Origin of the sequence: Pseudonocardia alaniniphila (genome assembly GCF_022524485.1) — a bacterium.
GTDB classification, from domain to species: Bacteria; Actinomycetota; Actinomycetes; order Mycobacteriales; family Pseudonocardiaceae; genus Pseudonocardia; species Pseudonocardia alaniniphila.
Window position 1 is genome coordinate 1 of the sequence record NZ_JAKXMK010000023.1, and the last position, 209029, is coordinate 209029.

A 209029-nucleotide genomic window follows, 5' to 3' on the forward strand; every position below is an offset into this window, starting at 1 on the left:
ACGACTACAGCCACCACGGCCGCGCCGACAACCACACCACCGACTTCGTCCCCGACGACGTCATCGACCGCTTCTGCATCCTCGGCCCACCCACCGCCCAACTCGACAAACTCGCCCAACTCCAAGAACTCGGCGTCGACCAATTCGCGATCTACGCCATGCACGACGCACGCGAGGCGACGATCGAGGCCTACGGACAGTCAGTGATCCCGCAGCTGTGACCCGCCCACCCGACGCCGTCGTCGACGTACGTGACGAGCCGCGCTCCCGGGACGAAGGCCGTCACGCGTTGCGCGCGGCTGTGGCCACGATCGTGCCCAGCAGCAGAAGGCCCTGGGCGCTGCGGGATTCGGGCTCGGCGTCGTAGACGACCAGTTCCTGGCCCGGCGCCGCGCGCACGTCGAACGTCTTCATGCTCAGCTTCATCACGCCGACGTCGGCGTGATGAAGGACCTTGGTGTCAAGCGCCTTACCGCGTGCATCGTGGCTGGACCACAGGTCCCGGAACTCGGGGCTGTGCTCGAGTAGTTCGGTCAGCACGGCGCGCACTCGGGGGTCGTCGGGGGCCGCGCCGTGCCCGAGACGGAAGGCGGCCACGGAGTTCGCCGCGACGGTCGGCCATTCGACGTAGAAGTCGCGCGCCCGTGGGTCGAGGAAGAGCAGCAGCATCAGGTTGCCCGAGAACGTGAACCCGTCGAACAACGCCCGGGCTATCGAGTTGGCCGCCAGCACGTCGTAGGCACGGTTGTAGACCAGCGCAGGGTTGGTCGGCCAGGCCTCCATGAGCCGGAGCAGACCGGGGTCCACCCGCTCGGCGACGGCGGGGCGCGCGGGTCGCGGCGCGAGCCCGGCCAACCGGAACAGGTGGGCTCGGCCGTCGTCGTCGAGCCGCAGTGCCGCTCCCAGCGCGTTGAGCACCTGCGCCGACGGCGACCGTTCGCGGCCTTGCTCCAGGCGGATGTAGTAGTCGGCGCTCAGCCCGGCGAGAAGGGCGACTTCCTCACGGCGCAGGCCGGGAACCCGCCGGGTGCCCGTGCTGATCAGACCCGCCGTATCGGGCCGGACGAGCGCCCGCCTGCTGCGCAGGTAGTCGCCCAGCTCGGTCGCAGTCATGCGGCGACAGTACGTCGGGGCGCCCCACCGTGCCTGGGTGCAGCGCACCCAGGAGGTACAGACCCTGATCATGGGCTGCCGGGGCAGCCAGCCTGGGTGCATGACGAATTCGAAGATCGTTCTGGTCACCGGCGCGTCCAGCGGTATCGGCGAGGCGGTCGCCACTCGGCTCGCCAGTGAGGGCCACCACGTGATCGCCGGCGCCCGCCGCGAGGACCGGCTCGCCGCGCTCGTGGAACGGGGTGCAGGCCGGATCAACGCCCGGAGGCTGGACGTGACCGACCGCGCCCACGTCGCTGCGTTCGTCGAGGATGCCGTGACCGTGCACGGCCGCATCGACGTCGTGGTCAACAACGCCGGGGTCATGCCACTCTCGCGGCTGGACGCGGTCCTCGTCGACGAATGGGAACGCATGATCGACGTCAACGTCCGCGGCCTGCTTCACGGCATCGCCGCTGCGTTGCCGGTGTTCCAGCGCCAGGGCAGCGGACACTTCGTGACGGTCGCCTCGATAGGCGCGCACGAGGTGGTGCCCACAGCTGCGGTGTACTCCGGGACCAAGTTCGCCGCGTGGGCGATCACAGAGGGCCTGCGGTTGGAGGTGGAGCCCAGCATCCGTGTGACGACGGTGTCGCCGGGCGTGGTCGAATCGGAGCTCGCCGACTCCATCTCCGACCCGCTGGCGGCCGTGGCGATGAAGGACTACCGCGCCGAGTCGATCCCGCCGGACGCCATCGCACGCGCGGTGTCGTACGCGATCGGCGAGTCGCCGGACGTCGACGTCAACGAGATCATCGTGCGGCCGTCCCGGCAGCGGTGATGCTCACCCACCCGCAGGGTCATGCTCGATCCGCAGGCCGAGTTCCTGCAGTGCAGCCACCGTGGCCGACGCGGTCCCCCAACCACCCCACTGGATCGTTTGCTGCGGACGGCACCATCGCCATCGTCGCCCCGGTTGCGTTGCGTTGCTGAATCGAATCGAGAGTTCGGGGTATCACGCCGTCTGCGCAAACGTTGATTTGCCGGCCGTGCGTCGTGGTCGGCGGCGGTCCGGCTGGAAGGGTGCTCTAGCTGGGCGTGACGGGCAGCAGCCCACGTTCGGCGAAGACCTTCTTGGCTGCGAGGGTGGCGTTGAGAGCTCGCGGCAGTCCGCAGTAGATGAGCGCGTGCAGAAAGGCCTCGACGATCTCCTCCGGGGTGAGGCCGATGTTCAGCGCGGAGTTGATGTTGAGCTCGAGTTGGGGTTCGGTGCCGAGTGCTGTGAGCATCCCGAGGTTGAGGAGCTGCCGGTCGCGGCGCGACAGGTTCGGGCGGGCGGAAATCTCCCCGAAGGCCCAGCCGACGACCTGCTGACCGAGTTCCGGGGAGACGTCGGCCAGAATGTCGATGACCTTCAGACCGTTCTCGCCGTTGGTTTCGCGCAAGTTGCGCAGGCCACGCTCGTACGCTTCCGCTGAGGGCATTCCGGGTTCTCTCCTGACTGTGGTCGATCGCTTCGTCCGCTTTGCCGGTCTGTCCGGCCCGGGTCGTTCAGTGATCCGCGTCCGCCCCGATGTAGAGCCCGGCGAGTGACGTGCCACTGATCTCCGAGCCCACCATCCGGCGCAGCCGGGCCGCCGCGACCCGAGCGCGGAACGGGTCGTCCGACGACGGGCCGTGCATGACCTCCGACAGCCACTGGTTGAACTCCTGGTACTGCCAGATGCGCCGCAGGGCGTCCTCGGAGTAGCCGGCCAGGCGGCTGTCGTCACCATGCTCGTAGTGCGCCCGCAGCGCGTCGGTCAGCAGGAACGCATCGTGCAGCGCGGAGTTCATCCCCTTGGCTCCGATCGGCGCCAGCAGGTGGGCAGAGTCTCCGGCCAGGTGGAGGCGCCCGTAGGACAACGGCTCGACGACGTAGTTGTGCATGTCGAGCACACGCTTCTCCAGCAGCTCGCCCTCGACGAGCGGACGTGCGTCGGGCACCTCGAGCCGCTCCCGAAGCTCGCGCCAGACCCGTTCGTGCGGCCAGTTGTCCGGGCTGTCGCCCGGCGGAACCTCCAGGTAGTACCGGCTGATCTCCGGGCTGCGGTGCATGAACGCCCCCAACCCGTTGCGGTGCAGGCCGAAGACGGCGTGCGCGCTCGACGGCGGCGCCTGCGCGAGGATTGCCATCCAGGCGATGCCCAAGTCGTGGCGGATGACCTGCATCGCGTCCTCGGGAACAGCCTGTCGTGACACGCCGCGCGCGCCGTCGCAACCGGCGACGAAGTCACACCTGATGACGTGTCGTTCCCCGGTCTCCGCCGCCGTGTAGGAGACGGCGGGCCGCTCGGTGTCGAGTCCGTGCAATGCGACGTCGGTGACGCCGAAGCGGATGCAGCCGCCCGCATCGTCCGCGTAGGCCCGCACCAGGTCGGTGACCAAAAGCTGCTGCGGATAGACGTAGTGGTGCTGTCCGCTCAGCTCGGCGTATCGGAAGACGTGTCGGACGCCGTCCAGTCGGAACTCACACTCGCTCTGCGGCTTGGAATGGGCGAGCAGGCCGTCGGCGAGACCGTGCCGCTCCAGCGCCCGCACCACCCATTCCTCGATGAAGCCTGCTCTCGGCCGCTGCTCGATGAACTCTCTGCTCTCTGCCTCCAGAACGACACAGTCCACCCCGGCGGTGCGCAGCAACCTGCCGATCGTCAGTCCTGCCACCCCGGCGCCGACGATGGCGACGGAGGTGTCGACGGCTCGCCCGGCGTCGGGATATCGGCCCATAGCCACACCCTGCCTGTTCGGAAGCGGCCGTTCAGTAGCGTCGAGCGAACTGTCGCCCTTTCCACATCGCGCCGTGTCTCATTCGCCCCGCGAACATCTCCGCACGGATCTTTGGCTGGTAGACGGCCTTTGTGAACTGCGATGCCGAGTACGAAGATCTGGGCCCGCGGGAAATCGACCGATCAACCGACAGCCGGAGGTGATGGGAACACCCACACGCCCCGCTTGCCACGCACCGTTTCTGACGGTAACTCACCGTACGTCCTGCGGTAGGTCGCAGCGAAGCGGCCGAGGTGGTTGAAGCCCCAGCGGTAGGCGACCGACATGACAGGTTCCGCGCCGGCCAGGAGGTCCGCACGGGCGCGATCGAGCCTGACCTTGCGCAAGTAGCCCATCGGCGAGGTGTTGAGCGACTCCTGGAACGCGATCTCCAGCCGGCGGGCGCCGACTCCGGCATGCCGGGCCAAGTCGGACAATGTGTAGTTGACCTCCGGACCCGCCTCGATCAGGTCGACCACCCGCTTCACCGTCCGCGGCCTCGCCGGCCGGACCGCACCGCACAGCCCTTCGAGGTGGTCATGTGCTTGCGTCCGAACCAAACCGGAGATCAAGGTTTTCTCCAGCTGGTTGCCGTAGGTCGGTGAGCGTTCGAGCGCGTCTCCCGGACGGTCGAGCTCCATCAGGATCAACCGCAGAACACTCAGCCAGCTCTGGGCGCGCGGAGTGGTGAGGTCCATGGCCAGCTCGAACTGGACGTCACCGGCGATCGGACGGCCCAACAGCGCCTCGATTTCCGTCTCGAGTGCCGACTTCTCGATCTTGACCCAGATCTGGGACGCATCCTCCCGCCACGAGCGCAACACGGAGTGTTCCCGAGGCGTGAAAACGGTCGCCCGTGTCGGGATGGCGACCGTTTCCCGCGGTCCGCACGCCGACGCGACAGCGCCGGAGATCGGAACATTCACATGGTAGGCCCCGAGCTCGCCGCCATCGGCCATGGCCTCGGTGCCGTACCGCACAAAGGCGACCGTCACCTGGTTCAGCCGGCCGGCTCTGAGCAGAGAATCGACCGGCGTGGGTCTGAATTCGGGTGCTTCGATCCGCCCCCCGGGATAGAAGAAACCATTGAGCGCGGATTGAAACACGTCCAGTGGAGCGGACCTGCAAATCTCATGCCGGGCGAGCAGCAAGGTGCGCCGGTCTCCGAATCGGGGGAGGCGTTCTGCCTGCCCCGAATTCGAGATCAACTTCTGCAACTGACTGCCCCTTCCGTGCCGACACGGTCTCACAGCCAGTGTGAGTGTCGCGACGGAAGTCGGCAACGACGCCGGACTGCCGCGCCCGTTTTGCCAGAAACAGAGTTCGAAAATCGGATAGCAGGCTCCGCGTCGCGGCGAAAAGGTACGCGACCTCGAATATCGGCAAGAGCTGGAATCGAGTGGGTTACTCGACAACAGCATCGAACACGTGGTCTCACCAAGAGGTGCACTGTTGGCCGGTATCGGCTCGAAATCGTTGCGGCCGTAGCTCACCGCGACTGCTGCCCGGTCACACCCCGTTAGAGAGCACGTTCCACCGTCCGGATGGTCGCCATCATCGCCATGTCCTCGTGCTCCAGGTTGTGGCAGTGGAAGACGAAGCGGCCCGCGTAGTCGGTGAACCGGACCGCGACCTCGACGATCTCAGCAGGCCGGATGTCGACCGTGTCCTTCCAGCCCACGTCGTACGGGCCGGGGACGGCAATGCCGCGGCGCAGCACCTGGAACCCGTCGAGGTGCACGTGCACCGGGTGATGGACGTCGCTGACGAACCGCCACACCTCGATCTCGCCGAGAGGGATGTCGGCCAGCGACTGCTGCGGGTCGAAGGACGTGCCGTTGATCGTCCAGCCGCGGTGGTCACCGACCGGACCGCGCGTGAACCGGAAGGTCCGCCGCGTCGCGCCGGGAGCCGGCACGAGCGGCTCCACGTCCGCGAGCCGATCGGGCACCCGGCTGTCGTCCTTCGCAGTGCGTACCACCCGGAAGCGCATGACGTCGGCGGTGCGGCCGGTGCCCAGTGGATTGACCATCGTGACTTCGGTGCCGATGGGCAACGCCCCGAAGTCCACGACCACGTCGAAGCGTTCACCGGGGGCGATCTCCAGCACCTGGTGGGTCACCGGCGCCGCGAGCAGCCCGTTGTCCGACCCGATCTGGACGAACGGCAGGTCCGACGCTCCCGGCACCTGGAGCACGAGCCGGTACCGGCGGGCGTTCGAGGCGTTGAGCAGCCGGAGCCGGTAGCGCGCGGCGTCGACCTCGTGCACCGGCCAGGGTGCCCCGTTGACCAGCACGACGTCGCCGAGCACCCCCTCCATCCAGTCGTCCTCGACGCCCGGAACCGAGCGCATTCCCTGGTCCAGACCCGGGTAGGCGAAGGAGCCGTCCGCCGCGAACGCCCGGTCGCAGATCATCAGCGGCAGCTCACGCTCGCCACGTGGGAGGGGCAGCGCGTCCTCGATGTCGTCACGGACCAGATGGAACCCGGCGAGTCCCCGGTAGACCGACGGACCGGTGAAGTCCATGCGGTGGTCGTGGTACCAGAGCGTCGCGGCACGCTGGTCGGTCGGATAGCGGTACGACCGCTCCCCCGAGGCGAGATCACCGACCATCCCGTGGTGCGACGCCCAGACCGCGGTATTGCCCACCGGGAGCAGCAGATCCAGCGGCCAGCCATCGCTCTCCGCGGGAGTGTGCCCGCCGTGCAGATGCACGACGGTGGGCACCGGCAGCTCGTTGCGGTGCAGCACCACCACCGGCCGGCCGCGCCGGGTGTCGAAGGTGGGGCCGGGGAAGATTCCGTCGTAGCCGAGCACGGGCGTGCGTACCCCGGGCAGGATCTCCAGGTCGGCCACCCGCTGCGTCACGCGGTAGAGGTCGGCACCGGACGGGTCGGTGCCCACCGGCCGGGCCACGGGCGGCACGGGCAGCGGCACCCGGAACGCATCGGGCAGCGGTAGCGCGCTGGCGAGCTGCTCCCCCGTCTGACCGGGGGCCGAGCCGATCCCGCAGCCGGCCAGCGCGACACCGGCTCCGGCCGCTCCCAGCAGGCCGAGGAAGCCGCGGCGCGACAGCCCGGTCATCGTGGCGTCCGCGGCCGGGCGGCCGACGGGGTCCATGCCCATCCGGCCAGCAGCACCGACGCGACGACGATGGTGACGCCGAGCGGCACGTGCAGCTCCAGCTCACGGGCGTATCCCGCGCCGATCTGGAAGCCCACGGCGAGGAACAGCAGCACCGCCACCGGCAGCACCCACAGGCGACCACGACCTCCGAGCACGTACGCGACCGCGATCACGATCACCACGAGCTCGATCACTGCCAGCAGCGATCCGATGACGCCGTGCACGCCGATCGCGTCGACGTCACCGGTGAGGAAGAGCCCGGCCAGCACCGGCTGCGCGAGCACGGCCAGCAGGTTCACCGTGATCACCACCCGGAGGGCCCACAACGAGATCCGAGGCCTGCGCGTGACGGGCCGCGCAGGAGCAAGAGTTTCCACGTCTAGAAGGCTATGAGTAGACGGTCTACATATACATCCGGGATGTCCCTGATCCTCTCCCGATGTGCTCCCGGCTGAAGTACGTAGAATCCCTACCTGTGAAGCCAGACGCCGTGCGCGGCCACCTCGACGGCCTGATCCTGGCGGTGCTCGAGGACGGGCCCCGGCACGGCTACGCGATCATCGAGGCGCTGCAGACCCGCAGCGGCGGCGCGCTGGAGCTACCGACCGGCACCGTCTATCCCGCGCTCCGCCGGCTCGAGCGGGCGGCCCTGCTCTCGGGCGCATGGAGCACCGTCGGCGGGCGGGAACGACGCACCTACACGCTCACCCGCGCGGGGCGGCATGCCCTCGCGGGCCAGCGCGCCGAGTGGAACGAGTTCAGCGCCGTGGTGGACGCCGTGCTGCGCCCCGCGGCCGGACGACCGGCCGGAGGGGTCTCGTGAGCGCACCCGATGTGGTCGACCAGCACGTCGCCGAACTCGCCCGCGCGCTGCGGGGCCCTGCCCGCACGCGCCGGAGCATGCTCAGGGAGGTGCGCGACGGACTGCGCGACGCGGCCGCCGCCCACCGCTGCTGCGGCCTCGACCCACAGCAAGCGGCAGTGCGAGCCGTGCACGATTTCGGCCCCGTCCCGGAGGTCGCACAGGCGTTCCAGACCGAGCTCGTCGCGCGCCAGGGCCGGTGGGCGGCGCTTCTGCTCCTGGTCGCGTTCCCCGGAATGACCCTCGGGTGGGACCTGCTGTGGCGAAGTGGCGGCGTCGCGTGGCACACGACTCCGGCGCAACCGGTGTCGGACGTGGTAGTGGGGCTGGCGCGGGCGCAGGACACCGCGGCCCTGCTGGTCTCGGTGATCGCCGTGGTCCTCCTGGCCGCCACGTTCCACCGTGCGGCGTCGGCTCGGAGAATCGCTGTGCTGGTGGGTCATACCGGCGTTGTCGGCGCTCTGTTCTGCGCCGGTATCGGCGTGGTGATGAACGTGGCCGTCGGTCCCGGCGCCGGCGACCTCATCGCGACGAACCCGTTCGCCATCCCGGCATTCGGGGTGAGCGCGCTGGTCTGCGCCCTCGTGGTGCGATCAGCGGTGCGGACGCTGCGCGTGGCGTGCGCTCCGATCGTGATCTGACACGGCGCTCGCGTCAGATCAACGACCGGACCTGCAGATCGGGAAGAGCCGCGACGAGCAGGTCGAGGTCCCGGTCACGGTGCACGAGGACGGCCCCGGTCCGTATCGCGACAACCGCGATGAGGCAGCCGAGCAGCTTCCGCACCGTGCCGCCCCTGGCCCTGACGGCGCGCTAGGCCAGGGCTGCATCGCGATAGTCCTCGACGACATCCACCGACAGCAGGGGCAGCCCGCTGGTCAACTTCTCGATCTGCGCGAACGCCCGCTCGTCAGCGGCCCCGGCGAGCAACTCCATGACGACGGGCTCGGTGAGGGCGATCTCGTGCGGTCGCTGCTGCACCAGCTCGCGGACCGCAAGATTCGCCCGTGACCCGGTGGCGCGGAGGAACTCGATCCACGCGGAGGAGTCGATCAGCTCCACCCGGGCTCCGCGACCTTCGAGGCACGCATCTCGTCGAGGTCGCCCTCCCAGCCGATCCCCTCCAGGCTCTGGAGGAATTCAGGCGAGAGCCGCGGCCCGACGAGCCGCCGGAGCGCGAGGTCGACCGCCTCCTTCTTCGTCCTGAGGCCGTATCGGCGCATCACCTCGGCGACGAGTTCGTCGTCGATGTCGATGTTGGTGCGCGTCATACACCAACGAGACACCTCAGTTACACCGACAGGAGCTGACAGGGATTCCTGCCAGCCTCATCGCCATGACAACGGACAAACCGCTCGCCGATCGCGTCGCCCTGGTCACGGGTGCGACGCGAGGAGCGGGCCGGGGCATCGCAGTGGAGCTCGGCGCGGCCGGGGCCACCGTGTACGTCACCGGTCGATCGACCACGGCCAAGCGCAGCGAATACAACCGGCCCGAGACGATCGAGGAGACCGCCGAGCTGGTCACCGCAGCCGGAGGCACCGGGATCGCCGTACCCACCGATCACCTCGTGCCCGAGCAGGTCGAGGCGCTCGTGGCGCGCATCGACGCCGAGCACGGTCGCATCGACGTTCTCGTGAACGACATCTTCGGCGGCGACTTCCTGGCCGCGTGGGACACGCCGGTGTGGGAGCACTCCCTCGACGACGGGCTGCGATTGCTCCGGCTCGCGATCGACACCCACCTGATCACCGCGCGCTACGCATTCCCGCTGCTGATCCGCAACCCCGGCGGGCTCGTCGTGGAGGTCACCGACGGCACGGCCGAGTACAACGCCGACCACTACCGGCTCAACGTGTACTACGACCTCGCGAAGCTCGCGCCGATCCGGCTGACCCACAGCTGGGCCCACGAGCTGCGCGAGTGCGGCGCCACCGCCGTGGCGATCACGCCGGGCTGGCTGCGCTCGGAACTGATGCTCGACATGTACGGCGTGGCCGAGGCGAACTGGCGCGACGCGTGCGCGAAGGAACCGCACTTCGCCATCTCCGAGTCACCCCGTTTCGTCGGACGCGCGGTGGCCGCGCTGGCCGCCGACCCGCGGCGGGCGCGCTGGCAGGGCGCCTCGCTCTCGTCCGGTGGCCTCGCGCGCGAGTACGGCTTCACCGACCTGGACGGCTCGTCCCCCGACGCGTGGCGCTACGTCGTGGAGGTGCAGGACGCGGGGAAGCCTGCGGACACCACCGGGTACCGCTGACCTGAGCTGCTGATCAGCTCACCACGACGGCGTCGCCCTCACGCACCACACCGCCCCGGATCACCTCGGCGTAGACCCCGGCGCACGGCAGCACGCCGAAGCCCGGCACGTCCACGCGGTTCTCGGTGAGGGGAATGCGCACGGCGTGGGTGGCACGCGGCAGCGAGCCGTGCTCCAGCGTCGGCACCGAGCACCGCGGGGTGGGCAGGATGCCGCGCAGCCGCACCTCGCCGATCGTGATCTCCCGCCCGACCCAGTCGTTCTCCGCGTACGGGGTGCCGGACGGGGTGGTGACGACCACGTTGGGCCGGTAGCGCACCGCCTCCGTGCCGATCCGCTCAAGCGTGGCGGTGGTGATCAGGTGCACCGGGGCGTAGTCGACGAAGTTGCCGGCCGTGGTGCCCTGCGCGATCTCCAGCGTCTCGTAGGGCACCTCGGCCTCCACCCCGTCGGCCAGCACGTCCTCGGGATCGGGCCGCTCCACGGTGGCGCCGGCCGGCCGGGTGGCCGACAGCTCGACCGTGCGACCGAGCGTCTCCGACAACAGCTCGTCGACGCCCTCGTCGGCGGCCCCGACCGAGCGCCCGTCGGGGAGGGTGATGCGCACCCCGGCGCTCTCGCGAGTGGCCGTGAACCTGAGCAACGCCCGCCAGAGCCGGGGGTGCTTGGCCGTGGCCACGCGGCCGGTGGCCGTGTCGAGCAGGGCGAGCGTGCGGTCACCCTCGACGCCCCCCTCCGCCACGACGGCCTCGTGGAGCGCCTCACCCAGCATCGACTTGACCGGGTACCGTCGCAGGGCGCCGACCTGCCCGATCGCGCCCACCGCACTCGGCATCGTCATCCCAACCCGTTCTGGTCGAGCCAGTTCTTCGCGACCGTCTCGACCGACGGCTTCGCGTCGCTCGCGGCCTCGGCGTTGAGCGCGGTGAGCCCCTCGGTGGTGAGCTTGGCCGAGATGTCGTTGAGCACCTGGCGGACGTTGTCGTCCACCTTCGCCTTGTTGATCAGCGGCACCACGTTCTGCGCGGCGAAGTTGTTCTTCGGGTCGGTGAGCACCACGAAGTCGTTGGCCAGGATCGAGGCATCGGTGGTGAAGATGTCGGCCGCCTGCACGTCGCCGTTCTTCAGCGCGGAGACGGTGAGCGGGCCACCGGCGTCGAGGGAGCGGTACTCCTTGAACGAGCACCCGTAGGTCTCGGCGATGCCGGGGATGCCGTCGGGACGGGTCTGGAACTCGGGCGGCCCACCGAAGACCAGTTCTCCGCAGTGCGGGGCGAGGTCGGCGAGGCTCGTGGCGTTCAGCCGGGTGGCGGTCTCCCGGGTGACGACCACGGCGTCCTTGTCCTCGGCCTCGGACCTGTCGAGCACCGTGAGGGTGCCCGGCAGTGCCGCCTCCAGTGCGGTGTACACGGCGTTCGACTCGGTCTCGGGAGCCTGCTTGTTAACGAACTGCAGCAGCACCCCGGTGTACTCCGGGATCAGGTCGATCGACCCGTCCTGCAGGCCGGGGAAGTAGGTCTCCCGGCTGCCGATGTTGAGCTTCTTCTCCACGTTGACGCCCTTGGCCTGCAACGCCTGGGCGTAGATCTCGGCGAGGATCTGGTTCTCGGTGAAGTTGGCCGAGCCGATGATGATCGTGTCGGACGCGGGCGCCGGGCTACCACCCGATGACAGCGGGTCGGACCCGCCGCCGCACGCCGCAAGGGATAGGACGGAGATTGCGGCAACGACCGCCGCACGAGCGATCAGGGAGCGTCTCATCGGTGATCCTCCGCTGGAACGGGTTCAGGCCGCCTGTGAGGCGGGTCGGGGGTCGGGAACGGCTCGCAACCTGCGGCCACGGCCCGGGGCCGTCTGGAGACCGGGTGACACGAGCGTCTTCTGCAAGGCGGCGAGAAGCAGGTCGGCGGCGATCGCGAGTGCTGCGACGAGGATCGAGCCAGCGATCATCTCCGGGAAGTCGCGGATGGCGAGACCATCGACGATGAAGCGGCCGAGACCGCCGAGCGCGACGTACGCGGCGATCGTGGCCGTGGAGATCACCTGGAGCGTGGAGCTGCGGATACCGCCCACCACGAGCGGCAGCGCGTTGGGAAGCTCGACACGGAACAGCACGTCACGCCCCCGCATGCCCATGCCCCGTGCCGCGTCGACCACCGCGCTGTCGACGTTGCGCACGCCCGCGTAGGTGCCGGCGAGGATCGGCGGGACCGCGAGGATGACCAGCGCGATCAGGGGCCCGATCAGGCCGATCCCGATCGCCCCGACCAGCAGCACGAGCAGGCCCAGCGTGGGCAGCGCGCGCAGGCCGTTGGCCAGCCCCACCACCAGGAACCCGCCGCGTCCGGTGTGGCCGATCCAGGCTCCGAGCGGGATCGCCAGCGCCATCGCGATCGCCATGGTGAGGGCCGTGTAGCCGATGTGTTCCAGCAGCCGCTGGAACACCCCGCCCTGGCCCGTCCAGTTGGCCGCGTCGAACAGCCATCCGAAGTAGTTCATGCGGGGCTCCTCGCCGTGGTGACGGTGCGGCTCCACGGGGTGAGCAGGCGGCCGAGCACCACCAGGGCACCGTCGACGACGAGCGCCATCAGCAGCACCAGGACGATGCCCGCGATGATCTCCTGGGGGATGTCGCGCTGGAAACCGTCGGTGAACATCCTGCCGAGACCGCCGAAGCCGATCACCGACCCCACGGTGACGAGGCTGATCGAGGACACGGCCGCGACACGAACTCCTGCCACCACGACCGGCACCGACAAGGGCAGTTCGACCGCGATGAAGCGACGCACCGGCCGATACCCCATGGCCGTGGCCGCGTTCACGACGACGGACGGCACCGCCGACAGCGCGTCGGCGACCGTGCGCACCAGCAGGGCGACGGTGTACACCGTGAGCGCCACGATCACGTTGATCGGATCTAGGATCTGCGTGCCGAGCAGCGGCGGGAGGATCACGAACAGCGCGAGCGATGGCACGGTGTAGAGCAGCCCGGCCACGTTGATCGTGAGTGTGCGCCCGAAGCCCGTGCGGTTGGCCAGCCAGCCCAGCGGAACCGCCAGCACGATCCCGAGCACCACGGGGACGAGCGCGAACACGACGTGCTCGACGGTCAGCCCCCAGATCATCTCCAGGTTGGCGAGCACCCACGTCATGGCGACACCGGCGTCATCGTGGCCCCGACGCCACGACGTGCGCAGGTCATGGCGGTGCCCCGCGCCACAGCCGCGTGCCTCACGCCGCCGCCGGGTCGCGGCGGGTGTGCTCGAGCACGCGCAGCACGTCGTCGGCGCTGACCGAACCGGCGACTCCTCCGTCGCCGTCGATCGCCACACCCTGACCGGACGGCGACGACAGCGCGGCGTCGAGCGCGCTGCGCAGCGAACCCGACTCCACCTCGTACAGCGAACCCCCGGGGACGAGGGACTCCTGCACGGCCATGACGGTGCCGGTGCCGGAGCCGTGGATCCATCCCAGCGGCTGCCTGGTCTGGTCGACGACCAGCACCCACCCCGCGTCCTCGGGAACGGTGGCGCCGAGCGCCACCGTGGGCAGCTCACCCAGCGGCAGGGCGTCGGACGACAGGAAGCCCAGCCCGCGGTAGCCACGGTCGCGCCCGACGAAGGCGTCGACGAAGTCGTCGGCCGGGCGGGCGAGCAGCCTGCCGGGCTCGTCGTACTGGGCGAGCACCCCGCCCGTGCGGAACACCGCGACCTTGTCGCCGAGCTTGACGGCCTCGTCGATGTCGTGGGTGACGAAGACGATGGTCTTGCCCAGCTCCGCCTGCAGCCGGAGGAGCTCGTCCTGCAGGCTCTCCCGCACCACCGGGTCGACAGCGCTGAACGGCTCGTCCATCAGCAGGATGGGCGGGTCGGCCGCGAGCGCTCTGGCCACGCCGACGCGCTGTTGCTGCCCTCCGGACAGCTGGGAGGGGTAGCGCCGGGCAAGCTCGGGAGCCAGCCCCACCACCTCCATCAGCTCCGCCGCGCGCTCGCGGGCCTTGGCCTTGCGCCACCCCAGCAGCAGGGGGACGGTGGCGATGTTGTCGAGGATCGTGCGGTGCGGGAAGAGCCCGGCCTGCTGGATGACGTAGCCGATGCCGCGGCGCAGCTCGGCGGCGTCGACGGCCATGACATCGCGCCCGTCGATCGTGATCGTGCCCTCGGTGGCCTCGATCATGCGGTTGACCATCCGCAACGACGTGGTCTTGCCACATCCGGATGGGCCGACGAAAACAGTGATGCGGCCTGCGTCCACCGTGAGATCCAGGTGGTCGACCGCAACTGTGCCGTCGGGGAAGCGCTTGGTCACGCCCCGGAACTCGATCATCCGGGAGACCTCCGCTGTGCTCACCGACGACCTCTTGCCGGTCGCCGCAACGCTGCGAGGCTAGCCCTGTCCACCGACAGTCGCGACCGATTGTGCTCGGACCGAGATCGGCCGCAGCGATGCTGAACGGCCCGTTCCGACGAGTACGGGGCCGTTCAGCACCCTCCTACTGAGTGGCGGGGGCGGAGGCCGGCGTCGGGATCCTGCCGCGCAGGAGCACGTCGCGCAGCCGGAGCGACGAGAGCGGCCGGGAGAAGAGCCATCCCTGGTAGGCGTCCACTCCGATGCCGCGCAGCACGTGGAACTGGTCGGCGGTCTCGACGCCCTCGGCCACCGTGGTGCGGCCCATCGCCCTGGCCATGTCGACCACCGCGCGGGCCACCGCGAAGTCGGCGGGGTCGTCCGCGATTCCTGTGACGAACGCCCGGTCGACCTTGACCGTCTGCGCCGGGAGCTCCTTCAGCCTGGCGAGGGAGGAGTACCCGGTGCCGAAGTCGTCGACGGCGAACCGAAGGCCCCGCTCCACGAGCTCGGCCATCGCGGCCAGCGCGTGCGGCGGGAGCGCGACGAGGCTCGTCTCCACCAGCTCCAGCACCAACCGGTCCCAGGCCAGCCCGGTCTCGGCGATCGTGTCGCTCACCACGGTGAGGAAGTCGGTCTCCCCGGGCAGCAGCCCGGCCAGGTTGATCGCGATAGCCGGCTTGCGGCCCCGGTGCTCCGGCCAGCCCGCCGCCTCACGTGCACCCGTGCGCAGCACCCAGAGGTCGAGCTCACGCAGCAGACCCGTGCGCTGCGCGACCGGCAGGAAGTCGGCGGGCGAGATGAGCCCCCGGTCCGGGTGGGGCCAGCGGACCAGCGCCTCGGCCGAGAGCACCGTGCCGTCCGGGCCGACGACCGGCTGGTACTCGAGCACCAGCGAGTCGCCCGCGATCGCCTCACGCAGTTCGGCCTCGAGCTCCAGAGCCTGGGTGGCCGAGCTCACGATGCCGTCGGTGGCCATCCCGATCGCGCCCCTGGCCTGCCTGCGCTTCGCGTCGTGCATCGCTGCCTCGGCGAACCGGAGCAGATCCGCTGCCCGCACCTCGCCCGTCGGCACGGACGTGGCCAGCCCCACCGACGCCGTCAGCTGCACCGGCCTGCCGTGCACCGTGATCGTGGTGCTCAACAGGTCGGCGACCACCTTGGCGAGCAGCTCGGGCCCTCCGACCTCGGTGTGGTCGGAGCAGATCACCACGAACTCGTCGCCGGAGAGCCTGCCGGCCGTGCACCCCACCGGCAGCTCCCGCTGCAGCCGCCCGGCCAAGGTGAGCAGGAGGTCGTCGCCCGCCTCGTGGCCGAGTGAGGAGTTCACCCTGGCGAAGTCGTCGAGATCGCCGCACACGACCGCCACGCGGTAGCGCGACGCCCCCGAGAGCAGCCGGTCCACCAGCTCCAGGCACGCCGCCCGGTTGGGCAGACGGGTCAGCTCGTCCACGGTGCCCGCGCTGCGAAGCACCTCGGCCGCACGCCGGCGGTCGGAGATGTCGGTGCAGGCGACCAGCCAGAGCCAGCCGTCCTCGTCGTCGGCGGCCGTGACGGACACCGAGATCTCGCACCAGACGGTGGTGTCGTCGCCACGGCGCAGCGGCACCGCACCCACCCGGTAGGCGTGCCGGGCGCCGGGCGGCACCGGGCGCAGCCAGCTCGGCAGCGCCGGGCACCCGTCAGCGTTCTCGACCAGATGGGCTTCCGGGTCGAGCAGCTCGTCGACCGAGAGGGACGTGGCCATGGCGCCGCGCAGGCGCTCCAGCGACGTGTCGAGAAGCCGGCAGAGGCCCTTGTTGGCGTCGATGATCCGGCCCGTCGGGTCCACCAGCGCGACCCCGCCCGGCACGATCGCCATCAGGTCGTCGAAGCGCTGGCCCGACAGCTCGACCTGGCGGCGAGCCAGGCGCTCCGCGCTGACGTCGTGGACCACCCCGACCAGCCGCAGCGGCGTGCCGTCCTCGGCTCGTTCGACCTCGGCCCGGCAGCTGAGCATCCGGTTGCCGGGCAGCGGCATGTCGACGTGGTGGTCGGTGGTGCGCGACCCCGAACGCAGGCCCTGGCAGAGCATGGCCACCTGCGGGCCCTCGACCGGCGCCGTGCCCGCCCCGTCGGGGTCGACACCGAGGGAGCGGTAGAGCTCCTGCAGCGTCTCGCTCCGGTGCAGCGTCGAGGTGGCCAGCTCGAAGGTCCACGTGCCCACCCGCGCCAACCTCTCCAGCTCAGCCGTCCAGCCGGGATCCACCACGCGGCTCTCGAGGTCGACGCAGTCGTTCAGCTCCACCAGCACCACAGCCGACAGCCCGGCCCCCGGGAGATCCCAGCGCACCACCCGCACGCGCAGGGGGTTGCCATCGGGCCGGATCAGCCGGGCGTCCGCATCCGGCCCGATGACGAGCTGCGACAGGCTCATCCCGAACAGCGCGCTGCGGCCGGCGTCGGCGGGATGGACCACCGCGCCGTCCGTGCCCCGGCCGGCCAGGCGCAGCAGCGCGGCGTTGACCCGCAGGATGCGCTCGGCGGAGTCGCAGACGAGCGCGGGAGCCGCCGGCAGCGGGACGATCTCCGGCCCCGCCCCGGTGAGGGAGCTGCCGAAGACCGCGTCCCGCAGCTCCGGCAGTCCCCGCCTCTCGCCGCCGGGGCCGTCGAGCTCGGCGAGCCGAACGGCACGCGGCTCGGCGGCGGCTTCCGCGGCGCCCTCCGCCTGCCCACCCTCGGCAGCGCGCTCGCCCTCCGCCGCCTTCGCGGCGCGGGAGAGGAACTTCGCCGTCCGAGGAGGCATCTCGCGACCGAAAACAGCCTGCCGCGAGCGGAGCAGATCCGCCCGCGCGACGGCGTCGGTGATCAGTCCGTCTGAGTCCTTCGACTCGGGCGCCGACCCACCGGCCGAACCCTCACCAGAACGGTGTCCGAGCTCTTCCACGTGGCCCCCAGCGGTCATGGCGTCTATCTCACCGGGTCAACGACGCCGAATGGCGCTCGATCTGGACGACCGCCCAAACGGCCTACCTAACGTTGAGGACGAGAACGCGCTGGTCAGCACCCTGCGTCACCGGTGCATCCATGTGGGGGTGGAGAGGTTAGGACGGGTTACCCGCCCGCTACTGCTCGTCAGGACTGTCCGGAACCGACCGCGCGGCGGACGCCACCGCCGCGGCCACCGCCGGCGCCACCCGCGGATCGAACGGGCTGGGCACGATCCGATCGACGGCAAGATCGTCACGAGCCACGGCGAGGATGGCATCGGCGGCCGCGAGCTTCATCGACTCGGTGATCCGCTTCGCCCCCGCGTCGAGCGCGCCACGGAAGACACCGGGGAACGCGAGAACGTTGTTGATCTGGTTCGGGAAGTCGCTGCGTCCGGTGGCCACGATGGCGACGTGCCGCGCGGCGACGTCCGGGTGCACCTCGGGGTCGGGGTTGGAGAGGGCGAACACGATCGCCTCGGGAGCCATCCGGGTCAGGAGCTCCTCGGGCAGCGACGTGCTCGACAGCCCCACGAAGACGTCCGCGCCGTCGAGCGCCTCCGCCACGCCGCCGCTCGTGCCGCGCGGGTTGGTCAGGTCGGCGAGCCGCGCCTTCTCCTCCGTCATCCCCGGACGGCCCGGGACGAGAATGCCGCGGGAGTCGAGAACGGTGACGTCCCGCGTGCCGGCCGCGAGCAGGATGCGCGCACAGGCGATGCCTGCGGCTCCCGCACCCGAGATGACGACACGCAGGTCCGCGAGCGGACGCACCTGCACAGCGCAGGCCCCGCGCAGCGCGGCGAGCAGCACGATCGCGGTGCCGTGCTGGTCGTCGTGCATGACGGGGCAGTCGAGCGCCTCGACGAGCCTGCGCTCCAGCTCGAAGCAGCGGGGCGCCGAGACGTCCTCCAGGTTCACCGCGCCGAAGCTCGGACGCAGCCGCACGAGCGTCTCGACGATCTCGTCGACGTCGACGGTGTCGAGCACGATCGGGATCGAGTTCAGCCCGGCAAAGGCCTTGAACAGCGCCGACTTGCCCTCCATGACCGGCAGCGCGGCCCGCGGACCGATGTCGCCGAGCCCGAGCACCGCCGTGCCGTCGCTGACCACGGCGACCAGGCGGTTGGTCCAGGTGTAGCGGTCCGCCAGCGCGGCGTCGCCGGCGATGGCACGGCTCACCTCGGCCACACCCGGGGTGTACGCGATGGCCAGGTCCCGCTCGTTCGCCAACGGCGCGGTCGGCTCGATGGAGAGCTTCCCGCCTTCATGGGCGGCGAAGATCTCCTCGCGGGTCGGGCCCGGGGTGGGCAGGGTGCGGTCAGGAACGATCGTCAACGGAGTCCACTTCCTCATACGGTGCTGTTGGAGGCGCCCGGAATGCTGGGGCGCTCACTCGCCGTGCACCGGAGGGGCCGCGGTTGTCGACCCGGTCTCCCGGTGCCGGGGCCTCTCGCGGAACGGCCGCAGGATGACGCGGCGCGGATCGGCAGGGTCGGCTGGCTGGGTACGCGCACGACCCTAGCGTCCGGTCTCCGACCCCCGGTCACTCGCGCCGACCGTTCGGCCCAGTATCGGCCGTCGAATCACTCCACGGTGGGCCGCAGCCGCCGAGGCCGCGGCCACAACCGCCAGGCCACCACGGCGAGCACCTCGGCAGCCCCGAGCGTGCGCGAGTCGGTGGACCCGTAGGGGTTGTCGCCGAGCACCCACCAGCCGTCGTCCGTGTGCCGCACGGCGCGCTTCACCGACAGCTGGCCAGGACGGGTGGCCCACCGCACCAGCACGACGTCGCCGCTGCGTACCGCTGCGCCGAACCTGACGAGCACCACGTCGGCGTCACGCAGCGTCGGCGACATCGACGGACCGCGGACCGCCACCCTCCGCCAGCGCACCCGCACCCCCTCGCCACCCTGCTGCGGCCGGAGTCCCAGAGTAGTGTCGGGCGCGCCAGAACGATCACCAACCAGGGAGGACCCATGCGGCTGCTGTCCCGCATTCTCCGCCCGCGGCTGGAGGCCACCGCTCACTGCGACCTCCCCTGCGGCGTGTACGACCCGGCACAGGCGCGGATCGAGGCCGAGTCGGTCAAGGCCATCCAGGAGAAGTACCAGAGCAACGAGGACCCCGAGTTCCGCACGCGTGCTGTCCTGATCAAGGAGCAGCGCTCCGACCTGGTCAAGCACCACCTGTGGGTGCTCTGGACCGACTACTTCAAGCCGCCGCACTTCGAGAAGTACCCGGAGCTGCACGAGCTGTTCAACAAGGCCACCAAGAAGGCAGGCGGCGGCCCCGACGGCGCCAAGTCCTCGATGGACCCTGCCACGGGCCAGGAGCTGCTCGACCTCATCGCCCAGATCGACAAGATCTTCTGGGAGACCAAGTCGGCTGCCTGATACAGGCGCTGAACGCGGCGCTGACCAACGGGAGCACCCTCCCGTGGTCAGCGCCGTTTTCGTTGTCAGCCCGACCGCGCCCTCGGCGACATGGACACGTGTCGCTGTTCGTACGCCCCCAGAACAGCGACACGTGTCCATGTCGCGGGGTCGGGGTCGGGGTGATGTCACGGCGCAGGTGGGACGATCGGCAGGTGTCGCAGCAGCACCCGGTGCCGGGCTCCACAGACGAGTACCTGGCATCCGTCGATCCGGTTGTGCTGGCCGCTGGGATGGAGCTGAGCAGCTTCACGACCTGGTTGGTCGAACTTCCGGGGATCCACGATGCCGGTTACATCTGTAGCGTCAACGACGCTGAAGGCAAGGCAACGACACTGCTCTGGGCCGGCGAGTCGCATGTCCACGACGTCGTCCGTGCGGAAGCGGCGCGTCGAGGTATCGCACTCACCATCCGCCTGGTGCGTTACTCGAACGCCCAACTCCGCGACGCAGCCGATCGGCTTTTCGCGAGTGCGGGTCGCGCGGAGTGGAGCGGCTTCGGTATCACGTTGATCTCCGGAACGAACGCCACCCGGGACGGCCTGCTCGTCACCGGCGAGTACGACGCGCCGAGCAATGCAGCCCAGGATCCGCGGCTGCCGCACACTCTGGCGTTCGCCCGAACAATCGCGCCGGAGGTCGTAGCCATTGAGATCGGCCCGGGACCGGTCCCTCTCTGAGCTGACCCGTTCTGTCCGGCACATACGAGGTGATGTCGGTACGCGGCACCACACTTGCTCCGTGACCGCTGCTGACCTCGATGCCGTTGTCGCCGATCTGCACACCGACCCCATCGGCGCGGGCGACATCCGCTCACGCGCACCGGCAATCGCCGGTCTCTACGCTTGGTGGGCGGACGTGTCGGTCCTCTCGCATCTGCCTGGACCGCTGCACGGCGCGATCCCGGGCCTGCGGCTGCTGTACATCGGCATCGCCGCAAGGCTGAGGTCACGCCTCGCGTCGAACCACATGAGACGAAGCGGCAGCTCGACCCTGCGCCGCACCCTGGCCGGCCTCCTGATCGACGACGAGCGGTACAGGACCCGCTGGACCGATCGCGTCGTCCTCGTCGACGACGACGAGGTCCGCCTGACGGAATGGATGATCACCCACTTACGTGTGTCCTGGTGCGAGCACCCGGCACCGCGCGACGTCGAGAAGCAGATCATCAACACGCTGCGCCCGCCGCTGAACGTCGAGCACGCATCGGGGGCAGCGCGGGACATCGTCAAGGCGGCCCGGCGGGCGTACTACAGCAGCGCCGGCCCTCGCCCGGGCACCTGACCACAGGCACGTCGCCGGCCCGTGAACGGTCAGTGCTCGGGCACGGTCACGGCCTCCGCCAGCAGCCGCCGTACGTGCTCTCCGCGGGCGCGGTAGAGCACGCGCCTTCCGTCGCGCCTGGTGGCGACGAGGCCGGTCATCCGCAGCTTCGCGAGGTGCTGGGACACCGCGGGCCGCGCGGCACCACTGACCGCGGCGAGGGCCGACACGTCGTACTCGCCGCCGCACAGGAGCCAGAGCAACCGCAGGCGGGTGGGGTCGGCGAGCATCCGGAACGACTCAACTGCGACATCCACGCGGTCGCCCGGTGGCAGCCGTTGCCACTGTTCGGCACCTGCATCGTAGTCGCGTGCGTACATGAGCACGTATGGTGCCCTGATGCAGACCGCGTCGCAAACCGGCCACGGGCACGGCCATGGACACGGCCACGGAGGGCACGGACACGCCCGCGGCGTGCGACGGCTCTGGGACGCAGTCCGCCACCTCGTCGTCCCGCACAGCCACGACCCGGCCGACCGCGTCGATCAGGCCATGGCGGCCTCCAGGGCCGGGATGCGGGCCCTGTGGGTCTCCCTCGCCGTGCTCGGCGCCACAGCGGCGTTCCAGGCCGTCGTGGTGGTGGCGTCCGGTTCCGCGGCGCTGCTGTCGGACACCATGCACAACGTCGCCGACGCCGCGACCGCCGTGCCCATCGGGATCGCCTTCCTGCTCGCCAGGCGTCCGCCGACGCGCCGGTTCACCTACGGCTACGGACGCGCGGAGGACGTCGCAGGCATCGTCGTGGTGCTGGTGATCCTCGGCTCCGCGGTCTTCGCCGGCTACGAGTCGGTGCGCAGGCTCGCGGAGCCCACCGACGTCCGGTTCCTCGGAGCGGTCGCCATCGCCGGTCTGATCGGCGCCGCGGGCAACGAGATCGCCGCCCAGGTGCGCATCCGCACCGGACGGCGGATCGGATCCGCCGCGCTCGTCGCCGACGGCCTGCATGCCCGTACCGACGCGCTCACCTCGCTCGCCGTGCTGCTGTCCGCGGGCGGGGCGGCGTCGGGCTGGAGGTGGGCCGACCCGGTGGTGGGCCTGGCCATCACGGCCGCGATCGTCACCGTCACCTGGGGCGCCGCCAGGCAGGTGCTCGCCCGCCTGATGGACGCCGTCGACCCCTCGCTGGTCGAGCGGGCCGTCGCGGCGCTGCAGGGCGTGGCGGGGGTGGTCGGCGTCGACGGCGTGCGGCTGCGCTGGATCGGGCACGCCCTGCGCGCCGAGGTGGATCTGTCGGTCTCCCCCGGCGTCAGCATCGAGCGTGCCCATGCCATCGCGCACGCCGCCGAGCACGAACTCACACACGCCGTACCCCGGCTCACCGCCGCCACCGTGCACGCACACCCCGCGCGAAGCCCGGTCGCACACTAGTGTCGGTGCGGTGAGCAGCGGTCGGGTGTTCCTGTTGCGTCATGGAGAGACGGAGTGGTCGCTGTCCGGCCGTCACACGGGCCGCACCGACATCCCGCTGACCGAGCGGGGGCGGGGCCTGGCGAAGGCAGCGGGCGAGCTCCTGGCGAAGCTGCGCGGCGACGAGCCGCCCGCTCTCGTCCTGACCAGCCCCCGCGCCCGCGCGCGCGACACGGCCGAGCTGGCCGGTCTGCGCTCCGACGGCGTCGACGAGCGGCTCGCCGAGTGGGACTACGGCGAGTACGAGGGCCTCACCACCGAGGAGATCCGCGAGACCGTGCCGGGCTGGACGGTCTGGACCCACCCCTGCCCCGGCGGCGAGACGGCCGAACAGGTCGCCCGCCGGGCCGACTCCGTGCTCGCCGACGCCCGGGCGAAGCTCGACGCCGGTGACGTCGTTCTCGCCGGGCACGGCCACTTCAGCCGGGTTCTCACCAGCCGCTGGATCGAGCTTCCTGCCACCCAGGGCGTCCGGTTCGAGATGTCGGCGCCCTCGCTGGCCGTGCTGGGCGACGAGCGGGGCGTCCCGCGTCTCGACGGCGTGAACCTGCGACCGCTTACGTGAGCCCGGCCTCCGCAGCGGTGATCCGGGAGGTACGCCCCGGTGATATGGCGGCCGTGGTCGAGCTCGTGCACGAGCTCGCCGAGTACGAACGCGAGCCGCAGTCCTGCACGCTGACCGAGGAACAGCTCGCCACCGCCCTGTTCGGCCCGGCGCCCGCGCTGTTCGGGCACGTCGCCGAGGTTCCGGCAGGGGCCGACGGGGCAGGGCCCCCGGAGGTGGTCGGCTTCGCCCTCTGGTTCGTCAACTTCTCCACCTGGCACGGCGTGCACGGCCTCTACCTGGAGGACCTCTTCGTGCGGCCCGCTCACCGCGGCGGCGGCCTCGGCAGGGCTCTGCTGGCCACGCTGGCCGCGGTCTGCGCCGAACGGGGCTACGCGCGGTTCGAGTGGTCGGTGCTGGACTGGAACGAGCCATCGATCGGCTTCTACCGCAGCCTCGGGGCGGTGGCGATGGACGAGTGGACAACGTTCCGGCTCCACGGCGACGCGCTGAGCGCCCTGGCCGCAACGGCGGGCGGCGCCTCTAGCGCTGCTTCGCGTCAGGCAGGTCCAGACCCATCGACCACTCACGCGAGCGCTCACTGATGAGCAGCATGAACGTGGCGACGACGAACACGCCGCAGATGATCCCCAGCACGAGCTGACGCGACGGCCCGATCAGCGAGTAGACCACCGGGAGCAGCAGCAGCTGGGTGACGATGGCAGGCGTGCGCGCCCACCGGCGCCCCCTCACGAGGCCGACGCCCACGGCCACCAGCGCAGCGCCGATGAGAACGAAGTAGCCGGCCTCACCGAGCACGCTGCCGACACCGACCCCGGGAGCGAGCGAGCGCACGCCTAGTGCCACCGCGAAGCCGACGGCCACCAGTCCTTGCACCCCGACCAGGACTCCGGCCAGGCGCACCTGCCGCGGCGGCCCTGCCGCCGGTCGCTCCGCCTCCACGGGCTCGAGGATAGGCGTGGCGACCCGTGTCACGTCCGGCCCCGGCGTCCGGTTGGGAATTTCCCCACCCCAGCCGCCGTTCTCCCTGGTCTGTGTGGGGTGAACCCGGCCCCGGCGGTACGCCGTCCGGATCGTCCCGCACGCCCAAAGAGTGATTTCGCACCGTGTTCGCGGCGCTACGGGTCATCGTGCGAGATGTGCAGCTCGTCGCAGCCGGGCGCACTCCGTCACTCACGAGGGTGAGGATTCTCGTCCACTCACCGATGCCTGTGGACCGTCGAGCCGATAAGGGCTCGCACCTGGGCAAACGTTGCCCCAAGGTTGTCCAGGGACAAGCGAGTGATCGCGAGGATCCTTCTCGCATGGTCCTTCGGGACCGGGGGTAACCCGGTTCCGGTGGGCGGGACGAAGTCCATAGCTCAAGGTGACGAGTCACGAACGCGGTACGCAACAAGTAACCGATCGTGGCGCACTTCGTTGCTATGAGTGGGTGAGAGTGCTCACCTGGGTGGACCTCGGACCTTGAACACCGAGCGCGCTCGTGAAACGATTCACAAGCGCGGAAACACCGTGACAGACGATCGGCGCGACCCCGATCGCGCAAGTACAAGGAGCCGAGAGACCATGGATTGGCGTCACCGCGCTATCTGCCGCGACGAGGACCCCGAGCTGTTCTTCCCTGTGGGGACGAGCGGGCCTGCGTTGCTGCAGATCGCCGAGGCCAAGACCGTCTGCCGGCGCTGCCCGGTCGTCACCGAGTGCCTTACGTGGGCGCTGGAGAGCGGCCAGGACGCAGGCGTCTGGGGCGGCATGAGTGAGGACGAGCGGCGCGCCCTGAAGCGCCGCAACGCGCGTACGCGCGCACGCACCGCCTGATACACCGCAATACGCAAACCTCCCCCACCGCGGGCCCGAGGCCGGACTGCACCCGGCTCCGGGCCCGCGGTCGTTTCACCGGGCGCACGCAAGAGCAGCTCCGGAGGGGGATCGACGGCCCGGGCGGCGACCGCACAACCGGAATCCTCGACCACGACCTGAAGGCTAACGCCCCCGCAACGAGAGCCTGATGACGGCCTCGGTTCCGCCCCCGGCGCGGGGCCGAACCTGCAGTGCCGAGTCGAGTTCGGAGTCGAGCAGAGTCCGCACGATCTGCAGGCCAAGCCCCTTTGACGAGTCCGGGTCGAACCCCGGCGGGATGCCCCGGCCGTCGTCGGCCACCACCACGTCGAGACCGCCGGCCGACCGATGGGCCGACACCACGACCTCCCCGGCCCGTCCGGGCTCGAAGGCGTGGGCCAGCGCGTTGTGGACGAGCTCGGTGAGCACCAGCACGAGGGGCGTGGCCAGCGCGGCAGGCAACGTGCCGAAGCTGCCGTCGCGCCGCACCTTGGCCCGGAACTCCGCGGTGGCGCCGTCACCGATGGCGGGCAGGACCTTGTCGACCAGCTCGTCGAGGTCCACCCGCTCGGCCACCGAGACCGAGAGCGACTCGTGTACCAGCGCGATGGAGTTGACACGCCGAACGCTTTCCACGAGCGCCCGGCGGGCCTCCGGAATCGCCGTGCGGCGGGCCTGCAGACGCAGCAGCGCCGCCACTGTCTGGAGGTTGTTCTTCACCCGGTGGTGGATCTCGCGGATGGTGGCGTCCTTGCTGAGCAACGCCATGTCCCTGCGACGCAGGTCGGTGACGTCGCGCACGAGCACCAGAGCACCCGCTGCGTCGCCCCGTGGGCGCAGCGGGAGCGCGCGCACGAGCATCACGGCGCCGCGGGCGTACACCTCCATCCGCAGCGAATGGCGCCCGTCGAGCGCCGCTCCGATGCGGGCGGCCACCTCGGCGGCGTCGAACGGGTCGTGGACGAGCTCCCGCGTGGCCTGGGTGAGCGACAGCCCGACGAGGTCGCTGGCATGGCCCATGCGGTGGTAGGCCGAGAGCGCGTTGGGGCTCGCGTAGGCCACGAGGCCGTGCGCATCGAGGCGGATCAGGCCGTCGCCCGCCCGCGGGCTCGTATCGGCGCCTGCGACGGCCGCCCGCGGCGGGAATGTGCCGTCGGCGACCATCTGGCACAGATCCGAGGCGCTGCCCAGGTAAGCGATCTCCAGCGGGCTGGGCACCCGGGGCATGGCGAGGTTCGTGTCGCGGGACAGCACGGCGACCACCGAGCCTGCATGCCGGACCGGAATGGTCTCGCGGCGCACGGGCACCTCCAGGTGCCAGCGCGGGTTCTCCTCCCGGCAGATCCGGCCCTCGACGACGGCCCGCCGCAGCTGCGGGTTGTCGGCGGACCGGACGCGCGCGGCGACCACGTCCTCGGGATGCGCGGTGGGCGCGGTGGTGGGGCGGGCCTGGGCCACGCAGAGGAATTCGCTCGGACCGACGTGCTCTTCCTCACCGTTGAGCGGGACCCAGAGCAGGAAGTCGGCGAATGACATGTCTGCGAGCAGTTGCCATTCGGCGACCACGCGCTGCAGATGGTCAACGGCATCGCCGGCCAGCTGGGTGTGCTCCGCGAGCAGCTCGCTGAGGGTGGACAACTAGAGACCCCTCCCGGTCAGGGCGCCACGCCCCACGGACTTCCTTCCAGTCAAGCACGTGGAAGACTCGAGGGACCTTCGGTACGACGAACCGATCGCGAAGAACGAGTCAGGGGGAGGGAACATGTCGAAGCGCGCACGCAAGCGTCGCGACCGCAAGAAGAGCGCGGCCAGCCACGGCAAGCGGCCCAACACCTGATCCATCTGCAGGTGATCGTGAAGAAGGCGCCGGCGGCCGATGGCCCCGGCGCCTTCGCGCTACCGCCCTATCCGTTCAACCACGCTGTTCGATGCGGGTGGCACGCACCTCGACGGTGGTCGTGGTGGCGCCGTCCGGCCCCGCCTCCACGGTGACGTCCGCCTGCTCGAGCACCGCCACCCTGATCTGGCGTCGCAACCGGTTCTTCAGCTCGGCGGGGGCGTGCTCACCCCCACATTTCGTGGCGAGCAGCTTCTTCAGCTTGTCGTCGATGCCGTACTCGGCCAGGCACGGCCCGCATTCGTCCAGGTGCTGCGCGAGCAACGCTCTGCGCGCCTGGTCGCACTCGTGGTCGAGGAACAGCCAGACCTCGGCGAGTACCTCGGAGCAGTCGGTGTCATGGTGGTTCCCGCAGCTCATTTGGAGACCTCCTCCGGCTGTCCCCGCAGGAACCCGCGGTCGCGGGCGGTATCGGTGAGCATGTCGCGAAGCTGGCGCCTGCCCCGGTGCAACCGGGACATCACGGTACCGATGGGGGTGCCCATGATGTCAGCGATCTCCTTGTATGCGAAGCCCTCGACGTCAGCGAGGTACACCGCCATTCGGAAGTCGTCCGGCAACTGCTGCAGAGCCACCTTGACGTCGTTGTCGGGGAGCCGGTCCAGCGCTTCCATCTCGGCCGAGGGCAGGCCCTGGGACGTGTGCTCCCCGGCCTGCGCGATCTGCCAGTCGCTGATCTCGTCGGTGGCCGACTGCACGGGCTGGCGCTGCCGCTTGCGGTACCCGTTGATGTAGGTGTTGGTGAGGATCCGGTACAACCAGGCCTTGAGATTCGTTCCGGCCCGGAACGTCCGGAATGCGGAGTAGGCCTTGAGATAGGTCTCCTGCACCAGATCCTCGGCGTCGGCCGGGTTACGCGTCATCCGTAGGGCGGCGCCGTAAAGCTGGTCGATCAGGGGCATCGCATCGCGCTCGAAGCGAGCAGCCCGCTCCTCGGCGGACTCCTCCTGCTCGTGCTCGACGTCTTGACCTGCGGTGATCTCCGCTTCGGCCGCCTGTTCGGTGCGTGGCACCCTGCTCCTCTCCCGCCGGGTCGCACGATCTGCGACCTCCAGGCCGGCCACCACTTGGCCGCCCTGCTGACGGATCGAGCTTACGCCGCCGAGCGCCACCTCGAAGGCCGGACGCACCCGGCCGTCGCGGCGCGGCGCGATTTTCGGCGCGTCCATCACTGCCTGATTCACCCCCTTGTCAACATCCGTCTCCGCCGCTCGATTCCCTTCTCGCTATCGTGCGGGGGTGGCAGGTAGGGGAACGCAGGCGACCGCGTTGCTCACGAAGCAGGCCGTCTCGCATCAGCTGCACAGCTACACCCACGGAAGCGGTCAGGCCTACGGGCCAGAGGCCGCGGAGATGCTGGGGCTGGACCCAGCGAGGGTGTTCAAGACTCTGGTCGCCGACGTCGACGGTGCGCTGACCGTCGGAATCGTCCCCGTGCTGACGACGCTCGATCTCAAGGCGCTCGCGGCCGCGGTGGGCGGTAAGCGGGCGAAGATGGCCGACGTCGCCCTCGCCGAGCGGGCCACCGGTTACGTGGCGGGCGGGATCTCCCCGCTGGGCCAGCGCAAGCGCCTGCCGACCGTGCTGGACTCGTCCGCGGAGGAGCTGGAGACGCTCTTCTGCAGCGCCGGGCGCCGCGGGCTGGAGGTGGAGCTCGCACCAGGCGACCTCGCGCGGCTCACCGGCGCTCGCTTCGCGCCGATCGCGGCTTCGTAGCTACCCGGCCACCGGCACGGCCCCGAACCGCTGCGCGAGCCAGCCCGCCACAGCCGCCCGCAGTCCGGGCATGTCGCTGCGCAGGCTGTGGTTGCCGCGCAGCATCACCACCTCCCGCCCGGGAGCGGGGTCGGGACGGCCGAACGGGTCGCTCTCCCCCTGCACCACCAGCACCGGGACGGTCGGCGCTGCCAGCTCGTGGAGCCGGTCCTTCTCCGGCTTTCCCGGCGGGTGGACGGGAAACGCGAGACACAGCACACCGGCAGCAGCGCCTTCCGTGGCCGTCCGGCACGCCACGCGGGCCCCGGAGCTGCGGCCCCCGAACAGCAGCGGCAGCCGCGGATCGGTGTCGGCCCTGACCTGCTCCACCACCGCCAGCCAGGCCGTGTCGAGCTGGGCCGCGGGAGCGGGCGCCCGGCGCCCGGCAACGCGGTAGGGCTGCTCCACCAGCACGACGTGCATCCCGGCCGCGACGGCGACGCCTGCCCCGGCGACCAGGTCGGGCGCGCCCACCCCGCCACCCGCGCCGTGCCCGAGCAGCAGCACGCCCCGCGCTTCGCCGTCGGCGTCGTGGCGGGTGATCCGGGCCGGACCGTGGGGCGTGGCGATCTCGGCGATCACGCCCGATGGTCCGGCTCGTTCCGGAGCGGTCACTTCGGGTTCGGCCCGGCCAGCAGGTCGAGCTGCAGCGGCTCGCGGACGTCCTCGGCGGCGAGTGGGGCCAGCAGCTCCGGCCCGTTGTTGCGCACGCTGTTGACCCGCGGGGACACCGGTCGAAGCTCGAGTGCCGCCACGAGCTCCGGTGACGGCGGAGCGAGCAGGGCAGCCACCCTCTCGTCGTCGGCACCGGCGTCCGGGTCGAGCCAGGCGTCCCACGCCGACCGCGGGAGCACCAGCGGCATCCGATCGTGCACCTGCGTGAGCGGGCCGACCGCATCGGTGGTGAGGACCGCGGCCGTGACCAGCCCGTTCGGGTACTCGTTCTCGGGGTCGTCCTTCGGCTTCCAGTACTCCCAGAGCCCGGCCATCGCGAGCGAGCTCCCGTCGGAGTAGTGGGTGTAGTAGGGCTGCTTGTGCTCCGGCCCGCGCTGCCACTCGAACCAGCCGTCGGCCGGGATCAGGCAACGCCGCGAGTTGAGCGCCCGGCGGAACGCGGGCTTCGTGGCCGCCGACTCCGACCGCGCGTTGATCATGCGAGCGCCGGACTTCGGGTCCTTGGACCAGGACGGCACGAGCCCCCAGCGCAGCATGCGCAGCGTGCGCTCGGTGGTGTCAGGGTCGGGCGTGCCCTCCTCGTCACGCGGGTGCCGCTCCACCACCGTGATGATCTGCTTGGTAGGCGCCACGTTGTAGTCCACCTTCGCCGCTCCGTCGGTGGCGTCGACGGCACGGAACTCGTCGGCGAGGTCGGCGGGGGCCTTGATCGATGCGTAACGACCGCACATGTCCCCATCGTCCCACCGTCGGCGGCCACAGCGCCGCACGGCGCACGTCCGCACGGCGCTCGGCGGCCTCCTGACCGGCGCCGTGGGCGGGATGCGGAATCATTGCGGGGGTGACCAGCCCATGGCCCGCACCGCTCGCCCACGGGCCCGTCCGCGGCCGGGTGGCCGCGCCCGGGTCCAAGTCCGTGACCAACCGCGCGCTGCTGCTCGCCGCCCTCTCCGGCGGTGCCGCCGTCGTGACGGGCGCGCCCGCCACTCGCGACACGGCACTGATGGTCGGCGCCCTGCGCGCGCTCGGCGTCCCGATCGAGGTCGACGGCGAGCGGGTCTCGTTCTCTCCCCACGACGGACTGCGCGGCGGTGGCACGGTGGACTGCGGGCTCGCCGGCACCGTGATGAGGTTCGTGCCCCCCGCGGCGGCGCTGGCCGACGGCCCGGTCGCGTTCGACGGCGACCCGCAGGCCCGGCAGCGGCCGATGGCCACGGTGCTCGACGCGCTGCGGGCGCTGGGGGCACGGGTGGACGGGGACCGGCTGCCGTTCACCGTGCACGGCACCGGTGGAGTGCCCGGTGGCGACGTGGTCATCGACGCCTCGGCGTCGTCCCAGTTCGTGTCCGGACTCCTGCTGTCTGGCGCCCGCTACGACAAGGGCGTCACCGTGCACCACAGCGGGAAGCCGGTGCCGTCGCTGCCGCACATCGAGATGACCGTCGACATGCTGCGCGCGGCCGGCGTCGAGGTCGACGACAGCGCGGACGGAGCGGGCCGCGGCGAGCCCGACACCTGGCGGGTCGCCCCCGGGCCGATCGCGGCCCGCGACTGGACGGTGGAGCCGGACCTGTCGAACGCCGCGGTGTTCCTCGCCGCCGCCGCCATCACCGGGGGTGAGGTGACCGTGCTGGGCTGGCCCGCCGGCTCCACCCAGCCGGGCGCCGAGATCCTCTCCGTGCTCGCCCAGGCCGGCTGCACCGTCGAACCAGGTCCGGACGGGATGACGGTGCGCGGGCCGGACGCCCTGTCAGGCGTCGACGTCGACCTGCACGACGCCAGCGAGCTGACGCCCACGGTCGCCGCCGTCGCCTCGCTGGCCACGGGACCGTCCTGGATCCGTGGGGTCGCCCACATCCGCGGGCACGAGACCGACCGGCTGGCGGCACTCGCCACCGAGATCAACGCCCTCGGTGGAAACGTCACCGAGATGCCGGACGGGCTCGAGATCCACCCGGCGCCGCTGACCGCCCCCGGTGACCGGCCGTGGGGCGCCTACGCCGACCACCGGATGGCCACGGCAGGCGCGCTCATCGGGCTCGTCGTTCCCGGAGTCACGATCGACGACGTGGCCTGCACCGACAAGACCATCCCCGACTTCCCCGCCCGCTGGGCCGCCCTCGTCGAGGCGGTCCGGTGACCGGGATGACGTCGGCGTCGCGCTGACGTGAAGCGCCGCGAGTACGACGAGTCCGACGTCCGGATCCGCCCCGGGCGCCGGGGCTCACGGCCGCGCACCAAGCGCCGCCCCGAGCACGCCGACGCCGCCGAGGCGATGGTCACCACCGTGGACCGGGGCCGCTGGACCTGCGCTCCCGGCGCCGACAGCACGCGGCCTGCGGTCACCGCGATGCGGGCCCGCGAGCTCGGCCGCACCCCGATCGTCGTGGGCGACAGGGTCGGGCTCGTCGGGGACCTGTCCGGTGCCCCCGACACGATCGCCCGCATCGTGCGCGTCGAGGAGCGCCGCACCCTGCTGCGCCGCACCGCTGACGACACCGACCCTTTCGAGCGGGTCGTCGTGGCCAACGCCGAACAGCTCGTCATCGTCACCGCGGTCGCCGACCCGGAGCCGCGCACCGGTTTCGTGGACCGCTGCCTGGTGGCCGCCTACGCGGGCGGCCTGGCCCCCATCCTGTGCCTGACGAAGGCGGACCTCGGCGACCCCGAGCCCTTCGCCGCGCAGTACCGCGACCTCGACCTGCCCGTGATCGTCACGCGTCGCGAGGAGGAGCCTGCCGAACTCGCGGCCGTGCTGTCCGGCCGGGTGTCGGCACTCGTCGGGCATTCAGGCGTGGGCAAGTCGACGCTGGTCAACGCCTTGGTTCCGGACGCCGCACGGGCGGTCGGCCTCGTGTCGGCCGTCGGGAAGGGGCGCCACACCACCGTCGCCGCACTCGCCCTACCGCTGCCCGAAGAGCGCGGCGGAGGCTGGGTGGTCGACACGCCCGGCGTCCGGTCCTTCGGCCTCGCCCACGTCACGCCCGACGACGTCCTGGCCGCTTTCGACGACCTCGCCGCGGCGATCGAGGACTGTCCACGCGGCTGCGGGCACCTCGGGCCGCCCGCTGATCCGGAGTGCGCGCTGGATGCGCTGGCGGAGAAGGGACTGCTGCAGCCCGGCCGGCTCGCCGCGCTCCGCCGGGTACTGGTAGCACTGAGATGACGGGTTTGGCACGCTCTGCGCATGACGTCCGGGGAAGAATCCTCGCCCCTGCGGATCGGCAATGCTGAACGCACCGCGGCCATGAAGGCACTCGACGAGCACCTGTCGGCAGGCAGGCTCGGAATCGAGGAGTACGGCGAGCGCACGGCCAAGGCGGCCAATGCCGTCGTGGCCTCCGAGATCGCCGAGCTGTTCACCGACCTGCCGGAGCCACGCCCACAGCTCCCCGGCACGGCCGCTCCGTTGACCGCACCGCTCCCCGTCGCGCCGGCCGCCGGAGAGGTGGCCCCGAAGAAGGACGGCTACCTGCTGCTCACGATCACTCCGGTCGTGGCGCTGTTGCTGTTCTTCATCACCAAGCAGTGGTACTTCTTCCTGCTCATTCCCCTGATGGGCGCGCTGGTCTACGGCGGCGGAGTCGGCAAGGGCAACGGCAGGCGCGACCGGCGCCGCGACCGGCGCTGACCCCGCGCCCGAGGGTTCAGCCCGAGAACCGGAGCACGTCGGCCACATCGGCCTGAAGCGCCTCGATGTGCGCCGGCTCGGCCACGTCGAGCGCCACCTCCGGGCGCCCACCGCGCCGCCGCATCGTCCACGTACCCACCGCGGCACCGTCGACCGTCGCGGTGGCCCGCAGCATCCCGCCACCCGGATGCACCCGCGAGCGCAGATGCTCCGGCACCGCGAACGAGCGGTCGGCCCAGCCGAGCAGGAACGGATCGAACGGCGGCAGCAGCCGCGGGGGCACCCCCGGTACGTCGTCCCCGGCCGCATCACGGCAGGCCAGGTCGACGAGGCCGTCGCCGCATTCGACGAGCGAGGCGCCGAGTCCCCGTAGCCCGGCCCTGGCGTCGCGCAGCGGCAGGCCCGACCACACCGCGAGGTCCGCGGCTGTGGCCGGTCCGTGGCCCCGAAGGTAGCGGCGCGCCAGCTCGACGACGGCGGCGTCCCGATCACTCGGCGCCGCAGGCGGGTCGATGGCCCGGACGAGCAGCGATCCCGCCTCAGCTCCCGGCACGAGCACGGCCCGCCCGTGCAGCGCCGCCACACGCAGACAGTGGTGGACGGCCTGTCCGGCGACCGGCACACCAGCCGCGGCAAGGTGGTCGGTGAGCTCCTCGCGGGATCGGGGTCCGCCGGCCGGTCCCGTGGCGATCACCCGCAGGGCCGTGTCGACCTGCGGCTCGGTCACGCCCTCCTCGGCCAACCTGCGCCGGGACTCGACCACGCCCGCTCGCGCGGTGAGCGCCAGAAGCCACCCGTGGTCCTCGGCGCGCACCAGGTGCAGCGTCCCCCGCAGGAGCCACGCGACCACGAGCGATCCGCCGGCCGCCGCGGAGTCCAGAGCGTCGGGGGTGAGGCCGTCGGACCGGGCGCGCAGAGCGAGCCTCGCCGACCGCCAGTCCTGCGCCTGAACACCGACCAGGCGGCTCACGACATCGCGTGGATCCCGTGTGCCGGGGGTGAGGAGCTGCGCCCGCGCCCGTCGGACGGCCAGGGCCGCGCCGGGCGTCAGCCCAGCTCCACCAGGAACGCCACCTCGGACGGGTCGTACCAGGCCAGCTCGTGGTCCTCCGCCTCGCCGACGAGGAACTCCGCGTCGAGGTCGCCCATGTCGGCGGCGTCGACGGCACCGGCGGCCTGGCGCACCGCGTACTCCGCCTCGTCGTTGTCGACGTGGACGGCGGCGATGGTCTCGAACGGCACCGTGCCTGCGATCCGGACGGCGCCGTCGTCCAGGTCGGGCCGCAGGGTGACGTCGTCGAGGTCGGCGGCGATGACCACACGCCGGGCCGGCGTGGTGTCCTCACCCACCCCGAGCTCCACGGCGAGCAGCCGCAGTGACGCCCGGGCGGCCTCGGTGAGCGCGGCGTACTCGAGCTCTTCGTCGTCGCCGCTGGTGTAGGACTCGCGCAGCCGCGGTGTGAGGGCGAACGCGGTGCCGCCGATCGGGTCCACGGTGCCGTTCTTGACCAGCGTCCGCAGCATCGGCCAGGTGGCAGGCACATAGATGCGCATCCCGCTCACGACCCCACGGTCGACAGGAGCTCGTCGAGCGCTTCGTCGACCAGGCCGGCGAGCACGTCGACATCGGACATTGCGTCGCGGTCGCCGTTGAAGCCGTAGAAGACGCCGCCGTCGTACGAGGTGAGCCCGATCGAGAGCGCCTGGCCCTTGGCCAGCGGCACCACCGGGAACATCTCGAGCATCCGGGCACCTGCGGCGTACAGCGGGAACTGTGGTCCCGGCACGTTCGTCACCACCAAGTTGAAGATCCGCTTCGAGAACCCGCTCGCGGCGCGCGCCCCCAGGGCGTGCAGCGTAGGCGGGGCGAAACCACCGATCCGGACCAGGGTGTCGGCACCGACAGACTGCCCCGTGGACGTGTGTTCACGCATCGCGTGCGTCACATGGTGTAGTCGCACCACCGGGCTCTGCTCGCCGACCGGCAGATCCACGATGAACGACGACACGCGGTTGCCGAGTGAGCCGGCCGTGGCCGAGCTGGGGACATCGGCCTCGCCCCGCACCGACAGCGGCACCATCGCCCGCAGCGTCGACGACGGGCTGACCGGCTCCCCTCGCGAGAGCAGCCAGTTGCGCAGCGCGCCAGAGACCACGCTGAGCACCACGTCGTTGACGGTGCACCCGTGCGCGGCCCGCACCTTCCGGTAGGACTCGAGCCGCGTGCGCGCCACCGCGAACCGGCGCTGGGTGGAGATCGGGACGTTGAGCGGGGTACCCGGGGCCCGCCTGCTCGCGGCCCGCGCCATCGAGAACAGGCTGCCGGCCGTGCCGGCGATCTTGCCGACGGTGGCCAGCGCATCGCCGGCCGCGACACGGACGTTGTCGACGATCTCGGCCGGGCGCGCCACTGCCTCGGCCACGGCCCCGAGTATCAGCTGGGTGTCGCTCGGCTCCGGCCGCGGCATCCAGAACTCCTCCACCATGGCGCGTCCGCGCCTGCCCCGCCCCGGAAGCGGCGCCTCGGCCGCTTCGCCGTCGAGCGGTGCCGCGCTCGGCGTGGCCGAGACGTCCAGGATGACCTGGCCGATGTCGAACGCGCTCACGCCGTCGACCATCGCCTGGTGGGTCTTGGTGAGCACGGCCGTGCGTCCCCTGGCCAGCCCCTCCACCAGGTACATCTCCCAGAGCGGGCGGGTGTGGTCGAGCGGGCGCGACATCAGCCGCGCGACGAGTTCGGTGAGCTGCTCGTCCGAGCCGGGTTTCGGCAGCGCGGATCGACGAACGTGATACGCGATGTCGAAGTCCGGGTCGTCGACCCACACGGGCCGGGCGAGGTTGCCCGGCACGTAGCGAACCTTCTGCCGGTAGCGCGGTACCAGCGCGATCCGTTGCTCGATCAGCTCGACGAGCCGCTCGTAGTCGAATCCTCCGGACGGGCCTGGCGGGCGCGGCCGCCGGAAGATCGACACCCCGCCCACGTGCATGGGCGTCGTCGGCTGCTCCAGGTACAGGAACGAGGCGTCGAGCGCGGAGAGCCGGGGCGGCATGGACCAGATCCTAGGTGGCACCCTGACACCCGTGCGGAGCAGCAGCGGAGCGCAGGGTTTCACGGGGGAGCCGGGAGCCCGTTCTCCAAAGGACACCTTCATCACCGTCTACGGACGCAAGCCGGTGCTGGAGGCCCTGACCGACGCGCGACTGCGGGTGGACAAGGTCATCCTGGCCGAGGGACAGCGGGGCGAGCCGGTGCGGGCGATCACCAGTGCCGCACGGCAACGCGGGGTTCCGGTGCAGTGGGCGTCGGCGCACCGGGTGAAGGTGCTGGCCGGCAACGGACGCCATGACCAGGGCGTACTCGCCGACGTCGTCGCACCACGGATGGCGCCGGTCGGCGAGTTCGTGGCTGCGCTCGCTCCCGGCGCCAACGCGTCGGTGCTCGTACTCGACCGGCTCACCAACCCGGCCAACGTCGGGATGATCCTGCGCAGCGCCACCGCCGCCGGGCTCGACGGGGTGCTGCTCCCCCGCCGCGGCGTGCCGGCGATCGACCCACTGGTCGTGAAGGCCTCGGCGGGCGTCGCGTTCCGTGCGCCCGTCCTGCGGTCGGGCACTGTCGAGGAGGGATGCACCGAGCTGGCCGCGGCCGGGTTCGCCGTGTACGGGCTCGACGCAGGGGGCTCATCGCTGCTCGATGCGCAGCTCCCCGGGCGCGTCGCGCTCGTGCTGGGCAACGAGACCGACGGGCTCTCGTCATCGGTGCGGGCGATGCTCGACGGCCTCCTGGCGATCCCCATGCACGGTGGCGTCGAGTCGCTGGGCGTGGCGAGCGCCGGGGCGGTCGCAGCGTTCGAGCTGGCACGACGCGTTCGCTGAGCGCTTCGGCGCTGGAAGAGATCTAGTCTGTCCGAATGGTCCAGCGCAGGCTTCCTCGTCCCTCCGAGCTCCGCCCGCTGCTGCGGCCGGCGCCGTTCGTGCGCGACTCCGCGCAGCGACGGCTGATGCGCGCCGCGAGCATCGCCGACCTGCGGGAGATCGCGCGCCGCCGCACCCCACGGGCCGTGTTCGACTACACGGACGGTGCGGCCGACGGGGAGCGCTCGTTGCTCCGCGCCCGCCAGGCCTACGCCCGCGTCGAGTTCAACCCCACGGTGCTGCGCGACGTGTCGTCCGTGGACACCGGGCGCGACATCCTGGGGAAGCGCTCTGCACTCCCGTTCGCCTTCGCGCCCACCGGCTTCACGCGGATGATGCACCACGAGGGCGAGCGTGCCGTCGCGTCGGTGGCCCAGGAGGTGGGCATCCCGTACGCACTCTCGACGCTGGGCACCACCACGATCGAGGAGATGGCAGCCGCCGCTCCCGGCGGGCGCAAGTGGTTCCAGCTCTACCTGTGGCGTGACCGCGCTCCCGCCAAGGAGCTCGTGCAGCGCGCCACGGATGCGGGCTACGACACCCTGCTGCTCACGGTCGACACTCCGGTCGGCGGGGCCCGGCTCCGCGACGTCCACAACGGGCTCACCATCCCTCCCGCCCTGTCGCTGCGGACGTTCGTCGACGGCGCCCGCCACCCGCACTGGTGGTTCAACCTGCTCACCACCGAGCCGCTGAAGTTCGCGAGCCTCACGTCCACCGAGGGCACTCCCGCCGAGCTGATCGCACGCGTCTTCGACCCGGCGCTCACGATCGCCGACGTCGAGTGGCTGCGTGGCACCTGGCCGGGAAAGCTCGTGGTCAAAGGCGTCCAGAGCGTCGAGGACGCACTCCGCGTGGTCGACGCAGGCGCCGACGCCGTACTCCTGTCCAACCACGGCGGCCGTCAGCTCGACCGCGCGCCGGTGCCACTGGAGCTGGTCGAGCCCACCGTCCAGGCCGTCGGCGACCGCGCCGAGGTGCTCGTCGACACCGGGATCACCCACGGCGCCGACGTGCTGGCCGCGATCGCGCTCGGCGCCCGGGCCGCCCTCGTCGGGCGCGCCTACCTGTACGGGCTGATGGCCGGTGGCCGCCTCGGTGTGGAGAAGGCCGTGGCGATCCTGACCGGCGAGATCGTCCGCACGCTGCAGCTCATCGGCGTCAACAGCGTCGACGAACTGCGACGCGAACACGTCCGCCTTCGTCCGAATGCGTGAACTCACGCTGCGAAAACGGCGCCGCAGGGCCATCGTGCACGAATGGGACTCATGGAGAAGATTCGCGAGCTGCTGCATCAGCACGACGACAAGGTCGACCAGGGAATCGAGAAGGCCGGAGAGATGGCCAAGAGCAAGGTGGAGGGCCACGACGAGCAGATCGACCAGGCCGTCGACAAGCTGCAGCAGATGACCGGCGACGGTGACACGACCGAGCCCAAGCCGCCCGGCACGGCGCCGCCCGACGCGACGCCCGGCGGCCAGGAGCCACCGCCGCCGCGGTAGCGCCTACCTCGCCCTCGTTTGGTCCGGTCCGGATCGGAGTACTCCGTGGGCATGCCGGACGACGAGCGTGACGACCAACCCACCCCAGGCGGCGACGGCTTCCTGGCGGATCTCTTGCGGCAGTCGACGATCACAGGCACCGAGAAGGACGACCCGGCCCAGCCGCCGGATTCGAACGGCACCCCCGAGCAGGACGAACCCGACGCCGACGAGGCGTGACGCCACCGCTCAGGTGGGTGGCAGCTCCAACAGGATCTCGACCTCGGCGGTGGTGGCAGCGGCGTCCCGATGGTGGACGACGACCGCGCCTGCCTCACGTGCGCCTCGCAGGTTGCGCAGCTGATCGTCCACCACGAGGCACTGGGCGACGGCGAGTCCGAGCATCTCCGCGACCCGGCGATACACCTCAGGATCGGGCTTGCGCACACCGAGCGAAGGCCCCAGCACCACGGCGTCGAACTGCGCTGCACACTCGTCGGGCACGGCGTGTGCGTCGGAGACCAGGGCGGTAGCCACTCCCGCTGCCCGGGCCCGCCCGACCAATTCGACCACGGCCGACCCGTCGGTGAGCACTCCCTGGTAGTCCATCAGCAAGCCACGCAGCGGCACCGCAGGCACATTACCGGGATCGGTGGCCCGTCCTTTGGCAGCGGGCACGGCGCTGCGCCTTCCGCGGGTTCATGATCGACGTTCGGGTGCCGGGAGGCGGGCCGGACGGTTGTGGGTCCCGAACTGACGATCATGGGTCCGGGTAGCCGGCCCCGATCCGCCGCCACCCGAACCTGCCGCCGGCCCGGACGCGCCGCCAACCGCCCCGAGCACAGCTCCCCGGCCCGAAACGACGATCTTGGCGTTCAGGACGTTCGGCCGGGTCGAGATCGAGCATCGCCGGAGAAGCAGTGGAACACCACCGTCCTCGCTCACGGAGTAGACGTGCTCGGCGTCGGGGTCATTGATCCGGCCGAGGATGTCCAGGTCCGGGACGTCGACCAACTCCGCCTGCTTTGGCCGGCCCCACCGCCCGCCACCCTTCATGATCGACGTTCGGGGCCCGCCAACCGCGCCGAGCACAGCTCACGGTTCCGAACCAATGATCTTGGCGCAGGCCCAGCCGACCGGCCGGTCTCCGCAGTGCACCACCATCATGATCGACGTTCCGGGCCCGCCAACCGCGTCCGGCACAGCTGGACGGCCCCAAGCGACGATCTTGAAAATCCGGCCACTCGTGATCATCGGTTTGGACCCAACAGCCGCCCCGAGCGCCGTCGTGCGCACCGAAACAGTGATCATGAACGCCGGGCAACCGCCGACCCCGAGACCGGACGCCACCCCTACCCGCCGCCACCCCGCTCCGCGGCCCATGATCGGCAATCCGGGCCCGACAACCGGGCCGAGCACAGCTACCTGTCCCGAACCGACGATCTTGCTGTAGGTCGGCCCCGGTCGGACCGCGGTGCGGCCCGACCGGCGAACTTGCTGCCGAGTACTACGCAGTGGCGAGGATCTTCTGCAGGTCGTCGAGCACGATCATGGCGCCCGAGGGACCCAGGCCCAGGAACCAGACCTCGTCGTCGACGGGTCGCGCGTGCCCCTTCTGCACCGCGTTCAGCCGACTCCACAGCTCCCCGCTCACCACGGCACCCTGATCCGTGGCCTCGGGCGGGCCGTAGCTCGAGTAGAAGATCCAGTCGCCTTCGGCGCGGTTGATCAGCTCCGGCGAGACCTCCTGGGCCAGCTCGTCGAAGTCCTGCCCCGGCGCGCGGGGCAGACCGACGTCCTTGAGGATCACACCGATGAACGACAGGTTCCCGTAGAGGCGGATCCGGCCGGGCATGAACCGCACGAGCGAGATCGCGGGCGCGCCACCGGCCAACGACGCCTTCACCGCGTCGGCCCGCCGCTGGTAGTCGTTGAGCACCTCGGTGGCCTTGGTCTCCTCGCCGAGCGCGGCGCCGGCCAGCAGGAAGTCTTCCTTCCACGGGAATCCCGGACGGATGCTGAGCACGGTGGGCGCGATGGCGCTGAGCGGCTCGTAGAGCTGGTCGACGCGCAGCTGGCTACCGAGGATCAGGTCGGGCTTCAGCGCCGCGATGGCCTCGAGGTTGAGGTTGTTGGTATCCCCGACGCTCGTGATGCCCGCGACACGGTCGGCCAGATAGGACGGCGCCTTCCCGTTGGGGTTCGCCATGCCGACCGGCGTGACCCCGAGCGAGAGGACGGCGTCGAGCTCGCCGCTGTCGATCGTGACCACCCTGACCGGCTTCGTCTCCAGCCGCGTGGTGCCCCGCGCGTGGGTGATCGTCCGGGGGAAGACGCCGGGGCCGACGTCGGCTCCCAGCTTCGCGGTCGCCTCGTCGGCGGTGGAGAAGAGCTTGCCGCCGGTGGCCACATCGGTGTTCCCGGTGCCGCCGGACGAGCCCTGCTGCTGTGTAGCGCAGCCCGTGGCCAGCACCGCCGCGAGGGCCATCGCGAGCCCCCAAGACATCCACCGGCGCGACGGCCGGCCCACCCTCCCAGAGCGCATGAGGTGACCCTAACCTAATCGATCTCGGTGCTCGGCCACCGGTCGGCAAAGCCGACGGGGCCGTCATTCCGCCCGCGTGACCGCCGTCAGCACCGCCAGCAGGTAGGCGCGGATGACCTCGGCGTCCCGCGGCGACGGCTGGGGTAGGCCGCTCCGCAACGTCGTCACCACGGCCCCATGCGCGCCCGCCAGCCGGAGCCGGCCGTGCTCGGTGATCCGCAACCGCACCACCCGACGGTCTGCCGGGTCGCGTTCGCGAGCCAACTCCCCCGCGGTCTCCAGCGCGTCGACCACCGGGGTCAGCGTGGCCGGGGCGACGCCGAGGCACCCGGAGAGCTCGCGATGCGACACGGCCTCGCCGTCGGCGAGCGCACCGAGTACGCCCATCGCGGTGACGGTGAGCCCATGTGCGGCGACCACCTCACGGGAGTACCGAGAGACGGCCTGCCCGGCCCGGGACAACAGCCGGTGAAGTGGCATCAGCTGCGGGTCGGGCTCGAAGAAACCGCCGGTCATCGGCACACCGTACGAAGCTGGATCATCAGTGCCCGTACGGTTCGTCGCCTGATCACCCCAACGGACCTCGGCGGCCCGGCACCAGGCCGCACTCTGGCGCCGTGACCACCACGCTGGACTCGCCACCCCCGCTACCTGAGCCGCAGCACGCCACCTGCCCAGCCATCCGGCCGCGGCTTCGACGGATGGCGTACGAACCAGGCCCCGGAGCGAGCGCCGCCGTCGCCACCATCCCGGCGCCGCGCCCGCCGCAGCCCGAGCCGGCCGGGCCGTCGGCGGCCGAGCTCGGCGAGGCGCATCGCACCATCACGCGGATTCTGCGGCTCGCGCTGGAGGTACTCGACCACCGCAGGCCGTCCGCACAGCTCGCCGGCCACGTCACGGCATCCGTGCTGCGTTACTGGCGCACGGCCGCGCAGCAGCGCACTGTGCGTTCGCCTGCCCGGTTCGCCCGGATGCGTCTGTGCCTTCCGCAACCAGGCGTCGCGGAGGTGGCCGTGGCGTGCTCCATCGACGGACGAGTGCGCGCAGTGGCGGCGCGGTTCGAGCGAGCCGACAGCGCGGGCACCGGTTGGCGGTGCACCGCGCTGCGACTCGGCTGAACCCGGACCGCGCAGGTCAGGGGCGTGCTGCAGTGGGCGATCCGTGGCACTGCTTGTACTTGCGACCCGAGCCGCACGGGCACGGGCGATTGCGCGACGGCTCGGCAGAGCCTGCCACCGTGGCGTCGCCCCGGCTGCCGTCGCGCGCACCGTCGCCGCTGCGCGAACGCGTGGCGGATCCGTCCTCCGCCGGGCCGCTGTAGCGCAGATCCGCCGGACGGGAACCGCGGAACGCCGGCGGCAGCACGCTGGTGGTGGCGTTCGGGTCGGCCGAGTGCCGACCGCCGGATGCCGCCGCGGCGGGCCGACGGTCGACCGGGGCCGGAACCTGCTGCACCTGCGGCTGCTGCACGGGAGCCTGCTGCACCGGAGCCTGCTGCGGTTGCGCAGAAACCTGCTGCGCCTGGGCAGCGGGCGGGACCTGCGCGGCGGGCTGGGCCGGTTGCACCTGGGCGTTGAACAGGTAGGAGACCGTCTCCTCCTTGATGCCCTCGAGCATCGCGGAGAACATGTCGTAGCCCTCGCGCTGGTACTCGATGAGCGGGTCGCGCTGGGCCATCGCCCGCAGGCCGATCCCGTCCTTGAGATAGTCCATCTCGTAGAGGTGCTCGCGCCACTTGCGGTCGATCACCGTGAGCAGGACCTGCCGCTCGAGCTCCCGCATGCCACCGAGGGGGGCGATGAGCTCGTCGACCTCGGCCTCACGCCGGGCGTACGCGTCACGCGCGTCGGCGAGCACGGCTTCGGCCAGCGCTTCCTTGGTCAGGTCGCCGGGATCGGCGATCCCGTTGTCGTCCTGGCCGTCGGTGAGGTCCTCCCAGCGGATGCCGACGGTGTATAGCGTGCGTAGCGCGGTCCAGAGCTTCTCGAAGTCCCAGTCCTCTGCGTAGCCCTCGGCGGTGGCCCCGTCGATGTACGCCGTGATGACGTCCTCGAGCATGTGCTCGATCTGCTCCTTGATGTCCTCGCCCGCGAGGACCCGACGCCGTTCGTCGTAGATGACGGTGCGCTGCTTGTTCAGCACCTCGTCGTACTTGAGCACGTTCTTGCGGATCTCGAAGTTCTGCTGCTCGACCTGCGTCTGCGCGCTGCGGATGGCCTTGGTGACCATGCCCGCCTCGATCGGGACGTCGTCCGGCAGGTTGAACCGGTTCATGATCGACTCGACCATCTGGCCGTTGAACCGGCGCATCAGCTCGTCGCCGAGCGAGAGGTAGAAGCGCGACTCGCCCTGGTCACCCTGACGTCCCGAACGACCGCGCAGCTGGTTGTCGATGCGCCGCGACTCGTGCCGCTCGGTGCCCAGCACGTAAAGGCCGCCGGCGGTCTTGACCTCCTCGCCCTCGGCCGCGACCTGCTCCTTCATCGCGGCCACGACGTCCTCCCAGGACGCCTCGTACTCCTCGCGGGAGTTCACCGGGTCGAGCCCACGACCGCGCAGCTCGATGTCGGCGAGGAACTCGGGGTTGCCGCCCAGCACGATGTCGGTACCACGGCCGGCCATGTTGGTGGCCACGGTGACCGCCCCGGCCTGCCCGGCCTGGGCGACGATCGCCGCCTCCCGCTCGTGGTGCTTCGCGTTGAGAACCTCGTGCGGTACCTGGAGCCGCACCAGCAGCTTCGACAGGTACTCCGACTTCTCGACGCTGGTGGTGCCGACCAGCACGGGCTGCCCGGCACGGTGCTTCTCGGCGATGTCGGCGGCGACCGCCGCGAACTTCGCCTCCTCGGTCTTGTAGATCAGGTCCGGCTGGTCCTTGCGGACCATCGGCCGGTTGGTGGGGATCGTCACGACGCCGAGCTTGTAGATCTGGTGCAGCTCGGCCGCCTCCGTCTGGGCGGTGCCGGTCATCCCGGAGAGCGTCTCGTAGAGCCGGAAGTAGTTCTGCAGGGTGATGGTGGCGAGCGTCTGGTTCTCCGCCTGGACCTCCACCCCCTCCTTGGCCTCGATGGCCTGGTGCATGCCCTCGTTGTAGCGACGCCCGGCCAGCACGCGACCGGTGAACTCGTCGACGATGAGCACCTGCCCCTCGCGGACGATGTAGTCCTTGTCCTTCTTGAACAGCTCCTTGGCCTTCAGAGCGTTGTTCAGGTATCCCACCAGCGGGGTGTTCGCGGCCTCGTAGAGGTTGTCGATGCCGAGCTGGTCCTCCACCAGCGCGACGCCGTCCTCCGTGACGCCGACGGTGCGCTTGCGCTCGTCCACCTCGTAGTGCAGGTCGCGCTTGAGCAGCGGCGACATGCGGGCGAACTCCTGGTACCAGCGGGCGCTCTGCTCCGCAGGGCCGGAGATGATCAACGGGGTGCGTGCCTCGTCGATGAGGATGGAGTCGGCCTCGTCGACGATGGCGAAGTTGTGCCCGCGCTGCACCATGTCGGCCGCTTTCCAGGCCATGTTGTCGCGCAGGTAGTCGAAGCCGAACTCGTTGTTGGTGCCGTAGGTGATGTCGGCGGCGTACTGGCCGCGGCGCACGGCGGGCGGCATCTCCGAGAGGATCACGCCGACGTTGAGCCCGAGGAACCGGTGGATGCGGCCCATGTTCTCGGAGTCGCGCTTGGCCAGGTAGTCGTTGGTGGTGACGACGTGGACGCCGTCGCCGGAGATCGCGTTGAGGTACGCGGGGAACACGGAGGTGAGCGTCTTGCCCTCACCGGTCTTCATCTCGGCGATGTTGCCCAGGTGGAGCGCGGCACCACCCATGAGCTGCACGGGGAAGGCCCGCTGGCCCAGCGTGCGCAGCGCCGCCTCACGCACCACGGCGAAGGCCTCGAACAGCAGGTCGTCGAGCGACTCGCCGGCCTCGTAGCGCTCGCGGAACTCGTCGGTCTTCGCCCGCAGCTGCGCGTCGGAGAGCGCCTGCACCTCCGGCTCGAGCTTGTCGATGCTGTCGGCATAGCGTGCCAGCCGCTTCACCAGCTTCGTCTCACCGGCGCGGAGCAGACGGTTCAAAAGCGGCACGGTCGACCTCATTCGCCTTCGCGGATCAGTACGCGGGTTCTCGTCCGGTAGCCCGCCGTGCCCCGGCGAACCACCGGGCCCAGGGTAGCGAAGCTACGGATACCTCTTAGCACAACGCCGGAGGGGCGGCACGCGTTCCGGTCGGGAACGCATGCCGCCCCTCCTGGGCGTACGCGCGACTACCGTACGAGACGGATCATGCCGTAGTCGTAGCCCTTGCGGCGGTAGACGACGCAGGGCTCCCCACTGTCGGCGTCGGCGAACAGGTAGAAGTCATGGCCGACGAGTTCCATGTGGGACAGGGCGTCGTCCACGCTCATCGGATCGGCGGTGTGGACCTTGCTTCGGACGATCCGGCCCGGAAGCTGATCGTCGGGCGGCAGGTGCTCGTCATGGCCACGGGGGCTGGGTACCTCGACCTCGGCCGACGTGTCGGCCGGTGGGAGCTCGTCGAGGAGCGCGGTGGCGGCGCCGCGGCCGGCCATGACCCGGGTGCGCTTGCCGTTGACCTTGCGACGGTCGTGCGAGCGGCGCAACCGTCCTTCTAGCTTTGCGACAGCGGCGTCCAGCGCGGCGTAGAAATCTTGGGCGCATGCCTCTGCTCTCGCGACAGGACCACACCCTCTGCCCGTGATCTCGACCCGCTGACAGCTCTTGAGCTGGCGCCGGTTCGGCTCGTGGAAGAGCTCCACCTCCAAGCCCACGATCTTGTGGTCGTAGCGTTCCAGGCGAGCGACCTTCTCGGCGACATGGACCCGGAAATGCTCCGGAACCTCGACGTTTCGGCCGGTGACAACGATCTCCACGCAGACTTCCCTCGCTCTCAGCGTCGGGTTGGCGTTGCAGACTGCGGCCGGGAACCGAATCCCCGGGCGCACGATCGGTAGATCCTCCTGATAGGGGCCTCGGCGGATGCGGAGCACCGTAACGCGCATCACGGTTCGACAACAGGGCTGAGCGTCAGAGTGACCCAGGATGGGTGATATAGGTGCCCGAAACGTTTGGTAGGGCTGCCGGACGGTAAAAGTCCATGCTCCGTTCAGGCGCTCGGGGCGCTCGGACGGCCGAGGCGCTCGGCGTCACCCATACGCTTCGTCGCGTCGCACAGAACGAGGGCCGCCTCGGCTCTCACGCCCACCTCCGCGAGGGCCGCTCGGCAGGCCCGGAGGGTGGCCCCGGTGGTCACCACGTCGTCCACGAGCAGCACGGTGGCTCCCGCCGGCGGTAGGGCCGCGGGCCGCACGCGCAGGCGCCCGGAGAGGTTCTGCGCGCGCTGCACGGCGTCGAGTCCCACGGAGTCGCGGGCGCGGCGAGCGAGCCGCAAGGGCCGGGCCACCTGCACGCCGGGCCGCCCGGCGGCCAGCGCCCGGCAGAGCCGCACCACGTGATCGCCCCCGCGGGCGCGCGCGGCGGCCGGACGGGAGGGCGCCGCCACCAGCCACGTGATCGCGGGCGGCCGGATGATCTCGTCGAGCGGCCCCGCGAGCAACGCGGCGAGCGGCTCGGCAAGATCGCGCCTGCCCCGCTCCTTGTAGCGGAGCAGCGCGGCTCGCAGCGGACCGCTGTAGCGACCCACCGCGAGCACCGCCGGGCCACCCGGCAGCACCGGCCACGACGGCCGCCCCAGCCCGGCCCGGCATCGCGCACACCACGGCGGCACCGGATCACCGCATCCGGCGCAGTCGCCGGGCAGCACGAGATCGAGCAACGCGGACCGAAATTCCCGAATCCCCACCCGCCAAGCGTGCACCCGAGCCCGGTCACGAACGGTGACGAACGGGCCAGTTATCCACAACTCGTCCCCAACCCCCTCGCAAGGAGGCGGCGGGTCAGCCGGGGTACAGGGGTACCGCGTCGGGGGCGCCGCCCAGGACCTGACGCCACGCAGCCTGGTCACCGCCCGCGAAGCTCCACACGCCGGTCTGGTCGGTGACGAGCAGCGGACGGTTCGCGGCGGCCGCGATGGCCGTGAGCGGCGGCGTGAGGTTGTTGCCGAGCACCTGCTGCACGCTCAGGCCGTCGACCGAGACCTGACCCACGAGCATGTCGGTGCCACGCGTGATCGCGACGATCGACTCCGCCGAGCGCCAGTCCGCCGCCACGACCTCGCCCAGGTCGTCGGGACGCAGGCGGTGGATGTTGCGGATGGCCACCTCACCGTCGATCCTGCGGGCCACAGCGGCGGTGTAGAGCGCCCCTCCGACCACCGCCACCACGCGCATCCCGTCGCGGGAGAGCCGCAGATCGCGAATCGGGCCGAGCGCTGTCAGCTGGTCGGCATTTACCTGGCCGGTGCGCGCCGGCCCCGTGCCGTCGACGAGCACGCGCGCGACGACGGCCCCGTCGAGGACCGTCCACACCTCGCCACCCGTGGGCGTCCAGGACGGACGGGTCATCGTCGCGGCGTCCAGCGACACCGGCGACACCGCTCCCCCAGGTCCCCCGCCGACCAGCAGCGCACGCCGTCCGCCCATACGGACGACGGCTGCGAGCCGCTGACCGTCACCCGTGGTCGCCGCGGACTCGACGTCATAGGCGCCGTTGCCGACGGGGCCGGGCAGCGGTGCGCTCGGCTGGGGACCGTCGAGCTGCCGGACCCGTCCACCCGCGACGACCACGCCGGGCACGTCGGCGCCGGGCTGTACCTCCGCAGAGAGCGCGGCGACATCCTCGCGCGTGAGCTCGGGCGTGCCGGACAACAACGGTTCGCCGTCCACGAGCAGCCGCACTCGCGAGACGTTGACCTCGGACAGCGTCAGCACCACCTGAGCGGCAAGGAGCCGCCGCGCGGGCTCGTCGAGGTCGCCGATCCCGGTGAGGTCGACGATCAGCGCACCGTCTGACCCCACGACGGCGTTGGACCGCAGCTGCGCACCCGGTGGGAACTGCGAGACGGCCGCGTCCAGCAACGCCTCGGACGGCCCGGCGAGCAGGAGCTCGAGTGCCCTGGCGGGCTGCGCTCTCGCCGGCACGCTGGGCACGTAGCGCAGATCGGCCACGGCGAGCCTGCGGACCGGGTCGACGAACCAGGTGCGCACCTGCCGGTAGTTGTCCCGGAAGATCGACAACGGCACGACGACGCCGGCCGGCACGTTGGAGATGCGCCATTGGCCGTTGCGCCGCACGACGGTGACGTCCTGCTGGAAGGTGGCCTGTTCCGGCTCGAACGCCCCGGAGGACGACAAGCGGCCGACCGCCGTGCCGCGGATCCGGATCGTCGTGACTCCCGAGTTCGGATCCTGCGCCCCGGCTGCCGGGACGGTGTCGAACTGCCCGTCGAGGACAGTGAGGCTCGCGGCGTCGTCCCATTCCACGGCGTCGGGCGCGAGGAAGCGCCGTGCCGAGCCGTGTTCGGCGGCGCTGCTGCCGGAGGCGAACACGAAGTCGCGCACCAGGTCGAGCGGGTTGCTGCCCTCGACGGGCCCTGCGGGCAGGGTGCCGCCCTCCCCGTCGCTCACCTCCCGCAGCACCTGCACAGGCGAACTCTCGGGCACGCTCGCGCAGCCTGCCAGCCCGGCGAGCGCGAGGATCAGGGCGAGCGCTGAACAGAACCGTCGACGGATCACGGAAGGTCCGCGTGCCGGTCGGCGGCGTCGGCGTCGTCGTCGGACCACGACGGCACGACCGTGACGGGGCGCCCGCGCGGAGGCGTCGGCACCGGGGGCGGCGTCGGCGACGGCACGGAGGACGGCACGACCTCGCTGGTGGGTGCGGGGTCGGGGCCGAGCGGCAACGGGCTGGACTCGACGGGCTCGTCGAGCGTGCGCGGCAATGTCAGCCGGAACGCCGCGCCCTGTCCGACCGCGCCCCACGCCTGCAGCCACCCGCCGTGCAGCCGCGCGTCCTCGATGGCGATCGCGAGACCGAGTCCGCTACCGCCGCTGCGCCGTGCCCGCGACTCCTCCGCCCGCCAGAACCGGTTGAACACCAGCTCAGCCTCTCCGGGGCGCAACCCCACGCCGTGGTCGCGGACCAGCACCGCGACGACGTGCTCGTCGTAGGCCAGCGTGATGCTCACCGGCCGCCCCTCACCGTGGTCGATCGCGTTGGCCACCAGGTTGCGCACGATCCGTTCCACCCGGCGCGGGTCGACCTCGGCGTACGCGCCGGTGGGTAGCCGCAGGTCGAGCGGGGTGCCGCTCTCGTCGGCGAATCCGCGCACGGCCTCGACGGCCCGCATCACCACCCCGTGCATGTCCACCCGCTCGGCGCCCAGCTCGGCCACGCCCGCGTCGAGCCTGCTGATCTCCAGCAGGTCGGCGAGCAGCGCCTCGAACCGGTCGAGCTCGCAGACGAGCAGCTCGGAACTGCGCCGCAACGCGGGCAGCAGGTGCTCCCGGGATGCATAGAGCACGTCGGCCGCCATCCGGACGGTGGTCAGCGGCGTGCGCAGCTCGTGGCTGACGTCGGATGTGAACCGGCGCTGCAGCGCGCCGAACTCCTCGAGCTGACGGATCTGGCTCTGGATGCTGCTCGCCATCTCGTTGTAGGACTCTCCCAGCCGTGCGACGTCGTCCTCGCCCTGCACGGGCATCCGCTCGTCCAGGTGCCCGTCGGCGAACCGTTCGGCGATCTCGGCGGCCTGCCGGACCGGCCGTACGACCTGCCGCGTGACCAGCCCCGCGATCCCTGCGAGCAACAGCAGGAGGATGAGCCCACCGACGATCAGTGTGCTCTGCACCAGCCCGAGCGTGCGTTGCTCGGCGATGAGCGGGAACAACAGATAGAACTCGAGGTCGCCGTTGGCCGTGCGGACGGGCTGCCCGACGATCAGTGTCGGGATCTCCACGCCCTGCTCGCTGAGCGTCACGTACTTGCTCGACAGCGTGCCCGCGGCGACGGCGTCACGCAGGTCGGCCGGGACGTCCTCCACGGGGCCTGCGGCGATTCCGGCACCCTCCCCGCGCGGCGTACTGAGGACCGCCCGGAACTCGCCTGCCCCGGTGGACGACGGCTCGTCGGCGACGCTGGCGTTGGTCAGCCGGTCCAGCGCGTTGTTCAGATCGCCCTGCGCACCGTCACGGCTCGGGTCGACACCGGACAGATCGCGTTCCAGGAGCACCGCGCCCGCCTCGGTGCGCGTGAGGGTGTCGGCCTCCTTGCCCTGCAGCACCCGCAGCGCGATCTGGGTCTGCAGGACGAGACCGAGCACCACGATGACGGCCGTGGAGAGGACGAGTGTGCTGACCACGACCCGCAGCTGCAGCGACCGCCGCCAGACCGCGCCCCACGCGTCCGCCAGTTCCATCGCGAACTGGCGAACCTGTGCGGCTGCGCGGCGGGCGCGGTCCGCGAGCGGCAACGCGGTCATGTCGGACGGGCGGCCGTGGCGCTCATGGTGGGCCGGCCTTGTATCCCACGCCGCGGACCGTCAGCACCACCTCGGGGTGCTCCGGGTCGCGTTCCACCTTCGACCGGAGCCGTTGCACGTGGACGTTCACCAGCCGCGTGTCCGCCGCATGCCGGTAGCCCCACACCTGCTCGAGCAGGACCTCGCGGGTGAACACCTGGCGCGGCTTGCGGGCCAGCGCGACGAGCAGGTCGAACTCCAGCGGAGTGAGCGCGATCTGCTCCCCGGCGCGCTCGACCTGGTGGGCCGGCACGTCGATCGTGACGTCGCCGATCGAGAGCTGCTCGGCGGGCTCGGCCTCCGTGCGCCGCACCCTCGCCCGGATGCGGGCCACGAGCTCCTTGGGCTTGAACGGCTTGACCACGTAGTCGTCGGCGCCGGACTCCAGCCCGAGCACGATGTCGACCGTGTCGCTCTTGGCCGTGAGCATGACGATCGGCACGCCCGACTCGGACCGGATGGCACGGCAGACGTCGATGCCGTTCATGCCTGGGAGCATCAGGTCCAGCAGCACGACGTCAGGTCGTAGCTCCCGGACGGCAGGCAACGCACGGGTGCCATCGCCGACGACGGCGGTGTCGAAACCCTCGCCCCGCAGCACGATCGTCAGCATCTCGGCCAACGCCGGGTCGTCGTCGACCACCAGAACGCGCGACTTCATGTGCGCAGCATCCCACCACATGGGCCAGGTGCCGCCTTGGACCCGTTGTTACCGGGGTGCCGGATGCGGTCCCCGTGCTGTCGACAGCGTCTTCGGGCTACCCGAGGAGCCGCGCTGCGAGCTCTTCGGAGCCGACCGGGGCGCTGCCGTCGACCACCGTCCACGGAGACAGCCACGATGCCACTGCGAGCTGCCCGTACACCTCCGACGTGCGGGTCTGCAGCCCGGCGTCGGCTTCGAAGGCGTCACGCTCCCGGCCGGTCTCGGTGCGCTCGCGATGTGCCACCCGCTCGTCCGCCACGGCGTCGGGCACGGTCAGCAGCAGATGGTGGTCGGGCACGGGGATCCGGAACCGCTCGATCTCCAGAGCCCGGACCCAGGCGACGAACTCCCCGCCCGCGTCCTGGCGCAGCCGCGCGGCCCCGTACGCGGCGTTGGAGGCGACGTACCTGTCGACGAGCACGATGTCGTTGGACCGCAGCGCCGCGCGCAGCTCGGCGGCCGCGTCCCTGCGGTCGAGCGCGTACATCAGAGCCATGCCGTGTACCGAGTCGATCAGGTCACCGAGGCGACCGTAGAGCGCGTCGCGGACGAGCTCGGCGTGGACGTCGGTGTCGTAGCGCGGAAAGGCGAACCCGCCGACAGTGGCGCCCCTGCCGACGAGCGCACGGCAGAGCGCGTCGGTCAGCGTGCGCTTGCCTGCGCCGTCCACTCCTTCGATCGCCACCATGCGGCCCACGGGCGGGGACCCTAACGGGCTCCCGGCGCGGGAGACCGCCGGGTGGGGAACGCCTCAGGCGATGGCCCGCACCGTGTCCCATGTGGCGTCGAAGCCGGGATGCAGCGGGAGCTCCCGGAGCCGGTCGGCGGGCACCCAGCGCATCTCGATGGTCTCGCCGGTCTGAGCGGTGAGGTCCACGGCCTCGTGGGCGTGGGCGACCACGGTGGTGTACGACCAGCCGCCGTGGTCGTCGACGTAGCAGCCGGTGACGGTGTAGGCGTCGGGCGCCAGACCGGCCTCCTCGGCCGCCTCGCGCTGGGCGGCCTGCTCGGCCGTCTCCCCGCGGTTGCGGGCTCCGCCGAGCAGGCCCCAGGTGCCGCCGTGGTGACTCCAGAGCGCACGATGCTGAAGAAGGACCTCGCCCTCATGACGCAGCAGCAACCCCGCCGCGCCGAACAGGCCCCAGTGCCGATGACCGAGCGCACAGCGGACCCAACCGTCGCCATTGCCGCGGGGGAGCACCACTTCTCCAGAGTAGGCGCCGGAAGAGCCCGGCAAAGGGGAGTGGAAACCACCTTCCTGATCCGTGGAACAGGAAGGTGGTCATCCGGACCGGAGGCGGAGCCGCCGATCAGTAGCGGTAGTGCTCCGGCTTGAACGGACCCTCGACGTCGACACCGATGTACTCGGCCTGGTCCTTGGTGAGCTTGGTCAGCTCACCGCCCAGCGCCTGCACGTGGATGCGGGCGACCTTCTCGTCCAGCACCTTCGGCAGCCGGTAGACGTCCTTGTTGTACTCCTCGTGCTTGGTGAACAGCTCGACCTGAGCGATCACCTGGTTCGAGAAGCTGTTGGACATCACGAACGACGGGTGCCCGGTGGCGTTGCCCAGGTTCATCAGGCGGCCCTCGGACAGCACGATGATCGAGTGGCCGTCCGGGAAGATCCACTCGTCGACCTGCGGCTTGATGTTGATCCGGCGGACCCCGGGGTAGCGGGTCAGGCCGGCCATGTCGATCTCGTTGTCGAAGTGGCCGACGTTGGCGACGATCGCCTGGTGCTTGGTGCGCGACATGAGCTCGGCGCTCACGATGTCCTTGTTGCCGGTGGCGGTGACGATGATGTCGGCCTTGTCGATCACGTCCTCGAGGCGCGCGACCTGGAAGCCCTCGAGCATCGCCTGCAACGCGCAGATCGGGTCCGCTTCGGTGACGATCACGCGGGCGCCCTGGCTGGCCAGCGCCTGCACGGATCCCTTGCCCGTGTCGCCGTAGCCGCAGACCACGGCGACCTTGCCGCCGATCAGCACGTCGGTGGCGCGGTTGAGGCCGTCGATCAACGAGTGGCGGATGCCGTACTTGTTGTCGAACTTGCTCTTCGTGACCGAGTCGTTGACATTGATCGCGGGGAAGAGCAGCAGCTCCTGCTCGGCGAGCTGGTAGAGCCGGTGCACGCCGGTGGTGGTCTCCTCGGTGACGCCGCGGATGTCGGACGCCACGGTGGTCCAGTACTTCGGGTTCTCGGCCAGCGAACGGCGCAGCGTGTCGAGGATGATCCGGTACTCGTCGGAGACGGTCAGGTCCTCGTCGTCGACCGTGGGCACCACCCCGGTCTTCTCGAACTCGACGCCCTTGTGCACGAGCAGCGTGGCGTCACCGCCGTCGTCCAGGATCATGTTCGGGCCGACGATGTTGCCCTGCTCGTCGGTGAACTTGAACAGCTGCTCGGTGCACCACCAGTACTCCTCGAGCGTCTCGCCCTTCCAGGCGAACACCGGCACACCCTTGGGCTCCTCGGGGGTGCCGTTCGGGCCGACCACCACGGCCGCGGCCGCGTGGTCCTGCGTGGAGAAGATGTTGCAGCTGACCCAGCGCACGTCAGCGCCCAGGCTGACCAGCGTCTCGATCAGCACTGCCGTCTGCACCGTCATGTGCAGCGAGCCGGCGATGCGGGCGCCGTGCAGCGGGCGGGCCCCCGCGTACTCGCGCCGCAGGTCCATCAGGCCGGGCATCTCGTGCTCGGCGAGCCTGATCTCCTTGCGACCGAACTCGGCCTCCGACAGGTCGGCGACGGCGAATTCGAGGCCGCCCCTGGTCTGCAGCAGACGGCTCGGGTCGGTCGTGATGTCGGCACTGGCGGTCATGGGGTGGTGATGCCTCCTCGTAGGGCCTTTCGGGCCGGTCACGCCGTCTCCGGGGGACGGCGCGACCGCTGAATGATCCGCCGCAGGTGCGGGCCTGGACGGAACGCGATTCGTGGTGGGGGTTCGGGCCGCTTCGCCGCTGCCGGGCTCGACGTCGACTGGACTCCCGGCGGGACGTGCGGGTCCGGCCGGGTTCGACGTCGGAGCCGCCCGATCGGCGGCGGACGACACCTCTGGGTGGACACCCGCTCGGGCGGGAGAGGTGGATGGTGGCGACACGGCTGCCTCCTCACATGAGATGTGGAAGGCGCCCTTTCTGCAATGGCCTGGCGGTCGAGCGTGGCGGACCGTCCGGTCCGTCGCAGCGCCTCTCGACCCCGACACACGATTGCCCCTCCAGGATCCCGAGCGAGCCTCCGGCCTGTCAACCCGGCCCGGCCGTGCGACCGGCTGTGTGCCACTCGTCACAACGCTGCTCGTCCGCAACGCAGGGCGCGTGCCGCCGCGTCACAGGGGCGACATCGGCTCGACGACAGGAACAGACATGGACTTTCGCGCACGGGCAGGTCGTCTCGCGGGCGGGCTGGTGGTGGCGACGGCGCTCCTCGGCGCCCTTCCGGGCCAGGCGCTCGCAGCTCCGCCCACGCCCGCTCTCGCCCCACCGACCGCCCCTGTCACGCCGGCGCCTGCCGAGTCGGCGCCGCGCCCCGCTGTTCCCCCGGCTCCGCCCCTTCCGCCGACCGAGAGCCGTCAGCCCCAGGTCAGGCAGGTGCCCACAGGGGCGCCCGACACGGGTGCGGGCAGCACCGCGGACGACGCCCGCGTTCCGGATGGGGCGTTGTTCGCACTCGGCGCGCTCGCGGCGGCCGGGGCGGCAGGTGCGCTGGTGACCCGGCGCCGCCGGGCCGTCACGCAGGACTGAACATGCGCGACGAACCCGCTGCTCCTCCCGTCCATCGATCCCGGGCGGGGAGACTGCTGCTGGTACTGGCCGTGGTGCTGGCACTCGCCGCGGCGGGTTCGCTCGCGCTCGCCCTCGGTGACGGCCCGCGCACACCACACCGGGCCGTCACCGTCATCGCTCCGCCCGCCGTGCCGACCGGCGGGGTGATGCCCGGCACCGCGCTCGGCCCGTCGGCCCCGGTGTCGCTGGACGTCCCGGCGATCGGGGTGCACTCGTCGCTGCTGCGGCTGGGCCTGAATCCCGACGGCACCGTCGAGGTGCCACCGCTGGAATCCCCGGAAGCGGGCTGGTACGAGAACTCCCCCACGCCGGGCGAGCAAGGGCCCGCGGTGATCCTCGGCCACGTCGACTCCGCGCGCACCGGACCTGGGGTCTTCTACGACCTGCGCACGATGCTGCCCGGCGACGGGATCACGGTGGGCCGTGCCGACGGAACCACGGTCGCCTTCCGCGTCGACCAGGTGGCGACGTACCCGAAGGACGTGTTCCCAACGGCAGCGGTGTACGGCGACATCGACCACGCGGGCCTGCGGCTGATCACCTGCGGCGGCCGGTTCGACAAGGCCGCCCGCAGCTACGAGGACAACATCGTCGTCTACGCTTCCGCGGTATCCGCCGGGCAGACCGGGTGAGCTCCGCCGAGGCGGACGCGCCGTCGTTCGAGACGTTCGTGCTGACGCACGGCCCGGAGCTGGTGGCGTTCGCGCGCCGGCTGACGCTCGATCATCATCGAGCCGAGGACATCGTCCAGGACGTGCTGGCCCGCATCGGGCTGTCCTGGTCACGGGTGTCGCGCGTCGACGACCTGCGGGCGTACGTGTTCAAGGCGGTTCTCAACGACTTCCTGTCGTGGCGGCGCAGGCTGTCCTCGTTCGAGCGCCCGACGGCTGATCTCGCTGCCGACCGGTCGGCCACGGAGCCGGGGGTGGAGGAGCTCATCGTGCGCCGCGACGAGCTGCAGGCGGTGCTCGCGCGGCTCTCGCCCGTGCAGCGGGCCGTTCTGGTGTTGCGCTACTACCACGACCAGCCCGACGCGCAGATCGCCGCGCTGCTGGGCTGCCGGGAGGGCACCGTGCGTTCGCACGCCAGGCGGGCCCTGGCAGCCCTACGCAGCTCCCCCGCCGCACGTACGAGGGAAGGGACCCGGCGATGACCGACGCGGAGGAGACACTGCGGGCCGGTCTTCGCGACCCGGCCCTTGACGAGGGCATCTCGGCGACCGCACTGCTCGCGGGGGTGCAAGCCCGCCAGCAGCGGCTGCACCGGCGCCGCCAGCACGCGAAGACGGCCATGGCGGCGCTGGCGGCCGTCCTCGTCGTCGGCGGGGCGGCCGTGGCGACCGCCCACCGGCCGGTGGTGACTCCGGCGCATCAACCTCCTGCCGTGCCTGCGCCTGCGCCGATGACGGCACCCCCGACCGAGACGCCGCTCCAGACGCCACCCACCGCGCCGTCACTCCCGACGCCGACGCGCACGGCAGAGCCTCCGGTGCCCGACACACCGCCCCTGGTGGACCCGCCGGGCCGGACCGTCGAGCCCGCCCCGTCCGCCGAGCCCCGTACCAGCGGCCCCACCAGCCGAGCGCGTCGAGCACCCGTCAGTGCGACGGGTGATCCGGAACCACCGACCAGGGAGATCCCGCCGCCCCCGGTCCGCTGATCGCGCATTGACAGGCAACTAAAAGGTTGCCTATTCTCGTCCGCGTGCAGGACGAGGACGCCGTCTTCCACGCCCTCGCCGATGCGAGCAGGCGTGAACTGCTCGACCGGTTGTATGCCCGCAACGGCCAGACGCTGCGGGAGCTGACTGCAGGCCTCGAGATGTCGCGGCAGGCGGTCAGCAAGCACCTGGGCGTGCTCGAGGCGGCCGACCTCGTCGTCACACGCCGGTCAGGCCGGGAGAAGCTCCACTACCTCAACCCCGTGCCGATCCGGCTGATCCACGACCGGTGGATCGACAAGTACACCGAGCACCGGGTCGCGGCGCTCGTGGACCTCAAGGCAGAGCTCGAGGAGAACCAGCGATGAGCAGCACCACCGCCCCCACGACCACCGTCCAGGTGCACCGCGTGCACGTCCGGGCCACGCCCGAGGCGATCTGGGAGGCCATCACCAACCCCGAGTGGACCAAGCGGTACGGCTACCGCAGCCCCGCCCAGTACGACCTACGACCAGGAGGGGCGTACCGGAGCCTTCCGAGCGAGGAGATGGCGGCGCACGGGATGCCTGCGGACTCCGCGGTGATCGACGGCGAGGTCCTCGAGGTCGACCCACCGCGCCGGCTGGTGCAGACCTGGCGCATGCTCTTCACCCCCGAACTCGTGGCGGAGGGCTTCACCCGGCTCACCTACGAGATCGAGCCGGAGGCGGGCGGGGTCACGATGCTGACGGTCACGCACGACGTCACGAACGCGCCGATCACCGCAGCGTCGGTCAGCGCACCGCCCTCGGACGCTGGTGGCGGCTGGAGCGTCATCCTCAGCGACCTCAAGACCCTGCTGGAGAGCGGCGAACCCCTCTACCGCTGAAGCAGGGCAACTCGCCGGAAGAACCGGGCGCACGGCGAGGTCGGACACCTGTCCGCGCAGGCGGACTCAGCCGAGAAGGTGGTCGCGCAGCAGCGACTCGGCCGCTGTTGTGCGGCCCCGGGCGGCGAGCAGCCCGGCGGGGACGACGGCGAAGTCGGCGTCCACCACCACCGGCGCGTCGCGCAGAGCGGGCGCGAGGACCGGGTCGGTGCGCAGCGTCGCCACGACGGCACCGAGGCCACCCGAGCGGTCCCGCTGGCGGAAGACGCCGCCGGACAGCACCACCAGCTCCACGTCCCGTCCCGCGTCACGGTGCACCCGCAGGTGCCGGCGCACCGCGATCACCGAGGCGAGGGCGGCGATCCTGCGATCCTCGGCGGCGCTGCCCGGATCACGCGGGACGAGGCCCACCTCGCTCGCCATGCGGGTGACCGTCGGACCGAGCAGGTCGGCCTCCACCGGGTCGACCACGCCCTCGGCCTGACCCTCGACGAGCACCCCGCCCGCGGCCGCCCGCACACCGAGATCGCCCTCGACCGTGCGGCGGACGTCGGCCAGGCTCGCCGAGTGCACGTCCGTGGTCGCACAGCCGACGTCGACGAGGAGCACGCGGGCGTCGCAGATCCGGGCGAGTGCGGAGGCCGCGTGACCGACGGCGTCCGGCGTCGCCACACGCACGAGCCTGCGGAACCGCGGCGCGACAGCCGGGCCCCGCCCACCGAGCGCGTGCCGCTGGTACAGCACGGCCAGCGCGGCCCGCGCCGGTTCCGGGGCGAGCTCACCCCGGCGCGGAAGCACGTTGTCGCACGGCACGACGGTGCGCCCGGTGGCCCGCAGCAGGGCCAGCGCGTCCTCCTGGGCCGCGGCGTTCCCGGCGAGCACGATCGGTGTACGGATGCGGGCGCGCGCCAGCCGTCCCGCGTTGTGCAGCAGGCCTGCAGGGTCGTCGCCGTCTGCGCCGCCGAGCAGCAGCACCACTCCCGGCCGCGTGCTGCGCAGCATCCGGACGTCAGCAGGTTCGAGCGGTCCCGTATGCACGTGCACGACGTGGGCTCCGGCCGAGCAGGCCACCCGATGGCCCGCCTCGGTGGTGGTCAGCCGGTCCGAACCGATGACCGCGAGCCGCAGTCCACCGCCCGCCGATGAACAGGCGAGCAGCTCGGGCTCGACACCGGTGCCGGACGGCCCCGCCGCCGACACCGCCCGAACCGCCGCGTCCATGCCCGCGAGCACGTCGCCTGCCGTGGTGGGGTGCTCGGCGAATCCCGCCAGAGCCCCGTCGGGACGTACAAGTGCGGCTTTCGTCCAGGTGGAACCCACATCGAGGCAGACCGAAGGGCCCTCGTCGACGGGTGTCACGGCGAGTGAGCCTAACGCCACTGCGTCCGGATGGCGTCAGTTGGCACGATGGTCAACGACGTCGCCCGGCGGTAACTTTCCGAGATCACTGAGTACACAGGCACAGGAGCCCCCATGCTCGGACTGATGCAGCAGCGTCCCCTCGCCCTACCGCACGTCTTCCATCGCGCCGAGCAGTACTTCGGACACAAGACGCTCGTCACGGCCGAGGCTGCCGGCGAGAGCACCATGAGCATCGCCGACTGGGCGCAGCGGGTCCGGCGGCTCGCCACAGTGCTCGACACCCTCGATGTGAGCGCCGACGGCCGCGTCGGCACCTTCTGCTGGAACACGGCACGGCATCTCGAGCTCTACATGGCGGCGCCGTGCACCGGCCGCGTGCTGCACACGCTCAACATCCGGCTCTTCCCCGAGCAGCTCACCTACATCGTCAACCATGCGGCGGACGAGGTCGTGTTCGTCGACAGGTCTCTCCTGCCGGTGCTCTGGCCGCTCGTCGACAAGCTCGAGACGGTGCGCCACTTCGTGGTGATCGACGACGGTGCCGACGCGGAAGTGCCGGACGACCCCCGCGTGCACGACTACGAGGAACTGCTCGCGGCGGCCACGCCGTTCACCGGCACGTTCACGATCGAGGACGAGAACACCGCCGCCGCGATGTGCTACACGTCCGGCACCACCGGCAACCCCAAGGGCGTGGTCTACAGCCACCGGTCAGCGGTCCTGCATTCGCTGATCTCCCTGGTCGCCGACGGGATCGCACTGGCAGAGCGTGACGTCGTGCTGCCCGTTGTCCCGATGTTCCACGCCAACGCGTGGGGCCTTCCCTACGGCTGTCTGCTAGCCGGTTCCGACATGGTGTTCCCCGGTCCGAACATGACCCCCACGGCGATCGCGGCGTTGCTGGAGAAGCACCGGGTCACCGTCACCGGTGGCGTCCCGACCATCTGGATGGGAGTGCTTCCCCTCCTGCCCGACCTCGATCTGTCGGCGCTGAGGTTGATTCTGTGCGGCGGCTCGGCGGTGCCGAAGGCATTGTCGGAGGAGTACCGCAAGGCGATCGGCGTGCCGATGCTGCACGCCTGGGGCATGACGGAGACCAGCCCGATCGCCACGATCTCCGGCCTGCGCAGCCATCACGCCGGCGCCTCGGAGGCGGACCTGGCCGACGCCCGCTCCCGGCAGGGGTACGCCACACCCCTGGTCGACCTGCGGCTCGTGGATCCCTCCACCGGCGAGATCCAGCCGTGGGACGACGTCGCCTCCGGGGAGATCCAGGCGGCCGGACCGTGGATCGCGGCAGAGTACTTCCGCGGTGAGGGTGAGGGAGCACAGTTCACCGAGGACGGGTGGCTACGCACGGGCGACGTCGCCACGGTCGACCGCTACGGCTCCGTCCGGCTCGTCGACCGCACGAAGGACCTGATCAAGTCCGGCGGCGAGTGGATCGGCTCCGTCGAGCTGGAGAACGAGATCATGGCCCACCCCAAGGTCGCCGAGGCCGCCGTGATCGCGATCCCGCATCCGAAGTGGGTGGAGCGGCCGATGGCGTGCGTCGTCGTGAAGGCCGGTGAGACGCTCACGGCGGAGGAGGTCATCGCCCACCTGGAGCCCCGCGTGGCGAAATGGTGGCTGCCCGACGCCGTCGAGTTCATCGACGAGGTGCCCAAGACGAGCGTCGGCAAGTTCTCGAAGAAGACGCTCCGGGAGAAGTTCGGCGGATACCAGGTGCAGAACCCCTGACCGCAGGAGCACGGATACTCCCGATCGCCGATGTCGCCGGCCGGGTGCTCGCCATGCCGCCGACATGCGGGGCGACGCGCCTGGTCTGCATCGACGGACCGTCGGGATCGGGCAAGAGCTCGCTCGCGCGGCGGCTCGCAGGCATGCTCGGTGACCCGCCGCTCGTGCAGATGGACGACCTCTACCCGGGATGGGACGGGCTCGCCGAGGCCGTTCCGCTGCTGCGCGACCGGATCGTCACCCCGCTCGCGGCCGGCATGCCCGCGCGGTACCGCCGCTACGACTGGGTCGTCGGCGCCTACGCCGAGGAGCACGACCTCGGGGTGCCTCCCCTTCTACTGGTGGAAGGCGTGGCGTCGGGGGCGCGTGCCGTCGCCTCCCACACGACGCTGCTGATCTGGGTGGAAGCGCCACAGGAGGAGCGGTTCCGCCGCGGCATCGAGCGCGACGGCGAGAGCTACCGGCCGCACTGGGAGCGCTGGGCCCTGCAGGAGGAGGCGCACTTCGCGGCGGAGGCCACCAGGAGCCGCGCCGGCCTCCGTGTCGACGGCGCCTCCAGCGCACCGCACGACGTGGAGACGGAACTGGTTCTCCTCCCCTGACTCCGGACGCGGCTGGGCAGGTCCGGGACGAGGGGCGCGGCCGTGCGTTGCCGCGGCTGCCCAGGCACGGCAGGTCCTCGATGATCGCCGATTGGGGACGCGCAGCCGTGTGCGGCGCGGTTCTCGGCACCCGTCTGATGATCAACGCCAGACACCGAGGCCGGCCTGGGACGGGCAGGCTCGATGATCATCTATTGGGGACGCACAACCGCACCGAGCGCGGCCGCCAGGCCCCAACCAACGATCATGAGCACCGACCCGGCCGGCGCCACGAACACCGGCCAGGCAACCCACGAAGATCATCGATTCGGGACCCATACCCGTGTCAGGCGCGGTTTCCGCGCCCCATTCGCTGATCATGACCCGCGACCCGCGACCCCGCCGTGCAACCAGCCTCCGGCGTGAACAGCACCCGGACGCGATGAAATGAACGGCCGAGCGCGCGCCCAGGGCGACGGCGGCCTCAGGAAGAAGCGGGTTCCCGTGCTTCGCTCAGGTCGGCGACGAGTTGCTTCATGCGCGCATTGACAGCCGACAGCGCCGAGGCCGGCTCGCCCTCGGAGCCGGTGTGGGTGAGCACCACGCGCGCGCCGTGGCCCGTGCCCTCGACCAGCTCCCAGCGAACGCGGCCGCCCGGTTCCGCATCGTGCTCGAGCACCTGCCCGTTCCGGACGGCGTCCGGCGGGGCCTGGGACGACAGGAGCGCCCACACCTCGTCGGCGGGGCGAGTGAGCTGGCGCTCGTAGCGGACCTGCCAGCCGTCGGCCGTGGTCTCGGTCGTGCCAGCGTCGAGCCCGAACTGGGCGATGAACTGCTCGTGCAGCGCCACGTGGTCATAGCCGGGGTCGACGCCCGGGCGCCCGTCGAGGGCGAGGTCCATCGCGGCGATGCAGATGTGCCAGCCGGAGGCGAAGCTGGCGGCGCCGGCACGGTCGTCGAACGTGGCCACGAGGACGAGACGGGTGCCCTGGTCGTCCGGGTGCAGCTCCCAGCGCAGGTGGTGGTCGCCCCAGGTGTAGGCGAACAGCCGCGGCGGGTCGAGGTCGGTGACCGTGCCGCTGCCCTCGGACCCGAAGTCGACCGTCCCACCGGGACGCAGCTCGGGCGTCATCGTGGACGGGAACCAGTCGGCCAGCCGCTCGGGTTCGGTGATCGCCCGCCAGACCTTCTCCGGTGGGTGCTTCAGCCGGCGCTCCATGGTGAGCACGGAATGGCCGTCGGCGGTGTCCAGGGTCTCGGTCATGATTCCTCCGGGCTGTCGGCATCGAGGTGGCGTTCGAGGGCGTCGAGCCGGTCCGCCCACATCCATCGGTAGGGCGCCAGCCACGCGTCCACCTCCGCGAGCGGCGCGGGATCGAGCTCGTACCAGCGCCGCTGTGCTTCGGCCCGCACCTTCACCAGGCCGGCGTCGCGCAGCACCCGCAGATGCTTCGACGTGCCGGGCTGGCTCAGCCCGAGCTCGGCAGACAGTTCCCCGACCAGCCGGGGTCGATCCCGGAGCAGGTCGAGGATGCGCCTGCGCGTCGGCTCGGCGAGCACCTCGAACGTCACGTCCATAACATACCGAGAGCGGCATATAACCGCAAGGGCATGTTCAGAGGTAGGCGTCCGGCCGTCGCTCTCGCAGGTGCACGAGGACCCTGCGGGCCGCCGCCACCGACTCCTCGACATCGACCTCGGCCACCGCGATGCCCGCCTTGGACCACGTGCGCGCCAGGATCTCCCCGTCCGGGCCGACGACCTTGGCCTGACCCAGGAAGCGCATCCGGCCCGCCACGCCGGTCAGGTTCGACGACACGAGCACCACCTGGTTCTCCGCCGCCCGCGACCGGTCGTAGAGGTCGAAGAGCTTGGCTTGCCGGTCGTCGGCCATCCGGGGCGCCCGGTTCGTGATGCTCGTCGGCCAGGCCGAGAGGCAGGCGAGCACATGCGCCCCGTCGAGTGCGAGGCTGCGAGCGGACTCCGGGAACGTCTTGTCGTAGTCGACGAGCATGCCGATCCGCCCGACGGGTGTGTCGATCGCGCGGAACTCCGACCCCGCCGCGTAGACCCGCGACTCCCCGGGGGGCTGATGCACCTTGCGGTGCAGGCCCAGCACCCCGTCCCCGGTGACGCACACCGCCGTGTTGTAGCGCAGGTCGCCGTCCGCCTCGCAGAACCCGACGCACACCACCATGTCCCCGGCCTGCTCCACGACCGCCTTCACCTCGGGCCCGTCCGGGTCGAGCGCGGGCGGCAGGGAGCGCGGGTCGGGATCGGTGATGTCGTCGAGGTAGCCGCCGAGCGCGGCGTCAGGCAGCACCAGCAGCCGCACACCGTCGCGGCGTGCGTGATCCACCAACGTCGCGACGCGCGCGAGATCGAATGCCACGTCCCTGCCGAAGGATGCCGCCACGGCTCCGATGCGGATGGAACCCATTCGAAAGATTGTTCAGGCGGCCGCGGGGCTCGGGGCCGCCGCCGCGCCGTACGTCTCCGGTCGCAGGTCCCGCAGGTAACCCATCGCCCGCCGGGCCGACTCCACCGCCGCCGCGACGTCGAGATCGGCGACCGCCGTGCCTGCGGTGACGCCCGTGGTGGCGAGCACCTCGCCTCCGGGATCGACGATCTTGGCGCCCGCCGCGAACCGCAGCGAGCCGAACGTGCCCGACTGGTTGGCAGCGAGCCAGACGATCTGGTTCTCCAGCGCTCGGGCGCGGTCGAAGAGGTCGAAGCGGCGGGTCCACCGGTCCTGAGCCGGATCGGGATGCGGATCGGTGGCGCTCAGCGGCCAGGCCGAGACCGAGACGACGATCTCGGCCCCGTCGAGCGCGAGCGCGCGCGCCGCCTCGGGGAACGCCTTGTCGTAGCAGATCTGCAGGCCCAGCCGGCCGACCGGCGAGTCGAACGCGGCGAACCGGTCGCCCGCCCGGTAGCTCGCGTCCTCGCGCAGCGGCTGGTGCACCTTGCGGTAGTTCGCGAGCACGCCGTCGCCCGTGACGCAGACCGCGCTGTTGTAGCGGACGCCCGAACCGTCCAGCTCGCAGTAGCCCGCCACCACCACCATCTCGCGCGCCAGCGCGGCCAGCCTGCGGATCTCGGGCCCGTCGCAGCGGAGGGCAGGCGGGAGGTCCTCCGGACCGTCGAGGCTCGTCAGATAGCCGCCGAGGCAGGCTTCGGGCAATGCGAGCAGCCGGACGCCCGCCGCGCGCGCCTCGGACATCAGCGTGGAGATCCGCGCGAAGTCCTCCTCGAGGTCGCGACCGAAGGGGGCCGCGACAGCCGCCATGCGCAGCGTCGCCATCTCTCGTGCTCCGTCCTGTGAGTCCTCGGTGATCGCTGTGGTGGTCACGCACGCGCGGCGACGAAGGGGCGGGGGTCGCGTCCCCCTGGCGACCCCCGCCCCCGCCCGTCGTGCGCGAAGCCGACCGTTCAGAACATGTAGGTGGAGTTGATGATCGCTCCCTTGCGGGCGTAGTGGATCAACGCGTCCTGGACGTCGAGCGGGTGCGTCGGGATGACGCCCTCGATCAGGTCCTCCTCGCGAGCGCCGTGGAGCGAGAGCCCGAAGCGGCAGCAGTAGACCTTGCCGCCCTCCTGGATGAACGTCGCGAGGGAGTTGTTGATGTTGTGCTCACCAGGGAAGGCCGAGTTGCCCGTGGTCGGGAAGCCGCGGGTGGCCAGGCAGTTGAGGGATCCAGGGCCGTAGAAGTAGATCGCCGACTCGAAACCCTTCCGCAGCGCACGGGTGGCCTGCAGGATCGCCACGAAGCTCACCGACGACTCGTGCGCGATGCCGTGCACGAGGGTGAAGTAGGTCTCGCCGTTCTCGGCCTGGTAGTCGGGGAAGACCTTGGTGCCCCCGTAGATCGTCGAGCCCTCCGGCAGCGCCGGGTGCTGGATCTCCTCGAGGCTCTGCTTCTCGAGATCGGTCAGATCGGCCATCGGTACTCCTTCTGGTGGGTGGTGCGGACGGGCCGGCGACGCCGACGGTCTAGGCGACGGTGCGCGGGGCGATCCAGTCCTCGTCGTCGATCGGCGAGGTCTCGTACGGGGTGCCTGCCAGCCAGTGCAGGCCCGTGTGCACGGTGCGGTGCTGGTGGGCGACGATCTCGCGGGCCAGGTGCTCGGCGTCGGTGCCCACCCCGGCGAACCGGCCCGACCCCCAGGTGTGCAGCCACGGCAGCCCCAGGAAGTAGAGCCCGGGGCAGGTCGTGACGCCGCGCTGGTGGGTGGGGTAGCCGCGGCCGTCGAAGATCGGCAGCTCGATCCACCTGTTGTCCCGCCCGAAGCCCGTGCTCCACACCACGGTGGTGACGCCGGACGCGTCCAGGTCGAGCTCGGTCGGCTCGTCGGCCGGCTCCCAGACGGCGACGTAGCGCGGCTCGGCCGGGGCGTCGATCCCCTGCGCGGCGATGAACGCGTCGATCGAGTCCTTGATGCCCTCGGAGACGGCATCCGCGTCGTCGAGGTGCTTGCGCAGGTCCGGCGCGAACCGCAGAAGGCCGCCGTCGATGCCCGAGAGCCGTCCGTAGAGACGCATGCCGTCACGCGCGAAGGCGCGCAGGTCGATGTCGCGACCACCGTCGCGGCCGGTGACGTAGTGGTTGACCCGGAACCGCACGGCGTCGGCGTCGTCGAAATCGGTGACGGCCTTGCTGTAGTAGCCCATGTCGGAGAGCCACGCCACGACGTCACGGCCGCGGTAGAAGCGGGCCACGCGCGGGGCCGTGCCGGTGGCGAGGTGCACCCTGCGGCCCGCGAGATGCAGGTCCTCGGCGATCTGACACCCGGACTGGCCGGTGCCCACCACCAGCACCTCGCCCGGGGGGAGCTGTGCGGGGTTGCGGTACTGCGAGGAGTGGATCTGGTGGACGGCGGCGGGCAGCCGCTCGGCCATCCGTGGGCGTATCGGCACCTGGTACGGACCGGACGCCACGACGACCTGGTCGGCGGTGAGCGTGCCGGCCCCGGTGGACGACTCGGTGTGGACCTCGAAACCACCGGCCCGGCGGGCCCGTAGCCGGGTGGCCGCGGTGCCCTCGACGACCGGCGCGTCGAACGACGCCGCGTACGCCTCCAGGTAGGCGACGATGTCGTCACGGACCATGAAGCCGTGGGCATCGAGACCCGCGTACGGGTGGCCCGGAAGGTCACACTGCCAGTTGGGCGTGACCAGACAGAAGCTGTCCCAGCGGCGGTTGCGCCACTCGCCGGCGACGCGGCCTCGTTCCAGCACGACGTGGTCGATCGAGCGGCGGGTGAGCCACCAGCTCATCGAGAGGCCGGCCTGCCCGCCGCCCACCACGACGACGGGACGATAGGTCCCGTCGAGGGCGCTGCGCGTCTTCTCGATCACGCAGACGATTACAACGAGCGTTGATCACCGGGGCGTTTCCCCCGGAACACGCCGGTGTTAGGGCGTGTTGCCGGCTTCTTTCCGAACGCTCACACCCTCGGCGTCGGCTCCCCCGCGCAGCCCCAGCCGGGAGTGCGTACGCCCGTAGAACGCGTAGACGACGATGCCGATCAGCATCCAGATCACGAACCGCAGCCACGTCTCGACGGACAGGTTGATCATCAGCCAGAGGCAGGCGAGCACCGAGAGCACGGGTACCAGGGGCACCAGCGGGGTGCGGAACCCGCGGGGCAGGTCCGGCCTCGTCCGGCGCAGCACCACGACACCCACCGACACCAGTACGAAGGCGAACAGCGTGCCGATGTTGACCATTTCCTCGAGCGCCCCGATCGGGAAGAACGTGGCGCCGGCCGCCACCACGACCCCGACGAGGATCGTGGCCCGGGCGGGCGTGCCCCGCTGCGGGCTCGTGCGGGCGAGGCCGCGAGGCAGCAGCCCGTCGCGCGACATCGCGAACAACACCCTGATCTGGCCGAGCATCAGCACCATGACCACGGTGGTGAGCCCGGCCAGCGCGCCGAACGCGATGATGGTGGCCGCCCAGTTCACGCCGAGCGACTCGAACGCCGTGGCCAGGGTGGCCCGGGTGCCGTCGGGCTGGGTGCGCAGCTCCGTGTAGCTGACCATGCCGGTGAGCACCAGCGCGACGCCCACGTAAAGCGCGGTGACGATCGCGAGCGACCCGAAGATGCCGCGCGGCAGCGACCGCTGCGGGTCGCGCGTCTCCTCCGCCGTGGTGGCGACGACGTCGAAGCCGATGAAGGCGAAGAAGACCAGAGAGGCGGCGGCGAGCAGGCCGTAGATCCCGTAGGTGCTGGTGGCGCTGCCACCGAAGATCGACAGCAGCGACTGCTGCAACCCGCTGTCCGCGGCTGCCCCCTCGGCGGCAGGCGGGATGAACGGGCTGTAGTTGGCGGCGTTGATGTAGAAGAGGCCGAGGAGGATCACCAGCAGCACGATCGCCACCTTGATCGTGGTGAAGACCAGGCTGACCCGGCTGGAGAGCTTGGTGCCGAGCGCAAGGAGCACCGTGAGCACGCCGATGAGGAACAACGCGCCCCAGTCCAGTGTGACCGGGCCGAGGTGTATGTCGGTGCTGATGTCGGCCCCGAGGAGCCCCAGCACGTTCGCCAGGTATTCCGACCAGCCCTTGGCCACCACCGCGGAACCGACTGCGAACTCCAGCACGAGGTCCCAGCCGATGATCCAGGCGATGAACTCGCCGAAGGTGGCGTAGGAGAAGGTGTAGGCGCTGCCCGCCACCGGCACGGTGGAGGCGAACTCCGCATAGCACAGGGCGGCGAGCCCACACGCGATCGCGGCGAGCACGAACGCCAGCGACACCGAAGGCCCCGCGACGTCCCCTGCGGTGCTGGCGGAGAGGGTGAAGATGCCCGCCCCGACCACCACGGCCACGCCGAAGACGATCAGGTCCCAAGTGCCGAGGTCTCTCCGGAGCCGGCTGCCGGGCTCGTCAGTGTCGGCAATGGACTGCTCTACGGACTTGGTCCGCATGATCCCGCTCTGCCTGCCCCGCACGGCCATGTCCGCTACATAGCCCAGCGGAGTCGGCCCGAAACACTGCGGACAGCCACCCCCTGCCGAGGAGATCACGAGAACGACTCGCGGGCGCCACGCTGCCGCAGCGGAACCGACATGCGCATGCGGGAGAAACCGGACCGTGAGCGCACCCGTGTCGGATCCGAGCACCACCCCGCTGATGACGGTTCGCGTGGATCGTCGCAGAGGGAGGCGGGTCACAGCAGGTAGGACGGTCGCGGTGCTGTGCCTGGCCGCAGTGTTGCTGGAGGCCACGGCGGACCTGCTGCCCGACGAGCCGGTGGTATGGATACTGACCCCCGTCCGGCTGGTACTGGGCGCAGGGCTCGTCGCCACCGCGGTCGCGGGAGTGCGTCCCGGACAGTGGCGGACCCCGCTGGATCCGGCGATCGGCGCACTCCTGCTGGCCGCGGCCCTGGGCACCGTGCTGGCCGGACAGCCGTGGGCCCCGTGGCGCGGGGTGCTCACTGCGGTGGCGGCGTACTACCTGATGGTCGGCGTTCGCCGGTCCGTTCCCGACGCCGGCCCGGCCCTCGGCCTGCTGGCGCTCGTCGGGGTGGCCGTGGCCGGCACCGTCGCAGCCAGGCAGGCGGCCGCCGGAACCGCAACGGGGTTCTGCCGCGGCGCCATCGACGGCTCGGCCGACGTCTGTGGTCCGGACGCCGTGATCCGCGCGGTCGGCACCTTCTCCAACCCGAACCTGCTGGCGGCGTTCCTCGTGCTGCTCCTGCCCGTGGCCGCGGCCGGTGCGGCACAGCTCGCCGACCGGACGTCGCGGCTGGCGGGTACGGCGCTCGTCGTGGTCGGGTACGCGGCCGTGCTGCTGACAGCCTCCCGAGGCGGCATCGTCGCCGCAGTGGCCGGAGCCGCCGTGTTCGTCGCGCTCCGGCGCGGCCACGGTCGCGCTCTCCCGGTCGGCGGGAGGCTCCGGCCGGGCCGGGCGGTCGTCGCCCTCCTCGGGGTGGGCGGCGTGGTCGCGGCCGGTCTGCTCCTACTGGCCCCCGCGCTCTCCGTGGGGGTGCGCGCCGACGTCTGGACGGCCGCGGCCGGGCTGGTGGCACAGCACCCGCTGGGCGTAGGGCCCGGTCGGGCTGGTGCACTGCTCGACGCGGCGATCGCCGGTGACGAGGCGTTCCAGCACGCCCACAACCTCTGGCTCAACTGGGCGGTCGAGGCCGGCGTACCCGGACTCGTGGCCGTACTGACGATCACCGTGGGCGCAGTGATCGTCACCCGCCGCGCCGCCCTGGCGGGGTCGGCCACGGCCGTTGCTGCCGGGGCAGGGCTGGCCGGGTTCGCGGTGATGAGCCTTGCCGACCACCCGGCGAACGCGATCCGCGTGTCGATCGCCGTGTGGATCGTGCTGGCGCTCGTCGCGGCCGAGTCGGCGCCGCGGACGCTCGCTCGGCGCCGCTCCGGTCAGCCCGCCACAGGGGTGCGGTCGAGGTCCGGTTCGAGGTAGATGACCCGGGCCTCGGGCACCGCCTCCCGGATGCGTTGCTCGGCCTCGTCGATGCTGCGGGCGACCTGCTCGAGGGGCAGGCCCGGGGGCAGCGCGATCTTCGCGGCGACGAGCAGCTCCTCGGGCCCGAGGTACTGGGTCTTGATGTGGATGACGCGCTCGACACCACCGGCCTCGAGCGCCGAGACGATCTTCGCGAGCACCGGCTGGGTGGCGCCCTCCCCGACGAGCAGGCTCTTCATCTCGATGATCAGGATGATGGCGATGACGCCGAGCAGCACGCCGATGCAGATGGTGCCGAGCGCGTCGAACACCGAGTCGCCCGTGAGCACGGTGAGCCCGACGCCGAGGAGCGCGAGCACCAGGCCGACGAGCGCGCCGAGGTCCTCGAGCAGCACGACGGGAAGCTCGGGCACCTTCGACTGACGGATGAACTGCCACCACGTACCCGAGCCCTTGAGTGGCCGGGACTCGTGGATCGCGGTGCGGAACGAGAACGACTCCAGACCGATCGCGACGACCAGGATCACGACCGCGACCAGTGGCGACGTGAGCGGCTCGTGCGACTCCAGCTTGTGGATGCCCTCGTAGAGGGCGAACACCGAGCCCAGCGTGAAGAGCAGCAGCGCCACGACGAAGGAGTAGAAGTACCGGTCGCGGCCGTACCCGAACGGATGCTCCGGGGTGGCCGCGCGCCGCGCGGTGCGGCCACCTAGCAGCAGCAACCCCTGGTTGGACGTGTCGGCGACCGAGTGCACGGCCTCGGCCAGCATGGAGGACGACCCTGTGACCAGGAAGCCGATGAACTTGGCGATCGCGATTCCCGCGTTGGCGAGCAGCGCCGCCACGATCGCCCGGGTTCCACCACTCGCTGCCACTGCACTCTCCTCGACCCACGGCCCGATGCGGCCCGGACCCTAGCGTCTTGTCGGGGACCCATGAACCGCGGGCAGGATCGCCTGATCGACGATTTCGGCGAGGCGCTGGGGCGTCGGTTCTTGCCCGGTGTCGATCGCGTGCTTTATCACCAATGCCTCGCCGATGTCCTCCACCACGGGCGTGATCAGGCCGGGATCGAGCTGCCCGACCTCGGCGTAATGATGCAGCACGGTGGCGGTGAATCGGCGACCGGCCGGTTCGAACACGCGGGAGTAGAGGGCGTCGACGAGCTCGGGGTGGCGGTGGCGCTCGGCGAGGACGGCCCGGACGGCACGCGACGTGGGATGGCGTGACCACTCGATCATCAACTCGAGGGCGCGGATCAGATCGCCGCGCAGATCGTCGGCCGCGGGCGAGGGCACCTCGACCGGAAAGGCGGCCGCGATCGCGTCCAGCAACAGTTCCTCGGGGCTCGGCCAGCGCCGGTACAGCGAGGTCTTCGCTGTCTCGGCGCGACGGGCGATTCCCTCCATGGTCAACCGGCCGAGGCCGACCTCGTCGAGCTCGTCGAGCACCGCCTGGTGGACGACGGCGAGCAGCGCGTCCCCCCGTCTGCGCGTCCGGCCGCCCATCGTCCCCCTCACGATCACCCTTGCCCAGCTACGGATGCGTAGCTTATCTTCCTCTTTAAGATACGCACCCGTATCTTAAAGAGGGGGAGGGCTCGAATGTCGACAACCGGATCGCTACCACCGCCCACTGCTCGGGCTCGGGCCCTCGCCCCAGATCTCGGCCGCGGGGCAATGCTGGCGTTGATCGCGCTGGCGCACGCGCAGGTGCTGGCCCGCGGCAGCGGCCCACTGACGAACGCCGTGGACGCGGCAGCGCAGACGGCGCTGACGTTGTTCGTGGACAGCAGGGGCTACCCGATGTTCGCCGCCCTGTTCGGCTACGGGATGGTGCACATCCTGCGCCGGCAGACGGCAAACGGTGGGTGGGAGCAGGCACGCAGCGTGCTCCGCCGCAGGGGCGGCTGGCTGGTGCTCTTCGGGTTCGCCCACGTCCTGCTGCTGTTCCCCGGCGACATCCTCGCCTCATACGGGCTGCTCGCCGTGTGCCTGGTCGGTGCCCTCCGGTGGCGGGACGCACGACTGCTGACCGTCGCGTGCGTGGCCGGCGCGGTGGGCGCCCTGGTCTACGGCGCGGTGCTGACCGTGCCCTTCCCCGACTCAGCGGGAGCACCGGTCGACCCGTTGCTCTCCGCTGCCATCCGCGTGGCGTCGTTTCCGGTGCTCACACCCCTGAACGCGGTGATGGCGGCAGGCCCCGTGCTCGTCGGCGTATGGGCCGCCCGGCGCCACCTGCTCGACGAGCCCGAACGACACCGGCGGCTGCTGAGCCGTATCGCCGGGGTCGGCATCGCGGTCGCGGTGGTCGGTGCGCTACCCCAGATGCTGGTGACGACCGGACAGTGGGAGCCGGCGGGCGGGCTCCTCCTCGCCGCCGGGGCGCTGCACACCGCCACCGGGTACGCGGGCGGGCTGGGATACGCCGCGCTGATCGGCGTCGTGGCCGCTCGGCTGAGCCGGACAGCCCGGCAGCACCGGCGTGACGGGCGAATCGTCACCGCTCTGCGTGCCTGTGGGCAGCGTTCGATGAGCTGCTACCTGGCGCAGTCCATCGCCTGGCTGGTGCTGTTCGAGCCGTACCTGGCCGACCTCGGTGGGCAGCTCGGGGTGGCCGCCGCTGCCGCCGTCGGACTCGCCGTGTGGGCGCTCACCGTGGTGGCCGCCGACCTGCTGCACCGCCTCGGCCGGCCCGGACCAGCAGAGACCCTGCTGCGCAGGCTCACCTACGGCAGCGCCGTGCACACCTAGCCGAGGCCGTCGCCGGCGAGGAAGAGCTGGGTGCCTTCCACCAGCGGCTGCACGGACAGCGCCGTCTCATGGGCCGCGAGCCACAGCGACCCACCACGGGTGATCTTCAGCTCCGTTCCAGGGGCACGCACGCAGGCCGAACCCGCCGTGCACAGCAGAATCCGCGGACCGCCGTCGGGCACCGCCACCACCGCGCCATCGTCGCCGTCGGCCAGGCGGCGCAGGAGGAACTCCTTCGCGGGAGTGTCGTAGCGGATCCAGCCGGCGTCGGGCTCGCCCGTGAGCACCGGCGGAGGCCCGGCCGCGAAGTCGAGCACCCGGAGCAGTTCGGGCACGTCCACGTGCTTGGGCGTGAGGCCGCCGCGCAGGACGTTGTCGGAGTTGGCCATCAGTTCGATCCCGGCGCCCGACAGGTAGGCGTGCAGGTTCCCGGCGGGCAGGTACAGCGCCTCGCCCGGCGCCAGAGTGACACGGTTGAGCAGCAGCGCTGCCAGCACACCGGCATCCCCCGGGTAGCGCTCCGAGAGCTCGAGCACCGTGCGTGCCTCGGCGTGGAACTCGCCCCCGCTGCCGGCCAGCCGGATACAGCCGTCCTGCAGCGCGGGGACCAGCGTGTCGAGCATCGACTGTGGCAGGGTGATCCACGTGGTGAACAACGCCCGGAGGCCGTCCTGGTCGGGCTGCGCGGCGAGCAGCTCGGCGTGCCCCGCCAGCTCCGGAACCTCGAGCTCGCGCAGCAGCCGCACCGTGGCTTCCAGCTTGCGGAACCCGACGAGAGCGTGGAACTCGGTGAGCGCGCAGATCAGCTCGGGCTTGTGGTTGGCGTCCCGGTAGTTGCGGTCGGCGGCGTCGCGCGGGATGCCCGCGGCGTCCTCGTGCGCGAAGCCCGTGCGCGCCTGCTCGATGCTCGGGTGCGCCTGAAGGGAGAGCGGCTCGTCGGCCGCGAGCACCTTGAGCAGGAACGGCAGCGTGGCGTCCCAGTGACCGCTGCGGTCCGTGCCGAGTAGGCGCTCCGGGTCGTCGCGGAGGGCGTCGAGGAGGGACGTGTGCGAGCCGTCCTCGTGCACCAGTCGCGACGGATCGGCCGGGTGCGCGCCGAACCAGAGCTCGGCCTGCGGATGTGGAGACGGCACTTCCTGGCCAAGAAGCTCGGCGATCACGGTTCGTGAGCCCCATGCATAGGCCCGTACCGGGTTGTCCAGCAGCTCCACGGTCTCGTCAGCTCTCCTCACGTCCGGCACCGGTGGAAAGGTGCCCCGGATCGATCGAGCGGGTGGCCAGCCCGAGGTACACCGCCGCCACGTCGAAACGCGACGCGAGGAGGCCGGCCCTCAACAACGGTGCGTGCGGCACCCCGCGGGCGATCTCGTCCACCGGATGCACCACATCGGCCGACTGCCACATGCGGCCGGCGCGGCGGAGCGTCACCTGGCCAGGGTCCTCCTCGACGGTGGCGAGCAGGACCAGTCGCGGCGGGGGTGCCTCCGCACCACCGTCCGGGTCGTCGAACGGGTCGTGGAAGACATCCGACTCCCTGGCCGCGTGGTCGATCGCGCGGAGCAGGCCGGTGGCGGTGGCGGCCCGGCCGACCTCGTCGGCGTGGGCCACCACACCGGCGTGCGTGGCCAGTGCACCGGCCGCGTGGACGGCGGCGGCCGCGCCGAGTGGGTCGGTGCCCCACAACAGCGGAGTGCGGTCGGCGAGACGCAGTGCGAGCGACTTCGCGGGGTTCATGAACGGCTCGTGGGCCGGCTGGTTGCGTTCCGCCTCGGTGTCGAGTTGGTCGGCCAGCGCGTCGAGACCTGGGTCCAGCGGACTGGAGAGCAGTTCGAGGGAACCCACCACCGAGAGCCCGACGGCCAGCGCCCGCGGAAGGTCGAGCCCCGGAGGAACGGGTATGCGCTGCTCGACAAGCCGGGCGCGGCCCGCTCCGGCCGAGGCGACCGGGCCGTCCGTCGGCGCGGAGAGCACGACCTCCGCACCCCGGCGCACCGCGAACGCCACCCCGTCGGCGAGGTCCACGTCGTCGGCGTCGGCCGTGTGGGCGACCACCACGTCGAGCGGTCCGATCCAGGACGGCACGGTGTCCACCACGACGACCGGGACCGGAGACGACGGGCCGAGCACCGCGGTGAGCAGCCCTGCGGCCGGGCCGGAAGCACCCGGCCTGCGCACGAGCACCAGCGCCCGCGGACGCGCGCCCGCGAGGTCGCCGACCCTGGCGTCGGCCGCGCCCTGCGCTGCTGACCGGACCTGTGCGCCCGCCGTGGCAGCACCACGCAGCACGCCTCCCGTGTCGAGAGCCGTGAGCGCCCGCGGATCGGCGAGCAGGATGTCGTCGAGCACCGTCACACGCCGACCACGCCGGAATCAGGGGGGTCGGCCGGCATGATCGCCTCGTCGAGCAGCAGCACCGGCACGCCGTCGACCACCGGGAAACCTCGGCCGCACGACGTGCAGGTGAGCACGTCGGCGGAGGGGTCACCGGGAGTGCCTGCCCGCAACGGCGCGTGGTCGTCGGACGGGCAGGCCAGGATGTCCATCAGCTGTGGGTCGAGCTCTACGGCCACGGTCTTCCTCTTTCTCTGCGGGCGGCTCCGCGGGCAGATCCGTACCCCGCGATGCTGCCAGGGCGAAGCGCGGAGCGCCGGGTCCATCCGACAGCCATTTTGTGCCCCCGGAGGAGCTCGCTATGCGCGGATGACCGAGAGGACCTCGTCACGCAGGACGGCGACGGCGGCGTCGTCGGCCGCCTCGACGTTGAGCCGCAGCAACGGCTCGGTGTTGGAAGCGCGCACGTTGAACCAGGAACCGTCGGGAAGTGCGACGGTGAGCCCGTCGAGCTCGTCGAACTCGACGCCGTCGCGATCGGAGTAGCGCTGCTTGATGGCGGCGATGCTCGCGGCCTGGTCGGCGACCGTGGAGTTGACCTCACCGGACGCGGCGTACCGCTCGTAGGCGGACATCAGCTGCGAGATCGGGCGCTCGTCCTCACCCAGCGCAGCGAGCACGTGCAGCGCGGCGAGCATGCCGGAGTCGGCGTTCCAGAACTCGCGGAAGTAGTAGTGGGCCGAGTGCTCCCCACCGAACACCGCACCGGTCTCGGCCATCGTCTGCTTGATGAACGAATGGCCCACGCGGGTGCGGACCGCCCGGCCGCCGTGCTCGGCGACGAGCTCGGGGACGGCCCGGGACGTGATGAGGTTGTGGATCACTGCGGCGCCGGGCGCCTTGGCGAGCTCGCGGACGGCCACCAGCCCCGTGATGGCGCTCGGGCTGACGGGACCGCCCAGCTCGTCGACCACGAAGCAGCGGTCGGCGTCGCCGTCGAAGGCGAGCCCGATGTCGGCCCCCTCCTCCACGACCCGCTTCTGCAGGTCCACGAGGTTGGCCGGGTCGAGCGGGTTGGCCTCGTGGTTGGGGAAGGTGCCGTCGAGCTCGAAGTACATCGGCACCACGTCGAACGGCAGCGGCACCAGCACGGCGGGCACCGTGAAGCCGCCCATCCCGTTGCCGGCGTCGACCACGACCCGCAACCGGCGACTGCCCGACAGATCGACGAGCTCGCGCAGGTACTCGGCGTACCCGGCGAGCATGTCGTCGCGCTCGGTGATGCTGCCGCCCCCCGGGCCTGCCGGCACCCCGGCCTCGACGGCCTGCCGGATAGCGGCGAGCCCGGTGTCCTGGCCGATCGGCACAGCGCCGGCGCGGCACAGCTTGATGCCGTTGTATCTGGCCGGGTTGTGGCTCGCGGTGAACATCGCGCCCGGCAGACCGAGCGTGCCGGAGGCGAAGTAGAGCATGTCGGTGCTGGCCAGGCCGATGGAGACGACGTCGAGACCCTGTGCCGTCACACCCTCGGCGAACGCGGCCGCCAGCTCGGGGGAGCTCGCACGCATGTCGTGGCCGATCACGACACCGCTCGCGCCTTCCGCACGCATGAGGGACGCCATGGCGGCGCCGATGTCCCGGACGGTCGGGCCGTCGAGCTGGTCACCGACAACGCCACGGATGTCGTAGGCCTTCACGATGGCCGACAGGTCAGCTGCCACGGGGGGAGACCCTAGCGGGCTCTGCGCGAGGGGCGCAGGCAGTCGCCCGGGCGCGTTCAGTCCTCCACCGGTCCGGGGAGTACGCGCAGATGGCCGCGCCGCCCGGTGCCTGTGGTGGGGGCGACGTCGACCGGACGGTCCACCCGGCCGGCCTCCCGCACGGCCTCGGCCAGCGCCGTGAGGTCGTCGTTGCTGGGCTGTGGCGGGGCGAACTCGCCCTCGAACCGCACGACCTCCCAGCCGCGCGGCGCGGTTAGGCGGTGGGCGTGCTTCGTACACAAATCGTATGAATGCGGCTCGGCCTGGGTGGCCAACGGGCCCACGACCGCCGTGGAGTCGGCGTAGACGTAGGTGAGCGTGGCCACCGCGAGCTCGGTGCACCCGGTCCGCGAACACCGCCGCACACTCAGCACGCCTCTGACGATAGCGCTTCGACGGTCCTTGATCCCACCGCGACGCGCGGACGTCGCTGGCGGCCGGCGCCCGGAGCCGTAGGATCGCGCGGGTGACCACAGCGCGCCGCACGCTGCGCCGCTCACCCCGTCGGCGGGACCGGCGCGGGCGCGGGTTGCGTGGGCTGATGTACCCGGCCACCACCCCGGCCTCACGCACCCGGGCCGAGAAGTTCGACGCACTGGTGCTGGAGGCGCTCGAACCGATCGAGCTGCGCTGGGGCAGCGAGCTCGCCGAGCTCGACCTCGCTGTGGACGAGGTGCCGGAGGTCGACGTGACGTCCCCCGACGAAGTGGTCTGGGGGCAGGGCGTGCTGTCCGACGTCGGAGTGCCGCTCGCCCAGCTGGTGCCGGCGGGCGTCGACCCCGAGGGCCTCCCGTCACGCGCACGGATCGTGCTCTACCGGCGCCCTCTGGAAGCGCGGGCCCGTGGCGGAGCAGACCTGGCCGATCTGCTGCACGAGGTGCTCGTGGAGCAGGTGGCGGAGTACCTGAACATCGAGCCGGACGCGGTGGACGGCGGCGCCGAGTAGCGCCGGAAGCGCGGTGATCGTCATTTCGGGACGAACACCCGCACAACGCACGGGCTCCGGTCCACAAACAATGATCAAGAAACGACTTCGCGACACTTGATCCGGGAACGTGCCCGAACTTCCCGCGGCTCTTATCGATCGTCGAAACTCAACCGGCGGGCGCTGCCCCTCCCCCAGGGCAGCGAACCCGCCGGTGTCCGACACGGTGCCCGGCGCTCGCCCGGAACTGCCGGCCGATCGACTACCCCACCCGGTTCCGTGTCACCTCGGTGGTGACGGATCCGGCGCACGGACGGCTGCTGGCGCCGGCGATGCTGTTCAGGGTGCTGAGGGCGGCTTCTCCGGTCCGACGAGGCCGGGGACCGTGTGGGGCTCAGACAGCGGCGCGGCGCAACCTGCGCCGCTCACGCTCGGAGAGACCGCCCCAGATCCCGAAACGCTCGTCGTGGGCGAGTGCGTACTCCAGGCACTCGGCCCGCACCTCGCATCCCGAGCAGATCCGCTTGGCCTCTCGTGTGGAGCCGCCCTTCTCGGGGAAGAACGCCTCCGGATCGGTCTGCGCGCAGAGAGCGCGCTCTTGCCAATCCTGCTCCTCGGCCTCCTCCTCGCCGAGGGATACAACCGCCTCTCCGAACGGATCGAGAGCCGGGAACGGCACACCCGCCGTAGTCCCGACCAGCTCCATCGTGGCTGTGATCACGTTCACTCGCCTACCTCCCCGCACCCCGGCGAATGGCTGCCCGCGGGGATCCGTCGGTCCCCCACCCCTGAATAACAGCGATGTAAGTACAGCGCTGTTAGTCCGGCCTTGGCAAGCTGAAGCTGCCGTCCGGGTGATGCAGTCCACCCGGTCGGTCGTCCGATCAGCACAATGGTCCGGTGCGCCACGTATCGAAGACGGTCAGCCCGTGGTTCCTACTCCTCCTGGCCGTGACGATCGGGGGCGCTGTACTGACTGTGATCGGTACTCCGCAGATCCTGATCTCCGGAACGTCCGTGCTGCTCACCACGGGTGTCGTGCTCCTCGTACTGGGTGGCTGGGCGGTGTCGTTGTGCCTGCACGAGTTCGGTCATGCGTACGTCGCCTACCGCGGCGGCGACCTCTCGGTACGCCACAAGGGGTATCTGACGCTCGACATCCGCCGCTACACGGATGTCGGACTGTCCTTCGTCCTCCCAATCGTCTTCCTCCTGCTGGGTGGTATTCCGCTACCGGGAGGCGCGGTGTGGATCGAGCAAGGCGCGATCCGCTCCCGCGCGATGCGGAGCTTGGTGTCACTTGCAGGCCCCTCGATAAATCTCGTGATCGGAGCGTTACTCACCGCCGCCGTCGCCCTGGCGCCGATGAGCTACGGACTCGCGGTGGGTCTGTCCTGTCTCGCCTTGATCCAAGTACTCGCGTTCGTCCTGAACATCCTCCCGATTCCCGGTCTCGACGGTTTCGGGGTACTCGAGCCGTTCCTGTCCATGCCCGCGCGGCGGCTGGCGGCTCAGGTTCGCCCATGGGCACCGATCGTGCTGTTCCTTCTGATCATCGGCGTACCCGGGGTGTCACAACTGTTCTTCGAGGTCGGCGGTGCGGTCTACTCCGCGATCGGAGGCGACTTCAGCCTCGCGGCCGACGGCTATGACCAGCTGCTCTTCTGGCGCTGACCAGGGCAGGAGCGGGCCCGCTCAGCCCACCGATGCGTGGCGCTCGCGGGCGAGGGCGACCATCGTCGCCACGGTGTCGGCGTCGTCGGGAAGCGCATCGATCGGCCACCACCGCAGGTCGTCGGATTCGGCGCTGATGCGCGCCACCGCGCCCGCCGGCGCACGCACGAGGTACCGGACGTCGAGATGGTGCGTCGGCACGCCGAGCGAGCAGGTGACCGGGTGGACGTTCACGTGCAGTGGCGCCTGGTCGATACGGAGCCCCTCGATGCCCGACTCCTCCGTCGCCTCGCGCAGCGCCGCGTCCCGCAGCGAGGCGTCCCCGTCCTCGCAGTGACCGCCGAGCTGCAACCACCGCCCGACCCGCGGGTGCAGGGTGAGCAGCGTCCGCTCGCCGCCGGCGTCCAGAACCAGCGCCGAGGCCGTCAGATGCCCCGGCACGCACGCCCGCGAGCACGCATCGTCGGGTCGTGCCGCGAGGAACGCGAGCAGGGCGTGCTGGAGCGCGCGCTGCCCCTCCTGCGCGGGCGCCCAAGCGCGTAGCTCAGCAGCGGCCGTCGCCGCCGCTACCACTCGACCAGTCCGGCGTCAGGGTCCCGCGGCGGCCGGGGTGCCGACGGCTCGAGCGGCATCCCCACGGCGATCGCACCGAGGGGCTGCCAGTCGGCCGGAAGATCCAGCGCCGCGCGCACGACGTCGGGGGCGAAGATCGTGGATCCGACCCAGCACGACGCCAGGCCCTCGGCGGCCAGCGCAACCAGGAACGACTGCACGGCCGCCCCTCCCGCCACCGTGAACATCGTGCGTTCGCCGATGCGGCGGGCGTCGTCCGGGTAGGTGTGCATGCCCTCGCCGGTGCGGAAGGCCAGCACGAGCTCGGGCGCGCGGCGCAGCAGGTCGCCACGGCGCATCCGGCGCTCGACCTCGTCGGCCGGGCGCCCGTCAGCGTGCAGGTGCTCATGCCACCGCGCCGCCATCGCGTCCAGCAGAGCGGCGCGGCGGGCGGGGGTGCGCACCCAGGCGAACCGGAACGGGGTGCTGTGGTGCGGCGCGGGCGCGGTGAGGGCCACGCCGACCGCCCGGCGCAGCGCGGTCTCGTCAACGGGCCCGCCTGCGAAGTCGCGGGTGCTGCGGCGCAGCAACACCGCCTCGCGCCTGCCCTGGGCGATCGCTTCCTCGGTGCCGAGGTAGAACATGTCCTCGTCGAGCGGCCGGACTAGGTCACGGGCGGTGGATCCGTCGTCCACCGGGCGCATCCCCCGCACCACGGCCACCGGCAGGCCGCCCAGCTTGCCCTTCACGAGGTCGGCCGCCCCCGCCACCTCGTCGGCGATCGCGACCTCGGTGACCAGCAGCTCGTTGCCCTCGGAGTCGGAGGCCCCCGCATAGCGGTGCACCGCTTCGAGACCTGCGGTGCCGATCGCGACGTCGGTCTGCCCGACCCGCCAGCTGCGGCCCATCGTGTCGGTCACCACCACCGCCACGTCGACGCCGAGCAACCGGCGCAGCTCGGCGCGCAGCTGGGCGGCACTGCTGTCAGGGTCGGCCGGCAGCAGCGCGAGCTCGTCGCGCCGCACGTTGGAACCGTCGATGCCGGCGGCGGCCTGCACGATCCCGAGCTTCCCGGCGACGATCAGGGTGCGACCGCGCCGCGCGAGCACCCGCTCGGTCTCGGCGTCCACGAGCTCCCGGCGCAGCGCGTCGCGCGCCTCGGGGTCGGTGGGCGCGGGGACGAGTCGGCCCTCGACCTTGGAGAAGACCTTCGACGTCACCACGAGGACGTCCCCGTCGACGATCCAGGGCGCCGCGGCCGCGAGGGCCGCACCCAGGTCGTCGCCAGGCCGGAATTCCGGGAGCCCGCGGACGGGCAGGACGGTGATGGCGTCGGGAGCGGCGTGGTCGACCGGCAGCTCAGCCAACTGCGGCACCCGCCAGCTCCAGGGCGCGCCGCGCCATCTCCGCGGTGGCGTCGACATCGGTCATGAGCAGGGGGATCGATCGCACCTCGGCACCCGGCACGTCGGCGGTGTCGCCGGTGTGCACGAGCCAGCCGTCGAGCAGCCCGCCCTCGCCGCGACCGCCGTAGTGGCGCCCGACCGCCTCCGCGGTGGTCTCCACGCCGATCGCGGTGAGGCACGCATCGGCCATCCCGCGCAGCGGCCTGCCGCCGATGATCGGCGAGAGCCCGACGATCTTCGCCCGCGTGTCGCGCAACGCATCGCGGACGCCGGGGACGTCGAGCACGGCACCGATGCTCACCACCGGGTTCGACGGCGCGAGCAGCACGGCGTCGGCGCCCAGGATCGCGTCGCGGGCGGCGGGCAGCACGCTCGCCTGCTCCGCACCCACCGATGCGAAGCCGTGGGCATGCGGCTCGGCCTTGTGGCGCACCCACCACTCCTGGAAGTGGATCGCCTTGCGCGCCTGGGGGCTCGTCTCCGGGTCGTCGATCACCACGTGCGTCTCCACGCGGTCGTCGGTGGCCGGGAGCAGGGTGACGCCCGGCCGCCAGCGATGGCACAGCGCCGCAACGACGTCCGAGAGCGAATAGCCGGCCCGCAGCATTCGGGTGCGCACCAAATGGGTGGCGATGTCGCGGTCGCCCAGACCGAACCACGAGGGATCCGCGTCGTAGGCGGCCAGCTCGTCTCGCACGGCCCACGTCTCCCCGGCGCGGCCCCAGCCGCGGTCCTGGTCGATGCCGCCACCGAGCGTGTACATGCATGTGTCCAGGTCGGGACAGATGCGCAGGCCGTGCATCCAGACGTCGTCGCCCACGTTCACGACGGCCGTGATCTCGTGTTCCGACTCTCCCGGGCCGACCGCGGGCAACCCCAGCGCCGCCTTCACCCCGAGCAGGAACCTGGCTCCGCCGACGCCGCCGACAAGCACCGTCACTCTCACCCGAACGAGCCTACGCGGGGAGATCGCCCCTCCGGCGCGGTGTCCTGCCCTGAGGACTTCACGCGGACCGCCCGAATGCCGGCGCCTGCTCGGTAGCCCATTCCGTGAACGCCCGGGGCCGGCGGCCGGTCAGGCGCTCCACCGTGTCGGTCGCCGCACGGGCCGACGCCGGTGGGTTCGACTGCCAGGCCGCCAGGATCTCGATCAGCTCCTCGGCGTGGCCTGCCGCCCGCCACCGTTCGCGGGCCTGCGCCTCGGTCAGTTCTACGAACTCGACCGGCCGGCCGATCGCCCGCGCGATGGCGGCCACACGTTGCGGTGGGGTGAGCGCCTCCGGACCCGTGATCGGGTAGGTCCGGCCGGCGTGACCGTCGTCAACGAGCACCGTGGCCGCGACCGCCCCGACGTCCGCCTCGTGCACCACGGCCAGCGGCACCGCCGCGAACGGCTCCCGCACCACGCCCTCGTCCCGGATCGAGGTGGCCCAGCCGAGTGCATTGCTCATGAAGTCGACGGGCTGCAGCCGCGTCCACTCCAGTCCGCTCGCCTCGACGGCCTTCTCGACGGGCCCGTCCTCGCCGTTCCAGAGCAGGGCGACGCGGCGCACTCCGGCCTTGTGCGCGATCTCGGCGATCTCCGGACCGGTCCGGAGGGTCGCGTAGTCGTCGCCGCCGACCGTCAACAGGTGGACAGCCGTCACGCCGTCGAAGGCGGGGCCGAGGGTGTCCGGGTCGGTCAGGTCACCGCCCACCACCTCGACCCCGGCGGGGAGCGCCGCGTGGTGCGGATGCCTGGTCAGAGCGCGGACGCGCTGCCCCGCACGCACGAGGTGCCCGACAACGTGGCGGCCGGCTCTACCGGTGGCGCCGGTCACGAGAATCGTCATGATTCGGACGATAGGAGCTAAAGCGGACTTCAGGTCAAGCTCAGATCGCGCGGTAGTCCTTCGGCGAGAACCGCGGCCCGAAGCGCGGTCGCCGGAAGCCCGAAACCTCTACGAACCGCACCGCCCGCTGACGCTGCGGCACGTAGGGCGCGAGCACGCCGAGCATCGCCGCGTCGTCGATCGGGCGCCCGACGAGGGCCCAGCCGACGAGCGTGGGAATATGGAAGTCCCCGACGCTCACCGCGTCCGCGTCGCCCCAGGCGCGCTGTGCCACCTCGGCCGCCGTCCACACCCCGATCCCCGGCACCTTGCGCAACAGCTCCCGGCCGGCCTCGCCGCCGAGCTCGCACGCGGTCTCCAGGCGCTGGGCGACGGCAGCGCTCGCGAGGATGGCGCGCCGCCGCGCCGAGTCGACGCCCGCCCGATGCCATTCCCAGTCCGGGATCGCCCGGATCTGCGCCGGAGTCGGCGGCACGCGCATCCCGTCGGGGGCCGGACCGGGAGCCGGATCGCCGAAGCGCCGGCACAGCTCCCGCCACGACCGGCGCGCCTCCACACCCGTCACCTTCTGTTCCAGCACCGCGGGCACGAGCACGTCCCACACCCGCATGGACGCGCCGAACCGCAGGCCCGGCATCCGCCGAGCGGCGTCGGCGACGAGCGGGTGGTGCGCGACGAACTCCTCCGGCCTGTCGTGCACGCCCAGCAGCGCGGGCAGACCGTCGAGCGACCACTGCGCACCCGGTCCCCACGCCTCGCACACCACGGTGCCGTCGGAGCGGCGATGCAGTCGAGTGGTCGCCGGTCCGTCCGGGGTGGTGGAGGCTCGCCAGATCGCCGAACCCTCGCCGACCGAGTGCCAGGTGGGGTCGCCCCGCCCGCGGCGGAGCGGGGCGAGCACACCCGAGAGGTCGAGGCGGTAGGCCGGGCGCCACTCCCGGGCCCCTGCGGGCCCGGGGTGATCAGACATCCGGGGAGAACCGCAAACCATGGGGTGGAAGCACGACGTCCGGCCAGATCCGCAGGCCACGGCGCAGCTCGCAGTGGGCCCCGACGACCGCCCTGTCCCCCACGACGGTGTCGTTGACCAGCGCGCCTTCCTCGACCCGCGCACCCGCACCGATGACGGCGTGCTCGACGACCGCGCCTTCTCCCACCACGGCACCATCGAACAACATCGAGCCTTCGACGCGGGCACCTGCCCCGATCCGGACGCCCCGGCCGACAGTGGTGCCGCCGAAGACCAGCGCGGAGTCATCGACCTCGGCGCCCTCCAGCACCAGCGACTCGCCGGTCGGCCCCGGCAACGCCGCGGAGGGCGCGACCCCGCGGACCAGGTCGGCCGAGCCGTGGATCAGGTCGGCCGGGGTGCCCATGTCCCGCCAGTAGGCGTTGTCGACGTGCCCGAAGACCTGCGCCCCGGCCGAGAGCAGCTCGGGGAACGTCTCGCGCTCCACCGACACCGCGCGTCCCTCGGGGATCGACTCGATCACCGAGCGGCGGAAGACGTAGCAACCCGCGTTGATCTGGTCGGTGGGCGGGTCCTCGGTCTTCTCGAGGAAGTCCAGCACCGAGCCCGACTCGTCGGTGGGGACGCAGCCGTAGGCGCGGGGGTCCTGCACGCGCACCAGGTGCAGGGTCACGTCGGCGTCGTTGCGACGGTGGGTGTCGACGACGGCGCGCAGGTCGGTGCCGCAGAGCACGTCGCCGTTGAAGACGAGGACGTTGTCGGTGGTGAGGTACTTGGCGACGTTGCGGATCCCGCCACCGGTGCCCAACGGGTGGCTCTCCACCACGTACTCGATCTCGAGGCCGAGTGCGGACCCGTCCCCGAAGTGCTCGGAGAACGTCTCGGCGAGGTACGAGGTGCCTAGTACGACGCGCCCGACACCCGCGGCTCGGATCCGGGACAGCAGGTGTGCCAGGAACGGCACGCCCGCCGTTGGCAGCATGGGCTTGGGGGCTGAGAGCGTTAGCGGCCGCAGCCGTGTTCCCTTGCCCCCGACCAGCACCACGGCCTCGACGTCCTGCAGCACGCGTTCTCTCCTCCAGCTCCGTACAGCTCGGTTACAGCTCGGTCTTCAGCTCTCGGGAATTCGACTCGCGATGTTTCGGTATGTGCCCCGGCCAGTGAGCGCCACCACCCGATCGGTGAGCGCCAGCAGCAGCCGCGCCGGGGCCGGGCCGCGCTCGTGTACGTACCGGTGCAGACCGTCCGCGTGGGACGCCAGGATGTCGTGGCCGCCGCGGATCCCGGCGCCTGCCGTGATCACGACCCCGGGCACGTGCACCAGCAGCCAGCCTGCGCGCCCCAGCCGGTCGCCGAGGTCGACGTCGGCCATGTCGACGGGCCCGGGGGCGCCGAGGTAGCGGGCGTCGAAGCCGTCCACGGAATCCCAGGCGGCGCGGCGCACCAGCACGCACGACGTGGAGAGCCAGCCCGTCCTGCCCGAGCCCGCGCCTGTCGGGATCCGGTCGCGCAGCACCTGCGTGACAGAGGGCAGCGTGCCCGCCGACGGCACCACGGTGCCCGTCGCGTCGGTGAGCCGCGGCCCGAGCAGCGCCGCTCGCGGGTACCGGGCGGCAGCCGCGAGCAACGAGTCCAGCGCGCCGGGCTCCCAGTGCACCTGCGGGTCGCTGATCACGACCCAGCCGATCGCGGCGTCCAGGCCTGCCACGGCGCGGTTGATCGCCGCGGGCCGGCCGATGTCCTCGGCGAGCCGCAGCACCTCGACCCCGTCGCCGGAGGTCTCGGATGCCGCGTCCCCCGCCACGGTCAGGACGATGCGCAGCGGACGGGTGGTGGCCGCTCGGAGCGTCCCGGCGTCCATGACCGGAGAGGTCGAGCGCGCGACGGTGACCACGGCCAGCCCGTTGCCGTACTCCCGCTGTGGGTCGCCGCCCGGGCCGGAGCGGCCGAGCGCGCCACGGTTCGGCTCGTCGCGGATCGGATCGCGGCCCACGGCGGCACCCTAGTGGCGCCGGACACTGCACCCGCCGCGCCCCACCGGCCGGGTCAAAGCCCGGAACGGGTGCTGTTACCCCCAGTCGTCCGGGTCGCCGCCGTCGAGCTCGATCATCGCCTGCCGCGCCGCCGTATCACCGGAGTCGATCGCGAGCTGCAGATAGGAGCGCGCCTCGTCCGGCCGGTCCTGGTCCAGCAGGAATCGCCCGAGCGCGTGGGCCCAGCCGGGCTCCTCACGTTGCTCGGCCTCGCGCAGCTCGCGCTCGGCGCCCTCCTGGTCGCCCTGCCCCGCGAGGAACTGGCCGTACGCGATGTGGGCGCGCAACGCCCCGAGCTCCCCGGCCTTGCGGTACCACCCGTCGGCGTCGTCGGTCCGGCCCTCCAGCGCCCGGAGGTCGGCGAGCGCCACGAGGGTGTCCGGGCGGCTCTCGTCGGCGTAACGCTCGGCGGCCTCCCGCGCCGCCGGCAGGTCGTCTGCATCGAGATGCAGCTCGACGAGGTTGGCCGATGCCAGCTCGTCCCCCGCCTCGGCAGCCTGGACGAGCACCTGCACCGCCTCGCCAGGCCTGCCCTCGTCGCGGAGCAGGATCGCGAGATCGTTGGCCGCGGTGACCTCGCCGGACTCGACGGCGAGCCGCAGCATGCTCTCGGCGCCTGCACGATCACCGAGCTCCGCCCGCGCCACCCCGAGCCGGCCCGCGAACCGCACGCCGCCCTGATCCACCACCACGGTCAGCCACTCAGCGGCGGCAAACCAGCTGCCGCTCTCGAAGTAGGCGCGGACCAATAGGTCGGGAGCGGACGGCTCACCGACGGCCACGCCCTGGCGCAGCACCTCGACGGCGTCCAGCGGCCGTCCCGCGTCGAGCAGCGCGGAACCTTCGGCAGAAAGGGGTTCAGACGGTGGCGACGACGGCTGGGTCATCGGGCTCCCCTCGATCGAATGATCGATGATCCCACTTCGACCCACTGATGATCAGCCTCGATACGTGGCGATCACATTTCGATAGGCGATCCGGCGAACCCGCTCCGGGACGAGCCGGTAGCCCCCGCGCACGAGGACGTTGCGCGCGAACTGGCGCCCCGTCGTGAACCCCATCGAGCGGAACCGCCACTGAAGGGCGACCTCGACGCCCAGCTGCCGCAGCCCGCCCCGGCGCGCGTAGGCGCCTGCCCCGACGCGGTACTTCACGAGGGGCTCCGCGAGGTTGGCCACCTGCGCTCCGGCGACGATCATCTTCGCCCAGAGCAGGTAGTCCTCCATCAGCGGAAAGTTGGTGTAGCCGCCGACGGACTGCACCAGCGCACGCCGGTAGACCACGGTGGGGTGGTTGAACGGCACGGCGAACCGCGCGCGGGTCCGGATGTCCCTCGGCTCGGTCGGAGGCGTCCGGGTGCCGACGACGTCGTCGGGGTGCTCACCGAACTCCAGCAGCCCCGAGCCCACGATGTCCGCACCGCCCTCGATGATCGGCATCTGCACGGCGAACCGGTGCGGAAGGGAGATGTCGTCGGCGTCCATCCGGGCGACGACCGCGTACCGGCAGGCCGCGAGGCCGGCGTCGAGCGCGGGGCCGAGGCCGACGTTGCGCTCCAACGCCACCACTTCCACGGGCACCGGACTCGTCACGGCGAGCTTCGCGATCCGCTCCTCGAGGACGGCGGGCACGGGGCCGTCACGAACGATGACGACCTCGTCCGGCTGCCGGGTCTGATCGTCCACTGAGGATCGGAACGCCTCGGTGAGGAAATCGGGCTGGTCACCGGCCCACACGGGCAGCAACAACGACAGCTGTTCGGGCAACGAGGGCCCCCTCTTCTCCCGGGCTGCCGCCCGGGGCCACTGTTCGTGACGAATGTGGACGCGATAACGCTCACCCGCGACACGCGCACCGCCCGAAGCGGACGAGCGCGCGTCGTGCTGCACCCTAGGAGATCCGACAGCGGCGGCCTCCGGAGGTGCACAGGTGCAAGGACGGGGCAATTCCGACGACCGTCCGCGCCGCGATCCGCACCGCCCCGTCCGCCGCCAGGACGAACAACGCCGGGACCGCCCGGACCGCTCGGCACGGTACGCGTCCGGCCGCCGGACGACGCCCGAGCCGGGGGCGTCCGGGACCGCCAGGACACGCGGTGCGCCCCGGGGTTCCGGCGCGCGGACCACCGGCCGATCGGATACGACGGGTTGGACGACCGCGCGCCCGAAGCGCACGCGCCCGGCCGTGGCCACGCGTGACCCGAAGCCACGGCGCACCGTGAAGCAGCGGATCCAGTTGGTGCTCGTCGTGGCGTCGGTGCTGGTCATGGTGCTCACCGGCACCGCGTGGGGTCTCTACCGCGACATCACGGCCGGGATCACCACCACCAACGTGATCGCGGGGGGCGACGACGACGACGCGGACAACATCCTGCTGGTCGGCGTGGACAGCCGCACCGATGCCCAGGGCAACCCGCTACCCCCCGCGTTGCAGCGCCTTCTGAGCAGCGGTCCCGACTCCGGCGTGCTCAACTCCGACACGATCATCCTGCTGCACGTGCCGAAGGACGGGGGCGCCGCGGTGGCGTTCTCCATTCCCCGTGACAGCTACGTCAACATCCCCGGCTACCAGCGGGACAAGATCAACGCCGCCTACCCGGCGACGAAGGCGCTCGCGGCCCAGCAGCTGGTGGCCCAGGGAGTCGAGGATCCCAAGCAGGTGGACGCCGAGTCGTCCGAGAAGGGCCGCAGCACGCTGATCCAGACGGTGGAGGACCTCACCGGCCTGCACGTCGACCATTACGCCGAGATCAACCTGCTCGGCTTCTACAACCTCACCGAGGCGATCGGCGGCGTCGACGTATGCCTCAAGGAGCCGGTGAACGACCCGCTCTCCGGAGCCCGGTTCCAGGCCGGGCCGCAGACGATCTCCGGCGCCTCCGCGCTCGCGTTCGTCCGGCAACGGCACGGGCTGCCCGAAGGCGACATGTCGCGGATCCGCCGCCAGCAGGTGTTCCTCGCCGCGGTCGCCGACAAGATCCTCTCCAGCGGCACGCTGACCAACCCGAGCAAGCTCAGATCGTTGATCAGCGCCGCCCAGCAGGCCCTGGTCATCGACTCCGGCTGGGACCTCCTCAGCTTCGCCCAGCAGGCCTCCGACATCGCAGCGGGGAACCTCGAGTTCCTCACCATCCCCACCACCGGCACCGAGTCGAACGCACGTGGCGATGTCGTGCTGGTGAATCCGGCACAGGTGAAGACGTTCGTCGACCAGCGCATCGAGGAGCAGCAACGCGCGGCCGAGGAGGAGCAGAAGGCGCCTCCACTGCCGCCGGCCCGGGTCGACGTGATCGCGTCGCGCTACGTCGTCGACGTGCAGAACGGCTCGAACCTGACCGGGATGGCCGCCGCGGTCGCCCGCCGCATGCGCGAGCTCGGCTTCGTCTCGGGCACCGTGGACAACACCGGCCCGACACCCACCTCCGTCGTCCGCTACACCGGCTCCGACCGCAAGGCGGCGCAGGCGGTGGCCGACCAGCTGGGCGGCATCCCGGTGCAGAGCGAGGGCGGTGTGACGCCCGGCCACCTGGCCGTGTTGCTCGGAGCCGACTTCAACCCGGCTACGCTCCCTGCTGCGGCCGACGACGCCCAGGCCCGCCCGGTCACCGCCCCTTCGGGTGCCGCCGCGCCGATCACGGCAGCGGGCGTGCCCTGCGTCGACTGACCTACGGTGTGCCCGTGACGCTCACCGCAGCCCTGCTGGACCCCCTGCGCTCCGGCGCGGCCGCCGCCCGGCCGCTGATCACCTTCTACGACGACGCGACGGGCGAGCGCATCGAACTGTCCGGCACCACCACCGCCAACTGGGCCGCGAAGACGGCCAACCTCCTCCATGACGAATGCGACGTCGAGCCGGGCGCCCGGGTGGCCCTCCTGCTCCCCGCGCACTGGCAGACGGCCGCGGTGCTGCTGGGGGCGTGGTCATGCGGTGCGGAGATCGTCGACGCGCCCACCGAGGCGGAGTGGGTGCTGAGCGACGCCGACCGCATCGATCTCGCGCTGGCCGCGGCTCCGTCGGGCGGCGTGATCGCGCTGTCGCTGGACGCGTTCGGCAAGGGTGTTCCCGGGCTGCCGTCGGGCGTGATCGACTTCGCCACCGAGGTGCGGCTGCACGGCGACGAGTTCGTCTCGTGGGAACCGATCCCCGACGACACCCCCGCGCTGGCCGGCGCCACCGTGGCGGAGGTGCTCGCCGACGCCCGCGCCCGGGCCGCGGCGCTCGGGCTCACGGGCTCGGACCGCGTGCTGTCCACACTGGAGTGGTCGACCACCGACGGCCTGGGCAACGGCCTGCTCGCGGTGCTGGCCGCCGGGGCGTCCCTGGTTCAGGTCAGGAACCCGGCGGCGGACGCCATGGAGCGCAGGGCGGCGACGGAACGAACAACGGTGCGCCTGGCATAGCGGCGACATGGACACGTATCGCTGTTCTGTAGGCGCCCGAACAGCGACCTGTGTCCATGACGCGCCACCGTGACGAGCTGCTGCTCCGTTCGCCACTACATCTGGGATTGACTCGGCGCCCGACGATCTCCATCATTTCACTACTTACTTAGTGCTTTGAGGGTGGATCGAGTGGAGTTTCGGATCGAACGGCGGTCGGGAGTGCCGACGTACCTGCAGATCGTCACGCAGGTGAAGCAGGCGCTGCGACTCGGCACGCTCCAGCCCGGCGACCGGCTGCCGACGGCCAAGGCCGTCGTGGCGCAGACCGCGGTGAACCCGAACACCGTCCTCAAGGCCTACCGCGAGCTCGAACGTGACGGGCTCGTCGAACCCCGCCCCGGCGCGGGCACGTTCGTGCTGCAGTCGCTCGCCAGGCCTGGAGCGCACGAGCAGCTGCGAGGGGACCTCGAGGAGTGGATGGAGCGGGCCACCGCGGCCGGCCTCGACCGCGAGGACGTCGACGCGCTGGTCGCGGACGTGCGTGATCGGCACTTCCGAAGGGAGAGGACGAATGGCTGAGGCCGAGGGCTTCGCGCTGCGGCTCGACGGCTTGAGCAGGCGTTATCGCACTCGGTGGGCACTTCGCGACTGCTCGCTCGAGCTGCCCCGCGGGCGCGTGTCGGCGCTGGTCGGCTCGAACGGTGCGGGCAAGACGACGCTGTTCATGCTCGCCACCGGCCTGCTTCGCCCGACCTCCGGCACGATCGACGTCCTCGGCGCCGACCCGGCACGCACCGGCATGCCGGCTGGGGCCAGCTTCCTGGCCCAGGACAAACCGCTGTACCGAACGTTCCGGGTCGCCGAGGTACTGCGGGCGGCGGCAGCCCTCAACTCCCACGCCCGGTGGGACGCCGGGTACGCCGCTCGGCTGATCGACGAAGCGGGCATCGGCCCACAGGATCGCGTCCGCGAACTCTCCCCCGGACAGAGGGCTCGTGTCGCGCTGGCGGTCGCGCTCGGCCGCCGGCCCGAGCTACTCTCCGGGCACCGCCACCTGGCCGGACCGGCCACCAATCGAGACGACCTCGCAGGCGCGGCAGTCGTCCACGCTTCGACGGCGGGCCGGCAGACCACCGCGCTCGTTCGCGGTACCGAGGCTCCACCCGCGTTCCGTGCCGAGCGGCCGACCCTCGACGATCTCGTGCTTGCCTACCTGCGGGAACAGGAGAGTGCCGCATGATCTGGCTCGTCTGGCGCCGCCAGCGCGCCGCCCTGCTGACGGTCGCCGGACTGGTGGCCGTGGTCGCCGTCGTGCTCGCCGCCGGCCGGATCGCCTTCCTCGCCCACATGCGCGCCCACGGCGTCGACCAGACGTGCTTCGAGGTGCTGTCCGAAGCGTGCCGGCACGACGCGGTGGCCGCGCTCGGAGTGGACCAGCCGTCGGGCTACGGCATGTTCTGGGGTCTGGGCCACTTCGCACTGCTGGCACTCCCCCTTGTGGTCGGGCTGCTCGCCGGGGTGGAGGTGTTCCACCGCGAGATCGACGAAAGGACCTACGTCCTCGCCCTGACCCAGGGCGTCACCCCCACCCGGTGGTGGGCGACCAACCTGCTGGTGACCGGCGTTCCCGTCGCGGTGCTCCCTGTGCTGCTCGGCGTCGTGGCCGAGTGGGCGTACGCGCCGTTCGATCTGATCACCTACTCGTTCAGCCCGCTGGAGACTCCGATCTTCGAGATCTCGGGGATCGTCCCGGCCGCGTACGCGCTGCTGGCGTTCACCCTCGCGGCCGGCACCGGGCTCGTGGCCGGCGGCCGGCTGACCGCGGTCATCGTCGCGGTCGTCGGCTACGGCGTGCTGATGTTCGTGCTCGCGACGATCGCCCGGCCGGACTACCTGCCCGCCGAGACCGTGCGCCAGTCGATCGATCCCACCCGCCCGGACGGCGGGCTCACCGACGTCGCAGGCACCTGGCAGATCGAGCGTCGCTGGGTCGACGACCAGGGCGTCCCGCGCGTCGCCACCGGCTGCGGCCAGGCCGACGAATACCTGCGCTGCATGCACGACGCCGGCGTGACCGGCTACGAGGTGCGCACCCAACCGAACAGCCGATACTGGGCGTTCCAGCTGATCGAGACCGCGATCCTCGTGGCGCTGTCGGCGGTGGCTCTCGCGTCGACCAATCCACGGGTCGCCGCGCGGTGGCGCGACCGGCGAATCACCGCCCCGAGGCGCGCTACGGGGCCGACATCGATGAACTCGCCGTAATGTCCAGCTGATCGTGGTGCCTGCCGCGCTCCCACCGTTGGCGCAAGCCGGGGGTCGGCCTGCCCCACAGCGTTGTCGCTCGGAGGGGCGTCAGTGGTGGTGGCCGTTGCGGCCGAGTGTCTCCACGGGGGTCACGCCGGGTCGGGTCCACTGCGGCACGGGGCGGCTGGTCGGGCCCCAGGTGGGGTTCCCGTCCGCGTCCGAGCGCCAGGACCAGCACGGGTTCCGCCCCTCGGGCCGGCCCTCGGGGTTGTCCTCCCACGCCTCGCCGCGGCCGTAGGGGGTCATGTCGAGCAGGCCGAGGGACCCGTTGACCCGCTCGTTGCCACGGCCCGTCGTGGAGTAGGTGAGAAACACGCGGTCGCCGTCGCGCAGGAAACACGTGATGTGGCCCATGTCGCTGCCGACCGGCGCGTCCATGTCCCGCACCGAGTACCAGGGCTCGGTGTAGCCCATGAACTCGACAAAGGAGGCCACCTCGTCCCACGAGCCCGTGGTCAGGACGGCGAACGAGACGCCGCGCGCGTTGAGGTAGACCGCGTCCTTCAGGTGCCATGCCGTGGTGGTGCAGCCCTCGCACTGCCCCTGGTGCGGCGCGCCGTCGTACCACATGTGCTTGTAGACCACGAGCTCGTCACGGCCCTGGAACAGGTCCCGGAACGGGACCGGGCCGTCGGGTCCGACGACCTCGACCGTCCCGTCGAACTCCACCATCGGCAGCCTGCGGCGGGCCGCGGCGAGGGCGTCGCCCTCGCGCGTGTACGCCTTCTCGCGGACCAGCAGCTCGTCACGGGCGGTCTGCCAGGTGGCCAGGTCGACGACGGGCGGGCGGCCGGGAAGCGCGGCGGCCAGGTCGTCCGGCGTGGTCGTCATGGTGTCCTCCGTGGTGTCTCCTGCCGGGGAGCGTCGTACTACGACGGTCAGCAGAACAGACCCGCGACCCGGCCGGAACTCATCGCGGCCGGGCGCCCTCGGAGGTCGGGCAGACGAGTTCGGTGGTCTAGTCCCTGAGCAGCGCTCGGGCCATCACCAGGCGCTGGATCTGGTTGGTGCCCTCGTAGATCTGGGTGATCTTCGCGTCGCGCATCATGCGTTCCACGGGGAAGTCCTTCGTGTACCCGGCCCCGCCGAGCAGTTGCACGGCGTCGGTGGTGACGCTCATCGCGGTGTCGGACGCCAGGCACTTGGCCGCGCTCGAGATGAAGCCGAGGTTCGCCTCGCCCCGCTCCGCGCGGGATGACGCCACGTAGACCAGCTGGCGGGCCGCCTCCACCTTCATCGCCATGTCGGCGACCATGAACTGGAGGCCCTGGAACTCCGCGAGGTGCCTGCCGAACTGCTTGCGTTCCTTGACGTACGCGATGGCGACGTCCAGCGCCCCCTGCGCAATGCCGACGGCCTGCGCGCCGATCGTGGGGCGGGTGTGGTCCAGCGTCCGCAGAGCCGTCTTGAAGCCGGTGCCCTCCGCACCGATGATGCGGTCGGCCGGGATCCGGCAGTCGGTGAAGTAGATCTCCCGGGTGGGTGAGCCGCTGATGCCGAGCTTGCGCTCCTTGGGCCCCACCTCGAAGCCCGAGTCGTCCCGGTGCACCACGAAAGCCGAGATGCCGTTGGCCCCGCGCTCCGGGTCGGTGGACGCCATCACCGTGTACCAGGTGGACTCTCCCGCGTTGGTGATCCAGGCCTTGGTGCCGTTCAGCACCCACGAGTCGCCGTCGCGGCGTGCGCGCGTCTTCATCGACGCGGCGTCGGAGCCGGCCTCCCGCTCCGAGAGGGCGTAGCTGATCATCGCCTCGCCGGTGGCGATCGACGGGAGCACCTGCTTCTTCAGCTCGTCGGACGCCGAGAGCAGGATCGGGGTGAGACCCAGCCCGTTGACGGCAGGCACCAGCGACGACGACGCGCAGACGCGCGCCACCTCCTCGATCACGATGCAGCCCGCGAGCTCGTCGGCGCCCTGGCCGCCGTACTCCTCGGGGATCGTGACGGCGTGGAACCCGGCCTTTACCAGCGCGGCGCGCGCTTCCACCGGGTAGCGGCCCTGCTCGTCCACCTCGGCGGCGTACGGGGCGATCTCCTTCTCCGCCAGCGCACGCACGGCGTCGCGGAGCGCCTCGTGCTCGTCGCTGAGCCGATACGTGTCGAACTGGGGATCCATGGGCGGTATTCTAATGGCACTGCGTGCCACCAATCAACCCGATTGCTACCCTGCGTGCCATGACTGTCGCCACCCGCCGGGGCCGCTCGCCCGAGGGACGCGCCGAGGTCCGCCGCGACCTCGTGGCGGCCGCCGTCGAGCTGTTCCGGGAGCGCGGCTACGAGGACACGACCGTCGACGACATCGCCGCTGCGGCAGGAGTCGGGCGGCGCACGTTCTTCCGCTACTTCCGCAGCAAGGAGGACGCGGTCTCTCCCGACCACGAGGCGGCCCTCGCCCGGGTGGCGGAGATCTTCGAGACGGCCCACCCCACCGAACCCGCCACCTCGCTCGCGCTGCGCGCAGGCGAGACCGTGTTCGACATCTACGCGGACGATCCGAAGCTGTCGGTGGAGCGTTACCGGCTCACCCACGCCGTCCCCGTACTGCGCGACCGGGAGTCGGCGAGCGTCGACCACTACCGCCGCATGTTCACGCGCTACCTGCGCCTGCGCTTCGACGGCGACCCGGACGGCGACCTGCGCGCGGCGGTCATCGGGGCGGCCGTGGTGGCGGCACACAATCTGGCACTACGGGCCTGGCTCGCCGCCGGGGCCCCGGAGGACGGGATGGAGGCCTCCCTCCACCGCTTCAGACAGGTGGCAGAGATGCTCCCCGGAGAACCATCGAACGGCCTGCACGAGGTGACTCAGCGCTTGGAGCAAGCGGTGGTCCGCCTGGAGCGGACCACACCACCGGCCGAATGACCCGCTCGCCGGGCTGGCCCGAGGCGCAGCGTGAAGGGGTCCGGACATGCGTGATCCCCGGGCCGCACCAGGGGGGTGCGCAAGCCGAGCTGGACGAGCTCGGGCCCGGGGATCACGGGTGACTGCCTGGAATTCGCCGGCACCACACCGGCTTCCACTTGGCCGTCGGAGAACGTGTCCTGTGGTGCTAGCGGACAGCCACCTCACGAGTCCTGTAGCTAATCAACGCTGGACCACCTCCTCTCACGTGTACCGCCACAGTACGGGCGAAGAGCAACAGCTCGCCACGCAATTTCGAGTGGCGTCAGCCATGCCCCACGGAGGCGCGCAGAGCCGTGTCCTTCGCGAGCACCGACTCAGCCAGCTCGGCCTGGAAGCGCTCCATCCAGGCCAGCAGCGCGGGATCGCCCGCCGCCAGGATCCGCACGGCCAGCAGGCCCGCGTTGCGCGCGCCGCCGACCGCCACGGTGGCCACCGGAACACCGGCGGGCATCTGCACGATCGACAGCAGGGAGTCCAGTCCGTCGAGCCGGGCGAGCGGCACCGGCACGCCGATCACCGGCAGCGGGGTGGCCGCCGCGACCATCCCGGGCAGGTGCGCGGCACCGCCTGCCCCGGCGATCACCACCCGGAGCCCGCGGCCCGCCGCGGCCGTCGCGTAGTCGAGCATGCGCTGGGGAGTGCGGTGGGCGGAGTACACGCCTACCTCGTAGGGCACCTCGAACTCGGCGAGGGCGAGGGCCGCGGCCTCCATCACCGGCCAGTCCGAGTCGCTGCCCATGATCACGCCGACCAACGGCTCAGACACGCTGCACCTCTCGTTCGATCGCGCCGCCGGCATGCGGCGACCATCCGTCGGGCCACTCCGCCGTGGACAGCCAGGCCGCGGCGAGCCCGGCCCGGCGGCGGACCTCAGCCATGTCGGTGCCCAGCGCCGTGACGTGCCCGACCTTGCGTGCCGGTCGCTCCGCCTTGCCGTACAGATGCACCTTGACGTCCGGGAACCGCGCGAAGAGGTGGTGCAGCCGCTCGTCCACGCTCATCGCGGGCGGCTGCACGGCACCCAGCACGTTGGCCATCACCACAGCGGGAGCGGTGGGTGCGGTGGCCCCGAGCGGGTAGTCGAGCACCGCTCGAACGTGCTGCTCGAACTGTGACGTGCGCGATCCCTCGATCGTCCAGTGCCCCGAGTTGTGGGGCCGCATCGCCAGCTCGTTGACGACCAGGACGCCGTCGGTGCGCTCGAACAGCTCGACGGCCAGCAGGCCCGTGACGCCCAGCTCGGACGCGATGCGCAGGGCGAGCTCCTGGGCCTCCACGGCCACGTCCTCGGGCAGGCCCGGCGCCGGGGCCAGCACCTGCACGCACTGGCCGTCCTCCTGCACCGTCTCGACCACCGGCCACGCCGCCGCCTGCCCGTAGGGCGAGCGCGCCACCAGCGCGGCCAGCTCGCGGCGCATCGGCACGGACTCCTCGGCCATCAGGGGCGTGCCCGCGGCCAGCAGCTCGTCGACCTGCGCGGGCGCCGGACCGTCGAGCATCCAGACGCCGCGCCCGTCGTAGCCGCCGCGTACGGCCTTGAGCACCACGGGCCACCCGTGCTCGGCGCCGAACCGATCGACGTCGCCGGCCTCGCGGATCTCCGCGAACCTCGGCACGGTGGCGAGCGCTTCGAGCCTGCGCCGCATCACCAACTTGTCCTGGGCGTGCAGGAGCGCGTCGGGGTGCGGGTGGACGGTGACCCCCGCATCGACGAGCGCGCGCAGGTTCTCCTGCGGCACCTGCTCATGGTCGAAGGTGACCGCTGCGCATCCGCGCGCGAACTCGCGCAGGGCCGCCAGGTCGGTGGCAGCCCCGGCGCGCACGTCGGCGCACACCAGTGCGGCGGGGTCGTCAGGGCGCTCCGCGAGTACACGGAGCGACTGGCCCAGGGCGATGGCGGCCTGGTGCGTCATGCGGGCCAGTTGGCCGGCGCCGATCATGCCGACGACGGGAAGGGGGCGAAAGTCGGGCGAGTCCACGATGCGGAAAGCCTACCTGCGGGCGCCCGACTACTGACGTCTGGCACGATCGAGCAGGTGCCATTGGTCGAGTCGGTGCTGGCCGCCATTCCGCAGCCCTACCGTGACGCCGCTGTGAAGCATCGTGAACTGGTGAAGTTCGCGGTGGTCGGCGGCAGCACCTGGGTTATCGATACAGCAATCTTCCTGTTCCTCAAGAGCACCGTGCTCATCGACAAGCCGATCACGGCCAAGGTCATCTCGGTGCTGGTGGCGACGATCGTGTCGTACGTCCTGAACCGCGAGTGGTCTTTCCGCACGCGCGGCGGGCGGGACCGTCATCACGAGGCCGCGCTCTTCTTCATCATCAGCGGCGTCGGTATCGCCGTTTACACGGCCCCGCTGGCGATATCCCGCTACATACTCGATCTCAAGGTGCCCGGCGTGAGCCTGGTCACCCAGGAGATCGCCGATTTCGTGAGCGGCCAGATCATCGGGGTACTCGCGGGAATGGCGTTCCGCTGGTGGGCCTTCCGCCGCTACGTCTTCCCCGACGAGAACGCACGCCGCAAGGTGCCCGCAGCCTGAGCGGCTGAGGGCCCGCCGGAGCGGTCAGCGCGGGGTGGTCACGGGGCGCGGGGCGCCGACCACGTCGTCGGCCCGCGCCACCGGCAGGAAGATCGTGAACATCGGCGGACGGGCCCGGGACAGCTCGAGGCGCCCGCCGTCGGCTTCGACGAGGGCGCGGGCGAGCGCGAGCCCCAGCCCTGTGGAGGACCCCACCGAGACGCCACGGTCGAACACGTGGGGCACCAGTTCCTCCGGCACGCCGGCACCCGCGTCGCTGACCTCGATGAGCAGGCTGTTCTCGGCCGCCCTGGCGCTAAGCGTGACGGTGCCTGCGCCGTGCTGGATCGCATTCTCGACGAGCGCGCCGACCGCCTCCCGGATCCGCGCCGGTGTCACCCTGGCCAGGAGCCCGGCGGGCACCCGCAACTTGAGCGACCGCCCGGCGGCGCGCAGCGCGGGGCGCCACTCGTCGGCCACGGTGCTGAGGCCCTCCCGCAGGTCCTGCAGCTGCGCTCCCGCCGCACGGGCCGCACGGGCGGCCTCCAGCAGCTCGTCGAGCACTCCGGAGAGCCGCTCGGCCTGCTCGAGGGCCGCGAGGGCCTCCCGGCGGGCACTGGGGTCGGGGTGGGAGGCGAGCTCGTCGAGCCGCAACTGCAGCGCGGTGAGCCGGCTGCGCAGCTGGTGCGACACGTCACCGACCAGTGCGCGCTCCCGCTGCACCAGTTCGGACAGCGCCGTGGCCGAGGTGTCGAGGACGTCGGACACCGCGTCGAGCTCCGGGATGCCGTGCCGTTCAGGGGCCGAGCGGAAGTCACCGGCGCCGAGCCGGGCCGCCCGTTCGGCGACGCCGCGCAACGGCTCCGCCAGCCGCCGGGCGGTGACGGTGGCCACCACGGCCCCGGTGGCGACCGACAGCACCACCAGTAGCGCGACGACCAGCGTGACCTGAACCTGCTCGGCCCGTAGGACGAGGTGCGGCTCCTCGAGCGTGATCGACCCGCCCGGTCCGAAGGGGATCGTCTCCGTCACCGGGTTCGCTCCCGGGTCGGGCCCGATCACCCGGGGCGGCTGCCCGGCCTGCTGCAGCACGAGCCGGCCACCCGCCGGAATCGCGAGTTCGAGCGCCCGCATGTCGATGCCCGAGAGGTCCCCGTTCGCGCCGGACATCGTTGCGTCCAGCCGTCCGGCCACCCGTTCGAGGCTGGACGTGAGCTCACCGCGGGTGAAGTCCTCGACGAGCCGCCAGGTGGTGATCGTCAGCGGCCCGCCGAGCACGAGTGCCGTGATAGCGACGACGAGCAGTGTCGACTGCAGGATGCGACGGCGCACCGAACGAGCCGATCAGTCGTGGTTGAACCGGAAACCGACGCCGCGCACAGTCGCGATCCGGCGCTCACCGCCGATCTTGCGGCGCAACCACGACATGTGCATGTCGAGCGTCTTCGACGTCTTCATCTCCGGGTCGTTCCACACCTCGCGGAGAATCTCCTCGCGGGTGACGACCTGGCCGGCGCGCAGCAACAGCACCCGCAGCAGCTCGAACTCCTTGTTCGCGAGCCCCACCTCGGCGCCGTCGACCAGTACCCGGCGACCGGACAGCTCCATGCGTACGCCGCCCACCTCCACCGACTCCGGAGTGAGCCGCCTCAGTAGCGCTCGAACCCTGGCGAGCAGTTCGGCGAGCCGAAACGGTTTGCCGACGTAGTCGTCGGCGCCGGCGTCGAGACCGACGACGAAGTCGACTTCGTCGGTGCGCGCGGTGAGCATGAGAACAGGCAGGTCAGGTGCGTCCAACCGCACGCGGCGGCACACCTCCAGCCCGTCCATTCCGGGTAAACCCAGATCGAGGACGAGCAGGTCGACCTGCCCGAGCCGCACTCGGTCGAGCGCGGCAACGCCGTCGACGGCGACGTCCACGTCGTACCCCTCGCGCTGCAGCGCGCGTGACAAGGGTTCGGCGATGGCGGCGTCGTCCTCGGCCAACAGGACGGTGGTCACGACATACAGTCTAGGCTGCAAACTGACGCACGGTCTGACAATGTCACAGGCACCGATGGCACCACGGCCCCGAAAACCCCCATTTCGTCGAAAATGGCATAAATGTTCTTGGGCCGACTAGCCCGGTAGTGCTAAAGCTTCGGGAGCAGATCGACGGTGTCAGCAGCGTGTGAGGCAGGCTCTCGTCCGTGGACAGCGATCTCGAGCTCGCCCTGCACCTCGCCGACACCGCCGACGCGATCACCCTCGACCGGTTCCGCGCCGCGGACCTGCGCGTGACGCGCAAGCCCGACCGCACACCGGTCACCGACGCCGACACCGCCGCCGAGGACGCGATCCGTCGAACCATCTCCACGGAACGGCCCGGCGACGCGGTGCTCGGCGAGGAACGCGGGGGTGACGTGCCGCCGTCCGGCCGCGGCTGGGTGCTGGATCCGATCGACGGCACGAAGAACTTCTCCCGCGGTATGCCTGTGTGGGCCAGCCTGATCGCACTCGCCGTGAACGGCGAACCGGTCGTCGGAGTCGCGAGCGCTCCCGCGCTGGGCAGGCGGTGGTGGGCGGCCCGCGGCGAGGGCGCGTGGACCACGGACACACCGGGCGGGCAGCCGAGGCGCATCGCCGTCTCCGGTGTGACGGACCTGGGCGACGCGTACGTCTCCACAACGGACATCCGGACGTTCGAAGAGCTGGGACGCCGCGAGCACTACCTGCGCCTCGTCGACGCGTGCTGGGAGAGCCGCGCATTCGGTGACTTCTGGCAGCACTGCCTGGTCGCCGAGGGCGTGATCGACGTAGCCGTCGACGTCCTCGCGAACACATGGGACCTCGCCGCGCTGATGCCGATCCTCGTCGAGGCGGGCGGCGCGCTCACCGACCTCGGCGGGGTCGCCACACCCTCAGGCGGGGACGGGATCACGTCGAACGGTGCTGTGCACGACGCCGCGCTGGCGATCATCGGACGAGAGAAGCTCGCCCCGTGACCGAACTGGCCTATGAGGACTTCACGCCGGGACGGACCTTCGACCTGGGCACGACGGTCGTGGTTCGGGACGAGATGCTGGCGTTCGCCCGCCGGTTCGACCCGCAGCCCTTCCATGTCGACGAGGAGGCGGGGGCCGCGTCGATCTTCGGCGGCCTCGCGGCGTCCGGCTGGTTCACCGCAGCGCTCTGGATGCGCGCCTACGTGGACGGTCTGCTTGTCCGGTCCGCATCCGTCGGCTCACCCGGCGGCGAGGAGATCCGGTGGCCTGCGCCGGTCTTCGCGGGCGACGAGCTCCGCGCGTCCGTGGAGGTGCTGGGCGCACGGCGCTCCCGCAGCCGCCCCGGCGTGGGGCTGGTGCGGCTGCGGGCGCTCCTGCATCGCGGGGACGAGCTGGTCTACACCAGCACGCTGACCGGGATGTTCGCCGCGCGTGACACCGTCGACGCGGTCCAGGGCGAGCCCTGACCGATCGCCGCGTGCGTCACCCGCGGTCGGCAAGCTCCTTCTGGTACTTCTCCGTCATGTGCGCGACGGCCATGGTCTGCTGTTCCGAAAGGCCTTCGCGCACCTCGCCCGCGCGGCGCCGGGCGTCCAGTGTGGGCTGGGCCTGGCCCTGGAACCTCGGCATCACGTGCTGGGCGATGAGCTCGTAGGACCGCCGGGTCGCCTCCGGGTTTGCCCACTCGTGGGCCAACATCAGCATCGCCCCGAAGCCGCCCGACTGGTCCACGAGCTTCTGCACCTGGGCCGCGGCGTCGTCCGGTGTGCCGATAGCGCCGATCCCGGCCTCGTTGACGAAGTCGATCATCTCCCGGACGCGGTTGCCCTGCACCGCCATCTGCGGGAAGGCCGCCACCTTCTGGAAGTACTCGAACCACTGCTCGATGCCGTGCTCGACGTCCTTGTATGCCTGCTCACGGGTCTCCGCGACGTGCATGATCCCGACCAGTCGCCACTTGCTCCGGTCGACCTGCGTGCCGAACGTGGCGGCCCGTTCCTCCATCACGTTCCAGTGGTGGGCCAGCGCGTCGAAACCCTCCTTTGTCAGCGTGGCGCCGATGGAGAGCAGCCCGATGCCGTGCCGGCCGGCCAACCGGGGCCCGGTGGGCGAGGCCACCGCGGCGACCGCGACGTCGAACAGCGGGTCGGAGTACGGGCGCAGCTGCAGCTGGGCGTCCACCAGCGTGTGCGTGCGGGTGGTCGCGTTCACCGGTTCGTCGCCACGCAGCAGCCGCATGACGATGTCGAGGTTCTCCTCGAGCAGCTCGCGCGTCTCGGTGGGGTTCAAGCCGATCATCGAGGAGTCGGTGGGCAGCGAGCCCGGGCCGACGCCGAGCATCGTGCGGCCGCGGGTCAGGTGGTCGAGCAGCACCATTCGCTCGGCCACCCACAGCGGGTTGTGGTAGCTCAGCGACGTCACACCGGTGCCGAGCTTGATGTGTCCGGTGCGCTCGGCGGCGGCAGCGATGAAGATCTCGGGTGAGCCGATGATCTCCGTACCGGCCGAGTGGTGCTCGCCGATCCATGCCTCGTCGTAGCCGAGGTAATCGAGGTGCTCGACAAGCCGCAGGTCACGTTGTAGCGCGCTGGTCGGGTTCTCGCCCGCAGCATGGAACGGTGCCAGGAAGATGCCGAAACGCAGTCGGGTCACGGAGCACTCCAATCGTCGGACCGTCATACCGACGGTAGGCATGGTTGTCACCGTTGGCACCCCCACCGCGGTCAGGAGTGTGCGAGCGCCCGCACCACGTTCGACGGCGACGGACGGCCGAGCTGGGCCGCCATCCAGGTGCTCGTGGCGACGAGCGCGTCGAGGTCCACCCCGTGCCGGATGCCCATTCCGTCGAGCATCCAGACGAGGTCCTCGGTGGCCAGGTTGCCGGTGGCCGACTCGGCGTAGGGGCAGCCGCCGAGGCCACCGGCGCTCGCGTCCACGGTGGTGACGCCGCGGCGCAGCGCTGTCAGCGTGTTGGCCAGCGCCTGACCGTAGGTGTCGTGGAAGTGCACCGCGATCTGCCGGATCCGCACCCCGTCCGCCGCGCACGCGTCGAGCACGGCATCGACGTGCGCAGGGGTGCCCGTGCCGATCGTGTCGCCCAGCGACAGCTGGTCGCAGCCCATCTCGACGAGCCTGCGTCCCACCGCGGCCACCTGCGCCGGAGCGACCGCACCTTCCCACGGGTCGCCGAAGCACATCGACACGTAGCCGCGTACCCGCAGCCCTTCCATCCGCGCCCGCTCGACGACCGGGGCGAACATCGCGAACTGCTCGTCGAGCGTGCGGTTGAGGTTGCGCTTCGCGAACGTCTCGGTGGCGCTGGCGAAGATCGCGATGTGGCGCACGCCGGCCGCCAGTGCGCGGTCGAGCCCGCGCTCGTTGGGCACGAGCACCGGGTAGTCGACGCCGTCGACGCGCACCATCGTGCGCAGGAGGTCGGCGGCGTCGGCGAGCTGTGGCACCCAGCGCGGGTGCACGAAGCTGGTGGCCTCGACGACCTTGAGGCCCGCGCGGGCCAGCCGCTGGAGGAACTCGGCCTTCACCTCGACGGGCACCACCGCCGCCTCGTTCTGCAGCCCGTCACGCGCACCGACCTCGTAGATCGTGACCTCGTCGGGAAGCGCGGGATCACGGATCACCATCGGAAGTGCACGGGCCCGTCCACCGTTCATCCGCGCAAGCTTCCCTGTGCTCGGCCGGTGAGGTCAACGACACGACGCCCGAACGGCACAGTCGTCTGATTGGTCCGGTTATGGAGCCGTTCGGCCAGGTCGGAGCTACATCCCTGGCCAGGCTCCGGCAGAGCGACGGCTGGTTCAGGACGGCAGGAGATGCTCGACGAACCAGTCGCGGGCGGCCCCGCTCGCGATCTGCGCGCCCGTGCCGCGGTAGGAGGCGAAGTGGTTGCCGGGCACGTTCACGAGCTTCTTGGGTTGCAGCGCCGTCTCGTAGGCCTCGAAAGCCCACTCTCCGAGGGTGAGTCCGTCGTGCGGGGCGACCACCATCAGGACGGGGGTCGGGGAGATCCGCGGGAGGTACCACCCCGGCTCGTAGCCGGACAGGTGCTCGACGCTGCGCAGGGTGATCTCGTTCGTCCACTCCGGATCGCGTTCCGCCGCACCGCCGGGCCCGTAGAAGTACTCGTAGGCCGAGGGGACCGGGAGGCCCGCCTGCACCGAGGGGTCCTGCGCCACCAGCGGGATCACCGCGGGCGCCTCCCCCCGGGCCCGCGCCCGGCGGTCCGCCGCGAACGCCTCCTGGGCTGCGGCCATGGTGAATCCGACCAGCGCCTGGAACTGGCGGGAGCCACTGATGAACGGCATCTGGCCGACCACCACCTTCACCCGCCGATCGATCGCGGCCACCACGAAGGCATGCCCGGCCGAGAAGCTCGATCCCCACACCCCGATGGGCGCGCCGTTCACCTCCGGCCGGTTCTGCGCATGGCTGATCGCGTGCTGGTAGTCGCGGATCTGCTCCCACGGGTCCGCCTCGTTCCGGGGCTTTCCCGCAGCCACGTCGGAACGGCCCCACCCTCGGTGGTCGTAGAGCAGCACCGCCAGCCCAGCCCCGGCGAAGACGTCCGCGAAATCGTCGATGAAATGCCGTGCGGTGCCGCCCCACCCGTGGGCCATCACCACGCAGGGCGCGGGCACCGAACCGTTCTCCGGCGGGTAGAACCACCCCCGCAGCGTCACGCCTTCGGCATCGAACTCGATCTCCTCGCGCATCGCGCCCCCTCCTCGCTCCTCGCCCACCAGTCTGTGCGGGTAGCGGAACGCGGAAGTGCCGATTCGTGCAGAGGTCTTGCCGATCCGTGCAAGCCGCGGGGCCAGGAGGGCTAGGCCGGAGAGATGTCGGACAGCTCGTCGTACAGCAGCATGTGGACCTTCTCGACGCCCGGGACGTCGTCGAACTCCAGCGGCTCGTCGGACGCCGACTCGATGATCAGCGTGCCGGAGCCGACGATCCGCTCGAAGATCGTGTGCCGGAACTGCACGCTGTTGATCCGCTTCAAGGGGATGTCGATCCCGCGACGGGTGAACACTCCCTCGCGCACCAACACCCGGCGGGTGGTCACCACGAAGTGCGTGGTGCGCCAGCGCACGACTGGCACCACCGTGAACCGGATGACGAGCCCGAGCGCCACCACCGCGAGCGCCAGCCAGGCCCAGTGGCCCCACGTCTGGCTGCCTGCCAGTGCGGCGAGGTACGACCCGATCGCCACCACCAGCAACAGCACGAGAACGGGAACGACGAGCATCTTCCAGTGCGGGTGCTTGTGCATCACGACCCGCTCGCCCTCGACGAGCAGCTCGTCCGGGTAAGCCACGAACACACGGTACTGCTCAATCGGCCTTTCGCAGATGCACGACGTCGCCGGCTGCGACGGCCCGCCGGTGGCCCGCCCGGTCGAGGAGCAGCAGCCGCCCGTCGCGGTCGACGTCCTCGGCGATCCCGGTGAGCACCGCGCCGCCGGGCAGCTCAACCCGCACCTCGGACCCCAGGCTCGCGCAGCCGGCGCGGTAGTCGGCACGCAGCCGGGTGGCGTCCGGATCGCCACGGGCGTCGCGCCATTCGGCCTCACGGCGGGAGAGGTGAGTGAGCAACGCCACGAGCACGGCCGTGCGATCGGCGGGACCGCCCTCTGCGGCCAGCGAGGTGGCCCCCGGCTGGTCCGGGGGCGAGGCGACGACGTTCATCCCGATGCCGACGACCACCGCGGGACGACCGTGGTCGCCCACCTCCGCCAGGATGCCGGCCACCTTGCGGGGCTCGGCGCCGAGCAGCAGGTCGTTGGGCCACTTGAGGCCGGCGGGCGCGCTGGTTAGCTCGCGGACGGCGTCGAGGGCGGCGAGCCCTGCGAGCAGTGGCAGCCAGCTGAACCGGGAGGGCGGCACCCCGGTGGGCCGCAGCAGGATGCTGACGGTGATGCCGGAACCGGGTGGCGCCACCCATGTGCGGGCGAGGCGGCCACGCCCGGCCTCCTGGTGCTCCGCGACGAGCACCGAGCGGTCCGGAGCACCGGCCGCGGCGGCGGCCAGCAGGTCGGCGTTGGTGGAGCCGGTGCGCTCGACCACGTCGACCTGAGCCCAGAGCCCGACGAGCGACGTGCGCAGCACATCCGCGTCCAGCGGCTGAGCGGTCCGTTCCATGGCGTCGGACGCTACCGGCGGTGCGCCCCCGGCGTGGCCTGCAACGCGAACCCGGCGGCGGACGGACCCCGCGGGGCGGCGGACGCACCCGCTCGAACGGTCGCGAAGTAGCGAAGACGACATCTTCGCCCCGGCCATGCCGGTTACGGCCGCATTAAGCTGCGCGGCCATGAGCGAGGGACGACGATGAGTGCAGCCATGGAGCCGATCGCGGACGCGTCCGGCGCCGCAGCCGACGGGCCCGACATCCACACCACGGCCGGCAAGCTCGCCGACCTCTACCAGCGCATCGACGGTGCGGTGCACGCGGGCAGCGACGCCGCCGTGGAGCGCCAGCACGCGAAGGGCCGCCAGACGGCCCGGGAACGGATCGACCAGCTGCTCGACCCGGGCTCCTTCGTCGAGCTCGACGCCCTGACGCGCCACCGCTCCACCAACTTCGGGATGCAGGAGAAGCGCCCGTTCGGCGACGGCGTGGTGACGGGCACCGGCACGATCGACGGTCGTCCCGTCGCCCTGTTCAGCCAGGACGCCACGGTCTTCGGCGGGGCGCTCGGCGAGGTGTACGGCGAGAAGATCGTCAAGGTGATGGACCTCGCCACCAAGATCGGCTGCCCCGTCATCGGGATCAACGACGGCGGCGGCGCGCGCATCCAGGAGGGCGTGGTCGCGCTCGGGCTCTACGGCGAGATCTTCGTGCGCAACGTGCGCTCCTCCGGCGTGGTGCCGCAGATCTCGCTGGTGATGGGGCCCTGCGCGGGCGGCGCGGTGTACTCGCCGGCGATCACCGACTTCACCGTGATGGTCGACGGCACCAGCCACATGTTCATCACCGGCCCGGACATCATCAAGACGGTCACCGGCGAGCAGGTCGACTTCGAGGAGCTCGGCGGCGGCCGCACCCACAACACGAAGTCCGGCGTGGCGCACTACCTCGCCGACGACGAGGCCGACGCGATCTCCTACGTGAAGGAGCTGCTCTCCTTCCTGCCGTCGAACAACCTCTCCGAGGCGCCTGCCTACCCGGCCCCGGAGCCCACGGCCGGCGCGCTCGCCGACGGGCTCACCGACACCGACATCGAGCTCGACAGCATCGTGCCGGACTCGCCGAACACTCCGTACGACATCCGCGAGGTGATCAACCGGGTGCTCGACGAGGGCGAGTTCCTCGAGGTGCACGAGCTGTTCGCGCCCAACATCGTGGTGGGCTTCGGCCGGGTCGAGGGCAAGTCGGTGGGCGTCGTCGCCAACCAGCCCACGCAGTTCGCCGGCTGCCTCGACATCGACGCCTCCGAGAAAGCGGCCCGGTTCGTCCGCACCTGCGACGCGTTCAACATCCCGGTGCTCACGTTCGTGGACGTGCCCGGCTTCCTGCCCGGCACCGAGCAGGAGTGGAACGGGATCATCCGCCGCGGCGCGAAGCTGATCTACGCCTACGCCGAGGCGACCGTCCCCAAGGTCACGGTGATCACCCGCAAGGCCTACGGCGGCGCGTACGACGTGATGGGGTCGAAGCACCTGGGCGCCGACGTCAACGTGGCCTGGCCCACCGCACAGATCGCCGTCACCGGCGCTGCCGGCGCCGTGAGCATCCTGTACCGCAAAAAGCTGTCAGGCCTCGAGGGCGACGAGCTCGCGGCACGCCGGGCCGAGCTGCAGCAGGAGTACGAGGACACCCTCGCCAACCCCTACATCGCGGCCGACCGCGGCTACATCGACGGCGTCATCCCCCCGTCGCACACCCGCGGCTACGTCGGGCGCGCGCTGCGCCTGCTGGCCACCAAGCGGGAGGCCGTGCCGGCCCGCAAGCACGGGAACATCCCGCTGTGACGCCCTCGGCGACGGAGCCCGGCGAGCCCACACCCGAGGAGCGCCGGGCCGCGTTCCGGATCGTGCGGGGCGCGCCGACCGACGAGGAGGTGGCCGCTCTCACCGTGGTGCTGGCGGCGGCCGCCGCCCCGGCGGTGACGACGGCCCCGGCCACGGTTCGCGACCGCTGGTCGGCGCCCGAGGCCCGGCTGCGCGTGCCACTGCACCCCGGACCAGGCGCCTGGAAAACCTCTACCTGGCCACGCTGAGCGGCCGGCTCACCGGAAGCGGATCGAGGAGACCGACTCGTTCGCCGCTGCCAGCCGGTCCGCGTCCGGCGGGCCGATGACGACGAGCACGAACAGCCGCCGCGTGCCGTCCTCGACCACGGTGACCTGCACGTCGGCGCCGACCTCCGCAGAACCGGACGGCAGCACGCGGTAGCCGGCGACCCACGCCACGCGGCCGTCCACCGTGGTCTCCTCGTCGACGTAGTACTCCCGCCTGCCGGGCACCGGCAGGAAGAACTCGCCGAGGTCGCCCGCCAGCCGGCGCGTCGCGGTGGTCAGCGGCGGCTCCGCGGCGTCGGACGACGGCGGGACGACGCCGATCATCAGCACGGTGCCCGGCTGGGTCCCGTCGAGCATGCCGCCGGACGAGATACCGAACAGGCGTTCCTCGGCCGGCAGGGCGGCCCAGCCCGCGGGCAGGGTGTAGTCCAGGCCGGCGGTGTCGTCCCGCACGGTCGGCCCGCCGGGATCGGCGTTCCCGGGAACCGTCACGACGACTGTGGTGGCCACGACGGCCAGGGCGAGCGTGGAGGTTGTGGTCAGCAGGCCGGGTCGGCGATGGCGCAGCGGTCGCGTGGTCACCCGTAGAGCGTCGGGGGTTCTGCGCGAACAGACATCAGGACTTCTACCGATCTTCCGTGCGGCCGCAGCCTTAATTCCTGCTCAAGAACCTGGCCCGGGCTCCGTGATCACGCACACACTCGCCCGGACGGCCGATGTTCGGCCGGCGACAAGGGGGTGGCGTGATGAACGACTCGATGGTCGTCGTCGTGGTGATCGGGATCATGGCTCTGGTCGCGCTCGGCATCGTGCTGGGGTCCCACGCAGGAGGCCCGCCCGGCCCGAAGGCCGCCCCACGCCGGCCGGGGGTCGCAGCTCGGAGCGGGCGCCGGACGTCGAGCGGTGACATCTCCGGCGTCGTCGTGGCCGGCGCCGACGGCGGCACCGGCTGCGGCTGGGGTGGCGGCGACTCGGGCGGCGGTGACGGGGGCGGCGGGAGCTGCTGACCCCGATCGCGGGTTCGCCCGCATCCTTCCCCGACGGCCGGAACCGGGCCGGGTGACCGATCCACGACTCGCTCACGTTCCTTGTCCTCCTCTCGATCAGCGGTCGCAAACTGGGGTGACCGGTCGCAGGCGGCGGGCACGCCCGTCCGGACAGGGGGTCCGCGGCCGAGGAGGGGGAATCGACGTGGATCCGATCGTCGGAATCGGCCTGACCGTGCTGGTACTCATGGTGCTGCTCCGGGTGGCGACGATGCGCGGCCGCTACAGCGCTCGTGGCCGCTCCGCACGCCGGCGAAGCCCCTACTACAACCCGGATTTCCACGCCGGTTCCGACCGCAGCGGGGTCCTCCCCGGCTACGACGGCGGCTGGCACGGAGGGCACCACAGCAGCTGGGGTGGCGGCCACCACGGGGGTTCGGGCGGCGGGCACGGGAGCGTCTGACGCAAGGCACCGGGCCGGGGGATGCGGGCATGCCCTACCGCCACGAGATCGTCGCGGAGTGAACGCATAGGGTCGGACGTCGTGCGTGTCGTACTGGCTTCCGCCTCCCCCGCCCGGTTGTCGGTCCTGCGGGCCGCAGGGCTGAACCCGATCGTCGAGGTGGCAGACGTCGACGAGGAGGCGCTGCTCACCACCGTGCCGCACGCGTCACCGGGCGAGAAGGTCACCACGCTGGCGGGCGCGAAGGCCACCACCGTCGCCCGCCGGATCGCCGCCGCACACCCGGACGCCGTCGTCATCGGCTGCGACTCGATGCTGCACGTCAACTCCGAACTGGTCGGCAAGCCCGCCGACGTCGAGACGGCCAGGCGGCGCTGGCGGGCCATGGCGGGCCGCTCCGGGGAGCTGGTCACCGGCCACACCGTGCTGCGCATGGCCGACGGGGAGATCGACCGCGTCGCCGAAGGGCACGCGGTCACGGTCGTCCGGTTCGCCGAGCCGACCGACGCCGAGCTCGACGCCTACCTGGCCACTCGCGAACCACTCGCGGTGGCCGGGGCCTTCACGCTCGACGGGCTGGGCGGCTGGTTCGTCGAGGGCATCGACGGCGACCCGTCGAACGTCATAGGAATCAGCCTCCCCCTGACCCGCCGCCTGCTGAGGGCGGTAGGGGTAGGGGTGACGGACCTGTGGACAAGCGTTTCGGAGCCGTAGTGCCGGTACGGGCCTGACGCCGACAACACAAGGGCTCCACAACTGCCGGGGCTCAGGAATAACGTTGCCGCGTGGGTTATTACGAGGACACCATCGCCGCTTTTCGGCGAGGTGAGACGGATCTCGTGGAGCAGCTGAGTCGGCGCGAGCTCGCGCGTGCTCGCGCGTCCTCCGACGTGGCCACCGAGGTGCAGGCGATCTGCATGCTGGCCAGGGTGGCCGTGCGCGACGGCGACGTGCCCGAGGCCGAGCGGCTGGGGCGGGTGGCCCGGGCGCTCGCGCGGGTCACGGGCGAAAAGCGACTCGAGCTCGGCCCGACCCACATTCTGGCGGGCTGCGCGCGTATTTCGGGGAATCTCGCATTCGCCCGCACGCTCTACCAGGAGAGCATCTCGCTCAACGAGACTTTCGGCGAATGGCGCATGGTGGTGGTGGAACTCCACAACCTGGCATACATCGAGCTCCACGCGGGCGACGTCGATCGCGCCCGGGAGCTGTTCACCACGGCTCTGCGGCGGACGGTGGAACAGGACATCGACGACATGCTCCCGTACGTCGCACTCGACACAGCCGTGATGGCCGCCACCGACGGCGACCATCTGCGGGCCACCCTGCTTCTCGCCGCGCTCGACAACGCGCTTCGCGCAGCCGGACAGATCCTGGATCCGGACGACGCGATCGAGCAGACAGCCCTCCGGGAACTGCTGGTCACCACGCTCGGGCGGCCGTCGTTCGAGTCCGTGTACGCGACGGGCAGGGGCCTCGGGCTCCGCGACGCACTCGACGTGTGAACACCGTTACAACACCGGCCAGAGCGGGACTAGCCTGGGTGTATGGCGCTGCCCAACGACACCGACCCCAAGCTCGCCGAGTACGCCCACCCCGAGCGGCTGGTCACCACCGAGTGGCTCGCGCAGAACCTCGGGAGTGAGGGCCTCGTCGTCGTCGAGTCCGACGAGGACGTCCTCCTCTACGACACCGGGCACATCCCCGGCGCGGTCAAGGTCGACTGGCACACGGAGCTCAACGACCCCGTCACCCGCGACTACGTGAACGGCGCGCGGTTCGCCGAGCTCTGCGGCGAACGTGGCATCACGCGCGACACCACCGTCGTGTTCTACGGCGACCGGAACAACTGGTGGGCCACCTACGCGCTCTGGGTGTTCTCGCTGTTCGGCCACCCCGACGTGCGCATCCTCGACGGCGGGCGGGCCAAGTGGGTCGCCGAGGGCCGCGAGATGACCACCGAGGCCGCGAAGCCGGCCCAGGTCGACTACCCGGTGATCGAGCGCGACGACGCCACGATCCGCGCGTTCAAGGACGACGTCCTCGCCCACCTGGGAGGGCCGCTCGTCGACGTCCGTTCGCCGGGCGAGTACTCCGGTGAGCTGCTGCACATGCCCGACTACCCGCAGGAAGGCGCTGTGCGCGGCGGCCACATCCCGGGAGCGGCGAGCGTGCCGTGGGCCCGCGCCGCCGCCGAGGATGCCACCTTCAAGTCCCGGAGCGACCTGGAGGCCATCTACCTGCAGGAGCAGGGGCTCTCCGCCGACGACGACGTCATCGCCTACTGCCGCATCGGCGAGCGCTCCAGCCACACGTGGTTCGTCCTCACGCACCTGCTGGGCTTCGGTCACGTCCGCAACTACGACGGCAGCTGGACGGAGTGGGGCAACACCGTGCGCGTGCCGATCGTCCAGGGATCGGAGCGCGGCTCGGTATGACGACTCTCCCCCCGCAGCTCGCCGAGCTGGTCGAGGACTTCTCCGAAGTCGGCCCGAAGGACCGGCTGCAGCTGCTCCTGGAACTGTCCCAGGAGCTGCCGGAGCTTCCTCAGCGCTACGCCGACGCGGCCGACACGATGGAGCAGGTGCACGAGTGCCAGTCGCCGCTGTTCCTGGCGGTGGAGGTCGAGCCCGGCGGCGACCGCACGGTGCACCTGTTCTTCTCGGCCCCGCCCGAGGCACCCACCACCCGCGGGTTCGCCTCGATCATGCACACCGGGCTGGACGGCGAACCGGCTGCCGAGGTGCTGGCGGTGCCCGACGACTTCTACACGCAGCTCGGGCTCGCCCAGGCTGTGAGCCCGCTGCGGCTGCGCGGGATGGCGGCGATGCTCAGCAGGATCAAGAACCAGGTGCGGATGGCCACCGCCGCAGCCTGACTAGGCAACCTCAAGTCCTGGTCAAGAAGGTTTCCTGCGCCACGTGAGGGTGACAACACTGTGAGGCGTCTCATAAGGACGGCTCAGGAGGTGTGCGATGACCCTCGAAGCGACAGCGGAGACCTGGGGCATCAGCGGTCCGACGTTCCTGCTGGCCTATCTCGTGCTCGCCGTGGCGGTGTGGATCGCCGGCACCCAGACGCGCCGGATGCTGGCCGACCCACGGACCACCGGTCCGACCCCCGATGTCACGACACACCCACACGACACCGCGTACCTCAACGGTGGCACCGAGCTCGCGGTGTTCTCGGCGCTCAGCTCGATGCACCTGCGCGGCACGATCACGTCCTCGCGTGGCGCCGTCCAGTCCACCGGCCGGCTCGATCCCGGGTCCGACGGGCTGGAGCGCGCCATCCACTTCACCGCTCGGGGCAAGGTGCGCCGCAGCCGTTTGCCGTTCCACCGCCCCGTGATGACCGCCCTGTCCGAGATCGAGATGCGGCTGGTCGGCGCCGGTCTGCTGCTGTCGGAGGAGCAGCGGCTCCGCATCCGGCGCGTCGGCGTGTGGATGCTGGCCGTCGCCGTCCTCGGTCTGGTGCGGGTGCTCGCCGGGGTGGCCGAGGCCAAGCCCGTGGGGTTCCTCGTGGCGGCGCTCATCGCCGTCGCGCTCGTGGCGGTCGTGCAGTTGGCACGGGCCCCGCGGCGCACTCGCCGCGGCGACCGGATGCTCGAGACGTTGCGCATCGAACACCACCTGCTCTCACCCGAGGTGAAGCCCGACTGGTCGGTCCACGGACCTGTCGGCGCCGCGCTGGGCGTCGGGATCTTCGGGATGGGCGCGCTGTGGGCGTCCGATCCCGCATTCGCCGACGAGCTCGCCGCCCAGCGAGTCGCTGCGGGCAGCTCGGGCGGCTCGGGTGGTGACGGAGGCGCCGGGGTCAGCAGCTGCGGTGGCGGCGGTGGCGACAGCGGAGGTGGCGGCGGGGGCTGCGGCGGAGGCGGAGGCTGCGGTGGCTGAGACAGCCGCGCCGCTGCCCGCGGGGGTCGGCATCGGCTGGCGACCGGAGATCGCCGGCTGGGTGACAGGCCGCATCGCACCGGCGTTCTGCGAGGTCATCGCCGAGTCCATCGCTCCCGCAGCTACGCCCCGGGGGGTGGTGGAGCTGCGGGAGCGAGGGATCCCGGTCGTGCCGCACGGCGTCCGGCTCTCGCTCGGGAGCACCGAGCCCGTCGAGGACCGCCGGGTGGCGCATCTCGCAGCGTGCGCCGCTGCACTGCAGGCCCCGCTGGTGAGCGAGCACATCGCCTTCGTACGGGCGGGAGGCCGTGAGGTCGGCCACTTGCTTCCGGTGCCGCGCACCCGCGAGGCGCTCGACGTGCTCGCCGGAAACATCCGGCGCACGCAGGCCGAGCTCGACGTCCCGCTCGCGCTCGAGCCCATCGCGGCGCTGTTCGACTGGCCCGACGACGAGTACACCGAGCCCGACTTCCTCACCGACCTGCTGGAGCGCACCGGCGCGTTGCTCCTGCTCGACGTGGCCAACGTCTACGCCAACGCCGTCAACCGCGGGCAGGACCCGGAAGCCGTGCTCGACCGGTTCCCGCTGGACCGCGTCGCCTACGTCCACGTGGGTGGTGGCGCGGAGCATCCCGACGACCCCGGCCTCTACCACGACACCCACACCCACCCGGTGCCCTCAGCCGTGTTGGGCCTGGTCGAACTGCTCGTCGAACGGACGGCCGCGGCCCCGCCGATCATGCTCGAACGCGACGGCCGCTACCCGGCCGCCGCCGAGCTGGAAGCCGAGCTCGACGCGATCGCGGTGGCGGCAGGCCACCTGGCGGTGGTGCGGTGACGCCCGCGTCCAATGGCGCGGCCGAGCGGTCCGGCCTCGCCGCGCGACAGGCCGAGCTGGTGGCAGCGCTCGTCGCCGGCGGAGCCGTCCCACCCGGCTTCGACGCCACCCGCCTCGACGCCACCCGGCGAGCCCTGGTGCGCAAACGCGCAGGTGAGGCCGCGAAGGCATGGCCACTGCTGGCCGCATCCTGCGGTGCGGACTGGCCGCGCGCCTTCGCCGCCCATCGCGCCGGCCACGAGCCGGTCGGAGCGCTGCGTGACGGCTGGGACGTCGCACGGGCTCTGCAGCGGCGCGGTGAGCTGAGTGCCGGGGCCGCCGCCGAGCTGGCCGAACGTGAGTTCGCCTTCCGTTACGACGGACAGGGCGACCCCCGGCCTCGCCGCGGCGTCCGCTTCCGCCGGTCCGTCGCGAAGCTGCGCGCCCGGCGTTGAGGGCGATCTCTCGCTATTGCCGGGAGCGGCCGCATGGATCAGCGGCTCGCCACCTCTAAACTCCTCAGTAACAACTGGGCCGGGGCACCCGGTACAGCACCACCACGAGGAGGCAGACCGTGGCGCGCTTGAGCAAGGTTCTTGTCGCGAACCGTGGGGAGATCGCCGTTCGCGTCATCAGGGCCTGCCGGGACGCCGGACTCGCGAGCGTTGCCGTCTACGCCGACCCCGACCGTGACGCCCCGTTCGTGCGGCTGGCCGACGAGGCGTTCGCCCTCGGAGGCACCACCGCTGCCGAGTCCTACCTCGTGTTCGACAAGCTGCTCGACGTCGCGAAGCGCTCCGGCGCCGACGCCGTCCACCCGGGTTACGGCTTCCTCAGCGAGAACGCCGACTTCGCGCAGGCCGTCATCGACGCGGAGCTCACGTGGATCGGCCCCACACCGCAGGCCATCCGCGACCTCGGCGACAAGGTCACCGCACGTCACATCGCCACGCGGGCGGGCGCGCCGCTCGTGCCCGGCACCGACGAGCCGGTGAGCGGCGCCGAGGAGGTCGAGGCCTTCGCGGACGAGCACGGCCTCCCCGTCGCGATCAAGGCCGCGTTCGGAGGTGGCGGCCGGGGCATGAAGGTGGCGCGGGAGAAGAAGGACATCGCCGAGCTCTACGAGTCGGCGGTCCGCGAGGCCGTTGCGGCGTTCGGCCGGGGCGAGTGCTTCGTCGAGCGCTACCTGGACAAGCCGCGCCACGTCGAGGCCCAGGTGCTGGCCGACACCCACGGCAACGTGATCGTGGTGGGCACACGCGACTGCTCGTTGCAGCGCCGGTTCCAGAAGCTCGTGGAGGAGGCGCCCGCCCCTTTCCTCAGCGACGAGCAGCGCAGCACGATCCACGAGGCCGCCAAGGCCATCTGCAAGGAAGCCGGCTACCACGGCGCCGGCACCGTGGAGTTCCTCGTCGGGCAGGACGGGTTGATCTCGTTCCTCGAGGTCAACACCCGGCTCCAGGTGGAGCACCCCGTCTCGGAGGAGACGAGCGGGCTCGACCTCGTGCGGGAGCAGTTCCGCATCGCCGAGGGCGAGGTGCTCAACCTGCTCGAGGACCCGCAGCCGCGCGGGCACTCCATCGAGTTCCGGATCAACGGCGAGGACGCCGGTCGCAACTTCCTGCCCGCACCGGGCACCGTCACGTCGATCTCCCTGCCTGCCGGGCCTGGGGTGCGGGTCGACGCCGGGGTCGAGTCGGGTTCGGTGATCGGCGGTCAGTTCGACTCGCTGCTGGCCAAGCTCATCGTCACGGGCTCGGACCGCGCCCAGGCGCTGGAGCGGTCGCGCCGCGCGCTCGCCGAGTTCCAGGTCGAGGGCATGGCGACCGTGCTGCCCTTCCACCGGCTCGTCGTGGACGACCCGGCGTTCGCCGCCACCGAGGAGGAGGGCTTCACCGTCCACACCCGGTGGATCGAGACGGAGTGGGACAACACCGTCGCGCCCTTCGAGGGCGGCGAGGACGCCGAGGAGGACTCGGGACCGCGGCAGACCGTCGTCGTCGAGGTCGGCGGACGGCGGCTGGAGGTCTCGCTGCCCGGTGACCTCGCCATCGGCGGAGGCGGAGGCGCCACCAGCAAGGCGGCGCCCCGCAAGCGCGGCGGCGGCCGGGGTGGCGCGAAGGCGTCCGGCGACGCGGTGACGGCGCCCATGCAGGGCACGATCATCAAGGTCGCGGTGTCCGACGGCGACTCCGTCTCGGCAGGCGACCTCGTCGTCGTGCTGGAGGCGATGAAGATGGAGAACCCGGTGCTCGCCCACAAGGACGGCACCATCACCGGCCTCGCCGCCGAGGCCGGCAGCTCGGTGTCGCAGGGCACCGTCATCTGCGAGATCAAGGACTGACCGCTCCACGCATGGACCCTGTCGAGATCAACGCCGGCTCCTGGTACCTGCGCGCCCTGCGGGCCGACGACCGCGTAGACGACCGGCCTGCCGTGCTGGCGTCCTGCCGCGATCCGGAGATCCGCCGCTGGCGCGAGCGCCCTCCGCCCACCCAGGAGGCCGCAGGCGACTACGTGCGTCTGTGCGCCCAGCGCTGGACGCACGACGAGGGCTACACGTGGGCCGTCTGCGAGCCGACCACCGGGGAGATGCTCGGCGAGATCGAGCTGGCAGCCCTCGACCTGGCCACGGGCACGGCCGAGGCGACCTGCTGGGCACTCCCGGCAGCGCGCGGGCGCGGCATGATCACCACCGCGCTGTCGGCCGTGCTGCGGTTCGCGTTCGCCGGGCTGGGGCTGCAGCAGGTCACCTACGCCGTGGCCGAGGGCAACACGGCGTCGGCGCGCGTGGCGATCAAATGCGGCTTCCGGCCCACGGCAAGGCAGCACTCCGCGTGGGTTTCCGACGGGCGACGCCAGGACGTCCTCATCACGGCGCGGTCGGCGACGGACAGTTGACGATCAACGACGGAGCGTTTTACCGTCGTCGAGCCAGGCGATTCCACAGCGACCCCGCACCGTGCTGGACAAGTGCATAGCGGAAAGCAGTGACGCAAACCCGTGACCACCACGGGGCCCGGTGACTCCGCCACGCGGAAGTGCCGCGCCGCGGATCCGTTCGCCACGCCGGCTCAGGCCGCGCCGCGAACACGCCCCCATCCCGACCGGCGACCAGGATCCGTATGCCCCCCGAGATGTTCGTGACCAGCCACATCCACACCGACGGGCCGATTCCCGGCCCCCACTCCCTACTCACCCTCATCTCCGTCGCGCACACGCTCGACGGGATCCCGACCACGGTGTTCACCACCAACGTGCGTGAACTGCCCGGTGCCACCCTGCACCCGGTCGCCCTCCAGACCTGGAGGCGACAGGCGGAGGACTGGCTCTCCACCCGCCGGGCGAGCCGTCCACCCGCCCTCGCGATGACCGCCTTCGCCCAGTGGATCGATGAGCTCCCTGGACGGCCGGTGTTCGTCGCCGACACCGCAGATCCGGACTACCTGTTCCTGTACTGGTATCTGCAGCGCTTCGCCGGCCACTGGCCCTTCGCCAGGACCGTCACCGATGCGGATCTCCACGCCCGCATCGACTGCTCCACCCACTGCCCGCTCGCCGGGTGCCGGATGCCGGAAACGGTGCTGGCGAAGACGAGCTGATACGAGATCGCCACCAGCGACGGCCGGTGCGGACTGCAGCCGCACCGGCCGTCGGCGTTCCGGGTCGTTCGCGATCGCACAGCAGATCCCGGGAACGGGCCTGGCGAACGTCCACCCCGGCCTACCGTCGCCCCGAGATCCCGCGCAGAACATCCCGCACCGGGGAGGACACCGTGGCCGAGCCGGCCCTCCAGCCCGACACCCCGCGGCACGTGCTCACCGCCGTCGAGTTCGACGTGATGTGGGAGCGGCTCGGGCTGGGCCCCACACCCGTCGTGCTGCGCCTCGCGTCGCCGGGCCGCACTCACGCCGAGCGGCGCGACCTCCAGGAAGCGGGGTGGCAGGCGCTGCGTCGCCGCGGCCTCGCCGGACCCACCGGCCCCGATCCGGAGCTTGCGCGGCTGTTGCACCTGCTCGCCCGTCCGACCGGCCAGTTGGAGCTGCGCGGCCGGTGGGAGCGCCGCGTCCGGGCCGTGTCCGCGGGTGCGCCCGGCATGTGTGTGCTGGCCGTGCGGCAGGACGCCACCGTCACCCTCGAAGCCCACGGCTCGCTCCCGGCAGCGCTGCTCCGCGCGCTCCCCCACGCCGCACCGGGGCCCGGCCGGGCGAGCACGGTTCCGTCCGCCCTGCTCGCCTCGGCCACGGCCCCCACTTCCGGCACCGGGTTACGGGCAGCGCTTCTCGACGCGGACGTCCCGCCCACCGAGGCCGGTCTCCTCGCCCGCATGCTCAGCGGCATCACAGCCGGGGCCCAGATCGTCGCGTTGGTCGCCGACCGCTGGGGCGTGCTGCGCCGCTCGGGCGGAGTCCTCGCGATCCTCGACGCGCCGCGCGGGCGCTACCTCCTCACCCGCTCCTCGGGCGAGGACGGCGTCGAGTGGACCACGATCGCCCCCACCGACGCCCGCCGCCTGGCCCACCGGATGTCAGAGCTCCTGGCCCCCTGACACAGGCCGCCCGCGGTCAGCGGTCGGGTCGTCGCGGGTGCGATCAGCTGAGGTCCTTCGGCGTCAGGCCACGGCCCACCACCGCGCCCGCTACGCCGGCCACTACCGTGATGCCGGCCAGCAGGATCGCCACCAGGCCGAAACCGCCGACGAGCAGCCCGATCGCCGCCGACGCCGCGCCGACGGCGAGACCCGTGCGGGCCACCGCCGCGCCGGTGCGGTCGCGCGTGACGATCCGGGCCCCCACGGCCGTGAGGACGATCGCGATCAGCCCGCTCAGCGGCGCGAGCACCGCGACCGGCGGGAGGACGAGAAACGCGGCATCGTCCACGAGCTGTGCGCCGAAACCGGCGAGCAGGACGGCGCCGACCGGCACACGAGAGGTGACAGACGGAGTGGTCATGCCTCGAGCGTGCGCTCCCCGCGGGACGCCGACATCGGGGATCGCCCGGAACCCGCCCCCGAGGTATCCGGCGTAACGTCCTCGCATGGCCATCGGGTTGGATCACTTCCTGGTCGCGGCGGGCGCAACGCTCCTGGGCGCGGCCGTGCTCACCGAGCTGCGCAAACCCGCAGGCGAGCGCACCTGGCACGGGAACGTCGTCGGCGTGCCCTACGACCTGCGCCCGCCCACCATGGCTCGGTTGCAGGCCTCCCTGTGGAACGCGGACAACCCCGCGCTGCTCGTGCCCCATGTGTTCGGGGTCGGCTGGTCGGTCAATCTCGCCGGCCTCGCCCGTCCGCTCGGCCTGGGCCCACAAGCCGCAGGCGCACCGGGGACGAACACCGCGGCGTGATCTTGACGCGGGTGGACCAGAAGATGACCATGGTCTCTTCCCGACCATCTCTTCCCCCCGCGCCGGACTCCTCACCCTCCGCGGGGAGCTGCAGGAGTCTTCTGTGCCGTCCGCATCCCGCGTCTTCGCGGAGCTCAGCACGTCCCGGCGGCCGACCGACCCGAGACCGATCATGGGTCGCGCGGTCGTGCTCGGCGCCAGCATGGCGGGGCTCCTGGCCGCGCGCGTCCTCAGCGACCATGCCGACGAGGTCGTCGTCATCGAGCGCGACGCGAGCGACACCGGGTACGAGCCCCGGCCAGGAGTGCCGCAGGGCAGCCAGGTGCACGCGCTCCTGCCGGCGGGCCAGGTCCAGCTCGAACGGTGGCTCCCCGGCTTCGCCGAGGAGGTGATCGCCGCCGGTGCCGTGGTGCCGCAGGAGTCCGGCACCCGGATGTACATCAACGACGCACTGATGCCACCCCCACCGCGGATCGAGGGGTCGGGCGTCGCGCTGGTGACGACCCGGCCGTTCCTCGAAGCCATGGTCCGTCGCCGCGTCACGGCCATCGACAACATCCGGATCGTTCACGGGCGCGCCGAGGGCGTGATCTTCACCGGCGACAGGGCCACGGGCGTGCGGTACCTGCCGACGGACGAGAGCGCCGACGCCGCCCCGGTCACGCAGACGGCGGACCTGGTCGTCGACGCGATGGGCCGGTCGAGCCGCCTCAGCGACTGGCTCGAGGAGAACGGCTGGGACCGGCCTCCGCTGCGGCGGATGCCTATCAAGCTGAACTACGCCACGGCGATGTTCCGCCGTGACGAACGGATCAGCGACGTCGGCGTCGTCGTGTCACAGACCCGCCCCGCCGAGGACCGGGTCGCCCGGATCGCCGGGATCAACTCCGTCGAGGGCGACCGCTGGATCATGTTGATCTCGGGCTACGCGGACGACCGCCCGAGCCGCGATCCCGCCGACTTCGCCGCCCGTTGCCGGCGGGATTTCCCGTCCGTCTTCGGGGACATCGCCGAGCAGGCCGAGATGCTCGGCGACGTCATCACCTATCACCAGGCCGACAGCAGGCGCCGGGAGTTCCACGAGCTGACCCGCTTCCCCGCGGGACTCGTGGCGATCGGCGACGCGGTGGCGTCGTTCAACCCCGTCTACGGGCAGGGCATGACCTCTGCCGCGCTCCACGCGTCGTGCCTCTCGGCCTACCTGCGCGGGGAGCCTCGGCTCGACGAGCCCGCCCGGGAGTACTTCGAGAAGGTGCGGGTGATCGTCGACGCGGCCTGGCAGGTCTCGACCATCGCCGATCTCGCGCTGCCCCATGTGGACGGCCCCTACCCGCGTGGGTACAAGCTCGTGTCCAAGCTCGGCGACATGGTCCTCGCGATGTCGGCGACCGACCCCGAGATGAACCGGCGGATGAGCCTGGTCACCACGATGCTCGCGCATCCGAGCTCGCTGGGCCGGCCCAGTACCCTGCTGCGGGCCATCCGGCTGCGTCTGGTGTCCGGCCTTCGACGCAGGCCGGCGACCGCCGCGGGGTGACGGCGGCTCAGTCCAGGTCGCCGTGGCGCATCAGTTGCCGGCCCGCCTCGGTGATCGAGCCCGACAGCGACGGGTAGACCGAGAACGTGTGGGCGAGGTCCGCGACCGTCAGGTTGTTCTGCACGGCCATCGCGATCGGAAGGATCAGCTCGCTCGCGACCGGCGCCACGACGACACCACCCACCACCACACCGGTGGCGGGACGGCAGAACAGCTTGACGAACCCGCGGCGCAACCCCTGCATCTTCGCCCGGGGGTTGGTGGACAGCGGCATCATGATCGTGCGCGCCGGCACCTCACCCGCGTCGATCGCACGCTGGCTGATCCCGACGGTCGCGATCTCCGGGCGCGTGAACACGGCCGCGGCCACCGTCTTCAGCTTGATCGGCGCCACACCCTCGCCGAGGGCGTGCCACATCGCGATACGGCCCTGCATCGCAGCCACCGACGCGAGCATCAGCAGGCCGGTGCAGTCGCCCGCCGCGTAGACGCCCGGCACGGACGTGCGCGAGACGCGGTCCACGGGGATGAACCCGCCGCGGCCGGTCTCGACGCCGATCTTCTCCAACCCGATGTCCGTGGTGTTGGGCACCGAGCCGACAGTCATGAGGGCGTGCGAGCCGGAGACCGTGCGACCGTCGGCCAGCGTCACGATGACGCCGTCTCCGTCACGTTTCACGGAGTCGGCGCGTGCTTGCGAGAGGATTTCGACCCCCCGCTCGGCGAACACGTCCTGCAGCACGGCGGCGGCGTCGGCGTCCTCACCGGGAAGCACGCGGTCGCGGCTGGACACGAGCGTGACCCGCGTGCCCATCTCCACGTACGCGGAGACGAACTCCGCACCAGTGACACCGGAGCCGATGACGACCAGGTGCTCGGGCAGCGACTCGAGGTCGTACAGCTGACGCCAGGTGAGGATGCGCTCCCCGTCGGGGACGGCGTCGGGGAGCACCCGGGGTGTGGCGCCTGTGGCGATCAGCACGACGTCGGCCGGGAGCACTTCCGTGTTCCCGTCGGTTCCCCGTGCCTCGATGATGTGGGGCGCCCGCACGGAGGGCTCGTCGGTGAACACGGCCGTGCCGCGGATGATCCGCACGCCTTCGCGCTCCACGCGCGCCCGAACATCCGCCGACTGGGCCAGCGCGAGGCGTCTGACGCGAGCGTTCACTGTGGGCAGGTCGACGCCGATGGTCTTCGGGTCGGCAACAATGCCCAGGTCAGGGGCACCATGCAGGTCGACTCGGATGCCGGCCGACGAGATCAACGTCTTGGACGGCACGCAGTCGTCGAGCACACAGGCCCCACCCATGCCGTCACGTTCGACGACGGTGACGTCGCTGCCGTGCTGGGCTGCCACCAGCGCGGCCTCGTACCCGGCTGGGCCCCCACCCATGATCACGATGCGCGTCACCGCGGCGTGCCTCCTCCTGATGTCCGGTTCCCCCAGCACCGTACGCGCGCCGTGGCGCTCTACTCTGTGCCGGTGCCCCTGTACGCCGCCTACGGGTCGAACATGGATCCCGCGCAGATGAAGGAGCGTGCCCCGCACTCGCCGATGGCGGGTACCGGGTGGCTCCTCGGCTGGAGGTTGACCTTCGGCGGCGAGGACTACGGGTGGGAGGGAGCGCTCTCCACCGTGGTCGAGGACCAGGACTCGCAGGTCTTCGTCGTGCTCTACGACGTCTCGGACCTCGACGCGGCGCAGCTGGACCGATGGGAAGGCGGCGAGCTGGGGCTGCACAAGAAGCTCCGGCTGCGCGTGCACACGTTGGACGGCGACGTTCTCGCGTGGATCTACGTGCTCGACGCGTACGAGGGCGGCATACCGAGCGCGCGCTACCTCGGAGTGATCGCCGACGCCGCCGAGCAGGCCGGAGCGCCCGCCGACTATGTGATGGCGTTGCGCAACCGCCCTAGCGGCAAGTCCGTCTGACGCCGTTCCCTCGTTCCGTTCGGGCGGCGGCCCGCGGGTTCGCGCACCCGAAACGGGCGACTCGCGGGGTGGCCGCGAGCCGCCCGCGGGGCGTCAGGAGGTGAGGGCTGTCAGGGCGGACTGGATGAGGACCCGGACCCCGAAGGGCAGGGCGCGCTCGTCGAGGTCGAACGTGGGCTGGTGGATGTCGCGCATCGGACCGTGGCCCGGCCACACCCCGAGCCGCGCCATGGCGCCGGGGGCGTGCTCCAGATACCAGGCGAAGTCCTCGCCACCGCTGCTCTGCTCGGTGGTGGTGGAGGCGTCGACACCGCCCACCGTGACCGCTGAGGAGGCCAGCATGCCTGCGCTCACCGCTTCGTTGACCACCGGTGGCACGCCGCGGATGTGCTCGAGCACATAGCCTGCGCCGGTGGGCGCGAGCAGCGCCGTGACCAGTGCGCGGACCTTGGCCTCCAGCTCACCCCACGTGTTGTGGTCGGCAGTGCGCAGGGTGCCCCGAAGGACTCCCTGCTGCGGGATCGCGTTGGCCGCTTCCCCGGCCTGCACGGCCCCCCAGACCAGCACGGTGCCCGAGCGCGGGTCGACCTGCCGGGTGAGGAGCAGCGGCAGCTGCGTGATGATGACGCCGAGTGCCTCGATCAGGTCGGCGGTCAGATGCGGTCGTGAGGTGTGGCCGCCCGGCGAGGTGAGCCGGATCTCCAGGACGTCGCAGGCCGACGTGATCGGCCCGACCCTCGTGCCGACCTTGCCGACCTCCAGGCGCGGGTCACAGTGCAGCGCGAAGATGCGCTCGACGCCGTCCATGACGCCGTCGGCCACCATGTCGATCGCACCGCCGGGCTGGACCTCCTCGGCGGGCTGGAAGAGGAGCCGGACGCGGCCGGGCAACAACGGCGCGGAGGCGAGCGCGAGGCCCGCCCCGAGCAGCATGGCGGTGTGGGCGTCGTGCCCGCAGGCGTGCATCACGCCGTCGACGGTGGAGGCGAAGGGCAGGCCGGTGTCTTCCTGGAGGGGCAGCGCGTCGAGGTCGGCGCGCAGCGCGACGCAACGGTCGCCGAAGCCGATGTCGCAGACGAGGCCGGTGCCGCCGGGGAGGGTGCGGGGCTCGAGCCCGGCCGCCATGAGCCGCCGCGCCACCAACTCGGTGGTGCGGTGCTCGGCGCGTCCGAGCTCCGGGACGGAGTGCAGGGCACGTCGCCAGGCGACGACGTCAGTGCGGTGGGCTTTGAGCCAGGACTCCAGCCATGCCGGGCCGCTGCCCGCGCCTAGGTCAGTCACGGCCAGCTCCGCCGGTGGCACGAGGTCGGTGTGTGCCTCCAGCAAGGTCACCGCACACCACCGCGCGCGGTGGTCCTCCGGCGACCGGTCGCAGCGCGCGTCGTCAGTGACGCGCGCATCGAGGCTGCTCTGCAGTGCATCTGGCCATGGTGCTCACCCGGACGGCGGTGTACCAACCGGAATCGCATGTATGCCTGAAATACGCGCCGAGGTGTTGCGGATCTGCTGCGGGCGGGCACGCAGGCAGTGACGAACGGTCGCGTGACACTGAGACAAACGGGGGTAGGCGCCGCTCGTCGCTGGTCGTTGCGAGCCTCACCGAAACACGGTGTGGCGGCGATTCCCCCACAGGGCTCTCGCGCCACCCACACCGGTTGTGCTGGACGCGATCGGCGGACGGCGGTGTACACGCGGGGGGCGGCAGCGGCCGCCGCGTGCGTCCAGGGAGAATGCATGGGTGTCGCAGGACAGCCCGGGGGACCAGCACGTGCGCCGGATCGGTGGCCGTTACCGGCTCGCCGATCTTCTCGGCAGCGGCGCAATGGGCACGGTGTGGGCAGGCTACGACGAGGTGTTGCAGCGCCGGGTGGCGGTCAAGGAGCTGAAAGTCCCTCCCGGGGTGCCCGATCACGAGGCGGCGGAGGCCCGGGAGCGCATCATGCGCGAGGCGCGGGCCCTCGGCGGCCTGTCGCACCCGAACATCATCACCGTGTTCGACGTCGTCGAGGTCGACGGGGCACCGGTGGTCGTCCTGGAGCTCGTACCGTCGCGCAACCTCGCCACGATGATCAGCGAGCAGGGCACGCTCACGCTGCAGCAGAGCGCTGTGGTCGGCTTCGCCACTGCCGGTGGGCTGCGGGCAGCGCACCGTAGCGGGATCACGCACCGGGACGTCAAGCCCGGCAACGTCCTCGTGGCCGACGACGGCCGCGTCAAGCTCACCGACTTCGGCATCGCCCGCAACGTCGCCGACGCTCCGATGACCAGCGTCGGGCTCGTCCTCGGCTCTCCCGCCTACATCGCGCCCGAGGTCGCGGCAGGCCAGCCGGTCACACCGGCGGCGGACCTCTGGGGGCTCGGCGCCACGCTCTTCGCCGCGATCGAGGGCCGTCCGCCCTACGACGTCAACGGCGACCCGGTGTCCACGATCACCGAAGTGGTGGACGGCGAGGTCCCGCGGCCGCGGTCGTCGAGCCCTGTGGCGGACGTCATCATGGCGCTGATGGTGAAGGACCCCGACGGGCGGATGCCGCTCGAGGAGGTCCGCCACCGGCTGCGCCCGCTCATCGACGACCCCGACGACCCCCTCTACCCCGGTTCGCCGGACGCCCCGACGATCGGCGCCGGGATCCTCGTGCCGAGTGCGGCGAGGGCGGCGAACAGCGCCCCCCGCCCCGCACCCCTGCCGCCCGCGCCGACCGGTGGGCGTCCGCTCGCCGACCCCGCCCCGCTCGCCGCCTCGCCCGGCCCGCTGCCGCAGATGCGGAGCAGGCCACCCACTCCGCCACGGCCGATCGCCGGTTCGACTCCGCGACGGCACGCGGCCACCGCCGAGCCGCTGACCGGATGGGCCGCGGCAGGGATGGTGGTGGCGGGCGCCGCGGTCGTCCTGGCAGGCGCTTTCGGCGGCTGGACGATCACCCGGCTCCTGGCCGGGCAGTCCCCGCTCACCACGGTGAACGTCACATCGGCCGGCACCTCGCTGCGTCAGCACAACGACGGTCTCGGCTTCACGCTCCCGGTGCCGCGGGACTGGACCGAGTACCGGAACGAGCTGCCCGAGGGTTTGCCGACGGTCAACTTCATCAGCATGGACGGCACCGAGGGGCTGGCGGTGCAGCAGGCCGAGTCCAAGGAGAAGGCGCAGGCCGTGGCGGGCACGGTGCTGGGTGCGCTGGTCATGGTTCCCACGAACGCCTCACCCGAGGCCGTGCAACTGCGCTACGAGTCCGCCGAACGCACGTCGTGGCGACGTATCGTGCCCGCTGCCAAAGGCGTGTGGACCGTCACGCTGACAGTCCCCCGCGTCGCGGCCGGAAACACGTCGGCCAACCTTTTCGAGCGGATCGCCGACGGTTTCATGCTCAGCAGCACCTGACCGCGGCGGGCACCCCGGATCGATAGGCTCGCGTCCATGAGCGTCGAGGTCTCCGCGCCACCCGCCGCCGCCGCGGCCGCCGCCATCACCGCAGCCACCGGAGTGGACGCCCACGACGTCGCCGTCGTGCTCGGCTCGGGCTGGCGGCCCGCCGCCGACCTGATCGGTGAGCCTGCCCACGAGATCGCGATGGCCGATCTACCCGGTTTCGTTCCGCCCGTCGTCGCTGGTCACGGCGGCACGATCCGCTCGGTGCCTGTCGGCGAGCGCCGCGCGCTCGTACTGCTCGGCCGCACCCATCTCTACGAGGGCCACGGCGTCGAGGCGGTGGCACACGGCGTGCGCACGGCCGCGGCCGCGGGCTGCCGCGCGGTGCTGCTCACCAACGCCGCGGGTGGGATCCGCGAGGGCATGCGGGTCGGCGACCCCGTGCTGATCTCCGACCACCTCAACCTGACCGCACGCTCGTCCCTGGTCGGCCCGCGCTTCACCGACCTCACCGACCTGTACTCGCCGCGGCTGCGCGCGCTGGCCAGGGAGATCGACCCCTCTCTGACCGAAGGCGTATACGCAGGCCTGACCGGACCGCACTTCGAGACCCCTGCGGAGATCCGGATGCTCCGCGGTCTGGGCGCCGACCTCGTCGGGATGTCCACGGTGCTGGAGGCGATCGCCGCTCGCGCCGAGGGCGTCGAGGTGTTCGGGCTGTCGCTGGTCACCAACCTGGCAGCCGGGATGACCGGCGAGCCGCTCGACCACCACGAGGTGCTCGCCGCGGGTGTGGCGTCGGCCGGCCGGATGGGCACGCTGCTGCGCGACCTGATCGCCCGCTCGTGACACTGCGGCCCGACCTGCGCGACGCCGCCACCCGCTGGATCGCCGACGATCCCGACCCGCAGACCCGCACGGAGTTGCAGCGGGTGCTGGCCGCGGCGATGGTCGGCACCCCCGGGGCGGTGGAGGACCTCGGCGACCGGATGTCCGGGATGCTGCGCTTCGGCACCGCCGGGCTGCGCGGACCGGTACGGGCCGGACCTGCGGGGATGAACGTGGCCGTGGTCCGGCGGGCGACTGCCGGGCTCGCCGCCTGGCTGGCCGGCAAGGGCGAGCGGGGGTCCGTGGTGGTCGGACGCGACGCGCGGCACGGATCGGAGGCCTTCGCGGACGCCGCCGCCGCGGTGCTGGCGGGTGCCGGCTTCCCGGTGCTGGCCCTGCCCGGGCCGCTACCCACACCGCTGCTGGCCTTCGCGGTCCGCGAGCTCGGCGGCGTGGCCGGGGTGCAGATCACCGCGTCGCACAACCCGCCGGCGGACAACGGCTACAAGGTCTATCTGGCCGACGGGGCGCAGATCGCGCCACCGGCGGACACCGAGATCGAGGCGGCGATCGCGGCCGCACCGGCGGCTGTCTCCGTGCCGACCGGTGCTGCCGGCGCCGTGTCCACCGTGGACGTCACCGAGGCCTACCTCGACCGCGTCGGGCGACTTCCGCGTGGCACCGCCCGGCAGCTGCGGGTGGCGCTCACCCCGCTGCACGGGGTCGGCGGGGCCACGGCGGTGCACGCGCTGCACCGGGCGGGATTCACGGACGTGCACGTCGTGGCCGCACAGGCCGCACCGGACCCGGACTTCCCGACCGTCGCCTTCCCCAACCCGGAGGAGCCAGGGGCGCTGGACGCCGTGCTCACGCTGGCGGCCGAGGTGAACGCGGATCTGGCGATCGCGCTCGACCCGGACGCCGACCGGTGCGCGCTCGCGGTGCCGACCGGGGACGGATGGCGGATGCTCACCGGTGACGAGACCGGCGTGCTGCTCGGCGACCACCTGCTGCGTTCCGGCGCCGCCCGCGGGGTTCCCTACAGCGATCCGCTGGTGGCCACCACCGTCGTCTCGTCCTCGATGCTCCGGTCCGTCGCCGCGGCGCACGGGGCGCGCTACGCCGAGACGCTCACCGGCTTCAAGTGGATCGTCCGCGGCGGCCCCGGGCTCGTCTACGGCTACGAGGAGGCCCTCGGCTACTGCGTCGACCCGGACGCCGTGCGCGACAAGGACGGCATCGCGGCCGCCGTTCTCGCCTGCGACCTGGCGGCAGGGCTGAAGGCCGCCGGGCAGGGTCTCCCCGACCGGCTCGACGAGCTGGCCGTCGCCCACGGGGTGCACCGCACGGAAGGGCTGTCGGTGCGCCTGGACCCAGCGGCCCGCGACGCCATGGTCGAGCGGCTGCGGTCGGCCCCGCCCGCCGGCTGGACGGCCGAGCGACCCGCACCCGACGTCGTCGTCCTCCGGCGCACGGGTGAACGTCTGGTGGTCCGCCCGTCCGGCACGGAGCCGAAGCTGAAGGCGTACCTGGAGGTCGTCGAGCCGGTGGCGGGTGGTCCGGGGCTGGACGCAGCGACGTCTGCGGCGCAGGTCCGGCTCGACGCCCTGCGTGCCGAAGTCCGCCGGCTACTGGACGCCTGACGCCGTCCGAGCGGTTCGTACTAGCCTGCGCCGATGGCCCGGCCCAAGGTCCACGACGAGGCGCTGCGGAACCGCCTTCTCGACTGCGCGCTGGAGCGGGTCTGCGCCGATGGCGTGCCCGCGCTGCGTCTTCGTTCTCTCGCCGCCGAGTGCGGCACGTCCACCACCGCTGTCTACTCGCTGTTCGGCGGGAAGACCGGCCTGATGACGGCACTGTTCGACGAGGCGCTGCGGCAGTTCCGCGCGCACCTCGCCGTGACGCCGGGCGGCGACAGCCTCGACGACCTGGTCCGGCTGGCGCTGGCCTACCGCCGTGGAGCGCTCGAGCAGCCCCACCTCTTCGAGGTGGTGTTCGACCGGGACACCCCCGGTCTCGCGAGCGACGCCGCACTCGCCCCGTTGCGCGAGTTCGTGGAGCGGGCGATCAAGGATGACGCGCTGCGGCCCGACATCGACCCGTCCACCGCATCGCTCGCGCTGTGGGCCACCGTGCACGGGTGGGTGTCGCTGCAGCTGCGGGGCCTGCTCCCGCCAGGCTCGGAGACCCGCTTCGAGGACGTGCTGCGGTGCGTCACGGCAGGCTGGGCACCGGCCCAACCGAACTGACTGTGTCCCCGATCAACGGGAACGAGCGGCAACATCCGTCCGGACCTGTCGGATCACCGTGCCGGCTGTGTCACGGGGAGACGGCGGGCCGGGGCCGGGCCAGACCCTGTGCTTCGACCGCCCACGAGCACCGCGGGAAAGCGCTCGTTCGGTCGTATCGGTGTGCCTCTCGCCCGGATGCAACCACCCTCGGCCCGCCGTCACCGGTTACCTCGCTTCGAGCGCTCCCGGCGTCTCGCCCGGCGGCGAGGATTCACCGGTAGCGGTGACGGGGCGGTGGCGTCAGACGGCGCCGAACTGGCGGTCCCCGGCGTCGCCCAGGCCCGGGACGATGAACGCGGAGTCGTTCAGCCGCTCGTCGATGCTGGCGGTGATCACCCGCACCGGGAGCCCGCTGCCCCGCAGGAGCTCGATGCCCTCGGGAGCGGCCAGCACACAGATCGAGGTGACGTCGGTGGCGCCGCGCCCGGTGAGGAGCCGGATCGTGTGCGCCATCGACCCGCCCGTGGCGAGCATCGGGTCGAGCACGAACACCGGGCGACCTTCGAGCGTCTCCGGCAACGACTCCATGTACGGGACGGGCCGGTGGGTCTCCTCGTCGCGGGCGAGCCCGACGAACCCCATCTGCGCCTCCGGCATCAGTCCCAGCGCCGCGTCGGCCATGCCGAGCCCGGCGCGCAGCACGGGCACCAGCAGCGGCGGGTTCGCCAGCCGGTAGCCGACGGTGCGGGCGACGGGCGTGTGCAACGGAGCTGAGGCCAGCGGCGCATCGCGGGTGGCCTCGTAGATCAGCATCAGGGTCAGGTCGCGCAGCGCAGCCCGGAAGGTGGCGTTGTCCGTGCGCGCGTCGCGCAGCTCGGAGAGCCGGGTTTTGGCCAATGAGTGGTCGACCACCTGCACGTCCATGCGCAAAGGCTAGCGTCGCGCACCCTCACACAGATCCCATCGCCCCGGCCCGTTCCTGCGTCCTCGCGTCGTAGGCCGCCCGGGCTGCGGCGATCTCGCTCTGGTGGGCCTCGGTCCAGGTGACCAGGGCCCGGATCGTCTCGTGCAGGGTGGCGCCGAGGGGTGTGAGCTCGTAGTCCACCCGCGGCGGAACGACCGGGTGCACCGTGCGGAGCACCAGCCCGTCGCGCTCGAGCTGGCGCAAGGTGACGGTGAGCATGCGCTGGCTGACGCCGTCGATCGCGCGTCGCAGCTCTGTGAACCGCATCGATCGCTGCTCGAGCAGGGCGATGACCAGCAAGGACCACTTGTCGGCCACCCGGTCGAGGATCTGGCGGACCTCGCAGTCCTCCCGGGTGTCCCACTGGTGGACGTCCCAGCGCGGGTCGTCGTCCGGGAGCGGCTGCGTGTCGCAGCAGTGCCTCGGTGACTTCGAAGTGCCTTCTTCCACGCTTCGGGATGGTGACTCACGATGGGGTCAGTTACAAGAAAGAACCGGCTTTTCCCTGCGCCAACAGACAGAAGGAGACGAAAGCGGTGTCCGTTTCTGCGTCACCCGCGCTCGCCGAGCGCATGAGTGGCCGCGCCTGGGGGCTCTTGCTCGTGCTGTGCGGCGCGATCTTCCTCGAGGGCATCGACGTCTCGATGATGGGCGTGGCCCTGCCGTCGATCCGCGCCGATCTCGGCATGTCCACGGGTTCGCTGCAGTGGGTGGTGACCGCCTACGTGCTCGGCTACGGCGGCTTCGTGCTGCTGGGCGGCCGGGCAGCCGACCTGCTGGGCAGGCGGCGGATGTTCCTCACCTGGCTCGTGGTGTTCGTGGTCTTCTCCGGCCTCGGAGGCCTCGCCACCGACGTGTGGCTCCTCGTCCTCGCCCGGTTCGTCACGGGGGTGGCCGCGGCGTTCATGGCACCGGCGGGGCTCTCCATCATCACCACCACGTTCGCTCCGGGCCGTGCCCGCAACCGCGCCGTCCTCGTCTACGCAGGCGCGGGGGCGGGCGGGTTCTCGCTCGGCATGGTGGCCGGTGGCTTGCTCACCGCCGTCGGCTGGCGGTGGGTGTTCTTCGCGCCCGTGCTGATGGCCGCGGTGATCCTGGTGGCAGCCGTGTTGCTCATCCCGCGGGAGCCGCGACCGGCGCCGCTGACCGGCGGCTTCGACGTCGCCGGCACGGTGACGCTGACCGGCGCCATGATGCTGCTCGTCGTGACGGTGGTGCGGGCGCCGGAGGTCGGGTTCTGGACGACGGTCGGCACGCTCGCCGCAACCGCCGCGCTCTTCGTGGCGTTCGTGCTGGTCGAGCGACGGTCGGCGGCCCCGCTCATCCGGCTGGGGATCCTGCGCTCCGTACCCCTGCTGCGGGCGAACGCCGCAGCGCTGCTGCTGATCGGCTCGTTCATGGCCTTCCAGTTCACGGTGGTGCTCTACCTGCAGGAGCTGCGCGGCTGGTCCGAGGTCGAGACGGGTCTCGCCCTCGCCGTCGCCGGCATCGACGCCGTGCTCGCGCCGACCCTCACGCCGGTGCTGGTGAACCGCTTCGGCAACGCCCGTGTGATCGTCGGCGGGCTGGTGTTCTCGGCGCTCGCCTACCTGCTGTTCCTGCCGGTCGGGCCCGACTGGGGTTACCTCGCGATGCTCCCCGCGCTCCTCGCGCTGGGCGTCGGCTTCGCCCTCGCCTACGGGCCGCTGACGATCGCGGCCACCGACGGCGTCGCCGACGAGGAGCAGGGGCTTGCGAGCGCGCTGCTCACCACGTCGTTCCAGTTCGGCGCCGCGCTCGGGCTCGCCGTGGTGGCGGCGGTGATCGTCGCCAACACCGCGGACGGCTCGCAGCAGGCCGCGCTCGACGGCCTGCGATCCGGACTGCTGGTCCCGGTGGCAGGCGCCACGGTCGGTGTCCTCCTCACCGCGGCCGGGTTGCGCAAGCGAGCGGTGCGAGCGGCCTGACGCGCGGGGTTTCTCACGGCACCGGACGGCCAGGGGTCTCGCTTGCCCAGACCCACCGGCCGTCCGGTTGCCGTGTGGCACGCATCCTGTCCTCCAGCACCGGGTTGATCTCGTGCTCGCGGCAGCCGGTGGCGGCCCAGCAGGACACCACGATCTCGTCGCTCGTGGCGTCGAGCCGCAGGAAGCTCTTGAACTGCGGCACGGCGTTCGAGTCGAACAGCACCGACATCAGGTTGTGCGCAGGCGCCGACCCCCGCGCGGGCAGCGGGAAGATGCGATCGGCGGCCCGGCGGGCACGGGCGGGCACGGTCGAGGAGCCCGGCCGCGGCGGCGTGATACCCACCCGCTCGGCCATCACCGCGGTGGCGTCGTCGGGGTCGATCACCAGCCGGCCGAGCCCGAAGCCGAGCAGCTTGTCGTAGCGCCGGCTGAAATGGGCGAGCGAGTCGCCGCGCAGCGGGTAGCAGCGGAAGTCCTCCTCGTGGACGGCGGGCGCGAGCCGGTCCACGTTCGGGATCTGGTGGGTGGCCGAGAGGTAGGCCCCCGACCCGCCCGCCACGAGGTACAGGATCGTGCGCCCGTCGGGCTGCCGCACGGGGTAGCGCTGGTAGTTGTGGTCGTCTCCACCGATCGCCGCGACGTAGTTGTGCGCCGGGTCGGTGACGATGTCGTTCACGTCCCCGCCGCCCTCGATCGGGCACGGCTGGAAGGCGGCATAGGTGTAGAGCGGCTTGCCGGTGAGCAGGATCTTGGGGCGGTCGCCCGCCGACACCTCGCGGAGCCAGGCGGCCTGGTCACTGTCGATGTGGCAGTCGATGCCGACGTCGATGAGCACCAGCCGCACCGGGCCTGCGTCGATCGCGCAGTACGGACCGGGCTGGGTCGCCTGCTGCGACTCGGCGTCCCGGTACCAGCGCATGTCGGCGACGTCGGCGGCTGTCGCCTTCGGCGCGCGGCGCCAGAGCAGTTGCCGCAGGAGCCGCTTCCACCACGGACCGGGCACGGCGGACGAGGGCGCTCCGGCGTCGGGCGGGGCGTCGCAGAAGGCGGTCATGAAGCCGCTGAGCCCGTCGTACCAGTCGTGGTTGCCGGGCAGGCCGTAGAGCGGCGCCTGGTAGTCGGCGTAGGCCCGGTAGAAGCGGTCGGCGTAGGCGCGCACCCCGCCTGCCGGGTAGATGACGTCGCTGCAGATGATCCCGAGGTCGGTGTCCCCTGCCACCCGTTTCAGCACCGGCACCACGACGTACTGCGAGGCGTCCCCCTCGCCCGGGTCGCCCAGCACCGCCACGGAGATGTGGTCGCGGTCGGCGAAGCGCGTGACGAGCCGGTCGCGCGGGGGCGGGGGCACGCCGGCCGCCTCGGCGTAGGAGTCGAGCCTGCGCAGCCACTCCCGCCGCTGGCTGTCGCTGGGGTCGCCGAGCCAGCGCGTCAGTACGTCGTTGCGTGAGGCGATGAGCGGGCCGGGCGACAGCCAGGAGAGGCGGCTGTCGACGGGCGCGAGCCGCGCGCCGACACCGGGCTGCCGGCAACCCCACCCCGCTCCGCCCGTGGAGCTTCGCGACGGCTCACTCCCCAGCTCGGGACGGACGCCGGTCACCGCACACCGGCCACGAAGCGCACGATCTCCGCTGCCAGCGCCGGCCCTGCGTCCTCCTGCAGGAAGTGGCCGGCGCCGCTGATCATCGGGTGCTCCCGGCCCGCTGCACCGGGCATGGCGCGGCGCAGGATCGGCTCCATCGCCGCCGTGATCGGGTCGCCGTCGCTGAACGCGCAGAGGAACGGGATCTCGCTGCCCGAGAGCGTGGCCCAGGCGGCGCGGTTGGCCTCCGTCGCCGGGTCGTCGGGCCGGGTCGGCACGAGCAGTGGCATCGCCCGCGGGCCTGCCTTGTAGGTCTCGTCGGGGAACGGGGCGTCGTAGGCGGCGCGGATCTCGGGGGTGAGCCGGGTGCGGCAGCCCGCCTGCACGAGCCGCGCGATGTCGAGCTGCTCCGCCTTCTCCACGGCCCGGCGGAACTGCCACCACACCTCGGGCATGTCGCGGTCGCCGGTGGGCAGGCCGGTGTTGGCGGCCACCACGGCGCTGAACCGGTCCAGGTGCTCGGCGACCAGCCGCAGGCCGAGCAGCCCACCCCAGTCCTGCCCGACGAGCGTGACGCCGCGCAGGTCGAGCACGTCGAACACGAGCGCCCGCAGCCACTCGACGTGGCGGGCATAGCTGTGGTCGGCGACGTCGGCAGGCTTGTCGGAGCGCCCGAAGCCGACGAGGTCGGGCGCAACGGCCCGGAGGCCCGCAGCCGCCAGCACCGGGATCGTCGTCCGGTACAGGAACGACCAGCTCGGCTCGCCGTGCAGCAACAGCACGACCGGCCCGTCGGCAGGCCCGGCCTCCACCCACGCCATCCGCAACGCTCCGTCATCGGGCGCGGCGACTTCGGCATAGCGGGGAGCGATGTCGAAGCCGGGAAGTCCGGCGAACCGCTCGTCGGGGGTGCGGAGAGTTCGCATGAACACGATCTTGACAGTCCCCGGGCCGCGCGGAGCCGCGGCAGGGTCGCCGACTGTGACGACTTCCGCAGCGACGACACCACGACCCCTCAGCCGAGACGTCGGGGAGACGTCAGCGAGGCGTCAGAGTGGCGTCGAAGAGCGCGCGGGGAGACCACGCGGTGCCCGAACCTCGCGTCACCTCATCGGGGCCGAGCCGCCGTCGCGACACCCCCGGAACGTCACTTACCGCAACAATTCCGGAGAGCGCGACACGGTGGTGTGATGCGACTCCACGGCGCAGCTGATATACGAAACAGGCCGTTTCGGAGCCCGACAAGAGCCTGCTGAAGGCGGCCTGAAGGGCCCGGCGGGCACCGACAGTAGTGATGACTAAGAGTGCCAAGATCGACACATTGATCGTAGTCAGGAGTGTATGACCACCGATTCCGCTACCTCGTCACCCGGTTGCCGGTACCGACAGTGATCGAACTCGAAGATTCACCCTGACCCGAATGGGTGGTCTGGCACAAACAGTGTCACGCCGAGGGCCTCCCCGACGCTGTACTTATGACTAGGAGGTGATCCGGTGGCGGAGAACTCGACATCCGACGAAGCGACGCTGGTCGCTGCAGCGGAGAAGCTTACTCAGTGCGACGGCTATGTCGTCCTCGCTGTTGATCCCCAGACCGGGGAGGTTGATGCGCATGGACCGTTCGACGGGCTGACGGCAACCGTCAAGGCCGATCAGCTGCGCCGCGATTTCGACCGCGGAGGACTGGAGGACGTCACTGTCGGCGTCGTCCGCCTGCACAGCTCAACCTGAGCTACACCAACGCGGCTCGCGACGCGCTCCCTTCGTATTCGTCGCCGCCCGCTGCGCCTGGACGCGCAGCGGGCGGCGCGCTCCCTGAAGTCGGCCGCTCGGTACTAGTTCCTGTTCTCCATTCCGGCCCCGATTCCGCGGGCCGGAATTGCGATCGATCAGGCCCTTGGCGACCACTGCGCAAACCCTCGACCGCGCCCGCCCGGCCCCTACACTCAGCGCCGTGACAACGACCGTGCCCGCCCCGCGCCCCGACGCGGCCGGCGCCGGCAAGGCCCGTATCGACGGCCACGACGGCCATGCCGCGCCCGGGTTCGGCGACGTCGTCAAGGACGAGGCGGCGTTGCGCCGTTTCCTCCACGGGCTGCCGGGTGTCGACCAGGTCGGGCTCGAACGCCGGTCGGCGATGCTCGCCACCCGCAGCATCAAGCGGGAGTCCAAGCTCCAGGCACTCGACATGGCCGTCTCGATGATCGACCTCACCACGCTGGAGGGCGCCGACACCCCGGGCAAGGTGCGCTCGCTGTGCGCGCAAGCCCGCCGGCCCGATCCCGACCATCCACAGGTGCCACCCGTCGCCGCCGTCTGCGTCTACCCCGACCTGGCAGGCGTCGCCGTCGAGGCGTTGCGCGGATCGGGTGTGGCGGTCGCCGCCGTCGCCACCGCGTTCCCATCAGGACGGTCGTCGCGGGCGGTCAAGCTCGCCGACACCGCACTCGCCGTCGAGGCAGGAGCGTCCGAGATCGACATGGTGATCGACCGCGGAGCGTTCCTCACCGGCCGCTACGGCGCCGTCTACGACGAGATCGCCGCCGTGAAGCAAGCCTGCGGCAGCGCCCACCTCAAGGTGATCCTCGAGACCGGCGAGCTCGCCGGCTACGACGACGTGCGCCGCGCCTCCTGGCTCGCCCTGCTCGCAGGCGCCGACGTCATCAAGACGTCCACGGGCAAGATCTCCCCGGCGGCCACACTGCCCGTCGTACAGGTGATGCTGCAGGCCGTCCGCGACTGGGAACGCGCCACGGGCCGGCTGCGCGGGGTCAAGGCTGCCGGCGGTATCCGCACCGCGAAGGACGCGATCCGCCATCTGGTGGCCGTCAACGAGATCGCCGGGCCGGCGTGGCTCACGCCGCAGCTGTTCCGGTTCGGAGCATCCTCGCTGCTCGGGGACCTGCTGCGGCAGCGCCGCACCCAGCTCGAGGGCCACTACGAGAGCGCCGACCGGATCGGGAGCGCGTGATGGAGTGGACCTACGCCCCGGCCCCGGAGTCGGCGTCGCTCGCGAACCTCAGACCCACCTACCGGCCGTTCATCGGCGGGGAGTTCGTCGACGGCGGCGGCCCGCCGCTGAAGACGATCAACCCGGCCACGGAGGAGGTGCTCGCCGAGGTCGGCACGGCGGCAGCCGAGGACGTCGACCGTGCGATCGCCGCGGCCCGTCGCGCCTACGAGCAGGTGTGGGGCCCGATGCCCGGCGCGGAGCGCGCCAAGTACCTGTTCCGGATCGCGCGGGTGGTGGCCGAGCGCGCCCGCGAGCTCGCCGTGCTGGAGACGCTGGACAACGGCAAGCCGATCCGCGAGTCGCGCGATGTCGACGTGCCCACCGCGTCGGCGCACCTGTTCCACCACGCCGGCTGGGCCGACAAGCTCGGCTACGCGGGTATGGGTCCAGACCCACGGCCGCTCGGTGTGGTCGGTGCCGTGATCCCGTGGAACTTCCCGCTGCTCATGGCGGCCTGGAAGATCGCTCCCGCGCTGGCATGCGGCAACACGATCGTCCTGAAGCCCGCCGAGACCACCCCCCTCACTGCGCTCGTCCTCGCGGAGATCGCCGCCGACGCCGGGCTGCCCGCAGGCGTGCTGAACGTCCTGCCAGGCGCCGGTGACGTGGGCGAGGCCCTGGTCGGGCACAACGGGCTGGACAAGGTGGCGTTCACCGGTTCCACCGAGGTCGGCAAGCAGATCCAGCGCCGCCTCGCCGGCACGGGCAGGCGGCTCACGCTGGAGCTCGGCGGCAAGGCCGCCAACATCGTCTACGACGACGCACCGCTCGACCAGGCCGTCGACGGCGTCGTCGACGGCATCTTCTTCAACCAGGGACACGTCTGCTGCGCCGGCTCGCGGCTGCTGGTGCAGGAGTCGATCGCGGAGGAGTTCGAGACGCTCCTGCGCGCCCGGATCGAGACGCTGCGAGTGGGTGACCCGCTCGACAAGAACACCGATGTCGGCGCCATCAACTCGCGCGCCCAGCTGGAGCGGATCGTCGACCTCGCGGCCGCGGGCGACGCCGAGGGTGCACAGCGCTGGACGAGTTCGTGCCCGCTCCCCGAGCGCGGTCTGTTCTTCCCGCCCACCGTCTTCTCCGGTGTGGAGCAGACCATGCGCGTGGCACGGGAGGAGATCTTCGGGCCGGTCCTCTCGGTGCTCACGTTCCGCACGCCGGACGAGGCCGTCGCGAAGGCGAACAACACGCGCTACGGCCTGTCCGCCGGCATCTGGACGAGCAACGGCGCGAAGGCACTGTGGACGGCACAGCGCGTGCGCGCGGGCGTCGTCTGGGCCAACACCTTCAACCGCTTCGACCCCACCGCCCCGTTCGGCGGCTACCGTGAGTCCGGCTACGGCCGTGAAGGCGGCCGGATCGGCCTGGAGGCCTACCTGCAGGCCTGAGCCCGCACTCGACGGGTCGTCGAGGCGCTCGCACCGGTCACGTGACGGATTCGGTGCCCCTTTCTCCGCTCATAGCGTCCGCCGTATGGACCGTGACGAGGGGAAGGAACCCACCATGACCGACACAAGCATCCGGCTGGTGGTCATCATCGGCAGCACCCGCGGGGGCCGGTTCGGACCGACGGTGGCCGGCTGGTTCGCCGGGGAGGCGCGCCAACGCGCCGACCTCGACGTGGACGTGCTCGACCTGGCGGACGCCGCACTGCCCGACCGGTTGGAGCCCTTCGGGGCGCCGACGCCGCCCGAGGTCGCCGCCGTGTCGTCGCGGCTCGCTGCCGCCGACGCGTTCGTGGTGGTCACGCCCGAGTACAACCACAGCTATCCGGCTCCACTGAAGACACTCATCGACTGGTACGGGCGGGAGTGGCAGGCCAAGCCGGTGGCGTTCGTGTCGTACGGCGGGATGTCGGGCGGCCTGCGGGCCGTGGAGCACCTGCGTCAGGTGTTCGCGGAGGTGCACGCCACCACGGTGCGCGACACCGTCAGCTTCCACGGTGCGTGGGCCCGGTTCGGCGACGGCGGGCGGCCGCTCGAGGAGGCCGAGTGCTCGGCGGCCGCGAAGACGATGCTGGACCAGCTCACGTGGTGGGCGCTGGCCCTGCGCGAGGCCCGCGCCGCCCGGCCTTACGTGACCGGGTGAGATCTCTTGACTTCGAGTCAGCTTCAACTCTTACCGTCGGAGTCCCGATCACCGCAGGAGGGACGCCCATGACCACGAGAGCGGTACTCCCACCGCAACGCACGAGCTGGGCTCCGGTGGCGGCGCTCGGCCTCGCGATGCTGATGGTCACCTCCGAGATGACGATCCCCGCGGTGACCCTCCCCGGCATGGGTGCCGAGCTGGGCGTGTCGGCCGCGGCAACGGCGTGGGTGCTGCTGGCCTACGCCCTGCCGTCGGCAGCCGTGTCCGTTCCCGCAGGCCGCTGGGCCGACGGTGCGGACGTCCGCGCGGTCTTCGCGCTGGCCATGATCGGGCTCGGGCTGGCGAGCGTGCTGGTGGCGCTCGCACCGACGTTCGGGCTGGTCGTCGTCGGCCGTCTGGTGCAGGGGATCGCAGGTGCGCTCGTGGTGGCCGCGTACATGCCGATCATCAGCGGCAGCGTCCGCCAGGAGCAGCGCGGCCAGGCGATCGGGTTCGTGATCACGATCATGACGATCGGGGCCACGGTCGGCATGCCTCTCGGCGGGCTGGTGGCCGACGTGTTCACCTGGCGCGAGGTCTTCCTGATGAAGATCCCGCTGATCCTCATCGTGTTGTGGATCGGCCTGCGCAGCATCCCGCGCACCCCGGACCGCGGCCTGCCCCGCCCGGGCGTGGCACTCGTTCGCGAGGCGCTGCTGCTCGGGGGCGCGGTGGCGGCATTGCTGCTGGCACTCGACGAGGTGGACGGGCAGCCGCTCGTGGCCGCTGCCCTCGGGGTGGTGGCGGTCGCGCTCGGAGTGTGGTGGACACGGCTGACGGCGTCGCGGCCGGTGATCGCGCTCGTGCGCGGGCGCTTGTTCGCCGGCACGCTGCTCGCGCTGTTCACGACCACCTTCACCGGTGGGCTGATCGCGTTCCTGCTCCCGTACTTCGTGGCCGACGTGCTGGGCGACGGACCCGACGTCACCGGTGTGGCGCTGCTGTTCGTGGTCGGCGCGATGGCGCCCGTCTCCCCCCTCGCGGGCCTGCTGTCCGACCGCTACGGGACGAGGGCCGTGGCGATCGTCGGGAGCGCGGTGACCGTGCTCGCGATGCTCTCCATGCTCACCCTGGACGCCGGCTCCGGACTGGCCGACCTGGCCTGGCGGCTGGTTCTGCTGGGCGTGGGATCCGGGCTGTTCAACCCGGCGATCAACACCGCGCTGCTCGTCGGTACCCCCGCCGGGTCGGAAGGGGTGGCCGGTGGCGTCGGGATGACGGTGCGGACGATCGCGATGACGGTGGCCCCGGCGGTGACCGCGCTGGCCTGGACCATGGCCGGGGGCGGCGCAGCGGGCTTCCGCGCCGGGGTCGTGGTGGTGACCGCGGCGGTGGGCCTCGGCCTTCTGGTGCTGCTGGTACCGGCGGCCGCCAGGCCCGCGGCGGAGGGAGCCCGATGACCATGTCCGGGGCGCCGGTCCGCCCCGCTCTCCCCGGCCGCGCCGCCGAGACCGCGAACGTGCAGCGTCTGCTCGACACCGCCCGTGCGGGCCGCAGCGGTGCGCTGGTCGTCCGTGGGGAGGCGGGGATCGGGAAGTCGACCCTTCTCAGGCACGCCGCCACGGCCACGCCGGACATGCTGGTGCTCACCAGGACCGGCGTCGAGACCGAGACGGAACTGCCGTTCGCCGCCCTGCACCTGCTGGTGAAGGACAACATGGCGGGCGTCGACGAGCTGCCCGAGGCGCAGGCAGGCGCGTTGCGCGCGGCACTCGGGCTGGCGAGCGCGGAACGTGCCCCCGACCGGTTCCTGGTCGGACTCGCCGTGCTGACGCTGCTCGGCGAGCTGGCGGCGCAGCGGCCGGTGCTGTGCCTGCTCGACGACGCGCACTGGTTCGACCGTGCCTCGGCCGAGGTGCTGCTGTTCGTCGCGCGCCGGCTCGACGCGGAGGCCGTCGTGATGCTCTTCGCGGCGCGCACCGGGCACGCCCCCGCCTTTCCGGCCCCGGGGCTGGCGGAGCTCGTTCTCCCCCGGCTGGACGAGTCGACCGCGCGTCACGTCCTGGACTCCGGGGCAGGCGACCTCCCTCGCCACATTCGGGAACAGCTGCTGCGGGAGGCGGCCGGCAACCCGCTCGCCCTGCACGAGCTGCCCGCGGCGCACCGCGCGGGGCGGGCGCCGGTGTACCCGCTAGGTCCGCCCGAGGCCGGGCGTGGTGGGTCGGCACCGACACACAGCCCGGTGGAGCGCGAGTTCGCCGCCCGGATCGAGGCGTTGCCCGAGCGGGTCCGCACCGTGGTGCTGGTGGCGGCGGCCGACAACACCTGCGACACGGGCGTGGTGCTCGCGGCCGCGCAACGGCTCGGCTGTTCCGTGGCCGACCTGGAGGCGGCGGAGCGCGCGCGGCTGCTCATGTTCTCCGAGGGGTGCCTCGGCTTTCAGCATCCGCTGATCCGCACGGCCGCCTACGGCAGCGCCACCGTCGTACGCAAACAGGAGGCCCACCGCGCGCTCGCCGACGTGCTCGACGGGCGGCCCGACGTCGACCGGCGCAACTGGCACCGCGCCGCTGCCAGCATCGGCCCCGACGAGGACGTCGCCGCGGCGCTCGAGGCGAGCGCACGCGCAGCCACGGATCGGGGCAGCAACGAGGCAGCGGCCGCCGCGTACGAACGTGCGGGCTCGCTCAGCCCCGACCCCGCACAGCGGACACGCCGGCTCACCGCCGCAGCCGAGGCAGCGGCGGACGCCGGGCACCGCGGATGGGCGTCCTCCCTGGCGGTCGACGCCGCACGGCCCGTCGCCGACCAGGTGCAGCACGCGCGGCTGGCACTGATCCACGCCCGCCTCGCCGACGAGGTCAACCGACCGGAGGAGACGCACCGGCTGCTGATGGAGGCGGCGATGCCGATCGCAGCCGTCGCCCCCGAGCTGGCAGGCGAGATGTTCATGTGGGCGGTGGAGGCCGGGTGGTCGGCGCGTGAGCGCAGCATGATCGAGCGGGTGGTGGCCGCTGCCGAGGGCCTCGGGTACGCGAGGTACGTCCGGGCGCTGTCCGCGGTGGCACTCGCTCAACTCCCCGGCGCCGGCGACGCCGCGCTGCCGAGAGCGATCGCGGGCCTGCGCGAGATGGCGATCTGCCACGGCTCGGGGTCACCGCGCGTCGATGCCACCCTCGCCGCGTGGCACCTCGCACTCGGCGACCACATCACGGCTCACGCGCTCGCCGCCTGCGCCGAGCGCGACTCCCGCACCCACGGGGCGCACGGCGTGCTGCCGCGGGTGCTTGCCGTACTGGCCGCCGGACGATGGCACCTGGGCAGGCGCCACGACGCCGCAGTCGCAGCGACCGAGGGGCTGCAACTCGCCCGGGACACGGGACACGAGCAAGCGCTCGGCGAGCTCGCGGCGGTGGTGGCACATCTCGCGGCCGTCGAGGGCGACGAGGTGCGCCTGGCTGCCGTCCTCGCCGAGTTCGACGGACGCCGGATGCCGCTGGACTTCCCCGAGGCCGCCGCGGCAGCGCGCAGCCTCCTGGACCTGGGACTCGGCCGCGTCGAGAGCGCCGCGGACCGGCTGGCCGAGCTCATGGCGCACCCGAGCCGGTCCCAGTCCCTGCCCGACCTGGTGGAGGCGGCGACACGCGCGGGTCGCACCGAGCTCGCCCGCGACGCGGCCACGCGCTTCGAGCGGTGGGCGGGCCACGTCGGACAGGCCTGGGCACGGGCGGTCGCGCTGCGCTGCCGGGCTCTCGTCGAAGGTGGCGACCAGGCGGAACGGCTCTTCGCCGAGGCCGTGGCGCACCACCGGCTCGACGGGACACGCCCCTTCGAGCGCGCCCGCACCGAACTGCTCCAGGGGGAGTCGCTGCGCCGGGAGCGGCGCCGGACACAGGCCCGGTCGCCGCTGCGATCGGCGCTGGAGACGTTCGAGGAGCTCGGCGCCCGTCCCTGGGCCGAGCGCGCGCGGGCCGAGCTGCGAGCCACCGGAGAGAGCCGGGCCGACGCGCAGCCCGGCCCCGACCTGCTCGCCGAGCTAACCCCTCAGGAACTGCAGGTCGTCCGGCTCGCCGCGGCGGGGCTCAGCAACCGGGACATCGGCGCCCAGCTGTTCCTCAGCCCGCGCACCGTGGGCTACCACCTGTACAAGGCGTTCCCGAAGCTCGGCGTCACCTCCCGCGGGCAGCTCATCCGGCTCGATCTGCCTGCCTGAACCGGTGGCGCCCTGTCGATCGTCAGGTGCGCGACCCTGACGAAGGACAGGGGCAGCACAACGCTTTCGACGGAGGCGATCGACCGGCGCGGATAAATAGCGTTCTCTTCGTGATGAATGCGCCCGTGGAGCCGATTCCGGATGGCACCGGAATTCCGGATGTGCCCGATGTCAGCGCGGAATGGTATCGACAGATCGTCGAATCGGCAGCGGAGAGCCCGGAAGCCGTTCGCGTACTTGTCGATATCGCCACCGATGCGGTCGCCGTCGTGCTCGCCGCGATGTTCGTGGCGGCGTGGTGGCGGGCGCGGACCGGCCCGCCGCTGCTCGTGGCGCGGACTCTGCTGGTCCCGGTGGCAACAGTGGTGGCGTACCTGCTCAGCGAGACGGCGAAGGGGCTGTGGCAGGAGGAACGCCCGTGCCGAACTCTGGGCGAGCTGGCCACGATTGCGGTCTGCCCCGAGTACGGCGACTGGTCTTTTCCCAGCAACCACGCAACGGTCGCGGGAGCGGCGGCCGTCGCTCTTGCCTGGACGGGTGCGCGCCTCGGATTCCTCGCCGTCGGGGTGGCATTGTTCGCCGCCGCCTCACGTGTTGTCGTGGGCGTGCACTATCCGCACGATGTGATCGCCGGCCTGGTCCTGGGTGCGATGGTGGCCCTCGTCCTTCCGTTGCCGGCACGTCTGCTGGCGCCGGTGGTTGCCCAGGTGCGGACGCGACCCCGTGCGGCGTGGCTGGTCGGTCGCCCGGCCGCGGAGCCGGCCGATGCGCCGACGGTTCGTCTTCACCGCCCGCGCGCCTGAGCCGGCGTCCGCGAAACTGATGGGCGTGCGCGCACTCGCCCTCTGGACGATCACGGCAGTGCCGGTGCTCGCGGCCACGGTCGGACCGTGGACCGCCCGGCTCTCCATCGGAGAGGCCCTCGCCGGGCTGGCCGTCCTCGGCATCGCCGCGGCCGTCGTGCAGCGTCGTCCGGTCGTGGCACTCGTGCTGGTGGTGGCGGCGTGGCAGATCACGTTCCTGTCGCGGGCCCCGCTGGACAGCACGCTCGGAGTGCTCGTGTTCGCAGGAGGCCTGCTCGCCGTCAGCTTCGTAGCAGGCCGGAACGCATCCACGGGCACGGCGGGCGCGGTGGTCCTGCTGGCGGGCACCGCCACCGGTGCGGCGGCTGCGGCGGCCCTCGGCGGCGGGGGCGACACCGCTCTCGGCACGGTCGCCGCGATGGCGGTGCTCGCCGTCGTGCCCTGGACGATCGGCAGGTACCGCCGCCAGTACACCCGGATGGTCCGGGCCGGCTGGGAGCACGCGGAACGCGTGGAACGCGAGCTCGAGCTGGCCGAGGACAGGGCCAGGACCCGCGAGCGCGCCCGGCTGGCCGGTGAGATGCACGACCTGATCGGCCACGAGCTCGCGCACGCCGCGCTGCGCATCGGCGCCCTCGAGGTGGACGCCGGGCTCGACCAGCGGCATCGATCGGCGGCCGGGGGTGCCCGCGCGGCCGTGACCACGGCGGCCGAACGGCTGGCCGACGCGGTACGCGTGCTGCGCGCGGACCAGAGCGGGATCGACGGTTCCGCCGAGCCGGTGGCCGACCTCGTGGCCCGGACCCGGGCGTCGGGGCTCGACGTGGAGCTCGTCGCGGACCCCCCTCGCGACCACGACCCCCTCATCGCACGGACGATCCACCGCGTGGTCGCCGAGGCCCTCACCAACGCCATCAAGCACGCCCCCGGTGCCCCGGTGACCGTCCGGATCGAGGAGACCGGCGAGGGCAGCGTCGTGTGGGTGGCCAACGCGGCGGCGGCCGAGCCGCCCGAACCCGGGGTCATCGGCGGGTACGGCCTGCTCGGGCTCGCCGAACGGGTGCGGCTCGTCGGAGGCCGGTTCGCTGCCGGCCGCAGCACCGACGGCGGATACGCGGTCACGGCCCACGTCCCCCATCGGCCCTCGGCACCCTCGGGACCGGCCACGGCCACCCACGCGCACCGCAGGCAGGCCGAGTTGCAGGTGCGGCGCAGCGGACGCCGGACGGTCCTGGTCACCGCCGCGGTGTCGGCCGGGGTCGTCGCCTGCGTGGTGGCCTACATGGTCGTCGACGCGGTCACCTCGGTGCTCGACCCCGCCGACTACGCGCGGCTCACGGTCGGGCAGGACCAGTCGTCCGTCACTCCGCTGCTGCCCGCCGAGACGCGGGTCGACCTGCCCGACGGCGTGCCGCCGCCACCAGCCGGCTCGGCCTGCAGCCACTACAGCACCCACCCCAACCCGTTCGACGAACGCGGAAGCGACCTGTACCGGCTCTGCTTCCGGGACCGGCGGCTCGTGAGCAAGGACCTGCTCGTCCGGGGCGCGCGGCTCGTGAGCGGCGACGAGCTCGTCGGGAACGAACGGTGACGGGCCAGGATCGTGGCGCGATCCGCGTCGTGCTCGCCGACGACGAGGCCGTTGTGCGCGTCGGAGTGCGGGCCGTGCTCGCCGCCGCGCCGGAGGTCGAGGTCGTCGCCGAGGCACCGGACGGCCGCGATGCGGTCGACCTGGTGCTGGCGCACCGCCCGGACGTCGCCGTGCTGGACATCCGGATGCCGCGGCTCAACGGGCTCGAGGCCGCCGCGGAGATCCGCCGGCTGTCCGTCGGCACGGCGGTGCTGGTGCTGACCACCTTCGCCGAGGACGCCTACATCTCGCGGGCGCTCGGTGAGGGGGCGGGAGGCTTCGTGCTCAAGACCGGTGACCCCACCGAGATCATCGCGGGCGTACGCGCCGTCGCCTCCGGCGCGGCGTACCTCTCGCCCTCCGTCGCTCGGCGGGTGATCGACCACCTCGCCGCCACCGGGTCACGCCTCGGCGCCGCACAGCAGCTCGACGGGCTGACCAACCGCGAACGAGAGGTGCTCGGGCTCCTCGGCTCCGGGATGTCCAACGGCGAGATCGCCGAGCACATCCACGTGGTCGAGGGCACCGTCAAGGTCTACGTGAGCGGGATCTTCCGACAGCTCGGGGTCCGCAACCGGGTCGAGGCAGCCATCCTGGCCCACGAGGCAGGCCTCATCCCGCGCGGAACCCGCCCGGCACACGGCCCGCTGCCTCAGCCCGGTCCGGATTCGGCTGCCGACCCCTAGGCTCGGCAGCATGACCCAGTCCGCGCCCGTCGACGGTCGTGTCGGCGTCGCCAAGACCTACAAGCTGTACGTCGGCGGGGCGTTTCCGCGGTCGGAGTCCGGTCGCAGCTACCCCGTCCACGACGCCACGGGCGCGCTCCTCGCGCACGCCGCGCTCGCCTCGCGCAAGGACGTCCGCGACGCCGTGAGCGCCGCCCGCTCCGCGTTCGGCGGCTGGTCGGGCGCCACCGCGTACAACCGCGGTCAGGTGCTCTACCGCGTCGCCGAGATGATGCAGGGCCGCCGCGACCGCTTCGCCGACCACGTCGTCGCGGCCGAGGGCGTGCCGCGTGAGCAAGCATCGACGCTGGTGGACGCCGCGATCGACCGCTGGGTCTGGTACGCCGGGTGGACCGACAAGATCGCGACCGTGCTCGGCTCGGTCAACCCGGTGGCCGGCCCGTTGCTGAACTGGTCCACCCCCGAGCCGACCGGCGTCGTCGGTATGCTCGCACCGCAGTCGTCGGCCCTCCTCGGCCTCGTGGACGTGCTCGCCCCGGTGCTCGCCACCGGGTGCACCGCCGTCGTCGTCGCGTCCGAGCGCAGGCCGTTGCCCGCGATCGAGCTCGCCGAGGTGCTCGCCACCTCCGACGTGCCGGGCGGCGTCGCCAACCTGCTCACGGGACGTGCCACCGAGCTGGGGCCGTGGCTCGCCGGCCACGCCGAGGTCCAGGCGCTCGACCTGACCGGCGCGCCGGAGGAGCTGAGCGCCGACCTGGAACGCGCCGCGGCCGAGACCGTCAAACGGGTACTTCCCCGGCCCGCCACGGAGGCCGATCCGATGCGACCGGCCGGGATCGCGCGGTTGCGCGCCTTCACCGAGATCAAGACTGTCTGGCACCCGGTCGGGCGCTGACCTGCGAACGTCCTAGGCTTCCGTCGTGGCCAGCGACATCGTCCCGATCCAGCTCTCCCTCACGGAGGGAGACCTCGTCACGCTCTGGGCCCCGCGGTGGCGCGAGGACGGCGAGGAGTGGGAGGCGTTCCTCGGCGACGACGATGCGCTCTTCGCGTTCCCGGAGGTCGCACAGCTCGCCGCGTTCGTGCGCACGGCCGGTGAGCACGACCTATTGGACCACCCGGCCTGGTCGGTGGTCCCGGACCTGACCGTCGCCGAGCTGACGCCGGAGGAGACACGGCGCTTCGACATCGTCGGGGTGCCGGAGCTGGCAGCCGAGGACCCCGACACGTGGACGGTCGCCGAGCTGGCCGAGATCACGGAGATGGTGCGCTCGATCGCCGACGTCTGCGAGCTGGACGTCGTCACCGAGGTGCTCGACTCCGCGCCCGCGTTCGGTCTGCTGCGCCAGGGCACCCTCCCGTTCGCCGGTCGCGAGGGCGCTCGGCTGTGGTCGCAGATGGTCGAGACGATCGCGGACCGCTGGGACGACGTCATCGACACCCTCGACGACCTGGTCGCCACCCCGGACGTCGACTCTGCGGCACTGGCCGCGGCGGAGAAGGAGATCGTCGTCGCCGAGGACGCCGACGAGGCCGGCGCCACCACTCTCGACGAGGACGGCGAGCAGGCCGACGAGGACGAGCCCGCCGGCTTCTGGGAGGAGGTCGGCATCGACCCCGTCCGCATCACCACCCGCGACGGCGAGTTCGTCACCTTGCGCTGCTACCTCGACGACGCGCCGGTCTTCCTGGGCTCGAACGGCAAGATCGACGTCTTCACCTCGGAGCGCGCCCTCGCCCGGTGGGTCGGCGAGGACGGCGCCGACGGCCACGACCTCGTCGCCGCGTCGACCTGGTCGGAGGTGGTCGAGCGCGCCGCGGTGGGCGAGCTGGAGGTGGAGGTCGACGAGCTGAACGCCTACACCCTCACCGGGCTCGCCGACGACATCGCCGAGGGCACGCTCTCCGTCGACCCCTCGCAGCTGGAGCTGGCCGTCGAGCTACTGCTGGACGTCGACGAGTGGGCAGGCAAGGACGACGCCCGCGAGGCGCTCGCCGAATCGCAGGCCCTCGGCTGGCTCGTCTCGTTCGTGATCAAACCCGACCCCACCCGGCTCGCGCCCAGCCCGCCGTTCGACGCCGAGGCGGCGCGATTCCGCGAGCTGGTCGAGAACCTCACGCGCCGGCTCACGGTGCACTGACCCCGCGCTGGGGCCGTCAGGCCATCAGGGCGGCGTACCCGGGCTTGATCACCTCGTTGATCATGGCCAGCCGCTCGTCGAAGCCCAGGAACGACGACTTCATCGCGTTGACCGTGAACCACTGCAGGTCGGCCCATCCGTACCCGAAGGTGTCGGCGAGGGCGGTCATCTCGCTGGTCATCGACACATCGGACATGAGCCGGTTGTCGGTGTTGACCGTGACGCGGAAGCGCAGCTCGGTGAGCAGCCCGATCGGGTGGTCGGCGAGCGACTTGGCCGCGCCGGTGTGCACGTTGGACGTCGGGCACATCTCGAGCGGGATGCGCTTGTCCCGCACGTACGCGGCGAGCAGGCCCAGCCGGGGCGTGCCGTCGGCGCCGAGCGTGATGTCGTCGACGATCCGCACGCCGTGGCCGAGCCGGTCGGTACCGCACCACTGCAGCGCCTCCCAGATCGAGGGCAGCCCGAAGGCCTCGCCTGCGTGGATCGTGAAGTGCGCGTTCTGCTGACGCAGGTACTCGAACGCGTCCAGATGGCGGGTGGGCGGGAAACCGGCCTCGGCGCCGGCGATGTCGAAGCCCACCACGCCGAGGTTCCGGTAGCGCACCGACAGCTCCGCGATCTCGCGCGAGCGGGCGGCGTGGCGCATCGCGGTGAGCAGGCAGCCGACGCGGATCCGCCTGCCACGCTCCGCCGCCCGGGCCGAGCCGACCCGGAAGCCTTCGAGCACCGCTTCCACCACGGCGTCGAGTTCGAGGCCCTGCTCCACGTGCAGCTCCGGGGCGAACCGCACCTCGGCGTAGACCACGCCGTCGGTGGCCAGGTCCTCGGCGCACTCCGCGGCGACGCGGACCAGCGCGTCAGCGCTCTGCATCACTCCGACGGTGTGGCCGAAGGTCTCCAGGTACAGCTCCAGCGAGCCCGAGTGGGAGGCGGCGAGGAACCACTCGCCCAGCTCCTGCGCGTCGGTGCTCGGGAGGCCCTGATAGCCGGCAGCGTCGGCTAGCTCGAGGACGGTGGCGGGCCGCAGCCCGCCGTCGAGATGGTCGTGGAGCAGCACCTTCGGTGCGTCCCGGACGGAGTCGACGTTCAGCGAGACGGGCACCACATCACGCTAGAACACCCCTGGCCGTCGTGGGTGAGGGCACCCGAGGAGCGCCCCCCACGTCACCCGTCGGGGCGGGAGATCCACCCCTGATCGCCGATCTCCACCCCTGATCCCCGACGGCCACCCGTCACCGCGGGCTGACATGCTGAACCAATGATCTTCGAAGGCGACGTCGTGCTGGTCACGGGCGGTTCACGCGGAATCGGCCGGGCAGCGGCGCGTGAGTTCGCCGCGGCGGGAGCCACCGTCGTCGTCCAGTACCGGAAGGACCGCCGGGCGGCCGAGGAGGTGCTCTCCGAGCTCGGGCCGGGTGCACACATCGCGCTCCAGGCCGATGTCGCCGACCCCGGGCAGGTGCAGAACCTCGTGCAGACCGTGGTCGAGCGCCTCGGCTGGATCGGCGTCCTCGTGAACAACGCCGGCGTCTACGAGCGTCACCCCGTCCCGACCACGGACTACGCGGAATGGCAGGAAGCGTGGCGGCGGACGATCGACACCAACCTGATCGGGCCGGCGAACCTCGTGCACTGCGTGGTGCCGCACATGATCGCGGCGGGCGGCGGCCGGATCGTGAACGTCACCTCGCGCGGGGCGTTCCGCGGGGAACCGGAGCACCCGGCGTACGGGGCGAGCAAAGCCGGGCTGAACAGCCTGAGCCAGTCGCTGGCCCAGGCGCTCGCACCCCACGGCATCTACGTCACGGCGGTCGCGCCGGGGTTCGTCGAGACCGACATGGCGGCGCCCTACCTCGACGGGGCGGACGGTGCGGCGGTCCGGGCGCAGAGCCCGCTCCGAAGGGCGGCCACCCCGGAGGAGATCGCTCGCGTCATCGTCTTCCTGGCCTCGCCCGGCACCGAGTACGCCATCGGCGCGATCGTCGACGTGAACGGGGCGTCGTACCTCCGGTCCTGAAAGTGCTGCCACCCGGCGCAGACCGTGACGCACGAGAGTGACAAACTACTCTGAACGGGGTAAAGGCTCCCGAACGGGGAGTCGTGAAGGGGCAATCCGCGCGCCTCGCTACCCTCAGTGCGCACGGCACTCCCCGTTGTCCGGCAAAGAGGAAGCTCCCCGCCCGCCATGAGCAATGACTCCACACTGTCGTTCGACCGCATGCGCGGCATGCTCATGCGCGCGGCAGAGATCCGCGACAGCGAGCAGCAGCAGATCTTCGACTCGCTCGACGAGATCCACGCCCGGCTCGCCGCGCTCGACGCGCTGGGCACGGTCCGCAAGCGGCTCACCGAGCTTCCCGACCGCACCGAGGTCAGCGTGCTGGCCGAGCGGCTGGACGAGACGGTGGCCAAGCTCGACGCCCAGGACAGCGCCATCGCCGCCGTCATGCGGGCCGTCGAGGGGCTGCCCGACAAGATCGCCAAGCCGATCGCGCAGCTCGACGGGCGGCTCGACGGAATGGCCGGGCGGCTGGAGGGCGTGTCCGGCCGGATGGACGGGCTCGACGACCGGCTCCTGGGCCTCCACAAGCGTCTCGACGACCTCGACAACCGCCTCGACCGGCACGAGATGCGGCTCGACGCGATGCCGTCCTCGGTGGGCACGCCGATCAAGGAGCGGATCGACGGGATCGAGCGCGCGGTCCGCGAGCAGCTCGAGACGGCCGTCCGTTCCATGGACGAGTCCGACGAGGGCATGCGCAACCTGCTCGGCGACACCAGCATCGGGCTGCACCGGCGGCTCGAGGACCTGGCATCCCGTCCCGCGGTCGACCCGACGGAACCGCTCGACGGCCTGGCGCAGCGGCTGGAGTCGTTGTCCACCCGGCTGGAGACCGTCAGCGAGCGCCTCAACGCTCTCGAGGAGGGCGTGTCCGGGCGTCTCGGCTCACTCAGCGGCGAGATCGACCTGAAGCTCGAGAAGCTCGACGCCGCGCTGGTGCAGCGGCCCGACTCCACCTCGCTGCGCACGCTGGTGGAGCAGGCCAACGAGGAGTCCGAGCGGCGTAACGCCGGTCAGCTCGACGAGGCCATGGCCACGTTCGCTGAGCTGATCCTGGGCCGGGGCCCCGCCGCCCAGTCGCCGCCGCCGCCCCCGCGTCCGGCTCAGCGGCGGGCGCGCAAGATCACGGTGAAGTCCCCCAACGGGGCGTCGATCGGCGACACCGTGGCCGACGACCCGGACGACTGAGAACATCCGAACCCGGCAACGGCCCGGACGCCTCGTGGCGTCCGGGCCGTTGCGCTAGCCGGCCTTGATCGTGTCCAGCACCAACGGGCCACGGTCGGACGGCTCGTCGGAGACCTCCACGCCGCCCGCCAGGGCCGCGCGGGCGCCCGCCATCGCGTCGGGGGTGTCCGTGTGCAGCTCCAGCAGTGGCTGACCGGCGGCGACCTCCTCGCCGAGCCCGACGAGGAGCCGCACCCCGGCCGCAGCCTGCACGGCGTCCTCCTTGCGGGCACGGCCGGCGCCCAGCCGCCACGCCGCCACCCCGACGGCCATGGCGTCGAGCCGGGTCAGCACACCTGAGCGCTCGGCGACGTGTACCTCCACGTGCTTCGCCACCGGCAGAGCCGCGCTCGGGTCGCCGCCCTGGGCAGCGATCATCCGTTCCCACACCGAGTACGCGGCGCCGGACGCGAGCACCTGCGCCGGGTCCACGGCGGTGATCCCGGCCAGGGTCAGCATCTCCCGGGCGAGCGCCACCGTCAGCTCGACGACATCGGCCGGACCACCTCCACGCAGCACCTCTACCGACTCGGCCACCTCGAGAGCGTTGCCGACGGCCCGGCCGAGCGGCACCGACATGTCGGTGAGGAGCGCGGTGGTCGGCAGCCCGTGCGCCTCGCCGATCCGCACCATCGTCGCGGCGAGCTCGCGCGCCCGCGCTTCCGTCTTCATGAACGCCCCGGACCCGACCTTGACGTCGAGCACCAGGCCGCCGGTGCCTTCGGCGATCTTCTTGCTCATGATCGAGCTGGCGATGAGCGGGATCGACTCGACGGTTCCGGTGACGTCGCGGAGCGCGTAGAGCTTGCGGTCGGCGGGCGCCAGCGCCGGGGTGGTCGCGCAGATCACCGCGCCGACGTCGGCGAGCTGGGCGGCGATCTCCTCCAGCGACAACGAGGCCCGCCAGCCCGGGATCGACTCCAGCTTGTCGAGCGTGCCGCCGGTGTGGCCGAGCCCGCGGCCGGACAGCTGGGGCACGGCGGCACCGCACGCCGCCACGAGCGGGGCGAGGGGAAGGGTGATCTTGTCGCCGACGCCGCCGGTCGAGTGCTTGTCGACCAGGGGGCGCCCAGTCGACGACATCGACAGCACGTCCCCCGAGTCGATCATCGCCTGCGTCCAGCGCGAGATCTCCTCGGCGTCCATGCCGTTGAGGAGGATGGCCATCGCGAGTGAGGCCATCTGTTCGTCGGCGACGTCCCCGCGGGTGTAGGCGGCGACGACCCAGTCGATCTGCTCGTCGGACAGCCGCCCGCCGTCCCGTTTGGCGGTGATGACCTCGACCGCACTGATGCTCTGGACGGCGTCGGGCACGCTGGTCCTCCGGTGCTCGTGGATCAGGAATTCTCAGGATGCCAGTGCCGATCCGGAGGCCCGGTCGGCGGCTCGCGTGGCCTGCGATCGCGAGGCCCAGGGGCCAGTGCTCAGCTCCGGTCCGGGAGGTCGGCGGGGCCGAACGCGTCCGGCAGCACCTCCCGCATCGGGAGGATGCCGCGCGGGGTGTCGACCAGGCAGTCCGGGCCGCCGAACTCGTAGATGATCTGCCGGCAGCGCCCGCACGGCATGAGCAGCTCCCCCGTGCCGGAGCGGCACGCCACGGCGACGAAGCGACCCCCGCCGGTGAGCCGCAGCTGCCCGGCCATCGTGCACTCGGCGCAGAGGCCGAGGCCGTACGAGGCGTTCTCCACGTTGCATCCGGTGACGACACGGCCGTCGTCGCAGACGGCCGCCGCCCCGACCTGCAGGTGTGAGTACGGCGCGTAGGCCGACGCGGCCGCGGCGACGGCCGCTTCGCGCAATGCGTCCCAGGGGACGTCAGTCATCATCAACCTCGGCTACCTTCACCTCTCCGATACTCGACGCCGTCGGCCGCAGGCGGCCGTAGTCGTTGGGACGCCACCGCGAGCACCAGCAGCGTGACGAGCTGCGGTGCGTAGGCGGCGAACTCGCGTGGCACCGTGTCGATCGAGTAGTACACGACGTACACCACCGCGCCCACGACGGCGGCGACCAGCGCCGCACGCCACCGGCGCCGCGCCACCCACAGCACGGCGAGGCCGACCGCCAGGATCGTCGCGCCGTAGAGGAGCCCGTGCACCGCCTCGCCACCGGCCCGCAACTGCACACCGTCGACGTAGCCGAAGAGCGCCGACCCTGCGAGCAGGCCACCGGGTCGCCAGTTGCCGAAGATCATCGCGGCGAGACCGATGTACCCGCGGCCGCCGGTCTGGCCCTCCAGGTAACCCAGCTGGCCGGGGTTCAGCGTCAGCGCCGCACCGCCCAGCCCGGCGAGCGCGCCGGACGCGACCACCGCGACGTACTTGTAGGTGGCGACCTTGACCCCGAGCGACTCGGCGGCCACCGGGTTCTCCCCGCAGGAGCGCAGCCGCAGCCCGAAGCGGGTGCGCCACAGCACCAGGTAGCTGATCGGCACGAGCGCGAACCCGATGATGACGAGCGGCGTAAGGCCGCTGAGCAGGCCGCCGAGAAGCCCCGCCACGTCCGAGAGCAGCACCCGTTGCTGCGACTCGACGGACGCCAGACCGTCGGCCACCGGTTGTACGGAGAAGGTGTCGAACGCCTCGACCCGCGGGGACTGGCGCGGATTCTGCGAGATCGGCTCGAAGAGCAGCGTGGACAGGTACTTCGTGACGCCCATGCCGAGCAGCGTGATCGCGACGCCGGACACGATGTGGTTGACGTTGAACGTCACCGTGGCGACGGCGTGCAGCAGCCCGCCGAGGGCGCCGAGGACGAGGCCGCCGAGCACCGCAGCCCACGGCCCCCACTGGTATCCGGCCCAGGCCGCGCCCCAGGTGCCGAGGATCATCATGCCCTCGAGACCGATGTTGATCACGCCCGCGCGTTCGGACCACAGCCCGCCGAGCCCGGCGAACAGGATCGGGAGCAGCAGCAGCACGGCGGCCTGCGTGGTGCCGCGAGAGGTCAGCTGGTACTGCCCGGTCAGAGTGGCCGTGATCGAGAGGATCACCACGCCGGCGGCCACGACGATCAGCGCACGGGCCCACGACGGGACGCGGCGCCGCTGTGGTGCGGCCGGGGGCGGGGCCGCCACCGGCGCTGTGGTCAGGGCCGTCATGACGCCACCGTCTCGGTCCGAGCTTCCACGGCCGGGGCGCTGCGCAGCTGCGCGGCCACCCTGCGCTGCTCGGCGGCGAGCTCGTAGCGCCGCACGATCTCGTACGCGATGACCACGGACAGCACCACCGACCCCTGCATGATCAGCACGATCTCCCGCGGCACGCCGACGTTGTCGAGTGCGAGGGCCGACTTGTCCAGGAACGCCCAGAGCAGCGCCCCGAGCGCGATGCCGAGCGGGTGGTTGCGGCCGAGCAGGGCGACCGCGATGCCGGTGAACCCGTAGCCCTGCGGCGAGGTGAGCGTGTAGGCGAAGTCGCGCCCGAGCAGCTCGGGGAGCCCGGCCAGGCCCGCGACCGCACCGGAGAGCACCAGCGCGATGATCACCATGCGCCGGGCGTCGACCCCGCCCGCCGTGGCGGCCGTCGGCGACTCCCCCGATGCCTTGAGCTCGAACCCGAACCGCGTGCGGTTGAGCAGGAACCAGTAGCCGAGCCCGAGCAGCGCGGCCACGGCGACCATCCCGAAGAGGGTGCCGCTCGTGCCGAACGAGACCCCGGGGAACTGACCGCTCGGCTCGATCGGGGCGGTGGAGATGTTGTTGCCCTGGAGCACGCCGAACGAGTCGGGCCGGATGAGGTAGGCGATCAGGCCGGTCGCGATGAAGTTCAGCATGATCGTCGAGATCACCTCGCTGACACCGCGGTAGGCCTTGAGCAGCGCGGCGATACCCGCCCACGCCGCGCCCACCACGGCTGCGACCACGATGATCACGAGCGTGTGCAGCACCGGCGGCAGCACGAGCGAGCCGCCGACGATCGCGGCCACGCAGGCCGCCAGCCGGTACTGGCCCTCGATGCCGATGTTGAACAGCTTCATCTGGAAGCCGATCGCCACGGCCAGTGCCGCGATGTAGTAGATGGCCCCGCTGTTGATGATGTCGACGGCCGTGGTGCCCTCACCGACCTGCGTGATCATGACCGTCAGAGCGGTGATCGGCGAGTCGCCGCTGATCAGTAGCGCGACGGCGCACAGCAGCGCCGCGAAGACGATCGCCAGCGCGGGTGGCAGCAGCACGGTGCGGACGCGGTTCATGCAGGCACCGCCTCGGAGTCGTCGGCACCGGTCATCGCCGCGCCGAGCTCCTCGGGTGTGACGGTCGCGGGGTCGGCGTCGGCGACCAACGTGCCGCGCAGCATCACCTTGATCGTGTCGGAGAGCCCGATCAGCTCGTCGAGGTCGGCGCTGATCAGCAGCACCGCGAGCCCGCGAGCCCGCGCGCGGCGTAGCTCCTCCCAGATGCCCGCCTGCGCCCCGACGTCGACGCCGCGGGTCGGGTGCGACGCGATCAGCAGCACCGGGTCGCCCGAGAGCTCCCGTCCGACAACGAGCTTCTGCTGGTTGCCGCCGGACAGCGCGGCGGCCGGCACGTCGACGCCCGGCGTGCGGACGTCGAACTCCGCGACGATCCGCTCGGTGTCGCGCCGGGCGGCCGCCCGGTCGAGCAGGCCGAGGAACCCGCCTCGGGACACCGGCGGCCGGCTCTGGTGGCCGAGCATGCGGTTCGCCCACAGCGACTGGGTGGCGAGGAGCCCGTGGCGCGTGCGGTCCTCGGGCACGTAGCCGATTCCCGCCTCTCGCCGCGCGAGGGTGCTGGCATGGCTGAGGTCCCGGCCGCCCAGCACCACCCTGCCCGCGCTCGCCCGGCGCATCCCCATGATCGTCTCGACGAGCTCGGTCTGGCCGTTGCCCTCGACGCCCGCGATCCCGAGCACCTCACCGGCGTGCACCACGAGGTCGATCCCCGCGAGCACCGGCCGCGCGCCGCTCTCGCCCGCCAGTTCCAGCCCTTCGACGCGCAGCACCTCGCGATCGGTGACCGTGGAGTCGCGGGTCTCCGGGCTGGGTAGCTCGCTCCCGACCATCATCTCGGCGAGCTGACGGCTGGTCACCGAGGCCGGGTCGGCCGTGCCGACGGACGTGCCGCGGCGGATGACCGTGATCGAGTCCGCGATGGCGCGCACCTCGTCGAGCTTGTGGGAGATGAACAGGAACGTGAACCCGTCGGCGCGCATGGTGCGCAGGGTGTCGAACAGTTCGTCGACCTCCTGGGGCACGAGCACGGCGGTCGGCTCGTCGAGGATCACGGTGCGCGCACCGCGGTAGAGCACCTTGATGATCTCGACGCGCTGGCGGTCGGCCACTCCGAGGCGCTCGACGAGGACACGCGGGTCGACCTCGAGGCCCACCGTGGCGGCGAGCTCGGCGATCCGTCGGCGGGCTGCGCCGCCGATACCGAGTAGCCCCTCGGCCCCGAGCAGGATGTTCTCCGCCACCGTGAAGTTGTCGGCCAGCATGAAGTGCTGGTGCACCATGCCGATCCCGGCCTTGATCGCGTCGGACGGGGATCGGAACCGCACGGTCCGACCGTCGACCGAGATCGTGCCCTCGTCGGGCTGCTGCATCCCGTAGAGGATCTTCATCAACGTGGACTTGCCTGCGCCGTTCTCACCGCAGAGGGCATGGACCTCGCCGCGGCGGACCTGCAGATGGATGTCGTCGTTGGCGACCACGCCGGGGAAACGCTTCGTGATACCGGTGAGCTCGACGGCGTATTCGGCCGCACTCGTGGCCATGCTCGTGGCCATGGCTGGAGCCTTTCGAAGGGGGACGTGGTTCGGGGGCCGGGGCCGCCTAGGCGACTCCGGCCCCCGACAGGTGCCCCGGGGTCAGGACGACGTGGGCGTGGTCTCGACCGAGATCACGCCGCTGATGATCGCGGCCTTGTACGCGTCGAGCTGGGTCGTGATGTCGTCGACCTTGCCGCCCGAGGTGGCGTACCCGACTCCGTCCACCTTCAGGTCGAAGGTGTCGGGCAGGGTGCTGAGGTTCCCGGCCGCCGCGGCGTTGATGTAGTCGAAGACCGCCACGTCCACGCGCTTCAGCATCGACGTGATGATCACGTCCTTCACGTCGGAGAGGCCCGGGATGTTGTGCTGGTCCGAGTCGACGCCGATGGCGGACTTGCCCGCGGCCTTCACGGCCTGGAACACGCCCTGCCCCGACGCTCCCGCGGCGTGGTAGATCACGTCGGCGCCGCCGTCGAGCTGACCGGTGGCCACCACCTGCCCCTTGGCGGGGTCGCTGAAGCCGGTGAAGTCACCGGCCGGGGTGAGGTAGTCGACGTCGACCTGGATGTCGGGCGCCACGGCCTTCGCACCCTGCACGTATCCGGCCTGGAACTTCTGGATCAGCGGCTGCTCGACCCCGCCGACGAACCCGATCTTGCACGTCTGCGTCTTGAGCGCTGCGGCGACACCCACCAGGAAGGAGCCCTGCTCCTCGGCGAACACCAGCGGCGTGACGTTCGGCAGCTCGACCGAGCTGTCGTCGACGATCGCGAACTGGGTGTTCGGGCTCTCGGCCGCGACGGTCTTCAGCGCGGTGGCGTACTTGAAGCCGACCGCGATGACCGGGTTGTAGCCCTCGCTCGCGAGCTGGCGCAGCCGGGTGGCCGCTGCGTCCTCGCTCTCGTTCGGGCCTGCGGTGAGCTCCTTGGTGTTGGCCTTGGCGAGACCGAGCTCGCTGATGGCCCGGTCGAGGCCTGCGCCCGCGGCGTCGTTGAAGGACGCGTCGCCGCGGCCGCCGATGTCGAAGGCCAGACCGACCTTGAGGCCGCTCGCGTCGGCGTTCGGCAGCGCAGGCGCCGGGCTCGCGGAGCCGCCGCCAGGGGCGGACGGCGCGGAGTTCCGCGCGCACGCACCCGCATTCGTCCCACCGCCGCCGGCGGGCTGGCTGGTCCCGGTGTCGCGGGCACAGCCCACCACCACCAGCGCGCTGGTCAGCACGGCAGCTGCCAGCACGAATCCACGTCTGATCCGCACTGAAGAAGGCCTCCTGTTCCGGCATGACCGATCTCGGACGGCACGCCGGAGGGGAACGTAGCCGAGCGATTGATCAGTTCACAGAAAGGAATCAGTGGCGTGACCTAATCGTCGGCTCCGTTCAGTGAGCGCGAGGTCACGTGCAGCAACCAGCTTGCAAGGCGGCGCCTTCCCACCTCGCAAGCACCCGATTGGCGTTGATCATGATAGGGGCTCGCGCGCTTCCCGGGTAGCAAGAAACCGTCCCCGGCGAGTCGCCCGATCCCGGGGCGCGGGCCGTCGGCTCCCCCGGCCCCGTGTTCGCCCGGTTGGCGCAGCTCAGGTCACGTTCACCCCGGTTCATGGCGGCGACAACGGGTGGTTCGGCCCGCCGGCCGAGGAAGCCACTCCTCGGGTGACCCACCGCGGCGTGGAGCGATCGTAGAGTCACGGCGTGCAACTTCTGGGCATCATCGCGGTGGTGGCTGCCCTTGTCGCGCCCGTGACGCCGGCCCCGGGATGCGCGGGCCAGCAAGCTCCGCCTCCCCCGTTCGCCCGCGAAGAGCTCGTTGCCGCCGTCGAGCCCTTGCCGTGGCCTGCCGAACCGGTGGGCGGCCCGCAGCTCGGAACCTGCGGTGAGGCCGGGACGACGGGCGCGCCACAGGTGGGCGCCCCCTCGTGGGTGCTCGCGGACATGGACTCCGGTGCCGTGCTGGCCGCCCGGGCGCCGCATGCGCGCCACCGGCCCGCGTCGACCCTCAAGGTGCTCACGGCGATCGTCGCGGTGCGCAACCTCGACCCGGACGCCGTGGTCGACGGCACGGCAGAGGACCAGCAGATCGAGGGCAGCAAGGCGGGCATCGGACCCGGCGGTCGCTACACCGTTCGCCAGCTTCTGGCCGGTCTTCTGCTCAACTCCGGCAACGACACCGCACAGGCCCTCGCCCGCGCTCAGGGTGGCGACGCCCTGACACGGGCACGCATGGCCGCCGTCGCCGGTGAGCTCGGTGCGTTGGACACGTTGCCGGCCTCGGTGTCCGGCCTGGACGGCCCGGGGATGTCGACGTCGGCCTACGACCTCGCGCTGCTCTTCCGCGTCGCGATGCGCGAGCCGTTGTTCGCCGGCACGATCGCCACCCGCAGCGTGGCCTTCCCGGGATACGGCGACAGGCCCGGGTTCGTGGTGAGCAACACGAGCCATCTGCTCGGGCAGTACCCAGGGGCGCTCGGGGACAAGACCGGGTTCACGGACGCGGCCCGGCACACCATCGTCGGAGCCGCGGAACGCAACGGGCGACGGCTGGTGGTCGCCCTCGTGCGCGGCGAGCAGCATCCCGTGCCGTTGTGGAAGCAGGCCGCGGCGCTGCTGGACTGGGGTTTCGCGCAGCCGGCGGATGCGGAGCCGGTCGGGACGCTCGTCGACCGGGCGCCGGTGGAGTCTCCTCCGGTGATGAACACACCCGCCGTCGTCCCGGACGTGACGGCGCGAGAGCCGAGCCACGCGACGGTGGTGCCGGTGCTGCCGATCGGGCTCGCCGTCGCGGCCGGCGCGACCGCCGTTCTGCTGACCCTGCGCCGCCGGTCCCGCCGCTGAGCTCGGCGGCTCTCGGATCAGCCGTCGCGGCGGCGGCCCGGGAGGAAGCGGCTGCCGACCAGGCCGGTGACGAGACCCGCGCCGAGCAGGCCGAGAGCCGTGCCGCCGGTCGGGCCGGATCGCACCGTGACCGCCGGCCTGATCACGGCGGGCGGGGGCACCGGGGTGGGCTCCTCCTGCTCGTTCTCCCGGGAGGTCGCCGCCCACGCCGTGACGAGGAGGATGAACCGCGAGACGAAGTAGGCGAACACGAGCAGACCGAGGAGCGGGCCGAAGATCGCCCCGCTCGGCGAACTGGTGACCGCGCCGAGGTAGTAGGTCATCACCTGCTTGAGCACCTCGAAACCGATCGCGCCCAGCACGGCTGCCTTGGCCGCGCTCCGCAGCGTCGCGTGCTGGCGGGGCAGGCGGGCGATCACCCAGAGGAAGATGAGCCAGTTCGCCAGCAGCCCGAGCGCCACTCCGATCACGGTGAACATGACCGGCGCCCAGCCCTCGTCGGCGAGCCCCACGAGCCGGAGCACGGTGGCGACGAACCCGGACGCCAGGCCGGTGATCGCGAAGGACGCCACCAGAGCCAGGCCGAGGCCGAGGAGCGTGAGCAGGTCGAAGAGCAGGCGCTTGAGCAGCGGCGGGGCGGTCGGGACCTGCCCCCACTGCGCCGACAGCGCATCGCGCAGGTTGGACATCCAGCCGATGCCGGAGTAGAGCGCGGCGAGCAGGCCGATGATGCCCACGGCGTTGCGGGACGCGATCGCGCCGTTGATGATCGGCATGATCACGCTCTCCAGCCCCGCCGGCACATTCTTCGCGATTCCGGCCTGCAGCTCCGCCAGCAGTTCCGGCCGGAGGAACAGCACGTACCCGGCGGCGGCGAACGCCACCATCACGAGTGGCACCAGCGACAGGACACTGAAGTACGTGATGGCCGCGGCGTAGTGGTCGCCGTTGCGCGCGCTGTAGCGCGCCCCGGCGCGCATGAGATGATCGAGCCACTCGTAGCGCTCCCGGAGCCGCTCCACCATCGAGGGGCCGCCCTTCGCCCCAGCGTCCTTCTCACCTGCGTTCGTCCGGGCTGCTGGGGCGGCCACACTCGTCACCTCATCCGGTCGGTGGCAAGAACCCGATCTTCTCGTGGACGGCGGCCAGTGTCGCGCCGGCGACCTCCCGCGCCCGGGAGGCGCCAGCAGCAAGCACCCGGTCGAGCTCGGCCGGATCGTCCAAGTACGTCCGTACCCGTTCTCGCAGCGGCTCAACGAATTCGGCGACGACGTCGGCGAGGTCCTTCTTCAGGTCGCCGTAGCCCTTGCCCGCGTACGCCTCCTCCAGTTCGGAGATCTTCCGGTCGGAGAGGGCGGAGTAGATCGTCAGGAGGTTCGAGACACCGGGCTTGGTCTCCGGGTCGTACCGGATCTCCCGCTCGGTGTCGGTGACGGCGGAGCGGATCTTCTTCGCGCTCACCTTCGGGTCGTCGAGCAGCTCCACGATCCCGGACGGGCTCGACGCCGACTTGCTCATCTTCGCCGTCGGGTCCTGCAGGTCCTGGATCTTGGCGATCCCCGGCGGGATGTAGGGCTCGGGCACGGTCAGTGCCTTGCCGTACCGGGAGTTGAACCGCTGCGCGAGGCCGCGGGTGAGCTCGACGTGCTGGCGCTGGTCCTCGCCCACCGGCACCCGGTCGGGCTGGTAGAGCAGGATGTCGGAGGCCATCAGCATCGGATAGGTGAACAGGCCGACCGTGGCGCGGTCGCTGCCATGGCGCGCGGTCTTGTCCTTGAACTGCGTCATCCGACTCGCTTCACCGAACCCGGTGAGGCACTCCAGCACCCACGCCAGCTGTGGGTGCTCGGGCACGTGGGACTGCACGAAGACCGTGCAGCGGTCGGGATCGAGGCCCAGGGCGAGCAGCTGCGCGACGGCGTTGCGCGTGCGGGCGGCGAGCGTCTTCGGGTCGTGCTCGACGGTGATCGCGTGCAGGTCGGGGACGAAGTAGAACGCGTCGTGGTCGTCCTGCATGGCGACCCACTGCCGCACCGCACCGAGGTAGTTACCGAGGTGGAACGACTCCGCGGTCGGCTGGATGCCGGAGAGCACCCGCGGACGGCGGTCGGTGGCGGCGGTCATGCCTCGATTCTCGCAACCGACGTCCACCCGGTATCAGGCCGGTGCCCCGCATCACGCCGAGTGTCTGCCCGCGTCCGCGACGGTGCCTGCGTCCATCAGCTTGCCGATCTCGGCGGCGTCGAGGCCGAGCAGCTCGGCGAGAACCTGCCCGGTGTCGCGCCCGAGCTCGGGAGCCTCCCCCGGGCCGCCGTGGTCACCGTTCCACCGCATCGGTGACCGGGCGGTGATCGCAGCTTCCCCGCCGGGCAGCGTCATGTCGACGAGCACCGGGTGGGCACCCTCCCGGTGGGCGGCGACCACCTCGGTCATGCCGCGGTAGCGGCCCCACAGCACCCGCGCGGCGTCGAGCTCCTCGCTGACCTGCGCGAGGTTCCGCGCGGCGAACCACGGCCGCAGGATCGCCGCGATCGTCTCCCGCAGCCGGTAGCGCTCGGCCTCCTGGGTGAGGTCTGCGGAGAGTGCCGTCTCCAGCGCGTCGAACACCCCGGCCGTGCCGGTCACCTTGCGCAGCGCGTCCCACTGGCCCTCGGTCAGCGCGACGACCATCACCCGCTGCCCGTCCGAGCAGGCGAAATCGACTCCGAAGCTGCCGTACACGTGGTTGCCGTGCCGCGGCCGCTCCCGGCCACGCTCGGCGGCCTCCGACAACCAGCCGAGGTTCGCGACGCCCGCCAGCGCCACGTCGGACAGGGCGAGCTCGACGTACGCGCCCCGACCGGTGCGGGCCCGCTCGTACAGGGCGGCGAGCACGGCGGTGGAGACGCTGAGGCCGGTCGTGAAGTCCCAGGCCGGCAGCACGTGGTTGACGGGCGCGCCGCCCTCCTCCGGGCCCGTGATCTGCGGGATGCCCACCTCGGCGTTGACGGTGTAGTCGACAGCGGGCCGCCCGTCGGGGTAGCCCTGTACGCGGACGTGGATCAGGTCGGGCCGCCGGGCGGCGAGCACATCGTTGGCCATCCACCGCCGCCCCACCACGTTGTCGACGAGCACGCCGCGGTCCGGCCCCGGCGCGGTGACCAGGGCGGTGAGCAGCTCGCGGCCCGCCGGGGTCCGCAGATCGATCGCGACCGAACGCTTGCCCTTGTTGAGCGAGGCCCAGTAGTACGACTCGGCCTCTGCCCCGCCGGTGCCGTTGCCTGCCACGGGCCAGCGGCGGTAGTCACTGCCACCACCCACCGGGTCGACGCGCACGACGTCGGCTCCCAACTGGGCCAGCGTCATCCCACCGGTCGGTCCCGCGACGAAACTCGCGCACTCGACGACGTGCAGGCCTTCCAGCGGACGGCTCATCCCGCTTCCCTCCGATGTCGTCAAGGGAAGGTTCAGTCCTCCGACTCGGGGCCGGGAGTCTCCTCCTGCGGGGCCGGCTCGACCCGGCGGACCTCGACGGTGCGGTTGTCGAGGTCGATCGGGCCGAGCTCCCACTCCTGCCCGTTCCCGGACTCGCCGGACTCGTCACGGATCTTCGGACCGGGGAAGAGCTCACCGAGAACGCCCATGCCCCCACGATACGACCATCACCGCTGGTGGGCCGCGCCTGGCCGCGAGCGCGCGTCGCCACGCGGTGGGCGGTGCCGCTGCCAGGAGGCAGTCACGGCGGCGACCGCTTCACCGCAGCGCTGAGCCCGTCCACCGGGCCGGTGTGAGTTGGGCCCACGAGCGGGTCACCGTGGACACGTCACACCGACGTGTCCACGGCCGTCAGCCCGGGTTGCCGCCCTGTCGTCGCCGTTCGCCGCTGTCAGGCCGTGGTCAGCGGGAGCAACCGCGGACCCGACGGCTGCGCAGGCACCAGCCGCTCCACCGGCTCGCGGTAGGTGGTGCTGCGCTGCCGCACCGGACGTCCTGCCTTGGCCGCGATCGCCGCCAGCTCGGCCACCGTGCGCGCCGAACCGTTCTCCGAACCCGCCATCCGGCTGATCGTCTCCTCCATGAGCGTGCCGCCCATGTCGTCGGCGCCGCCCTGCAGGATCTCCGCGGAGAGGTCGTCGCCGAGCTTCACCCACGAGCACTGCACGTGGTCGATGCGACCGTGCAGGGCGAGCCGGGCGAACGCGTGCACGGCCCGGTTGTCGCGCGTGGTGGGCCCGGGGCGCGCGATGCCTGCGAGGTAGATCGGCGCGTTGTGGTGCACGAACGGGAGCGGGACGAACTCGGTGAACGACGCCGCGCCCGCTTCGAGGGACGTGTCCTGCAGGGTCGCGAGGGTGCGCAGGTGGCCGAGCCAGTGCCGTGGCTCGTCGACGTGGCCGTACATCATCGTCGACGACGACGGGATGCCGAGGCGGTGCGCCGTGCCGACGACCTCGAGCCACTGGGCGGCAGGCAGCTTGCCCTTGGTGAGCACCCAGCGCACCTCGTCGTCGAGGATCTCGGCTGCGGTGCCGGGGATCGACCCCAGCCCGGCATCGCGCAGCTCGGTGAGCCACTCCTCGATCGAGACGCCTGCCTTCGCCGATGCGCTGACGATCTCCATCGGGCTGAACGCGTGCACGTGCATGCCGGGTACCGCGGCCTTCACGGCGCGCACCAGGTCGGCGTAGAACGACACGGGCAGCTGAGGGTCGATCCCGCCCTGCATGCACACCTCGGTGGCGCCGTCCTCCGCGGCCTCCACGGCGCGCGCGGCCACCTCGTCGAGCGAGAGCCGGAACGCGTCGGCGTCGCGCTCGCGCTGCGCGAACGCGCAGAACCGGCACCCCACGTAGCAGACGTTCGAGAAGTTGATGTTGCGGTTGACCACGTAGGACACCGCGTCACCCACCACGTCGGCGCGCAGCTGGTCGGCGAGCCTGGCGAGCTCGTCGAGGGCCGGGCCGTCCGCGGTGAGCACGGCCATCGCCGCGGCCTCGTTCGCGGGGTCGAGCAGCGCGGCCGGATCGGACGCGGCGAGCGCGAGCCCGGCGCGGACGTCGGAGTCCAGCCGCTCCGGAGCGCTCCGCTGGTGCGCTGCGAGCTCGGAGCGCAGCTCGTCCCAGTCGCCGTAGACCGACTCGAAGTCGCCGCGCCGGTCCTCCGTGCGTCCCTCGGAGTCGATGGCGGTGTTGAGGTCGATCCGGCCGCTGGACTCGAACCCGCCATCGGGCTCCTGCCACGGCCGCCCCCGCACCGCGGCGCTGGCGTTCGCCAGTCCGGTCTCCGGGTCGGCGAGCGCGGCGACGTGCGCGTGCAAGCGCGTGTCGATCCAGGGCGACCCGGCCAGCACGTACTTCGGGTACGCGGTGAGCCGCTCCCGCAGCGTGAACCCGGCAGCGGCCGACCGGGCGGCCAGCTCATCGATCGCAGGCCACGGCCGCTCGGGGTTGACGTGGTCGGCCGTGACGGGCGAGACGCCGCCCCAGTCGTCGATGCCCGCGCGGAGCATCAGCGCGAACTCGTCACCGACGAGGTTCGGCGGCGCCTGCACCCGCATCTTCGGGCCGAGCACGAGCCGCGCGACGGCGATGGTGGCGGCCAGGTCGTCGAGGTCGGCGTCCGGGTCGTTCGCCATCGCCGTATCGGGCTTGGCGCGGAAGTTCTGGACGATCACTTCCTGGATGTGGCCGTGCGCTCGGGCTGCCGACCGGATCGCGAAGATCGACTCGGCCCGCTCCGTGCGCGTCTCGCCGATCCCGATGAGGATGCCGGTGGTGAACGGGACGCCCACCCGTCCGGCGTCGGTGAGGGTGCGCAGCCGTACCGCGGGGTCCTTGTCCGGGCTGCCGTAATGCGGCCCGCCCGGCTCGGACCACAGCCTCGTGGCCGTGGTCTCGAGCATCATGCCCATGCTCGGCGCCACCGGCTTGAGCCGCGTGAGCTCCGCCCAGCTCATGACACCGGGGTTGAGGTGCGGGAGCAGTCCCGTCTCCTCCAGCACCGCGATCGCGCAGGCGCGGACGTAGTCGAGGGTGGAACCGTAGCCACGCGCCTCGAGCCACTCCCTGGCTGCGGGCCAGCGTTCTTCCGGGCGGTCGCCCAGAGTGAACAGGGCTTCCTTGCACCCGGCAGCGGCTCCGGCCCTGGCGATCTCCAGCACCTCGTCGCGCTCGAGGAACGCGGCGGGCAGCCGATGCGGGACCGTGGCGAACGTGCAGTAGTGGCAGCGGTCGCGGCAGAGGCGGGTGAGCGGGATGAACACCTTCCGCGAGTACGTCACCACGCCCGGACGGCCCTCGGCGACCAGCCCGGCGTCACGCACCCGGGACGCCGCGGTAAGGAGCTCGTCGAGCTCCGCCCCGCGGGCGGCCAACAGCACGGACGCCTCGGTGACGTCGAGGGCGACACCGTCGCGGACCCGGCGCAGTGCTCGACGCAGGGCGGAGGCGGACGCCGGCGGCTCCGGCACGGTCACGAAATCAGACACTCCTGAACACTAGGTCGCGAGATGGAGCCCGGTCGACCGGCTGCCCCACCGGCCAGGGTGACGGGCGCCACCCTGCTCACAGATGCGGCCGCGGCTCAGGTGACCACCGCGTCGAGCTGCGCCACGAGCGCGTCGACGACGCTCGGCAGGCTCAGCACCGTGCCCCACGTCCATGCGGCCGAGACCAGCGGATCCTCCACGAACAGCGACCGCCCGGCCCGCACCACGGCCATCTGTGAGTAGAGCGGCGCAGCCTCGATCTCCGGGCGCACCTCGGGCGTGTAGCCGGTGTTCCACAGCAGTACGTCGCGGTCGAGCAGACCCATCTGCTCGTCGCTGATCGTCGCGCCGTCCTGGTCGCCTGCGAGCTGACCGATCTCGGGCGGGATCGTGAAGCCCAGGGCGGCGATCAGCTGGGAGCGCTGGTCGCCCGGCGATCGGACGAAGGAGATGCCGGGTTCGTTGCGCTCGGCGACCACGGCGGTGCGGCCCTCGAACTCCGGGTGGGCGGCGCGGGCCGCGGCCAGCTGGGCGTCGATCCCGGCGATCAGCTCCTCGGCGCGCTCGGAACGGCCGAGCGCGCGGCCGGCCAGCCGCGTGTACTCCTGCCACGGCGCACCCCACTCGGGGAACCCCGCGGGCGGCCCGACGGTGGGCGCGATGCGCGAGAGCGTCTCGTACTGGGTGGCGTCGATGCTGGTGTAGAGCCCGATGATCAGGTCGGGGGCCAGCGCGGCGATCTCCTCGTACTGGTACTCCGGCGTGCCGGTGAACGTGCCGCGGTTCATCACCGCGGGCTTCGCGTCGCCGAGCTCGTCCTGCGCCCACGGCCAGGTGGCGTAGGGGTGGTCGCCGTACCAGTCGGTGACCCCGACCGGACGCACGCCGAGTGCGAGCACCGGGTCCTGGTCGCTGTACCCGATGGTGACGACCCGCTGCGGCGGGCCAGGGATCTGCGTCGTCCCGTTGCGGTGCTCGACCGTGATCGGGAAGCCTGCCGTGCCCGGGGCCGACGGCGCCGCCGTGGTGCCGGTACCGCCGCCGCAGGCCGTGAGCAGACCGAGAGCGCCCAACGCCCCCGCGCCGGTCAGCAGCCTGCGGCGCGTGATGTGCGCGGCGGCGGGTTCGAGGGGAATGGCGGGCACGGTGCCTCCTGGGGCAGATCAACAGGGCGGCCGGAGGATAGCCTGCCCTTACCCAGTTCGTCACCGATGTCCGTCATGCCACGTCGGCGGGCTCCCCTCCGGTGACGGCCACGAGCTCGTCGAAGGTGGTGGGGAACACGGCGTGCGCGATCCCTCCAGCGGCCCAGACCTCGTCGAAAGCCGCGAGCGCCCGGTCCACGAGCGTGCGCAGAGGGGCAGGGTGCCCGACCGGTGCCACGCCGCCGATCGCCTGGCCGGTGGCCGCACGCACGAACTCCGGCGAGGCCCGTCGCACCCGCTCCACGCCGAGGATGGCCGCGACCTTGCCCGTGTCCACCCGGTGCGCGCCGGAGGTGAGCACGAGCAGCGGGGCGCCGCCCGACATCTCGAACACGAGCGAGTTGGCGATCTGCCCGACCTCGACGTGCAGCGCCGCCGCGGCAGCCGCGGCGGTGGTGACGGCGTCGGGCAGGACCTGCAGCCTGGCGATCCGGGAGGGGTCGGCGCCGCCCGTGGTGAGGGCGGCAACCACGAGGTCGACGTTGCGGTGGGAGGCGGTGCTCATCGCCGCATCCCACCACGGCGGCCCGATGCTGTCCGGCCGATTACGCGGACGGCTAGGAGTCGTCCGCGACGCGGGTGCCGGTGATCTGGCTGCCGTCGGCGGAGCGCAGCAGGCAGATCACGTCCCGGTTCGTGAAGCTCGACGAGGCCCCGACGGGCGTCTCGAACGCCGCCTGCGACGGCACGAGAGCCGCCACGGCGAGCCGATCCTTGGCGGGCCCGGTGACCACTCCCGAGTCGAACACCAGCGTGCACGCCTGCGCCGCGTACGAAGCGAGCTGCGGGCGTCCTGGGTAGGGCAGGGCGCGCTGTGGGCCGAAGGGGTCGAAGGTCTGGAACACCTCGAGGTCGTGCGGGCCGTCGCAGCTCACGGTGGAGCCGGAGGGGAACGCGCGCCCCGGGGCGAGCTGGCCCTGCAGGCACGCCCGGAACCTCGAACCGAAGTCCGGCAGGTCGCCGCCCGGGCCGTAGGTCAACGTGGTGACGTCCGGTCCGGACGGGACGAGAACTCCCGCCCTGGCCAGGGCGAGCCCCCCGGCCATGCCCAGCACCGCCCCCAGCACCAGCGCCACCACGGGCCATACCCAGCGTCGCCGGGCGGACGTCGCCGATGCCGCAGCCGGGGCGGAGGGCGGCCCGTGGAACAGCGGTGTGGTCTCCGTGCCCGGCGCCGAGAGAAGGGCAGCGGCCTGCACTCCGCTGAGCCGGGCCTGCGGGGAACGCTGCAGGAGCCCCGAGATGACCGCCCCGAGCGGCCCCCGGGTGCGGGTGCTCGGTACGTCGGCGTGCAGCACCGCGGCGATCGTGGCCGCCGTCGTCTCCCGGCTGAACGGCCCGGTGCCGTGAACCGCGTAGAACAGCGTGGCGCCTGCCGCCCACAGATCCGATGCCGGAGTCGCCTGCGCTCCCTCCAGCCGCTCCGGTGAGAGATAGCTGGGCGAGCCGATGACCGAACCGGTGGTGGTCAGCCCCGGGTCGTCGACGGCCTGGGCGATCCCGAAGTCGGCGAGCCGCACCCGGCTGCCCGGGCCGAGCATGACGTTGCTGGGCTTGACGTCACGGTGCACCACCCCGCTCTCGTGTGCGGTGCGCAGCGCGCTGAGCAGCTGCTGGGCCACGGACGCGGCCGAACGCTCGTCGAGTGGCCCGTGACGCTGCACCACGTCGGCGAGGGTGGGCGCCTCCACCAGCTCCATCACGATGTGGTCGATCCCGTCGTCGGTGACGACGTCGTAGACGGTGACGATGCCGGGGTCGTTGAGCCGACCGGCCGTGCGTGCCTCGCGGAGCAGCCGCTCCCGGAACGAGCGCCGGTCCTCGGCGCTGTGCCCCTCCGGGAGGTGGAGCTCCTTCACCGCCACCTGCCGGCCCATCACGCGGTCCTCGGCGCGCCACACGATGCCCATGCCACCGCGGCCGAGCTCGCCGAGCACGACGTAGCGGCCGCCGATGACGCGCGTGGGGCTGACCGGGTTCATGATGCGTACACGATGGTCACCGGCGCGTGGTCCGACCAGCGCTCACCGTGGCTCTGTGCCCGCTCCACCACGGCGGAGACGGCGCGCGCGGCCAGCTCCGGCGTCGCGACGTGGTGGTCGATGCGCCATCCCGTGTCGTTGTCGAAGGCCCGTCCCCGGTAGGACCACCACGAGTACGGCCCGTCGACGCCCGGGTGCAGGGCCCGCACGACGTCCACCCAGCCGCTCGCGAAGAGCGCAGCCATCCACTCCCGCTCGTGGGGCAGGAACCCCGAGTTCTTGACGTTGCCACGCCAGTTGCGGATGTCGGCTTCCGTCGGCGCGATGTTCCAGTCGCCGCAGACCAGCATCTCCCGGTCCTCCGCGGCCGCCTTCTCCCGCCGCTCGGCGAGGAAGGGGGCGAAGAGCGCGAGGAAGCGGTTCTTCTCCGCCTGCCTCGGCGTGCCGACGGTGCCGTTGGGCAGGTAGAGGGACGCGACGGTGAGGCCGGGCAGGTCGACCTCGAGATAGCGCCCGGCGCCGTCGAACTCCGCCTCGCCGATGCCCACCCTGACGGCCTCGGGCTGCTCTCTCGTGAGCACACCGACGCCGTTGCGCCCGCGAGTGCTCTCGCACGGGGCGTAGGCGAGGTGCCAGCCTGCGAGCATCGCGGGCGGCAACTCGTCGAGCTGCGCGCGTGTCTCCTGCAGGCAGACGATGTCGGCGGACGTGCCGGTCAGCCAGCGCAGGAGCCCCTTCGCGGCGGCCGCTCGGACCCCGTTGACGTTGACCGAGCTGACGGTGCGCACGCCCGCAGCGTCCCTCAAGCGCAGTTGGTGTCCGGGAGCGGGGTCAGGAACTGGTCAGCCGCCCACTGGTTGCCCTCCAGCTCGCGGAACCCGTTGGTGACGATCCGGGTGCCGTCGACGCGGTCGCCACGCACGAGCGTCTGGAGCAGGGCGGAGTCCGGGTCGGGCGCGGCTCGTACGTTGAGCTGGTCGGCTGCGACCTCGAGCTGGCAGCCGGTGGACCCGTCGGCGGCGGCCGACTGATCGTTCAGGCCACCGCGGTCGATGATGGCGATGAACGCGAGGAGCACGCCGACGACCAGCACGAACGTCCATCCTCGGAACGTCTTCTTCTCTAGCTTCGGAATCTTGAACCTTGAGGCCACGGCCGCGTCTCCCGGGGACGGTGAGGTGTACCAACGGTAGCGGAACGACCACCCGGATCCCACCGATGATCTTCGATCACTGTGATGTCGGCGTACTGACCACCATGTCGTGCGACGCACTCCCCCGGTCGTGTTGTGCAAGGGATAGCGTGTCGAGAGGGAGCAGCGCGCTCCGCGACCCAGGTCCGACCAGTCCCGAGGCAGGCCCGAAACAACGATGAAGGTCATCTACACGTACACGGACGAGGCCCCGGCACTCGCCACGCACTCGTTCCTACCGATCATCGAGGCCTTCGCCGGCAAGGCCGGGGTGGATGTCGAGACGCGTGACATCTCGCTCGCCGCCCGCATCCTCGCGCAGTTCCCCGACCGGCTGACCGACGCCCAGCGCGTGCCCGACGCGCTCAGCGAGCTCGGCGAGCTGGCGAAGACGCCCGAGGCCAACATCATCAAGCTGCCCAACATCAGCGCGTCGATCCCGCAGCTGAAGGCGGCCATCAAGGAGCTGCAGGGCGCGGGCTACGACGTCCCGGACTACCCCGAGGACCCCCGCACCGACGAGGAGAAGGCCGCGCAGGTCGCCTACGACACGGTCAAGGGCAGCGCGGTCAACCCGGTCCTGCGCGAGGGCAACTCCGACCGCAGGGCGCCTGCCTCGGTCAAGAACTTCGCCCGAAAGCACCCCCACTCGATGGGCAAGTGGTCGGCCGACTCCACCTCGCACGTCTCCACGATGAGCGACGGCGACTTCCGCCACTCCGAGCGGTCGGTCACCTTCGACGACCGCGCCGAGCTGCGCATCGAGCACGTGGCCGCCGACGGCACCGTCACCGTGCTGAAGCCCTCGCTCGCCGTGCTGCCCGGGGAGATCCTCGACGCCGCGGTCATGCGCAAGCAGGATCTGACGGCCTTCCTCGCCGAGCAGGTCGCCGACGCCCGTGACCAGGGCGTGCTGTTCTCGGTGCACGTCAAGGCCACGATGATGAAGGTCTCCGACCCCATCCTGTTCGGCCACGCGGTCGAGGCCTACTTCGCCGACGTGTTCGCGCAGTACGGCGACGACCTCGCCGCCGTCGGTGCCGACCCCGACGACGGCCTCGCGAGCGTGTTCACCGCCATCGAGAAGCTGCCCGCCGAGAAGCGCGAGGCCATCGAGAAGGCGATCAGCGCCGCGTACGACAGCGGCCCCGGGCTCGCCATGGTCGACTCCGACCGCGGCATCACCAACCTGCACGTGCCCAGCGACGTCATCATCGACGCCTCGATGCCGGCCGCGATCCGCTCGTCCGGGCAGATGTGGAACGCGAAGGGTGAGCTGCAGGACACCAAGTTCGTCATCCCCGACTCGTCCTACGCCGCGCTGTACGCGGAGACCGTCGACTTCTGCCGGGAGCACGGCGCGTTCGACCCCGCCACGATGGGCACCGTCCCGAACGTGGGCCTGATGGCGCAGAAGGCCGAGGAGTACGGCAGCCACGACAAGACGTTCGAGATCGCGGCGGCGGGCACCGTCCGGGTCGTGGACGCCTCGGGCACGACCCTGCTCGAACACGAGGTGGGCGAGGGCGACCTCTGGCGCGCGTGCCAGACCAAGGACGCCCCGATCCGCAACTGGGTGCAGCTCGCCGTCTCCCGGGCCCGCGCCACCGGCGCGCCTGCCGTGTTCTGGCTGGACGAGACCCGCGGCCACGACGCCGAGGTCATCAAGAAGGTGCGGGCCTACCTGGCCGAGGAGGACACCGACGGCCTGACCATCGAGATCCTCCCCGTCGCCGAGGCCACGCGGTACACGCTGGAGCGCACGAAGCGCGGCGAGGACACGATCTCCGTCACCGGCAACGTCCTGCGCGACTACCTCACCGACCTGTTCCCGATCCTGGAGCTGGGTACGAGCGCAAAGATGCTCTCGATCGTCCCGCTGATGAACGGTGGCGGGCTCTTCGAGACCGGGGCCGGTGGCTCGGCTCCGAAGCACGTGCAGCAGATGGTGCGCGAGAACCACCTGCGCTGGGATTCCCTCGGCGAGTTCCTCGCACTCGCCGTCTCGCTGGAGTTCCTGGCCGACTCCGACGACAACCCGCGCGCGAAGCTGCTGGGCAAGGCCCTCGACGACGCCACCGGGAAGCTGCTCGAGAACGGGAAGTCGCCCTCGCGGCGCGCCGGTGAGCTGGACAACCGCGGCAGCCACTTCTACATCGCGCTGTACTGGGCGCGGGCCCTCGCCGAGCAGGACGAGGACGCGGAGCTGGCGAAGATCTTCGCTCCGCTGGCCGAGAGCCTGACCGCCGACGAGACGACGATCGTAGACGAGCTGAACGCGGTACAGGGCCACCCGGTGGACCTGGGCGGCTACTACTACGTGGACAGGGAGAAGACGGACGGGGTGATGCGCGCCAGCGCAACGCTGAACGCCGCACTCCAATCCTTCTAAAGGCATTCAGGAGCCGTAGTGCTGTCGTGAGCGTCACCTGACAGCACTACGGCTCCTTTCTACTCATAGGAGCTTGATGAGGACGGCTCCTACTGCTATGTGCATTGACAGCAGGACCAGCTGCGACGGTCCTGTTGCTCCCGTTAGCGGTGTGATCAGCGATAGGCCTAGCACCGCCAGAGCGGTCACCGTCCACGTCCGGCGGGGGCGCGTGGCGCGGCGTTCCAGCACGGCGAGCAGAGCCCATCCGGAGAGGCCTGCGCACAGCGCCCCGGTCACCACGGCGAGTACGCCCACCGGGGTCTCCGTTCCGCCGATCGGCGTGGCCGTGAGGTCGAGCCCCGCCACCGGTACGGCGACGGCCCAGATCGCGAGCGGCGCGAGCACGGCGAGCGCCACGACGGTGGCGCGCCGGGCCGCCGAACGGGTCGAGGGTCGGGTGGTGGTGGTCATGCGACGGACTCCTTCATGGACGGGGCCCGGCGACGCCCGAACAGCAGGTGCCACGAGCCGGAGCGGTACAGGAAGACGTGGGTCGGGACCTGCATGGCCACGAGGGTCACGAGGGTGAGAGCGGTGTCGAGGGCCGGCACGGCCGGCACCGGCAGCGTGGCGGCCATGAGGACTCGCAGCGCGCAGTCGAGGAGCAGCACGCCGCCCCACATCACGGTGACCGACCGCCACGCGCGCCGGAAGCGTGGGTCGCTCTCCCACAGTTCGTCCATGAGGTCGGCGCGGTGTGGGAAGAGCGTCTGCGTGACCCGGAACGTCAGCGGACGGCGCAGCCACAGGCTCGCGAGCGTCCAGACTCCGAACGGCAGGCTCAGCAGGGCGTTGCGCATCAGCAGTTCACGCGGGTCACCGGTGATCAGCGAGGCGAGGGTCCCCACCGTCATCGCGACGAAGACCGCCAATGCCACCGGCTCGACCCGGCACCCGCGCGCCAGCGACACCACGGTCTTGATCGCGGGCGGAGCACCCGCCATGACGAGTGCGGTGAGGTCGTCGACGCCTGCGGCGTGCAGCGCGTAGAAGAGGGCGAGAGGGGCCGCGACGTCGACGAGCAGCGTCTGCAGGCCGGAGGCGCCACCGCGGTTGCCTGATGTGGTCACAGCGGGAGCGTCGCGGGCGGGAGGCAGGGCGGGCATCGGCCGGACGCTCGTGCGGGTGCCACTCCCGTCGCCGCCGGGTTCGACTTTTGTCGGGGTCCGCTGTGGATTCGACTTTTGTCGGTGTTCCGCTCGCCGCCTGCGGCCCTACTCTCCCCGGCGTGAAGCGGGACGGTGGCGGCTGTTCGTCCGCGCGCGGAATTGCGATCCTCACCGTGGTCGGCACGGTTTTCGTCACGCTGACGATCATCGGCCGGGCCGACAGCGGCCACGCGGTGCTTCCGCTGGACATCATCGCCGGCGTCCTCGCGTGCACGCTGCTGCCCCTGTTGCTGCGGTGGCCGATCCCCGCTGCGGTGGCGCTCGCGATACTGGCCGCGTTCTCGCCTGCCGCAACACCGCCGTCCACCATCGGCACCCTGCACATCGCCCGGGAGCGACCGGTCGCGTCGGCCGTCGGGTTCGGGTTGATCGGGCTCGCCGCCCACGCGGTCCAGGGCCTGTTGCGACCCGCGCCGGGCCTGTCCTACGAATGGTGGCTCGTCCTCGCGCTCGTCACGCACGCAGCGCTCGTGGCGTGGGGTGCTTTCGCCCGGGCGCGGCGCGCGCTCATCGAGTCGCTGCGGGAGCGGGCCCGCCGGGCCGAGGACGAGCAGGCCCAGCGCGTCGCCGCTGCGCGTGCACACGAACGCACCCTGATCGCCCGCGAGATGCACGACGTGCTGGCCCACCGGCTCTCCCTGGTGGCGGCGTCGGCAGGTGCTCTGGAGTACCGCCCCGACTCCTCACCCGAGCAGCTCGCCAAGGTGGCGGGTGTCGTCCGGGCGGGCGTGCACCAGGCGCTGGAGGAGCTGCGCGAGGTGATCGGGGTGCTGCGCGCCGACGGCACCGACCCCGCCGCCGACGCTCCGCAGCCGACGCTCACCGACCTGCCCGCCCTGCTGGACGAGTCCCGGGCCGCAGGGGTGGTTCTCGACGTGGACAACTGGGTCGCCGACCCGTCGAGCACGCCGGAGGGCACGGGACGTTCGGCGTACCGGATCATCCAGGAGGGCCTGACCAACGCCCGCAAGCACGCGCCGGGCCGTCCCGTCCACGTCCAGGTCGACGGTGGTCCGGGCGACGGCCTACTGATCGACATCCGCAACCTCCTGCCCGACCAGCCGCCGGACTCGCCTCCCGGCAGCGGCACCGGTCTCGTCGGCCTGGCCGAGCGGGCCCAGCTCGCGGGCGGGCGCCTCGGGCACGGGGTGACCCCGGACGGGGAGTTCCGGCTGCACGCGGCGCTACCGTGGCCCGGGTGATCACCAGGTCGGACGGAACAGTGCGGGTGCTCGTCGTCGACGACGACCCCCTGGTGCGCGGGGCGCTCACGATGATGCTGGACGGAGCTGCCGGGATCTCGGTGGTCGGCGAGGCAGGCGACGGCGACGAGGTGCCCGCGGTGGTCGATGCGCACGCACCGGACGTCGTCCTGATGGACCTGCGGATGCCGAGGGTGAACGGGATCGCCGCCACCCGGCGGCTGCGGGCCCGGCCGCAGCCGCCCGAGGTGGTCGTCCTGACCACGTTCGACACCGACGAGAACGTGCTCAGGGCGCTGCGCGCCGGCGCCAGCGGGTTCCTGCTCAAGGACACCCCGCCCGCTCAGATCGTCGACGCGGTCCGGCGGGTGGCGGCGGGCGATCCCATCCTGTCCCCGGGCGTCACCCGGCGGCTGATGGACCGGGTCACCGCGGAGACGGGCTCCCACGAGCAGGCCCGCGCCACCCTGCGCGCGCTCAGCCCGCGCGAGCACGAGGTGGCGATCGAGGTGGCCAGAGGACGCTCCAACGCGGAGATCGCGGAGGGGCTCGGCATGACCGTCGCAACGGTCAAGGCTCACGTCTCCCACGTGCTGACGAAGCTCCACCTCGGCAACCGCACCCAGATCGCGCTGCTCGTCCACGACGCAGGCCTGGTCTGAGCCCGCACGGCGCGAAAACCGGTTGCGGCCGGTCGTAACGTCGACGGACGTGCTCGCGCCCTATCCGCAGCTCGTCGCCGCGGGCTACCGGCGATACGCGAGCTATCGCCAGGCGACCTTCGCCGGGCTCGCCACCAACACCGTGTTCGGTCTCCTGCGGGCCGCCGTGCTGGTCGCCGTGCTGGACCAGCGCGGCACGGTCGCCGGCTACGACGTGCCCACCGCCATCACCTACGTCTGGCTCGGCCAGGGCCTGATCAGCGTCGTGATGCTGTGGGGCGACCAGGAGCTGGCCCGGCGGGTCCGGACCGGCGACGTCGTCGTCGACCTGGGGCGACCATGGGACCTGCAGGCCGCGCTGCTCTCCACCGACCTCGGCCGTGCCTGCCACGCCGTCGTGCTGCGCTTGGTCCCGCCCGCCGCGTTCGGGGCGGTGTTCTTCCCGTTCCGGTGGCCCGAGCGGCCGGACACGTGGCTCTGGTTCAGCGTGTCCGTCCTGCTCGCGGTGGTGGTGAGCTTCGGGATCCGTTTCCTGCTCAACGCGAGCGCCTTCTGGCTGCTCGACGTGCGCGGCGTGATCGCCGTCTGGGGAGTCGCCGGCGGGGTCCTGAGCGGCCTCGTGATGCCGTTGGCGTGGTTCCCGGAGTGGGCGCGGACGGTGCTGTGGCTGACCCCGTTCCCGTCACTCTTCCAGAGCCCGATCGACGTGTTCACCGAGCGCGGCAACGCTCTCGGCGTGGTCGCCGTCCAGCTCGGCTGGGCCGCGCTGCTCCTCGTGGTCGGCCGGGCCGTCCTGGCCCGTGGCACGCGGCGGCTGGTGGTGCAAGGTGGCTGAGCTCCGGGTCGGCGCGGGGAGCATCTACCCGCGGATCGTCGCGTCGCGCATCCGCAGCCAGCTCGCCTATCCGGCGTCGTTCGCGCTCGACGTCGTCGCGCAGTTCATCGGGCAGAGCATCGAGCTGATCGTGATCCTCGTCGTGTTCACGCAGGTCAGCTCGCTCGGCGGGTTCTCGGCAGGAGAGGTCGTGCTGATCTACGGCCTCTCCGCCACGGCGTTCGGGCTCGCCGACCTCTCCGTCGGCCAGGTGGAGGAGCTGCCCACCTACATCCGCACCGGCGAGTTCGACGTCATGCTGCTGCGCCCGCTCGGCACCCTGCCGCAGCTGCTGTCGGCGGACGTCGCGCTGAAGCGGCTGGGCCGCGTCGCCGCCGGACTGGGCGTGCTGGTGTGGTCGTTCGTCACCCTCGACATCGACTGGACACCGGCCCGCGTGGCCCTCGCCGTGATCGCCCCGCTCGCAGGGGCGGTCATCCTCTCGTCGATGTGGGTGGCGGCGAACGCCGTCTCGTTCTGGTTCGTCGACGGTCGCGAGTTCGCGAACTCCGTCACCTACGGGTCGAGCTTCTCCACCTCCTACCCGATCACGATCTACGGCCCATGGCTGCGACGGGTCATGTGCTACGCCGTGCCCGCGGCGTTCGTGGCGTACTTCCCGGCGATCGGGCTCCTGGGCCGGCCCGATCCGCTCGGGCTGCCCGAGGTGCTGCAGTGGAGCTCCCCGCTCGTCGCGGTGGTGGCGGTGACCGGGGCAGGACTCGTCTGGCGCACGGGCGTACGGCACTACCAGGGGACGGGTTCATGATCATCCAGACGGAGGCGCTGCGCCGGGACTTCCTGGTCGGCACCCGGCTGCGCAGGCAGCGCGTCACCGCGGTCGAGGACGTGACCATCTCCGTCGCGCGGGGGGAGGCGGTGGGCTTCCTCGGCCCGAACGGCGCAGGCAAGTCCACCACGATCAAGATGCTGACCGGGGTGCTCGTGCCCACGTCGGGTCGGGCGAACGTGTGCGGACTCGACCCGGTGCGCCGACGCCGCGAACTGGCCCGGCGCATCGGCGTGGTGTTCGGGCAGCGCAGCCAGCTGTGGTGGGACCTGCCGCTGCGGGACAGCTTCGACCTGCACGCCGCGATCCACCGCGTGCCCGCCGCCCGCTACCGGGAGCGGGTCGACGAGTGCGTCGAGCTGCTCGACATGGCGAGCTTTCTCGCCACACCCGTCCGGCAGCTCTCACTGGGCCAGCGGATGCGCGGAGAGGTCACCGCGGCGCTGCTGCACGCGCCCGAGCTCCTCGTGCTCGACGAGCCGACGATCGGCCTCGACCTCACGAGCAAGGAGCGACTGCGCTCGTTCCTCTCCGAGGTGAACGCGCGCGGGGACGTCACGCTGCTGCTCACCACCCACGACCTGCCCGACGTCGAACGGCTCTGCCGGCGGGTGGTCGTCATCGATCAGGGCCGCGTGCTGGTGGACGACGAGCTGGCGGCACTGCGACAGGGCTTCGCCGGCCATCGTGTGCTGGTCGTCGAACTGGTGGAGCCCGTGCCGCCGCTGCACGGCCTCGCAGGCGTCGTCGACGTCACGGTGGAGGCCCAGGGGCTGCGGCAACGCCTGGAGTTCTCGCCGGGTGCCACCACGGCCGCCGAGCTGATCGGGACCGTCGCCCAGCAGGTGGAGCTGCGCGACGTCTCCGTCGTCGAGCCGTCGATCGAGGACCTCGTGCGCACGCTCTACTACTCGCACTGACTCAGGACGTGCTCGCGACCCCGGGGATCGCGCCACCGCGGAACGCGTCGACGAACAGCGCATGGTCGGCCCGCACCTGCGCCGCGTAGCTGTGGGCGAAGTCCACCACCCACGCCACGAACGCGTCGGCGCGCCCGCCGACCACCCGCATGATCGCTTCCTCGGTCTGGAACGGGACGAGCGAATGGTCGGCATCGGAGTCGGCCACGCAGTGCACCTTCGCGGTCGCCCGGCCCAGGTAGTCCACCACCGGCCCGATCTCCGAGGGCTCGGTGAGCTCCGACCAGTCCAGGTCGGCCTGGTAGGGCGACACCTCGCTGACCACGAACCCGACCCCGTCGAGATCCGTCCACCCCAGCAGCGGGTCGGCGTGGGCCTGCAGCGCACGATGGGACAGCACCGTGCGATGCCCGTGGTGCTGGAACGCCGCTGCGATCGCCGGATCGGTCACCACCCGGGAGGGCGCGGCGACGTTGCCCTGCTTCATCGACAGCACCACGTCGTTGTCCAACGCTTGGTTGTAGCCCTCGATCAGCACCGTGTACGCGGGGAGGCCCGCGCTGCCGATGCCGAACCCGGAACGCCCCGCCACGTCCTTGACCGTGTACGTCACCCCGCGGAACCGCTTCGACGGCGGGATCGTCTCGATGTAGCGCTCCACCGCGTCGACCACCGCGGCGCGCTCACCGTCGTCCAGCCGCCGCAGGCCGGGCACGTCCCGCAGCCTCCTGTCGAACCCTTCGGTCTCGGTGATCCCGTCGAGCAGCGCCACCCGCGTGCGCAGCCGGGCCAGCTGCAGCACCTCGTGCACCACGCCGTCGGTGGTGCCCAGGCGCAGCGAGAAGCTGCGGTCGTCGGCCTGGTCGACGAACCATCGCACCTGGTCCAGATACGCCCGCACGTACCGCTGCACGAGGACCGTGATGTCGTCGTCCGAGATCGCCTTGCGCCACCCCAGCAGCGCGAGACTCGCAGCGAAACGCGTGACGTCCCAGGTGAAGTGCCCGACGTAGGCCTCGTCGAAGTCGTTGACGTCGAAGATCAGCACCCCGTCGCCGTCCATGTAGGTGCCGAAGTTCTCGGCGTGCAGGTCACCCTGGATCCACACGCGGCTCGTCCGCTCGTCGGCCCACGGGTCGTCGGACTCCGCCACGTCGGCGTAGAACAGGCATGCGCTGCCGCGGTAGAACGCGAACGGGTCGGCGGCCATCTTGCGAAACTTCGTGCGGAACGCGGCCGGGTCGGCCGCCATCAGGTCCGAGAACGCTTCCACCAACGTGCCGACGATCTGTGCCGAACGGTCCGCCATGCCTAGATCATGCCGGGAAGTGCAGATCGACAGGTGAACCCGACGCGATCAATCCCGCATCGAGCGAGCGGGGAACTCGACGGACGCCGCACCGTCCGGGAGCGGCACCCGGAGCACCCGCATCTGCAGAGCCAGCAGCGAGTAGTAGCCGACGAGCGTGGTCAGCTCCACCGCGCCCGGCTCCCCGAGGCGCTCGACGACCTCCGTCCACGCCGCATCGTCGACGTCTCCGGTGGTGAGCAACTGCCCGACAGCCGTGGCGGCAGCCCGTTCCGCCGGGTCGTGCGGCTCGACGGCGTCGCCGACCCGCACCGCTTCGACCAGTGCATCCGGCAGACCGACGCTCAGCGCGAGCGGTGCGTGCGCGTGCCACTCGAAGGCAGCGCGGTGGTGCGCGGCGACGAGCAGGGTCGCGAGCTCGCGGACCCGATCGGACAGCACGCCCTGGTACCGCAACGCCGCTCCCACACCCTGCAGGGCCGCACCGCTGCGCGGCGCACGGAGCATCGCGTCGAACGGCCCGAGCAAGCTGCCGTCCGCCGCGCGGTCGACCGGGCGCGGACGCGCGTCCAACGCCGCGAGCAGCGCACGCTGATCGTCATCGAGTTCGGCGGGGAGCAGGGGGCGCAGTCGTCGGGTCACGGGGCCCACGCTGCCCTGCCGATCAGCCGAAGTCGAACGAACCGCGCGTGATCGTCACCGCCAGCACCGAGATGACCACGCCGAAGGCGGAGTAGCACAGGACGTCGACCGGCCGGCTACGAATCGCCAGCAGGCCGACGCGGTCCACCGGGAGCAGGACGCGCAGCACGGCCGCCACGATCAGTGCGCCGCCGAGCAGCACCGCCCCTTCGCGCCAGTGCTGCGTGAGCACGCGCATCATGCCCAGCGCCGCGATGACCAGCACCAAGGTCATCGGTGCGTGCACCGGAAGCCGCGAGCGGAAGTTGACCACGCTCACGCCCCGGCTGCCCGTCCGGCATCGATGCTCACTCCGACATGCTCCGTTCGGTTCAGAAGGTCAAGCTCACTTCGACAAGCTTCGTTCGGTCTCGATGCTCACTTCGACAAGCTTCGTTCGGCTGCTTCCACCACATTCGTCAACAGCATCCCGCGAGTCATCGGGCCGACACCGCCCGGCATCGGGGCGAGCAGGCCTGCCACCTCCCGGACCTCCGGAGCGACGTCGCCGACGAGCCCCTTGTCGGTGCGCGTGACGCCGACGTCGAGCACCGTGGCACCCGGGCGGACCATGTCGGCCGTGATCAGGCCCGGCACGCCCGCCGCCGCGACGACGATGTCCGCGCGGCGCACCTCGGCGGCGAGGTCGCGCGTGCCGGTGTGGCAGAGCGTCACCGTGGCGTTCTCGCTGCGCCGGGTGAGCAGCAGCCCGAGCGGACGCCCGACCGTGACACCACGGCCGACCACCGTGACGCGTGCGCCCTTCAGCTCCACGTCGTAGCGGCGGCAGAGCTCGACGATTCCACGCGGCGTGCACGGCAACGGGCCGGGCTCACCCAGCACCAGCCGCCCGAGGCTCACCGGCGCCAGGCCGTCGGCGTCCTTGGCCGGGTCGATGCGCTCCAGGGCAGCGCCGGCGTCGAGCCCCTGCGGAAGCGGCAGCTGCACGATGAACCCGGTGCAGGCGGGATCGGCGTTGAGCTCGTCGATCGCCCGCTCGACGTCGGCCTGGGTCGCGTCGGCCGGCAGCTCCCTCTGGATCGAGGTGATCCCGACCTTCGCGCAGTCGCGGTGCTTGCCGCGGACGTAGGAGTGCGAGCCTGGGTCGTCGCCGACGAGGAGGGTGCCCAGGCCCGGCGTCACACCGTCGGCCTGCAGCTTCTCGACCCGGCCCGCCAACTCGCCCAGGATGTCGTTCAGAGTCGCCTTGCCGTCCATCAGTGTCGCCGTCACGTCCCCATCCTCCCAGCCCGCGTACCAACCCGGCTCGTCCCACCATTACGTGCCGAGCAAGCCGGCGACATGGACACATGTCGCGGTTCGTCAGCGACGACATTCGACGTCATGTGTCCATGACGCGGCCGTCACCGGGCGAGCGCGATAAGCCGTGCCACGAGCACGGCGATGCACGCCAACGTTGCGGTGGCGAGCAGCAGCATGAACGTCGGGTACAGGTAGGTCACCTGGATCCAGGTGACATCACGGCCCCGGTAGAGCAGGCCAACCGCCCGGTGGATGGTCGCGAAGAGCACCAGCGGTACGACGAGGGGGAGCAACCGTGGCGCTGCCCGCAGCCGCCCCGTTCCGGCTGCGGCCCACCGCCCCGAGCGGTGCACGCCGAACCCGCCGAGCAGAACAGCCGCGAGCACGAGCAAGAGCAGCACCGAGTCGACCATGGCGAGCGGTGGTCCGGTTGGCGGCGTGGGTGTGTTCTCCAACAGGGCGATGAGCCGTTCGGCGATGGCCGCGGCGTCGGCGTAGGCCAGCCCGGTATTGGCCATCACCGCGAGTCCATACCCTGACGCGGGCAGCAGCGCCTGGTAGGCGGTCGAGGTGAACAGGTCGCCGCTGTGTGCGATCAGCGGCGCGCCTGACGCGGTGGTGCCGATGGACCAGCCCAGAGCGTACGAATCCGACACCGTGGACGGAGTGTGCATCGCCGCGACTGTCGCGGCTGAGGCGATCGACGTCCCGTCCGGGCCCCGCCCCTGGTTGTTCTGCGCGATCAGCCAGGCCGCCATGTCGTGCGCCGAGCTGAGCACTCCGCCGGAGCCATTGCCGAACGCGGGAGGTTCGGGCAGCGGGACGGCCACGCCGAGGATCCGGAGGTGGCCATGGGCGCTCGGCGGGAGATCGCGCGCGGTGTCGACGGTGCGGCTGTCGGTCATGCCGAGCGGGCCGAACACGTGCTCCTGCAGATATTCGTCGAACGGCTGGCCGCTGGTCACCTCGACCATGCGCGCCGCGACCTGAAAGTTCGGGTTGTGGTACTCCCATTGCGTACCGGGATCGGCGGCCAGACGTGCTCCGCGCATCCCGGCCACGGCCTCCACCAGGGAACTCGGTTGTGGTCTGCTGAAGGCAGGGAATGTCGTGTCGGACATGCCGGACGTCTGGTCCAGCAGCTGGCGAACGGTGATCTCGGTCGCGCGCGGGTCGGCCATCGCGAACTCCGGCAGATACACCTGTACCGACTGGTCGAGGTTCACGCGGCCGGTCTCGACCAGCTGCATCACCGCGAGTGCGGTGAAAGACTTGCTCACCGACGCCACAGCCATCGGAGTGTGCTCCGTGACGTGCTCTCCCGTGGGTGTCCGGCCGTACCCGGCCGCATGCACCTCCGTGTTCCCATGAGTGATGACGACTGCTGTCCCCGGAAGCCCGATCGCTCGGCGATATTCGTCGACCACAGCGTCGATCGCCGCGGAATCCACGGCCGGGGCCGGGGTGGCGGCAGTCGAGGTGAGCGACGTCATGACGGCCACCACGCCTGACACGATCAACATCCTCATGGTCACGTCGTGATCCTTCGGCGTTCCGGGTACGCCCACATCGGACCACGGTCCGAATGGGCAGGATCGGACCTCGGTCCGACGCCTGCTCGCGTCGACGTCGATACCGTCGTCGCGTGACCACGGCCGGGCATTTCGGACCACGGCAGCTGATGGCGGCCGACGTGCTGGCGGCGGCTGCGCTCGCGCTCTTCGCCGCCTTCCGGACATCCGGTCACTCGGTGCTCGTGTGGGGCTTGCTCGCGGTGCTCGTGCTGCCGCTGGCAGTGCGGAGGCGCCGACCGATGCCGGTGTTCGTCGTAGTGCTGGCGGCGGGGGCGGCGGCAATCATGGTGGGGGCCCCGGGCGACGCCGTGGTGATCGCGTTCGCGCTCGCGCTCTATCCGGTCGGGCTCTCCGAAGCATCGCGGTCGGGTGTACTGGCGCTGGTGGCGACCCTGTCGGCCGTCACAGCCGCGGGTTTCGCGACCATCGTCGTCCCCGGGCTGCCGCTCATCGCAGCCCCGGAAGGAGAGGAGTCGTTCGCGACCGCCCCGATGACCGTCCTGCTCTACAGCGCACTGATCATCACCGGCTCGTGGGTACTCGCCCGTGCCGCGCGTGCACGGCGCGACCACGCCGCCCAGCTCGCCGACCTTCGCGCTCGCCAAGCGGTGACCGACGAGCGTCTACGGATCGCCAGGGACATCCACGACGTCGTCGGGCACAGCCTCAGCCTCATCGCAATGAAGGCCGCGGTGGCAAACCATCTCGTGAACAGCCGTCCCGAGGAGGGACGGTCTGCGCTCAGCACGATCGAACACGTGAGTCGGGAGGCGCTCGACGACGTCAGGACGGTGCTCGACACACTGCGCGACACGGCCGACTCCACAGCCGGCGTTGCCGAGATCGACCGTCTTGTTGCCGATGTTCGCGCCGTAGGCATCACCGTCGAGGTCGATCGAGCCGATCTCACGGACGTGCCGGCCGCGGTGCAGGCGTCGGCGTACCGCATCGCGCAGGAGGCTCTGACCAACGTCCTGCGCCATGCCGGGCCCACCCGCTGCCATCTCGGCCTTGCCGATGAGGCCGGGGTCCTGACGATCTCGGTCGTCAACGAAGGAACGAAGCACCGCGCGCCTGGCCGGCCGGGACACGGTCTGCTGGGCATGCGGGAGCGGGTGGCATTGCACGATGGCACGCTCGATTTCGGCCCCGAGCCGGGCGGCGGGTTCGGCGTCCGTGCCCGACTCCCCTACGCCTGGGCGGTGCGCGATGAGTGAGCCGGTGCGTGTCCTCCTCGCCGACGACGAGGTCCTGCTCCGCGGCACTCTCCGCCTGCTGATCAACTCCACAGCGGGAATGTCGGTCGTCGCTGAGGCAACCAGCGGTCGCGAGGCGATCGAACTGACGGCCGAACACGCACCTGACGTCGTGCTGATGGACGTCCGGATGCCGGAGATGGACGGGATCACCGCCACCGAGCACATCACCGCGGGCCGGTGCACATCCAAAGTGCTGGTTCTCACCACGTTCGACCTCGACGAGTACGTGTACAGCGCGCTGCGTGCGGGAGCGAGCGGCTTCCTGCTCAAGGACACCCCACCCGCCCGGCTGCTGGATGCGATCACCCTGATCGCCGCAGGCGATGCCCTACTCGCGCCCAGCGTCACACGTCGGCTCATCGCGGAGTTCACCCGCTCGCCGGCGTCACGACGACGCGCACCGACCCGGCTCGATGGCGTCACCGCCCGGGAGCGGGAGGTGCTCTCACTGATCACCAATGGACTGTCGAACCGTGAGATCGAGCAGCACCTGCACCTGAGCCGCGGCACCGTCAAGACCCACATCGGGCGCCTGATGACGAAACTCCACGCCCGAGACAGGGCACACCTCGTGATCGCCGGCTACGAATCAGGGCTCGCTGATTAGCGACCCGCGAGCCCCGCACGCGCGCGCCGACCCGCCGAACCGAACCGGTGCCCCAGGCAGGAGAGGGCAGGCGACTCGCGGGGTCTGGAGGGGCGGCTCGCGCACGGAAAAGTGGCGACTTGCGGGGTCAGGCGATGCGGAGGCCGTGGGCGGCGGCGAAGGCGATGGCCTGCTCGGCGTCGACGGTGGCCCCGGAGAGCCGGGCCTGCACGAGGCCGTCCGCGCCGATGCGGGCGCCTCGCAGGTCGGCGCCCTCGAGCCGGGTGTTCAGCAGCCGGGCCCCGGTCATGTCGGCACCCCGCAGGTCGGCTTCCCGCAGGTCGGCCTCGACCAGGTTCGCCTCACGCAGCCGCAGCCCGGACAGGTCGGTCTTGCGCAGGTCCGCCCGGCCGAGGGCCGCGAGCGTGAGATCGCAGTCGGTCATGACGAGCGGACGCAGCCGGCAGTCGATGAGCGAGGTGCCGAGCAGTGAGCAGCCGCGAAACGAGGAGCCGCCGAGGGTGGCCCGCCGGATCGTGCACGTGCGGAACGCGCTGCCGCGGTGGGTGGAGTCGCCGAGGTCGGCGCCGGTGAAATCGCACTCGTCGAACGTGCACGACTCGGTGACCAGGCCGCGGAGATCGGCGTCGACGAACCGGCAGCGGATGAACCGCCGCTGGCGCCACGGCTCGTCCCCCACCCGCACGTCGGACAGGTCCAGATCGATCTGCTCGGTGTCGTCGTAACCGGTGTCGTCGTGCACGCAGCCACCCTGCCATCCACCCCCGGCGCCCGATTCCCACGGTTCCCTGGGCGCGTCCCGGCGTTCCCTGATGGGTGGTGCCGCCCGTGGCAGACTCCCGGTGAGCAGGTCGGCGACGGTGCCGACAGCCGACTCAACGCCACGCCGATGGAGGTTCCGCGTGATTCTCATCGTCCTGAGGGCAAAGATCCGACCGGAAAAGCACGACGAGTGGCTGGCCGGGATCAGGCAGTACACGGCCGACGTGCGGAGCGAGCCGGGGAACATCTCCTTCGACTACTTCCAGAACGGCGACGACCCGAACGAGTTCGCGATGATCGAGGTGTTCGCGAACGCGGACGCGGGGGCCGCCCACGTCGCCACCGACCACGCGAAGAACTTCTTCGCCTTCATGCCTGCCATGGTCTCGGAGAGGCCGCGGATCAACTACCAGGATCTGGACGGAGAGGCCTGGTCGGAGATGGCCGAGGTCACGCCCGAGTAAGCGGGCCCGACGGCGGGCCGTCGATCACCTGGCCGGCCTCGGCACACCTGTCCGCCCGCGCCGGCAGCCGGCGGCCCGCCGCGTGCACCCGCGATGCACGCGGGATGAACACTCCACCGAATCCTTTCCGGCGAGCGGCAACCGGCATCTCGCTCGGAACGCAGCAGTGTCGAAATAGGGCCATTGGGCGCACAATGTGACCCATCCGGCGTATCTCTTCGCCAGGACCCGGCCGTCTCGACGAGGAGCGAGTGGATGAGCGTGAGCGACGCCCGGCCGGGGACGGGGAGCGTGACCCCGGACGTGTCGGCCGCCGGCGGCGGTAACCCCGCACTGCTCGGCCTGCCCGCCCTCCTCCCCGGCAGCCTCACCCTGGGCCTGTGGCTCATCGGCTACCTCGACACGGCCACCCTGCCCGGCGGCATGATCCCGGCCGTCACCTCGTCGTCGGGCCTGTTCCTGCTGGTGGCATGCATCTGGGCGGTGCGGGTGGGGCAGGGCGCGATGGCCGCGATCTTCGGCACCTTCTCCGCGTTCTGGCTGAGCTTGGGGTTCCTGCTGCTGGGCGTGATCAATGGCTGGTTCGGCATCGCCACGGAACCAGGGCTGCGGGCAGGCCAGATCCAGAACGTAGAAGCCACCTTCGTGCTGTCGTGGCTCATCGTCTTCGCGACGCTCACCGTGGCCACGCTCCGGCTGCCGCTCGCGTTCACCGCGGGATTCGCCGTCGTGTGCACCACTCTCGCGCTCGTGCTCGGCTTCGTGGTGAACGGCAACCGGCTGTTCGCCACGCTCGGCGGCATCACGACCTTCGTCGTCTGCACGATCTACGCCTACATCTTCGTGGATGCGATGAGCCAGGAGCTCGGTGGCGAGGCCATGCCGATGGGGGCCCCGATCCAGCAGTGATGCCGGCCGCTGCAGGGCGCCGGTTCGCGATCTGGCTACCTAGCATCGAGTCCATGCGCATGGAAGGTGGACGTGATGTCTGACGTCCTGGTCATCGGTGGTGGGTTCGCCGGTGTCTGGGCCGCGGCCGGTGCTGTGCGGGCTCGGCGAGCCGCCGGGGCGTCCCCGTCGGACCTGCGCGTCACCCTGGTCTCCGCCGGGGACGACATCGTGATCCGGCCGCGGATGTACCAGTCGGATCCGGACCGGATGCGCGTGCCGCTCGACCGGATACTCGGGCCGATCGGCGTCGGGCGAGTGGCCGCCACGGTGACCGGCATCGACACCGGCGCGCGGCGCGTGCAGATCATCGGTCGCGACGGAAGCACCACCGAGCTGGCCTACGACCGGCTCGTGCTCGCTGCCGGCAGCCGCCTCGTCCGGCCGGACCTGCTCGGCACAGAACACCTCTTCGACGTCGACACGATGCCGGGCGCGGCGAGGCTGCACAGCCACCTGCACCGGCTGCCGGCGGAAGCGCCCGGCGCGGGGCGTTTCACAGCCGTCGTCGTCGGCGCGGGGTTCACCGGAATCGAGGTGGCGACCGAGCTGGTGGGCAGGCTGCGCGACATCGCCGCGCGAGTCACCGCGGCCGAGCCCGTCCGTGTCGTGCTCGTCGAGCGGGAGAACGTCGTCGGCCCCGAGCTCGGCGAGGGTCCCCGCCCACAGATCCTCGAGGCGCTGGCCGAACTCGGCGTCGAACAGCGACTGGGCGTGGGCGTCGAGAGCGTGAGTCCGGCCGGCGTCCGGCTCTCCGACGGGAGCGAGATCGCGGCGAGCACCGTGATCTGGACGGCAGGCATGGCCGCCAGCCCCTTGACGGCGCACGTCCCCGGAGAACGCGACCGGCTCGGGCGCCTGCACGTCGACGAGTACCTGCGCGTCAGGGCAGCTCCCGACGTGTACGCCGCCGGTGACACCTCGGCGGCGCTCGCGCTGGACGGCCACCCCGTCATGCAGAGCTGCCAGCACGCCATGCCGCAGGGCAAGTTCGCGGGGCACAACGTCGCCGCCGATCTCCTGGGTCTTCAGCAGGTTCCGTTCGCGACCGAGCCCTACGTCACCTGCCTCGACCTCGGCGCTGCCGGGGCCGTGCTGACCAGCGGGCGGGAGCGCACGGTCCGCAAGACCGGGCAGGAGGCGAAGGACGTCAAGCACACCATCACCGCCGTCGCGATCTACCCGCCGGTCGACGACGCGGAGGCGATTCTGGCCAGGGCGGACTACCGCTCCAGCACGTGGCGGGGCTCCGCGGGCTCCAGCCCAGGCGAAACTGCGGTTGCCACCGCGGTCCGATCCACCGGGTGACCGGCGCGACCATCGCTCAGCGGAAGTCGCGCGACTTCACCGGCACGGTGAGCGCCAACCGCTGCAGCCGGTCGGCCACCAGGTTGAGCACGCCTTCCGGGCTGCGTTCCAGCCGGCCGCGCACCAGCAGCGCCGTGCTGCTGATCGCCACCGTGCGGTAGCGCGCCCACAACCCCTCCGAACAGGTGACGTTGAGCATCCCGCTCTCGTCCTCGAGGTTGAGGAACGTGACCCCGCGCGCGGTGGCGGGCCGCTGCCGATGGGTGACCAGCCCGGCGACCAGCACCCGCGGCGGCGTCTGCTCCGGGTCGCCTGCCACGAGGGTGCGGCCGACCGCGTCGAGCCCGTCGATCCGCACCGCGCCCAGACCGTCGAGCCGCTCCCGCAGGTGCTGCATCGGGTGGCTGTCCGGTGAGACGCCCGTGGCCCACACGTCCGCCGCCGTGAGCTCGACGCCGGTGAGGCCGGGCAGCGCGGGTGCCTCCAGCCCGACGGCGGTGCCGGGCAGCTGCTCGGGACGCACCGCAGCTACCACTCCCGCCGCCCACAGCGCCGAACGGCGGTCGACCCCGAAGCACCCGAACGCCCCCGCCGTGGCCAGGGCCTCTGCCTGCGGCACGGTGAGCCGCACGCGGCCTGCCAGGTCGGCAAGGTCGCGGTAGGGCCCGCCCCGCTCGCGTTCCGCGTCGATCTCCTCGGCCAGCTCCAGGCCGACACCCCGCACCTCGGCCGTGCCCAGCCGGATCGCCTGCCCACCGGTGCTGCGCGAATCCGCCTGGAGCACCGCCTCGGCCCGTCCGAGGTTGACGTCCGGGCCGCGCGCGAGCACGCCGTGGCGGCTCGCGTCGGCCACCAGCGACTGTGGCGAGTAGAAGCCCATGGGCTGGGAGTTGAGCAGCCCCGCGCAGAAGGCCGCCGGGTAGTAGTGCTTGAACCAGGCGCTGTAGTAGACGAGCGACGCGAAGCTGATCGAGTGGCTCTCCGGGAACCCGAAGTTGGCGAACGCCAGCATCTTGCGGAAGATCCCGTCGGCCACCTCACCGGTGATGTCGTTGGCAGCCATGCCGGCGAAGAACCGGTCGCGGAGCCTCTCCATCTTCTCCTCCGACCGCTTCGAGCCCATCGCGCGGCGCAGCTCGTCGGCGTCGGCCGCGGAGAAGCCGGCGACGTCCACGGCGATCTGCATGAGCTGCTCCTGGAACAGCGGCACGCCGAGCGTCTTCTGCAACGCGCCCTTGAGCAGGGGGTGGTCGTAGGTGACCTCGTCGATCCCGTTGCGGCGCCGGATGTAGGGGTGCACGGACCCGCCCTGGATGGGGCCGGGCCGGATCAACGCCACCTCCACCACCAGGTCGTAGAACTCCCGTGGCTTCAACCGGGGCAGCGTGGCCATCTGCGCGCGCGACTCCACCTGGAACACCCCGATCGAGTCGGCCCGCTGCAGCATCGCGTACACGGCGGGGTCGGTGGGCGACAGCTCGTGGAGCTCGATCTTCTCGCCGTGGTGCTCGGCGACCAGGTCGATCATCAGGTGCAGGGCGGTGAGCATGCCCAGCCCGAGCAGGTCGAACTTGACCAGGCCCGCGGCAGCGCAGTCGTCCTTGTCCCACTGGACGACGGTGCGGCCCTCCATCCGGGCCCACTCGACGGGCACCACCTCGGAGACGGGCCGGTCACAGATGACCATGCCGCCGGAGTGGATGCCGAGGTGGCGGGGGAAGCCCAGCAGCTCGTCGGCAAGCTCGACGACCTGGTCAGGCATTCCGGCAGGAGCCGTGGCCGTGTTGTCGTCCACCGGGCCGTGCCAGCGCTCGATCTGTTTGCTCCACGCGTCCTGCTGGCCCGGGGAAAACCCCAGCGCCTTCGCCATGTCGCGGACGGCGGAGCGCGGCCGGTAGGTGATCACGTTGGCCACCTGTGCGGCGCATCCACGGCCGTGGCGGCGGTAGACGTACTGGATCGCCTCCTCACGACGGCCGGACTCGATGTCGAGGTCGATGTCGGGATAGCCGTCGCGGGCCGGGGACAGGAAGCGTTCGAACAGCAGCCGGTGGGCCACGGCGTCGACGTTGGTGATGCCGAGCGCGAAGCAGACGGCCGAGTTGGCGGCCGACCCCCGGCCCTGGCAGAGGATGTCGGAGCGGCGGCAGAACTCGACGATGTCGTGGACGATCAGGAAGTAGCCGGGGAAGTTCTTCTGCTCGATGATCTTCAGTTCGCGTTCGACCGTCTCCACGGCCTCCGGGTACTCGGCATGGCTGCCGTAGCGGCGGGCGACCCCGCGGTAGGTCAGCTCCCGCAGCCAGCTCGCCTCCGTGTGCCCCGGCGGGACGTCGAACGGCGGCAGCTCGGGCGCCACCAGGTCGATCGAGAACGCGCACTCGGCCCCCAGCGCCGCCGCCCGCGCCACCGCACCCGGATAGCGCTCGTCGAACCGGGCCGCCATCTCCGCCCCTGAACGCAGGTGGGCGGTGCCCGCGGGAGGAAGCCAGCCGTCGGCGTCGTCGAGGCCGCGCCGGGCCCGTACCGCCGCCAGCGCCGTGGCCAGCGGGAACCGGTGCGGGGTGGCGTAGTGGGCCGCCGTGGACGCGATGACGGGCAGGCCGGCGTCGTGTGCAAGCTCGGCGAGGACGTCGTTGCGCTCGGTGTCGGTGGGCAGGGCCTGGTGCGTGAGCTCGACGACCACGTGGTCGGCCCCGAACCGCTCGACGAGGCGGCGCAGCTCCTTGCCCGCGGCGTCGCGGCCGCCGGTGCGCAGCGCCTGGCGCACCGCGCCCTTGCGGCACCCGGTGAGCACCAGCACCTGCCCCGCGGTGTCGGCCACGACCTCGTCGAAGTCGTAGACCGGGCGTCCCTTCTCCTTGCCACGCAGCTGCGCGGTGCTGATGGTGCGGCACAACGAGCGGTAGCCCTCGGGGTGGCGGGCGAGCAGCAGCAGGTGGCTGCCCTCCGGATCGGCCACACCGTTCTGCGGGGCCGTGAGCCCGAGGGAGAGCTCGGCCCCGAAGGCCGTGCCGACCCCCAGCTCGGCCGCGGCCTCGGCGAACCGGACCACCCCGTACATGCCGTCGTGGTCGGTGAGTGCGATCGCATCGAGACCCAGCCGCGCCGCCTGCTCGACCAGCTCCTCGGGATGGCTCGCGCCGTCGAGGAAGCTGAAGTTGGAGTGGCAGTGCAGCTCGGCGTACGGGACGCGGTTCTGCGGCTCCGGCAGCTCCGGCGGGGTGTAGGGCTCGCGCTTGCGCGACCACGCCGGGCTGTCGCCGCCGTCGGCCTCCGGCCCTCCGGTGAGGCTCCCACCGTCGCGGGGGCGTCCCGAGAGCCTCGCCTCCAGCTCGCGCCACGGCATGTCGGGGTTGTTGAAGCCCATGCATGAAGTCGAACATACGTTCGATGATCCATTCAACTACACGCGTGAGACAGTCGCAACTGTGATCGTCTGGGTGAATGGCGCGTTCGGCAGCGGGAAGACCACATTGACCGGCGAGCTGCACCGTCGATGGCCCGAGGCACTGGTATTCGACCCCGAGCAGATCGGCTACCTGCTACGGGAGATCGTGAAGGTGCCCACTGGCAACTTCCAGGACCTGCGGTTGTGGCGGCGACAGGTCGCCGCCATGGCCGTGGGACTCGTCGAGGAGTACCGCCGCCCGCTGCTCGTGCCGATGACGCTGGTGGAAGCCGCGTACCTCGACGAGATCGTCGCCACCGTCCGGGGGGCCGGAATCGTGCTCAGGCACTTCTACCTGGACGTCCCGCCGGACGTGCTGACCCGCCGGCTCGACGGGCGCGCGATGACGCCCGACGACCCCGAGCGCGACGCAGGCGTCCGAGCCTGGTGTACAGCCCAGAACGAGCGGTGCGCGGCGACGACGGGCAACCTGCCTGCCGGCACGGTGGTCCTCGACGGACGGCAGACCGTGCCCGAACTCGCGACCGCCGTGCTGGATCACCTGGCCGTCAGGCGATCGACGCTCGGACCGGCAGGTGCTCCTCGATCGCACGCATCAGCGCGGCTTTCGGCCGCGCACCCACCACCTGCGTGACGACCCAGCCACCGACGTAGAGGTTGAGCGTCGGCATCCCGAGCACGCCGGCGTCACGGGCGGTCAGGGGGTTGGCGTCGACGTCGAGCTGCGCAACCACCAACCGCCCGTCCTGCTCGACGGAGATCTGGTGCAGCACCGGCTCGATCATCCGGCACGGCGGGCACCAGTCCGCCGTGAAGTCGAGCAGCACGGGCAGCGCGGCGCGTAGCACCAGCTCGTCGAACGTGGCGTCGGTGACGGGGACGATCATCGAAACTCCTCGGGGTCTGAGGCGATGGATGTGATGGAGCAGCGCGGGGTCGGCGGGTCACCGAGCCGATCGGCGAGCTCGTCCCGGACGGTCTGCAGCCGCGCGAGCCACTCGTCCACCTCGGCGAGCTTGCGCCGCTGCACGGCTCGGGAGTCCGGGCAGCTCGCGCCCGTGGCGTTCCCGGCTCGCAGACACTCGACGAACGGGCGGGTCTCCTCGAGCGCGAACCCGAGATCCACCAACGACCGGATCTCGGCCACGACCTGCAGGTCGCCCTCGTCGTAGTCGCGGTAGCCGTTGGCACGACGTCGGGCGGCCAGCAGGCCCAGCTCCTCGTAGTGGCGCAGCGCCCGCGGGCTGACCCCGGCGCGGCGGCCCAGCTCACCGATCCGCATGTCAGCGACGCTAAACCTTGCCGCCGACGGCAACGCCAGTCCGATCGGCAGCTGGTGTCGCGGAAACGGGGTTTCTTTCCCGGATCCGGTGTCCAGGTGCAGTGTCCCTGCGGGACACCGCCGCACCCGGGCAATCGCAAGGCGGAGGAGGCGCCGATACCGCTGTCGTATCGGCGCCGACGACAACGCCGCGAGGCGCCGCCTGGGCTGCGCTGTCGTCGGAGGCGGGTAAGACGACCTCGTTTCCTCGACACCGGGTCAGGACGGCGGGATCTCGCCCGAGCCGCGCCGGATCAGAGTGGTGGGGACGAGGCGGCACCGCGGCGGCACCGTGTCGCCGTCGATGCGGGCGAAGAGCAAGCCGGCCGCGGTCCGTCCGATCGCCGCGGGGTCCTGCGCGACCACGGTGACGGCGGGGCTCAGCAGGTCGGCCAGGAGGAAGTCGTCGAACCCGACCAGCGCGACGGCGTGTTCGAGTCCCATCCTCCGCAGAGCGCGCACAGCGCCGACCGTCACCAGGTTCTGCGCGGTGAACAACGCCGTGGGTGGGTCGGGGTGACCGAGGAGGGCGGTCACGACGCCGTCGGCCGTGGCGGTGTCCCGCACGTCCTGCACGACGAGTGCCGGATCCAGCGGCAGCCCGCAGCCGCGCAGGGCCTCCAGGTACCCCGCGTGGCGCTGACGGGCGGTGGCGACGGTGCGCCGGTCGCCGATGAACGCAATGCGCCGGTGGCCGGCCGCGGCGAGGTGGCGCACGCCCTCGGCTGCGCCGATCTCGTTGGTGGCTACCACCGAGTCGACCGGCAGGTTGCTCGCCTCGCGGTCGAGGCAGACGATCGCCGTGCCCGCCCGCAGCTCAGCGGCGAGGTGCGACTGGTCGCCCCCGGCCGGGACGAGCAGCAGCCCGTCGACGCCGCGGGCGCCGAACGCCTTCGCGAGCGCGCGCTCGCGGGCAGGGTCCTCGTCGAGGCTCGCGGAGTAGACGACCACGCCGCGCTGGTCCGCCTCGTTCTCCACGGCTCGTTGCACAGCGGCGGAGAACGGGTTGGCGACGTCCTCCAGCAGCAACCCGATCGATGCCGTCCTGCGATCCGACCGGCGCAGGATGCGGGCTCCCACGTTCGGGCGGAAGTCGAGCTCCTCGATCGCCTTCCGGACGCGCCGTTCGAGCAGGGGCGACACGCCGCCCTCGTCGTTGACGACACGGGAGACGGTCTTGAAGCTCACCTGTGCCCGGGCCGCGACGTCGCGCATCGTGGGCCGGCGCCCACCGATCGGCGACTCGCGGAGACTCATGGTTGTCCTCTCGACCAGCTCCGGCGACATGGTCCGGCCGGATGGTCGGGCTCCACGTCAACGTTGTCAAGAATCCTCTGCCGTTGCTCATTCGTTATCGAAGGTGTTCGCCCAGGCCTTGTAAAACCCGTGTGAGCCGGACCAGAGTGTTTGACAACGTTGTCTACGTATGCAACCAGATGTCAATGATGACGAGAGGTCGCAGCACATGAGCCACGCATGGACAGCAGGACGGAGGGCCACCGTTCTGGCCACCGGGATGGCCGCGGCGCTCGCGCTCGCCGCCTGCGGTGGCGGTGACGGCGGCGCAGCCGGCGGGGGAAGCCAGCCGGTCATCGGACTGATCACCAAGACCGACACCAACCCGTTCTTCGTGAAGATGAAGGAGGGTGCGCAGGCCGCGGCCGCCACCCAGGGCGTGCAGCTGCAGACCTTCGCCGGCAAGCAGGACGGCGACAACGAGTCTCAGGTGCAGGCCATCGAGAACCTGATCTCGGCCGGAGCCGCCGGCTTCCTCATCACCGCGAACGACTCCAAGGGCATCGTGCCCACGCTCGACCGGGCCAGGCAGGCCGGCATGCTCGTGATCGCCCTCGACACCCCGATCGACCCGGCCGACGCCGCCGACGCCACGTTCGCCACCGACAACTACCAGGCAGGGCTCCTCATCGGGCAGTGGGCGAAGGCGAAGTTCGAGTCCGAGGGCAAGCAGGCCAGGATCGCGATGCTCGACCTCAGCCCCAACGGGGTGTCCGTCGACGTCCAGCGCGACCAGGGCTTCCTCGAAGGCTTCGGCGTGGATGTCGGTGACAAGACCCGGATCGGCGACGAGTCCGACCCGCGCATCGTCGGGCACGACGTCACCGACGGCGCCGAGGAGGGCGGGCGCACCGCGATGGAGAACCTGCTCCAGAAGGACCCCTCGATCAACCTCGTCCACACGATCAACGAGCCGGCAGCCGCGGGCGCGTACGAGGCGCTGAAGGCGGCCGGCAGGCAGAACGACGTCACGATCGTCTCCGTCGACGGTGGCTGCCCGGGCGTCGAGGCCGTGAAGTCCGGCGCGATCGGCGCCACGTCGCAGCAGTACCCGCTGAAGATGGCCTCCCTGGGCATCGAGGCGATCGCGAAGTTCGCCAAGGACGGCACCAAGCCGGAGACCACGGCGGGCAAGAGCTTCTACGACACGGGCGTCGAGCTGATCACCGACCAGCCGCAGCCGAACGTCCCGTCCAAGGACACCGCCTTCGGCGCCGCCAACTGCTGGGGCTGAGACGTCGCTCGGCCTGGCCCATCGCCCGGACGCGGGTCAGGCTGGAGTGCGGTAGGCCCACACGACCGCCTCCAGCCACCCGCCCCGTCGCACAAAGGAGTGCTTCTGCATGGCGAACGACGCGTCCCCCGGCGGCGGAACCGCCACGGTGCCGGACACCGGGGCCACGGGCTTCGAGGAGCGCCGCACGGAGTCACCGCTCCAGCGCATCCAGCACGTCCTGCACGCCAACCCGATCCTCGGCCCGCTCGCGGTACTGGTGCTGGCGATCATCGTGTTCTCGATCGTCAGCGGCCGGTTCCTCTCGGCGGCGAACCTCGGGCTCGTGCTCGCCCAGGTCACCGTCATCGCGGTGCTGGCACTGGGGCAGACCCTGATCATCCTCACCGCGGGCATCGACCTCTCGGCAGGCGCGATCGCAGTGTTCTCCTCGATCCTGATGGCGAACATCGCCACCGACCTCGGCGTTCCCGGGGCGCTCGCGCTGATCATCGGCCTCGTGCTCGGCACCGCGATGGGGGCGATCAACGGCCTGCTCGTCACGCGGCTGAAGCTGCCGCCGTTCATCGTCACGCTCGGCACGTTGAGCATCTTCTTCTCGCTCAACTCGGTGGTGTCGCAGAGCGAGACCGTGCGTGGCACGGACATGCCGTCGATCATGACCTGGACGGGCAACACGTTCGGCATCGGCGGCTTCCGCATCACCTACGGCTCGATCATCATGCTGCTGCTCTTCGCGGTGTTCTGGTACGCGCTCGCCAACACCGCGTGGGGCCGGCACGTCTATGCCACCGGTGACGACATCGAGGCTGCCCGCCTGGCCGGCATCCGCACCGGTCACGTGCTGTTCTCGGTGTACACGGTGGCCGGGCTGCTCTACGCGATCGGCGCCTGGATCCTCATGGGGCGCCTCGCCTCGGCAAGCCCCAACGTCGGGGTGGAGTACAACCTCGACTCCATCACCGCCGTGGTGCTCGGCGGCACGAGCCTGTTCGGCGGGCGCGGGCTGGTGCTCGGCACGTTGGTCGGTGCGCTCATCGTCGGCGTCTTCCGCAACGGGCTGCAGCTCGGTGGTGTGGACGTCGTGTGGCAGGGGTGCGCGATCGGTCTCCTCGTGCTCGTCGCGGTCTCCATCGACCAGTGGATCCGGAAGGTGAAGGCATGAGCGAGCTTGCGAGCGAATCATCAGCGCAGAGCGAGCGTGCGAGCGAATCATCAGCGCAGAGCGCGCGTGCGAGCGAATCATCAGCGCAGAGCGAGCTTGCCGGCGGATCACCCGCGGACACGCACTCGGGGAAGGCAGCACCACGCCTGCCGGTTTTGCAGGCGAAAGGCCTGGTCAAGCGGTACGGGATGGTCACGGCCATCGCCAGCGGCGACCTCGAGCTGTACGCCGGGGAGATCCTCGCGGTGATCGGCGACAACGGCGCAGGCAAGACCAGCCTCATCAAGGCGCTGTGCGGGGCGATCATCCCCGACAGCGGCGAGATCTTCCTCGACGGCAATCAGGTGCACTTCAAGACCCCGATGGACGCCCGGCGGGCAGGCATCGAGACCGTGTACCAGTCGCTGGCCGTCTCGCCCGGGCTCGACATCGCCGACAACCTTTTCCTCGGCCGCGAGGTGCGCAAGCCCGGCATCCTCGGCTCGGTGTTCCGCATGCTGGACCGCAAGAAGATGCGGGAAGAGGCCAAGCGGCACATGAGCGAGCTGGGGATCGCCACGCTGCAGAACATCGGGCAGGCCGTGGAAAGCCTGTCCGGCGGGCAGCGGCAGGGTGTGGCCGTGGCCCGCTCGGCGGCGTTCGGGAGCAAGGTCATGATCCTGGACGAGCCGACTGCGGCCCTCGGGGTCAGGGAGAGCAACCGCGTGCTGCAGCTCATCCGCGACGTGCGTGACCGCGGCCTGCCGGTGATCCTGATCAGCCACAACATGCCGCACGTGTTCGAGATCGCCGACCGGATCCACATCCAACGGCTCGGCAGGCGCGCCACGGTGATCACCCCGCAGTCGCACACGATGTCGGAGGCGGTGGCGTTCATGACGGGGGCCGCGGAGCCGCCGGCACCGGTGGCCTGATGGCCCGTGCGCGGATACGAGCTCCCGCACTCGTATCCGCGCACGCCACGGGTCAGTCGTAGATGCCCGTGACCCACCACCCCCCTTCACGGGCGAGCAGCAGCAGCGCGACGCCGCCGTCCACGGCGATCTGCATCCTGCTGCCCTCCACTGCATCGGCCACCCACCACCGCTGGCGCAACGGCCAGGGGCCCGCCCATCCCTGCACCACCTGCGGGGTCCCGTCGTCCACCACCAGGCGGTGCGGCGGCGCTGACAACATGTCCGGCGCGGTGAGCCGCACCGGCCTCCCCGTGGCGTCGACCAGCGCCGCGGGGAGAGGCTGCGGGGGCACGGTTGCCGGCGACGGGGCGGGCAACCGCCCCGGCCAGGACGGCGGTGGGTCGGGTACCGCGGGACGGCCGGTGCTGCGCCGCGGGGCGGGGACCCGGCGCCGCCGGTTGGTGGTGCGCCCCTTCCCTTCCTCGGCGGCCACGTCAGCAGCGGAGACCCGCCCGGTGAGCCGCACCATGTCCTCCGGCCATCCCGCCGGTGCCGCGGAACGCCAGGATTCGGCGACGGCGCCGAGCTCCTGCGTCGGATCCGTGGGCATGACGTCCGCACCGGCGGCAGGCGGTACTCCGCGCGCCTGTGCCGCATCCACCTGCGGGGGCGGCTCGGCGGGGATCGAGCCCGGCCTGGCCGCCCCTCGTGCCGGGCCCGTCCCCCGCACACCCACCTGGGACGCCGAGCCTGCGCCTCCGACCTCGCCGGTGGCCAGGGGCGGCGACGGCATCGGCCCGGAGTCGAGCCGTCGATCGTCGCCCCAGGGCACCAGCCGCACCTGCTCCGCAGGATCTCGCCCACCCACCAGCACCGCGGTGAACACCGACTCGGGCCCCAGGAGCGCCTGTACCCGCACCAGCGCCCGCCCGGCCCGTTCGTCGGTCTCCCCGACGTCGCCCCACAGCCCGAGCTGAAGCGCCCCGGCTGTGACCGTCTCCTCCGGCACCAGCCACAGCCGGCACACCGCGCCCGGCCCGTCGGCGCTCGTGGTGCGTGAGCGGGTGAGCCAGGCGTCGAGCTGCCAGCGCACCCGGTCGACGGTGCCGGACGGAGTGAGCGGCTCGGCGCAGCGCCAGATCCGGTGCAGCTCCTCCCCCGACACGGTGCGGGCAGCGACGCCCAGCCGTGTGCAGGAGAGCCCGTGGCCTGCCAGAGCGCGGTGCAGCCGCTCGGCCAGACCGCGGGCGGCGAAAGCAGCGGCGTCGACGCGATCGACGGGTGGGTCCAGCTCGATCTCCACCGCGAGCTCCTCCGGCGGCGTGCGCCGCACCGGCGGACGGGGATCGAGCCCGCGGGCGAGCCGGTGGCAGAGCACGGCGTCGGCGCCGAACCGGGAAGCGACGTCCTCGGCGGCGAGCTCCGCGAGCGCCCCCAGGCTGCGCAGCCCGAGCCGGCGCAGCAGCCCGACCAGTTCGGAACGGTCGACGTCGGGCTCACGATCAAGCTCCTCGACGCCGAGCGGGGCGAGGAACGCCGGGGTGTCGCCGGGCGCGACAGCCAAGCCACGCCGCGCCGCGAGCACCGCGGCGAACAGCCCGTCGGCCACGCCCACCTGGCACTCCACACCGGTGCGTGCAGCAACCTGGTCGACCAGCTTCTCCGCGGCCGCCTGCTCGCCCCCGAACCACCCGACCGGACCCTGCGCCGCCAGTGCCACCAGCCCCGGCCGCACGACCTCCACCCCCGGTGCGAGCTCCTCGGCCGCGGCCACGACCGGTTCGAAGGCCCTGGCGTCACGGTCGGGGTCGCGCTCCAGCACGACCAGCTCCGGGCACCGGGCCTGTGCCTCCCGCCGTCGCAGGCCACGACGCACCCCGTGGGCGCGGGCGACCGCCGAGCAGGCCAGCACCCGGTTGGCCACGACCACAGCCGCCGGCCGGTGCGGAGGGACGTGGGCAGCCATGGCCGCGGCCGTGACCGGCCAGTCGGGCGACCACAGCGCGAGCACCCGCACGACGGACGCACTCACGACGGGCACCCGCCGCAGCGAGGTAGCGGGCCGGTCATCCCGCCGCCCGCTCGTCCTCGACGGTGGCGACCGCGGCCGGCCGCGCAACCTTCTGCGCGACGTCCGCCACCGCACTCCCCGGCGCCGGCAGCAGCAGCGTCCCCGGACGTGTGCCCGGCGGGACGGCCCGCCCCCGAAGCTGCACCTCGACCCGACGGGAACGCAGCCTGCCCGCGCCGGCATCCAGCCCCCGCCACTGCACGTCGTTGCAGCTCAGCTCCACGTCGGCGCCCGACCAGGAACCGAGCGCCATCAGCACCGTGCCCCGCTGCCGGGCCCTGGCCGCCAGCCGTTGCCGGTCGGCGGCGCGCACACCGGCGCGGGCCGCGCCCGAGACCGCGACGACGTCCATCCCGTCCAGCAGCGCGATCGTGACCGCCAGCAGATCGGCGCCCGGCTCCGGTACCAGCGCCAGCCGCTCCAGTTGCACTCCCGCCTCGGCGGCGGCCAGGAGCCCGAGCCCCGGCCTGCCGACCACCCCCACCCACGCCCCGCCCGCGGAAGCCTCGGTGAGCAGCGCGAACAGCAGCGACGTGGCACCGGGAACGGCGGGGAGCGCGACCGTGGACCCTCGCCGCAGCCCCCCGGCGGGCAGGAGCCGGGCCAGCGGCTCGGCCACCGGCAGCACCCCACCGTCCGACTCGGTGGCAGGGGCAGGCCGAACACTCCCCGAACGCCCCTCCAGGCGACGCAACAGACCCCGGGCGAGCTCCAACCGGCTCCCGTGATCGGGCCGGGGAGCCCGCGCCGTCGTGACGGTGGCCGCAGCATCAGGCACACATGCCTCCCCAGGGGTCACGCCGCGGGGAAGTCGGCGATCATCATCGAACGTACGTTCGAAGCTTAGTCGTTGCCGCTGGTCACGCTCAACCCCAGCCCGCACAGCTCACCCGTTGGGTCGACGCACCCGCGAGTCGCCCGCTCCCGTCTGCGGCTGCCCGAGCCACCCCGGCCGGGATCGTCGGCCGGAAAACAGCTGGCGCCCGCCGATAACGTCGTCTGCGTGGGTTACGGCTGCATAAGGCTGCGCCGCGTCTCTCGGACGCCGCGCCGCTGACTCTCACCCCGCCAACAACCGGGGCTGTTCCGCGCGCCGTCCGATCCGGATCCCTTCCCGATCGACGCGAAGCGCAGGTCTCCCATGCCCTCGTCCACCCATCCCCGTTCCTTCGGCGGCCGTCATGAGCTCGGCCAGAACTTCCTCGCCGACCGGCGAGTGGCCGCCCGCATCGCCGACCTGGTTCCGCTGGGCGCGACTCTCGAGCTCGGCCCGGGCGACGGAGCCCTCACTCGGCATCTGGCCGCCCGTCCCGGTCTCGTCACCGCCGTCGAGCTGGACCCTGTACGTGTTGCCGCCCTCCGCCGTTCTCTCGGTCACCGCGTCCACGTCGTCCACGACGACATGCTGCGGTTCCGCTTCGACGGCGAGCACCACGTCGTGTCCAACGTGCCCTTCGGCATCACCACCCCCCTGCTGCGCCACCTCCTCGCGCAACAGGACTGGATCACCGCCGTACTGCTGCTTCAGTGGGAGGTCGCACGCAAGCGCGCCGCGGTGGGCGGCACGACGCTGCTCACCGCGAGCTGGTGGCCGTGGTACGAGTTCGGGCTCGCCGGACGAGTGCCGGCCGCCGCGTTCCGGCCACGCCCCGGAGTGGACGGCGGCATCCTCGTCGTCACGCGCCGGGACCGCGAGCTGGTCGCCCGGGCGGACCGCGCTCGCTACCAGCAGTTGGTCCGGACGACGTTCAGCGGCGACCGACTGATCACGACCCTGCGGCGGGCACACCCGGCGATCCGCACCTGGCTTGCGAGGCAAGGGCTGGCCACCTCGACACGACCACGCGACCTCACCGCGCAACACTGGGCGTCCCTCTTCGGGAGCATGCCACGCCCCTGACCTCAGGCCGGTGCTGCGGAGGCCGAGCCAACCGAATCCGCCTCGGCCTCCGCAGCACCGAGGTCACGCTGGGCACAGGCAACGGCTCCGAGATCCGGTTTTTCGCCCCTGAGAGGGCGTAAAACCTCATCTCACGGCGGTCTTGGCGCGATGATCGTTCCGAGATCGGGCTCTCCGCCCCCGCGAGGGCGAATCAGCAGATCTCGCGGCGATCACCGCCACCGAACCCAGCCCCCAGGCCACCCGGCGCATGATCGTTCCCAGATCCGGGTTTCCGCCCTCGCCAGGGCGCGTAACCAAATCTCGCGGTGATCTCGGGGCGATGATCGTTCCGAGATCGGGATTTCCGCCCCCGAGAGGGCGCACAACCTCATCTCACGGCGATCTTGGCGCGGGTGAATCCCCTCCCGGTCACCCGCCCGCAGCACGAAGAGGGTCGTCGGTTCCTGCTCACGGATCGCTGAGCCTCGCGGCCGCAAACCGGGCGGGCCGCCCGCCTCGCCTGATGAGCCGGCCGCGGGGCGTCAGTGGGCGAAGTGGCGCGTGCCCGTCAGGTAGAGGGCGATGCCGGCCTTGGCCGCCGCCTCCGTCGACAGGTTGTCGCGCACCGAGCCACCCGGCTGGACGACCGCTCGCACGCCCGCATCGAGCAGCACCTCGAGCCCGTCGGGGAACGGGAAGTAGGCGTCGGACGCGGCCACCGAGCCGCGCGCCCGATCGCCCGCCCGAGCCACCGCCAGCCGGGCCGCGTCCACCCGGTTGACCTGCCCCATCCCGACCCCGACGGCCGCGCCCCCCGAAGCGAGCAGGATGGCGTTCGACTTCACGGAGCGGCAGGCGCGCCAGGCGAACGCGAGGTCGGCCAGCACGTCGTCGGGCACCGGGTCGCCGGTGGCGAGGGTCCAGGTGGAGGGATCGTCGCCCGGCGCGTCGAGGATGTCGCGCTGCTGCAGCAGCAGCCCGCCGGAGATCGGGCGCATCTCGGCACCCGCCCGGTCCGGCGCGACGGGCAGCCGCAGCACGCGGATGTTCTTCTTGCCGGTGAGCACCTCGAGCGCTCCGTCGGCGTACGACGGCGCCAGGATGACCTCGGTGAACACCTCGGCCACCTGCTCCGCCATCTCCACGCTCACCTCGCGGTTCACCGCGATCACGCCGCCGTAGGCGCTGACGGGGTCGGTGGCGTGGGCCTTGCGGTGGGCGTCGGCGATGTCGGTGCCGACGGCGATGCCACACGGGTTGGCGTGCTTGATGATCGCGACGCAGGGCTGGTCGTGGTCGTGGGCTGCCCGCCACGCGGCGTCGGCGTCGGCGTAGTTGTTGTAGGACATCTCCTTGCCGTGCAGCTGCTCAGCAGCGGCGAGACCGGGCTGTCCCAAGACGTACAGCGCGGCACTCTGGTGCGGGTTCTCGCCGTAGCGAAGCGTGGCGGAGCGCTCCCAGGACGCCCCCACCCAGGACGGGAACACGCCGGCCTCGGGGTCGGGTGCGAGGACGTTGCCCATCCAGGACGCCACAGCGATGTCGTAGGTGGCGGTGTGCCGGAACGCCGCCACGGCGAGCAGCCGCCGCTCGGCGAGCTCGAAGCCGCCGTTCTTCACCTGCTCGAGCACCCAGTCGTAGCGGGCGGGCTCGACGACGACGGCCACGCTGTCGTGGTTCTTCGCTGCGGCCCGGACCATCGCCGGCCCACCGATGTCGATCTGCTCCACGCATTCGGCCGGCGTGGCGCCCGACGCGACCGTCGCCGTGAACGGGTAGAGGTTCGACACCAGCAGGTCGAACGGAGCGATGTCGAGTTCTCGGAGCTGCTCGACGTGCTCCGGGCGCCGCGTGTCGGCGAGCAGCCCGGCGTGCACCCGGGGGTGCAGGGTCTTGACCCGGCCGTCGAGGCACTCGGGGAAGCCGGTGAGCTCCTCGACCGGTGTGACGGGCACGCCGGCGTCGGCGATGCGCTGCGCGGTGGAGCCGGTGGACACGATCTCGACACCGAGCGAGTGGAGGCCGGTGGCCAGGTCCGCCACGCCCGTCTTGTCATAGACGCTGATCAGCGCCCGTCGTACGGGACGACGAGCAGGAGTCTCGGCGGAGCTCACGGAATGGTCACCTCTCGTCCGGTCACGGTGGCTCCCTGCCGGGCCAGCGCGGCGACGGTGCTCACGAGCAACCGCCGTTCCTCGATCTTGATTCGTTCGTGCAGCGAGTCGACGCTGTCCCCAGGTTCGACGGGAACCGCGGCCTGCGCCAGCACCGGTCCCGTGTCGACCCTGTCGTCCACGATGTGCAGGGTGGCCCCGGTGACCTTGACGCCGTACGCCAGCGCGTCGGCCACGCCGCGGGTGCCGGGGAAAGCGGGGAGCAGCGCGGGGTGGGTGTTGATCATCGGGCTGGCGATGCTGCCGAGAAAATCCGGACCGAGGATCTTCATGAATCCGGCGCTGACCACGAGGTCGGGACGGTGCTCGGCCACGGCCTTGGCCATCGCGGAGTCCCACGCGCCACGGTCGGCGTGGTCGGCCAAGCGCACCGTGAACGTGGGTACACCGGCACGCTCGGCGCGGGCCAGCCCCTCGATACCGCCACGGTCTGCCCCGACGGCGACCACACGGGCCGGGTAGGTGCTGTCGGCCGCGGCGTCGAGGAGCGCCTGCAACAGCGTGCCGGAGCCGGAGACCAGGACGACCACACGGGCCGGAACGGGGAGCTCCACCCGGTAGGTACCGCTCGGCGATGCGGGCAAGCGCTGACTCCTCGGCAGGACGGTGATCGGGTGACAACCTCCAGGGTAGGCCGCGGCGCAGGTCACACCGCCTCCGGAGGGCACCACGGGGTGCAGATCGCGCCCCACCGTCTCCGTGCGCCGCCCGGCCGCACGTCGAGCAACGCGCGGCACCGAAGCCGGACCCTACGGATCCGGAAGCGGGACGACGGGAACGAGCTCAGCCCTCGTCAGGCGGATCGTCGGAGCCTCGGTTCTTGTCCTCCGCCGCCGCACGCCGGGCCGCCTCCCGCTCGCGCTGAGCAACAAGCTCCCCGACCGTGCGCGGGCCGCGCGGACCGGGAGCAGGCTGCTGCGAGGTGTCGCCGGAGGCAGGCGCACGATCCGGGGCGTCGGTCTGCTGCCCCTTGCTCCACCAGCGCTTCTTCTCGGGCCCGTCGGCGGCGCCGGCATCGCGCCGGTCGGGAATCTCGCGGCCCCGCCTGCGCTCCGGGCGCTTCGCGGTGCGCGCCGGTGGTACCCGGCGCGGGCCTACCCGCTGGGGCAGGGCTCGTTGCGGCGCAGGCTCCTCGTCGTCCCGGGCGTCTCCGCGCCGTTGCGGGGAACCCTCGTCCCGTTCGGTGTCGCCGCTGTCGGCTTCCTCACCGTCGGATGCAGCCACCTCGCTCACAGCGTCCCCGTCCGAAGAGTCCTCGTCCTCCGGGTCGTCGTCATGGGCGCCCTCCTCGCCGGCGGCGGCCTCGTCCTTCCCGGCCGGCTCGTCCTCGGCGGTCTCGGTCTCCGTCCGGGCCGGTTCCTCGTCCTTCGCGGCGACGTCCTGGGCATCCGTGGCTTCGGACTCGACCGGTGCGCGCCCGTGCTGCCCGGGCTTCGGTCGCGCAGACGCCGCACGCGCCCGTCCCCGCCCGGCGTCCTTGGCTTGCGCTTCTTCCGTCTCTTCAGGCTCGTCCCGGCGGCTTCGGATCAGCGCCACGACCACCATCGGCAGCCCGACCCAGAGCAGGACAGCGGGCACCACCAGCTCACCGGAGAGCCGCACCGGGTCGAACGGCCCCGCACCCAGCCTCCCCCCGGCCAGCCACGCCAGCAGCCCGGCGACGAGCGCGGTGGCGACGGCCGTCGCACCGACGGCGCGCAACCGGTCGGCGGCACCGGCCGTGGTGACGCACGCGCGTCCGGCCAGCACCCCCACGGCGACGGGCAGGACGAACGCCGCGGCGGCCCACACGGGTGGCGCGGACGTCGGGAGGGCCGCCAGCAGCGGGAAGTTCGACCGCTCTCCCGGGTACGCGGCGAGCGGGGTGCTCACGCCCGTGCCGACCGCGATCCCGGGGCCCAGCACCCAGCTGATCCCGGCGACGACGGCGTTGGGCAGGTACGCGAGCGCGAGCAGCGTGAGGCCTATGCCGGCGCCGAATCCTGGGGCGAGCGTCTCGTACGCGGCGGCGATGTGGCCCGCGCCCAGCACCAGACCCGCGAAGAGGGCCACGGAGCCCGCGAGCACCAGCCCGGTGAGCGCGACCGCGGTGCCACGCAGCGCGGGCCAGAACCAGCTGGGAAGGCGCGCGACCCATTCCGCGGGCACCCCGCAGGCCCGCACCACCCCGACGGCCGCGGCCGCGGCTGCGACGAGACCGCCGCCGACCATCGCGGACCACGGCGTCACGGCGACCTCGGCGGCACGCGGGAGCAACGCGCTGCCCAGCACGGCGACCGAGGCATGTGCCCCGGCGATGCTGGCGAGCACCGCTCCGGCGTCCGAACGGAAACGGCACCCGAGCCGCCGCGCCGCCCACTTCGCCCCGAGAGCGATGACCACGGCGACCACGGCCGTCGGCAGCAGGGGCAGCACGCTGAGCGGCTGGCCGCCCAGCACGAGCGGGATCTGGTGCGCGGCCAGCCACAGCGGGATCGCCGCGGCGAACGCCCCGTCGAGTGTCAGGCTGCCGTCGCCCGTCGCGATGACGAAGGCCCCAGCCGGCACGAGTAGGGCGTAACTGAAGATGACCGTGCCCATGGCGCCGGCCAGCAGCAGGCGCAGGCGGTCCAGGCCCGCGACGCCCCCGGAATCCGGAAGGTCGTTCGGACCGTCCGGATCGGGGTCGGTTCCAGGGCCGGCAAGTGTGCGGGTCACCGCACCAGGGTCTCAGCGGCGTGCCGCCCGAACGGACAGGCACGCCGGGAGCGCTCGGCCCGATCCACTGTCGGTGGACCGGCCGCAGCGCCGACCGTCAGTTGGGCGGACGTTCGCCGGGCTGGATGAAACGGGTCTGCTCGACGGGCCCGTCATCCGGGTCGGACGTGTCACCGCGCTGCTCGTGACGTCCCTCCGCCGACGGCTCCTTCCACGGCTGCGCAGCGGACTCGCTATGCGGGTACGCCGAGGTGACGTCGGAGGCGCCGGGGGCGGCGGCCGGAGTGCCGGGCGACGACGGGGTGTCGGCCCCGGCATCAGGGGCGCCACCGCCGCCGTACCAGCTGGGACCGCCTCCGGGCCGGGCACCGGGCTCGGGCTGGCCTGGCGCCTGCTGGCCCCAGCCACCCTGGGCGGGAGGCTGCTGGCCCTGGCCGTAGCCGGGCTGGCCGGCGTAGCCCTGCTGGCCGTACCCGGGCTGCTGGGCACCGTAGGGCGCCTGCTGCCCGTAGCCGGGCTGCTGGCCGCCGTAGCCGCCGTGCTGGCCGTAGCCGCCCTGGGCGGCCCCGTACTGCCCGTACTGACCCTGCTGGCCGTACCCCTGCGGGTACTGGCCGCCGTAGCCCTGCGGCTGTTGCTGTTGCGGGTAGCTCGGCGCCTGGCGCGGCCGGGGCGCCGGAGCCTTGACGAGGTCGGCGTCGAGCAGCACCGCGCCGACGACGGCCGCGGTCTCCAGGATCGCGAGCACCAGCACGACCACCGCGGTGGTGGACGAGGCGCCGGTCGCTACGAGTTGCAGGACCAGCAGGGTGCCGGTGGCCACCGCGACAGCGGCGGGCACGAGCACGCGTCCGACCTTCGGCAGCAAGGCCGCGCCGGCCAGCAGACCGCCGCCCACCAGCAATGGCGCGATGACCGATGCGGCGAAACCCACCTCGTCGAAGAAGCCGAGCAGGTAGATCACCACACCCAGACCCGCCGCGACGAGCGCGAGCAGCCGCGCCGGGCCGGGCGCGAGCTGAGGCTCGGCTGCGGGGGCCGTCCGGCCGGCCGTCTCCGCGGCCGACGTCGCCGACGACGACTCGGCCGACGTCGACCCTGTAGCCGTTGCCGGGGGCGACCCCGCAGGCGACGAGACGCCGTGGGCGGGTGTCCCGGGTGTCCCGGGCTGCTGACTCATGAAACGAACTCCCTCGGTGCGGACCCGCGGTCCGTCGCAGGTGATGGCTCGAAACGCTAGCTCATGTCGGCGACGAAGGCGGGATGGGAAGTTCGCCCAGGTCCGCCGCCGGGGAGCTGCGTTCCGCGACCGGAACGCATGCTCCCCGGATCTGTTCCTAGCGCGCGGCGATGAGCTCCCGCATGAGCGCGGCGGTCTCGCTGGGGGTCTTGCCGACCTTGACGCCCGCGGCCTCCAGGGCCTCCT

Annotated in this window: 214 protein-coding genes and 1 pseudogene; 96 read left to right on the top strand and 119 right to left on the bottom strand. The window is 71.6% G+C overall.

Annotation, left to right across the window (positions count from 1 at the left end; translation table 11 throughout):
• Positions 1 to 221, top strand: a pseudogene (locus MMF94_RS24945) (TIGR03842 family LLM class F420-dependent oxidoreductase); the annotation flags it as partial.
• A gap of 61 nt (positions 222 to 282) precedes the next feature.
• Here the strand turns inward: MMF94_RS24945 and MMF94_RS24950 are convergent.
• Positions 283 to 1113 (bottom strand): helix-turn-helix domain-containing protein, encoded by an 831-nt coding sequence (locus tag MMF94_RS24950; RefSeq protein ID WP_241039606.1) that lies wholly within the window; start codon positions 1111 to 1113, stop codon positions 283 to 285.
• Between the two features lie 100 nt (positions 1114 to 1213).
• Between MMF94_RS24950 and MMF94_RS24955 the strand changes: the two genes are divergently transcribed.
• Complete coding sequence (locus MMF94_RS24955; protein ID WP_241039607.1) at positions 1214 to 1933, top strand: SDR family oxidoreductase; 720 nt, start codon at positions 1214 to 1216, stop codon at positions 1931 to 1933.
• A 247-nt stretch (positions 1934 to 2180) separates the two neighbouring features.
• Here MMF94_RS24955 and MMF94_RS24960 read toward each other — a convergent pair whose 3' ends face one another.
• From MMF94_RS24960 to MMF94_RS24980, 5 genes are all read right to left on the bottom strand, one after another.
• Positions 2181 to 2576 carry a carboxymuconolactone decarboxylase family protein gene (locus tag MMF94_RS24960; protein ID WP_241039608.1) on the bottom strand — a complete coding sequence of 132 codons (396 nt, stop codon included), beginning with the start codon at positions 2574 to 2576 and terminating at the stop codon, positions 2181 to 2183.
• Between the two features lie 67 nt (positions 2577 to 2643).
• Positions 2644 to 3858, bottom strand: a complete 1215-nt coding sequence (locus MMF94_RS24965; protein ID WP_241039609.1) for a 4-hydroxybenzoate 3-monooxygenase — start codon at positions 3856 to 3858, stop codon at positions 2644 to 2646.
• Between the two features lie 182 nt (positions 3859 to 4040).
• On the bottom strand, positions 4041 to 5114 hold the full coding sequence (locus MMF94_RS24970) for an AraC family transcriptional regulator (protein WP_241039610.1): 1074 nt from the start codon (positions 5112 to 5114) through the stop codon (positions 4041 to 4043).
• 302 nt (positions 5115 to 5416) lie between these two features.
• Positions 5417 to 7018, bottom strand: a complete 1602-nt coding sequence (locus tag MMF94_RS24975) for a multicopper oxidase family protein (protein WP_241039611.1) — start codon at positions 7016 to 7018, stop codon at positions 5417 to 5419.
• A complete protein-coding gene (locus MMF94_RS24980; RefSeq protein WP_241039612.1) occupies positions 6979 to 7401 on the bottom strand; it encodes a hypothetical protein in 423 nt (140 codons plus the stop codon). Before MMF94_RS24980 ends, MMF94_RS24975 begins: the two co-directional genes overlap by 40 nt.
• Positions 7402 to 7499: 98 nt before the next feature.
• Between MMF94_RS24980 and MMF94_RS24985 the strand changes: the two genes are divergently transcribed.
• Positions 7500 to 7847: a PadR family transcriptional regulator gene (locus tag MMF94_RS24985; protein WP_241039613.1), complete on the top strand. Its 348-nt coding sequence runs from the start codon at positions 7500 to 7502 to the stop codon at positions 7845 to 7847.
• Positions 7844 to 8527, top strand: coding sequence for a permease prefix domain 1-containing protein (locus tag MMF94_RS24990; RefSeq protein ID WP_241039614.1), 684 nt, complete (start codon positions 7844 to 7846; stop codon positions 8525 to 8527). Before MMF94_RS24985 ends, MMF94_RS24990 begins: the two co-directional genes overlap by 4 nt.
• Before the next feature lie 13 nt (positions 8528 to 8540).
• Here MMF94_RS24990 and MMF94_RS43425 read toward each other — a convergent pair whose 3' ends face one another.
• From MMF94_RS43425 to MMF94_RS25000, 3 genes are read right to left on the bottom strand one after another with little or no spacing between them, the layout of a single operon-like run.
• Positions 8541 to 8672 carry a PIN domain-containing protein gene (locus MMF94_RS43425; RefSeq protein WP_277398818.1) on the bottom strand — a complete coding sequence of 44 codons (132 nt, stop codon included), beginning with the start codon at positions 8670 to 8672 and terminating at the stop codon, positions 8541 to 8543.
• A gap of 27 nt (positions 8673 to 8699) precedes the next feature.
• On the bottom strand, positions 8700 to 8948 hold the full coding sequence (locus MMF94_RS24995) for a PIN domain-containing protein (RefSeq protein WP_241039615.1): 249 nt from the start codon (positions 8946 to 8948) through the stop codon (positions 8700 to 8702).
• A complete protein-coding gene (locus tag MMF94_RS25000; RefSeq protein ID WP_241039616.1) occupies positions 8939 to 9157 on the bottom strand; it encodes a type II toxin-antitoxin system VapB family antitoxin in 219 nt (72 codons plus the stop codon). The genes MMF94_RS24995 and MMF94_RS25000 overlap by 10 nt, the downstream gene beginning before the upstream one ends.
• Positions 9158 to 9222: 65 nt before the next feature.
• Between MMF94_RS25000 and MMF94_RS25005 the strand changes: the two genes are divergently transcribed.
• A complete protein-coding gene (locus MMF94_RS25005) occupies positions 9223 to 10143 on the top strand; it encodes an SDR family oxidoreductase (RefSeq protein ID WP_241039617.1) in 921 nt (306 codons plus the stop codon).
• Between the two features lie 13 nt (positions 10144 to 10156).
• Here MMF94_RS25005 and MMF94_RS25010 read toward each other — a convergent pair whose 3' ends face one another.
• The 8 genes from MMF94_RS25010 to MMF94_RS25045 form a co-directional block, all read right to left on the bottom strand.
• Positions 10157 to 10984: an MOSC domain-containing protein gene (locus tag MMF94_RS25010; RefSeq protein ID WP_241039618.1), complete on the bottom strand. Its 828-nt coding sequence runs from the start codon at positions 10982 to 10984 to the stop codon at positions 10157 to 10159.
• Positions 10981 to 11904 carry an ABC transporter substrate-binding protein gene (locus MMF94_RS25015; protein WP_241039619.1) on the bottom strand — a complete coding sequence of 308 codons (924 nt, stop codon included), beginning with the start codon at positions 11902 to 11904 and terminating at the stop codon, positions 10981 to 10983. The genes MMF94_RS25010 and MMF94_RS25015 overlap by 4 nt, the downstream gene beginning before the upstream one ends.
• Positions 11905 to 11928: 24 nt before the next feature.
• A complete protein-coding gene (locus MMF94_RS25020; protein WP_241039620.1) occupies positions 11929 to 12642 on the bottom strand; it encodes an ABC transporter permease in 714 nt (237 codons plus the stop codon).
• Positions 12639 to 13295 carry an ABC transporter permease gene (locus MMF94_RS25025; protein WP_241039621.1) on the bottom strand — a complete coding sequence of 219 codons (657 nt, stop codon included), beginning with the start codon at positions 13293 to 13295 and terminating at the stop codon, positions 12639 to 12641. The genes MMF94_RS25020 and MMF94_RS25025 overlap by 4 nt, the downstream gene beginning before the upstream one ends.
• A 79-nt stretch (positions 13296 to 13374) precedes the next feature.
• Entirely contained in the window at positions 13375 to 14469 is a 1095-nt protein-coding gene (locus MMF94_RS25030) for an ABC transporter ATP-binding protein (protein WP_241039793.1), read from the bottom strand.
• 166 nt (positions 14470 to 14635) lie between these two features.
• Positions 14636 to 17275: a putative bifunctional diguanylate cyclase/phosphodiesterase gene (locus MMF94_RS25035; protein ID WP_241039622.1), complete on the bottom strand. Its 2640-nt coding sequence runs from the start codon at positions 17273 to 17275 to the stop codon at positions 14636 to 14638.
• 319 nt (positions 17276 to 17594) lie between these two features.
• Entirely contained in the window at positions 17595 to 18794 is a 1200-nt protein-coding gene (locus tag MMF94_RS25040; RefSeq protein WP_241039623.1) for an NAD(P)-dependent malic enzyme, read from the bottom strand.
• A 248-nt stretch (positions 18795 to 19042) separates the two neighbouring features.
• Complete coding sequence (locus MMF94_RS25045; protein WP_277398820.1) at positions 19043 to 19351, bottom strand: S26 family signal peptidase; 309 nt, start codon at positions 19349 to 19351, stop codon at positions 19043 to 19045.
• An 84-nt stretch (positions 19352 to 19435) separates the two neighbouring features.
• On the opposite strand from MMF94_RS25045, the gene sodN reads away from it, so the two are divergent.
• The 3 genes from sodN (at position 19436) to MMF94_RS25060 (ending at position 21175) form a co-directional block, all read left to right on the top strand.
• Positions 19436 to 19852, top strand: a complete 417-nt coding sequence (sodN, locus tag MMF94_RS25050; protein WP_241039624.1) for a superoxide dismutase, Ni — start codon at positions 19436 to 19438, stop codon at positions 19850 to 19852.
• A 194-nt stretch (positions 19853 to 20046) separates the two neighbouring features.
• Positions 20047 to 20571: a hypothetical protein gene (locus MMF94_RS25055; RefSeq protein ID WP_241039625.1), complete on the top strand. Its 525-nt coding sequence runs from the start codon at positions 20047 to 20049 to the stop codon at positions 20569 to 20571.
• Positions 20572 to 20632: 61 nt separating this feature from the next.
• Positions 20633 to 21175 (top strand): GIY-YIG nuclease family protein, encoded by a 543-nt coding sequence (locus MMF94_RS25060; protein WP_241039626.1) that lies wholly within the window; start codon positions 20633 to 20635, stop codon positions 21173 to 21175.
• Positions 21176 to 21204: 29 nt separating this feature from the next.
• Here MMF94_RS25060 and MMF94_RS25065 read toward each other — a convergent pair whose 3' ends face one another.
• Complete coding sequence (locus MMF94_RS25065; protein WP_241039627.1) at positions 21205 to 21534, bottom strand: ArsR/SmtB family transcription factor; 330 nt, start codon at positions 21532 to 21534, stop codon at positions 21205 to 21207.
• A 19-nt stretch (positions 21535 to 21553) separates the two neighbouring features.
• Here MMF94_RS25065 and MMF94_RS25070 point away from each other — a divergent pair, with 19 nt between their 5' ends.
• The 3 genes from MMF94_RS25070 to MMF94_RS25080 are packed head-to-tail and all read left to right on the top strand — an operon-like array spanning position 21554 to position 23770.
• A complete protein-coding gene (locus tag MMF94_RS25070) occupies positions 21554 to 22582 on the top strand; it encodes a cation diffusion facilitator family transporter (protein WP_241039628.1) in 1029 nt (342 codons plus the stop codon).
• Between the two features lie 10 nt (positions 22583 to 22592).
• Positions 22593 to 23186 (top strand): acid phosphatase, encoded by a 594-nt coding sequence (locus MMF94_RS25075; RefSeq protein ID WP_241039629.1) that lies wholly within the window; start codon positions 22593 to 22595, stop codon positions 23184 to 23186.
• Positions 23187 to 23230: 44 nt separating this feature from the next.
• Positions 23231 to 23770 carry a GNAT family N-acetyltransferase gene (locus MMF94_RS25080; RefSeq protein ID WP_241039795.1) on the top strand — a complete coding sequence of 180 codons (540 nt, stop codon included), beginning with the start codon at positions 23231 to 23233 and terminating at the stop codon, positions 23768 to 23770.
• Here the strand turns inward: MMF94_RS25080 and MMF94_RS25085 are convergent.
• Positions 23709 to 24128 carry a hypothetical protein gene (locus MMF94_RS25085; protein WP_241039630.1) on the bottom strand — a complete coding sequence of 140 codons (420 nt, stop codon included), beginning with the start codon at positions 24126 to 24128 and terminating at the stop codon, positions 23709 to 23711. The genes MMF94_RS25080 and MMF94_RS25085 overlap by 62 nt on opposite strands.
• Positions 24129 to 24752: 624 nt before the next feature.
• Here MMF94_RS25085 and MMF94_RS25090 point away from each other — a divergent pair.
• Complete coding sequence (locus MMF94_RS25090; RefSeq protein ID WP_075950692.1) at positions 24753 to 25004, top strand: WhiB family transcriptional regulator; 252 nt, start codon at positions 24753 to 24755, stop codon at positions 25002 to 25004.
• 165 nt (positions 25005 to 25169) lie between these two features.
• Here the strand turns inward: MMF94_RS25090 and MMF94_RS25095 are convergent, their stop codons facing one another.
• Complete coding sequence (locus MMF94_RS25095) at positions 25170 to 26663, bottom strand: sensor histidine kinase (protein WP_241039631.1); 1494 nt, start codon at positions 26661 to 26663, stop codon at positions 25170 to 25172.
• A gap of 124 nt (positions 26664 to 26787) precedes the next feature.
• Between MMF94_RS25095 and MMF94_RS43780 the strand changes: the two genes are divergently transcribed.
• Positions 26788 to 26862, top strand: a complete 75-nt coding sequence (locus MMF94_RS43780; protein WP_379659185.1) for a 50S ribosomal protein bL37 — start codon at positions 26788 to 26790, stop codon at positions 26860 to 26862.
• A gap of 75 nt (positions 26863 to 26937) precedes the next feature.
• Here the strand turns inward: MMF94_RS43780 and rsrA are convergent, their stop codons facing one another.
• Positions 26938 to 27282 carry a mycothiol system anti-sigma-R factor gene (gene rsrA, locus MMF94_RS25100; protein ID WP_241039632.1) on the bottom strand — a complete coding sequence of 115 codons (345 nt, stop codon included), beginning with the start codon at positions 27280 to 27282 and terminating at the stop codon, positions 26938 to 26940.
• On the bottom strand, positions 27279 to 28091 hold the full coding sequence (locus tag MMF94_RS25105; protein ID WP_277398821.1) for a sigma-70 family RNA polymerase sigma factor: 813 nt from the start codon (positions 28089 to 28091) through the stop codon (positions 27279 to 27281). Before MMF94_RS25105 ends, rsrA begins: the two co-directional genes overlap by 4 nt.
• 70 nt (positions 28092 to 28161) lie before the next feature.
• Between MMF94_RS25105 and ybaK the strand changes: the two genes are divergently transcribed.
• Positions 28162 to 28638 carry a Cys-tRNA(Pro) deacylase gene (ybaK, locus tag MMF94_RS25110; RefSeq protein ID WP_241039633.1) on the top strand — a complete coding sequence of 159 codons (477 nt, stop codon included), beginning with the start codon at positions 28162 to 28164 and terminating at the stop codon, positions 28636 to 28638.
• On the opposite strand, the gene MMF94_RS25115 is transcribed toward ybaK, so the two are convergent.
• Together MMF94_RS25115 and MMF94_RS25120 are read right to left on the bottom strand one after the other, a co-directional pair.
• Positions 28639 to 29259 carry an alpha/beta hydrolase family protein gene (locus MMF94_RS25115; protein ID WP_241039634.1) on the bottom strand — a complete coding sequence of 207 codons (621 nt, stop codon included), beginning with the start codon at positions 29257 to 29259 and terminating at the stop codon, positions 28639 to 28641.
• 29 nt (positions 29260 to 29288) lie between these two features.
• Positions 29289 to 30083 carry an SOS response-associated peptidase gene (locus MMF94_RS25120; protein ID WP_241039635.1) on the bottom strand — a complete coding sequence of 265 codons (795 nt, stop codon included), beginning with the start codon at positions 30081 to 30083 and terminating at the stop codon, positions 29289 to 29291.
• Positions 30084 to 30193: 110 nt separating this feature from the next.
• Between MMF94_RS25120 and aroA the strand changes: the two genes are divergently transcribed.
• Genes aroA through MMF94_RS25135 form a run of 3 tightly spaced genes read left to right on the top strand, consistent with a single transcriptional unit; the run spans position 30194 to position 32983 of the window.
• The gene (gene aroA, locus MMF94_RS25125; protein ID WP_241039636.1) at positions 30194 to 31492 is read left to right on the top strand and encodes a 3-phosphoshikimate 1-carboxyvinyltransferase; all 1299 of its coding nucleotides are present in this window, start codon (positions 30194 to 30196) and stop codon (positions 31490 to 31492) included.
• A 27-nt stretch (positions 31493 to 31519) separates the two neighbouring features.
• Complete coding sequence (rsgA, locus tag MMF94_RS25130) at positions 31520 to 32518, top strand: ribosome small subunit-dependent GTPase A (RefSeq protein ID WP_241039637.1); 999 nt, start codon at positions 31520 to 31522, stop codon at positions 32516 to 32518.
• A gap of 21 nt (positions 32519 to 32539) precedes the next feature.
• Positions 32540 to 32983 carry a DUF1707 SHOCT-like domain-containing protein gene (locus MMF94_RS25135; protein WP_241039638.1) on the top strand — a complete coding sequence of 148 codons (444 nt, stop codon included), beginning with the start codon at positions 32540 to 32542 and terminating at the stop codon, positions 32981 to 32983.
• A 16-nt stretch (positions 32984 to 32999) separates the two neighbouring features.
• On the opposite strand, the gene MMF94_RS25140 is transcribed toward MMF94_RS25135, so the two are convergent.
• From MMF94_RS25140 to MMF94_RS25150, 3 genes are all read right to left on the bottom strand, one after another.
• The gene (locus tag MMF94_RS25140; RefSeq protein WP_241039639.1) at positions 33000 to 33953 is read right to left on the bottom strand and encodes a winged helix DNA-binding domain-containing protein; all 954 of its coding nucleotides are present in this window, start codon (positions 33951 to 33953) and stop codon (positions 33000 to 33002) included.
• A 77-nt stretch (positions 33954 to 34030) separates the two neighbouring features.
• The gene (locus MMF94_RS25145; RefSeq protein WP_241039797.1) at positions 34031 to 34537 is read right to left on the bottom strand and encodes a DUF6912 family protein; all 507 of its coding nucleotides are present in this window, start codon (positions 34535 to 34537) and stop codon (positions 34031 to 34033) included.
• A gap of 5 nt (positions 34538 to 34542) precedes the next feature.
• A complete protein-coding gene (locus MMF94_RS25150) occupies positions 34543 to 36033 on the bottom strand; it encodes a WS/DGAT/MGAT family O-acyltransferase (protein WP_241039640.1) in 1491 nt (496 codons plus the stop codon).
• A 31-nt stretch (positions 36034 to 36064) separates the two neighbouring features.
• On the opposite strand from MMF94_RS25150, the gene MMF94_RS25155 reads away from it, so the two are divergent.
• Genes MMF94_RS25155 through MMF94_RS25170 form a run of 4 tightly spaced genes read left to right on the top strand, consistent with a single transcriptional unit; the run spans position 36065 to position 38619 of the window.
• On the top strand, positions 36065 to 36859 hold the full coding sequence (locus MMF94_RS25155; protein ID WP_241039641.1) for a TrmH family RNA methyltransferase: 795 nt from the start codon (positions 36065 to 36067) through the stop codon (positions 36857 to 36859).
• 35 nt (positions 36860 to 36894) lie between these two features.
• Entirely contained in the window at positions 36895 to 38115 is a 1221-nt protein-coding gene (locus MMF94_RS25160) for an alpha-hydroxy acid oxidase (protein WP_241039642.1), read from the top strand.
• A gap of 42 nt (positions 38116 to 38157) precedes the next feature.
• The gene (locus MMF94_RS25165; RefSeq protein WP_241039643.1) at positions 38158 to 38400 is read left to right on the top strand and encodes an antitoxin; all 243 of its coding nucleotides are present in this window, start codon (positions 38158 to 38160) and stop codon (positions 38398 to 38400) included.
• Positions 38401 to 38451: 51 nt separating this feature from the next.
• Positions 38452 to 38619, top strand: coding sequence for a hypothetical protein (locus MMF94_RS25170; protein ID WP_241039644.1), 168 nt, complete (start codon positions 38452 to 38454; stop codon positions 38617 to 38619).
• A gap of 9 nt (positions 38620 to 38628) precedes the next feature.
• Here MMF94_RS25170 and MMF94_RS25175 read toward each other — a convergent pair whose 3' ends face one another.
• From MMF94_RS25175 to MMF94_RS25190, 4 genes are all read right to left on the bottom strand, one after another.
• Complete coding sequence (locus MMF94_RS25175) at positions 38629 to 39057, bottom strand: HAD-IA family hydrolase (protein ID WP_241039645.1); 429 nt, start codon at positions 39055 to 39057, stop codon at positions 38629 to 38631.
• 417 nt (positions 39058 to 39474) lie between these two features.
• Positions 39475 to 39690 carry a hypothetical protein gene (locus MMF94_RS25180; protein ID WP_241039646.1) on the bottom strand — a complete coding sequence of 72 codons (216 nt, stop codon included), beginning with the start codon at positions 39688 to 39690 and terminating at the stop codon, positions 39475 to 39477.
• 196 nt (positions 39691 to 39886) lie between these two features.
• A complete protein-coding gene (locus MMF94_RS25185; RefSeq protein WP_241039647.1) occupies positions 39887 to 40924 on the bottom strand; it encodes an ABC transporter substrate-binding protein in 1038 nt (345 codons plus the stop codon).
• Positions 40925 to 40987: 63 nt separating this feature from the next.
• Entirely contained in the window at positions 40988 to 41440 is a 453-nt protein-coding gene (locus MMF94_RS25190; RefSeq protein WP_241039648.1) for a MarR family winged helix-turn-helix transcriptional regulator, read from the bottom strand.
• Positions 41441 to 41541: 101 nt separating this feature from the next.
• On the opposite strand from MMF94_RS25190, the gene MMF94_RS25195 reads away from it, so the two are divergent.
• On the top strand, positions 41542 to 42042 hold the full coding sequence (locus tag MMF94_RS25195; RefSeq protein ID WP_241039649.1) for an Rv3235 family protein: 501 nt from the start codon (positions 41542 to 41544) through the stop codon (positions 42040 to 42042).
• A 16-nt stretch (positions 42043 to 42058) separates the two neighbouring features.
• Here MMF94_RS25195 and secA read toward each other — a convergent pair whose 3' ends face one another.
• The 9 genes from secA to ahcY all read right to left on the bottom strand — a co-directional run bounded on the left by secA (position 42059) and on the right by ahcY (position 53876).
• On the bottom strand, positions 42059 to 45001 hold the full coding sequence (secA, locus tag MMF94_RS25200; RefSeq protein WP_241039650.1) for a preprotein translocase subunit SecA: 2943 nt from the start codon (positions 44999 to 45001) through the stop codon (positions 42059 to 42061).
• A 179-nt stretch (positions 45002 to 45180) separates the two neighbouring features.
• Entirely contained in the window at positions 45181 to 45807 is a 627-nt protein-coding gene (gene hpf / locus MMF94_RS25205; RefSeq protein WP_241039651.1) for a ribosome hibernation-promoting factor, HPF/YfiA family, read from the bottom strand.
• A 233-nt stretch (positions 45808 to 46040) separates the two neighbouring features.
• Positions 46041 to 46736, bottom strand: coding sequence for a ComF family protein (locus MMF94_RS25210; RefSeq protein ID WP_241039652.1), 696 nt, complete (start codon positions 46734 to 46736; stop codon positions 46041 to 46043).
• A gap of 94 nt (positions 46737 to 46830) precedes the next feature.
• A complete protein-coding gene (locus MMF94_RS25215) occupies positions 46831 to 48567 on the bottom strand; it encodes an LpqB family beta-propeller domain-containing protein (RefSeq protein ID WP_241039653.1) in 1737 nt (578 codons plus the stop codon).
• Positions 48564 to 50312 (bottom strand): MtrAB system histidine kinase MtrB, encoded by a 1749-nt coding sequence (mtrB, locus tag MMF94_RS25220; RefSeq protein WP_241039654.1) that lies wholly within the window; start codon positions 50310 to 50312, stop codon positions 48564 to 48566. Before mtrB ends, MMF94_RS25215 begins: the two co-directional genes overlap by 4 nt.
• Before the next feature lie 22 nt (positions 50313 to 50334).
• Entirely contained in the window at positions 50335 to 51012 is a 678-nt protein-coding gene (gene mtrA / locus MMF94_RS25225) for an MtrAB system response regulator MtrA (RefSeq protein WP_241039655.1), read from the bottom strand.
• A gap of 97 nt (positions 51013 to 51109) precedes the next feature.
• The gene (locus tag MMF94_RS25230; protein WP_241039656.1) at positions 51110 to 51751 is read right to left on the bottom strand and encodes a dTMP kinase; all 642 of its coding nucleotides are present in this window, start codon (positions 51749 to 51751) and stop codon (positions 51110 to 51112) included.
• Between the two features lie 54 nt (positions 51752 to 51805).
• A complete protein-coding gene (locus MMF94_RS25235) occupies positions 51806 to 52258 on the bottom strand; it encodes an NUDIX domain-containing protein (RefSeq protein WP_241039657.1) in 453 nt (150 codons plus the stop codon).
• Positions 52259 to 52364: 106 nt separating this feature from the next.
• Positions 52365 to 53876, bottom strand: a complete 1512-nt coding sequence (gene ahcY, locus MMF94_RS25240) for an adenosylhomocysteinase (protein ID WP_241039658.1) — start codon at positions 53874 to 53876, stop codon at positions 52365 to 52367.
• A gap of 544 nt (positions 53877 to 54420) precedes the next feature.
• On the opposite strand from ahcY, the gene MMF94_RS43430 reads away from it, so the two are divergent.
• From MMF94_RS43430 to MMF94_RS25270, 6 genes are read left to right on the top strand one after another with little or no spacing between them, the layout of a single operon-like run.
• Positions 54421 to 54798: a hypothetical protein gene (locus MMF94_RS43430; protein ID WP_277398822.1), complete on the top strand. Its 378-nt coding sequence runs from the start codon at positions 54421 to 54423 to the stop codon at positions 54796 to 54798.
• A gap of 2 nt (positions 54799 to 54800) precedes the next feature.
• Positions 54801 to 55472 (top strand): class F sortase, encoded by a 672-nt coding sequence (locus MMF94_RS25250; protein ID WP_241039659.1) that lies wholly within the window; start codon positions 54801 to 54803, stop codon positions 55470 to 55472.
• Positions 55469 to 55993, top strand: coding sequence for an RNA polymerase sigma factor (locus MMF94_RS25255; RefSeq protein ID WP_241039660.1), 525 nt, complete (start codon positions 55469 to 55471; stop codon positions 55991 to 55993). The genes MMF94_RS25250 and MMF94_RS25255 overlap by 4 nt, the downstream gene beginning before the upstream one ends.
• On the top strand, positions 55990 to 56499 hold the full coding sequence (locus MMF94_RS25260) for a hypothetical protein (protein WP_241039661.1): 510 nt from the start codon (positions 55990 to 55992) through the stop codon (positions 56497 to 56499). Before MMF94_RS25255 ends, MMF94_RS25260 begins: the two co-directional genes overlap by 4 nt.
• 44 nt (positions 56500 to 56543) lie before the next feature.
• Entirely contained in the window at positions 56544 to 56867 is a 324-nt protein-coding gene (locus MMF94_RS25265) for an ArsR/SmtB family transcription factor (RefSeq protein WP_241039662.1), read from the top strand.
• Positions 56864 to 57367, top strand: coding sequence for an SRPBCC domain-containing protein (locus MMF94_RS25270; protein ID WP_241039663.1), 504 nt, complete (start codon positions 56864 to 56866; stop codon positions 57365 to 57367). The genes MMF94_RS25265 and MMF94_RS25270 overlap by 4 nt, the downstream gene beginning before the upstream one ends.
• A 66-nt stretch (positions 57368 to 57433) precedes the next feature.
• Here MMF94_RS25270 and MMF94_RS25275 read toward each other — a convergent pair whose 3' ends face one another.
• Positions 57434 to 58726 (bottom strand): glutamate mutase L, encoded by a 1293-nt coding sequence (locus tag MMF94_RS25275; RefSeq protein ID WP_241039664.1) that lies wholly within the window; start codon positions 58724 to 58726, stop codon positions 57434 to 57436.
• 114 nt (positions 58727 to 58840) lie between these two features.
• Between MMF94_RS25275 and MMF94_RS25280 the strand changes: the two genes are divergently transcribed.
• Together MMF94_RS25280 and MMF94_RS25285 are read left to right on the top strand one after the other, a co-directional pair.
• Positions 58841 to 60469, top strand: a complete 1629-nt coding sequence (locus MMF94_RS25280) for a long-chain fatty acid--CoA ligase (protein WP_241039665.1) — start codon at positions 58841 to 58843, stop codon at positions 60467 to 60469.
• Positions 60470 to 60522: 53 nt separating this feature from the next.
• Complete coding sequence (locus MMF94_RS25285) at positions 60523 to 61071, top strand: nucleoside/nucleotide kinase family protein (protein ID WP_241039666.1); 549 nt, start codon at positions 60523 to 60525, stop codon at positions 61069 to 61071.
• A 463-nt stretch (positions 61072 to 61534) separates the two neighbouring features.
• On the opposite strand, the gene MMF94_RS25290 is transcribed toward MMF94_RS25285, so the two are convergent.
• The 7 genes from MMF94_RS25290 to MMF94_RS25320 all read right to left on the bottom strand — a co-directional run bounded on the left by MMF94_RS25290 (position 61535) and on the right by MMF94_RS25320 (position 67984).
• Positions 61535 to 62314 carry an SRPBCC family protein gene (locus tag MMF94_RS25290; RefSeq protein ID WP_241039667.1) on the bottom strand — a complete coding sequence of 260 codons (780 nt, stop codon included), beginning with the start codon at positions 62312 to 62314 and terminating at the stop codon, positions 61535 to 61537.
• On the bottom strand, positions 62311 to 62628 hold the full coding sequence (locus tag MMF94_RS25295; protein ID WP_241039668.1) for an ArsR/SmtB family transcription factor: 318 nt from the start codon (positions 62626 to 62628) through the stop codon (positions 62311 to 62313). The genes MMF94_RS25290 and MMF94_RS25295 overlap by 4 nt, the downstream gene beginning before the upstream one ends.
• Positions 62629 to 62665: 37 nt before the next feature.
• On the bottom strand, positions 62666 to 63490 hold the full coding sequence (locus tag MMF94_RS25300) for a carbon-nitrogen hydrolase family protein (protein ID WP_241039669.1): 825 nt from the start codon (positions 63488 to 63490) through the stop codon (positions 62666 to 62668).
• A 12-nt stretch (positions 63491 to 63502) separates the two neighbouring features.
• A complete protein-coding gene (locus tag MMF94_RS25305) occupies positions 63503 to 64354 on the bottom strand; it encodes a carbon-nitrogen hydrolase family protein (RefSeq protein ID WP_241039798.1) in 852 nt (283 codons plus the stop codon).
• Between the two features lie 128 nt (positions 64355 to 64482).
• Entirely contained in the window at positions 64483 to 64995 is a 513-nt protein-coding gene (locus MMF94_RS25310) for an MSMEG_0572/Sll0783 family nitrogen starvation response protein (RefSeq protein ID WP_241039670.1), read from the bottom strand.
• A gap of 49 nt (positions 64996 to 65044) precedes the next feature.
• Complete coding sequence (locus tag MMF94_RS25315; RefSeq protein WP_241039671.1) at positions 65045 to 66409, bottom strand: MSMEG_0569 family flavin-dependent oxidoreductase; 1365 nt, start codon at positions 66407 to 66409, stop codon at positions 65045 to 65047.
• A 57-nt stretch (positions 66410 to 66466) separates the two neighbouring features.
• Positions 66467 to 67984, bottom strand: a complete 1518-nt coding sequence (locus MMF94_RS25320; protein ID WP_241039672.1) for an amino acid permease — start codon at positions 67982 to 67984, stop codon at positions 66467 to 66469.
• A gap of 166 nt (positions 67985 to 68150) precedes the next feature.
• On the opposite strand from MMF94_RS25320, the gene MMF94_RS25325 reads away from it, so the two are divergent.
• Positions 68151 to 69491 carry an O-antigen ligase family protein gene (locus MMF94_RS25325; protein ID WP_241039673.1) on the top strand — a complete coding sequence of 447 codons (1341 nt, stop codon included), beginning with the start codon at positions 68151 to 68153 and terminating at the stop codon, positions 69489 to 69491.
• Here MMF94_RS25325 and MMF94_RS25330 read toward each other — a convergent pair.
• Both MMF94_RS25330 and MMF94_RS25335 read right to left on the bottom strand, forming a co-directional pair.
• A complete protein-coding gene (locus MMF94_RS25330) occupies positions 69449 to 70369 on the bottom strand; it encodes a cation diffusion facilitator family transporter (RefSeq protein ID WP_241039674.1) in 921 nt (306 codons plus the stop codon). The genes MMF94_RS25325 and MMF94_RS25330 overlap by 43 nt on opposite strands.
• 39 nt (positions 70370 to 70408) lie before the next feature.
• Positions 70409 to 71002, bottom strand: a complete 594-nt coding sequence (locus tag MMF94_RS25335) for a TetR/AcrR family transcriptional regulator (protein WP_241039675.1) — start codon at positions 71000 to 71002, stop codon at positions 70409 to 70411.
• Between the two features lie 96 nt (positions 71003 to 71098).
• Between MMF94_RS25335 and MMF94_RS25340 the strand changes: the two genes are divergently transcribed.
• On the top strand, positions 71099 to 72247 hold the full coding sequence (locus MMF94_RS25340; RefSeq protein WP_241039676.1) for a DUF418 domain-containing protein: 1149 nt from the start codon (positions 71099 to 71101) through the stop codon (positions 72245 to 72247).
• Here the strand turns inward: MMF94_RS25340 and manA are convergent.
• The 5 genes from manA to MMF94_RS25365 all read right to left on the bottom strand — a co-directional run bounded on the left by manA (position 72244) and on the right by MMF94_RS25365 (position 76703).
• Positions 72244 to 73458, bottom strand: coding sequence for a mannose-6-phosphate isomerase, class I (manA, locus tag MMF94_RS25345; protein ID WP_241039799.1), 1215 nt, complete (start codon positions 73456 to 73458; stop codon positions 72244 to 72246). The two genes, MMF94_RS25340 and manA, sit on opposite strands and share 4 nt — an antisense overlap.
• 7 nt (positions 73459 to 73465) lie before the next feature.
• Positions 73466 to 74599: an SIS domain-containing protein gene (locus MMF94_RS25350; protein ID WP_338104358.1), complete on the bottom strand. Its 1134-nt coding sequence runs from the start codon at positions 74597 to 74599 to the stop codon at positions 73466 to 73468.
• Positions 74596 to 74817, bottom strand: coding sequence for a Trm112 family protein (locus tag MMF94_RS25355; RefSeq protein WP_241039677.1), 222 nt, complete (start codon positions 74815 to 74817; stop codon positions 74596 to 74598). The genes MMF94_RS25350 and MMF94_RS25355 overlap by 4 nt, the downstream gene beginning before the upstream one ends.
• A 120-nt stretch (positions 74818 to 74937) precedes the next feature.
• A complete protein-coding gene (locus MMF94_RS25360; RefSeq protein WP_241039678.1) occupies positions 74938 to 76299 on the bottom strand; it encodes a phosphomannomutase/phosphoglucomutase in 1362 nt (453 codons plus the stop codon).
• 56 nt (positions 76300 to 76355) lie between these two features.
• Positions 76356 to 76703: a DUF3499 domain-containing protein gene (locus MMF94_RS25365; RefSeq protein WP_241039801.1), complete on the bottom strand. Its 348-nt coding sequence runs from the start codon at positions 76701 to 76703 to the stop codon at positions 76356 to 76358.
• Between the two features lie 101 nt (positions 76704 to 76804).
• On the opposite strand from MMF94_RS25365, the gene MMF94_RS25370 reads away from it, so the two are divergent.
• Positions 76805 to 77284, top strand: coding sequence for a metallopeptidase family protein (locus tag MMF94_RS25370; protein WP_241039679.1), 480 nt, complete (start codon positions 76805 to 76807; stop codon positions 77282 to 77284).
• A 373-nt stretch (positions 77285 to 77657) separates the two neighbouring features.
• On the opposite strand, the gene MMF94_RS25375 is transcribed toward MMF94_RS25370, so the two are convergent.
• Complete coding sequence (locus MMF94_RS25375) at positions 77658 to 77990, bottom strand: WhiB family transcriptional regulator (protein WP_241039680.1); 333 nt, start codon at positions 77988 to 77990, stop codon at positions 77658 to 77660.
• Positions 77991 to 78163: 173 nt separating this feature from the next.
• Here MMF94_RS25375 and MMF94_RS25380 point away from each other — a divergent pair, with 173 nt between their 5' ends.
• Positions 78164 to 78937 (top strand): site-2 protease family protein, encoded by a 774-nt coding sequence (locus MMF94_RS25380; RefSeq protein WP_241039681.1) that lies wholly within the window; start codon positions 78164 to 78166, stop codon positions 78935 to 78937.
• 21 nt (positions 78938 to 78958) lie between these two features.
• Here the strand turns inward: MMF94_RS25380 and MMF94_RS25385 are convergent, their stop codons facing one another.
• The 9 genes from MMF94_RS25385 to MMF94_RS25425 all read right to left on the bottom strand — a co-directional run bounded on the left by MMF94_RS25385 (position 78959) and on the right by MMF94_RS25425 (position 87496).
• Positions 78959 to 79510 carry an NUDIX hydrolase gene (locus tag MMF94_RS25385; RefSeq protein ID WP_241039682.1) on the bottom strand — a complete coding sequence of 184 codons (552 nt, stop codon included), beginning with the start codon at positions 79508 to 79510 and terminating at the stop codon, positions 78959 to 78961.
• Positions 79504 to 80913 (bottom strand): coenzyme F420-0:L-glutamate ligase, encoded by a 1410-nt coding sequence (locus tag MMF94_RS25390; protein ID WP_379660537.1) that lies wholly within the window; start codon positions 80911 to 80913, stop codon positions 79504 to 79506. Before MMF94_RS25390 ends, MMF94_RS25385 begins: the two co-directional genes overlap by 7 nt.
• A complete protein-coding gene (cofD, locus tag MMF94_RS25395; protein ID WP_241039683.1) occupies positions 80849 to 81841 on the bottom strand; it encodes a 2-phospho-L-lactate transferase in 993 nt (330 codons plus the stop codon). Before cofD ends, MMF94_RS25390 begins: the two co-directional genes overlap by 65 nt.
• 58 nt (positions 81842 to 81899) lie before the next feature.
• Complete coding sequence (locus tag MMF94_RS25400; protein ID WP_241039684.1) at positions 81900 to 82727, bottom strand: NmrA family NAD(P)-binding protein; 828 nt, start codon at positions 82725 to 82727, stop codon at positions 81900 to 81902.
• A 40-nt stretch (positions 82728 to 82767) separates the two neighbouring features.
• Positions 82768 to 83697 carry a DNA-3-methyladenine glycosylase family protein gene (locus MMF94_RS25405; RefSeq protein ID WP_241039685.1) on the bottom strand — a complete coding sequence of 310 codons (930 nt, stop codon included), beginning with the start codon at positions 83695 to 83697 and terminating at the stop codon, positions 82768 to 82770.
• The gene (manB, locus tag MMF94_RS25410; protein WP_241039803.1) at positions 83690 to 84760 is read right to left on the bottom strand and encodes a mannose-1-phosphate guanylyltransferase; all 1071 of its coding nucleotides are present in this window, start codon (positions 84758 to 84760) and stop codon (positions 83690 to 83692) included. Before manB ends, MMF94_RS25405 begins: the two co-directional genes overlap by 8 nt.
• 48 nt (positions 84761 to 84808) lie before the next feature.
• Positions 84809 to 85690: a glycosyltransferase family 2 protein gene (locus MMF94_RS25415; RefSeq protein WP_241039686.1), complete on the bottom strand. Its 882-nt coding sequence runs from the start codon at positions 85688 to 85690 to the stop codon at positions 84809 to 84811.
• 75 nt (positions 85691 to 85765) lie between these two features.
• Entirely contained in the window at positions 85766 to 86617 is an 852-nt protein-coding gene (locus MMF94_RS25420; RefSeq protein ID WP_241039687.1) for a tetratricopeptide repeat protein, read from the bottom strand.
• A 51-nt stretch (positions 86618 to 86668) separates the two neighbouring features.
• On the bottom strand, positions 86669 to 87496 hold the full coding sequence (locus MMF94_RS25425; RefSeq protein ID WP_241039688.1) for a glycosyltransferase: 828 nt from the start codon (positions 87494 to 87496) through the stop codon (positions 86669 to 86671).
• A gap of 418 nt (positions 87497 to 87914) precedes the next feature.
• On the opposite strand from MMF94_RS25425, the gene MMF94_RS25430 reads away from it, so the two are divergent.
• The 5 genes from MMF94_RS25430 (at position 87915) to MMF94_RS25450 (ending at position 92377) form a co-directional block, all read left to right on the top strand.
• A complete protein-coding gene (locus tag MMF94_RS25430) occupies positions 87915 to 89393 on the top strand; it encodes an LCP family protein (RefSeq protein ID WP_241039689.1) in 1479 nt (492 codons plus the stop codon).
• A 14-nt stretch (positions 89394 to 89407) separates the two neighbouring features.
• Positions 89408 to 90130: a TIGR03089 family protein gene (locus MMF94_RS25435; protein WP_241039690.1), complete on the top strand. Its 723-nt coding sequence runs from the start codon at positions 89408 to 89410 to the stop codon at positions 90128 to 90130.
• A gap of 171 nt (positions 90131 to 90301) precedes the next feature.
• The gene (locus MMF94_RS25440; RefSeq protein WP_241039691.1) at positions 90302 to 90691 is read left to right on the top strand and encodes a GntR family transcriptional regulator; all 390 of its coding nucleotides are present in this window, start codon (positions 90302 to 90304) and stop codon (positions 90689 to 90691) included.
• Positions 90684 to 91352: an ATP-binding cassette domain-containing protein gene (locus MMF94_RS25445; RefSeq protein WP_241039692.1), complete on the top strand. Its 669-nt coding sequence runs from the start codon at positions 90684 to 90686 to the stop codon at positions 91350 to 91352. The genes MMF94_RS25440 and MMF94_RS25445 overlap by 8 nt, the downstream gene beginning before the upstream one ends.
• The gene (locus MMF94_RS25450; protein ID WP_241039693.1) at positions 91349 to 92377 is read left to right on the top strand and encodes a hypothetical protein; all 1029 of its coding nucleotides are present in this window, start codon (positions 91349 to 91351) and stop codon (positions 92375 to 92377) included. The genes MMF94_RS25445 and MMF94_RS25450 overlap by 4 nt, the downstream gene beginning before the upstream one ends.
• 90 nt (positions 92378 to 92467) lie before the next feature.
• Here the strand turns inward: MMF94_RS25450 and MMF94_RS25455 are convergent, their stop codons facing one another.
• Together MMF94_RS25455 and MMF94_RS25460 are read right to left on the bottom strand one after the other, a co-directional pair.
• Positions 92468 to 93250, bottom strand: a complete 783-nt coding sequence (locus MMF94_RS25455; RefSeq protein ID WP_241039694.1) for a DUF899 family protein — start codon at positions 93248 to 93250, stop codon at positions 92468 to 92470.
• A 127-nt stretch (positions 93251 to 93377) separates the two neighbouring features.
• A complete protein-coding gene (locus tag MMF94_RS25460; RefSeq protein WP_241039695.1) occupies positions 93378 to 94535 on the bottom strand; it encodes an acyl-CoA dehydrogenase family protein in 1158 nt (385 codons plus the stop codon).
• A gap of 59 nt (positions 94536 to 94594) precedes the next feature.
• On the opposite strand from MMF94_RS25460, the gene MMF94_RS25465 reads away from it, so the two are divergent.
• Positions 94595 to 95281 carry a TetR family transcriptional regulator gene (locus MMF94_RS25465; protein ID WP_241039696.1) on the top strand — a complete coding sequence of 229 codons (687 nt, stop codon included), beginning with the start codon at positions 94595 to 94597 and terminating at the stop codon, positions 95279 to 95281.
• Between the two features lie 304 nt (positions 95282 to 95585).
• Here MMF94_RS25465 and purE read toward each other — a convergent pair whose 3' ends face one another.
• Together purE and MMF94_RS25475 are read right to left on the bottom strand one after the other, a co-directional pair.
• The gene (gene purE / locus MMF94_RS25470) at positions 95586 to 96089 is read right to left on the bottom strand and encodes a 5-(carboxyamino)imidazole ribonucleotide mutase (RefSeq protein WP_241039697.1); all 504 of its coding nucleotides are present in this window, start codon (positions 96087 to 96089) and stop codon (positions 95586 to 95588) included.
• The gene (locus MMF94_RS25475) at positions 96082 to 97302 is read right to left on the bottom strand and encodes a 5-(carboxyamino)imidazole ribonucleotide synthase (protein WP_277398823.1); all 1221 of its coding nucleotides are present in this window, start codon (positions 97300 to 97302) and stop codon (positions 96082 to 96084) included. Before MMF94_RS25475 ends, purE begins: the two co-directional genes overlap by 8 nt.
• A 57-nt stretch (positions 97303 to 97359) precedes the next feature.
• Between MMF94_RS25475 and MMF94_RS25480 the strand changes: the two genes are divergently transcribed.
• Entirely contained in the window at positions 97360 to 97869 is a 510-nt protein-coding gene (locus MMF94_RS25480) for a GtrA family protein (RefSeq protein WP_241039698.1), read from the top strand.
• A 24-nt stretch (positions 97870 to 97893) separates the two neighbouring features.
• Here the strand turns inward: MMF94_RS25480 and MMF94_RS25485 are convergent, their stop codons facing one another.
• Together MMF94_RS25485 and MMF94_RS25490 are read right to left on the bottom strand one after the other, a co-directional pair.
• Complete coding sequence (locus MMF94_RS25485; RefSeq protein WP_241039699.1) at positions 97894 to 99180, bottom strand: ATP-binding protein; 1287 nt, start codon at positions 99178 to 99180, stop codon at positions 97894 to 97896.
• 12 nt (positions 99181 to 99192) lie between these two features.
• Positions 99193 to 99849, bottom strand: a complete 657-nt coding sequence (locus MMF94_RS25490) for a response regulator transcription factor (RefSeq protein ID WP_241039700.1) — start codon at positions 99847 to 99849, stop codon at positions 99193 to 99195.
• 188 nt (positions 99850 to 100037) lie between these two features.
• Between MMF94_RS25490 and hisN the strand changes: the two genes are divergently transcribed.
• Both hisN and MMF94_RS25500 read left to right on the top strand, forming a co-directional pair.
• Positions 100038 to 100832 (top strand): histidinol-phosphatase, encoded by a 795-nt coding sequence (gene hisN, locus MMF94_RS25495; RefSeq protein WP_241039701.1) that lies wholly within the window; start codon positions 100038 to 100040, stop codon positions 100830 to 100832.
• The gene (locus MMF94_RS25500) at positions 100829 to 101299 is read left to right on the top strand and encodes a MaoC family dehydratase (protein WP_241039702.1); all 471 of its coding nucleotides are present in this window, start codon (positions 100829 to 100831) and stop codon (positions 101297 to 101299) included. The genes hisN and MMF94_RS25500 overlap by 4 nt, the downstream gene beginning before the upstream one ends.
• Before the next feature lie 16 nt (positions 101300 to 101315).
• Here MMF94_RS25500 and MMF94_RS25505 read toward each other — a convergent pair whose 3' ends face one another.
• The 5 genes from MMF94_RS25505 to MMF94_RS25525 form a co-directional block, all read right to left on the bottom strand.
• Positions 101316 to 102485 carry an LLM class flavin-dependent oxidoreductase gene (locus MMF94_RS25505; protein WP_241039703.1) on the bottom strand — a complete coding sequence of 390 codons (1170 nt, stop codon included), beginning with the start codon at positions 102483 to 102485 and terminating at the stop codon, positions 101316 to 101318.
• A 71-nt stretch (positions 102486 to 102556) separates the two neighbouring features.
• Entirely contained in the window at positions 102557 to 103504 is a 948-nt protein-coding gene (locus MMF94_RS25510; RefSeq protein WP_241039704.1) for a hydroxymethylglutaryl-CoA lyase, read from the bottom strand.
• Between the two features lie 144 nt (positions 103505 to 103648).
• Positions 103649 to 104563 carry an alpha/beta hydrolase gene (locus tag MMF94_RS25515; protein WP_241039705.1) on the bottom strand — a complete coding sequence of 305 codons (915 nt, stop codon included), beginning with the start codon at positions 104561 to 104563 and terminating at the stop codon, positions 103649 to 103651.
• A 110-nt stretch (positions 104564 to 104673) separates the two neighbouring features.
• Positions 104674 to 105165 carry a PH domain-containing protein gene (locus MMF94_RS25520; RefSeq protein ID WP_241039706.1) on the bottom strand — a complete coding sequence of 164 codons (492 nt, stop codon included), beginning with the start codon at positions 105163 to 105165 and terminating at the stop codon, positions 104674 to 104676.
• 16 nt (positions 105166 to 105181) lie between these two features.
• Positions 105182 to 105988, bottom strand: coding sequence for a biotin--[acetyl-CoA-carboxylase] ligase (locus tag MMF94_RS25525; RefSeq protein ID WP_241039707.1), 807 nt, complete (start codon positions 105986 to 105988; stop codon positions 105182 to 105184).
• A 186-nt stretch (positions 105989 to 106174) separates the two neighbouring features.
• On the opposite strand from MMF94_RS25525, the gene MMF94_RS25530 reads away from it, so the two are divergent.
• Both MMF94_RS25530 and MMF94_RS25535 read left to right on the top strand, forming a co-directional pair.
• Positions 106175 to 107818, top strand: coding sequence for an acyl-CoA carboxylase subunit beta (locus MMF94_RS25530; protein ID WP_241039708.1), 1644 nt, complete (start codon positions 106175 to 106177; stop codon positions 107816 to 107818).
• Positions 107815 to 108066 (top strand): acyl-CoA carboxylase subunit epsilon, encoded by a 252-nt coding sequence (locus MMF94_RS25535; RefSeq protein ID WP_241039709.1) that lies wholly within the window; start codon positions 107815 to 107817, stop codon positions 108064 to 108066. The genes MMF94_RS25530 and MMF94_RS25535 overlap by 4 nt, the downstream gene beginning before the upstream one ends.
• Positions 108067 to 108075: 9 nt before the next feature.
• On the opposite strand, the gene MMF94_RS25540 is transcribed toward MMF94_RS25535, so the two are convergent.
• Positions 108076 to 108669 carry an alanine and proline-rich secreted protein Apa gene (locus tag MMF94_RS25540; protein ID WP_241039710.1) on the bottom strand — a complete coding sequence of 198 codons (594 nt, stop codon included), beginning with the start codon at positions 108667 to 108669 and terminating at the stop codon, positions 108076 to 108078.
• A 164-nt stretch (positions 108670 to 108833) separates the two neighbouring features.
• On the opposite strand from MMF94_RS25540, the gene MMF94_RS25545 reads away from it, so the two are divergent.
• The 13 genes from MMF94_RS25545 (at position 108834) to MMF94_RS25605 (ending at position 118798) form a co-directional block, all read left to right on the top strand.
• Complete coding sequence (locus MMF94_RS25545) at positions 108834 to 109094, top strand: hypothetical protein (RefSeq protein WP_241039711.1); 261 nt, start codon at positions 108834 to 108836, stop codon at positions 109092 to 109094.
• Between the two features lie 184 nt (positions 109095 to 109278).
• Positions 109279 to 109536: a hypothetical protein gene (locus MMF94_RS25550; protein ID WP_241039712.1), complete on the top strand. Its 258-nt coding sequence runs from the start codon at positions 109279 to 109281 to the stop codon at positions 109534 to 109536.
• A gap of 81 nt (positions 109537 to 109617) precedes the next feature.
• On the top strand, positions 109618 to 110250 hold the full coding sequence (locus MMF94_RS25555) for a Maf family protein (protein WP_241039713.1): 633 nt from the start codon (positions 109618 to 109620) through the stop codon (positions 110248 to 110250).
• 71 nt (positions 110251 to 110321) lie between these two features.
• Entirely contained in the window at positions 110322 to 111041 is a 720-nt protein-coding gene (locus tag MMF94_RS25560; RefSeq protein WP_241039714.1) for a tetratricopeptide repeat protein, read from the top strand.
• Between the two features lie 42 nt (positions 111042 to 111083).
• On the top strand, positions 111084 to 111974 hold the full coding sequence (locus MMF94_RS25565; RefSeq protein WP_241039715.1) for a sulfurtransferase: 891 nt from the start codon (positions 111084 to 111086) through the stop codon (positions 111972 to 111974).
• Positions 111971 to 112414 (top strand): SufE family protein, encoded by a 444-nt coding sequence (locus tag MMF94_RS25570; RefSeq protein ID WP_241039716.1) that lies wholly within the window; start codon positions 111971 to 111973, stop codon positions 112412 to 112414. The genes MMF94_RS25565 and MMF94_RS25570 overlap by 4 nt, the downstream gene beginning before the upstream one ends.
• 97 nt (positions 112415 to 112511) lie before the next feature.
• Positions 112512 to 113432, top strand: coding sequence for a TIGR04222 domain-containing membrane protein (locus MMF94_RS25575; protein ID WP_241039717.1), 921 nt, complete (start codon positions 112512 to 112514; stop codon positions 113430 to 113432).
• Positions 113425 to 114270, top strand: coding sequence for an MbnB/TglH/ChrH family RiPP precursor modification enzyme (locus MMF94_RS25580; protein ID WP_241039718.1), 846 nt, complete (start codon positions 113425 to 113427; stop codon positions 114268 to 114270). Before MMF94_RS25575 ends, MMF94_RS25580 begins: the two co-directional genes overlap by 8 nt.
• Positions 114267 to 114704: an SCO6045 C-terminal-like domain-containing protein gene (locus tag MMF94_RS25585; protein WP_241039719.1), complete on the top strand. Its 438-nt coding sequence runs from the start codon at positions 114267 to 114269 to the stop codon at positions 114702 to 114704. Before MMF94_RS25580 ends, MMF94_RS25585 begins: the two co-directional genes overlap by 4 nt.
• Positions 114705 to 114832: 128 nt before the next feature.
• Complete coding sequence (locus tag MMF94_RS25590) at positions 114833 to 116593, top strand: acetyl/propionyl/methylcrotonyl-CoA carboxylase subunit alpha (protein ID WP_379660538.1); 1761 nt, start codon at positions 114833 to 114835, stop codon at positions 116591 to 116593.
• A gap of 11 nt (positions 116594 to 116604) precedes the next feature.
• Positions 116605 to 117150: a GNAT family N-acetyltransferase gene (locus MMF94_RS25595; RefSeq protein WP_241039721.1), complete on the top strand. Its 546-nt coding sequence runs from the start codon at positions 116605 to 116607 to the stop codon at positions 117148 to 117150.
• A 224-nt stretch (positions 117151 to 117374) separates the two neighbouring features.
• Entirely contained in the window at positions 117375 to 117851 is a 477-nt protein-coding gene (locus MMF94_RS25600) for a hypothetical protein (RefSeq protein ID WP_241039722.1), read from the top strand.
• 173 nt (positions 117852 to 118024) lie between these two features.
• Positions 118025 to 118798: an ESX secretion-associated protein EspG gene (locus MMF94_RS25605; RefSeq protein ID WP_241039723.1), complete on the top strand. Its 774-nt coding sequence runs from the start codon at positions 118025 to 118027 to the stop codon at positions 118796 to 118798.
• A gap of 43 nt (positions 118799 to 118841) precedes the next feature.
• On the opposite strand, the gene MMF94_RS25610 is transcribed toward MMF94_RS25605, so the two are convergent.
• Positions 118842 to 119201: a hypothetical protein gene (locus MMF94_RS25610; protein ID WP_241039724.1), complete on the bottom strand. Its 360-nt coding sequence runs from the start codon at positions 119199 to 119201 to the stop codon at positions 118842 to 118844.
• A gap of 85 nt (positions 119202 to 119286) precedes the next feature.
• Here MMF94_RS25610 and MMF94_RS25615 point away from each other — a divergent pair, with 85 nt between their 5' ends.
• Positions 119287 to 119595, top strand: coding sequence for a DUF5808 domain-containing protein (locus MMF94_RS25615; RefSeq protein ID WP_241039725.1), 309 nt, complete (start codon positions 119287 to 119289; stop codon positions 119593 to 119595).
• Positions 119596 to 119698: 103 nt separating this feature from the next.
• Positions 119699 to 121132: an FAD-dependent oxidoreductase gene (locus MMF94_RS25620; protein ID WP_241039726.1), complete on the top strand. Its 1434-nt coding sequence runs from the start codon at positions 119699 to 119701 to the stop codon at positions 121130 to 121132.
• Between the two features lie 7 nt (positions 121133 to 121139).
• On the opposite strand, the gene MMF94_RS25625 is transcribed toward MMF94_RS25620, so the two are convergent.
• Positions 121140 to 122543 (bottom strand): NAD(P)H-quinone dehydrogenase, encoded by a 1404-nt coding sequence (locus tag MMF94_RS25625; protein ID WP_241039727.1) that lies wholly within the window; start codon positions 122541 to 122543, stop codon positions 121140 to 121142.
• 72 nt (positions 122544 to 122615) lie between these two features.
• Here MMF94_RS25625 and MMF94_RS25630 point away from each other — a divergent pair, with 72 nt between their 5' ends.
• Positions 122616 to 123065 carry a gamma-glutamylcyclotransferase family protein gene (locus MMF94_RS25630; RefSeq protein WP_241039805.1) on the top strand — a complete coding sequence of 150 codons (450 nt, stop codon included), beginning with the start codon at positions 122616 to 122618 and terminating at the stop codon, positions 123063 to 123065.
• A gap of 93 nt (positions 123066 to 123158) precedes the next feature.
• Here MMF94_RS25630 and MMF94_RS25635 read toward each other — a convergent pair whose 3' ends face one another.
• A complete protein-coding gene (locus tag MMF94_RS25635; RefSeq protein ID WP_241039728.1) occupies positions 123159 to 124397 on the bottom strand; it encodes an amidohydrolase in 1239 nt (412 codons plus the stop codon).
• 406 nt (positions 124398 to 124803) lie between these two features.
• On the opposite strand from MMF94_RS25635, the gene MMF94_RS25640 reads away from it, so the two are divergent.
• From MMF94_RS25640 to MMF94_RS25655, 4 genes are read left to right on the top strand one after another with little or no spacing between them, the layout of a single operon-like run.
• The gene (locus tag MMF94_RS25640; RefSeq protein ID WP_241039729.1) at positions 124804 to 126444 is read left to right on the top strand and encodes a serine/threonine-protein kinase; all 1641 of its coding nucleotides are present in this window, start codon (positions 124804 to 124806) and stop codon (positions 126442 to 126444) included.
• A gap of 36 nt (positions 126445 to 126480) precedes the next feature.
• A complete protein-coding gene (locus MMF94_RS25645) occupies positions 126481 to 127281 on the top strand; it encodes a purine-nucleoside phosphorylase (RefSeq protein WP_241039730.1) in 801 nt (266 codons plus the stop codon).
• On the top strand, positions 127278 to 128903 hold the full coding sequence (locus tag MMF94_RS25650; RefSeq protein ID WP_241039731.1) for a phospho-sugar mutase: 1626 nt from the start codon (positions 127278 to 127280) through the stop codon (positions 128901 to 128903). The genes MMF94_RS25645 and MMF94_RS25650 overlap by 4 nt, the downstream gene beginning before the upstream one ends.
• 33 nt (positions 128904 to 128936) lie before the next feature.
• The gene (locus tag MMF94_RS25655) at positions 128937 to 129509 is read left to right on the top strand and encodes a TetR/AcrR family transcriptional regulator (RefSeq protein ID WP_241039732.1); all 573 of its coding nucleotides are present in this window, start codon (positions 128937 to 128939) and stop codon (positions 129507 to 129509) included.
• A gap of 282 nt (positions 129510 to 129791) precedes the next feature.
• Here the strand turns inward: MMF94_RS25655 and upp are convergent, their stop codons facing one another.
• Positions 129792 to 130415 carry a uracil phosphoribosyltransferase gene (gene upp, locus MMF94_RS25660; RefSeq protein WP_241039733.1) on the bottom strand — a complete coding sequence of 208 codons (624 nt, stop codon included), beginning with the start codon at positions 130413 to 130415 and terminating at the stop codon, positions 129792 to 129794.
• Positions 130416 to 130440: 25 nt separating this feature from the next.
• Positions 130441 to 130905, bottom strand: coding sequence for a winged helix-turn-helix transcriptional regulator (locus MMF94_RS25665; RefSeq protein ID WP_241039734.1), 465 nt, complete (start codon positions 130903 to 130905; stop codon positions 130441 to 130443).
• A gap of 122 nt (positions 130906 to 131027) precedes the next feature.
• Between MMF94_RS25665 and MMF94_RS25670 the strand changes: the two genes are divergently transcribed.
• Positions 131028 to 132401, top strand: coding sequence for an MFS transporter (locus MMF94_RS25670; RefSeq protein WP_241039806.1), 1374 nt, complete (start codon positions 131028 to 131030; stop codon positions 132399 to 132401).
• A 13-nt stretch (positions 132402 to 132414) separates the two neighbouring features.
• Here the strand turns inward: MMF94_RS25670 and MMF94_RS25675 are convergent, their stop codons facing one another.
• Positions 132415 to 133998, bottom strand: coding sequence for a metallophosphoesterase family protein (locus tag MMF94_RS25675; protein ID WP_241039735.1), 1584 nt, complete (start codon positions 133996 to 133998; stop codon positions 132415 to 132417).
• A complete protein-coding gene (locus tag MMF94_RS25680; RefSeq protein WP_241039736.1) occupies positions 133995 to 134906 on the bottom strand; it encodes a haloalkane dehalogenase in 912 nt (303 codons plus the stop codon). Before MMF94_RS25680 ends, MMF94_RS25675 begins: the two co-directional genes overlap by 4 nt.
• A 568-nt stretch (positions 134907 to 135474) precedes the next feature.
• On the opposite strand from MMF94_RS25680, the gene MMF94_RS25685 reads away from it, so the two are divergent.
• From MMF94_RS25685 to MMF94_RS25735, 11 genes are all read left to right on the top strand, one after another.
• Complete coding sequence (locus tag MMF94_RS25685; RefSeq protein WP_241039737.1) at positions 135475 to 135711, top strand: hypothetical protein; 237 nt, start codon at positions 135475 to 135477, stop codon at positions 135709 to 135711.
• A gap of 280 nt (positions 135712 to 135991) precedes the next feature.
• Positions 135992 to 136951 carry a deoxyribose-phosphate aldolase gene (gene deoC, locus MMF94_RS25690; RefSeq protein ID WP_241039807.1) on the top strand — a complete coding sequence of 320 codons (960 nt, stop codon included), beginning with the start codon at positions 135992 to 135994 and terminating at the stop codon, positions 136949 to 136951.
• Positions 136948 to 138381, top strand: a complete 1434-nt coding sequence (locus MMF94_RS25695; RefSeq protein WP_241039738.1) for an aldehyde dehydrogenase family protein — start codon at positions 136948 to 136950, stop codon at positions 138379 to 138381. The genes deoC and MMF94_RS25695 overlap by 4 nt, the downstream gene beginning before the upstream one ends.
• Before the next feature lie 115 nt (positions 138382 to 138496).
• Positions 138497 to 139081 (top strand): NADPH-dependent FMN reductase, encoded by a 585-nt coding sequence (locus MMF94_RS25700; protein WP_241039739.1) that lies wholly within the window; start codon positions 138497 to 138499, stop codon positions 139079 to 139081.
• 68 nt (positions 139082 to 139149) lie between these two features.
• Positions 139150 to 140523, top strand: coding sequence for an MFS transporter (locus MMF94_RS25705; protein ID WP_241039740.1), 1374 nt, complete (start codon positions 139150 to 139152; stop codon positions 140521 to 140523).
• Positions 140520 to 143276, top strand: coding sequence for an ATP-binding protein (locus MMF94_RS25710; RefSeq protein ID WP_241039741.1), 2757 nt, complete (start codon positions 140520 to 140522; stop codon positions 143274 to 143276). Before MMF94_RS25705 ends, MMF94_RS25710 begins: the two co-directional genes overlap by 4 nt.
• Positions 143277 to 143302: 26 nt before the next feature.
• Complete coding sequence (locus tag MMF94_RS25715) at positions 143303 to 144079, top strand: phosphatase PAP2 family protein (RefSeq protein WP_241039742.1); 777 nt, start codon at positions 143303 to 143305, stop codon at positions 144077 to 144079.
• The gene (locus tag MMF94_RS25720) at positions 144042 to 145670 is read left to right on the top strand and encodes a sensor histidine kinase (RefSeq protein ID WP_241039743.1); all 1629 of its coding nucleotides are present in this window, start codon (positions 144042 to 144044) and stop codon (positions 145668 to 145670) included. Before MMF94_RS25715 ends, MMF94_RS25720 begins: the two co-directional genes overlap by 38 nt.
• Positions 145667 to 146395 carry a response regulator gene (locus MMF94_RS25725; RefSeq protein ID WP_241039744.1) on the top strand — a complete coding sequence of 243 codons (729 nt, stop codon included), beginning with the start codon at positions 145667 to 145669 and terminating at the stop codon, positions 146393 to 146395. Before MMF94_RS25720 ends, MMF94_RS25725 begins: the two co-directional genes overlap by 4 nt.
• Positions 146396 to 146405: 10 nt before the next feature.
• Positions 146406 to 147290 carry an aldehyde dehydrogenase family protein gene (locus tag MMF94_RS25730; protein ID WP_241039745.1) on the top strand — a complete coding sequence of 295 codons (885 nt, stop codon included), beginning with the start codon at positions 146406 to 146408 and terminating at the stop codon, positions 147288 to 147290.
• A 25-nt stretch (positions 147291 to 147315) separates the two neighbouring features.
• Positions 147316 to 148536: a primosomal protein gene (locus MMF94_RS25735; RefSeq protein WP_241039746.1), complete on the top strand. Its 1221-nt coding sequence runs from the start codon at positions 147316 to 147318 to the stop codon at positions 148534 to 148536.
• A gap of 16 nt (positions 148537 to 148552) precedes the next feature.
• On the opposite strand, the gene MMF94_RS25740 is transcribed toward MMF94_RS25735, so the two are convergent.
• Positions 148553 to 149641: an adenosine deaminase gene (locus MMF94_RS25740; protein WP_241039747.1), complete on the bottom strand. Its 1089-nt coding sequence runs from the start codon at positions 149639 to 149641 to the stop codon at positions 148553 to 148555.
• Between the two features lie 156 nt (positions 149642 to 149797).
• Here MMF94_RS25740 and MMF94_RS25745 point away from each other — a divergent pair, with 156 nt between their 5' ends.
• The gene (locus MMF94_RS25745) at positions 149798 to 150556 is read left to right on the top strand and encodes an SDR family NAD(P)-dependent oxidoreductase (protein WP_241039748.1); all 759 of its coding nucleotides are present in this window, start codon (positions 149798 to 149800) and stop codon (positions 150554 to 150556) included.
• 168 nt (positions 150557 to 150724) lie between these two features.
• A complete protein-coding gene (locus tag MMF94_RS25750) occupies positions 150725 to 151789 on the top strand; it encodes a PA containing protein (protein ID WP_241039749.1) in 1065 nt (354 codons plus the stop codon).
• Between the two features lie 54 nt (positions 151790 to 151843).
• On the opposite strand, the gene MMF94_RS25755 is transcribed toward MMF94_RS25750, so the two are convergent.
• The 6 genes from MMF94_RS25755 to MMF94_RS25780 all read right to left on the bottom strand — a co-directional run bounded on the left by MMF94_RS25755 (position 151844) and on the right by MMF94_RS25780 (position 158811).
• The gene (locus tag MMF94_RS25755) at positions 151844 to 153142 is read right to left on the bottom strand and encodes a thymidine phosphorylase (protein ID WP_241039750.1); all 1299 of its coding nucleotides are present in this window, start codon (positions 153140 to 153142) and stop codon (positions 151844 to 151846) included.
• Positions 153143 to 153252: 110 nt separating this feature from the next.
• Entirely contained in the window at positions 153253 to 153651 is a 399-nt protein-coding gene (locus MMF94_RS25760) for a cytidine deaminase (RefSeq protein ID WP_241039751.1), read from the bottom strand.
• Between the two features lie 2 nt (positions 153652 to 153653).
• Complete coding sequence (locus MMF94_RS25765) at positions 153654 to 154928, bottom strand: ABC transporter permease (RefSeq protein WP_241039752.1); 1275 nt, start codon at positions 154926 to 154928, stop codon at positions 153654 to 153656.
• Complete coding sequence (locus MMF94_RS25770; RefSeq protein WP_241039753.1) at positions 154925 to 156022, bottom strand: ABC transporter permease; 1098 nt, start codon at positions 156020 to 156022, stop codon at positions 154925 to 154927. The genes MMF94_RS25765 and MMF94_RS25770 overlap by 4 nt, the downstream gene beginning before the upstream one ends.
• Positions 156019 to 157575, bottom strand: coding sequence for an ABC transporter ATP-binding protein (locus MMF94_RS25775; protein WP_241039754.1), 1557 nt, complete (start codon positions 157573 to 157575; stop codon positions 156019 to 156021). Before MMF94_RS25775 ends, MMF94_RS25770 begins: the two co-directional genes overlap by 4 nt.
• A gap of 81 nt (positions 157576 to 157656) precedes the next feature.
• Positions 157657 to 158811 (bottom strand): BMP family lipoprotein, encoded by a 1155-nt coding sequence (locus MMF94_RS25780; RefSeq protein ID WP_379660539.1) that lies wholly within the window; start codon positions 158809 to 158811, stop codon positions 157657 to 157659.
• A 433-nt stretch (positions 158812 to 159244) separates the two neighbouring features.
• Between MMF94_RS25780 and MMF94_RS25785 the strand changes: the two genes are divergently transcribed.
• The gene (locus MMF94_RS25785) at positions 159245 to 160384 is read left to right on the top strand and encodes a D-alanyl-D-alanine carboxypeptidase family protein (protein WP_241039755.1); all 1140 of its coding nucleotides are present in this window, start codon (positions 159245 to 159247) and stop codon (positions 160382 to 160384) included.
• 17 nt (positions 160385 to 160401) lie between these two features.
• On the opposite strand, the gene yhjD is transcribed toward MMF94_RS25785, so the two are convergent.
• The 10 genes from yhjD to MMF94_RS25835 all read right to left on the bottom strand — a co-directional run bounded on the left by yhjD (position 160402) and on the right by MMF94_RS25835 (position 171190).
• Positions 160402 to 161475, bottom strand: coding sequence for an inner membrane protein YhjD (gene yhjD / locus MMF94_RS25790; RefSeq protein WP_241039756.1), 1074 nt, complete (start codon positions 161473 to 161475; stop codon positions 160402 to 160404).
• A gap of 10 nt (positions 161476 to 161485) precedes the next feature.
• Positions 161486 to 162508: a tryptophan--tRNA ligase gene (gene trpS, locus MMF94_RS25795; RefSeq protein ID WP_241039757.1), complete on the bottom strand. Its 1023-nt coding sequence runs from the start codon at positions 162506 to 162508 to the stop codon at positions 161486 to 161488.
• Positions 162509 to 162559: 51 nt separating this feature from the next.
• Positions 162560 to 163798, bottom strand: coding sequence for a CoA transferase (locus MMF94_RS25800; RefSeq protein WP_241039758.1), 1239 nt, complete (start codon positions 163796 to 163798; stop codon positions 162560 to 162562).
• Positions 163799 to 163830: 32 nt separating this feature from the next.
• Positions 163831 to 164007, bottom strand: coding sequence for a hypothetical protein (locus tag MMF94_RS25805; protein WP_241039759.1), 177 nt, complete (start codon positions 164005 to 164007; stop codon positions 163831 to 163833).
• Between the two features lie 242 nt (positions 164008 to 164249).
• On the bottom strand, positions 164250 to 166850 hold the full coding sequence (locus tag MMF94_RS25810; protein WP_241039760.1) for a bifunctional FO biosynthesis protein CofGH: 2601 nt from the start codon (positions 166848 to 166850) through the stop codon (positions 164250 to 164252).
• Positions 166851 to 166945: 95 nt separating this feature from the next.
• Positions 166946 to 167995: an iron-siderophore ABC transporter substrate-binding protein gene (locus MMF94_RS25815; protein WP_241039761.1), complete on the bottom strand. Its 1050-nt coding sequence runs from the start codon at positions 167993 to 167995 to the stop codon at positions 166946 to 166948.
• A 73-nt stretch (positions 167996 to 168068) separates the two neighbouring features.
• The gene (locus MMF94_RS25820; protein ID WP_241039762.1) at positions 168069 to 168560 is read right to left on the bottom strand and encodes a YbaK/EbsC family protein; all 492 of its coding nucleotides are present in this window, start codon (positions 168558 to 168560) and stop codon (positions 168069 to 168071) included.
• A 52-nt stretch (positions 168561 to 168612) separates the two neighbouring features.
• Positions 168613 to 170037 carry a serine/threonine-protein kinase gene (locus tag MMF94_RS25825; protein ID WP_241039763.1) on the bottom strand — a complete coding sequence of 475 codons (1425 nt, stop codon included), beginning with the start codon at positions 170035 to 170037 and terminating at the stop codon, positions 168613 to 168615.
• On the bottom strand, positions 170034 to 170825 hold the full coding sequence (locus tag MMF94_RS25830) for an exodeoxyribonuclease III (RefSeq protein ID WP_241039764.1): 792 nt from the start codon (positions 170823 to 170825) through the stop codon (positions 170034 to 170036). Before MMF94_RS25830 ends, MMF94_RS25825 begins: the two co-directional genes overlap by 4 nt.
• Before the next feature lie 14 nt (positions 170826 to 170839).
• Positions 170840 to 171190, bottom strand: a complete 351-nt coding sequence (locus MMF94_RS25835; RefSeq protein ID WP_241039765.1) for an SH3 domain-containing protein — start codon at positions 171188 to 171190, stop codon at positions 170840 to 170842.
• Positions 171191 to 171407: 217 nt separating this feature from the next.
• Here MMF94_RS25835 and MMF94_RS25840 point away from each other — a divergent pair, with 217 nt between their 5' ends.
• Positions 171408 to 173621, top strand: coding sequence for an NADP-dependent isocitrate dehydrogenase (locus tag MMF94_RS25840; protein WP_241039766.1), 2214 nt, complete (start codon positions 171408 to 171410; stop codon positions 173619 to 173621).
• A gap of 63 nt (positions 173622 to 173684) precedes the next feature.
• On the opposite strand, the gene MMF94_RS25845 is transcribed toward MMF94_RS25840, so the two are convergent.
• Both MMF94_RS25845 and MMF94_RS25850 read right to left on the bottom strand, forming a co-directional pair.
• Positions 173685 to 174074 (bottom strand): DUF6069 family protein, encoded by a 390-nt coding sequence (locus MMF94_RS25845; protein ID WP_241039767.1) that lies wholly within the window; start codon positions 174072 to 174074, stop codon positions 173685 to 173687.
• Complete coding sequence (locus tag MMF94_RS25850) at positions 174071 to 174733, bottom strand: VC0807 family protein (RefSeq protein ID WP_241039768.1); 663 nt, start codon at positions 174731 to 174733, stop codon at positions 174071 to 174073. Before MMF94_RS25850 ends, MMF94_RS25845 begins: the two co-directional genes overlap by 4 nt.
• A gap of 158 nt (positions 174734 to 174891) precedes the next feature.
• On the opposite strand from MMF94_RS25850, the gene MMF94_RS25855 reads away from it, so the two are divergent.
• From MMF94_RS25855 to MMF94_RS25875, 5 genes are read left to right on the top strand one after another with little or no spacing between them, the layout of a single operon-like run.
• Positions 174892 to 176034, top strand: coding sequence for a sensor histidine kinase (locus tag MMF94_RS25855; protein WP_241039769.1), 1143 nt, complete (start codon positions 174892 to 174894; stop codon positions 176032 to 176034).
• A complete protein-coding gene (locus MMF94_RS25860) occupies positions 176022 to 176696 on the top strand; it encodes a response regulator (RefSeq protein ID WP_379660540.1) in 675 nt (224 codons plus the stop codon). The genes MMF94_RS25855 and MMF94_RS25860 overlap by 13 nt, the downstream gene beginning before the upstream one ends.
• A gap of 49 nt (positions 176697 to 176745) precedes the next feature.
• On the top strand, positions 176746 to 177531 hold the full coding sequence (locus MMF94_RS25865; protein WP_241039770.1) for an ABC transporter permease: 786 nt from the start codon (positions 176746 to 176748) through the stop codon (positions 177529 to 177531).
• Positions 177524 to 178339, top strand: a complete 816-nt coding sequence (locus tag MMF94_RS25870) for an ABC transporter permease (protein WP_241039771.1) — start codon at positions 177524 to 177526, stop codon at positions 178337 to 178339. Before MMF94_RS25865 ends, MMF94_RS25870 begins: the two co-directional genes overlap by 8 nt.
• The gene (locus tag MMF94_RS25875) at positions 178336 to 179280 is read left to right on the top strand and encodes an ABC transporter ATP-binding protein (RefSeq protein ID WP_241039772.1); all 945 of its coding nucleotides are present in this window, start codon (positions 178336 to 178338) and stop codon (positions 179278 to 179280) included. The genes MMF94_RS25870 and MMF94_RS25875 overlap by 4 nt, the downstream gene beginning before the upstream one ends.
• 1 nt (position 179281) lies before the next feature.
• Here the strand turns inward: MMF94_RS25875 and MMF94_RS25880 are convergent, their stop codons facing one another.
• From MMF94_RS25880 to MMF94_RS25900, 5 genes are all read right to left on the bottom strand, one after another.
• Positions 179282 to 180589: a DUF2252 domain-containing protein gene (locus tag MMF94_RS25880; RefSeq protein WP_241039773.1), complete on the bottom strand. Its 1308-nt coding sequence runs from the start codon at positions 180587 to 180589 to the stop codon at positions 179282 to 179284.
• A gap of 48 nt (positions 180590 to 180637) precedes the next feature.
• On the bottom strand, positions 180638 to 181231 hold the full coding sequence (locus tag MMF94_RS25885) for a carboxymuconolactone decarboxylase family protein (protein ID WP_241039774.1): 594 nt from the start codon (positions 181229 to 181231) through the stop codon (positions 180638 to 180640).
• A 22-nt stretch (positions 181232 to 181253) separates the two neighbouring features.
• Positions 181254 to 181550, bottom strand: coding sequence for a DUF3017 domain-containing protein (locus MMF94_RS25890; RefSeq protein WP_379660541.1), 297 nt, complete (start codon positions 181548 to 181550; stop codon positions 181254 to 181256).
• 98 nt (positions 181551 to 181648) lie between these two features.
• Positions 181649 to 182503 (bottom strand): bifunctional methylenetetrahydrofolate dehydrogenase/methenyltetrahydrofolate cyclohydrolase, encoded by an 855-nt coding sequence (locus MMF94_RS25895; protein WP_241039775.1) that lies wholly within the window; start codon positions 182501 to 182503, stop codon positions 181649 to 181651.
• Positions 182504 to 182634: 131 nt separating this feature from the next.
• On the bottom strand, positions 182635 to 184062 hold the full coding sequence (locus MMF94_RS25900) for a serine hydrolase domain-containing protein (protein WP_241039811.1): 1428 nt from the start codon (positions 184060 to 184062) through the stop codon (positions 182635 to 182637).
• A gap of 116 nt (positions 184063 to 184178) precedes the next feature.
• On the opposite strand from MMF94_RS25900, the gene MMF94_RS25905 reads away from it, so the two are divergent.
• Complete coding sequence (locus tag MMF94_RS25905; RefSeq protein WP_241039776.1) at positions 184179 to 185324, top strand: sensor histidine kinase; 1146 nt, start codon at positions 184179 to 184181, stop codon at positions 185322 to 185324.
• Positions 185317 to 185973, top strand: a complete 657-nt coding sequence (locus MMF94_RS25910; protein WP_241039777.1) for a response regulator — start codon at positions 185317 to 185319, stop codon at positions 185971 to 185973. The genes MMF94_RS25905 and MMF94_RS25910 overlap by 8 nt, the downstream gene beginning before the upstream one ends.
• 127 nt (positions 185974 to 186100) lie before the next feature.
• On the opposite strand, the gene MMF94_RS25915 is transcribed toward MMF94_RS25910, so the two are convergent.
• Complete coding sequence (locus tag MMF94_RS25915) at positions 186101 to 186715, bottom strand: pentapeptide repeat-containing protein (protein WP_379660542.1); 615 nt, start codon at positions 186713 to 186715, stop codon at positions 186101 to 186103.
• 160 nt (positions 186716 to 186875) lie between these two features.
• On the opposite strand from MMF94_RS25915, the gene MMF94_RS25920 reads away from it, so the two are divergent.
• The 3 genes from MMF94_RS25920 (at position 186876) to MMF94_RS25930 (ending at position 189455) form a co-directional block, all read left to right on the top strand.
• Entirely contained in the window at positions 186876 to 187199 is a 324-nt protein-coding gene (locus MMF94_RS25920; RefSeq protein WP_241039778.1) for a putative quinol monooxygenase, read from the top strand.
• 255 nt (positions 187200 to 187454) lie between these two features.
• Complete coding sequence (locus MMF94_RS25925) at positions 187455 to 188108, top strand: GPR1/FUN34/YaaH family transporter (RefSeq protein ID WP_241039779.1); 654 nt, start codon at positions 187455 to 187457, stop codon at positions 188106 to 188108.
• Positions 188109 to 188183: 75 nt separating this feature from the next.
• Positions 188184 to 189455 carry an NAD(P)/FAD-dependent oxidoreductase gene (locus tag MMF94_RS25930; RefSeq protein ID WP_241039780.1) on the top strand — a complete coding sequence of 424 codons (1272 nt, stop codon included), beginning with the start codon at positions 188184 to 188186 and terminating at the stop codon, positions 189453 to 189455.
• 16 nt (positions 189456 to 189471) lie between these two features.
• On the opposite strand, the gene MMF94_RS25935 is transcribed toward MMF94_RS25930, so the two are convergent.
• Positions 189472 to 192825, bottom strand: a complete 3354-nt coding sequence (locus MMF94_RS25935; protein WP_241039781.1) for an error-prone DNA polymerase — start codon at positions 192823 to 192825, stop codon at positions 189472 to 189474.
• Positions 192826 to 192886: 61 nt separating this feature from the next.
• On the opposite strand from MMF94_RS25935, the gene MMF94_RS25940 reads away from it, so the two are divergent.
• Positions 192887 to 193501, top strand: coding sequence for a P-loop nucleotide/nucleoside kinase family protein (locus tag MMF94_RS25940; RefSeq protein ID WP_241039782.1), 615 nt, complete (start codon positions 192887 to 192889; stop codon positions 193499 to 193501).
• Here the strand turns inward: MMF94_RS25940 and MMF94_RS25945 are convergent.
• From MMF94_RS25945 to MMF94_RS25955, 3 genes are all read right to left on the bottom strand, one after another.
• Complete coding sequence (locus MMF94_RS25945) at positions 193416 to 193754, bottom strand: thioredoxin family protein (RefSeq protein WP_241039783.1); 339 nt, start codon at positions 193752 to 193754, stop codon at positions 193416 to 193418. The genes MMF94_RS25940 and MMF94_RS25945 overlap by 86 nt on opposite strands.
• Positions 193751 to 194149, bottom strand: a complete 399-nt coding sequence (locus MMF94_RS25950; RefSeq protein WP_241039784.1) for a MerR family transcriptional regulator — start codon at positions 194147 to 194149, stop codon at positions 193751 to 193753. Before MMF94_RS25950 ends, MMF94_RS25945 begins: the two co-directional genes overlap by 4 nt.
• A 258-nt stretch (positions 194150 to 194407) precedes the next feature.
• Positions 194408 to 195445: a LacI family DNA-binding transcriptional regulator gene (locus tag MMF94_RS25955; protein ID WP_241039785.1), complete on the bottom strand. Its 1038-nt coding sequence runs from the start codon at positions 195443 to 195445 to the stop codon at positions 194408 to 194410.
• Between the two features lie 208 nt (positions 195446 to 195653).
• On the opposite strand from MMF94_RS25955, the gene MMF94_RS25960 reads away from it, so the two are divergent.
• The 3 genes from MMF94_RS25960 to MMF94_RS25970 all read left to right on the top strand — a co-directional run bounded on the left by MMF94_RS25960 (position 195654) and on the right by MMF94_RS25970 (position 198797).
• A complete protein-coding gene (locus MMF94_RS25960) occupies positions 195654 to 196718 on the top strand; it encodes a substrate-binding domain-containing protein (protein WP_241039786.1) in 1065 nt (354 codons plus the stop codon).
• A gap of 109 nt (positions 196719 to 196827) precedes the next feature.
• Positions 196828 to 197883 carry an ABC transporter permease gene (locus MMF94_RS25965; protein WP_241039787.1) on the top strand — a complete coding sequence of 352 codons (1056 nt, stop codon included), beginning with the start codon at positions 196828 to 196830 and terminating at the stop codon, positions 197881 to 197883.
• Positions 197884 to 198071: 188 nt separating this feature from the next.
• Positions 198072 to 198797: an ATP-binding cassette domain-containing protein gene (locus MMF94_RS25970; RefSeq protein ID WP_241039813.1), complete on the top strand. Its 726-nt coding sequence runs from the start codon at positions 198072 to 198074 to the stop codon at positions 198795 to 198797.
• 52 nt (positions 198798 to 198849) lie between these two features.
• On the opposite strand, the gene MMF94_RS43785 is transcribed toward MMF94_RS25970, so the two are convergent.
• Both MMF94_RS43785 and MMF94_RS25980 read right to left on the bottom strand, forming a co-directional pair.
• On the bottom strand, positions 198850 to 200745 hold the full coding sequence (locus MMF94_RS43785; protein ID WP_379660551.1) for a DNA polymerase Y family protein: 1896 nt from the start codon (positions 200743 to 200745) through the stop codon (positions 198850 to 198852).
• Between the two features lie 100 nt (positions 200746 to 200845).
• Positions 200846 to 201628 (bottom strand): hypothetical protein, encoded by a 783-nt coding sequence (locus MMF94_RS25980; RefSeq protein ID WP_241039788.1) that lies wholly within the window; start codon positions 201626 to 201628, stop codon positions 200846 to 200848.
• Between the two features lie 363 nt (positions 201629 to 201991).
• Here MMF94_RS25980 and erm point away from each other — a divergent pair, with 363 nt between their 5' ends.
• The gene (gene erm / locus MMF94_RS25985) at positions 201992 to 202750 is read left to right on the top strand and encodes a 23S ribosomal RNA methyltransferase Erm (protein WP_241039789.1); all 759 of its coding nucleotides are present in this window, start codon (positions 201992 to 201994) and stop codon (positions 202748 to 202750) included.
• Between the two features lie 524 nt (positions 202751 to 203274).
• Here the strand turns inward: erm and purH are convergent.
• The 4 genes from purH to MMF94_RS26005 all read right to left on the bottom strand — a co-directional run bounded on the left by purH (position 203275) and on the right by MMF94_RS26005 (position 208783).
• Entirely contained in the window at positions 203275 to 204846 is a 1572-nt protein-coding gene (purH, locus tag MMF94_RS25990; RefSeq protein ID WP_241039790.1) for a bifunctional phosphoribosylaminoimidazolecarboxamide formyltransferase/IMP cyclohydrolase, read from the bottom strand.
• Entirely contained in the window at positions 204843 to 205460 is a 618-nt protein-coding gene (purN, locus tag MMF94_RS25995) for a phosphoribosylglycinamide formyltransferase (RefSeq protein ID WP_241039814.1), read from the bottom strand. The genes purH and purN overlap by 4 nt, the downstream gene beginning before the upstream one ends.
• A 229-nt stretch (positions 205461 to 205689) precedes the next feature.
• The gene (locus MMF94_RS26000; protein ID WP_241039791.1) at positions 205690 to 207603 is read right to left on the bottom strand and encodes a cell division protein PerM; all 1914 of its coding nucleotides are present in this window, start codon (positions 207601 to 207603) and stop codon (positions 205690 to 205692) included.
• A gap of 97 nt (positions 207604 to 207700) precedes the next feature.
• Positions 207701 to 208783: a DUF5336 domain-containing protein gene (locus MMF94_RS26005; RefSeq protein WP_241039792.1), complete on the bottom strand. Its 1083-nt coding sequence runs from the start codon at positions 208781 to 208783 to the stop codon at positions 207701 to 207703.
• Positions 208784 to 209029 lie beyond the last annotated feature (246 nt).

What these genes read in the sequence shown, in the direction of transcription:
- MMF94_RS24950 (WP_241039606.1), bottom strand. Translation starts at nt 1,113, where the DNA reads ATGACTGCGACCGAGCTGGGCGACTACCTGCGCAGCAGGCGGGCGCTC.
- MMF94_RS24955 (WP_241039607.1), top strand. Translation starts at nt 1,214, where the DNA reads ATGACGAATTCGAAGATCGTTCTGGTCACCGGCGCGTCCAGCGGTATC.
- MMF94_RS24960 (WP_241039608.1), bottom strand. Translation starts at nt 2,576, where the DNA reads ATGCCCTCAGCGGAAGCGTACGAGCGTGGCCTGCGCAACTTGCGCGAA.
- MMF94_RS24965 (WP_241039609.1), bottom strand. Translation starts at nt 3,858, where the DNA reads ATGGGCCGATATCCCGACGCCGGGCGAGCCGTCGACACCTCCGTCGCC.
- MMF94_RS24975 (WP_241039611.1), bottom strand. Translation starts at nt 7,018, where the DNA reads ATGGACCCCGTCGGCCGCCCGGCCGCGGACGCCACGATGACCGGGCTG.
- MMF94_RS25000 (WP_241039616.1), bottom strand. Translation starts at nt 9,157, where the DNA reads ATGACGCGCACCAACATCGACATCGACGACGAACTCGTCGCCGAGGTG.
- MMF94_RS25005 (WP_241039617.1), top strand. Translation starts at nt 9,223, where the DNA reads ATGACAACGGACAAACCGCTCGCCGATCGCGTCGCCCTGGTCACGGGT.
- MMF94_RS25010 (WP_241039618.1), bottom strand. Translation starts at nt 10,984, where the DNA reads ATGACGATGCCGAGTGCGGTGGGCGCGATCGGGCAGGTCGGCGCCCTG.
- MMF94_RS25015 (WP_241039619.1), bottom strand. Translation starts at nt 11,904, where the DNA reads ATGAGACGCTCCCTGATCGCTCGTGCGGCGGTCGTTGCCGCAATCTCC.
- MMF94_RS25020 (WP_241039620.1), bottom strand. Translation starts at nt 12,642, where the DNA reads ATGAACTACTTCGGATGGCTGTTCGACGCGGCCAACTGGACGGGCCAG.
- MMF94_RS25025 (WP_241039621.1), bottom strand. Translation starts at nt 13,295, where the DNA reads ATGACGTGGGTGCTCGCCAACCTGGAGATGATCTGGGGGCTGACCGTC.
- MMF94_RS25030 (WP_241039793.1), bottom strand. Translation starts at nt 14,469, where the DNA reads ATGATCGAGTTCCGGGGCGTGACCAAGCGCTTCCCCGACGGCACAGTT.
- MMF94_RS25035 (WP_241039622.1), bottom strand. Translation starts at nt 17,275, where the DNA reads ATGCCTCCTCGGACGGCGAAGTTCCTCTCCCGCGCCGCGAAGGCGGCG.
- sodN (WP_241039624.1), top strand. Translation starts at nt 19,436, where the DNA reads ATGCGGCTGCTGTCCCGCATTCTCCGCCCGCGGCTGGAGGCCACCGCT.
- MMF94_RS25065 (WP_241039627.1), bottom strand. Translation starts at nt 21,534, where the DNA reads ATGTACGCACGCGACTACGATGCAGGTGCCGAACAGTGGCAACGGCTG.
- MMF94_RS25070 (WP_241039628.1), top strand. Translation starts at nt 21,554, where the DNA reads ATGCAGACCGCGTCGCAAACCGGCCACGGGCACGGCCATGGACACGGC.
- MMF94_RS25080 (WP_241039795.1), top strand. Translation starts at nt 23,231, where the DNA reads ATGGCGGCCGTGGTCGAGCTCGTGCACGAGCTCGCCGAGTACGAACGC.
- MMF94_RS25090 (WP_075950692.1), top strand. Translation starts at nt 24,753, where the DNA reads ATGGATTGGCGTCACCGCGCTATCTGCCGCGACGAGGACCCCGAGCTG.
- rsrA (WP_241039632.1), bottom strand. Translation starts at nt 27,282, where the DNA reads ATGAGCTGCGGGAACCACCATGACACCGACTGCTCCGAGGTACTCGCC.
- MMF94_RS25105 (WP_277398821.1), bottom strand. Translation starts at nt 28,091, where the DNA reads ATGGACGCGCCGAAAATCGCGCCGCGCCGCGACGGCCGGGTGCGTCCG.
- MMF94_RS25120 (WP_241039635.1), bottom strand. Translation starts at nt 30,083, where the DNA reads ATGTGCGGTCGTTACGCATCGATCAAGGCCCCCGCCGACCTCGCCGAC.
- MMF94_RS25135 (WP_241039638.1), top strand. Translation starts at nt 32,540, where the DNA reads ATGACGTCCGGGGAAGAATCCTCGCCCCTGCGGATCGGCAATGCTGAA.
- MMF94_RS25145 (WP_241039797.1), bottom strand. Translation starts at nt 34,537, where the DNA reads ATGCGCATCTATGTGCCTGCCACCTGGCCGATGCTGCGGACGCTGGTC.
- MMF94_RS25150 (WP_241039640.1), bottom strand. Translation starts at nt 36,033, where the DNA reads ATGCCGCCCCGGCTCTCCGCGCTCGACGCCTCGTTCCTGTACCTGGAG.
- MMF94_RS25160 (WP_241039642.1), top strand. Translation starts at nt 36,895, where the DNA reads ATGGTCCAGCGCAGGCTTCCTCGTCCCTCCGAGCTCCGCCCGCTGCTG.
- MMF94_RS25165 (WP_241039643.1), top strand. Translation starts at nt 38,158, where the DNA reads ATGGGACTCATGGAGAAGATTCGCGAGCTGCTGCATCAGCACGACGAC.
- MMF94_RS25170 (WP_241039644.1), top strand. Translation starts at nt 38,452, where the DNA reads ATGCCGGACGACGAGCGTGACGACCAACCCACCCCAGGCGGCGACGGC.
- MMF94_RS25180 (WP_241039646.1), bottom strand. Translation starts at nt 39,690, where the DNA reads ATGATCACTGTTTCGGTGCGCACGACGGCGCTCGGGGCGGCTGTTGGG.
- MMF94_RS25185 (WP_241039647.1), bottom strand. Translation starts at nt 40,924, where the DNA reads ATGCGCTCTGGGAGGGTGGGCCGGCCGTCGCGCCGGTGGATGTCTTGG.
- MMF94_RS25190 (WP_241039648.1), bottom strand. Translation starts at nt 41,440, where the DNA reads ATGACCGGCGGTTTCTTCGAGCCCGACCCGCAGCTGATGCCACTTCAC.
- mtrB (WP_241039654.1), bottom strand. Translation starts at nt 50,312, where the DNA reads ATGACCGCGTTGCCGCTCGCGGACCGCGCCCGCCGCGCAGCCGCACAG.
- mtrA (WP_241039655.1), bottom strand. Translation starts at nt 51,012, where the DNA reads ATGAAGTCGCGCGTTCTGGTGGTCGACGACGACCCGGCGTTGGCCGAG.
- ahcY (WP_241039658.1), bottom strand. Translation starts at nt 53,876, where the DNA reads ATGACCGCCAGTGCCGACATCACGACCGACCCGAGCCGTCTGCTGCAG.
- MMF94_RS43430 (WP_277398822.1), top strand. Translation starts at nt 54,421, where the DNA reads ATGGACTTTCGCGCACGGGCAGGTCGTCTCGCGGGCGGGCTGGTGGTG.
- MMF94_RS25250 (WP_241039659.1), top strand. Translation starts at nt 54,801, where the DNA reads ATGCGCGACGAACCCGCTGCTCCTCCCGTCCATCGATCCCGGGCGGGG.
- MMF94_RS25260 (WP_241039661.1), top strand. Translation starts at nt 55,990, where the DNA reads ATGACCGACGCGGAGGAGACACTGCGGGCCGGTCTTCGCGACCCGGCC.
- MMF94_RS25270 (WP_241039663.1), top strand. Translation starts at nt 56,864, where the DNA reads ATGAGCAGCACCACCGCCCCCACGACCACCGTCCAGGTGCACCGCGTG.
- MMF94_RS25280 (WP_241039665.1), top strand. Translation starts at nt 58,841, where the DNA reads ATGCTCGGACTGATGCAGCAGCGTCCCCTCGCCCTACCGCACGTCTTC.
- MMF94_RS25285 (WP_241039666.1), top strand. Translation starts at nt 60,523, where the DNA reads ATGCCGCCGACATGCGGGGCGACGCGCCTGGTCTGCATCGACGGACCG.
- MMF94_RS25290 (WP_241039667.1), bottom strand. Translation starts at nt 62,314, where the DNA reads ATGACCGAGACCCTGGACACCGCCGACGGCCATTCCGTGCTCACCATG.
- MMF94_RS25295 (WP_241039668.1), bottom strand. Translation starts at nt 62,628, where the DNA reads ATGGACGTGACGTTCGAGGTGCTCGCCGAGCCGACGCGCAGGCGCATC.
- MMF94_RS25300 (WP_241039669.1), bottom strand. Translation starts at nt 63,490, where the DNA reads ATGGGTTCCATCCGCATCGGAGCCGTGGCGGCATCCTTCGGCAGGGAC.
- MMF94_RS25305 (WP_241039798.1), bottom strand. Translation starts at nt 64,354, where the DNA reads ATGGCGACGCTGCGCATGGCGGCTGTCGCGGCCCCCTTCGGTCGCGAC.
- MMF94_RS25310 (WP_241039670.1), bottom strand. Translation starts at nt 64,995, where the DNA reads ATGGCCGATCTGACCGATCTCGAGAAGCAGAGCCTCGAGGAGATCCAG.
- MMF94_RS25320 (WP_241039672.1), bottom strand. Translation starts at nt 67,984, where the DNA reads ATGCGGACCAAGTCCGTAGAGCAGTCCATTGCCGACACTGACGAGCCC.
- MMF94_RS25335 (WP_241039675.1), bottom strand. Translation starts at nt 71,002, where the DNA reads ATGGGCGGCCGGACGCGCAGACGGGGGGACGCGCTGCTCGCCGTCGTC.
- MMF94_RS25340 (WP_241039676.1), top strand. Translation starts at nt 71,099, where the DNA reads ATGTCGACAACCGGATCGCTACCACCGCCCACTGCTCGGGCTCGGGCC.
- MMF94_RS25390 (WP_379660537.1), bottom strand. Translation starts at nt 80,913, where the DNA reads ATGTCGACGCCACCGCGGAGATGGCGCGGCGCGCCCTGGAGCTGGCGG.
- MMF94_RS25400 (WP_241039684.1), bottom strand. Translation starts at nt 82,727, where the DNA reads ATGACGATTCTCGTGACCGGCGCCACCGGTAGAGCCGGCCGCCACGTT.
- MMF94_RS25405 (WP_241039685.1), bottom strand. Translation starts at nt 83,697, where the DNA reads ATGTCTGATCACCCCGGGCCCGCAGGGGCCCGGGAGTGGCGCCCGGCC.
- MMF94_RS25420 (WP_241039687.1), bottom strand. Translation starts at nt 86,617, where the DNA reads ATGACCCAGCCGTCGTCGCCACCGTCTGAACCCCTTTCTGCCGAAGGT.
- MMF94_RS25445 (WP_241039692.1), top strand. Translation starts at nt 90,684, where the DNA reads ATGGCTGAGGCCGAGGGCTTCGCGCTGCGGCTCGACGGCTTGAGCAGG.
- MMF94_RS25450 (WP_241039693.1), top strand. Translation starts at nt 91,349, where the DNA reads ATGATCTGGCTCGTCTGGCGCCGCCAGCGCGCCGCCCTGCTGACGGTC.
- MMF94_RS25455 (WP_241039694.1), bottom strand. Translation starts at nt 93,250, where the DNA reads ATGACGACCACGCCGGACGACCTGGCCGCCGCGCTTCCCGGCCGCCCG.
- MMF94_RS25460 (WP_241039695.1), bottom strand. Translation starts at nt 94,535, where the DNA reads ATGGATCCCCAGTTCGACACGTATCGGCTCAGCGACGAGCACGAGGCG.
- MMF94_RS25465 (WP_241039696.1), top strand. Translation starts at nt 94,595, where the DNA reads ATGACTGTCGCCACCCGCCGGGGCCGCTCGCCCGAGGGACGCGCCGAG.
- MMF94_RS25510 (WP_241039704.1), bottom strand. Translation starts at nt 103,504, where the DNA reads ATGAACGGTGGACGGGCCCGTGCACTTCCGATGGTGATCCGTGATCCC.
- MMF94_RS25515 (WP_241039705.1), bottom strand. Translation starts at nt 104,563, where the DNA reads ATGCGCGAGGAGATCGAGTTCGATGCCGAAGGCGTGACGCTGCGGGGG.
- MMF94_RS25525 (WP_241039707.1), bottom strand. Translation starts at nt 105,988, where the DNA reads ATGGAACGGACCGCTCAGCCGCTGGACGCGGATGTGCTGCGCACGTCG.
- MMF94_RS25530 (WP_241039708.1), top strand. Translation starts at nt 106,175, where the DNA reads ATGAGTGCAGCCATGGAGCCGATCGCGGACGCGTCCGGCGCCGCAGCC.
- MMF94_RS25545 (WP_241039711.1), top strand. Translation starts at nt 108,834, where the DNA reads ATGAACGACTCGATGGTCGTCGTCGTGGTGATCGGGATCATGGCTCTG.
- MMF94_RS25565 (WP_241039715.1), top strand. Translation starts at nt 111,084, where the DNA reads ATGGCGCTGCCCAACGACACCGACCCCAAGCTCGCCGAGTACGCCCAC.
- MMF94_RS25570 (WP_241039716.1), top strand. Translation starts at nt 111,971, where the DNA reads ATGACGACTCTCCCCCCGCAGCTCGCCGAGCTGGTCGAGGACTTCTCC.
- MMF94_RS25575 (WP_241039717.1), top strand. Translation starts at nt 112,512, where the DNA reads ATGACCCTCGAAGCGACAGCGGAGACCTGGGGCATCAGCGGTCCGACG.
- MMF94_RS25595 (WP_241039721.1), top strand. Translation starts at nt 116,605, where the DNA reads ATGGACCCTGTCGAGATCAACGCCGGCTCCTGGTACCTGCGCGCCCTG.
- MMF94_RS25600 (WP_241039722.1), top strand. Translation starts at nt 117,375, where the DNA reads ATGCCCCCCGAGATGTTCGTGACCAGCCACATCCACACCGACGGGCCG.
- MMF94_RS25610 (WP_241039724.1), bottom strand. Translation starts at nt 119,201, where the DNA reads ATGACCACTCCGTCTGTCACCTCTCGTGTGCCGGTCGGCGCCGTCCTG.
- MMF94_RS25615 (WP_241039725.1), top strand. Translation starts at nt 119,287, where the DNA reads ATGGCCATCGGGTTGGATCACTTCCTGGTCGCGGCGGGCGCAACGCTC.
- MMF94_RS25645 (WP_241039730.1), top strand. Translation starts at nt 126,481, where the DNA reads ATGAGCGTCGAGGTCTCCGCGCCACCCGCCGCCGCCGCGGCCGCCGCC.
- MMF94_RS25655 (WP_241039732.1), top strand. Translation starts at nt 128,937, where the DNA reads ATGGCCCGGCCCAAGGTCCACGACGAGGCGCTGCGGAACCGCCTTCTC.
- upp (WP_241039733.1), bottom strand. Translation starts at nt 130,415, where the DNA reads ATGGACGTGCAGGTGGTCGACCACTCATTGGCCAAAACCCGGCTCTCC.
- MMF94_RS25670 (WP_241039806.1), top strand. Translation starts at nt 131,028, where the DNA reads ATGAGTGGCCGCGCCTGGGGGCTCTTGCTCGTGCTGTGCGGCGCGATC.
- MMF94_RS25680 (WP_241039736.1), bottom strand. Translation starts at nt 134,906, where the DNA reads ATGCGAACTCTCCGCACCCCCGACGAGCGGTTCGCCGGACTTCCCGGC.
- MMF94_RS25700 (WP_241039739.1), top strand. Translation starts at nt 138,497, where the DNA reads ATGACCGACACAAGCATCCGGCTGGTGGTCATCATCGGCAGCACCCGC.
- MMF94_RS25705 (WP_241039740.1), top strand. Translation starts at nt 139,150, where the DNA reads ATGACCACGAGAGCGGTACTCCCACCGCAACGCACGAGCTGGGCTCCG.
- MMF94_RS25710 (WP_241039741.1), top strand. Translation starts at nt 140,520, where the DNA reads ATGACCATGTCCGGGGCGCCGGTCCGCCCCGCTCTCCCCGGCCGCGCC.
- MMF94_RS25720 (WP_241039743.1), top strand. Translation starts at nt 144,042, where the DNA reads ATGCGCCGACGGTTCGTCTTCACCGCCCGCGCGCCTGAGCCGGCGTCC.
- MMF94_RS25730 (WP_241039745.1), top strand. Translation starts at nt 146,406, where the DNA reads ATGACCCAGTCCGCGCCCGTCGACGGTCGTGTCGGCGTCGCCAAGACC.
- MMF94_RS25745 (WP_241039748.1), top strand. Translation starts at nt 149,798, where the DNA reads ATGATCTTCGAAGGCGACGTCGTGCTGGTCACGGGCGGTTCACGCGGA.
- MMF94_RS25750 (WP_241039749.1), top strand. Translation starts at nt 150,725, where the DNA reads ATGAGCAATGACTCCACACTGTCGTTCGACCGCATGCGCGGCATGCTC.
- MMF94_RS25760 (WP_241039751.1), bottom strand. Translation starts at nt 153,651, where the DNA reads ATGACTGACGTCCCCTGGGACGCATTGCGCGAAGCGGCCGTCGCCGCG.
- MMF94_RS25765 (WP_241039752.1), bottom strand. Translation starts at nt 154,928, where the DNA reads ATGACGGCCCTGACCACAGCGCCGGTGGCGGCCCCGCCCCCGGCCGCA.
- MMF94_RS25770 (WP_241039753.1), bottom strand. Translation starts at nt 156,022, where the DNA reads ATGAACCGCGTCCGCACCGTGCTGCTGCCACCCGCGCTGGCGATCGTC.
- MMF94_RS25775 (WP_241039754.1), bottom strand. Translation starts at nt 157,575, where the DNA reads ATGGCCACGAGCATGGCCACGAGTGCGGCCGAATACGCCGTCGAGCTC.
- trpS (WP_241039757.1), bottom strand. Translation starts at nt 162,508, where the DNA reads ATGACCGCCGCCACCGACCGCCGTCCGCGGGTGCTCTCCGGCATCCAG.
- MMF94_RS25800 (WP_241039758.1), bottom strand. Translation starts at nt 163,798, where the DNA reads ATGAGCCGTCCGCTGGAAGGCCTGCACGTCGTCGAGTGCGCGAGTTTC.
- MMF94_RS25805 (WP_241039759.1), bottom strand. Translation starts at nt 164,007, where the DNA reads ATGGGCGTTCTCGGTGAGCTCTTCCCCGGTCCGAAGATCCGTGACGAG.
- MMF94_RS25820 (WP_241039762.1), bottom strand. Translation starts at nt 168,560, where the DNA reads ATGAGCACCGCCTCCCACCGCAACGTCGACCTCGTGGTTGCCGCCCTC.
- MMF94_RS25825 (WP_241039763.1), bottom strand. Translation starts at nt 170,037, where the DNA reads ATGAACCCGGTCAGCCCCACGCGCGTCATCGGCGGCCGCTACGTCGTG.
- MMF94_RS25840 (WP_241039766.1), top strand. Translation starts at nt 171,408, where the DNA reads ATGAAGGTCATCTACACGTACACGGACGAGGCCCCGGCACTCGCCACG.
- MMF94_RS25845 (WP_241039767.1), bottom strand. Translation starts at nt 174,074, where the DNA reads ATGACCACCACCACCCGACCCTCGACCCGTTCGGCGGCCCGGCGCGCC.
- MMF94_RS25875 (WP_241039772.1), top strand. Translation starts at nt 178,336, where the DNA reads ATGATCATCCAGACGGAGGCGCTGCGCCGGGACTTCCTGGTCGGCACC.
- MMF94_RS25880 (WP_241039773.1), bottom strand. Translation starts at nt 180,589, where the DNA reads ATGGCGGACCGTTCGGCACAGATCGTCGGCACGTTGGTGGAAGCGTTC.
- MMF94_RS25900 (WP_241039811.1), bottom strand. Translation starts at nt 184,062, where the DNA reads ATGAGGATGTTGATCGTGTCAGGCGTGGTGGCCGTCATGACGTCGCTC.
- MMF94_RS25910 (WP_241039777.1), top strand. Translation starts at nt 185,317, where the DNA reads ATGAGTGAGCCGGTGCGTGTCCTCCTCGCCGACGACGAGGTCCTGCTC.
- MMF94_RS25925 (WP_241039779.1), top strand. Translation starts at nt 187,455, where the DNA reads ATGAGCGTGAGCGACGCCCGGCCGGGGACGGGGAGCGTGACCCCGGAC.
- MMF94_RS25930 (WP_241039780.1), top strand. Translation starts at nt 188,184, where the DNA reads ATGTCTGACGTCCTGGTCATCGGTGGTGGGTTCGCCGGTGTCTGGGCC.
- MMF94_RS25935 (WP_241039781.1), bottom strand. Translation starts at nt 192,825, where the DNA reads ATGGGCTTCAACAACCCCGACATGCCGTGGCGCGAGCTGGAGGCGAGG.
- MMF94_RS25945 (WP_241039783.1), bottom strand. Translation starts at nt 193,754, where the DNA reads ATGATCGTCCCCGTCACCGACGCCACGTTCGACGAGCTGGTGCTACGC.
- MMF94_RS25950 (WP_241039784.1), bottom strand. Translation starts at nt 194,149, where the DNA reads ATGCGGATCGGTGAGCTGGGCCGCCGCGCCGGGGTCAGCCCGCGGGCG.
- MMF94_RS25955 (WP_241039785.1), bottom strand. Translation starts at nt 195,445, where the DNA reads ATGAGTCTCCGCGAGTCGCCGATCGGTGGGCGCCGGCCCACGATGCGC.
- MMF94_RS25960 (WP_241039786.1), top strand. Translation starts at nt 195,654, where the DNA reads ATGAGCCACGCATGGACAGCAGGACGGAGGGCCACCGTTCTGGCCACC.
- MMF94_RS25965 (WP_241039787.1), top strand. Translation starts at nt 196,828, where the DNA reads ATGGCGAACGACGCGTCCCCCGGCGGCGGAACCGCCACGGTGCCGGAC.
- MMF94_RS25970 (WP_241039813.1), top strand. Translation starts at nt 198,072, where the DNA reads ATGGTCACGGCCATCGCCAGCGGCGACCTCGAGCTGTACGCCGGGGAG.
- MMF94_RS43785 (WP_379660551.1), bottom strand. Translation starts at nt 200,745, where the DNA reads ATGGCTGCCCACGTCCCTCCGCACCGGCCGGCGGCTGTGGTCGTGGCC.
- erm (WP_241039789.1), top strand. Translation starts at nt 201,992, where the DNA reads ATGCCCTCGTCCACCCATCCCCGTTCCTTCGGCGGCCGTCATGAGCTC.
- MMF94_RS26005 (WP_241039792.1), bottom strand. Translation starts at nt 208,783, where the DNA reads ATGAGTCAGCAGCCCGGGACACCCGGGACACCCGCCCACGGCGTCTCG.